Origin of the sequence: Hydrogenophaga bisanensis, from assembly GCF_042665135.1 — a bacterium.
GTDB classification, from domain to species: domain Bacteria; phylum Pseudomonadota; class Gammaproteobacteria; order Burkholderiales; family Burkholderiaceae_C; genus Hydrogenophaga; species Hydrogenophaga bisanensis.
Window position 1 is genome coordinate 1 of record NZ_JBHTBX010000008.1, and the last position, 198,218, is coordinate 198,218.

Annotated in this window: 197 protein-coding genes and 3 tRNA genes; 75 read left to right on the plus strand and 125 right to left on the minus strand. The window is 66.5% G+C overall.

The window, feature by feature from the left end; translation table 11 throughout:
• The 12 genes from ACFQNJ_RS12570 to trpE form a co-directional block, all read right to left on the minus strand.
• The coding region (locus ACFQNJ_RS12570; protein WP_374641854.1) for a GTP-binding protein at positions 1-139 on the minus strand (139 nt) is incomplete at its 3' end.
• 54 nt (positions 140-193) lie between these two features.
• Positions 194-268 (minus strand) — tRNA-Thr (locus tag ACFQNJ_RS12575).
• Positions 269-337: 69 nt separating this feature from the next.
• A tRNA-Gly gene (locus ACFQNJ_RS12580) sits at positions 338-411 on the minus strand.
• 82 nt (positions 412-493) lie between these two features.
• A tRNA-Tyr gene (locus ACFQNJ_RS12585) sits at positions 494-579 on the minus strand.
• A 58-nt stretch (positions 580-637) separates the two neighbouring features.
• A complete protein-coding gene (locus ACFQNJ_RS12590; RefSeq protein ID WP_382258377.1) occupies positions 638-1,357 on the minus strand; it encodes a uracil-DNA glycosylase in 720 nt (239 codons plus the stop codon).
• Between the two features lie 26 nt (positions 1,358-1,383).
• Entirely contained in the window at positions 1,384-2,187 is an 804-nt protein-coding gene (trpC, locus tag ACFQNJ_RS12595; RefSeq protein ID WP_382257895.1) for an indole-3-glycerol phosphate synthase TrpC, read from the minus strand.
• Positions 2,180-2,323 carry a hypothetical protein gene (locus tag ACFQNJ_RS12600; protein ID WP_374641743.1) on the minus strand — a complete coding sequence of 48 codons (144 nt, stop codon included), beginning with the start codon at positions 2,321-2,323 and terminating at the stop codon, positions 2,180-2,182. The genes trpC and ACFQNJ_RS12600 overlap by 8 nt, the downstream gene beginning before the upstream one ends.
• 11 nt (positions 2,324-2,334) lie before the next feature.
• The gene (gene trpD, locus ACFQNJ_RS12605) at positions 2,335-3,402 is read right to left on the minus strand and encodes an anthranilate phosphoribosyltransferase (RefSeq protein WP_374641745.1); all 1,068 of its coding nucleotides are present in this window, start codon (positions 3,400-3,402) and stop codon (positions 2,335-2,337) included.
• Positions 3,403-3,418: 16 nt separating this feature from the next.
• Positions 3,419-4,072 (minus strand): LysE family translocator, encoded by a 654-nt coding sequence (locus ACFQNJ_RS12610; RefSeq protein ID WP_382257899.1) that lies wholly within the window; start codon positions 4,070-4,072, stop codon positions 3,419-3,421.
• A gap of 20 nt (positions 4,073-4,092) precedes the next feature.
• Positions 4,093-5,166, minus strand: coding sequence for a low-specificity L-threonine aldolase (gene ltaE / locus ACFQNJ_RS12615; protein WP_382257902.1), 1,074 nt, complete (start codon positions 5,164-5,166; stop codon positions 4,093-4,095).
• Complete coding sequence (locus ACFQNJ_RS12620) at positions 5,163-5,765, minus strand: anthranilate synthase component II (protein WP_382257904.1); 603 nt, start codon at positions 5,763-5,765, stop codon at positions 5,163-5,165. Before ACFQNJ_RS12620 ends, ltaE begins: the two co-directional genes overlap by 4 nt.
• Before the next feature lie 5 nt (positions 5,766-5,770).
• Positions 5,771-7,270 (minus strand): anthranilate synthase component I, encoded by a 1,500-nt coding sequence (trpE, locus tag ACFQNJ_RS12625; RefSeq protein ID WP_382257907.1) that lies wholly within the window; start codon positions 7,268-7,270, stop codon positions 5,771-5,773.
• A 385-nt stretch (positions 7,271-7,655) separates the two neighbouring features.
• Here trpE and ACFQNJ_RS12630 point away from each other — a divergent pair, with 385 nt between their 5' ends.
• Positions 7,656-8,252 (plus strand): chalcone isomerase family protein, encoded by a 597-nt coding sequence (locus ACFQNJ_RS12630; RefSeq protein ID WP_382257910.1) that lies wholly within the window; start codon positions 7,656-7,658, stop codon positions 8,250-8,252.
• 114 nt (positions 8,253-8,366) lie between these two features.
• The gene (locus tag ACFQNJ_RS12635) at positions 8,367-9,491 is read left to right on the plus strand and encodes an ABC transporter substrate-binding protein (protein ID WP_382257913.1); all 1,125 of its coding nucleotides are present in this window, start codon (positions 8,367-8,369) and stop codon (positions 9,489-9,491) included.
• Between the two features lies 1 nt (position 9,492).
• Here the strand turns inward: ACFQNJ_RS12635 and gph are convergent, their stop codons facing one another.
• Together gph and rpe are read right to left on the minus strand one after the other, a co-directional pair.
• Positions 9,493-10,197: a phosphoglycolate phosphatase gene (gph, locus tag ACFQNJ_RS12640; RefSeq protein WP_382257916.1), complete on the minus strand. Its 705-nt coding sequence runs from the start codon at positions 10,195-10,197 to the stop codon at positions 9,493-9,495.
• Complete coding sequence (gene rpe / locus ACFQNJ_RS12645) at positions 10,197-10,877, minus strand: ribulose-phosphate 3-epimerase (RefSeq protein ID WP_382257919.1); 681 nt, start codon at positions 10,875-10,877, stop codon at positions 10,197-10,199. The genes gph and rpe overlap by 1 nt, the downstream gene beginning before the upstream one ends.
• A gap of 105 nt (positions 10,878-10,982) precedes the next feature.
• Here rpe and apaG point away from each other — a divergent pair, with 105 nt between their 5' ends.
• From apaG to ACFQNJ_RS12675, 6 genes are all read left to right on the plus strand, one after another.
• The gene (apaG, locus tag ACFQNJ_RS12650; protein WP_374641763.1) at positions 10,983-11,384 is read left to right on the plus strand and encodes a Co2+/Mg2+ efflux protein ApaG; all 402 of its coding nucleotides are present in this window, start codon (positions 10,983-10,985) and stop codon (positions 11,382-11,384) included.
• Between the two features lie 10 nt (positions 11,385-11,394).
• Complete coding sequence (locus ACFQNJ_RS12655; RefSeq protein WP_382257922.1) at positions 11,395-13,455, plus strand: site-specific recombinase; 2,061 nt, start codon at positions 11,395-11,397, stop codon at positions 13,453-13,455.
• Entirely contained in the window at positions 13,448-14,410 is a 963-nt protein-coding gene (thiL, locus tag ACFQNJ_RS12660) for a thiamine-phosphate kinase (protein ID WP_382257925.1), read from the plus strand. Before ACFQNJ_RS12655 ends, thiL begins: the two co-directional genes overlap by 8 nt.
• An 18-nt stretch (positions 14,411-14,428) precedes the next feature.
• Complete coding sequence (locus tag ACFQNJ_RS12665; protein ID WP_374641769.1) at positions 14,429-14,965, plus strand: phosphatidylglycerophosphatase A family protein; 537 nt, start codon at positions 14,429-14,431, stop codon at positions 14,963-14,965.
• On the plus strand, positions 14,962-15,459 hold the full coding sequence (locus ACFQNJ_RS12670) for a CinA family protein (protein ID WP_382257928.1): 498 nt from the start codon (positions 14,962-14,964) through the stop codon (positions 15,457-15,459). The genes ACFQNJ_RS12665 and ACFQNJ_RS12670 overlap by 4 nt, the downstream gene beginning before the upstream one ends.
• 183 nt (positions 15,460-15,642) lie before the next feature.
• Entirely contained in the window at positions 15,643-16,116 is a 474-nt protein-coding gene (locus ACFQNJ_RS12675; protein WP_382257931.1) for a CZB domain-containing protein, read from the plus strand.
• 25 nt (positions 16,117-16,141) lie between these two features.
• Here ACFQNJ_RS12675 and ACFQNJ_RS12680 read toward each other — a convergent pair whose 3' ends face one another.
• From ACFQNJ_RS12680 to ACFQNJ_RS12725, 10 genes are all read right to left on the minus strand, one after another.
• Positions 16,142-16,939, minus strand: a complete 798-nt coding sequence (locus ACFQNJ_RS12680) for a UPF0149 family protein (RefSeq protein WP_374641775.1) — start codon at positions 16,937-16,939, stop codon at positions 16,142-16,144.
• Positions 16,936-17,406 carry a putative toxin-antitoxin system toxin component, PIN family gene (locus ACFQNJ_RS12685; RefSeq protein ID WP_382257935.1) on the minus strand — a complete coding sequence of 157 codons (471 nt, stop codon included), beginning with the start codon at positions 17,404-17,406 and terminating at the stop codon, positions 16,936-16,938. Before ACFQNJ_RS12685 ends, ACFQNJ_RS12680 begins: the two co-directional genes overlap by 4 nt.
• A 1-nt stretch (position 17,407) precedes the next feature.
• Positions 17,408-18,757 carry a THUMP domain-containing class I SAM-dependent RNA methyltransferase gene (locus ACFQNJ_RS12690; RefSeq protein ID WP_382257938.1) on the minus strand — a complete coding sequence of 450 codons (1,350 nt, stop codon included), beginning with the start codon at positions 18,755-18,757 and terminating at the stop codon, positions 17,408-17,410.
• Entirely contained in the window at positions 18,754-20,334 is a 1,581-nt protein-coding gene (gene rpoN / locus ACFQNJ_RS12695) for an RNA polymerase factor sigma-54 (RefSeq protein WP_382257941.1), read from the minus strand. The genes ACFQNJ_RS12690 and rpoN overlap by 4 nt, the downstream gene beginning before the upstream one ends.
• Positions 20,334-21,104, minus strand: a complete 771-nt coding sequence (gene lptB / locus ACFQNJ_RS12700; protein WP_374641782.1) for an LPS export ABC transporter ATP-binding protein — start codon at positions 21,102-21,104, stop codon at positions 20,334-20,336. Before lptB ends, rpoN begins: the two co-directional genes overlap by 1 nt.
• 8 nt (positions 21,105-21,112) lie before the next feature.
• On the minus strand, positions 21,113-21,769 hold the full coding sequence (gene lptA / locus ACFQNJ_RS12705) for a lipopolysaccharide transport periplasmic protein LptA (protein ID WP_382257945.1): 657 nt from the start codon (positions 21,767-21,769) through the stop codon (positions 21,113-21,115).
• 128 nt (positions 21,770-21,897) lie between these two features.
• Positions 21,898-22,548 carry a thiol:disulfide interchange protein DsbA/DsbL gene (locus ACFQNJ_RS12710; RefSeq protein WP_374641786.1) on the minus strand — a complete coding sequence of 217 codons (651 nt, stop codon included), beginning with the start codon at positions 22,546-22,548 and terminating at the stop codon, positions 21,898-21,900.
• A 75-nt stretch (positions 22,549-22,623) separates the two neighbouring features.
• Positions 22,624-23,271: an SPOR domain-containing protein gene (locus tag ACFQNJ_RS12715; RefSeq protein WP_382257949.1), complete on the minus strand. Its 648-nt coding sequence runs from the start codon at positions 23,269-23,271 to the stop codon at positions 22,624-22,626.
• An 11-nt stretch (positions 23,272-23,282) separates the two neighbouring features.
• A complete protein-coding gene (gene argS, locus ACFQNJ_RS12720; protein ID WP_382257952.1) occupies positions 23,283-24,956 on the minus strand; it encodes an arginine--tRNA ligase in 1,674 nt (557 codons plus the stop codon).
• Positions 24,957-24,983: 27 nt separating this feature from the next.
• The gene (locus tag ACFQNJ_RS12725; RefSeq protein ID WP_374641792.1) at positions 24,984-25,886 is read right to left on the minus strand and encodes an HTH-type transcriptional regulator ArgP; all 903 of its coding nucleotides are present in this window, start codon (positions 25,884-25,886) and stop codon (positions 24,984-24,986) included.
• A gap of 108 nt (positions 25,887-25,994) precedes the next feature.
• Here ACFQNJ_RS12725 and ACFQNJ_RS12730 point away from each other — a divergent pair, with 108 nt between their 5' ends.
• Genes ACFQNJ_RS12730 through ACFQNJ_RS12740 form a run of 3 tightly spaced genes read left to right on the plus strand, consistent with a single transcriptional unit; the run spans position 25,995 to position 29,145 of the window.
• The gene (locus tag ACFQNJ_RS12730) at positions 25,995-26,624 is read left to right on the plus strand and encodes a LysE/ArgO family amino acid transporter (RefSeq protein WP_374641794.1); all 630 of its coding nucleotides are present in this window, start codon (positions 25,995-25,997) and stop codon (positions 26,622-26,624) included.
• A gap of 11 nt (positions 26,625-26,635) precedes the next feature.
• Entirely contained in the window at positions 26,636-28,303 is a 1,668-nt protein-coding gene (locus ACFQNJ_RS12735) for a flavin monoamine oxidase family protein (protein WP_382257956.1), read from the plus strand.
• A gap of 23 nt (positions 28,304-28,326) precedes the next feature.
• Entirely contained in the window at positions 28,327-29,145 is an 819-nt protein-coding gene (locus tag ACFQNJ_RS12740; RefSeq protein WP_382257959.1) for a carbon-nitrogen hydrolase family protein, read from the plus strand.
• Between the two features lie 3 nt (positions 29,146-29,148).
• Here the strand turns inward: ACFQNJ_RS12740 and ACFQNJ_RS12745 are convergent, their stop codons facing one another.
• Both ACFQNJ_RS12745 and ACFQNJ_RS12750 read right to left on the minus strand, forming a co-directional pair.
• Complete coding sequence (locus tag ACFQNJ_RS12745) at positions 29,149-29,937, minus strand: S1 family peptidase (RefSeq protein WP_374641800.1); 789 nt, start codon at positions 29,935-29,937, stop codon at positions 29,149-29,151.
• A gap of 86 nt (positions 29,938-30,023) precedes the next feature.
• Positions 30,024-30,965: a LysR family transcriptional regulator gene (locus ACFQNJ_RS12750; protein ID WP_382257963.1), complete on the minus strand. Its 942-nt coding sequence runs from the start codon at positions 30,963-30,965 to the stop codon at positions 30,024-30,026.
• Positions 30,966-31,125: 160 nt separating this feature from the next.
• Between ACFQNJ_RS12750 and ACFQNJ_RS12755 the strand changes: the two genes are divergently transcribed.
• Positions 31,126-33,339: a malate synthase G gene (locus ACFQNJ_RS12755; RefSeq protein ID WP_382257966.1), complete on the plus strand. Its 2,214-nt coding sequence runs from the start codon at positions 31,126-31,128 to the stop codon at positions 33,337-33,339.
• 145 nt (positions 33,340-33,484) lie between these two features.
• Positions 33,485-33,784: a hypothetical protein gene (locus ACFQNJ_RS12760; protein WP_382257969.1), complete on the plus strand. Its 300-nt coding sequence runs from the start codon at positions 33,485-33,487 to the stop codon at positions 33,782-33,784.
• Here ACFQNJ_RS12760 and ACFQNJ_RS12765 read toward each other — a convergent pair.
• Positions 33,771-34,580, minus strand: coding sequence for a crotonase/enoyl-CoA hydratase family protein (locus ACFQNJ_RS12765; RefSeq protein WP_382257972.1), 810 nt, complete (start codon positions 34,578-34,580; stop codon positions 33,771-33,773). The two genes, ACFQNJ_RS12760 and ACFQNJ_RS12765, sit on opposite strands and share 14 nt — an antisense overlap.
• 202 nt (positions 34,581-34,782) lie before the next feature.
• On the opposite strand from ACFQNJ_RS12765, the gene ACFQNJ_RS12770 reads away from it, so the two are divergent.
• Positions 34,783-36,600, plus strand: a complete 1,818-nt coding sequence (locus ACFQNJ_RS12770; RefSeq protein WP_382257975.1) for a methyl-accepting chemotaxis protein — start codon at positions 34,783-34,785, stop codon at positions 36,598-36,600.
• Between the two features lie 6 nt (positions 36,601-36,606).
• Here the strand turns inward: ACFQNJ_RS12770 and ACFQNJ_RS12775 are convergent, their stop codons facing one another.
• Complete coding sequence (locus ACFQNJ_RS12775) at positions 36,607-37,872, minus strand: c-type cytochrome (RefSeq protein WP_382257978.1); 1,266 nt, start codon at positions 37,870-37,872, stop codon at positions 36,607-36,609.
• On the minus strand, positions 37,869-38,588 hold the full coding sequence (locus ACFQNJ_RS12780; protein WP_382257980.1) for a c-type cytochrome: 720 nt from the start codon (positions 38,586-38,588) through the stop codon (positions 37,869-37,871). Before ACFQNJ_RS12780 ends, ACFQNJ_RS12775 begins: the two co-directional genes overlap by 4 nt.
• Positions 38,589-38,643: 55 nt before the next feature.
• On the opposite strand from ACFQNJ_RS12780, the gene ACFQNJ_RS12785 reads away from it, so the two are divergent.
• The 8 genes from ACFQNJ_RS12785 (at position 38,644) to ACFQNJ_RS12820 (ending at position 44,523) form a co-directional block, all read left to right on the plus strand.
• On the plus strand, positions 38,644-38,871 hold the full coding sequence (locus tag ACFQNJ_RS12785) for a cysteine-rich CWC family protein (RefSeq protein WP_382257983.1): 228 nt from the start codon (positions 38,644-38,646) through the stop codon (positions 38,869-38,871).
• Positions 38,868-39,095 (plus strand): hypothetical protein, encoded by a 228-nt coding sequence (locus tag ACFQNJ_RS12790; protein ID WP_382257986.1) that lies wholly within the window; start codon positions 38,868-38,870, stop codon positions 39,093-39,095. Before ACFQNJ_RS12785 ends, ACFQNJ_RS12790 begins: the two co-directional genes overlap by 4 nt.
• A 3-nt stretch (positions 39,096-39,098) precedes the next feature.
• Entirely contained in the window at positions 39,099-40,595 is a 1,497-nt protein-coding gene (locus tag ACFQNJ_RS12795) for an MFS transporter (protein ID WP_382257989.1), read from the plus strand.
• A gap of 4 nt (positions 40,596-40,599) precedes the next feature.
• Complete coding sequence (locus ACFQNJ_RS12800) at positions 40,600-41,364, plus strand: class II glutamine amidotransferase (protein WP_382257992.1); 765 nt, start codon at positions 40,600-40,602, stop codon at positions 41,362-41,364.
• Between the two features lie 122 nt (positions 41,365-41,486).
• The gene (locus ACFQNJ_RS12805) at positions 41,487-42,512 is read left to right on the plus strand and encodes an ABC transporter substrate-binding protein (RefSeq protein ID WP_382257995.1); all 1,026 of its coding nucleotides are present in this window, start codon (positions 41,487-41,489) and stop codon (positions 42,510-42,512) included.
• Position 42,513: 1 nt separating this feature from the next.
• Entirely contained in the window at positions 42,514-43,329 is an 816-nt protein-coding gene (locus ACFQNJ_RS12810; RefSeq protein WP_374641826.1) for an ABC transporter ATP-binding protein, read from the plus strand.
• A 24-nt stretch (positions 43,330-43,353) separates the two neighbouring features.
• The gene (locus ACFQNJ_RS12815; RefSeq protein ID WP_374641828.1) at positions 43,354-44,181 is read left to right on the plus strand and encodes an ABC transporter permease; all 828 of its coding nucleotides are present in this window, start codon (positions 43,354-43,356) and stop codon (positions 44,179-44,181) included.
• A gap of 9 nt (positions 44,182-44,190) precedes the next feature.
• The gene (locus ACFQNJ_RS12820; protein WP_382258000.1) at positions 44,191-44,523 is read left to right on the plus strand and encodes an SMR family transporter; all 333 of its coding nucleotides are present in this window, start codon (positions 44,191-44,193) and stop codon (positions 44,521-44,523) included.
• A gap of 15 nt (positions 44,524-44,538) precedes the next feature.
• On the opposite strand, the gene ACFQNJ_RS12825 is transcribed toward ACFQNJ_RS12820, so the two are convergent.
• The 12 genes from ACFQNJ_RS12825 to ACFQNJ_RS12880 all read right to left on the minus strand — a co-directional run bounded on the left by ACFQNJ_RS12825 (position 44,539) and on the right by ACFQNJ_RS12880 (position 58,314).
• A complete protein-coding gene (locus ACFQNJ_RS12825) occupies positions 44,539-45,081 on the minus strand; it encodes a hypothetical protein (protein WP_382258003.1) in 543 nt (180 codons plus the stop codon).
• 153 nt (positions 45,082-45,234) lie between these two features.
• Positions 45,235-46,182: a glutathione synthase gene (gshB, locus tag ACFQNJ_RS12830; protein WP_374641834.1), complete on the minus strand. Its 948-nt coding sequence runs from the start codon at positions 46,180-46,182 to the stop codon at positions 45,235-45,237.
• Positions 46,179-47,369 (minus strand): benzoate/H(+) symporter BenE family transporter, encoded by a 1,191-nt coding sequence (locus ACFQNJ_RS12835; protein WP_382258006.1) that lies wholly within the window; start codon positions 47,367-47,369, stop codon positions 46,179-46,181. Before ACFQNJ_RS12835 ends, gshB begins: the two co-directional genes overlap by 4 nt.
• 24 nt (positions 47,370-47,393) lie before the next feature.
• Positions 47,394-49,262: a potassium transporter Kup gene (locus ACFQNJ_RS12840; protein ID WP_374641838.1), complete on the minus strand. Its 1,869-nt coding sequence runs from the start codon at positions 49,260-49,262 to the stop codon at positions 47,394-47,396.
• Positions 49,263-49,396: 134 nt separating this feature from the next.
• A complete protein-coding gene (gene gshA / locus ACFQNJ_RS12845; RefSeq protein WP_382258009.1) occupies positions 49,397-50,689 on the minus strand; it encodes a glutamate--cysteine ligase in 1,293 nt (430 codons plus the stop codon).
• 105 nt (positions 50,690-50,794) lie between these two features.
• Positions 50,795-52,075 (minus strand): glutamate-5-semialdehyde dehydrogenase, encoded by a 1,281-nt coding sequence (locus ACFQNJ_RS12850; protein ID WP_382258012.1) that lies wholly within the window; start codon positions 52,073-52,075, stop codon positions 50,795-50,797.
• A 35-nt stretch (positions 52,076-52,110) separates the two neighbouring features.
• Complete coding sequence (locus ACFQNJ_RS12855; RefSeq protein WP_382258015.1) at positions 52,111-53,565, minus strand: aldehyde dehydrogenase; 1,455 nt, start codon at positions 53,563-53,565, stop codon at positions 52,111-52,113.
• A 31-nt stretch (positions 53,566-53,596) separates the two neighbouring features.
• The gene (locus tag ACFQNJ_RS12860) at positions 53,597-54,397 is read right to left on the minus strand and encodes an ABC transporter ATP-binding protein (protein ID WP_382258018.1); all 801 of its coding nucleotides are present in this window, start codon (positions 54,395-54,397) and stop codon (positions 53,597-53,599) included.
• Positions 54,394-55,188 (minus strand): ABC transporter ATP-binding protein, encoded by a 795-nt coding sequence (locus tag ACFQNJ_RS12865; RefSeq protein WP_382258021.1) that lies wholly within the window; start codon positions 55,186-55,188, stop codon positions 54,394-54,396. The genes ACFQNJ_RS12860 and ACFQNJ_RS12865 overlap by 4 nt, the downstream gene beginning before the upstream one ends.
• On the minus strand, positions 55,178-56,206 hold the full coding sequence (locus ACFQNJ_RS12870) for a branched-chain amino acid ABC transporter permease (protein ID WP_382258024.1): 1,029 nt from the start codon (positions 56,204-56,206) through the stop codon (positions 55,178-55,180). The genes ACFQNJ_RS12865 and ACFQNJ_RS12870 overlap by 11 nt, the downstream gene beginning before the upstream one ends.
• Entirely contained in the window at positions 56,203-57,105 is a 903-nt protein-coding gene (locus ACFQNJ_RS12875) for a branched-chain amino acid ABC transporter permease (protein ID WP_382258027.1), read from the minus strand. Before ACFQNJ_RS12875 ends, ACFQNJ_RS12870 begins: the two co-directional genes overlap by 4 nt.
• A gap of 12 nt (positions 57,106-57,117) precedes the next feature.
• The gene (locus ACFQNJ_RS12880; protein ID WP_382258029.1) at positions 57,118-58,314 is read right to left on the minus strand and encodes an amino acid ABC transporter substrate-binding protein; all 1,197 of its coding nucleotides are present in this window, start codon (positions 58,312-58,314) and stop codon (positions 57,118-57,120) included.
• A 188-nt stretch (positions 58,315-58,502) separates the two neighbouring features.
• Between ACFQNJ_RS12880 and ACFQNJ_RS12885 the strand changes: the two genes are divergently transcribed.
• Complete coding sequence (locus tag ACFQNJ_RS12885) at positions 58,503-59,480, plus strand: AraC-like ligand-binding domain-containing protein (RefSeq protein ID WP_382258032.1); 978 nt, start codon at positions 58,503-58,505, stop codon at positions 59,478-59,480.
• Positions 59,481-59,486: 6 nt separating this feature from the next.
• Here ACFQNJ_RS12885 and holA read toward each other — a convergent pair whose 3' ends face one another.
• The 8 genes from holA to ACFQNJ_RS12925 form a co-directional block, all read right to left on the minus strand.
• Positions 59,487-60,539, minus strand: coding sequence for a DNA polymerase III subunit delta (holA, locus tag ACFQNJ_RS12890; RefSeq protein ID WP_374639740.1), 1,053 nt, complete (start codon positions 60,537-60,539; stop codon positions 59,487-59,489).
• The gene (locus tag ACFQNJ_RS12895) at positions 60,539-61,084 is read right to left on the minus strand and encodes an LPS-assembly lipoprotein LptE (protein WP_382258035.1); all 546 of its coding nucleotides are present in this window, start codon (positions 61,082-61,084) and stop codon (positions 60,539-60,541) included. Before ACFQNJ_RS12895 ends, holA begins: the two co-directional genes overlap by 1 nt.
• A gap of 35 nt (positions 61,085-61,119) precedes the next feature.
• The gene (gene leuS / locus ACFQNJ_RS12900) at positions 61,120-63,795 is read right to left on the minus strand and encodes a leucine--tRNA ligase (protein ID WP_382258038.1); all 2,676 of its coding nucleotides are present in this window, start codon (positions 63,793-63,795) and stop codon (positions 61,120-61,122) included.
• 175 nt (positions 63,796-63,970) lie between these two features.
• Positions 63,971-64,366: a hypothetical protein gene (locus ACFQNJ_RS12905; RefSeq protein WP_382258041.1), complete on the minus strand. Its 396-nt coding sequence runs from the start codon at positions 64,364-64,366 to the stop codon at positions 63,971-63,973.
• A 172-nt stretch (positions 64,367-64,538) separates the two neighbouring features.
• Positions 64,539-64,991, minus strand: coding sequence for an ExbD/TolR family protein (locus ACFQNJ_RS12910; protein WP_382258044.1), 453 nt, complete (start codon positions 64,989-64,991; stop codon positions 64,539-64,541).
• 8 nt (positions 64,992-64,999) lie between these two features.
• Positions 65,000-65,665: a MotA/TolQ/ExbB proton channel family protein gene (locus tag ACFQNJ_RS12915; protein WP_382258047.1), complete on the minus strand. Its 666-nt coding sequence runs from the start codon at positions 65,663-65,665 to the stop codon at positions 65,000-65,002.
• A gap of 30 nt (positions 65,666-65,695) precedes the next feature.
• Positions 65,696-66,517, minus strand: a complete 822-nt coding sequence (dapB, locus tag ACFQNJ_RS12920) for a 4-hydroxy-tetrahydrodipicolinate reductase (protein ID WP_382258050.1) — start codon at positions 66,515-66,517, stop codon at positions 65,696-65,698.
• A complete protein-coding gene (locus ACFQNJ_RS12925; protein WP_382258053.1) occupies positions 66,514-67,101 on the minus strand; it encodes an outer membrane protein assembly factor BamE in 588 nt (195 codons plus the stop codon). Before ACFQNJ_RS12925 ends, dapB begins: the two co-directional genes overlap by 4 nt.
• A gap of 159 nt (positions 67,102-67,260) precedes the next feature.
• Here ACFQNJ_RS12925 and fur point away from each other — a divergent pair, with 159 nt between their 5' ends.
• Entirely contained in the window at positions 67,261-67,701 is a 441-nt protein-coding gene (gene fur, locus ACFQNJ_RS12930; RefSeq protein WP_374639731.1) for a ferric iron uptake transcriptional regulator, read from the plus strand.
• A 37-nt stretch (positions 67,702-67,738) separates the two neighbouring features.
• On the opposite strand, the gene hprK is transcribed toward fur, so the two are convergent.
• From hprK to ACFQNJ_RS12950, 4 genes are all read right to left on the minus strand, one after another.
• Entirely contained in the window at positions 67,739-68,689 is a 951-nt protein-coding gene (gene hprK, locus ACFQNJ_RS12935) for an HPr(Ser) kinase/phosphatase (RefSeq protein ID WP_374639730.1), read from the minus strand.
• Positions 68,686-69,156, minus strand: coding sequence for a PTS sugar transporter subunit IIA (locus tag ACFQNJ_RS12940; RefSeq protein ID WP_374639729.1), 471 nt, complete (start codon positions 69,154-69,156; stop codon positions 68,686-68,688). Before ACFQNJ_RS12940 ends, hprK begins: the two co-directional genes overlap by 4 nt.
• 142 nt (positions 69,157-69,298) lie before the next feature.
• A complete protein-coding gene (gene hpf / locus ACFQNJ_RS12945; protein ID WP_374639728.1) occupies positions 69,299-69,628 on the minus strand; it encodes a ribosome hibernation-promoting factor, HPF/YfiA family in 330 nt (109 codons plus the stop codon).
• A 181-nt stretch (positions 69,629-69,809) separates the two neighbouring features.
• A complete protein-coding gene (locus tag ACFQNJ_RS12950) occupies positions 69,810-71,042 on the minus strand; it encodes an MFS transporter (RefSeq protein WP_382258058.1) in 1,233 nt (410 codons plus the stop codon).
• A 251-nt stretch (positions 71,043-71,293) separates the two neighbouring features.
• On the opposite strand from ACFQNJ_RS12950, the gene corA reads away from it, so the two are divergent.
• Positions 71,294-72,280: a magnesium/cobalt transporter CorA gene (corA, locus tag ACFQNJ_RS12955; protein WP_382258061.1), complete on the plus strand. Its 987-nt coding sequence runs from the start codon at positions 71,294-71,296 to the stop codon at positions 72,278-72,280.
• A 127-nt stretch (positions 72,281-72,407) separates the two neighbouring features.
• Here corA and ACFQNJ_RS12960 read toward each other — a convergent pair whose 3' ends face one another.
• From ACFQNJ_RS12960 to ACFQNJ_RS12975, 4 genes are all read right to left on the minus strand, one after another.
• A complete protein-coding gene (locus tag ACFQNJ_RS12960; RefSeq protein ID WP_382258064.1) occupies positions 72,408-73,163 on the minus strand; it encodes a 5'-methylthioadenosine/adenosylhomocysteine nucleosidase in 756 nt (251 codons plus the stop codon).
• A 107-nt stretch (positions 73,164-73,270) separates the two neighbouring features.
• A complete protein-coding gene (locus tag ACFQNJ_RS12965; RefSeq protein ID WP_382258067.1) occupies positions 73,271-74,959 on the minus strand; it encodes a long-chain-fatty-acid--CoA ligase in 1,689 nt (562 codons plus the stop codon).
• A gap of 185 nt (positions 74,960-75,144) precedes the next feature.
• Positions 75,145-76,560 carry a Re/Si-specific NAD(P)(+) transhydrogenase subunit beta gene (gene pntB / locus ACFQNJ_RS12970; RefSeq protein WP_382258070.1) on the minus strand — a complete coding sequence of 472 codons (1,416 nt, stop codon included), beginning with the start codon at positions 76,558-76,560 and terminating at the stop codon, positions 75,145-75,147.
• 30 nt (positions 76,561-76,590) lie between these two features.
• Positions 76,591-78,213 carry a Re/Si-specific NAD(P)(+) transhydrogenase subunit alpha gene (locus ACFQNJ_RS12975; protein ID WP_382258073.1) on the minus strand — a complete coding sequence of 541 codons (1,623 nt, stop codon included), beginning with the start codon at positions 78,211-78,213 and terminating at the stop codon, positions 76,591-76,593.
• Between the two features lie 346 nt (positions 78,214-78,559).
• On the opposite strand from ACFQNJ_RS12975, the gene ACFQNJ_RS12980 reads away from it, so the two are divergent.
• The gene (locus ACFQNJ_RS12980; RefSeq protein ID WP_374639721.1) at positions 78,560-79,042 is read left to right on the plus strand and encodes an NUDIX hydrolase; all 483 of its coding nucleotides are present in this window, start codon (positions 78,560-78,562) and stop codon (positions 79,040-79,042) included.
• A gap of 15 nt (positions 79,043-79,057) precedes the next feature.
• Here ACFQNJ_RS12980 and arfB read toward each other — a convergent pair whose 3' ends face one another.
• Both arfB and ACFQNJ_RS12990 read right to left on the minus strand, forming a co-directional pair.
• Positions 79,058-79,459, minus strand: a complete 402-nt coding sequence (gene arfB, locus ACFQNJ_RS12985; protein WP_382258076.1) for an alternative ribosome rescue aminoacyl-tRNA hydrolase ArfB — start codon at positions 79,457-79,459, stop codon at positions 79,058-79,060.
• A 40-nt stretch (positions 79,460-79,499) separates the two neighbouring features.
• The gene (locus tag ACFQNJ_RS12990) at positions 79,500-80,312 is read right to left on the minus strand and encodes a dioxygenase family protein (protein WP_382258079.1); all 813 of its coding nucleotides are present in this window, start codon (positions 80,310-80,312) and stop codon (positions 79,500-79,502) included.
• Between the two features lie 155 nt (positions 80,313-80,467).
• Here ACFQNJ_RS12990 and mnmA point away from each other — a divergent pair, with 155 nt between their 5' ends.
• Complete coding sequence (mnmA, locus tag ACFQNJ_RS12995) at positions 80,468-81,592, plus strand: tRNA 2-thiouridine(34) synthase MnmA (RefSeq protein WP_382258081.1); 1,125 nt, start codon at positions 80,468-80,470, stop codon at positions 81,590-81,592.
• A 4-nt stretch (positions 81,593-81,596) separates the two neighbouring features.
• Positions 81,597-83,336, plus strand: a complete 1,740-nt coding sequence (locus ACFQNJ_RS13000; RefSeq protein ID WP_382258084.1) for a SulP family inorganic anion transporter — start codon at positions 81,597-81,599, stop codon at positions 83,334-83,336.
• Between the two features lie 13 nt (positions 83,337-83,349).
• Here ACFQNJ_RS13000 and ACFQNJ_RS13005 read toward each other — a convergent pair whose 3' ends face one another.
• Positions 83,350-84,066, minus strand: coding sequence for a class I SAM-dependent methyltransferase (locus ACFQNJ_RS13005; RefSeq protein ID WP_382258086.1), 717 nt, complete (start codon positions 84,064-84,066; stop codon positions 83,350-83,352).
• A 141-nt stretch (positions 84,067-84,207) separates the two neighbouring features.
• Between ACFQNJ_RS13005 and ACFQNJ_RS13010 the strand changes: the two genes are divergently transcribed.
• Entirely contained in the window at positions 84,208-84,621 is a 414-nt protein-coding gene (locus tag ACFQNJ_RS13010) for a DsrE family protein (RefSeq protein ID WP_382258089.1), read from the plus strand.
• Here ACFQNJ_RS13010 and ACFQNJ_RS13015 read toward each other — a convergent pair whose 3' ends face one another.
• The 14 genes from ACFQNJ_RS13015 to cydP form a co-directional block, all read right to left on the minus strand.
• On the minus strand, positions 84,622-85,260 hold the full coding sequence (locus tag ACFQNJ_RS13015; RefSeq protein ID WP_382258097.1) for a cytochrome b/b6 domain-containing protein: 639 nt from the start codon (positions 85,258-85,260) through the stop codon (positions 84,622-84,624).
• Between the two features lies 1 nt (position 85,261).
• Positions 85,262-86,968, minus strand: coding sequence for a tetrathionate reductase family octaheme c-type cytochrome (locus ACFQNJ_RS13020; RefSeq protein ID WP_382258100.1), 1,707 nt, complete (start codon positions 86,966-86,968; stop codon positions 85,262-85,264).
• Positions 86,969-87,005: 37 nt separating this feature from the next.
• Positions 87,006-87,470 carry a PaaI family thioesterase gene (locus ACFQNJ_RS13025; RefSeq protein WP_382258103.1) on the minus strand — a complete coding sequence of 155 codons (465 nt, stop codon included), beginning with the start codon at positions 87,468-87,470 and terminating at the stop codon, positions 87,006-87,008.
• Between the two features lie 44 nt (positions 87,471-87,514).
• A complete protein-coding gene (locus ACFQNJ_RS13030) occupies positions 87,515-88,003 on the minus strand; it encodes a hypothetical protein (RefSeq protein WP_382258106.1) in 489 nt (162 codons plus the stop codon).
• Positions 87,991-88,446, minus strand: a complete 456-nt coding sequence (locus tag ACFQNJ_RS13035; protein WP_382258109.1) for a group II truncated hemoglobin — start codon at positions 88,444-88,446, stop codon at positions 87,991-87,993. The genes ACFQNJ_RS13030 and ACFQNJ_RS13035 overlap by 13 nt, the downstream gene beginning before the upstream one ends.
• A 14-nt stretch (positions 88,447-88,460) precedes the next feature.
• The gene (locus tag ACFQNJ_RS13040) at positions 88,461-89,459 is read right to left on the minus strand and encodes an arsenic resistance protein (protein WP_382258112.1); all 999 of its coding nucleotides are present in this window, start codon (positions 89,457-89,459) and stop codon (positions 88,461-88,463) included.
• A 22-nt stretch (positions 89,460-89,481) separates the two neighbouring features.
• The gene (locus ACFQNJ_RS13045) at positions 89,482-89,871 is read right to left on the minus strand and encodes a DUF6858 family protein (RefSeq protein ID WP_382258115.1); all 390 of its coding nucleotides are present in this window, start codon (positions 89,869-89,871) and stop codon (positions 89,482-89,484) included.
• 36 nt (positions 89,872-89,907) lie between these two features.
• A complete protein-coding gene (locus ACFQNJ_RS13050; protein ID WP_382258118.1) occupies positions 89,908-90,543 on the minus strand; it encodes an MBL fold metallo-hydrolase in 636 nt (211 codons plus the stop codon).
• A gap of 18 nt (positions 90,544-90,561) precedes the next feature.
• Positions 90,562-91,185, minus strand: coding sequence for a ubiquinol-cytochrome c reductase iron-sulfur subunit (gene petA, locus ACFQNJ_RS13055; protein WP_382258121.1), 624 nt, complete (start codon positions 91,183-91,185; stop codon positions 90,562-90,564).
• Between the two features lie 198 nt (positions 91,186-91,383).
• On the minus strand, positions 91,384-91,674 hold the full coding sequence (locus ACFQNJ_RS13060; protein WP_382258124.1) for a cyd operon YbgE family protein: 291 nt from the start codon (positions 91,672-91,674) through the stop codon (positions 91,384-91,386).
• On the minus strand, positions 91,671-91,790 hold the full coding sequence (gene cydX, locus ACFQNJ_RS13065) for a cytochrome bd-I oxidase subunit CydX (RefSeq protein ID WP_382258127.1): 120 nt from the start codon (positions 91,788-91,790) through the stop codon (positions 91,671-91,673). Before cydX ends, ACFQNJ_RS13060 begins: the two co-directional genes overlap by 4 nt.
• Positions 91,791-91,855: 65 nt before the next feature.
• On the minus strand, positions 91,856-92,992 hold the full coding sequence (cydB, locus tag ACFQNJ_RS13070) for a cytochrome d ubiquinol oxidase subunit II (protein WP_382258130.1): 1,137 nt from the start codon (positions 92,990-92,992) through the stop codon (positions 91,856-91,858).
• A 93-nt stretch (positions 92,993-93,085) separates the two neighbouring features.
• A complete protein-coding gene (locus tag ACFQNJ_RS13075; protein WP_382258133.1) occupies positions 93,086-94,642 on the minus strand; it encodes a cytochrome ubiquinol oxidase subunit I in 1,557 nt (518 codons plus the stop codon).
• Positions 94,643-94,646: 4 nt separating this feature from the next.
• A complete protein-coding gene (gene cydP, locus ACFQNJ_RS13080; RefSeq protein ID WP_382258136.1) occupies positions 94,647-94,820 on the minus strand; it encodes a cytochrome oxidase putative small subunit CydP in 174 nt (57 codons plus the stop codon).
• 163 nt (positions 94,821-94,983) lie between these two features.
• Here cydP and ACFQNJ_RS13085 point away from each other — a divergent pair, with 163 nt between their 5' ends.
• The 4 genes from ACFQNJ_RS13085 to ACFQNJ_RS13100 all read left to right on the plus strand — a co-directional run bounded on the left by ACFQNJ_RS13085 (position 94,984) and on the right by ACFQNJ_RS13100 (position 98,717).
• Complete coding sequence (locus ACFQNJ_RS13085) at positions 94,984-96,297, plus strand: sigma-54 interaction domain-containing protein (protein WP_382258139.1); 1,314 nt, start codon at positions 94,984-94,986, stop codon at positions 96,295-96,297.
• A gap of 271 nt (positions 96,298-96,568) precedes the next feature.
• Positions 96,569-97,531, plus strand: a complete 963-nt coding sequence (locus tag ACFQNJ_RS13090; protein ID WP_382258380.1) for a cytochrome-c peroxidase — start codon at positions 96,569-96,571, stop codon at positions 97,529-97,531.
• A gap of 123 nt (positions 97,532-97,654) precedes the next feature.
• Positions 97,655-98,365 carry a Crp/Fnr family transcriptional regulator gene (locus ACFQNJ_RS13095; RefSeq protein WP_382258142.1) on the plus strand — a complete coding sequence of 237 codons (711 nt, stop codon included), beginning with the start codon at positions 97,655-97,657 and terminating at the stop codon, positions 98,363-98,365.
• Between the two features lie 7 nt (positions 98,366-98,372).
• The gene (locus ACFQNJ_RS13100; protein WP_382258145.1) at positions 98,373-98,717 is read left to right on the plus strand and encodes a DUF3817 domain-containing protein; all 345 of its coding nucleotides are present in this window, start codon (positions 98,373-98,375) and stop codon (positions 98,715-98,717) included.
• Between the two features lie 81 nt (positions 98,718-98,798).
• Here the strand turns inward: ACFQNJ_RS13100 and ACFQNJ_RS13105 are convergent, their stop codons facing one another.
• On the minus strand, positions 98,799-99,107 hold the full coding sequence (locus tag ACFQNJ_RS13105) for a high-potential iron-sulfur protein (protein WP_382258148.1): 309 nt from the start codon (positions 99,105-99,107) through the stop codon (positions 98,799-98,801).
• On the opposite strand from ACFQNJ_RS13105, the gene ACFQNJ_RS13110 reads away from it, so the two are divergent.
• From ACFQNJ_RS13110 to ACFQNJ_RS13130, 5 genes are all read left to right on the plus strand, one after another.
• Positions 99,106-99,279: a hypothetical protein gene (locus tag ACFQNJ_RS13110; RefSeq protein WP_382258151.1), complete on the plus strand. Its 174-nt coding sequence runs from the start codon at positions 99,106-99,108 to the stop codon at positions 99,277-99,279. The two genes, ACFQNJ_RS13105 and ACFQNJ_RS13110, sit on opposite strands and share 2 nt — an antisense overlap.
• A gap of 119 nt (positions 99,280-99,398) precedes the next feature.
• Entirely contained in the window at positions 99,399-100,037 is a 639-nt protein-coding gene (locus ACFQNJ_RS13115; RefSeq protein ID WP_382258154.1) for a peroxiredoxin, read from the plus strand.
• A 70-nt stretch (positions 100,038-100,107) separates the two neighbouring features.
• A complete protein-coding gene (locus tag ACFQNJ_RS13120) occupies positions 100,108-101,004 on the plus strand; it encodes an MBL fold metallo-hydrolase (RefSeq protein ID WP_382258157.1) in 897 nt (298 codons plus the stop codon).
• 37 nt (positions 101,005-101,041) lie between these two features.
• Positions 101,042-102,778, plus strand: a complete 1,737-nt coding sequence (locus tag ACFQNJ_RS13125; protein ID WP_382258160.1) for a SulP family inorganic anion transporter — start codon at positions 101,042-101,044, stop codon at positions 102,776-102,778.
• 68 nt (positions 102,779-102,846) lie between these two features.
• Entirely contained in the window at positions 102,847-103,347 is a 501-nt protein-coding gene (locus tag ACFQNJ_RS13130) for a Dps family protein (protein WP_382258163.1), read from the plus strand.
• Positions 103,348-103,396: 49 nt separating this feature from the next.
• On the opposite strand, the gene ACFQNJ_RS13135 is transcribed toward ACFQNJ_RS13130, so the two are convergent.
• Positions 103,397-104,728, minus strand: coding sequence for a DUF3422 family protein (locus tag ACFQNJ_RS13135; RefSeq protein WP_382258165.1), 1,332 nt, complete (start codon positions 104,726-104,728; stop codon positions 103,397-103,399).
• Positions 104,729-104,763: 35 nt separating this feature from the next.
• Positions 104,764-105,363 carry a class I SAM-dependent methyltransferase gene (locus ACFQNJ_RS13140; RefSeq protein WP_382258168.1) on the minus strand — a complete coding sequence of 200 codons (600 nt, stop codon included), beginning with the start codon at positions 105,361-105,363 and terminating at the stop codon, positions 104,764-104,766.
• A gap of 66 nt (positions 105,364-105,429) precedes the next feature.
• Between ACFQNJ_RS13140 and ACFQNJ_RS13145 the strand changes: the two genes are divergently transcribed.
• Positions 105,430-106,608 (plus strand): glutaredoxin family protein, encoded by a 1,179-nt coding sequence (locus ACFQNJ_RS13145; RefSeq protein WP_382258171.1) that lies wholly within the window; start codon positions 105,430-105,432, stop codon positions 106,606-106,608.
• 102 nt (positions 106,609-106,710) lie between these two features.
• Here the strand turns inward: ACFQNJ_RS13145 and ssb are convergent, their stop codons facing one another.
• On the minus strand, positions 106,711-107,211 hold the full coding sequence (gene ssb / locus ACFQNJ_RS13150; protein ID WP_374639710.1) for a single-stranded DNA-binding protein: 501 nt from the start codon (positions 107,209-107,211) through the stop codon (positions 106,711-106,713).
• A 146-nt stretch (positions 107,212-107,357) separates the two neighbouring features.
• On the opposite strand from ssb, the gene ACFQNJ_RS13155 reads away from it, so the two are divergent.
• Positions 107,358-108,746 (plus strand): chloride channel protein, encoded by a 1,389-nt coding sequence (locus ACFQNJ_RS13155; RefSeq protein ID WP_382258174.1) that lies wholly within the window; start codon positions 107,358-107,360, stop codon positions 108,744-108,746.
• On the opposite strand, the gene ACFQNJ_RS13160 is transcribed toward ACFQNJ_RS13155, so the two are convergent.
• The gene (locus tag ACFQNJ_RS13160; protein ID WP_382258383.1) at positions 108,732-109,928 is read right to left on the minus strand and encodes an MFS transporter; all 1,197 of its coding nucleotides are present in this window, start codon (positions 109,926-109,928) and stop codon (positions 108,732-108,734) included. The two genes, ACFQNJ_RS13155 and ACFQNJ_RS13160, sit on opposite strands and share 15 nt — an antisense overlap.
• Before the next feature lie 63 nt (positions 109,929-109,991).
• Positions 109,992-110,819: an undecaprenyl-diphosphate phosphatase gene (locus tag ACFQNJ_RS13165; protein ID WP_382258177.1), complete on the minus strand. Its 828-nt coding sequence runs from the start codon at positions 110,817-110,819 to the stop codon at positions 109,992-109,994.
• 106 nt (positions 110,820-110,925) lie between these two features.
• Between ACFQNJ_RS13165 and uvrA the strand changes: the two genes are divergently transcribed.
• A complete protein-coding gene (gene uvrA / locus ACFQNJ_RS13170) occupies positions 110,926-113,961 on the plus strand; it encodes an excinuclease ABC subunit UvrA (RefSeq protein WP_382258180.1) in 3,036 nt (1,011 codons plus the stop codon).
• A gap of 3 nt (positions 113,962-113,964) precedes the next feature.
• Here the strand turns inward: uvrA and ACFQNJ_RS13175 are convergent, their stop codons facing one another.
• Positions 113,965-114,792, minus strand: a complete 828-nt coding sequence (locus ACFQNJ_RS13175) for a MipA/OmpV family protein (RefSeq protein ID WP_374639705.1) — start codon at positions 114,790-114,792, stop codon at positions 113,965-113,967.
• Between the two features lie 80 nt (positions 114,793-114,872).
• Between ACFQNJ_RS13175 and ACFQNJ_RS13180 the strand changes: the two genes are divergently transcribed.
• Positions 114,873-116,393: a CYTH and CHAD domain-containing protein gene (locus tag ACFQNJ_RS13180; protein WP_382258183.1), complete on the plus strand. Its 1,521-nt coding sequence runs from the start codon at positions 114,873-114,875 to the stop codon at positions 116,391-116,393.
• A gap of 97 nt (positions 116,394-116,490) precedes the next feature.
• A complete protein-coding gene (locus ACFQNJ_RS13185; RefSeq protein WP_382258186.1) occupies positions 116,491-116,937 on the plus strand; it encodes an acyl-CoA thioesterase in 447 nt (148 codons plus the stop codon).
• A gap of 8 nt (positions 116,938-116,945) precedes the next feature.
• On the opposite strand, the gene ACFQNJ_RS13190 is transcribed toward ACFQNJ_RS13185, so the two are convergent.
• Together ACFQNJ_RS13190 and pyrF are read right to left on the minus strand one after the other, a co-directional pair.
• Positions 116,946-117,563 carry a glutathione S-transferase family protein gene (locus tag ACFQNJ_RS13190; RefSeq protein WP_382258189.1) on the minus strand — a complete coding sequence of 206 codons (618 nt, stop codon included), beginning with the start codon at positions 117,561-117,563 and terminating at the stop codon, positions 116,946-116,948.
• A gap of 1 nt (position 117,564) precedes the next feature.
• A complete protein-coding gene (gene pyrF / locus ACFQNJ_RS13195) occupies positions 117,565-118,407 on the minus strand; it encodes an orotidine-5'-phosphate decarboxylase (RefSeq protein ID WP_382258192.1) in 843 nt (280 codons plus the stop codon).
• Positions 118,408-118,468: 61 nt separating this feature from the next.
• Here pyrF and ACFQNJ_RS13200 point away from each other — a divergent pair, with 61 nt between their 5' ends.
• The gene (locus ACFQNJ_RS13200) at positions 118,469-119,362 is read left to right on the plus strand and encodes a DMT family transporter (protein WP_382258195.1); all 894 of its coding nucleotides are present in this window, start codon (positions 118,469-118,471) and stop codon (positions 119,360-119,362) included.
• On the opposite strand, the gene ACFQNJ_RS13205 is transcribed toward ACFQNJ_RS13200, so the two are convergent.
• From ACFQNJ_RS13205 to tsaB, 3 genes are all read right to left on the minus strand, one after another.
• On the minus strand, positions 119,356-120,213 hold the full coding sequence (locus ACFQNJ_RS13205; RefSeq protein ID WP_382258198.1) for a uracil-DNA glycosylase: 858 nt from the start codon (positions 120,211-120,213) through the stop codon (positions 119,356-119,358). The genes ACFQNJ_RS13200 and ACFQNJ_RS13205 overlap by 7 nt on opposite strands.
• Positions 120,210-120,701 (minus strand): ribosomal protein S18-alanine N-acetyltransferase, encoded by a 492-nt coding sequence (gene rimI / locus ACFQNJ_RS13210; protein WP_382258386.1) that lies wholly within the window; start codon positions 120,699-120,701, stop codon positions 120,210-120,212. Before rimI ends, ACFQNJ_RS13205 begins: the two co-directional genes overlap by 4 nt.
• Before the next feature lie 95 nt (positions 120,702-120,796).
• The gene (gene tsaB / locus ACFQNJ_RS13215) at positions 120,797-121,549 is read right to left on the minus strand and encodes a tRNA (adenosine(37)-N6)-threonylcarbamoyltransferase complex dimerization subunit type 1 TsaB (RefSeq protein WP_382258201.1); all 753 of its coding nucleotides are present in this window, start codon (positions 121,547-121,549) and stop codon (positions 120,797-120,799) included.
• Between the two features lie 63 nt (positions 121,550-121,612).
• Here tsaB and dacB point away from each other — a divergent pair, with 63 nt between their 5' ends.
• Together dacB and ACFQNJ_RS13225 are read left to right on the plus strand one after the other, a co-directional pair.
• The gene (gene dacB, locus ACFQNJ_RS13220; RefSeq protein WP_382258204.1) at positions 121,613-123,100 is read left to right on the plus strand and encodes a D-alanyl-D-alanine carboxypeptidase/D-alanyl-D-alanine endopeptidase; all 1,488 of its coding nucleotides are present in this window, start codon (positions 121,613-121,615) and stop codon (positions 123,098-123,100) included.
• Positions 123,101-123,167: 67 nt separating this feature from the next.
• Entirely contained in the window at positions 123,168-123,428 is a 261-nt protein-coding gene (locus ACFQNJ_RS13225; RefSeq protein WP_374639696.1) for a SemiSWEET transporter, read from the plus strand.
• A gap of 9 nt (positions 123,429-123,437) precedes the next feature.
• On the opposite strand, the gene ACFQNJ_RS13230 is transcribed toward ACFQNJ_RS13225, so the two are convergent.
• Genes ACFQNJ_RS13230 through purE form a run of 3 tightly spaced genes read right to left on the minus strand, consistent with a single transcriptional unit; the run spans position 123,438 to position 126,182 of the window.
• Positions 123,438-124,442, minus strand: coding sequence for an L-threonylcarbamoyladenylate synthase (locus ACFQNJ_RS13230; RefSeq protein WP_382258389.1), 1,005 nt, complete (start codon positions 124,440-124,442; stop codon positions 123,438-123,440).
• Positions 124,443-124,452: 10 nt separating this feature from the next.
• Positions 124,453-125,688 carry a 5-(carboxyamino)imidazole ribonucleotide synthase gene (locus ACFQNJ_RS13235; RefSeq protein WP_382258208.1) on the minus strand — a complete coding sequence of 412 codons (1,236 nt, stop codon included), beginning with the start codon at positions 125,686-125,688 and terminating at the stop codon, positions 124,453-124,455.
• A 5-nt stretch (positions 125,689-125,693) separates the two neighbouring features.
• On the minus strand, positions 125,694-126,182 hold the full coding sequence (purE, locus tag ACFQNJ_RS13240) for a 5-(carboxyamino)imidazole ribonucleotide mutase (protein ID WP_374639694.1): 489 nt from the start codon (positions 126,180-126,182) through the stop codon (positions 125,694-125,696).
• Positions 126,183-126,325: 143 nt separating this feature from the next.
• On the opposite strand from purE, the gene trxA reads away from it, so the two are divergent.
• Positions 126,326-127,291 carry a thioredoxin gene (gene trxA / locus ACFQNJ_RS13245; protein WP_382258211.1) on the plus strand — a complete coding sequence of 322 codons (966 nt, stop codon included), beginning with the start codon at positions 126,326-126,328 and terminating at the stop codon, positions 127,289-127,291.
• 78 nt (positions 127,292-127,369) lie between these two features.
• Here the strand turns inward: trxA and ACFQNJ_RS13250 are convergent, their stop codons facing one another.
• Positions 127,370-128,878, minus strand: coding sequence for a CoA-acylating methylmalonate-semialdehyde dehydrogenase (locus ACFQNJ_RS13250; protein ID WP_382258214.1), 1,509 nt, complete (start codon positions 128,876-128,878; stop codon positions 127,370-127,372).
• A 113-nt stretch (positions 128,879-128,991) separates the two neighbouring features.
• Between ACFQNJ_RS13250 and ACFQNJ_RS13255 the strand changes: the two genes are divergently transcribed.
• Together ACFQNJ_RS13255 and ACFQNJ_RS13260 are read left to right on the plus strand one after the other, a co-directional pair.
• Complete coding sequence (locus ACFQNJ_RS13255; RefSeq protein ID WP_382258217.1) at positions 128,992-129,963, plus strand: LysR family transcriptional regulator; 972 nt, start codon at positions 128,992-128,994, stop codon at positions 129,961-129,963.
• A 50-nt stretch (positions 129,964-130,013) separates the two neighbouring features.
• A complete protein-coding gene (locus ACFQNJ_RS13260; protein WP_382258220.1) occupies positions 130,014-130,400 on the plus strand; it encodes a DUF4189 domain-containing protein in 387 nt (128 codons plus the stop codon).
• Positions 130,401-130,409: 9 nt separating this feature from the next.
• Here ACFQNJ_RS13260 and ACFQNJ_RS13265 read toward each other — a convergent pair whose 3' ends face one another.
• From ACFQNJ_RS13265 to ACFQNJ_RS13275, 3 genes are all read right to left on the minus strand, one after another.
• Positions 130,410-131,318 (minus strand): phosphoribosylaminoimidazolesuccinocarboxamide synthase, encoded by a 909-nt coding sequence (locus tag ACFQNJ_RS13265; protein ID WP_374639689.1) that lies wholly within the window; start codon positions 131,316-131,318, stop codon positions 130,410-130,412.
• Positions 131,319-131,411: 93 nt separating this feature from the next.
• Positions 131,412-132,476 carry a class II fructose-bisphosphate aldolase gene (fba, locus tag ACFQNJ_RS13270; protein WP_374639688.1) on the minus strand — a complete coding sequence of 355 codons (1,065 nt, stop codon included), beginning with the start codon at positions 132,474-132,476 and terminating at the stop codon, positions 131,412-131,414.
• A 152-nt stretch (positions 132,477-132,628) separates the two neighbouring features.
• Positions 132,629-133,057 carry an Hsp20/alpha crystallin family protein gene (locus ACFQNJ_RS13275; RefSeq protein WP_374639687.1) on the minus strand — a complete coding sequence of 143 codons (429 nt, stop codon included), beginning with the start codon at positions 133,055-133,057 and terminating at the stop codon, positions 132,629-132,631.
• Between the two features lie 182 nt (positions 133,058-133,239).
• Here ACFQNJ_RS13275 and ACFQNJ_RS13280 point away from each other — a divergent pair, with 182 nt between their 5' ends.
• The 3 genes from ACFQNJ_RS13280 to ACFQNJ_RS13290 are packed head-to-tail and all read left to right on the plus strand — an operon-like array spanning position 133,240 to position 139,102.
• Positions 133,240-134,742: an FAD-linked oxidase C-terminal domain-containing protein gene (locus ACFQNJ_RS13280; protein ID WP_382258225.1), complete on the plus strand. Its 1,503-nt coding sequence runs from the start codon at positions 133,240-133,242 to the stop codon at positions 134,740-134,742.
• Positions 134,743-134,791: 49 nt separating this feature from the next.
• Positions 134,792-138,613, plus strand: coding sequence for a PAS domain-containing sensor histidine kinase (locus ACFQNJ_RS13285; protein WP_382258228.1), 3,822 nt, complete (start codon positions 134,792-134,794; stop codon positions 138,611-138,613).
• 3 nt (positions 138,614-138,616) lie between these two features.
• On the plus strand, positions 138,617-139,102 hold the full coding sequence (locus ACFQNJ_RS13290) for a response regulator (protein ID WP_374639684.1): 486 nt from the start codon (positions 138,617-138,619) through the stop codon (positions 139,100-139,102).
• Positions 139,103-139,135: 33 nt separating this feature from the next.
• Here ACFQNJ_RS13290 and ACFQNJ_RS13295 read toward each other — a convergent pair whose 3' ends face one another.
• Positions 139,136-140,944 (minus strand): carboxyl transferase domain-containing protein, encoded by a 1,809-nt coding sequence (locus ACFQNJ_RS13295; RefSeq protein ID WP_382258392.1) that lies wholly within the window; start codon positions 140,942-140,944, stop codon positions 139,136-139,138.
• A gap of 132 nt (positions 140,945-141,076) precedes the next feature.
• On the opposite strand from ACFQNJ_RS13295, the gene ACFQNJ_RS13300 reads away from it, so the two are divergent.
• On the plus strand, positions 141,077-141,634 hold the full coding sequence (locus tag ACFQNJ_RS13300; protein ID WP_374639683.1) for a DUF3617 domain-containing protein: 558 nt from the start codon (positions 141,077-141,079) through the stop codon (positions 141,632-141,634).
• Positions 141,635-141,653: 19 nt separating this feature from the next.
• On the opposite strand, the gene ACFQNJ_RS13305 is transcribed toward ACFQNJ_RS13300, so the two are convergent.
• Positions 141,654-142,364 (minus strand): YggS family pyridoxal phosphate-dependent enzyme, encoded by a 711-nt coding sequence (locus ACFQNJ_RS13305; RefSeq protein ID WP_382258232.1) that lies wholly within the window; start codon positions 142,362-142,364, stop codon positions 141,654-141,656.
• Between the two features lie 38 nt (positions 142,365-142,402).
• Between ACFQNJ_RS13305 and ACFQNJ_RS13310 the strand changes: the two genes are divergently transcribed.
• Together ACFQNJ_RS13310 and ACFQNJ_RS13315 are read left to right on the plus strand one after the other, a co-directional pair.
• Complete coding sequence (locus tag ACFQNJ_RS13310) at positions 142,403-143,446, plus strand: type IV pilus twitching motility protein PilT (RefSeq protein WP_374639681.1); 1,044 nt, start codon at positions 142,403-142,405, stop codon at positions 143,444-143,446.
• A 6-nt stretch (positions 143,447-143,452) separates the two neighbouring features.
• Entirely contained in the window at positions 143,453-144,589 is a 1,137-nt protein-coding gene (locus ACFQNJ_RS13315) for a PilT/PilU family type 4a pilus ATPase (protein WP_374639680.1), read from the plus strand.
• A gap of 105 nt (positions 144,590-144,694) precedes the next feature.
• On the opposite strand, the gene ACFQNJ_RS13320 is transcribed toward ACFQNJ_RS13315, so the two are convergent.
• From ACFQNJ_RS13320 to ACFQNJ_RS13340, 5 genes are read right to left on the minus strand one after another with little or no spacing between them, the layout of a single operon-like run.
• Positions 144,695-145,678: a sulfurtransferase gene (locus tag ACFQNJ_RS13320; protein WP_382258237.1), complete on the minus strand. Its 984-nt coding sequence runs from the start codon at positions 145,676-145,678 to the stop codon at positions 144,695-144,697.
• Between the two features lie 44 nt (positions 145,679-145,722).
• On the minus strand, positions 145,723-146,331 hold the full coding sequence (locus ACFQNJ_RS13325; RefSeq protein ID WP_382258240.1) for a DUF6969 family protein: 609 nt from the start codon (positions 146,329-146,331) through the stop codon (positions 145,723-145,725).
• A 23-nt stretch (positions 146,332-146,354) separates the two neighbouring features.
• Positions 146,355-146,600, minus strand: coding sequence for a hypothetical protein (locus ACFQNJ_RS13330; protein ID WP_382258243.1), 246 nt, complete (start codon positions 146,598-146,600; stop codon positions 146,355-146,357).
• Between the two features lie 34 nt (positions 146,601-146,634).
• Positions 146,635-147,252: a DUF6691 family protein gene (locus tag ACFQNJ_RS13335; protein WP_382258246.1), complete on the minus strand. Its 618-nt coding sequence runs from the start codon at positions 147,250-147,252 to the stop codon at positions 146,635-146,637.
• 1 nt (position 147,253) lies between these two features.
• Positions 147,254-147,790 carry a YeeE/YedE thiosulfate transporter family protein gene (locus ACFQNJ_RS13340; protein WP_382258249.1) on the minus strand — a complete coding sequence of 179 codons (537 nt, stop codon included), beginning with the start codon at positions 147,788-147,790 and terminating at the stop codon, positions 147,254-147,256.
• A gap of 115 nt (positions 147,791-147,905) precedes the next feature.
• Here ACFQNJ_RS13340 and ACFQNJ_RS13345 point away from each other — a divergent pair, with 115 nt between their 5' ends.
• On the plus strand, positions 147,906-148,781 hold the full coding sequence (locus tag ACFQNJ_RS13345; protein ID WP_382258252.1) for an alpha/beta hydrolase: 876 nt from the start codon (positions 147,906-147,908) through the stop codon (positions 148,779-148,781).
• A 106-nt stretch (positions 148,782-148,887) separates the two neighbouring features.
• Complete coding sequence (locus tag ACFQNJ_RS13350; protein ID WP_382258255.1) at positions 148,888-149,790, plus strand: NAD(P)-dependent oxidoreductase; 903 nt, start codon at positions 148,888-148,890, stop codon at positions 149,788-149,790.
• A gap of 46 nt (positions 149,791-149,836) precedes the next feature.
• Here ACFQNJ_RS13350 and ACFQNJ_RS13355 read toward each other — a convergent pair whose 3' ends face one another.
• Genes ACFQNJ_RS13355 through ACFQNJ_RS13365 form a run of 3 tightly spaced genes read right to left on the minus strand, consistent with a single transcriptional unit; the run spans position 149,837 to position 151,576 of the window.
• Positions 149,837-150,502, minus strand: a complete 666-nt coding sequence (locus ACFQNJ_RS13355) for a BON domain-containing protein (protein ID WP_382258258.1) — start codon at positions 150,500-150,502, stop codon at positions 149,837-149,839.
• Positions 150,499-151,119: an SIS domain-containing protein gene (locus ACFQNJ_RS13360; protein ID WP_374639677.1), complete on the minus strand. Its 621-nt coding sequence runs from the start codon at positions 151,117-151,119 to the stop codon at positions 150,499-150,501. Before ACFQNJ_RS13360 ends, ACFQNJ_RS13355 begins: the two co-directional genes overlap by 4 nt.
• Positions 151,120-151,147: 28 nt before the next feature.
• On the minus strand, positions 151,148-151,576 hold the full coding sequence (locus tag ACFQNJ_RS13365; protein WP_382258262.1) for a YraN family protein: 429 nt from the start codon (positions 151,574-151,576) through the stop codon (positions 151,148-151,150).
• Between the two features lie 23 nt (positions 151,577-151,599).
• Here ACFQNJ_RS13365 and rsmI point away from each other — a divergent pair, with 23 nt between their 5' ends.
• Positions 151,600-152,487: a 16S rRNA (cytidine(1402)-2'-O)-methyltransferase gene (gene rsmI, locus ACFQNJ_RS13370; protein WP_382258265.1), complete on the plus strand. Its 888-nt coding sequence runs from the start codon at positions 151,600-151,602 to the stop codon at positions 152,485-152,487.
• Positions 152,488-152,497: 10 nt separating this feature from the next.
• On the opposite strand, the gene ACFQNJ_RS13375 is transcribed toward rsmI, so the two are convergent.
• Positions 152,498-152,830, minus strand: coding sequence for a hypothetical protein (locus ACFQNJ_RS13375; RefSeq protein WP_374639673.1), 333 nt, complete (start codon positions 152,828-152,830; stop codon positions 152,498-152,500).
• A 177-nt stretch (positions 152,831-153,007) separates the two neighbouring features.
• On the opposite strand from ACFQNJ_RS13375, the gene ACFQNJ_RS13380 reads away from it, so the two are divergent.
• Genes ACFQNJ_RS13380 through ACFQNJ_RS13395 form a run of 4 tightly spaced genes read left to right on the plus strand, consistent with a single transcriptional unit; the run spans position 153,008 to position 158,035 of the window.
• Complete coding sequence (locus ACFQNJ_RS13380) at positions 153,008-153,619, plus strand: DUF502 domain-containing protein (RefSeq protein WP_374639672.1); 612 nt, start codon at positions 153,008-153,010, stop codon at positions 153,617-153,619.
• A 25-nt stretch (positions 153,620-153,644) separates the two neighbouring features.
• Complete coding sequence (locus tag ACFQNJ_RS13385; protein ID WP_382258269.1) at positions 153,645-156,317, plus strand: bifunctional acetate--CoA ligase family protein/GNAT family N-acetyltransferase; 2,673 nt, start codon at positions 153,645-153,647, stop codon at positions 156,315-156,317.
• 33 nt (positions 156,318-156,350) lie between these two features.
• The gene (locus ACFQNJ_RS13390; RefSeq protein WP_382258272.1) at positions 156,351-156,983 is read left to right on the plus strand and encodes a dioxygenase family protein; all 633 of its coding nucleotides are present in this window, start codon (positions 156,351-156,353) and stop codon (positions 156,981-156,983) included.
• Positions 156,984-157,006: 23 nt separating this feature from the next.
• A complete protein-coding gene (locus ACFQNJ_RS13395) occupies positions 157,007-158,035 on the plus strand; it encodes a metal-dependent hydrolase (protein ID WP_382258275.1) in 1,029 nt (342 codons plus the stop codon).
• 16 nt (positions 158,036-158,051) lie between these two features.
• Here ACFQNJ_RS13395 and ACFQNJ_RS13400 read toward each other — a convergent pair whose 3' ends face one another.
• Together ACFQNJ_RS13400 and dinG are read right to left on the minus strand one after the other, a co-directional pair.
• The gene (locus ACFQNJ_RS13400) at positions 158,052-158,522 is read right to left on the minus strand and encodes a CopD family protein (protein WP_374639668.1); all 471 of its coding nucleotides are present in this window, start codon (positions 158,520-158,522) and stop codon (positions 158,052-158,054) included.
• A gap of 98 nt (positions 158,523-158,620) precedes the next feature.
• A complete protein-coding gene (dinG, locus tag ACFQNJ_RS13405) occupies positions 158,621-160,918 on the minus strand; it encodes an ATP-dependent DNA helicase DinG (RefSeq protein WP_382258279.1) in 2,298 nt (765 codons plus the stop codon).
• Between the two features lie 191 nt (positions 160,919-161,109).
• Here dinG and ACFQNJ_RS13410 point away from each other — a divergent pair, with 191 nt between their 5' ends.
• The gene (locus ACFQNJ_RS13410; protein WP_382258282.1) at positions 161,110-162,192 is read left to right on the plus strand and encodes a calcium/sodium antiporter; all 1,083 of its coding nucleotides are present in this window, start codon (positions 161,110-161,112) and stop codon (positions 162,190-162,192) included.
• A 19-nt stretch (positions 162,193-162,211) separates the two neighbouring features.
• Here the strand turns inward: ACFQNJ_RS13410 and ACFQNJ_RS13415 are convergent, their stop codons facing one another.
• The 5 genes from ACFQNJ_RS13415 to ACFQNJ_RS13435 all read right to left on the minus strand — a co-directional run bounded on the left by ACFQNJ_RS13415 (position 162,212) and on the right by ACFQNJ_RS13435 (position 169,111).
• The gene (locus ACFQNJ_RS13415; protein WP_382258285.1) at positions 162,212-162,640 is read right to left on the minus strand and encodes a BLUF domain-containing protein; all 429 of its coding nucleotides are present in this window, start codon (positions 162,638-162,640) and stop codon (positions 162,212-162,214) included.
• A gap of 93 nt (positions 162,641-162,733) precedes the next feature.
• Entirely contained in the window at positions 162,734-163,492 is a 759-nt protein-coding gene (locus ACFQNJ_RS13420; protein WP_382258288.1) for a 3'-5' exonuclease, read from the minus strand.
• A gap of 5 nt (positions 163,493-163,497) precedes the next feature.
• A complete protein-coding gene (locus tag ACFQNJ_RS13425; protein WP_382258291.1) occupies positions 163,498-165,375 on the minus strand; it encodes a DUF294 nucleotidyltransferase-like domain-containing protein in 1,878 nt (625 codons plus the stop codon).
• Positions 165,375-167,009 carry a BCCT family transporter gene (locus ACFQNJ_RS13430; protein ID WP_382258294.1) on the minus strand — a complete coding sequence of 545 codons (1,635 nt, stop codon included), beginning with the start codon at positions 167,007-167,009 and terminating at the stop codon, positions 165,375-165,377. Before ACFQNJ_RS13430 ends, ACFQNJ_RS13425 begins: the two co-directional genes overlap by 1 nt.
• A gap of 398 nt (positions 167,010-167,407) precedes the next feature.
• On the minus strand, positions 167,408-169,111 hold the full coding sequence (locus ACFQNJ_RS13435) for a sensor histidine kinase (RefSeq protein ID WP_382258297.1): 1,704 nt from the start codon (positions 169,109-169,111) through the stop codon (positions 167,408-167,410).
• Between the two features lie 174 nt (positions 169,112-169,285).
• On the opposite strand from ACFQNJ_RS13435, the gene lhpI reads away from it, so the two are divergent.
• From lhpI to ACFQNJ_RS13450, 3 genes are all read left to right on the plus strand, one after another.
• Positions 169,286-170,248 (plus strand): bifunctional Delta(1)-pyrroline-2-carboxylate/Delta(1)-piperideine-2-carboxylate reductase, encoded by a 963-nt coding sequence (gene lhpI, locus ACFQNJ_RS13440; RefSeq protein ID WP_382258300.1) that lies wholly within the window; start codon positions 169,286-169,288, stop codon positions 170,246-170,248.
• Between the two features lie 129 nt (positions 170,249-170,377).
• A complete protein-coding gene (locus ACFQNJ_RS13445) occupies positions 170,378-170,719 on the plus strand; it encodes an HPF/RaiA family ribosome-associated protein (protein WP_382258303.1) in 342 nt (113 codons plus the stop codon).
• A 7-nt stretch (positions 170,720-170,726) separates the two neighbouring features.
• A complete protein-coding gene (locus ACFQNJ_RS13450; protein WP_382258306.1) occupies positions 170,727-171,449 on the plus strand; it encodes a formylglycine-generating enzyme family protein in 723 nt (240 codons plus the stop codon).
• Here the strand turns inward: ACFQNJ_RS13450 and hutG are convergent.
• Genes hutG through hutU form a run of 4 tightly spaced genes read right to left on the minus strand, consistent with a single transcriptional unit; the run spans position 171,419 to position 176,893 of the window.
• Positions 171,419-172,381 carry a formimidoylglutamase gene (gene hutG, locus ACFQNJ_RS13455; RefSeq protein WP_382258309.1) on the minus strand — a complete coding sequence of 321 codons (963 nt, stop codon included), beginning with the start codon at positions 172,379-172,381 and terminating at the stop codon, positions 171,419-171,421. The genes ACFQNJ_RS13450 and hutG overlap by 31 nt on opposite strands.
• On the minus strand, positions 172,378-173,583 hold the full coding sequence (hutI, locus tag ACFQNJ_RS13460; protein WP_382258312.1) for an imidazolonepropionase: 1,206 nt from the start codon (positions 173,581-173,583) through the stop codon (positions 172,378-172,380). Before hutI ends, hutG begins: the two co-directional genes overlap by 4 nt.
• A gap of 37 nt (positions 173,584-173,620) precedes the next feature.
• Complete coding sequence (gene hutH, locus ACFQNJ_RS13465; RefSeq protein ID WP_382258315.1) at positions 173,621-175,162, minus strand: histidine ammonia-lyase; 1,542 nt, start codon at positions 175,160-175,162, stop codon at positions 173,621-173,623.
• Positions 175,163-175,186: 24 nt separating this feature from the next.
• Entirely contained in the window at positions 175,187-176,893 is a 1,707-nt protein-coding gene (gene hutU, locus ACFQNJ_RS13470; protein WP_382258318.1) for a urocanate hydratase, read from the minus strand.
• Positions 176,894-177,020: 127 nt separating this feature from the next.
• On the opposite strand from hutU, the gene hutC reads away from it, so the two are divergent.
• Positions 177,021-177,722, plus strand: a complete 702-nt coding sequence (hutC, locus tag ACFQNJ_RS13475; RefSeq protein ID WP_382258321.1) for a histidine utilization repressor — start codon at positions 177,021-177,023, stop codon at positions 177,720-177,722.
• A 10-nt stretch (positions 177,723-177,732) separates the two neighbouring features.
• On the opposite strand, the gene otnI is transcribed toward hutC, so the two are convergent.
• Positions 177,733-178,524, minus strand: coding sequence for a 2-oxo-tetronate isomerase (otnI, locus tag ACFQNJ_RS13480; RefSeq protein ID WP_382258324.1), 792 nt, complete (start codon positions 178,522-178,524; stop codon positions 177,733-177,735).
• 113 nt (positions 178,525-178,637) lie between these two features.
• Between otnI and ACFQNJ_RS13485 the strand changes: the two genes are divergently transcribed.
• A complete protein-coding gene (locus tag ACFQNJ_RS13485) occupies positions 178,638-179,501 on the plus strand; it encodes a PaaX family transcriptional regulator C-terminal domain-containing protein (RefSeq protein WP_382258326.1) in 864 nt (287 codons plus the stop codon).
• Positions 179,498-181,180, plus strand: a complete 1,683-nt coding sequence (locus ACFQNJ_RS13490; RefSeq protein WP_382258329.1) for an isovaleryl-CoA dehydrogenase — start codon at positions 179,498-179,500, stop codon at positions 181,178-181,180. The genes ACFQNJ_RS13485 and ACFQNJ_RS13490 overlap by 4 nt, the downstream gene beginning before the upstream one ends.
• 5 nt (positions 181,181-181,185) lie before the next feature.
• Here the strand turns inward: ACFQNJ_RS13490 and ACFQNJ_RS13495 are convergent, their stop codons facing one another.
• Positions 181,186-182,133: a LysR substrate-binding domain-containing protein gene (locus tag ACFQNJ_RS13495; RefSeq protein ID WP_382258332.1), complete on the minus strand. Its 948-nt coding sequence runs from the start codon at positions 182,131-182,133 to the stop codon at positions 181,186-181,188.
• A gap of 138 nt (positions 182,134-182,271) precedes the next feature.
• Here ACFQNJ_RS13495 and ACFQNJ_RS13500 point away from each other — a divergent pair, with 138 nt between their 5' ends.
• The 3 genes from ACFQNJ_RS13500 to ACFQNJ_RS13510 all read left to right on the plus strand — a co-directional run bounded on the left by ACFQNJ_RS13500 (position 182,272) and on the right by ACFQNJ_RS13510 (position 185,758).
• The gene (locus tag ACFQNJ_RS13500) at positions 182,272-183,279 is read left to right on the plus strand and encodes a Bug family tripartite tricarboxylate transporter substrate binding protein (protein ID WP_382258335.1); all 1,008 of its coding nucleotides are present in this window, start codon (positions 182,272-182,274) and stop codon (positions 183,277-183,279) included.
• Positions 183,280-183,287: 8 nt separating this feature from the next.
• On the plus strand, positions 183,288-184,490 hold the full coding sequence (locus tag ACFQNJ_RS13505) for an amidohydrolase (protein WP_382258338.1): 1,203 nt from the start codon (positions 183,288-183,290) through the stop codon (positions 184,488-184,490).
• 89 nt (positions 184,491-184,579) lie between these two features.
• Complete coding sequence (locus ACFQNJ_RS13510; RefSeq protein WP_382258341.1) at positions 184,580-185,758, plus strand: branched-chain amino acid ABC transporter substrate-binding protein; 1,179 nt, start codon at positions 184,580-184,582, stop codon at positions 185,756-185,758.
• 11 nt (positions 185,759-185,769) lie between these two features.
• Here the strand turns inward: ACFQNJ_RS13510 and ACFQNJ_RS13515 are convergent, their stop codons facing one another.
• Positions 185,770-187,740, minus strand: coding sequence for a hybrid sensor histidine kinase/response regulator (locus ACFQNJ_RS13515; RefSeq protein WP_382258344.1), 1,971 nt, complete (start codon positions 187,738-187,740; stop codon positions 185,770-185,772).
• Positions 187,741-187,883: 143 nt separating this feature from the next.
• Positions 187,884-189,413 (minus strand): NADP-dependent isocitrate dehydrogenase, encoded by a 1,530-nt coding sequence (locus ACFQNJ_RS13520; RefSeq protein ID WP_382258347.1) that lies wholly within the window; start codon positions 189,411-189,413, stop codon positions 187,884-187,886.
• A 119-nt stretch (positions 189,414-189,532) separates the two neighbouring features.
• Here ACFQNJ_RS13520 and ACFQNJ_RS13525 point away from each other — a divergent pair, with 119 nt between their 5' ends.
• The 3 genes from ACFQNJ_RS13525 (at position 189,533) to ACFQNJ_RS13535 (ending at position 192,069) form a co-directional block, all read left to right on the plus strand.
• Positions 189,533-190,495, plus strand: a complete 963-nt coding sequence (locus ACFQNJ_RS13525) for a LysR family transcriptional regulator (RefSeq protein WP_382258350.1) — start codon at positions 189,533-189,535, stop codon at positions 190,493-190,495.
• Between the two features lie 63 nt (positions 190,496-190,558).
• Positions 190,559-191,404, plus strand: coding sequence for a DUF6671 family protein (locus tag ACFQNJ_RS13530; protein WP_382258353.1), 846 nt, complete (start codon positions 190,559-190,561; stop codon positions 191,402-191,404).
• Entirely contained in the window at positions 191,401-192,069 is a 669-nt protein-coding gene (locus ACFQNJ_RS13535) for an NAD-dependent epimerase/dehydratase family protein (protein WP_382258356.1), read from the plus strand. Before ACFQNJ_RS13530 ends, ACFQNJ_RS13535 begins: the two co-directional genes overlap by 4 nt.
• Here the strand turns inward: ACFQNJ_RS13535 and ACFQNJ_RS13540 are convergent.
• The 6 genes from ACFQNJ_RS13540 to ACFQNJ_RS13565 form a co-directional block, all read right to left on the minus strand.
• Positions 192,063-193,100, minus strand: a complete 1,038-nt coding sequence (locus ACFQNJ_RS13540) for a 3'-5' exonuclease (protein WP_382258359.1) — start codon at positions 193,098-193,100, stop codon at positions 192,063-192,065. The two genes, ACFQNJ_RS13535 and ACFQNJ_RS13540, sit on opposite strands and share 7 nt — an antisense overlap.
• 465 nt (positions 193,101-193,565) lie before the next feature.
• Positions 193,566-194,321 carry an ABC transporter ATP-binding protein gene (locus ACFQNJ_RS13545; protein WP_382258362.1) on the minus strand — a complete coding sequence of 252 codons (756 nt, stop codon included), beginning with the start codon at positions 194,319-194,321 and terminating at the stop codon, positions 193,566-193,568.
• A complete protein-coding gene (locus ACFQNJ_RS13550) occupies positions 194,318-195,541 on the minus strand; it encodes an ABC transporter permease (RefSeq protein WP_382258365.1) in 1,224 nt (407 codons plus the stop codon). The genes ACFQNJ_RS13545 and ACFQNJ_RS13550 overlap by 4 nt, the downstream gene beginning before the upstream one ends.
• 8 nt (positions 195,542-195,549) lie before the next feature.
• Positions 195,550-196,710: an efflux RND transporter periplasmic adaptor subunit gene (locus tag ACFQNJ_RS13555; RefSeq protein ID WP_382258368.1), complete on the minus strand. Its 1,161-nt coding sequence runs from the start codon at positions 196,708-196,710 to the stop codon at positions 195,550-195,552.
• A 320-nt stretch (positions 196,711-197,030) separates the two neighbouring features.
• Positions 197,031-197,699 (minus strand): glutathione S-transferase family protein, encoded by a 669-nt coding sequence (locus ACFQNJ_RS13560; RefSeq protein ID WP_382258371.1) that lies wholly within the window; start codon positions 197,697-197,699, stop codon positions 197,031-197,033.
• 146 nt (positions 197,700-197,845) lie between these two features.
• Positions 197,846-198,037: a DUF2783 domain-containing protein gene (locus ACFQNJ_RS13565; protein ID WP_382258374.1), complete on the minus strand. Its 192-nt coding sequence runs from the start codon at positions 198,035-198,037 to the stop codon at positions 197,846-197,848.
• Positions 198,038-198,218 lie beyond the last annotated feature (181 nt).

The following is a 198,218-nucleotide window of genomic DNA, read 5'->3' on the forward strand; positions in this document are numbered from 1 at the left end:
AGGCCTTGGCCTGGCCACCGAACTTCTTGGACAGAACGGTCGTGATGGCAGCCGTCAGCGTCGTCTTGCCGTGGTCCACGTGACCGATGGTGCCCACGTTCACGTGCGGCTTGGTCCGCTCAAATTTTTCCTTTGCCATTCTTCAGCTCCAAAACGTTAATTGCCGAAACACCAGAACAATGCCGGAGAAATGTGGTGCCCATGGCGGGAATCGGACCCGCGACCTCTCCCTTACCAAGGGAGTGCTCTACCACTGAGCCACATGGGCCAAGGAAACTGGCGCAAGCCAGTCACCTGGAAACTCAACTCTTCGCTGCAAACCGGCCAACTGCATTCATGGAGCGGGAGACGGGAATCGAACCCGCGTCATCAGCTTGGAAGGCTGGGGTTCTACCATTGAACTACTCCCGCCCGCTCTCGCCGGCACCCCAACGGGTCACCGTCAATAACCGGAGCGCTTGCTTTTCAATCGCTCTCACTGAACACAGATCGCTGGTGGAGGAGGCTGGATTCGAACCAGCGTAGGCGTAAGCCAACAGATTTACAGTCTGCCCCCTTTAGCCACTCGGGCACCCCTCCGTAGCGAAGCCACGCATTATGCCACGATTTTTTGACGATTGTGAAGTTTCTCGTGAACTCACCACATCACGGGTTCTCGGCCATGGGCCAGAAGCCATTCGTTGGCCCGCCGGAAGTGACCACAACCGATGAAAGGAACCGGCGGCCGGGAGGCCGACAGGGGGGACGGGTGATTGGCCATGAGCACCTGGTGACGCGGGGAAATCAGCGCCGCCTTTTTCTGGGCATGAGCCCCCCAAAGCAGAAACACCTTATCCGATCCCTGCTCACTGCAGGCCTTGATTACAGCGTCAGTGAGCACTTCCCAACCTCGGCCCGCATGGCTGGCGGCCGCCCCGTCTTCCACCGTCAGGACCGCATTGAGCAGCAGGACGCCTTGGGCCGCCCAGCGCACCAGGGATCCGTTGTCGGGCACGGGTACTCCCAGGTCCCGGGACAGCTCCTTGAAGATGTTGCGCAGGCTGGGCGGCACCGGCACACCCGGTGCCACGGAAAACGCCAAACCCTCTGCCTGACCGGGCCCGTGATAAGGGTCCTGCCCCAGAATCACCACACGCACCGCATCAGGAGGCGTCAGGCTCAGCGCCCGCAGCGGCTGGGGCGGATAGATCACCGCGTGCTCTGCAACGCGTTGCGACAGGAAGGACCGCAGTGACTGGCCATGCCGGGTGGCCCAGAAATGGGCAACCAGATCCTGCCAGCCTGGCGCCACCGGCCACTGTGCGGGATCAGCGCTCTTCAGCCATGGGGTCGCCCGCACCGGCGCACCGGCGTCCATGGGATCGAACAGCGTCTGCTGAACCATCAGTCGGCAAACAGCTCGGCCAGCGCCAGCCCCGGCTCCGGCGAACGCATGAACGCCTCCCCGACCAGGAAGGCATTCACCCGGGCCGCGCGCATGGTCTGCACGTCGGCGCGGGCCAGAATGCCCGACTCGGTGATCAGCAGACGGTCGGCCGGGACCTCGGGCAACAGATCCAGCGTGGTCTGCAAGGAAACCTCGAAGGTCCGGAGGTTGCGGTTGTTGATGCCGACCAGCGGGGTCTTGAGCTTCAGTGCCCGGTGCAGTTCGTCGCGATCGTGCACCTCGACCAACACGGACATGTTCAGACCGTGCGCAATGGCCTCAAGATCGGCCATCTGTGCATCGTCCAGGCAGGCGGCGATCAGCAGGATGCAGTCGGACCCCATCGCCCGCGCCTCATAGACCTGGTAAGGGTCGACCATGAAGTCCTTGCGCAGCACCGGCAGGTCGCAGCTGGCCCGGGCCTGCTTGAGGTAGTCGGCGCTGCCCTGGAAGAACTGGCGGTCGGTCAGCACAGACAGGCAGGCTGCGCTGACCTTGCCGTCGCCTTCGGCATAGCTCTGCGCGATGTCGGCGGGAATGAAGTCCTCGCGAATCACGCCCTTGCTCGGGCTGGCCTTCTTGATCTCCGCGATCACCGCCGCCTGACCGGCGGCAATTCGAGAACGCAGGGCGGCTTCGAAATCGCGCGTGAGCACGCGGCTTTCGGCATCGAATCGCATCGCCTCAAGGGGCTTCTTCTTGCGGGCAGCGGCAATTTCTTCACGCTTGACCGCCACGATCTGGTTCAGGATGTCACTCATGCTGGTTTGACTTTTCGGGCTGCGGGGTCTGCAGCACTTTCTTGATGACGCGGTGCATGACCACGCCGGCGACCACAAACAGAACCGATACCCCGATGGCGATCCACGCGCCTTCGTTCTGCAACCAGACCGGCATCACAGGTGCCCTCAAGGACCGACCGATGCGGTGGCGGTTTGTGTGAAGGCCTGCAGTTCGCGCAGCTTGGCGGCGGCCGCCCCCGATTCGAGGGTACGCCGGGCCAGCGCGATGCCCTGCGCCATGTCAGGCGCCACGTTGGCGGCATAGAGCGCCACGCCGGCGTTGAGCGCCACGATGTCCTTGGCCGCCTTGAGGGACACATCGTCCCGGTTGTCCAGCACGCCCATCAACATGGCCCGGGAGTCCTCCGGCGTCTCCACGCGCAGCGCGCGACTGCTGGCCATGGTCAGGCCGAAGTCTTCCGGGTGAATTTCGTACTCGGCGATCTCGCCATCCTTGAGTTCGCCCACCATGGTGGCCGCACCCAGCGACACCTCGTCCATGCCGTCGCGGCCGTAGACAACCACCGCGTGCTCGGCCCCCAGGCGTTGCAGCGCGCGCACCTGGATGCCGACCAGGTCGGGGTGAAAAACGCCCATGAGGATGTTGGGGGCCGAGGCCGGGTTGGTCAGCGGACCCAGGATGTTGAAGATGGTCTTGATGCCCAGTTCGCGGCGCACCGGTGCCACGTTCTTCATGGCGGGGTGGTGGTTGGGAGCGAACATGAAACCCACACCGACCTCGGCGATGCTGCGCGCGATCGCGTCCGGCGGCAGGTTGATGTTGACGCCCAGGCTCTCCAGCACGTCGGCACTGCCGCTCTTGCTCGAGACGCTGCGCCCGCCGTGCTTGCTGACTTTGGCACCCGCGGCGGCAGCGACGAACATGGAGCAGGTCGAGATGTTGAAGGTGTGCGAGCCGTCGCCACCGGTGCCCACGATGTCCACCAGATGCGTCTTGTCGGCCACGTGGACTTTGGTCGAGAACTCGCGCATCACCTGCGCGGCCGCCGTGATCTCGCCGATGGTTTCCTTCTTCACGCGCAGGCCGGTGATCAGCGCCGCCATCATGACGGGCGACATCTCGCCGCTCATGATCAGCCGCATCAGGTGCAGCATCTCGTCGTGGAAGATCTCGCGGTGCTCGATGGTGCGCTGCAGGGCTTCCTGCGGGGTGATCTTGTGGGTATGGGGCATGAGCGGTCTCCAGGGCTTATCGGGTGGGATTCTCGGACATGGCCAGACGCAGGCCGAAACCGACGAACATGACGCCTGCCGCGCGGTCCATCCAGTGCATGGCGCGCTGGACGGCGCCCACGCGGCGCGAGGCCCAGCCAGCCAGCCAGGCGTAGCCGAAGTTGATCGGCAGGGAATTCAGGTTGAACAGCAGGCCCAGCAGCAGGAAGGCCGTCACCTTGTCCTCGGTGCCCGGGGCGATGAACTGCGGCACAAAAGCCAGGAAGAACAGTGCGACCTTGGGGTTGAGCACATTGGTCAGAAAACCTTGGCGGAACACGCGCCACAGGTTCACCGCCACCACCTCCGCGCTCACGCCCGCCGGCACGATGGAAGAACCACCGCCCTTGGCCAGCAGCAACTTGACGCCCATCCACATCAGGTAGGCGGCACCGGCCCACTTGAGCACGGTGAAGGCGGTGGCCGAGGTGGCCAGCAACGCGCCCACACCGAGCGCCGCAGCAAACACGTGCACGAAGCAGCCGCTGACGATCCCCAGCGCGGCCACGATGCCGGCACGCACCCCGCTCTTGAGGGCGCTGCTCACGATGTAGAGCACGTCCGGCCCTGGGGTGAGGTTGAGCAGCCACCCGGCCGCGATAAACATCAGAAGCTGTGTCGTGTCGGGCATGGGCGTCTCCTCGGGTCGATTCAGTAGGGTCCGGTGCGTGCGGCCTGGGCCGATGGGACGGGTGCCTCTGCGAAGAAGCGGCGCACCGTGGCGATGGCATGGTCGATGCCTGCCGTGTCGACATCGAGGTGGGTGACAAAACGCAGGCCGATCAGGCCGGTGGCCAGCACGCCGTTCGCCTTCAGGAAGTCGAGCAGCGCAGGGCCACGGCCGTCGGCGACGTCGACGAACACAATATTGGTCTCAGCCGACTTCACGGTCAGGCCGTCGATACCGCCCAACCCATCGGCCAGACGCTGCGCGTTGGCGTGGTCATCGGCCAGGCGCTCCACATGGTGGTCCAGCGCGTGCAGTGCACAGGCGGCCAGCAGCCCCGCCTGACGCAGCCCGCCGCCAGCCATCTTGCGGATGCGGCGGGCGCGGGCGATCAGTTCGTGCGAGCCGCACAGGGCTGAACCGACCGGCGCGCCCAGACCCTTGCTGAAACAGACCGACAGGCTGTCGAAATGGTCGGCGATCTCACGCAGGCGTTGAAATGCAGTTTGTCCAGTCCCTGCCGATGCAACTGAGGCGTTGAACACCCGCGCGCCGTCGAGGTGGGTATTGAGGCCCCTATCCCGCGCCAGCGCCGTGGCGCCGCGCAGGTAGTCGTCGGGCATCACGTGGCCGTTCCAGGTGTTCTCCAGGCACAGCAGGCGGGTGCGCGCGAAGTGCGGATCGTCGGGTTTGATGGCCGCCGCAATGTCGGCCAGCGCCATGCGGCCCTGCGCGTCCTGCGTCAGCGGCTGTGGCTGCACGCTGCCGAACACCGCCGCGCCACCGCCCTCATAGCGGTAGGTGTGGGCCAGCTGACCGACGATGTACTCGTCACCGCGCCCGCAGTGCGCCAGGATGCCACAGAGATTGCTCTGCGTGCCTGAGGGCATGAACAGCGCAGCCTCCTTGCCGGTCAGCGCCGCGATGCGCTCCTGCAAGGCGTTGACCGTCGGGTCGTCGCCGAACACATCGTCACCCAGCGGGGCGGCCATCATGGCCGCGCGCATGGCGGGCGTGGGCTGCGTGACGGTGTCGCTGCGCAGGTCGACGGTCTTCATGCGGTCTGCTCCAGAAAGTTCTTGAGCATGGCGTGACCATGCTCGGTCAGGATGCTCTCGGGGTGGAACTGAACGCCTTCGATGGCCAGGGTCTTGTGCTTGACGCCCATGATCTCGCCATCCGGCGTCCAGGCCGTGACCTTGAGGCAGTCGGGGCAGCTTTCACGTTCGATGGCCAGCGAGTGGTAGCGGTTGACCGTGAACTGCTCGGGCAGGTGGGCGAACACGCCTTCCTGGGTGGTGGTGATGACGCTGGTCTTGCCGTGCATCAGTTCCTGCGCGCGAACGATCTTGCCGCCAAAGGCCGCGCCGATGCTCTGGTGACCCAGGCACACGCCCAGGATGGGCAGCTTGCCCGCAAAGTGCTGGATGGCGGGCACCGAGATGCCGGCCTCGGCCGGCGAGCAGGGGCCAGGCGAAATCACCAGGCGGTCGATCTGACCGGCGTCGAGCCGGCGCTGGATCTCGTCGACGGTGATCTCGTCGTTGCGCACCACGGTCACGTCGGCGCCGAGTTCGCCGAAGTACTGCACGATGTTGAAGGTGAACGAGTCGTAGTTGTCCACCATGAGCAGCTGGATTTTCTTGTTCGTGTTCATGGCGTTCACTCCAGCCCTTCTTCCACCAGTTCCGCCGCCCGCAGCAGCGCCCTCGCCTTGTGTTCCGTTTCCCGCCACTCCATCTCGGGCACAGAATCGGCCACCACACCGGCCGCCGCCTGCACGTGCAGGGTCTGGTCCTTGATGATGGCGGTGCGGATGGCGATCGCCACGTCCATGTCGCCCGCATAGCTGAGGTAGCCGCAGGCACCACCGTAGATGCCGCGCTTGACCGGTTCGAGCTGGTCGATCAGCTCCATCGCATGCACCTTGGGTGCGCCGGTCAGCGTGCCGGCCGGGAAGGTGGCCTTGAGCACGTCCATGTTGGTCATACCGTCGTTCAGCACGCCCTCGACGTTGCTCACGATGTGCATCACATGGCTGTAGCGCTCGACCACGAAGGCCTCGGTCACCTTGACCGAGCCGATCTTCGCGATGCGACCGATGTCGTTGCGCGCCAGGTCGATCAGCATCACGTGCTCGGCGCGCTCCTTCGGGTCGGCCAGCAGTTCGACCTCGGTCGCCTTGTCCTTCTCGGGCGTGGCACCGCGCGGACGGGTGCCGGCCAGCGGGCGAATGATGACTTTCTGGCCTTCTTCCGTGTGCTCCTGGCGCACCAGGATCTCGGGCGAGGCCCCCACCACATGGAAATCCCCGAAGTGGTAGTAGTACATGTAGGGACTGGGGTTGAGCGAACGCAGCGCGCGGTACAGCGACAGGGGCGACTCGGTGTAGCGCTTGCTGATGCGCTGACCCACCTGCACCTGCATGAAATCGCCCGCGGCGATCAGCTCCTTGGCGCGCTCGACCGATTTCAGGTAGTCGTCCTTGGCAAAGCTGCGCTGGGCCGGATGGTTCTGGCTGGGCTTGACCACCGGCGCCGCCACCGAATACTTGAGGGCTTCCTTGAGCTCGCGCAGGCGCTTCTTGGCATTCGCGTAGGCCTCGGGCTGGGCCGGGTCGGCGTAGACGATCAGATAGAGCTTGCCCGAGAGGTTGTCGATGACCGCCAGTTCCTCGCATTGCAGCAGCAGGATGTCGGGCGTGCCCAGGGTGTCGGGCGGGCAGCTGCTCTCCAGCTTCTTCTCGATGTAGCGCACAGCGTCGTAGCCGAAGTACCCGGCCAGACCACCGCAGAAGCGCGGCAGGCCGGGCCGCAGGGCGACCTTGAAGCGCTGCTGATAGGCGGCGATGAAGTCCAGCGGGTTGCCCTGGTTCGTTTCCACCACCACGCCGTCCCTGACCACTTCGGTTTTGGCTTCGGCGCCGAAGCCGCTGGCGCGCAAGAGGGTGCGCGCGGGCAGGCCGATGAAGCTGTAGCGGCCGAAACGCTCGCCGCCGACCACGGACTCCAGCAGGAAGCTGTGGGCGCCATCGCCCCGGCCATGGGCCAGCTTGAGGTAAAGGGACAGCGGGGTCTCAAGGTCCGCGAAGGCCTCGGCCATCAGCGGGATGCGGTTGTAGCCCTGTTGCGTGAGACTCTTGAATTCCAGTTCGGTGATCATGCGACTTTTCTCCGACGCACCGGTGCCAGGCTGAGGGCTCGGCGGCGTCCTTGTTCGGGGAAGTCAGCTCCCGCAGGGCTGACATCGGTCGGGTTCGCTGCGATCGGTGAGGGCCGTTCGGGAACCCGGAGGGGGATGGGCTGTTTACGCTGGCTTGCGCCAGGGCCAGGCTCCCCGGCCAAGGCGGCCAGGCACGTCACCGGCAGAGAGCATGCAGGATGCGAACATGATGGGCACAGTGTAGCAAAGCTCACAATCGGGGCCGCTTGAGCACTTCCGGCGGGGGTTATCCCTGATGGCGCGGTGTTGATTCGGCCGACGTGACTGTCCACAATCCAGTTTTTAGAACGACCGTTCGTTTTTCATTCATCCCTTTGCCTCACCCATGACCAAGATCCGTCCTTTTGTTGTCGGCCTCACCCTGTCAGCGCTGACTTGTTTGGCTCAAGCCCAGGGCAGCGAGATCGAGGCCGGCGGCGTGCGCTTCGAAGCCCAGCAGTCCGTGGCCGGCAAAGCCCTCAGGCTCAATGGCGCCGGTGTTCGCTACAAGGCGGTGTTCCAGGTGTATTCGGCTGGCCTGTACCTGGAGCAGAAAGCCGCGACCACCGACGAGGTGCTGGGCGCGGCCGGACCCAAGCGCATGACGATCACCATGCTTCGCGACATCGACTCGGGTGAACTTGGCAAACTGTTTTCCCGGGGCATGGAAGACAACATGGAGCGTGCCGCGTTCTCCAAACTGATCCCCGGCGTGATGCGCATGAGCCAGGTGTTCACCGACCACAAGCTGCTGAAGAAAGGTGAAACCTTCACCCTGGACTGGATCCCTGGCACGGGCACCATCCTGACAGTCAAAGGCAAGGTCGAGGGCGATCCTTTCAAGGAAAAGGAGTTCTTTGACGCGCTGATGCGCATCTGGCTCGGCCCCAAACCGGCCGACTGGCGCCTCAAGGATGCGCTGTTGGGAAAAGCGGGCAACTGACGCCGTCCGTAGGCCGGTGAATGCCGGTCATCCGAAACCAAGGGTTTACCCTAAATGACCTAGGTCAAACCCGACGGTCCAATCGGCGCTTTGCTTTTGTTTTGCTAGCGCCACATGCTAAGACGTCATCTTCTTCAGGCTGCCATGGTCAGCGCCCTGCCCCTGCTGGCACAGGCGCAGGACGCCGGCGACATTGTGGTCGCCCAGATCGGGCCGTTCACGGTGTTGCCCGCGCCCGACCCCAGGGAACTGAACGAAGGCCTGGTGGCCGCCTTTGAGGAAATCAATGGCAAAGGCGGCATCAACGGCCGCAAGGTCCAGCTGGTCAAGCTCGACGACACCTACACCTTCGAAGGGTTCAAGGCCCGGCTGGACGAGGTCATGCCGCGCAAGCCGGTGGCCCTGCTGACCCCCCTGGGCTCGGCCACCCTCAAAGGACTGCTGGACAGCAAGCTGCTCGACAGCCTGGACACGGTCATCCTCAACGCCGTGCCCGGCGCCGGTGTGCTGCGCAACCCGGGGCACCCCAAGCTGTTCCACATCCGCGCCGGCGACGAGCAGCAGATCCAGAAGATCGTCTCGCATGCCCGCGCCCTGAACATCCAGTCCATGGGTGTCCTGTTCCAGGACCTGCCGATCGGCACCTCCGGCCTGGCCGCGGCCAAGGCCGCCGCTGCCGAGGTGGGCGGGATCGAGATCATCGAGGCGAAGTCCGGGACGGAAGCGGCCGACATCGCCCAGGCTGCCAAGGCGATCGCGGCCAAGGCCCCCCAATCGGCCCTGGTGGTGGGTGCGCCGAAGTTCTCCGGCGAGGGCATTGCCGCCTTGCGGGCGGCCGGCGTGACCCAGCAGATCTTCACACTGTCCTACCTGCCAGCGCCGGCGCTCCAGAAGTTTGCGGGACAAGGCGCCCGGGGTGTGGGCATTGCACAGACCTACCCGAACCCGTCCGGCGTGACGTCCCCCCTGCATCGCGCCTTCCGGGCGGCCATGCAGAAAACCCATCCGGGCATCAGCAGCTACACCCCCTTCCACATGGAGGGTTACATCACGGCACGGGTGTTTGCGGAAGCGGCCCGCAAGGCCAAATCGGTCACTCCCTCAGGCATTGCCGAATCGCTGCGCCGCAGCGGCGAGTTTGACCTGGGTGGCTTTCGAGTGAACTTCAGCAAAGGCAATGTCGGCAGCCAATGGGTCGACATCGGTGTGGTGACCAGCGACGGCAAGCTGATGTACTGACTCAGGCCAACAGCCCGTCGAGTCCGTCCAGCCGGTCGAGATAGGCATCGGCGCCGGCCTGTTGCACCGGCTGCCCGTGGTTGTAGCCGTAGGTCACCAGCACGACCGGGCAGCCGGCGGCGCGGGCAGCCTGCGCATCGTTCAGGGAATCGCCCAGCATGAGGGTACGGGCAGGCTCGCTGCTCAGCGCTTCACAGGTGCGCAGCAGGGGCAGCGGATCGGGTTTCTTGCGCTCGAAACTGTCCCCCCCGAACACCCGCGAAAAGTAGCCCTCCAGTCCTTTGGCGGCCAGCAAACCCTGCGCGAAGGCCAGCGGCTTGTTGGTCAGGCAGGCCATCGGCATGCCTCGACCCTTGAGCCAGCGCAAACCGGATTCCACCCCGGGGTAGACATCGGCAAACTGACCGTTGATGGACAGGTAATGATGCTGGTAGCGCTGCCAGGCGCGCTCATACAGGGCATCCACCGTGAGGGCGGGGCAAGCCTGTCCCACACCCTTGACATCGGTCCGCGCCAGCTGCTGACCCAGCAAGGTGCGGATCAGGTGCTCCGAGCCTTTGCCCACGGTGCGTTCCACGGCCGCCCGGTCCACCGGCGGCAGATCCAGATCGGCCATGGTGCGGTTGAGGGCGACCTCGAAGTCGCCCAGGGTGTCGACCATGGTCCCGTCCAGGTCGACGATGACCGCCCGGATGTCCGCCAGCATCACGCGAGCGCCGCTCGCATCTGGTCGATCACGGCCTTGTAGTCGGGTTTTCCGAAAATGGCACTGCCGGCGACGAAAGTGTCCGCGCCCGCGTCGGCCACGCGGCGGATGTTGTCGGCCTTGATACCGCCGTCCACTTCCAGGCGGATGTCCTTGCCACTGGCCTCGATGCGCTTGCGCGCCTGCTCGATCTTGCGCAAGGCCGAGTCGATGAAGCTCTGGCCGCCAAAGCCCGGGTTGACGCTCATGATCAGGATCAGGTCGATGTCCTCGATCACCCAGTCGAGCACGTCCAGGGGTTGGGCCGGGTTGAAGGTCAGACCAGCCTTCGCGCCCCTGGCCTTGATGGCCTGCACGCTGCGGTGCACGTGGGCACTGGCATCCGGGTGAAAGCTCACCAGATCGGCCCCGGCGTCGATGAAGGCACCGGCCAGCGCGTCCACCGGCTGGATCATCAGGTGCACGTCGATGGGCACCGGCGTGCCGTCGGGCTTCTTCGAGTGGGGCTTGAGCGCCTGGCAGACCATGGGGCCGAAGGTCAGGTTGGGCACGTAGTGGTTGTCCATCACGTCGAAATGGATCCAGTCGGCGCCGGCGGCGATGACGTTCCTGACCTCCTCGCCCAGGCGGGCAAAGTCGGCGGACAGGATGGACGGGGCAATGCGATAGGTGCTGGACATGGCAGAGCGTGTGTTCGAAACGGGAATGGCATTGTCGCAGGCTGTGTCGGGACATGTCGACAGCAGGCGGTTGGCAGCTGTAGGTCAAGCGTTAACATCCGGCCCATGCCGAAATACCACTTCACCTGCGACGTCGAGCCCCAGTACCTGAGCGAGCAGTCCTCGCCGGACGAGGACCTGTACGCGTTTGCCTACACGGTCACCATCACCAACACGGGTGATGTGACGGCGCAGCTGATTGCGAGGCACTGGATCATCGAGGACGCCCGGGGCCTGCATGAAGAGGTCAAGGGCCTGGGGGTGGTGGGCAAACAGCCTTTGCTGCGGCCAGGGGAGTCGTTCCAGTACACCAGTGGCACCCGGCTGGCCACGCCCACCGGCAGCATGCGGGGCAGCTACTTCTGCGTGGCCGAGGATGGCGAGCGATTTGAAGCCGACATTCCCGAATTCGCGCTGCGGGCCGCAGACGACGAGACTGGCAGCGCCGCGTCCCGCCTGCTTCACTGAGCACCACCCCATGAACGTCTCCCAAGAGGCATCCGCCCTGCTGGAGCGGCTGGATCCGTCTGCCCCCCTGGTCGACCGCCACCGGTGGCTGATGGACACCCTGGCCTGGGTCCGGGGCGACGAGTCCGACCCGCAGGCCTGCGTCGCCCGTGTGGGCCAGCTGCTCGAAGCGGCGCGGTCCATGGAGGCCTGGCCCGGGCGGTGGCGACAGTGGTGGATCGCCTTCACCAGTGACGTCGATGTCGCGCCCTTCCTGGCCGACCACGGCTTTGCGCCAAGGACGTCTTTTCTGAGCGAGTTCGGTCATCGGCTGCGGCGCAAGCTGCTGCCCGGAACCCCGGAAACCACCGATCTGGCGGATCTGTTCGATCTGCTGCTGCCCTCGTCTTTCGACCGCCGCTGGCTGCTGGCCCTGGACACCGCCACCCTGAACGACGCCAGGACCTTGCTGTTCAGCGACGAGGCGTCCACACCCGCCACGTCCAGCCGCTGGTCCACGGTGCTGCTGGATGGACTGACCTTCTGTGTGGGCCAGATTGTGGCCACCGGCTTCGCATCGGAGATCCGGGTCCGCATGGACGCAGCGGCTCGCCGGAACCGCCCCTTTCACACGCTGCCGCCCCTGCTGGAAGCGCTGCGGCATGCGGTCCAGACCTTCGGCCCCCGCACTGCGCAGGCACAGGCTGCATCCGAGGCGCTTCGACTGCAACTGGACGCCTGTCGCCAGGCGGCCTACACGGTGTACGGCCATCTGGAAGAACACGGTGTGTCGGTCGGCATCGTATTTCGCCTGCGACAACTGCGCGAGCGCATCGTGCGCGCACGTCAGCTGATGGATTGCCTGCTCTCCACCCGCCCCGAGCGGGCCACCGCCGCCCTGCTGGCCGATCTGGCCCAGGTGGGCCAGGAGAACCGCAGCATTCGCGCCCTGGTGGCCAGCAGCTCCCATCTCACGGCGGCCAAGGTGGCCGAACGCAGCGCAGAGAGCGGCGAACACTACATCACCCGTGACCGGCAGGGCTACCGTGACATGCTGGGCAAGGCGGCCGGCGGAGGCGCCCTGCTGGGATTGACGACGTGGGCCAAATTCCTGCTCTACCCGCTCGGGCTGTCGGCCTTCTGGCTCGGTTTTGCCGCCGGCCTGAACTACGCGGTGTCCTTTGTGGTCATCCAGTTGCTGCACTGGACGGTGGCGACCAAGCAGCCAGCCGTCACGGCGCCCGCCATGGTCGCCCGGCTGCGCGACATCCGCCAGGCGGGCGCGCTCAAGGGGTTTGTCGATGAAGTGGCCAACCTGTTCCGTTCGCAGATCGCCGCCATCCTGGGCAACGTCGGGCTGGTGATTCCGGTGGTGGCCCTGATCAGTACCTTGCTGTACCTGGCCCATGGCGCTCACATGATCGATGCCGACAAGGCCCGGCACGTGCTGCACGACATGGATGTGCTGGGGCCGTCGGCGCTGTTCGCGGCCTTCACCGGCGTGCTGCTGTTCGCGTCCAGCATCGTGGCCGGGTGGGTGGAGAACTGGTTTGTCTTCCACAAGCTCGATTCAGCCCTGGCCCACAACCCGCGCTTCAGCCGGTGGCTGGGCGCCGACCGCGCGGCCCGCTGGGGTCGCTTCATGCGGGCCAATGTGTCGGGTCTGGCGGCCAACATCTCGCTGGGCTTGATGCTGGGACTGATCCCGGCGTTCGCCAGCTTTTTCGGCCTGGGACTGGACATCCGGCACGTCACGCTGTCCGCCGGACAGGTCACCGCTGCCGCGCTGGCACTGGGCCCCGAGGTGCTGCACGATCCGGCCTTCTGGCGGGCGGTGGCGGGGGTGGCCGTCATCGGACCGATCAACCTGACCGTGAGCTTCTACCTGGCCTTCCGGCTGGCGTTGCGCGCACGCGGTATCTCCGGGGTGAATCGGCAACGCATCGCCGCGGGTCTCCGGCAGCGCCTGCGGCGGGCTCCGCTGAGCTTCGTCCTGCCGCCGCGGGCCACGGATGACGAACGGGTCGACGATCTGCCGGCTGGCGAGCCAGACGAGCAGCAGGCCAAGGACGAGGCTCCGCGTCATGGGTGAGTTCGACCTGATCCGGCGCCATTTCCAGCGCGACTCAGGCCCCGCCGCGTCGGTGGTGCTGGGCATTGGCGACGATTGCGCCCTGCTGCAGCCCACGCCCGGACACCAGATCGCGGTATCCAGTGACATGCTGGTGGAAGGTCGACATTTCTTTGCCGGGGCAGAACCAGAGGCGCTCGGACACAAGGCCTTGGCGGTCAACCTGAGCGATCTGGCGGCCATGGGGGCACGCCCGTTGGGGTTCACCCTGGCCCTGGCGCTGCCGCAGGCGGATGACGCCTGGCTCACGGCGTTTGCGCGGGGATTGTTTGCCTTGGCCGACCGGTACGCCTGCCCGCTGGTGGGTGGCGACACCACCCGGGGGCCGCTGAACCTGTGCATCACCATTTTCGGCGAACTGACGCCGGGCAAGGCCTTGCGGCGCGACGGTGCCCGTGCGGGCGATGACCTGTGGGTCAGCGGCAGGCTGGGCGAGGCGCGACTGGCCCTGGAGCGCCGCCTGGGGACCGCGTGGGCTCAGAGCGTCGGCCCGCTGCCCTGTGGCGACCAGCGTCTGGACCTTCCGGAGCCCCGGCTGGCGCTGGGCGGCGCACTGGCGGGCGTGGCCCATGCGGCCATCGACATCAGCGACGGCCTGTCGGGAGACCTGGGCCACGTTCTGGCGGCCAGCCGGGTGGGCGCACGGGTGCAGGTGGACGCATTGCCCCTGTCCCCCGAGCTCGCCCGCTTGCCACGCCACCACCAGATCGACTGCATGGTCAACGGGGGTGATGACTATGAGCTGCTGTTCTGTGCCCCCGCCCAGGCTCGTGAGGAAATCACCCGGCTGGCCCAGGCCTGTCGCACACCCGTGACCCGGATTGGCCAGATCCAGCCGGAGCCCGGCCTGACGTGGGTGGACAGCGAGGGACACGTCCTGCCGCTGCCAGCACGCAGCTTTGACCACTTCGCCTGAGGCACCGCCGCCGCCGCCATGCAGACAACCCTGACCGACCACACAGCCCCCATCGCCCGCCCGGACCTGCGCTTCATGCTGGCCCATCCGGCGCATGTGATTGCGCTGGGTGCCGGGTCGGGCCTGGCCCGTCACGCGCCGGGCACGGTCGGCACACTGTGGGCCTGGGCCGCCTTTGCGCTGCTGCAGCCCTGGATGAGTGACCTGGCCTGGGCACTGACCATCGGTCTGGGGACACTGGTGGGCTGGTGGGCCTGCACGGTGACCGCCAGGCACATGCGCATCGCCGATTCCGGTCATATCGTCTGGGACGAGGTGCTGGCCTTCTGGCTGATCCTGTGGCTGATTTCTCCCACCGGCTTGCTGGGGCAGGCGGTCGCCTTCGGTCTGTTCCGCCTGTTCGACGCGGTGAAGGTGGGGCCCATGGCCTGGGCCGACCGCCAGTTCAAGGGCTTTGGTCCGCGAGGAGGATTTGGCATCCTGCTGGACGACTTCGCGGCCGCGTTCTGCACCCTGCTGGTGATCGCGCTTTGGCGTTTTGGAGGATCGGGATGAGCCATGCATCGGAAGCCAGCGCGCTGGTCGTCTCGCTGGCAGCGGCGTTGCGCGAACGCGGCCAGCGGATGGCCACCGCCGAAAGCTGCACGGGTGGCTTGATCGCCGGAGCGTGCACCGACATCAGTGGCTCCAGCGACTGGTTCGACCGGGGATTCGTCACCTATTCGAACCTGGCCAAGACGGAGATGCTGGGCGTGCCCGCCGAGCTTCTGGACCGCCACGGCGCGGTCAGCGCCGAAGTGGCGAGCGCCATGGCCTCGGGCGCGCAGCAGCGGGCTGGCGTCGCACATGCCCTGGCGGTCACCGGTGTCGCCGGACCGACCGGCGGCTCCGAGGCCAAACCCGTGGGCACAGTCTGGATTGCATGGGCCACACCGTCGGGCACCAACGCCGAGGTTTACCGGTTCCCGGGCGACCGCCGGGCCGTTCGGGAGGCCACCGTGGTCGCTGCCCTGAAAGGGATGCTCACACGCATCACATCGGGGACCTGACAGACCCGGATACCGATCCGGACAGATGGACGGACGGGACGGTGGTGATTTTTCACACAGGCGTGGGGGCACCGTGCGACAGCTCCCGCATTGGGCATGCGGGGAACCCCTGTCTGGGACTAAGCTAGAGGTTTGCAGCCCACGGCCGAAGCGCTCGGGGTGCTGCGATCCGACTGCACATACATGCCCCTATCCCGATTCGTTGCCTGGTGGCGAGACCTGATGATGCGCCCGGCCGTCGCCGACGAGACGACGGCACCGTCATGGCCCGACAGTCGCCCGACCTCAGAGTCTCCTGCGCTGGCCCACGAACTGGATGTGCAGACGGCCATCATCGAGCATCTGGAGTGGTGCCTGCTCTTCAACGACCGTCTGGCTGGCCACAGCCTGCTGCCCGGGCAGCCGAGCAGCCTGCCGGGCTCAGCCGACAGCAAGCTGGGGCAGTGGATTCGCCGGGCGGGCAGCGAGGCTGTCGGGCGCCACCCGGCCTTCGCCGCGTTGCGCGATGAGCATCGGCGGTTTCATGACCTTGCCGAACAGGCCCTGAACCTGGCACGCCAGAACCGGATGGATCAGGCCAGCACGCTGCTCAATACCGACTTCGAACGCAGTCGGGTCCGTGTGATCGAATTGCTGCGGCAGATCCAGAACGGGTGATCCGGGCCGCTGCACATCCCACGGCTCAGGCGCCGTGGCACTTCTTGAACTTCTTGCCGCTGCCGCACCAGCAGGGGTCGTTGCGACCAGGTTCGCCGGTCTTGCGCGCCGGGGCCACGCGCGGACCCAGGCTGTGCCAGATCCGGTGCAGGTCGTAAACCGCCCAGATGGCGGCACCAAAGGCATTGGCCCGCTCGTCACTGACACTGGGCGGCCCCTCCTCATGGTGCATGTTGAAGGTCGGCGCGGCGGTATCGTCCTCGGTGAGCGCCACCAGGGTGGCCAGTGCCTCGTCGATCCATGCGGCAGTATCGCGGTCCCGGGGAAGTTCCCATTCCTCGGCCCAGTTCTCGACCACGAACATGAAGCCCAGCGCCCAGACCTGACCGAAGGCGGGCAGTTCCTGGGACGCCATCTCGGCACGCTCGGCGTCGGGCAACATGGCGACGGCCCCGCGCAGGTCCATGACCTCGGGGTGATAGGTTCGCTCGTCTTCCAGCGTCTCGACATCCAGGGACAGCGCCTGTGCGACCTCGGCCTCCCGGCGTTGCCACAGCGTCATGAACCGGCTGCGTTGGGCCTCATCGGCAAACCACGCCTCCCCTTCCTCGCCGGGCTGTCCGGCCGGGCCGGCCGCAATGCCGAGGACCAGCGGCAGGTACTCGTCCACCGGCACCGGGCGGCGTGTGCACAGCAGGGCCGCCATCACGCCCTCGCAGAATTCCCATTGGGGCACATCCTCGCCGCGTGTGCGCAGGTCGTCCAGGATGGCGTCGAGTTCGTCGAACTCCTCGGGGCTCAGGGCGGTGGTTTCAGTGGTCATGTGGTGGAAACGGGCGGCCGCCCGGCATCGGTTGAAACAGTGGAGAGGGCAATGGGCACCAAGGCACGGGCAACGGGCACGCCCAGCCGGGCCAGACGTCGCGTCATGCACAGGACCGCCTTGTCCTTGCTCAGCAGTGCGGCACGGTGGGCCACCGCCAGATCGACGAACTTCTGGTCGTCCTCGTCCTTGCAGCGGTAGGGGGCGCGCGGCGCCTCCGGGACCAGCTGCACCCACGCGTCCCAGTCGGCGAGCACCGCCAAAGCGTCGCGGTCGCGCGCCTGCAGTCTGCGGGCGATCTGGGGATAGGCCAGCACACGGCGCAGCTCTTCGCGCATGGCGGCGCTGGCCAGCCAGCCGAGCGCCCCCCCGCTCAGGCCATGGCGCAGCGAATCGCAGGCCGGGTCATCGAACACCAGCAAATCCAGGGCAATGTTGGTGTCGATGACCAGAGACTGGCGCGCCATGTCACGCATGGGTCGGTGGCGACGCGTCACCTGCTCGGCGAGCGACCAGGTCAAAGCGGAACAGGCGGCATTCGATCGGTCCGTTCCACATCGGGACACGCCGGGACTCCTTGAAGCGCATCCGCCCTGGCAACTTGAGGTCCGGCGTCAGCAGCCAGGCGCTCCAGCCCGCATAGTGGGTCTTCCAGTGCGTGGCCAGCCGGGCAAAGAAGTCGCTGCCGTCACTGCCGTCGCTCATCTGGGCGCTTTCACGGCCCAGGGCCGCCGCCGGTACGGCCTCCGGGGGGCGAGCCCCCACCGTGAATGTGCGCGGCGCCCGGGCCGCCGAGCGCGCATCGGCCCGCTCGCGGGCGTTCTGTCCCGCCACGCCGGCCGCAGCGATACGCTCGCCATAGGGCGGATTGAGCAGCAGCACCCCCGGGCGCTCTGTCGGTGGCATGCGCTGCAAGGCATCGCCCCCGCGCAACTCGACCGCAAACGCCACGCCGGCACGCTCGGCATTGCGCTGCGCAAAATCGACCATGCGAAACGCCACATCGCTGCCAAAGACCAGCGGGTGGTGCCCGGCCGGCCATTCGCGGCGCTGCCGTGCGGCCTCATCCTTGAGGGCATGCCAGACATGAGGCTGGAAGGGCTGCAGACGCTCGAACCCGAACCGGCGCTGCAAACCGGGCGCAATCCGCAGGGCCACCTGTGCCGCCTCGATCACCACGGTGCCACTGCCGCAGCACGGATCGTAAAGAGGCGGAATGTCGTCCAGCGGCTGATCGGCGGCCGCGTCCCAGCCAGTGGCTGCGATCATGGCGGCCGCCAGGGTTTCCTTCAGGGGCGCATCGCCCTTGTCCACGCGCCAGCCGCGCTTGAACAGCGGCTCTCCGGAGGTGTCGATATAGAGGGTCGCGCTGTCGCGTGTCAGGTGGACGTAGATGCGCACATCGGGCCGCGCCGTGTCGACGCTCGGGCGCTGGCCCCGCTTGGCCCGAAAACGGTCACAGATGGCGTCCTTGACCCGAAGACCTGCAAAGTTCAGGCTCTTGAACGGGCTGTGCTGGGCAGTCACCTCGACCTTGAAGGTCTGTTCTGGCGAAAACCAGATCTCCCAGGCAACGTCACCCGCCGCGTCATACAAGGCCTGTTCGCTGTGGCAGGGGCCGTGCGAGAGCTGCACCAGCACGCGCTGGGCCAGCCGGCTGTGCAGGTTCAATTTGAGGGCGTCGCGCCAGGACCCGGTCAGCGCCACGCCGGCGCGGGGCCTGGCCACGGCATCTTCCCCCGTGATCCGCCGGACTTCGGTGGCCAGGTAATCCTCCACGCCGGCGGCGCAGGGCAAGAACAATTGCAGGGAGTTCACAGCTGTTTCCGAAGGTTGGCGGGTGCGATGCGCAGGGCCTCGCGGTATTTGGCCACAGTGCGCCGGGCGCACTCGATGCCCTGCTCCTTGAGCAGATCGGAAAGCTGATTGTCCGACAGGGGCTTGGCGGGGTCTTCGGCCGTGATGAACTGCTTGAGCAGGGCGCGAACCGCCGTGCTGGAGGCATTGCCACCGGTCTCGGTACCCAGCGAAGATCCGAAGAAGTACTTGAGTTCGTAGGTGCCGAATGGCGTGGCCATGTACTTGGCGGTGGTCACCCGGCTGATCGTGGACTCGTGCAGGCCGAGTTCGTCGGCGATCTCGCGCAGAACCAGCGGCCTCATCGCCAGCTCACCGTGCATGAAGAAGTTGCGCTGCCGCTCGACGATCGCACTGCTGACGCGCAGGATGGTGTCGAACCGCTGCTGGATGTTCTTGATGAACCAGCGGGCCTCCTGAAGGCGTTGCTGCATCGCTGCGTGACCGCCCTCGGCGTCCTTCGCGCCGCGCCCCTGTTTCAGGGCGCCGGCGTAGGCGTCCTGCAGGCGCAGGCGTGGCATCACATCCGGGTTGAGCTGCACCTTGAAGCCCCGTCCCGCGCGGCTGACGATCACGTCCGGCACGATGACATTGCGCTCGGCATCGGCAAAGCGCCGCCCCGGTTTGGGCTCCAGGGATGCAATCAGCGCCAGCCCCGACCGCACGAGGTCCTCTTCAAGACCGCACAGGGCGGCCAGCCGGCGCACATCGCGGCGAGCGATGAGTTCGGTCGGCTGCTGGCAGATGGCCAGTGCCGCCTGCGCCTGGGGACTGTTGCGCAGTTCCAGGATCTGCAGACGCAGACATTCGCGCAGATCGCGCGCACCGACACCGGAAGGGTCCATGCTGTGCAGCCAGCCCAGCGCCATCCGCAGGTACTCACCGGCCTCGTCCCGCTCCTCGGGGGCCGGGTCGGTGCCGGCGTCCGGGTACAGCTGGCGCCAGAAATCCGCAGCCAGTTCCTCGAGCGATTCGGTCAGGTACCCGTCCTCGTTGAGGGATTCGATCAGGAAGTACAGCGCGGCCTGCTCGTGCGGGTTCAGACGCAGACACCGCGCTTGGTCATGCAGGTGCGCCTGCAGCGTCACGGGTGTGCGGGCCAGATCCGCGGCACTGCGGGAGTCATCATCGTCACCCGTCCCGCGGGCGGGAGCGTCGCCGCCCCACTCGGCATCATCGGGTGCCATCTCGACGGACCCGTCGCCGTCCCAGCTTTCTTCCAGCGGACTGCTGCCGTCCGCCTGCGCCTCGATGTCCGAACCATCGTCTGAAGCAGGACCTTCGGTCGCGGCGTCGGTCTGCACCGCCTGCTCCGCGATCCGGTCACCGGCGGGCACCGGGGCATCCTGCTGCTCCAGTCCGAAGGCCTCACGGTCTGCCTGCTCGTCCCCGCGCTCCAGGAACGGGTTCTCGTCGAGCATCTGCTCGACTTCCTGGGCCATCTCCAGGGTGGACAACTGCAGCAGGCGGATCGATTGCTGGAGCTGGGGCGTGAGCGCCAGATGCTGCGAGACCCGCAGCGACAGTCCGGGTCTCATCACATCCGGAAGTGCTCGCCGAGATACACCCGACGCACATCCGCGTTGTCGATGATCTCGGCCGTCGTGCCGCTGGCCAGGACCTGGCCGTCGCTGATGATGTAGGCGTGATCGCAGATGCCCAGGGTCTCACGCACGTTGTGGTCGGTGATGAGCACACCGATGCCACGCCCCTTCAGAAAACTGATGATCTGCTGGATCTCGATCACGGCGATCGGATCGATGCCGGCAAACGGCTCATCCAGCAGGATGAAACGGGGACTGGTGGCCAGGGCGCGGGCAATCTCGACCCGACGGCGCTCCCCTCCCGACAGGGACGGTGCAGGGGAATCGCGCAAATGGTCAACGCGCAAATCCTTGAGCAGCTGGTCCAGCCTGCGTTCGATCTCGGGTACGGTCAACGCCCGGCCTTCGGCGTCCTTCTGCAATTCGAGCACCGCCCGGACGTTCTCCTGGACGGTGAGCTTGCGGAAGATGGACGCCTCCTGGGGGAGGTAACCCAACCCCAGGCGCGCGCGCCGGTGGATGGGCAACTGCTCGATACGGCGGTCATCCAGAAGGATCTCGCCACCGTCGGCGCGCAGCAGTCCGACGATCATGTAGAACGAGGTGGTTTTGCCAGCGCCATTGGGCCCGAGCAGTCCGACGACTTCCCCCTTGTCCACGGTCAACGAGACATCCTTGACCACCACGCGGCTGCCGTAGGACTTGCGCAGGTTCCGGACCTCCAGACGACTCTGGTAGGCCATCGGGGACGGCGGTGTCGACATGCCCCCCGTCACTTGCTTTTCTCTTGCAGGGACGTGCTCGGACGCAAGTTGGCCGGATCGGCCGCCGCCGGCGCCTGGGGAGGCAAGGGGTTACCCTGTGCGTCCTTCTGGATCGGGGTCAGCATGGCGCGCACACGGCCCGAGGGATTGGCGGCCGTCTTGCTGCCCGGACCACCCTTGACCGTGTAGATCTCGGTCTGGCTGTTGTAGGTGATCTGGCTGCCGACACTCTCGTCGTTGAGGAACGTCCCGCGGTAGCGGCGCATGACCGCCTGGCCGGTGAACACCACGGTTTCGGTCTGGCTCTCGTACTCGATCTTCTCGCCCTCGCCCTCGATCCACTCATCCAGACCTTCGCGCTTCTGACGGAAGAAGGCCAGTTTGCCAGGCGAACCGGTGAGCACCCCGAACTGGTTGCCGGCCGGATCCTGACGGACATCGGCACGGGCACCCCTCATGATGATGGTGCCCTTGGTGATGACCACATTGCCGGTGAAGACGCTGGTCTGCTTGACGTCGTCGTAACGCAAGGCATCGGCCTCGATGTTCATCGGCTTGTCGCGGTCGGCCAGCTCGGCCAGCGACACCGAGGGGACCAGCAATGCCGCAGCCATGACCAGCAGGGCCTGACGCGTCGCCTTGAGAGAAGGAATGAAGTGGGTCATGACTTGAGGGGGCACGATTCTTGCGATTCGTTTCATTGTAGCGGTGCCCATGCCGCCTGCACCGCCGGAGCGCACGGGCACACCCCCAAGCCGGGGGGATGTGGCACCCCCGGTACAGATCGGCAAGCTCAGCCCTTGCGGATCTCGGCGATCAGGGCGTTGGCCACCTGAACCGTACGGGGACCCTGTCCGGCCACGGTGAAGCGCCCGCCCACACCCAGGGCGGGTGTCCCTTCAATCTGGTAGGCATCCTGCAGCTGCACGGCACGGCGAGCCTTGCCGGTGACCGAGAAGGAGTTGAACAGGTCACTGAACTTCTTCTTGTCCACGCCCTGTTTGACGATCCAGTCGGTGATGGCCGACTCGGTCATCAGGCGCTGTTTGTCGACATGAATGGCGCGAAACACCTTTTGGTGCAGGCCATCGAGCTGGTCCATGGCCTCCAGCGTGTAGTAGAGGCGCTGCATGGGCACAAACGCTTCGCTGAAGGCCACCGGCACGCGCCGCGCCACCACACCGGCGGGTGCCTTTTTCTTCCAGTCCTCGAACACCGGTTCGAAGTTGAAGCAGTGGATGCAGCTGTAGGCAAAGAACTCGAGCACCTCCACCTGACCGGCCGGCGCATCGGCGGGCACGGGGCGACCGAGCTTGATGTAGTCGGAGCCCTCCTTGAAGCCGCCGATGCTGGCCTGCGCCCAGCCCGGCACCAGGGCTGCGGAAGCACCGAGCGCCAGCGCGCCGGTGGACAGGACATGACGGTGAAACTCTCGACGTTGCATTTTCAGGGACTCCTTGATGACCAGATGTTGGCTGGTTGGGGCGACGTGGCGCGCAAAAAGTTCCGCAGGCAGCGCTCAGCGCTGCACCCTGACCAGTGCGGCCTCGACCCCGTTGACCTCCAGCTGCTCACGGGTCGCGTCGGCGGCGCTGCGCTGGTTGAACGGGCCAACACGGACCCGGAACACCGGACGGCCATTCTGCTCGCGTTCGGTGACATCGGCCGCGATGCCCAGCATCGCCACCCGTGCGCGCTGGCTCTCGGCTTCCTGCTGGTTGCGGAAGGCCCCGACCTGCACAAAATAGATGAAGGGCTCCGCGGGCACGGCGGCAGACGGCGCGTCCTCCTTGCGCTGACCCTCCCGGGACTGCAGCAACTCGGCGATCGGGTCACGCGACTCGGCCTTCGGCGCTGCCGGGGCCGTGTCGGCCTCCTTGGCGGCGGGTTTGCTGTCCTCGTCGGTCTTGGGGGCCGCGGGCACCGGCGGAGGCGCCGCCGGCTTGACGCCGAGCTGGGCATTCGGATTCCAGCCCTTGTTCTTCTCGGCCTCGGCCGCATCCTGCTCGGGCTTGCGCGACAAGCCCCGATCCACAAAAGGCACCGGCACCTTGGTCACATAGACCGCCACGGCCAGCGCGATGCCCAGGCCGGCCAGCAAGCCAAGGACGAAGCCGATCAGGGTCCCCCCCTGAACCCGGCGTGACCGGGCAATGCGAATGTTCATGTCTGATCCGGTTACATCTTCTGCGGCGCGCTGACACCCAGCACGGCCAGACCATTGTGCAGCACCTGGGCCGTGGCGGCGACCAGCGCCAGACGCGCCTGCTTGACGGCCTCGTCGTCGACGAGGATGCGCTCGGCGTCGTAGTAGCTGTGGTACGCCGCCGCCAGCTCGCGCAGGTAGAAGGTCACGTCGTGCGGGGCGAAATCGGTGGCGGCCGCGCTGAGCATGCCCGGGAACTTGGCCAGCTGCAGCATCAGCGCCTGGGCCGCCGGTGTATCCAGGGCCGACAGGTCCACCTGCCCCAGGGTGTTGACGTCGCCCCCCCAGCTGGCCAGCACCGAGCAGATGCGCGCATGGGCGTACTGCACGTAGTACACCGGGTTGTCGTTGTTCTTCTGGACCGCCAGATCGACGTCGAAGGTGTACTCGGTGTCGGGCTTGCGCGAGAGCAGGAAGAAACGCACCGCATCCTTGCTGGTCCATTCGATCAGGTCGCGCAGCGTGACGTAGCTGCCGGCGCGCTTGCTGATCTTGACCTCTTCGCCGTTGCGGACCACGCGCACCATGGTGTGCAGCACGTAGTCGGGGTAGCCCTGCGGAATGCCCACACCGGCCGCCTGCAGGCCGGCACGCACCCGCGCGATGGTGCCGTGGTGGTCGGTGCCCTGAATGTTGATCACCTTGTCGAAGCCGCGCTCCCACTTGGTGATGTGGTAAGCCACGTCCGGCACGAAATAGGTGTAGGACCCGTCGCCCTTGCGCATGACGCGGTCCTTGTCGTCGCCGTAGTCGGTGGTCTTGAGCCACAGGGCGCCGTCCTGCTCGTAGGTCTTGCCGGCCTCGCGCAGCTTCTGCACCGTGGCGTCGACCTTGCCGCTGGTGTAGAGGCTTGACTCCAGGTAGTAGTTGTCGAACTTGACGGAAAAGGCCTTGAGGTCCAGGTCCTGCTCGTGACGCAGGTAGGCCACGGCAAAGAGGCGGATGTCGTCCAGCGCATCCGGATCACCGCTGGCGCTGAATTCGCGGTCGTCGGAATGCACCGTCTTCTTCGCCAGGTAGTCGTTGGCGATGTCCTGGATGTAGTCGCCGTTGTAGGCGGCCTCCGGCCACTGCTCGTCGCCGGGCTTGAAGCCCTGGATGCGCAGCTGCGTGCTGGTGGCCAGCGTGCCGATCTGCACGCCCGCGTCGTTGTAATAGAACTCGCGGTAGACCTCCCATCCCTGGGTCTCGTACAGGTTGCAGATGGCATCGCCCAGGGCGGCCTGACGGCCGTGCCCCACGTGCAGCGGACCCGTGGGGTTGGCGGACACGAATTCGACCATCAGGCGGCGGCCGTTGGACGGCTGGCAGCCGAATCGGGCGCCCTCGGCCAGGACCTCGCGCACGATCTGCTGCTTGGCCTCGGGCTTGAGGCGGATGTTGATGAAGCCGGGGCCGGCGATCTCGATATCGGCCACCCATTGCTGGTAGACCGGCAGCGCCAGCAGCGCCGCCTTGAGCTGATCGGCCACCTGGCGGGGATTGGCCTTGAGCGGCTTGGCCAGCTGCATGGCGGCGGTGACGGCGAAGTCACCGTGCGCGGCCACCTTGGGCGATTCGAAGGCGGCCTTGTCACCGGCGCCGGGGGCCAGTTGTTCGAGCGAGGCGGCCAGGCCCGCCAGCAATTCCTGTTTGATCTTGAGCATGGGGCAGGATTTTAGGTTCTCGGCGCCTCAGGCCGTCCGCAAGTGTTCCCGAGCGGCCGCCTTGACAGCGGCCGTCAGTCGCTGGGCCGACACCGGCTCACGTGCCCAGTGCTGCCAGTACAGCGCCACATCCACCGTGGCATCGGGCAGCACCTCGACCAGGCCTGGCCTGCCCGACAGGCTTTGCTCGGGCACCATGCCCCAGCCCAGACCCAGTTCGATGGCACGCTCGAAGGCATCCACGGCCGGTGCGAAATGGCGGGGGTAGTTCGGCTGTCGCAGGCCGAAGTGCTGCAGCAGGAACGCGTCCTGCAGCGCATCCTTGCGATTGAAGATGATGGCGGGATGGGCCAGCAGCTTGTGTGGCGAAACCGCGCCGCGTGACGTTCGGCAGCGCTGCACCACCGCCGGGGCGGCCACACAGCGGTAGCGCATGATGCCCAGCGGCTCGGCCACACAGCCGCGCATGGGCTGCGCCAGCGTGGTCACGCAGCCAATCACGTCCCCGCTCTTGAGCGCGTCGTGGGTGTGGTCCTGGTCGTCAATCATGATTTCCAGCAACAGGCGGTGGCGCTGCAACAGGGCCGCCACACCCGGCAGAAACCAGCTGGCCACGGAATCGGCGTTGATGGCCACGCTCAGGCTCTGCCACGCCGCCCCGGCACGGGATTCGGTGCCACCCTGCAGTCCGGCCAGCAGGTCGGACTCCATCAGCCGGACCTGCTTGACATGGGCCAGCAGCGCCTGCCCCGCGGCGGTCGCCCGCACAGTCTTGCCCCGCACCAGCAGACGCTGGCCCAGGTGCTCTTCCAGCGACTTGATGCGCAGCGACACCGCCGCCAGGGAAAGGGACAGCGCCTGCGCGGCGGGGCCGAATCCGCCGTGCTCGACCACCGCGGCCAGCGCATCCAGTTGACGGGCATCAAGCATTTGAAATTTCTTGAGTAAATCTAGATTTATTGAAATCAGTTTAACAAGATGCGACTGAGGGGCACACTTCGAACCCATTGATTCCACCGAACGATGACGGAACCTGTCATGACCCTGAGCTTTCCTGTTTTCTCCGCCGGCATGGTCCTGAGCCTGTCGCTGATCATGGCCATCGGCCCGCAGAACGCCCACGTGCTGCGCATGGGCCTGCAACGGCAGCACCTGTGGCTGACCGTCCTCACCTGCGCGCTGGCCGACATCGTCCTGATCTCGCTGGGGGTGCTGGGGCTGGCCCAGCTGGGCGGCCTGTCGGACAAGTTGCTGGGGGCGCTGATCGGTGCCGGCGTGCTCTTCCTCGGCGTGTATGGCTGGCAGGCCTTTCAGCGCTTCCTGCACCCCCGGGTCATGCCGGCCGCCTCGGCCATCCCGTCCGCACAGGTGCCGGTCACACGGCGCCAGGCCGTCGTGTCGGCGCTGGCCTTCTCCTGGCTGAATCCGCACGCCTGGCTGGACACCGCCGTGCTGATCGGCACCGCCTCACTCGCCTACGGGCAGGGCAGCACCGTGTTCGGCCTGGGCGCCGCGGCAGGTTCCGTGGTGTGGTTTCTGGTGCTCGGGTTTGCGGCCTTCTGGTTGGGGCGACGCCTGAATTCGCTGCGCATCTGGCGACTGCTCGATGGTGCGGTGGCGCTCATGATGTGGGGCACGGCGGGCTGGCTGCTCACCTCGCTGGTCTGAAGGAGCCCCGGATGAAACCGCTTCGCTCCGCCGACGCGCCCGTGACCATCTTCGGTCCGGACTTCCCCTTCGCCTACGACGTCTGGCTGACGCACCCGCAAGGCCTGGCCACGCTGCCGGTCCACGCACACGGCACCGAGGTGGCCATCGTCGGTGCCGGCATGGCCGGCATGACCGCGGCCTACGAGCTGATGAAGCTGGGCCTCAAACCCGTGATCTACGAGGCCTCGCGCATGGGCGGACGGCTGCGGTCGCAGCCCTTCGAAGGTGGGCAGGGCGTGGTGGCCGAGCTCGGCGGCATGCGCTTCCCGGCCTCGTCCACCGCCTTCTTCCACTATGTAAATCTGCTGGGACTGGAAACGAAGCCTTTCCCCAACCCCCTCACGCCCGCCGCCGGCAGCACGGTGGTGGACCTGGAAGGTCAGACGCACTACGCGCGCACCCTCGCCGACCTGCCGCCCCTGTTCCGGGAGGTGGCCGACGCCTGGGCCGCCGCGCTCGATGAATTGGGTTTCGGCGAACTGCAGCAGGCGCTGCGCCAGCGCGACGTGCCCAGGCTCAAGACGCTGTGGGACGCGCTCGTGCCGCGGTGGGACGACCGCACGTTCTACGACTTTGTCGCCCAGTCCGAGGCGTTTTCGAAGCTCTCGTTCCGCCACCGCGAGGTGTTCGGGCAGGTGGGCTTCGGCACCGGTGGCTGGGACTCGGACTTCCCCAACACCATGCTGGAAATCCTGCGCGTGGTGCTGACCGGTTGCGACGAGGACCAGCACCTGATCGTGGGCGGCGTGCAGCAGGTGCCGCTGGGTCTGTGGCGGCACGCGCCGGCGCAGATCGTCCACTGGCCGGCCGGCACCACACTGGCGAGTCTGCACGGCGGTGCCACGCGACCGGGCGTCACCGCCATCCGGCGTGCCGTATCAGGCCAGCTCGCCGTGACCGACCACTGGGGCACGGTTCGCGAGTACCCCGCGGTGCTGGTGACCTGCCAGAGCTGGCTGCTGACGACGCAGATCGCGGTCGAAGAGTCTCTGTTCTCGCAGAAGCTGTGGATGGCGCTGGACCGCACGCGTTACATGCAGTCGAGCAAGACCTTCGTGATGGTCGACCGGCCGTTCTGGAAGGACGTTCAGCCCTCGACCGGCCGCGACACGATGAGCATGACACTCACCGACCGGCTCACGCGCGGCACCTACCTGTTCGACAACGGGCCGGACAAGCCTGCTGTCATGTGCCTGAGCTACGCCTGGATGAGCGATGCCCTCAAGATGCTGCCGCACCCGCCGGCCAAACGCGTGCAGCTGGCGCTGGACGCGCTCAAGAAGATCTACCCCAAGGTGGACATCGCAGGCCACATCGTCGGCGACCCCATCACGATTTCGTGGGAGGCCGATCCCTATTTTCTTGGCGCTTTCAAGGGTGCCCTGCCCGGCCACTACCGCTACAACCAGCGCATGTACGGCCACTTCATGCAGGACGGGCTGCCCGCCGCCGAGCGCGGCATTTTTCTGGCCGGTGACGACATTTCGTTCACGCCCGCCTGGGTGGAGGGTGCGGTGCAGACCTCGCTCAACGCGGTGTGGGGCATCGTTCACCAACTGGGCGGCCGGTGTCCGACGGACAACCCCGGACCGGGTGACTTGTTCCCGCACATCGGGCCGGTGGTCTTGCCCGACTGAACAGCCGCAGGCAGGATTGAGTCATGGACGATCTTCACATTGCCCTCTGGCAGACAGCCTATGTCGCCTCCTCCCCCGAGGCGCTGCAGCGCCTGGAGACAGCCGGTGCCCAGGCACACGCGCAGGGTGCCGATCTGATCGTCAGCCCGGAGATGTCGCTGACTGGCTATGCCATTGGTGCCGAAGCCATCGCCGACCAGGCCGAACCAGCCGATGGTCCGCTGGCACAAGCGGTCGCTGCCATCGCTCAGCGCCTTGGCATCGGCATCGTCTATGGCTACCCGGAACACAACCCCACCGGCAAACCATTCAACGCCGTGCAGGCCGTCGGTCCCGATGGAACGCGGCTGATGAACTACCGCAAGACCCATCTGTACGGTGAACTGGATCGTGACCAGTTCAGCCCGGGTGACGCTGCCCCTGCCGTTTTCGGTTGGCAAGGCTGGCGCCTGGGCCTGCTGATCTGCTACGACGTGGAGTTTCCGGAAGCGGTTCGGCTGCTGGCGCTGCAGGGGGCCGACGCCGTGCTGGTGCCCACGGCGAACATGACGGGCTTCGAGGAGGTGCCGCGGCTGCTGGTGCCCGCACGGGCCTGCGAGAACCGCCTGTTCATCGCCTATGCCAATGCCTGCGGTGCCGAGGGCGCCCTGCACTATGGAGGCCTGAGCACGGTCGCTGGCCCTGACGGGCAGATCATGTCGGTGTCCGACACGCAGTCCTCGCTGTGCTGCGTCAGACTGGACCAACCGTCGCTCGCTCAGGCCCGGTTGGGATCGCCGCTGAACGCCCGCCGATCCGACCTGTACGGTCCGCTGACCGGCAGCCACGCCGGCCAGGCCTGACGGTCAGAGCAGTTCGGCGCCCGCGGCCTGGGCGCGGATGAAATCGCTGACCTGGGGTTTGGCCAGGTTGGAGAAAAAAGTTCTGCCGCCGGGGTTGCAGCCACCGGTGCCCGCCGACACCAGCCCCACGACCACCTGACGACCGCCAATCACCCGCGTGGCAGGCCCCCCGGAATCTCCCGGGCAGGCATTGCTCAAGGTGCCGTCGTAGGTGATGCGCAGGTAATCGTCGCGAACCTCGTCAATGAGCGCCGACCCCACCGAGAGGACGTAATCCGGTGCGCCCCAGCCCGACAGCAGGATGGCCTGCCCCTTGCCGGAGGACTGGCTCAGCATGACCGGCACAGCGGGTGAAGGCAGTGGATCGGCAAAAGACACGACCGCCACATCGTTGACGAAGTACTGCGGAGTCTCGGAGAACGCCGGATGCGCCACCCAGGACTGGGCGCGCACCTGGGTGGCGTTGCCCTGCCCGTCCCAGAGTACCCCGACCACCGCCCTCGCCGACGCATCGACGCAATGGGCCGCGGTGAGTACGCGACCAGGCGCCACCTTGACACCCGAGCAGGAACCCACCTCACCATTGCGGTCGACCACCAGCAGCAGCAACACCGGCGTGGAAGCCGAGGGAACACAGGCCGTGCCATTGGCCACCAGCGGTTGCGTGCCAATGCTGCTGCAACGTTGCACCGGATCGGTGATGGACGCCTCGGGGTCATCTCCACCGCCGCCACAACCGCCCAGCAGTGCCGCCAGCACCGCCCCCATGCACCCCATCCGTCGCCACATCATGTGTCTGCCCTGTTCCTGATGTCCTGTTCCGGGTGCATGTTAGTCGAACCGACCCGGTTCGGGCCCAATCACCCTTGGGCAACCCATCAGCGCGCCGACCAGAAATCCGGCTGGGCGTAGTGGTGCTTGAGGTAGTCGATCCAGAGACGCACGCGCAAGGCCAGATGCCGTCGCTGGGGGAAAAGCGCATAGATGCCGTTGGGCGGCGCCGCAAACTCATCGAGGACCGTGACCAGGCGGCCGCTGGCGATGTCCGACTCCACCTCCCAGGTGCTGCGCCAGGCGATGCCGAAACCGGCCAGACACCACTCGTGCAGCACCTGCCCGTCGGAGCAATCCAGCGGCCCTCCCGGCCGGAGATGGATGATGTCCTTCTCTCCCGACTCGGCACCATCGCCACGTTCGCGCGGAACGGCAAATGCCCAGCCCCGCGTCTGCGAGGCATCAGAGGACAGGGTCAGACAATCGAAGCGCACGAGATCGGCCGGAGTCTGCGGCACCCCGTGCTGCTGCAAATACCGGGGCGTGGCCACGCACAGGCGCCGGTTGTCGGCCAGTCGCACGCTCACCAGGGAAGAGTCGGGCAGGTCGCCCACGCGCACCGCGCAGTCGTAACCTTCACCGGCCACATCGACCACCCGGTCACTGAGGTTGAGCGAGATGGTGACCTCGGGATGCAACTCCCGGAACCTGGGGACCAGCGGGGCCACATGGCGGCGGCCGAAGCCCGCCGGCGCCGTGATGCGCAAGTGGCCGCTGGCCTTGACCCCGCCTGCGCTGACGCTGGCCTCGGCGTTGGCCAGATCGACCAGCAGGCGCTGACAGTCCTCCAGGAACGCCGACCCTTCATGGGTGAGGGTGATGCGCCGCGTTGTGCGCACCATCAGTTTGACCCCCAGCCGGGTTTCCAGGGCATCCAGACGCCGTCCAATGACCGCGGGTGCCACCCCTTCGGCCCGTGCGGCAGCCGTCAGGCTGCCGCGCGAGGCCACCGAGACATAGGTTTCGAGTTGCTTGAGCTTGTCCACAGGCGCAGATTACATCCAAAAAAGTCATCGATCCATCGAATGACAGTTATTTAATGCCAGCAGACGTATCGAATAACATGTGAAGCACGGCGTACACCCAGGCCATGCCTGATGCCGCCCACGTTTTCCCAGCATCCGTCCATTTGTTGAGGTCCTTGCCATGTCCGCCACCACCTCCCGCACCACGGTTCACGGCCTGCAGGTCGCCACCGAGCTCTATGATTTCGTCAACCAGCGCGTGTTGCCCGGCACGGGTGTCAGCGCCGAGTCCTTCTGGAAAGGCTTCGACGCCATCGTGGCCGACCTGGCGCCCAAGAACGCCGCCCTGCTGGCCGAGCGGGACCGTCTGCAGACCGAGCTGGACACCTGGCACAGCGCCAACCCCGGCCCGATCTCCGACATGGTGGCCTACCGCAAGTTCCTGGAAACCATCGGCTACCTGGTGCCCGAGCCCAAGAAGGTCAAGGCCACCACCAAGAACGTGGACGACGAGCTGGCCACCCAGGCCGGCCCGCAGCTGGTGGTGCCGATCCTGAACGCCCGCTATGCGCTCAACGCCGCCAACGCGCGCTGGGGCAGCCTGTACGACGCGCTGTATGGCACCGATGTCATCAGCGAGGACAAGGGTTGCGAGAAGGTCGGCAAGAAGGGCGGCTACAACCCCAAGCGCGGCGCCAAGGTCATCGAGTACTGCCGTTACGTGCTGGACCGCTGCGCCCCGCTGAAGAAGGGTTCGCACGTCGGCTCCACGGGCTACAAGGTCAACAAGGACGGTGAGCTGGTCGTGGGCCTGGCCGAAGGTGGCACCTCCAAGCTGGCCGACAAGAGCCAGTTCATCGGTTTCCAGGGCGAGGCCAAGGCGCCGACCGCCGTGCTGCTCAAGCACAACGGCCTGCACCTGGAGATCCAGATCAACCGCGCCACCCCGATCGGCAAGACCGACCCGGCCGGCGTGAGCGATCTGGTGGTCGAGGCCGCGCTGTCCACCATCCTGGACCTGGAAGACTCCGTGGCCGCCGTGGACGCCGAGGACAAGGTGCTGGCTTACAGCAACTGGCTGGGCATCCTGCAGGGCACGCTGACCGAGTCGTTCGAGAAGGGCGGCAAGACCATGACCCGTGGTCTGAACGGTGACCGCGAGTACACCGCCCCGAATGGCAAGACGGTGCGCCTGCATGGCCGTTCGCTCATGTTCGTGCGCAATGTGGGCCACCTGATGACCAACCCCGCCATCCTGTGGGGTGCGGAAGGCAAGGAAATCCCCGAAGGGATCATGGACGCCATGATCACCACGGCCATCGCCATCCATGACCTGAAGAAGACCAAGAAGGACGCCATCCGCAACTCGCGCAAGGGCTCGGTCTACATCGTCAAGCCCAAGATGCACGGCCCCAAGGAAGTGGCCTTCGCCGCCGAACTGTTCAGCCGCGTCGAGCAGGTCCTGGGCTTGCCGGAAGCCACCGTCAAGCTGGGCATCATGGACGAGGAGCGCCGCACCTCGGTCAACCTGAAGGCCTGTATCGAAGCCGCTGCCAGCCGCGTCGCCTTCATCAACACCGGCTTCCTGGACCGCACCGGCGACGAGATGCACACCGCCATGCTGGCCGGCCCCATGATCCGCAAGGGCGACATGAAGACCAGCGCCTGGATCCAGAGCTACGAGCGCAACAACGTGCTGGTGGGTCTGTCTTGCGGCCTGCGCGGCAAGGCGCAGATCGGCAAGGGCATGTGGGCCATGCCCGACCTGATGAAGGCCATGCTGGAGCAGAAGATCGCCCACCCCAAGGCCGGCGCCAACACCGCCTGGGTGCCCTCGCCCACCGGTGCCACGCTGCACGCCCTGCACTACCACCAGGTGCTGGTGTCCGACGTGCAGAAGGAACTGGAAAAGATCGACGCCAGCAAGGAGCGCGACAACCTGCTGACCGGCCTGCTGACCGTACCGGTGAGCGCCAACCCGAACTGGACCGAGGCCGAGAAACAGGCCGAGCTGGACAACAACATCCAGGGCATCCTGGGCTATGTGGTGCGCTGGGTCGACCAGGGCGTGGGCTGCTCCAAGGTGCCGGACATCAACGACGTGGGCCTGATGGAAGACCGCGCCACGCTGCGCATCTCCAGCCAGCACGTGGCCAACTGGCTCCACCACGGCATCGTGACGGAACAACAGGTGCGCGACACCTTCGAGCGCATGGCCGCCAAGGTGGACAAGCAGAACGCCGGCGACAAGCTCTACCAGCCCATGGCCGGCAACGCCAAGACCAGCAAGGCCTACCAGGCCGCGCTGGACCTGGTGTTCAAGGGCAAGGAGCAGCCGAGCGGCTACACCGAGCCGCTGCTGCACGCCTGGCGTCTGAAGGTGAAGGCGAGTTAAGTCCACCCCTGCGCCGCACCTGCGGTGCTTCACCCCTCAAGGGGGCAACGCCTGCGGCCTGGCAAAGCCAGTTCCGCGGCGTTCTGGACGGAAACACGGCGCCTTTGGGCGCCGTTGTGCTTTTGGCCAGAGGACAATCGCTGCCATGCAGCTTCAATACCTGATCTTCGACGCCAGCGACGATGGCGAGGGCAACGGCAGCTGGGAAGCCATGGCCAGCGTACCCCCCGACGAGCTGTCCACGGTGATGGCCGAGGTGCGGGCGGTTGAGGCGGCGGCACAGTCCGACGCGCCGGGTCCGCGTGGCGCGCTGGACGACGGAGGGGCGTGGGATCTGGATATCCAGACCCTGCCCGATGGAGACGAGCGGGTGTCGGTCACGCTCACGCTGACCGGCCCCTGGGCATGGGGCGAAGACTTGATCGGGCGCCTCAGCGCCCCTTGAACACCGGTGGGCGCTTCTCGCGAAACGCCGCCACGCCCTCGGCCGCGTCCTCGCTGAGCGCCAGGCGCTGCTGGGTGGCGTCGAAATCGGCCATGGCGGCCTGTGGCCCCTGCTCCACCGCCTTCAGGGCGTTGAGCCGGGTGGCGATCACGGCCAGCGGCGCCTGACGGGCAATGCGTTCGGCAATCCGCAGCGCCCCATCCAGTTCCTGACCCGCCGGAACCACACGCTGCACGAAATTCAGGCGCAGGGCCTCCGCGCTGTTGAAGTCATCCCCCGTCAACAGGTGCAGCAGGGCATTGCCCAGGCCGGCGCGCTCGGCCATGCGCAGGGTGGCGCCGCCCGTGGCCATGATGCCGCGCGCCACCTCCAGCTGCGAGAAGCGGCCGTCGTCCGCCGCGACCACGATGTCGGCCGCCAGCATGAGCTCAATACCCAGGGTGAAGGTGATGCCCTTGACCGCCACCACCAGGGGTTTGGTGCGGCGGCGCCAGCCGGCGTCGCCCAGGTTCAGCGGATCGACCAGACCATGGGGCACGGCGTATTCGCCACGCTGCATCAGTGGCGCAAAGGCGGGTAGGTCCAGCCCCGCGGTGAAATGATCCCCGATGGCGTGCAGCACCCCCACGCGCAGCACCGGGTCGTCATCCAGCCGGGTGTAGGCCTCGGCCAGGGCACGCATCATGGTGGGCGTGAAGCCGTTGCGCTTGGCGGGGCGATCGATGCCGATCATCAGGATCGGGCCGCGCACCTCAGTGAGGATGCGACCTTCGGCGGGAGCGGGTGTCGTGTCCATGGGGACATGGTAGGACGGCCGATCCACCCCTGCGGTCACCTTGGCGTCGGCTCGGATCACGAAAAAGCGGGAATCCGCCGGTCTGTTCGGGCTCAAGTGGCTATCGGGTCCTGCCGATGAGCACGCACGTTGCGGCCTTTGCGACCCCACGGTGGCCGCGAACCGCATTCAAAAGGTGTATTTCTTTCGTCATGAGGTCACCATGAACCGTCCATCCTCACGTTTCCGACAGCTGTCCATCAAAAGCCGCCTGGTCGCTACCGTCGCCGTTCTGGTCGTGGTCAGTCTGGCGGTGGTCAGCACCTTCAATTTCCTGAGCCTGCAATCGACCACCCGGGCATCGGTGAACGCATCGGCCCAAAGCCTGGCGCTGGCGCGCGCCGAGGGCATCGGCCAATGGGTGGCCAGCAAGGCCGCCGTGGTGGGTGCGTTGCTGCCCGCCACCCAGGTGGAAGACCCCATGCCGGCGCTCACCCAGGCGGTCAAGAGCGGTTTCTTCGACACCACCTACATCGGCTACCAGAACAAAAAGGCCATCTTCTCGACACCTCAGAACCTGCCCCCCGACTGGGACCCGACCGGACGGCCGTGGTACATCCAGGCCGCGAAGGGGCAAGGGGTGGTGCTGACCGAACCGTATGTGGATGCGGGCAGCAAGAAGCTGGTCATGACCTTCGCGGTGGCTGACCGCAACGGCGGCGAGACGCGGGCAGTGGCTGCCGGCGACGTGTTCATGGACGTGGTGGCCGCGGCCGTGACCGCCATCAAGCCCACGCCCTCCAGCGATGCCTTCGTGCTGTCGGCCGAGGGCAAGGTGATGGTGCACACCAACCTGGACCTGGTGCTCAAGGAGGCGACCAGCCTGAGCCCCGCCCTGACGCCGGCGGCGGTGGGTGCGCTGGATGCCGACCTGACCGAGGTGGACATCGGCGGCACGGCCCGCCTGCTGACGGCGGTACCGGTGGCGGGCACCAACTGGAAGCTGGTGATCTCGCTGCACAAGGGCGAGGCGCTGGCCTCGGTGTCGAACTTCCTGCTGCAGTCCCTGATCGGGGCTGTGGTGGTGACCGTGGCGGCCGCCCTGCTGGCGGGCGCGGTGGTCGTGCGCTCGCTCCAGCGGCTCGATCGCCTGCAGGCGGCCATGCAGGACGTGGCCTCGGGCGACGGCGATCTGACCAAGCGGCTGGATGCCAGCGGGCACGACGAACTGGCCCGCATTGCCCAGGGCTTCAACGCCTTCGTCAACAAGATCCAGGCGACGCTGCGGGAGATCCGCGCCACCAGCGACGCCGTGCATGAAGCGTCACGCGAGATCGCCAGCGGCAACCACGACCTGTCGTCGCGCACGGAATCGGCCGCATCGAGCCTGCAGCAGACCTCGGCCACCATGGAGGAAATGACCTCGGCGGTCGCACAGTCGGCCCAATCGGCCCAGGAAGCCAACCGGATCGCGGGCGGGGCGGCAGCCTCTGCAGAGAGGGGTGGCGAGGTGGTCGGTCAGGTGGTGGCCAGCATGGAAGCCATCACCCACAGTTCGCGCAAGATCAACGACATCATCTCGGTGATCGATGGCATCGCCTTCCAGACCAACATTCTGGCGCTGAATGCGGCGGTGGAAGCCGCCCGCGCGGGCGAACAGGGCAGAGGCTTCGCCGTGGTCGCCGGCGAGGTGCGCAGCCTGGCCCAGCGCAGCGCCGAAGCCGCCAAGGAAATCAAGCAACTGATCGGCCACTCGGTCGAGAGCGTGGAGGCCGGATCGGCCCTGGTGGGGCGCACCGGCGAGGTGATGCAGGAGATCGTGCAGAACGTGCGCCGCGTCTCGCAGATGATGCAGGAGATTGCCACCGCCTCGTCGGAGCAGCAATCGGGCATCGAGCAGGTGGGCATGGCCATCGGCAATCTGGACCAGATGACCCAGCAGAACGCCGCCCTGGTCGAGGAAAGCGCGGCGGCCGCCAGCAGCCTGCAGGATCAGGCCGAGCGCCTGGCCCGCACCGTGGGCCAGTTCCGCATCGGTTGAGGCGACTCAGCGCACCCGCTGCACGTCCAGCGACGAGACGGGGCCGGCCCGGTTGCCCCAGGACTGCCGGATGAAGCTGGCCACCGCCGCCACCTCGGTGTCGGAGAGGATGGTGCGAAACGGCGGCATGCCGTAGGGCTGCGGGTTGCCGGCGGTGGCCGGCGAAAATCCGCCGCTGAGGATGGCCTGGATGGTGTTGACCGCCGATCCGGCAAGGACCGCCCGGTTGCCCGCCAGGGGCAGATAGGCGCCCGGTGCGCCCTGGCCCTGCGCGCCATGACAGTCGGCGCAGTGCTGCTTGTAGACCTTGGCGCCCAGGCGCATCAGGCCCTCGTCGGCATGCTCGAAGTCGGGCCGGCGGGCGGGCTGCGCTGGCAGTTCGCGCAGATAGGTGGCGATGGCCTGCAAATCGGCTTCATCCAGATGCGAGGTGCCATGAAAAACCACCTCGGCCATTGGCCCCATGACGGTGGCGCTGTCGATGCTGCCGTTTTTCAGCAGCGCCGCAATCCGGCTGGCTGGCCAGTCCTGCACGCCGGCCTCGGCCGGATCCAGCAGCGAGGGTGCGTACCAGCGGCCATCGGGCATGAGACCGCCGGCCAGGGCCAGCCCGGTGCCACCCAGCGCGTCGCGCGGGCTGTGGCAGGCGGCGCAATGGGCCACCCCTTCGGTCAGGTAGGCGCCTCGGTTCCATTCAGCGCTGCGCGTGGCATCCTCCATCTGCCGGCCAGGCTCGAAATTGAGCAGGCGCCACAGCGCCAGCGCCACCGGGGTGTTGTAGGGAAAGCGCAGGTCGTGCGGCTCGTTGGCGCGCGCCACGGCCGGAACCGAGCGCAGGTAGGCGTACAGGGCATCCGCATCGGGGTCGCTCAGGCGCGTGGTGTGGGCGTAGGGAAAGGCCGGATACAGCAGGCGTCCATCACGCGAAATGCCTTCATGCAACGCACGCCGGAAGGCTTGAGGCGACCAGTTGCCGAGACCGGTCTCCCGGTCCGGGGTCAGGTTGCCGCCCACCAGCGTGCCATAGGGGGTGCGGATCGGATGCCCGCCCGCGTAGGGCTCGCCGCCGCGGGCGGTGTGGCAGGCCACGCAGTTGCCCGCGCGCGCCAGATAGGCGCCACGGGCGACGGTGGCATCGTCGGCCATCGGCAGGTCGCCCGTCTGCGGCGGCAGCGCCGTCGCAGACAGCTCCATGCCAATCAGCGCGCCGAGCAGCAACACGGCGGCGGCCAGCACCGCCGCCACCACACGAAGAGGATGGCGGGTGTTCATGGCCGTCCCCCGCGGGCCGGCGGTGTGAGACCGCACTCCATGGGCATGGGCGCCGGCAGGGCCGCCTGCGGATGGGCCGGCACCAGCACAGGTTGCCACGCCAGCCAGCTGGCCACAGCCGAGATGTCCTGCGGTGCCATGGCGCGGGCGATGCGCGCCATGCAGTCGGGGGCGAAAGCCTGCCTCAAACCGGTCTGCCAGGCCCCCAGCTGGCCGATCAGGTAATCGCGCGGCAGGCCCAGCAGCCCCGGAACAGCCGGGGTCACACCGGTCATGGATGCGCCATGACAGGCCACGCAGGCCGGCAATCCACGGGCGGGGTCGCCCTGGCGAACCAGTTGCTCTCCTCGTGCCAGATCCGCCGGCCCGGCGGCCGGTGGCAGCGGTGGCGGATAGGGCAGGTCCAGACCGGCAAAGTGGGTCGCGATGTCGCGCAGGTAGGCATCGCTCATGTGATCGAGCAGAAAACTCATGCCGGCGTTGTTGCGCCGCCCATCGCGAAAGTGCAGCAACTGGTGATAGAGGTAACCGGCCGGCTTGCCCGCAATGCGCGGGAAGTAGCCTGCGTTGGTCGCGCGGCCCTCCTGCCCATGGCAGACGGTGCAGGCCTGCAAACGCTGGGCCAGGGTATCGGGTACGCGGTGCGGGTCGCCGGCGGCCATGGCCACAGTCGGCAGGAGCGCCCCCAGGATCAGATTCAACAGACAACGGAACATGGGCGCAGACCATATCACGCAGCGCATTCCCGGGTGAGGACCTACACTGATGCGCATGAGCCTCGATGCCCCTTTTGATGCGACGCGCTGCCCCCTGTGCGGCGCCGACAACCGCTGTGCCATGGAGATCGAGCGGGCCACCGGCCAGCCGCAAGCGCCCTGCTGGTGCGTGAGCGCATCGTTCGATCCGGCCCTGCTCGACAGGATCCCCGACGAGGCCCGCGGCAAGGCCTGCGTCTGCAGTGCCTGCGTGGCCCGCTTCGCGGCAGAGACCCGGGCATGATGGGCTGGCTGGACCGCTTCCCCCTGGGATGGCTGATTGCCATTGCCCTGTGGCTGGCCGTGGCGCCCATCGTGCCCGAACCGCACCTGATCGAGAAGTTGCGCATGCTCTCGCAGGACACACTGACCCGGCCGCTGGACATCTTTGACCTGCTGCTGCACAGCGCGCCGCTGGTGCTGCTGGGCATTCGGCTGTGGCGCATGTGGCAGAGGCCCCGGAACTGAACCGTGTCGCACCCACCTGGATCCCTGCCCGCCCTTCGCGAGCGCTACGGCGAACGTTACCGATGGCTGCTGCTGCTGTCGGTGATGGTCGGGACCATGGCCGCCATCATGTCCTCGACCATCATCAACGTGGCGATACCGGACATGAGTCAGCACTTCGTGCTGGGGCAGGAGCGCGCCCAGTGGGTGACCTCGGCCTTCATGGCCGCCATGACGGTGTCCATGCTGACCACACCCTGGCTGCTGGCGCGGTATGGCTACCGTCGCACCTACAGCACCTGCATCTGGCTGCTGCTGGCCGGTGGCCTGGCCGGGGGGGTGGCCAACCACTATCCCCTGGTGCTGGCGGCCCGCGTGGCCGAAGGACTGGCGGCGGGCGTCCTCCAGCCCATTCCGGCGATCATCATCCTGCGCGCCTTCGAGCCCCATGAACAGGGACGCGCCAGCGGCATTTTCGGCATGGGCGTGGTGCTGGCACCCGCGCTGGGCCCCAGCATCGGTGGCCTGCTGGTCGATGCCTTCGGCTGGCGATCGATCTTCTTCATGGTGGTGCCGTTCTGCATCGCCTCGCTCTGGCTGGCCCGGCGCTACGTGCCCGTCACCTCACCTGGCGGGCAGGCCGCCGACCCCAAGGGCGCCCGACTGGACTGGGCAGGCCTGACCCTGGCGACCATCGGGACACTGTGCCTGCTCAACGGCCTGGTCGAACTCCAGGGGTCGACACCGGCCTGGGGCATGGTGCTGCTGCTGACGGCACTCATGGTTCTCATCGGCTTTGTGTGGCTGCAGCGCCGGACCCTGCGCGCGCGACAACGACACCCCGACCGAGGCATGGACCCATTGATGAACCTGTCCCTGTTCAAGGACCGCCGGTTCGCGATGGGCAGCATCGTTGCCTTCATCTACGGCATCGCGCTGTTCGGCTCCACCTACCTGCTGCCGGTGTACATGCAGATGGGCCTGCAGCTGTCGGCCGCCTTCGTGGGCACGGCCTTGTTGCCGGCCGGCCTGATCCTGGCCATCACGATCGGGTGGGTCGGTCGGCTGACCGACCGGCAGCCCACCTACCGGCTGGTCAGCATCGGTCTGGCCCTGCTGGCGGCCTCGTTTGCCCTGATGCCCACGATCAACGGACAGGACCGGACACTGACCGTCTGGCTGCTGGTGGCCTGGGCCATTCTGGGCCGCATCGGTCTGGGCTTCATCCTGCCGTCGCTCAATGTCGGCGCGATGCGGGGACTGGAGCGCCACCACATTCCCCAGGGCGCCAGCGTGATCAACTTCCTGCGCATGCTCGGCGGTGCCGCTGGTGTCAGCCTGTGCGGCATCGTGCTGGAATGGCGGCTGGCCGCCCACCAGATCCCCCTGGCCGGGACCGGTGTGTCCACCGATCGCCTGGCCGCCTTCAACGAGACCTTCGGCCTGCTGGCGTTCATCTGCCTGCTGGCCCTGGTGGCCGCACGACAGATGCGTCACCCGCTGACACCCGAGGCAAAATAGGACCATGTGCCAGCTGCTCGGCCTCAACTGCGCCACCCCCACCGACGCCACCTTCAGCTTCACCGGCTTCTGCCAACGGGGCGGCGCCACCGACCACCATGCCGACGGCTGGGGCATCGCCTTCTTCGAGGGTCGTGGCCTGCGGCTGTTCGTCGATCATGAAAGCGCCGCCGACTCGCGCATGGCCGAATTCCTGCGCAGCTACCCGCTCAAGAGCAGGAACATCATTGCGCACGTGCGCAAGGCCACGATTGGCCAGGTGTGTCTGGAGAACGCACACCCGTTCACACGCGAGCTCTGGGGACGGCACTGGGTGTTCGCGCACAACGGCGACCTCAAGGATTATCAGCCGCACCTGCACGCCCAGTTCCGTCCGGTCGGCACCACCGACAGCGAGCGCGCCTTCTGCTGGCTGATGCAGGAAATGGCCAAGTCGCACGCCGATGTGCCCAGCGTGGCCGAGCTGACCCTGACCCTGCGCGAACTGATCCCCCAGGTGCGGCGCTTCGGCACCTTCAACTTCCTGCTGTCCAACGGCGAAGCCCTGTGGGCACACTGCAGCACCAAGCTGCACTGGCTGGTGCGCGAACACCCCTTCCGGCAGGCTTCCCTGATGGACCACGACTGGACCGTGGACTTTGCGCAGCTCAACCAGCCAGGCGACCGGGCCGCGGTCATCGTCACGACACCGTTGACCCGCGATGAGCAATGGACGGCCTTTGCCCCGGACGAACTCAAGGTGTTCGTGGACGGCCAACCCTTGGGGTAATCCCTCGTGTGGCGCGGGCGTGACCGGCATCGAGTGGGGCAGCGGCTTAGTATCATGACCAGCGCGGACAGCAGGCCCTGAAGCGGCTGCCGCCTTCGACAACATCCAACGGAGACCCTGACATGCAACGACGCCATTTCATTGCTGGCGGCCTGAGCGCCGCCGCCCTTCCCTCCTTGAGCTTCGCCCAAGGCATCGAGAAGCCCAAGGTCACGATCGCTGTCGGTGGCAAGAACCTGTTCTACTACCTGCCGCTGACGATTGCCGAGCAGCTGGGCTACTTCAAGGCCGAAGGGCTGGACGTCAACATCGTCGACTTCGCCGGCGGCTCGCGCGCCCTGCAGGCCGTGGTCGGCGGCAGTGCCGACGTCGTCTCGGGCGCCTTCGAGCACACCATCAACATGCAGTTCAAGGGGCAGCCCATGCGTGCCTTCGTGCTGCAGGGCGCCGCGCCGCAGATCGTGCTGGGCGTCAACCCCAAGACCATGCCCAACTTCAAGTCGGTGGCCGACCTCAAGGGCAAGAAGATCGGAGTGACTGCACCGGGCAGCTCCACCAACGTGCTGGCCAACTACGTGCTGGCCAAGGCTGGTCTCAAGCCCAGCGATGTGAGCTTCGTCGGCGTGGGCGCGGCCAATGGCGCGGTGGCGGCGATGCGCGCTGGCCAGATCGACGCCATCAGCAACCTGGACCCGGTGATCACGCTGCTCCAGCGCTCGGGAGACCTGAAGATCGTCACCGACACCCGCAAGGTGGCCGAGGCCGAACAGGTGTTCGGCGGCCCCATGCCGGCGGGCTGCCTCTATGCCCCCACCGCCTTCACCGACCGCAACCCCAACACCGCTCAGGCCCTGACCAACGCCATGGTGCGGGCCAACAAATGGATCCAGCAGGCCGGCCCCGGGGAGATCATCCGGGTCGTGCCCGAAAGCTACCTGCTGGGCGACCGCGCGGTCTACATCGACGGCTTCCTGGCATCCAAGCAGGCCATGTCGGTCGATGGCAGCTTCCCGGCCAAGGGCGCGGAAACCGCGTTCAAGGCGCTGGCCAGCGTCGACAGCAAGCTGGCCGAGGCCAAGCTCGACCTGAATGCCGTCTACACCAACGCATTCGTGCAGAAGGCCAATGCCAAGTACCCCAAGGGCTGAGATGAGCGCTCCCGCGATTGAACTCAAGGGCATTGCCTGCACCTTCGTCAGCAAGGACCAGCCCGGCCAGCGCTACACCGCTGTCAGCGATGTGGACCTGACCGTGGGTGCGGGCGAGTTCGTCAGCGTGGTCGGACCGACCGGCTGCGGCAAGAGCACGCTGCTGAACGTGGCGGCCGGCCTGCTCTCGCCCAGCAAGGGCAGCGTGAAGATCTTCGGTGAGCCCCTGGCTGGCATCAACAGCCGCGCCGGCTACATGTTCCAGGCCGAGAGCCTCATGCCCTGGCGCACCGCCCTGGACAACGTGATGGCCGGTTTGCAGTTCCGCGGCGTGCCGGAGCGCGAGGCCAGAACCCAGGCCGAAGACTGGTTGCGCCGAGTCGGCCTGGGCGGCTTTGGCGACCGCTATCCGCACCAGATGAGCGGCGGCATGCGCAAGCGCGCTTCGCTGGCGCAGACCCTGGTGATGGACCCGGACATCATCCTGATGGACGAGCCTTTTTCGGCCCTGGACATCCAGACGCGGCAGCTGATGGAAAACGAGGTGCTGGACCTGTGGCAATCGAAGAAGAAGGCCGTGCTGTTCATCACCCACGACCTGGACGAGGCGATCGCCATGAGTGACCGCGTGGTGATCCTCAGCGCGGGGCCGGCCAGTCATCCGATCGGCGAGTTCACCATCGACATCGAACGTCCGCGCGATGTGGCCGAGGTCAAGACCACGCCCCGTTTCCTGGAGCTGCACGCCGCCATCTGGGGCGTCCTGCGCGAGGAAGTCCTCAAGGGCTACCAGCAGCAGTTGCAGAAAGCGGCCTGAGCCGAACCGAGACCATTTCAAGACATGTGGAAGCTGATCCAACCCCGACCCGGCAACCTGCGCCTCTGGCAACTGGGCCTGCTCGTCCTGCTGTTCGTGTTCTGGCACGTGATGACCAGGCCCGGTCTGATCCCGCCGTTCATGTTCGACAACGACCGGCAGGCGGCATTCTTCTTCGGTGAGCCACTGAAGATCTTCGAACGCATCTGGGCCTGGTTCGTGACCGATGCCGACATCTACCAGCACCTGTGGATCACGCTGGCCGAGACGGTGATGGCCTTCGGCATCGGCGCCGTGGCCGGCCTGGGCGGTGGCCTGTGGCTGGCGCTCTCGCCCATGGCGTCGGCCATTCTGGAGCCCTACATCAAGGCCTTCAACTCCATGCCCCGCATCATCTTGGCCCCCATCTTCGCGGTGTGGTTCGGACTGGGCATGGGCTCCAAGGTGGCCCTGGGCGTCACGCTGGTGTTCTTCATCGTCTTCTTCAACGTCTACCAGGGTGTCAAGGAGGTCAGCCCGGTGGTGCTGGCCAACGCGCGCATGCTGGGGGCCAGCCAGAAACAGCTGCTGCGCCATGTCTATCTGCCCAGCGCCACCAGCTGGGTGTTCAGCTCTCTGCACACCAGCGTGGGTCTGGCCTTTGTGGGCGCCGTGGTTGGTGAGTACCTGGGCTCCAGCCAGGGTGTGGGCTACCTGATCCTTCAGGCCGAGGGCCAGTTCGACATCAACACGGTGATGGCCGGTATTCTGGTGCTGACCACCTTCGCCCTGGTGCTCGATGCCCTCGTGGGCAGGATCGAAAAGCGCCTGATGACCTGGCAGCCCAAGGCGGGCGAGACGGAAAAGCTCTGAGGATTCCCCATGAGTCCCTGGCTCACACTGGCGATCGCCATCGTGGCCGAGGTCATCGGCACCACGGCGCTCAAGGCCAGCGACGGTTTCACCCGGCTGTGGCCATCGGCCATTGTCGTGGTGGGCTACGGGGTGTCGTTCTACTGCCTGTCGCTGGTGTTGCGCAGCATTCCCGTCGGCATCACCTACGCCGTGTGGTCAGGGCTGGGCATCGTGCTGATCTCGCTGGTGGCCTTTGCCGTCTACGGCCAGCGCATCGACCTCGCCGGCCTGATCGGCATGGGCCTGATCATTGCCGGCGTGCTGGTGCTGAACCTGTTCTCGCGCTCGGCACCCCACTGAGCGCCCAGCTGGCCGTCAGAGCACGTTGACCAGCTTGTCCTGCAGTTCGGGCAGGCGCTTGGCACCGATGCGGTTCTCGGCCATGGCCGACTCCCACTGCAGGTAGACCTTGCGCAGGCCCTCGGTCCCCTGGGCGCGGGCGATGTTCTCGATCAGGGAGATGCGGGTGTGCTGACCGAAGATCGAGTTGACCGTGTTGATCATGAAGTTGCGCGCCATCTCGTTCTGCTCGGCCGAGCGCTCCTCCGGGGCCGGCAAGCGCGCCAGGAACGCCGGAGCTTGGACCTGGGCCTCGGGCGCAGCCTGTGCCGGCTTCTCCGCCTTTTCGGGTTTCTCCCGCGGCTTGGCCTCAATGCAACCCTTCTCCACCAACTCGCCGAGGATGGCGTCAATGCTGGCATCGCCGGCAAAAGTCGCCAGATCCTTGCCCGAGCGCTGGCCATCCACTAGGACCAGCACCCTGCGCACGAGGGGCGAAAGGCCCAGGGAACGTTTCTGGATCTCCTGCTGACCGGTCTCGGTCTTGGCAAAGGCCGCAGAGAAAAAATCGAATGTCATCTCGCTCATGGTCTGTCAGTTCGGAAGACGGGTGGATCCGAAATGCCCAACGACGGGCAAGGCTATGTAACAAAAGATTTTGAAATCAAGGACCTTGTTACACCATTCGGGTTTCCGAGATGACGATCGCCGTCTGTCGTGAAAAATCGACCGTCAGGCGGCCAACGCCGCCTCCAGGGCGTCGACGAACATGGCGGGCACATCGAAGCCGGTCTGATCGGTGATTTCCTGGAAGCAGGTCGGGCTGGTCACATTGATCTCGGTGACGCAGTTGCCGATCATGTCCAGCCCCACCAGCAGCAGACCGCGCGCCGCCAGCACCGGCGCGATGGCTTCGGCCACCGCACGGTTCTCGTCCGACAGTGGCTGGGCCACGCCCTTGCCACCGGCGGCCAGGTTGCCGCGCACCTCGCCGCCCTGCGGGATGCGGGCCAGCACGAAGGGCGCCACCTTCCCGCCGATCAGCAGCAACCGCTTGTCACCATCGACAATTTCCGGCAGGTAGCGTTGCACCATCACCGTGGTGTGGCCGCCTTGGTTGAGCGTCTCGATGATGGAGCCCAGGTTCATGCCATCGGGGCCGACGCGGAAGATGCCCATGCCGCCCATGCCATCCAGCGGCTTGAGGATGATGTCCCGGTGCTCGGCATGGAAATGACGAATGGCCTCTGCCGAGCGGGTGACCAGCGTGGGTGGCGCGTAACGGGCGAACTCCATCAGTGCCAGTTTCTCCGGGTGGTCACGCAGCGCGGCGGGCTTGTTGAACACCCGGGCCCCCTCGCGCTCGGCCTGCTCCAGCAGGTGGGTGGCGTAGAAGTACTCGCTGTCGAACGGCGGATCCTTGCGCATGATGACGGCGTCAAAGTCCTTGAGCGCTTCGCGCCCCTGATGCGTCACGTGGTACCAGTCATCGGGCAGGCCGGTGAGATGGATCTGCCGCACCAACGCAGTCACTGGCTGCCCCCCCTGCCATTGCAGGTGCTGGGGCTCGCAGGCGGCCACGGTGTGACCGCGCCGCTGCAGCTCGCGCATCATGGCAAAGGTGGTGTCCTTGTAGATCTTGAAACTGGCCAGCGGATCGGCCACAAATAGGATGTTCATGGTGTCGTGTGCTTTCGGATGCCGTACTGTTGCACAAACAGCGCGATCGCGCCGGCGACCACGCCCCAGAAGGCCGAACCGATGCCGGCGAGCACCACGCCGCTGAGGGTGACCAGAAAGGTGATCAGGGCGGCCTCGCGATGGCGTTCGTCCTGCAGGGCGGCATGCAGGCCGCCCCCGATGCTGCCCAGCAGCGCCAGCCCGGCAATCGCCAGCACCAGTTCCTTGGGGAAGGCCAGCAGCACGCCGGTGACGGCCGCGCCGACCAGACCGATCGCCAGGTACAGCAGCCCGCAGACCACCGCCGCGCTGTAGCGCTTGCTCCGGTCGGTGTGCGCCTCCTCGCCCATGCAGATGGCGGCCGTGATGGCGCTGAGGTTGAGCGCAAAGGCGCCAAAGGGGGCCAGGACCAGGGTGGCCACCCCCGTCAGGGTGATGATGCGCGAGATGGGCATGGCATAGCCGGCCGCGCGGATGGCCGCCACCCCGGGCAGGTTCTGCGAGGCCATGGTGACGATGAAGAGTGGCAGGGCCAGGCTGACGAACGCAGCCACCGTGAACACAGGCGCGGTGAACACCGGGCGCGCCCACGCCAGGGTCAGTGCCGAGGTCTGCAGCCGCCCCTGCACCAGCACCCAGGCCACGGCTACCAGCAAGGTCAGCGGCACCGCATAGCGCGGCGCCCAGCGCCGGCCGATCAGGTAGGTCAGCAGCATCAGCACCACCAGCGGCCAGTCGGACTGGGCCGCGCCAAACGCCTGCAAACCGAAGCGCGCCAGCACACCCGCCAGCAAGGCGGCGGCCAGCGCCATCGGAATGCGGTTCATCACCCGCTCGAACCAGCCTGTGGCACCCACCAGCACGATCATCGCAGCGCACAGCATGAAAGCCCCCACGGCCTCGGCCATCGAAAAGCCACCGGCGAGACCGGCCGTGGCGAGCACGGCGGCGCCCGGGGTGCTCCAGGCCACCATCACCGGCTGGCGCAGCACCAGCGACGGCACGGCGGTGCACAGGCCCATGCCCAGGCCCAGCGCCCACATCCACGACGTGATCAGCTCGGGCGTGGCACCGAAGGCCTGCGCCGCCTGGAACACGATGGCCACGGAACTGGTGAAGCCCACCAGCACCGCCACAAAACCGGCGGTCGCAGCCGGCAGGTTGACATCTCGAAAAAAGCTTGGCATCCGGCGATTGTGCCGGCTGCGGACTCAGATCGAGATCTTGGAACCCAGTTCGATCACCGCGTTGTTGGGCAGGTTCAGGAACTCCGCCGCCGCGCCCGCGTTGTGGTGCATCTGGGCGAACAGCTTCTCGCGCCAAGGGGCCATGCCGCCGCCCATCGACGGCACCACCAGTTCGCGCGAGAGGAAGTAGCTCGTCGTCATGGGGTCGAGTTCGCAACCGCGCCCACGCAGCGATTCCAGGGCCTTGGGCACGTCCGGGTCGTTCTTGAACCCGTAGTGGATGATCACCTGCCAGCAATCGTGGCCCAGCGGCTCCACTTCCAGCCGCTTGTCCAGACCGATCCAGGGCACCTCATGGGCGCGCACGGTGACGAACAGGTTCTGCTCGTGCAGGACCTTGTTGTGCTTGAGGTTGTGCAGCAAGGCATTGGGCACGCTGCCGGTCTCTGCGGTCAGGAACACCGCGGTGCCGGGCACGCGGGTGGGTGGCTCGAAGAAGACGGCGTCCAGAAAGCTGCCCAGTTCAATGGCGTCAGCAGCCTGTGCCTTGGCCATCAGGGCGCGGCCCTGCTTCCAGGTCATCATCAGGGTGAAGACGATGCCGCCGATCACCAGCGGGAACCAGCCCCCTTCGAACAGCTTGAGCAGGTTGGAGGCAAAGAAGGCCAGATCGATCACGAAGAACCAGCCGGTGGCCAGCAGGCACAGCAGCAGGGGGTAGCGCCAGCCGTGTCGGATCACGAAGAAGGTCAGGATCGTGGTGATGAGCATGTCCAGGGTGACGGCGATGCCATAGGCCGACGCCAGGTTGGACGAGGACTTGAACAGGCCGACCGCCAGCACGATGGCCACGAACAGTCCCCAGTTGACCAGGGGGATGTAGATCTGCCCGGTGTCCTTGACGCTCGTGTGCCGGATGTGCAGGCGCGGCAGATAGCCCAGCTGGATGGCCTGCTTGGTGACGCTGAAGGCCCCCGAGATGAGCGCCTGCGAGGCAATCACGGTGGCCATGGTCGCCAGCCCCACCAGGGGCAGTTGCAGCCAGTCGGGTGCCATGTTGAAGAAGGGGTTCTTCACCGCCTCGGGATCTGCCAGCAGCAGCGCCCCTTGCCCGAAGTAGTTGATGGTCAGACAGGGCATGACCACAGAGAACCAGGCCAGGCGGATGGGCTTGCGCCCGAAATGCCCCATGTCGGCATATAGGGCCTCCCCCCCGGTCACGCACAGCACCACCGCCCCCAGGATGATGAAGGTGATGCCCGGCTGCTCCCACATGAAGCGCAACGCGTGATGCGGACTCAGGGCCGCCAGGATCTCGGGGTGATCGATGATCTGGTAGATCCCCAGCAGGGCGATCGTCGCAAACCAGACCAGCGTGATGGGGCCGAAGAACTTGCCGATCCCCCCGGTTCCGCGCTTTTGCACCGCGAAGAGTACAAACAGGATGACCAGGGTCAGCGGCAGCACCGCCTTGCGGAAGTTGGGCGAGACCACCTCCAGGCCTTCGACCGCCGACAGCACCGAGATGGCCGGGGTGATGACACCGTCCCCGTAGAACAGCGAGGTGCCGAAGATGCCCACCACCAGCAGGCGCTGGCGCAGCACCGGCTTGTCCTTGACCGCCTGCGAAGCCAGGGCCAGCATGGCGATCAGGCCCCCTTCACCGCCGTTGTCCGCCCGCAGCACGAGGGTGACGTACTTGAGCGAGACGATGACGGTCAGCGTCCAGAAGATGATGGAGAGCACACCGTAGACATTGGCGTGCGTGAAAGGCACGTGACCGGAGCCAAAGACTTCCTTGACGGCATACAGCACGCTGGTGCCGATGTCGCCATAGACCACGCCGATGGCGCCCAGGGTGAGCGCCGCCAGAGACGATTTGCTGGATGACACAGATGCGTCCGGACGGTGAATCATCCGGAACCGTTGCCTCGAAGCCGCCGATTCTGCGCCTGCCCGCCCGAAAAATCATCAGGGCCAAGGAGCCCTGCCGTCAGGCGGCCAAAAACGTGTTGCGCCGCAGCAACTCAGTCGTAGTTCTCGGCGTCCGGGTCGGTCGCCTCAAGTTCGTAAGCCGCCGCCAGCATGGCCAGGCGACCGATCACACCGTACATGTAGAAGCGGTTGGGCACGCTGGCCCCAGGCTTGACACCCGGCTGGGGCAGCTGCGCGCTCTGCTCGAAAGCCAGCGGCACGAAGCTCGCACCCGGCGCATTGAGGTTTTCATCGGTGCCGCGCTGGGCATGCACCCGGTAGAAGCCCCCCACCACGTAGCGGTCCATCATGTAGACCACCGGCTCGGCCACGGCCGCGTTGATGCGCTCGTTGGTCAGCACACCTTCCTGGATGATGACCTCGGAAACCGTTTGCCCCGCCTGTACGGTGGCCATGCGCTCGCGCACCGCCGGCGTCATCGCATCGATGTCCTTGACATCGCGAACCGTCAGGATGCCCAGTCCACCGGTCCCGTTGTCGGCCTTGATGACGACGAAGGGCTTCTCGTTGATGCCGTATTCCTTGTACTTGCGGCGGATCTTGGTCAGCAGGGCATCGGTGTTGCTGCGCAGGCACTCGAGTCCACGCTCCTCGGCGAAGTTGACCTCACCGCACTGGCTGAACATCGGGTTGATCAGCCAGTGGTCCATGCCCAGCAGCTTGCCAAAACGCTTGGCGACCTCTTCGTAGGCCTTGAAGTGGTTGCTCTTGCGGCGCGTGCCCCAGCCAGCGTGCAGCGGCGGCAGCAGGTACTGTTCGTGCAGGTCTTCCAGCATGCCGGGCACCCCTGCGCTCAGGTCGTTGTTGAGCAGGATGGTGCACGGGTCGAAATGCTTGAGCCCCAGGCGCCGCTTGCTGCGCACGAGCGGCTCCAGGGTGACCGACTCGCCACCGGGCAGCTCGAAGGTGCGCGCCGTGTCGATCTCGGGCGACAGCGAACCCAGGCGGACATTCAGGCCCGCCTGGTAGAAGATGCGCTGCAACTGCGCCAGGTTGCTCAGGTAGAAGGTGTCGGTGCTGTTCTCGGGAATCAGCAGCAGGTTCTTGGCCTCGGGGCAGATCTTCTCGATGGCCGCCATGGCCGCCTGCACCGCCAGCGGCATCATCTCGGGCGTCAGGTGGTTCCAGCCAGCCGGAAACAGGTTGGTGTCCACCGGCGCGAGCTTGAAACCGGCATTGCGCACGTCCACCGAGGTGTAGAAGGGCGGGGTGTGCTCCATCCACTCGAGACGGAACCAGCGCTCGATCACCGGCGTGGACTCCAGGATCCGCTGCTCCAGTTCGTTGATCGGACCGTTCAGGGCAGTGACAAGATGGGGAACCATGGGAGGACCTTTGCGGAGGAAAACGGGCGACCAGTCCATTGTAGGGACTGGACATGACCCGCAAAGGTCGGATGTGGGGCCGAACCCCGGACTTGCAAGTCCCGCTCAGGTGCGGATTTCGCCTTCGCCCAGCACCACGTATTTCAGCGAGGTCAGTCCCTCGACACCCACCGGGCCGCGGGCATGAAACTTGTCGGTACTGATGCCGATTTCAGCGCCCAGCCCGTACTCGAAGCCATCGGCGAAGCGGGTGCTCGCATTCACCATGACGCTGGCCGAATCGACCTCGCGCAGGAAGCGCTGGGCATGGATATGGTCGGTGGTAAGGATGGCCTCGGTGTGGTGGCTGGAATAGCGGTTGATGTGGGCGATGGCCTCGTCCACACCATCCACGATCTTCACGCTGACCACCGGCGCGAGGTATTCCTCCGCCCAGTCCTGCTCGGTCGCGGGCCGCGTGCTCGCACCGGGCACGTCTGCCAGAATGGCCAGAGCCTCCGGGCAGCCACGCATCTCCACGCCCTTGGCCGCGTAGACGGCACCGATCTTCGGCAGAAACTCGGACGCGACGCCACGCGCCACCAGCAGGCTTTCGGTGGCGTTGCAGGGGCTGTACTTCTGCGTCTTGGCGTTGTCCGCCACCTTGACCGCCATGGCGATGTCGCAAGGGTCGTCCACGTAGGTGTGGCAGTTGCCGTCGAGATGCTTGATGACGGGCACCTTGGCCTCGGCGCTGATGCGCTCGATCAGTCCCTTGCCACCGCGCGGGATGATCACGTCCACGTACTGCGGCATGGCAATCAACTGGCCCACGGCGGCGCGGTCGGTGGTCGGCACCAGTTGCACCGCGTCGGCCGGCAGGCCCGCGGCCACCAGGGCCTGCTGCACCAGCGCGGCCAGCGCGCGGTTGGAATCGATCGCCTCGGAACCGCCGCGCAGGATGCAGGCGTTGCCGCTCTTGATCGACAGGCTGGCGGCCTCGATGGTCACGTTCGGGCGGCTTTCGTAGATCATGCCGAACACGCCGATGGGCACCCGCATCTGGCCCACGCGGATGCCGCTGGGCTGCTGCTTCATACCCATGATCTCGCCGATGATGTCGGGCATCGCGGCCAGCTGCTCGCAGCCTTCGGCACAGGTCTCCAGCACCTTGGGCGTGAGCTTGAGCCGGTCCACCATCGGCTCGGCCAGACCGGCGGCACGGGCGCGCTCCAGGTCCTTGGCGTTCTCCACCTGCAGCGGCGCCACGTTCTCGCGCAGCAGCCGCGCCAGTTCGCGCAGCGCCTTGACCTTGGTCGCGGCGCCGGCCTTGGCCATGAGCGCCGACGCGGCCTTGGCCTGGCTGCCCAGGGTGTTCATCAGTTCGGAGGTGGATGTCGCGTTCATCCCGCGATTTTCTCACCTCCGGCCCCTCTCGCGCATCAGAAGGGGTAGTGGCGCGGCGTGGTCTGCACCGTGATCCATCGCAGGTCGGTGAACTCGGCGATGCCGGCCTTGCCACCGAAGCGGCCGATGCCGCTGCCCTTGACCCCGCCAAAGGGCATCTGAGCCTCGTCGTGCACCGTCGGTCCGTTGACGTGACAAATACCGGAATCGATCTTGCGGGCCACGTTGAAAGCCCGTGCGATGTCACGGCCGAACACCGCGGCCGACAGGCCGTATTCGTTGTCGTTGGCGCAGGCAATCGCCTCCTGCGTGTCCTTCACGCGCACGATGCACTTGACCGGCCCGAAGGTCTCTTCGTGGTAGATGCGCATCTCGGGTGTGACATGGTCCAGGACCGTGGCAGGCATCAGGGTGGTCTCGACCTTGCCACCACAGACCAGCTTGGCGCCCTTGGCCAGCGCGTCGTCGATCAGGGCGTTGCAGTGATGGACCGTGCTCATGCCGATGACCGAACCCAGCACCACGGGATCGGGTTTGCGGGGGTCACCCAGCGGCAGCGCCCTGGCCTTCTCGCCGAATTTCTTCACGAATTCGTCGGCCACCTTCTGGTCGACGATGATGCGCTCGGTACTCATGCAGATCTGGCCGCTGTTGGCGAAGCAGCCGAAGGCCGCGCCGTTGACCGCATCGTCCAGATCGGCGTCATCCAGCACCACCAGCGGCGCCTTGCCACCCAGCTCCAGCACCACCGGCTTGAGGTACTTCGCGCAGGTGGCGGCGATGATCTTGCCCACCTTGGTCGAGCCGGTGAAGTTCACCCGCCGCACCGCCGGGTGCGCCACCATGGCCTCGACCACAGCGCCGGCATCGGCCGGGGCATTGGTCACGTAGTTCACCACGCCGGGCGGGAAGCCCGCGTCCTGCAAAGCCTCGATGATCAGGCCGTGGGTGCGCGGACAGTTCTCGCTGCCCTTCAGGATCACGGTGTTGCCACAGGCCAGCGGCGTGGCAATCGCGCGCACACCAAGGATGATGGGCGCGTTCCAGGGGGCGATGCCCAGCACCACACCGGCTGGCTGGCGCACGCCCATGGCCAGGCTGCCAGGCACGTCCGACGGGATCACCTCACCGGCCACCTGGGTGGTCAGGGCAGCGGCCTCGCGCAGCATGCCGGCCGCCAGATGGGCGTTGAAGCCCGCCCACATCGCGGTGGCGCCGGTCTCTGCCGCGACCGCCTCGATGAACTGAGGCGTCTTGGCCTCCAGCGCGTCGGCGGCCTTGAGCAGCAGGGTGCGGCGCTCGGACGGGCCGGTCTCGCTCCAGGTCTTGAAGGCTTCGGCCGCTGCCTCCACCGCCATCACGGCATCGGCCGGCGATGCAGCGGGGGCACGTGTGGCCACGCTGCCATCGAGCGGATTTCGCCGTTCGAAGCTGGCGCCGTGTTCGGCCGACACCTTCAGGCCGTTGATGAGCATGGACAGATCGGACATGGTTTCTCTCCTGTGTTATTGGAAAACGGGGTCAGGCCGCGGCGGTCGCGCGCGCGGCGGTGGGGGATACGGGGGTCGACGGTGCGGTGGCAGCGCCCAGGTAGGCCTCGCGCACCACGGTGGAGCGTGCGAGCAGCTTCGCCGGCCCGCTGGCCACCAGTGCGCCGCGTTCGAGCACGTAGCCACGGTCGGCCACTGCCAGGGCTTTCTTGACGTTTTGCTCGACCATGAGCACGGTGGTGCCGCTGTCGGCGATCCGGCGGGCAATGCCGAGCAGTTCATCGACCATGCGGGGCGCCAGACCCAGTGAAGGCTCGTCCAGCATCAGCAGGCGGGGCGCGCTCATCATGGCGCGCGCCACGGCCACCATCTGCTGCTCGCCACCGCTCATGGTGCCGGCCAGCTGCTGGGCGCGGTCGCGCAGTTTGGGAAAGTCGACAAACGCCTGCTCCAGCCGGCGCGCGCGCTCGGCCTTGGGACACAGCCAGCCGCCCAGTTCCAGGTTCTCCAGCACCGTCATCTGCGGAAACAGCTGACGGCCTTCGGCCACCAGGGCCACACCGGCCTTGACGATGCGGTCGGTTTTCTCGGGCAGGTCCTCGCCATCGAGCGTGACCACGCCCTGGCGGCGGATCAGGCCGTTGAGCGCCTTGAGCAGTGTGGTCTTGCCCGCACCGTTGGGGCCCAGCACCACGGTCAGACCAGGCCTGACCTCCAGACTCAGGTCACGCAGCACCAGGAAGGCGCCGTAGCCGGCGCTCAGGTCCTGCACCTTCAGGTGCGCCTGCGGCGTGCCACCCAGCACAAACGGGGTATCGCGGTACCACATCATGCGGTGGCCTCCTCGCTCATTTCGTCGCCCAGATAGGCCTCGATCACCTCGGGGTTGCGCACCACGGCGGCCGGGGTGTCGTCGGCAATCTTGCGTCCCTGGTGCAGCACGATCACCCGCTCCACATGCCTCAGCAGCGTGGTCACCGCGTGCTCGATCCAGACCACGGTCAGGTCCAGCTCATCGCGCAGACGGCGGATCAGCTGGGCCATGGCCTCCACCTCGGCCTCGGTCAGGCCGGCAGCCACCTCATCGAGCAGCAGCAGGCGTGGGCGCGTGGCCAGCGCCATGCCGATTTCCAGCAGACGCTGCTGCGAAGGCGTGATGGCGGCGGCCGGCAGGTCGGCCTGATCCGACAGACCGATCAGCGCCAGAATGCTCTCGGGCGACCGCAGCGCCCAGGGCACGGCCGCCTCTTCGCCCCACCACCAGAAGCGCTTCGGCCGGCGGCCGGCGAACTTCAGGCCGAACGCAATGTTCTCGCGCACCGGCATGTCGCCGAAGACACGCGGCGTCTGGAAGGTGCGTGCCAACCCGCGCGCAGCAAAGCGGTGCGGGGCCTGGCCGCTCAGGTCACGGCCTTCGAGCAGCAGTTGCCCGCTGGTCGGCCGGATCACGCCCGAAATGGCGTTGAAGAAGGTGGTCTTGCCCGCGCCGTTGGGGCCGATGATGCCGACCAGTTCACCCGGCATGAAGACGGCATCCGCGTGGTCCACCGCGGTCAGGCCACCGAAGCGCACCGTGACTTCACGGGCATCGAGCAAGGGCTTCACGTGAGCGTCAGAAGACATTCGCACGCTCCCGTTGCTTCTTCTGCGCAGCCTTTCGGCGCGCTGTCTCACCACCGAGATCCTCCCGCAGTTCGCGCCACCATTGCCGGCTGGCCTGTCCCCAGTCCCGGAAGGTCTGCCCGCGCAGCGAGGCCAGCCCGCCCGGCAGGTACAACACCGACAGGATGAGCAGCACCCCCAGCGACATCATGTACAGCTGCGGCACCTGCAGGCGCAGTGTCTCGGCCAGCACACTGAAGACGATCGCGGCGATCAGCGGGCCCCACAGGGTCATGGCACCACCAATCAATGCAATCAGCACGGTCTGAAAGCCGATGAAGGGATTGAAGACGGTGTGGGGATCGATGTAGGTCCATCGCACCGACATGGCTGCTCCCACCGCACCGGCCACCGCGGCGGTGAGTGCAAATCCTGCGACCTTGACCACGCGGGTGTTCACCCCCAGGGTCTGTGCGCGCTGTTCATCGGCCCCAATGCCCGCCATGGCCAACCCAAAGCGCGTGCGTCGCACCACGATGGACAGACCGACCGCCAGAACCGCCACCACCAGCACGGTGAGATAGACCGTCTGGTCATCGGGCACGACGACCAGCACGCGCCCGACCGTGCCGGTCACGCTCTTCTCGAAATAGCTGATGGCATGGCGGATCAGCTCGGTCATGCCAAAGGTGAGCACCGCAAAATAGGTGCCACGCAGGTGCAGCACCGCGGCCCCCATGACCACCGCCACCACCGCGGCCACCAGTGCCCCCAGGGCAACGACGGACGCCCAGGGCAGGCTCTCCAGCAGCAGCGCACTGGTGTAGGCACCGATGCCGAAGAATGCCGAGGTCGCCAGCGACAGGTAACGCGTCGTGCCGCAGAACATCGACCAACTGGACGACAGCGCGACATACATCAGGCAGGTCAATGCCATCGACACCACGAATTCGCTGGCCAGGCCAGGGATGGCCAGCGCCCAGCCGGCAAAGGCGAGCAGGACCAGCCCGTCACGGGTGAACAATTGCCGGGGCGTCATGCTTTTCGGGTCTTTCGCGCGAACAGGCCTTCAGGGCGCAGCAGCAGCACGCCGATGAAGACGACGTAGCTCAGCAGGGCCTTGAGCGAGGGGTTGGTGAAATGCATGCCAATGGCCTCGATGACACCCAGCAGCAGACCGCCCGCCAATGCCCCACCCATGCTGCCGAAGCCACCCAGGGTGATGACGATCAGCGCCGTGACCGTGTAAGGCTCTCCCATCGAGGGGCTGATCGTGTAGGCCATGGACAGCAGGCAACCGGCCACACCCGACAGACCCAGGCCAATGCCGAACATCAGCGGATGCAGGCGCCGTGTGTCAATGCCCACCAGCTGCGCCCCTGTGGATGACTGCATCAGCGCCCGCACCGCCTTGCCCAGCAAGGTCATGCGCAGCAGTGCAATCAGGGCACCAGCAAACGCCAGCGCCAACGCGAACACCAGCAGCTTGTTGGCCGCAAACTGGGCCTGTCCGCCCGGCAGCGGCACCACCACGGGATCGGTCAGGTAGTCGTAGCCGCGCAGATCACCGCCCCAGGTGTAGGAGATCAGGTTCTGCACCAGGAACATCAGCCCGAAGGCGACCATCAGGCCCCGGGCCTCGAACACATCGAGATTGGGTGAGGTCGCGGTCAGGCGACGGAAGCACAGCCAGTGCACCGCCAGGCCCAGCACCATCAGCAAGGCAAACGACACCGGAATCATGAGCAGGGGCGTGAGCCCGAACTGGGTCTGCACCATCCAGGTCAGAAAGGCACCGACCATCAGGAACTCGCCGTGCGCAATGTTGAGAATGCGCATCAGGCCGTACTGGAGGTTCAGTCCCAGGGCGACCAGTGCGTAGATCCCTCCGGTGATCAGACCGGAGGCGATCAGTTCAAGCCAGGCGGGAAATGACATGCGACCCCGGTGTCACTTCCAGGCTGGCTTGGCAGGATTGAGGCTGGCCGTGGCCACCTGTTTCGGCCACACCACCTCGAACTCGCCGTTCTGCCACTGGCCCACCGTCCCGGGCGTGCCCACGTTTTCGCTGCCCTCGAAGCGGATGTCGCCCAGGATGGTCTTGTGGGTGCGACCGGCCACATGGTCGCGGATGGCCTTGCGGTCCAGGCCGACCTGCTTGACCGCGGCCGTCAGGATTTCCAGCCCGGCCCAGCAGGCGCCACTGGCCCAGCGGTCCGGCTCTTTCTTCTGGCTGGCCACGTGCGCATCGAAATAGGCCTTCGCGCCGGCACTGGTCTTGGTGTTCCACGAGCCCATGCCCAGCACACCCTCGGCACCGGCAGGAGTCATCACGTTCTTGTAGAGCGGGAAGGCTGTGCCGACCGAGGCGTAGAAGAACTTCGGATTGAAGCCCACCTCCTTGGCCTGCTTGCTGGCCAGGATGGTGTCGGGCGGATAGGTGAAGCCGACAAAGGCATCCGGACTCTTGTCCTTCATCGAGCGCAGCACCGGAGACAGGTCCTTGACGCCCCCAGGGTAGCTCTTGTCCTCCACCAGGCTGATGCCCGTCCCCTGCAGCGCCACCTTGAACGCGGCAAAGTTCTCCAGACCGAACAGATCGTCCACATAGATCAGGGCCACGGTCTTCACGCCGTTGGCCTTGAGCATGTCGACCAGCGCATTGCACATGCGCCGGGGCTGCTGCAGGAGCGAGAAGAAGTACGGCAGCTTCATGTCGATCAGCTTCTGCGACAGTGCCGTCGGTGCCAGGAAGGGATAACCCAGGCGGTTGGCCAGCGGGGCGACCGCGAAGTTGGCGTTGCTGCCCCAGGGCGGCAGGATCAGGTCCACCTTGTCGCTGGCCATCAGCTTCTGGTAGGTGCGGACACAGGTTTCCACATCGCTGCGATCATCGGAGCTGATGAGCTCGATGGGGCGCTTCACACCCTTGACATCCAGACCGCCGGCGGCATTCTGCTGCTCGGCCCACAGCAGGTAGTTGGGTTCCTGGCTCGTCTGCGCACCACCGGTCCAGGGACCGGTGCGGGCCATCGCGTAGCCAATGCGGACCGGCCCGGACTGGGCCAGCAGGTGGGGAGCAAAGGACAGGGTGCCGACGGCAGCGGCGGCGCCCTGGATGATGACGCGGCGAGTGGGTTGGGCCATGGTGTGTCTCCTCTGGGGGTGGTTGCAACCAGGCCCTGATGCTAGGGACCGAAGACGCCATCGACTTTGCTGAGACTGCACAAACCGCTTGTCCAAACGTGCACAGCGATACGGGATAACCCTCGTCCATGGCGTCGCCGGGGACTCCGCATCGCTTCCATAATTTCTGACCACCCGAGGAGCCCGCCATGCCCGACGCCACCACCCTGACCACCGACGCGGCGCCCGCCAGCGAGCGTGCGGCGCTCTGGCGTGACTGGATGTCCAGCCTGTTTTTCGGCCTTGAGTCCGACCTGTATGGCGACACCGAGTTCGAAGGGCATGTGCAGACCGCCCGCGCCGGCGATGTGGTGCTGACCCGGCTGGAAGCCAACCGCCACCGGGTGATCCGTCGGCCACAATCTGCCCGCCAGAGCGAGGCCAGCTACCTCAAGATCGTCGCCCCCTGGCAAGGCGTGGCGGCCGTCGAACAACGTGGACGCCAGGCCTGGGTCCGCCCGGGGGGTTGGGCCATCTACGACACCACCGGGAGCTACGAGGTGGGCAATCCCGAGCGCGCCGAGCATCTGATCGTGATGTTGCCCAAGGAACAGCTGACCGAACGCGGACTGCGCCTGGACCCGCTGATGGGTCGCCATGTCGGTGGCAGCTGCGGCATCTCGCGGGTGGCGCTGGACACGATGCGCAGCACCTTCCGGGAACTGCCCAGCATGACCAGTGACGCGGCTCAGGGGGCCGGCAATCTGATCCTGGAACTGGTGCGCCTGTCGCTGCAGGAACTGGCTGGCCGCGAATCCTCAGCCACGCAGCTCGAAGCCTTCCGGGACCGCGTGCGCGCCCACATCGGACAGCACCTCCAGGATCCGGCGCTGTCCATCGAAGGCATCGCGCAGGCGCTCAACTGCAGCAAGCGCCACCTCTACAACGCCTTCAGCGACGAGGACGACACGCCAGCCCACTACATCCTGCGCCGGCGCCTGCAGGCCTGCATGCGCGATCTTCGCAACCCGGCCATGGACCACCGGTCGATCACCGACATCGCCTTTTCCTGGGGGTTCAACAGCGGGGCCCATTTCAGCCGCGTGTTCCGCGAACATGCGGGTCTGTCGCCGAGCGACTTCCGGCTGGCTGCTCAAAGGCGAGAGCAGGAGCGCTGCCGCGCCTAGGGGTGTTCAGCGCACCACGCAGGCGCGGGTCACCCGCATCGCCATCTGCTGCAAAGCCAGCCAGGGATCAGCGGGCCAGCCCTCGGCCTTGAGCCCCTTGACGATGCCATCGACGGTGTGCGCGTCGTCCAGCCACTTGCCCAGCGTGGCCGATGACAGCAGGGGCAGAATCCGCTCCATCAGGCGCTCCTTGACGCCCCAGACCCGGCTTTCGCGCAGCGCCACCGGCAAGGGCCGTCCGGCATCCAGCGACAGCCGAACCCGATGCAGGGTACGGATGTCCTCGGCCAGGGCCCAGTGCACCAGCACCGGCGCCTCGCCTTCGGCCTGAAGCCCGTCGAGCATGCGCTGCACACGCAGCAGCTGACCCGCCAGCACGGCCTCGGCCAGCTTGAAGGGCGTGTAGCGGGCCACATTGAGGACCGCGCTCTCCACCTGATCGAACGACAGCTCGCCGGCCGGGAACAGCAGGCCCAGCTTCTGGATCTCCTGGTGCGCCGCCAGCAGGTTGCCCTCGACCCGGTCGGCAAAGAACTGCAGCGTCCGCTGCCCGGCCTCGCCGGCCGCGACATGTTGCCCCTGCAACTGCAGGCGCTGGGCAATCCAGGCGGGCAAGGCCTGACGCTCGACCGGATCAATCTTGAGCGTGACCCCATTGGCCTCCAGGGCACCGAACCAGGCCCCCTTGAGCGTCATGCCATCGAGCCGGGGAAGGACCACCAGGGTCAGCACCGAATCACTGCCCTGCGCCGCCTCAGCCATCTGCTGGAGCGCCTGAGACCCGTCCTTGCCGGGCTTGCCCGAGGGGATGCGCACCTCGATCAGCTGCCGGTCGGCAAACAGGCTGAGCGATCCGCCACTGGCCAGCACCTCGCTCCAGTCGAAGTGCGCGCCAGCCACCGTGTGCACAGTGCGCTCGGTATACCCTTGGGCGCGTGCGACCGACCGGATGGCGTCACAGGTCTCCTGCACGAGCAGCGGCTCGTCGCCATGCACGGTGTACAGGCTGCGCAGCCCGCGCTGCAGGTGCGCCGTCAGCTGCGTCGCCGCCAGCTGCATCAGACCGACTTGACCGATGCCAGGCGGCGCATGACCTGTTGCACCACGTCGCCCTGCATGTCGTTGAATATGGCTTGCTCTTCGGCCACCTTGGCCAGTACTGCCTCCTCCGAGAAGGAGAGGTCTCGCTCGATCAGGATCTCATCCTCCTCCAGCAAGACACGACCGGACGGCGTGGTCAGGTTGAAACGGAAACGATAACGCAGCTCAAGCTCGCGCACCTGCCCATTGGCCAGCTTGCCCACGACCACCCGCTCGCGGCGATCGATCAGCACGTTCAGCACCACCTGCGGCGCAGCCGTGTCTCCGGCAGGCCGCGCTGCGGTCACGATCTGAAGACCGGTGGATCCCAGTTCGCGCTGCAGCGAACGCGCAACCCCACCCATGGCTCCGCTGACGCGCAGAGAAGTAAATGCAAATTTGGGCGCCTGTCGCAGGGCGAAGCCGCAGCCCCCCAAGCTGACGGCTCCAGCGCCCAGTGCCACGGTGGCCCCCAGACGCAGCAGCTGACGTCGACCGGGGGAAGAAACGCGCGTAGAAGCCATGAATATCGCCTGAGGGTTGGACACTGAACGGCTTTTTATACCACCACGTTCACGAGGCGTCCCGGTACCACGACGACCTTCTTGGGCGCCGCGCCGTTGGCGGCCTTCTGGAAGGCCTCGCTGGCCAGGGCGGCGGCCTCGATGGCGGCCTTGTCGGCTCCGGCCGGCACGGTCACGCTGCCGCGCAGCTTGCCATTGACCTGCAGCACCAGCTCGATCTCATCGCGCTGCAGCGCGGCCTCGTCGGCTCGGGGCCAAGGCGCATCGAGAAGGTCGCCAACGGTGGCGGCATAGCCGAGCTCGCTCCACAGCGTGTGGGTGATGTGCGGCGTGGCCGGGTAGAGACAGCGCAGGAGTATGCCGAAGCCTTCCGCCAGCGCCGCGTTGTCACCGCTGGATCCATCGGCCTTGAAGTCTTCCAGCGCGTTGAGCATCTTCATCGCGCCCGAGACCACCGTGTTGTACTGCATGCGCTGGTAGTCGTAATCCACCTGCTTGAGCACGGTGTGAATCTCCAGACGCAGAGCCTTGGCCGCCTTGGACAGGCTCTGCCCCGACACGCCAGCCGCAAGCGCACCCAGGCCACCCACGGCACTGAGCTTGTGACCGAAGCCCCAGACACGGCGCAGGAAGCGGTAGCTGCCCTCCACCGCCGCGTCGTTCCATTCCAGCGTGGCCTCGGGCGGGGCGGTGAACATGGTGTACAGGCGCGCGGTGTCGGCGCCGTACTTCTCGATCAGGTCCTGCGGATCGACGCCGTTGTTCTTGGACTTGGACATGGTGCCCACGCCCTCATAGTCGATGGCCGTGCCCACCGGCAGATCGCCAACCGCGTTTTTCAGCTTCGCGCCGACGATCTTGCCGCCCTCGTCCAGCACATGCTCCACGTCGTGCGGCCAGAAATACTCCTTGCCGCCCTTCTCGGTGCGGCGCGAGTAGATGTGGTTGAGCACCATGCCCTGCGTCAGCAGCTTGGTGAAGGGCTCGTCCACTTTTACCAGGCCCAAGTCGCGCATGACCTTGGTCCAGAAGCGCGCGTACAGCAGGTGCAGGATGGCGTGCTCGATGCCGCCGATGTACTGGTCCATCGGCATCCAGTAGTCCGCGCCGCCCGCGACCATGGCGTCCGGGTTGGTCGGGTCGCAATAGCGCATGAAGTACCAGGACGAGTCCACGAAGGTGTCCATGGTATCGGTCTCGCGACGCGCGGGCTTGCCGCAGCAGGGGCAGTCGACCTTCAGGAAGGCCTCGCACTTGTTCAGCGGGTTCCCACTGCCGTCCGGCACCAGATCCTCGGGCAGGCGCACCGGCAGGTCCTTCTCGGGCACCGGCACCGGGCCGCAAGACTCGCAATGGATGATGGGGATCGGCGTACCCCAGTAGCGCTGGCGGCTGATGCCCCAGTCGCGCAGGCGGAAGGTGGTCTTTTTCTCGCCCAAGCCCTTCTCGGCCAACAGCGACGCGACCTTGTCCACAGCCGCCTTGTACGGCAAACCGTCAAGCACGCCGGAGTTGACGCACACGCACTTGAGCTTGTCGCCGTACCAGTCGGCCCAGGCGTCGGTCGAGAAGGTTTCGCCCTCGACAGAGACCACCTGTTTGATCGGCAGCTGGTACTTCAGCGCGAACGCGAAGTCGCGCTCGTCGTGTGCCGGCACACCCATCACGGCGCCGTCACCGTAGCTCATGAGCACGTAGTTGCCGACCCAGACCTCGACCTGCGCGCCGGTCAGCGGGTGGGTGACGAACAGGCCAGTGGCCATGCCCAGTTTTTCCTGCGTCGCCAGCTCGGCCTCGGTCGTGCCGCCTTTCTTGCACTCTTCGATGAAGGCGGCCAGCTTGGCATTGGTCGCGGCCGCGTGCTGGGCCAACGGGTGTTCGGGCGCCACGGTGCAGAAGGTCACGCCCATGATGGTGTCGGCACGCGTGGTGAACACGTACATGCGGCCGTCGCCGATCAGCGTGCCATCCGAGCCTTTGATGTCATGCGTGAAGGCAAAGCGCACACCCTCGCTCTTGCCGATCCAGTTCTCCTGCATCAGGCGGACCTTGTCGGGCCAGCCGTTGAGTGTGGCCTTGTCGTTGCCGATCTGCACATGGTTGAGCAGTTCATCGGCGTAAGCCGTGATGTTCAGGTAATAGCCCGGGATCTCACGCTTTTCCACCAGCGCGCCGGTGCGCCAGCCACGGCCGTCGATCACCTGCTCGTTGGCCAGCACGGTCTGGTCCACCGGGTCCCAGTTGACGATCTGGGTCTTGCGGTAGGCGATGCCCTTGTCCAGCATCTTCAGGAACAGCCACTGGTTCCACTTGTAATAGTCCGGCGAGCAGGTGGCGACCTCGCGCGACCAGTCGATGGCCAGCCCCATCGCCTGCATCTGCTGCTTCATGTAGGCAATGTTGTCGTAAGTCCATTTCGCCGGCGGCACGCCGTTCTTGAGCGCCGCGTTCTCGGCCGGCAGACCGAAGGCGTCCCAGCCCATGGGCATCAGCACGTTGTGGCCGTTCATGCGCAGGTAGCGCGTGAGCATGTCGTTGATCGTGTAGTTGCGCACATGGCCCATGTGCAGCTTGCCGCTGGGGTAGGGCAGCATGGAGCAGGCGTAGAACTTCTTCTTGCCCGCGTCTTCGGTCACGCGGTAGGCATCGGTGGCGTTCCAGTGGGCGTGCGCGGCGCGCTCGACATCCTGGTGGGCGTATTTGTCTTGCATGGTGCAACAGGCCAGCGGCCTCGCGAATGGGAGAGGACGGGTAGGGGCAGAAAAGCTGCGAGCCACCGTCCCGCAAGAGACGGTGGCTCGAAAGCCGATTCTCTGTGATTTTAGGGCCTGTGGCGCTTAGGCACGGTCAGGGCTGCACTGATTCAGGACTCAGCCCAACCAACCATCAGAAATACTTGATGTCGTTGACGACGCGACTGCCCTGCAGGACGTACTTGGCGGAATAGGTCAACCCATTGGGCTGCAGGTAGACCTGAACATTCTCGGATGCTGCGTTGGAGTAGTTAGACCAATCCAGCACCAGGTAGTCTGTGCTGTTGGAAGTCACACGGTACCGAGCCTGGGGCTGTTGACCAACGATGGCAATCACCTGTTCCTGGTTCATGCCGGGCCCAATGCGGTCATAAGCAGCACGCAGGTTGAATACACCCTGTGCCTCCCCCCCCGAACCATCGTCGTTGGCGTCGTCGCTGCCGCAGCCGGCCAATGCCAAACCGACCAGACCGGCCAAGACCACACGGGCCACGGTCCGGCGTCCCACCGGATGGAATCCCTGCTTCATTCACATGCTCCTTGTATGCTGGTGATGCTCACCCCAATGACATCGGGCTGCACCACCGTGAGCCCGCTCATATCAAACTTTTATAGCACAGCCCTCTGCCCACCGCCATGGATCGGTGCACAAGTGTTGCGGCGCAGCCGCGCTGTCCCGACACGAGGTCGGGACAGAAACCTCAACGGCCCCCCTCTGGCGCTGCAGAACGGGCCGAGGGATCGGTGACGAATCCCATCCTGGCCAGTCCGGCTTGCTGCGCGATGGCCATGAGCTGCATCACCCGGCCATGGGGTACCCGCTGGTCGGCCCGCAGCCGCACTTCGGTACGGCGGTCGACCTGCGCCGCCTGGGTCATGCGCTGGCTCAGCTGTTCATCACTGAGCGGCTGGTCATCCCAGTAGGCTTGCCCTTGGGCATCAAGGGCCACGGTGACGTAGGCCTCATCCTCAACCGTGTCCGAGCGCACAGGCGTGGCGACCTCAGGGAGCTCCATTTCCAGGCGGCTGGCCATGAGCGGTGCGGAAATGATGAAGATGACCAGAAGAACGAGCATCACGTCGACCAGCGGCGTGACGTTGATGTCGCTGATGGGCTGATGGCCCGCCGGTTTGTCCAGACGTCCGAAGGCCATGGGACGGCTCAGAGGTCGCCTTGCTGGTGCACCAGCAACTCGCGCAGGTCGCGTGCAAAGCCTTCGAGCTCAGCCTCGATCCGGCCGATCTGACGCCCCAGCACGTTGTAGGCCAGCACCGCGGGAATGGCCACAGCCAGGCCGGCGGCCGTCATCACCAGGGCCTCACCCACGGGGCCGGACACCTGCTCGATGCGAAAACGCCCGTCAGCCCCGATCTCCGTCAGGGCGTGGTAAATGCCCCAGACCGTCCCCAGCAGCCCCACGAAGGGTGCGGTGGAGCCGACGGTGGCCAGCAACACCTGACCGAACTGCAACCGGTGAAGAATGCGGTGCAACGCATCCCGCAGCACCCGGGTCAGCTGCTGGGACCGGTCACCCGCAGCCGCCAGGGTGCCCGCCCCCACCTGGGCGAGCGACTGCGCCGCGGCCAGCAGCGGCGACACCAGACGTATCGGATCGCGGCCGGCCAGCGACTGCCGTGCAGCTTCAAGATCGGAGGCATCCCAGAACACCTTGACCGCGCGCTCCAAGCCACGGGTCGCGCGTCGCAGCAACCACCCCTTCCAGAGAATCACGACCCAGCTGGCCACAGACATGCCCAGCAACAGCAAGGCGACACCCCGGCTGACCAGGTCACCCTCCTGCCAGATGGTCTGCCAGACGCCATTCATGCCCAGACTCCCCCGTTGGCAGGGCGCAGGTCAGCGCAAGCCCAGCACATCGAACATGTCATAGAGACCCGACGACCGTCCGGCCAGGAAGCGCACGGCCCGCAGGCTGCCCTGCGCATACGTGGCCCGGCTGGACGATTTGTGCGAAATCTCGATCCTCTCGCCCGTGCCGGCAAACAGCACCGTGTGGTCCCCCACGATGTCACCGCCCCGGATGGTGGCAAACCCGATGGAGGAAGGATCGCGTTCGCCCGTCACACCCTCGCGGGCGTACACTGCGCAATCCTTCAGGTCCCGACCGAGCGCCTCGGCGATGACCTCGCCCATCTTGAGGGCGGTGCCGCTGGGGGCGTCCACCTTGTGACGGTGATGGGCCTCGATGATTTCGATGTCGTACCCGGTGGACAGGGCCTTGGCCGCCATCTGCAAAAGCTTGAGGGTGACATTGACCCCCACGCTCATGTTGGGCGCCATCATGACGGGCACCTGCTTCGCCGCTTCGGCGATCTCGGCCTTCTGCTCCTGCGAAAATCCAGTGGTGCCGATCACCAGCCCGACGCCATGCGCGGCGCATGCGCGCAGGTGGGCCATGGTGCCCTCCGGACGGGTGAAGTCGATCAGAACGTCGCTGGCGGCGAGGCCTTGGGCCAGGTCATCGGTGATGGCAATCCCGGTGAGCTTGCCGGCAAACGCGCCGGCATCCTGCCCGACGGCTGGGCTGCCCGGTACGTCCAGCGCGCCCGACAGCACACAATCGTCGCTGGCCAGGACCGCTTCGATGAGCATGCGGCCCATGCGGCCACTGGCACCGGCAATGCACACGCGGTGCGGCTTCTGGGACGGGGCATTCATCGACTGACTCCGGGGGATTCCAGGGGGGGGTAGCTGGTGGAAGGGGCTGCCGGTGCGGGCGCCGAGGATGCCGGCGAGGCGGCATTGCGCTCGGCGAAGTTCTTGAGCTGCTCGGGTGTGGCCTCCAGGGCTGGCGCCTTGCCCGGGCGACGCCTGACGTCCAACGAAGCGACGAACTCGGTCTCGGACGGGAGCGGGTCGGCATCGACCTTCTCCAGCACGTCATCCTTGAAGAACACCGTCAGCCGGCGCCGCTGCGGCTCCTGGCCCTGACGGGAAAACGTGAAGACATAGTCCCATCGGTTGGCGTGGAAGACACTGGCCACCAGCGGGGTCCCCAGGATGTCCCGGACCTGGGCCCGCGCCATGCCCGGCTTGAGCACCTCGGCCTGTTCGCGGGTGACCACGTTGCCCTGCACGATGTCGATCTTGTAGGGTGTGATGATGGTCGCGGACACATCGGGCAGGCGCTCCCGCACAGAAGAGCAGGCGCCCAGTGCGACGGTGACCAGGATCAGGGCCAGGCGGCCTGCAAGGCGTCCCGGTGTGTGCCCGCCGGTACGGTGGATCGGAAGATTCGGCATGCGTCGGACCAGTTGGGCACACGCTGAAGGCCCCACCGGCAGGTGGTCGATGGCACAGGCAGCGTGCGCTGGCGATATGATCCGGCCATTGTAGCCTTGGGGTGCCCAAAGCCGCTCGGCTCAGGACACGCTCCGCCACCGCCCACTTCCGATCCTGCCATGTCCAACATCGAAGAACTCAAGAGCACCGGCCTGAAGGCCACGCTGCCGCGGCTGAAGATCCTGGAAGTCTTCCAGAACGCGAAGCAGCGGCACATGACGGCAGAGGACGTGTACCGCACCTTGCTCGATGAACGTTCGGACATCGGTCTGGCCACGGTGTACCGCGTGCTGATGCAATTCGAACAGGCGGGGCTGCTGACGCGCAGCAACTTCGAATCCGGGAAGGCAGTCTATGAGCTGAATCAGGGGCAGCACCATGACCACCTGGTGTGCCTCGACTGCGGTCGGGTGGAGGAGTTTTTCGATCCGGAGATCGAGAAGCGCCAGCAGCAGGTGGCCAAGTCCAGGGGGTTCGTGCTTCAAGAGCACGCGTTGTCGCTCTACGCCAGCTGCAGCAAGACCAATTGCCCGCATCGCGGCACCAGCGGGCCGCGCTGAGCATCCGGAACCTGAGGCCGATCGACCGGCCGCTGCGTCACTCGCCGCGGGACATGGCGGCGCGGTGGCGCGCCACGAACTCCTGGTAGGTGTCGATGCCGCGCATCTGCAGGATGGTGTTGCGCACCGCCGCCTCCACCAGCACGGCGATGTTGCGACCGGCCACCACCTGGATCACCGCCTTGCGGACAGGGACCCCCAGCACATCCTGGTAAAGGGGCTCATGGGGCATGCGCTCGTAGTCGCGCTCCATGGTTTCCTTGCGCACCAGATGCACGATCAGTTGCAGGCGCATCTTCCGGCGCACGGCGGTCTCACCGAAGATGGCCTTGATGTCCAGCAGACCGATGCCCCGCACCTCCAGCAGGTTCTGCAACAACTCGGGGCAGCGGCCCTCGATGCTGGTCTGGTTGATGCGGTAGAGGTCGACCGCGTCATCGGCCACCAGGCCATGGCCGCGGGAGATCAGCTCCAGCCCCAGTTCGCTCTTGCCCAGCCCGGACTCACCGGTGATCAGCACCCCCATGCCCAGGATGTCCATGAAGACTCCGTGCATGGTGGCGCGGTCGGCAAAGTGGCGCGAAAGGTAGGCCCGCAGCACATCGATCACGAAGGCCGCCGGCTCGGGCGAGGCAAACATCGGGATCTGGGCCCGCTCGCACATGGCCCGCACCGCCTCGGGCACCGGCTGGCCATCGCCCACCACCAGCACCGGCGGCTCCAGCGTCACGATGCGCGCGACCCGGCGGCGGTTGTCGTCCTCGCTGTCACTGCTGAGGTAGCGCACCTCGCGCTCGCCCAGCACCTGCACGCGGTAGGGGTGGATGTAGTTCAGGTAACCCACCAGATCGGCGCCGGATCGCGCCTGGCGGACTGCCACTTCGTCAAAGCGCCGCTCCGATGCACCCAGACCGGCCACCCATTGCCACTTCAGGGCATCGCGGTGATCTTCGAAGAGAACGTCGGCGCTGACGACGGTGGGCTTCATGCCGCGGCGTGAGCCGACTGCCAGCCGGCAATCAGTCCGTGCAGCACGGAAGCGTCGGTGGAGGTCTTGAGCTGTTCACGCAGCGCGCTGTCGCTGAGCAGTTCGGCAATTTCCGACAGGATCTCGAGATGCTTCTGCGTGGCCGCCTCAGGCACCAGCAGGAAGATCATCAGTTGCACCGGCAATTCATCGGGCGCGTCGAATCCGATGGGGCTGGCGAGCTGGAACACGGCGGCCAGCGGCTGCTTGAGCCCCTTGATGCGGCCGTGCGGAATGGCCACCCCGTGGCCAAGACCGGTGGAGCCCAGGCGCTCGCGGGCAAACAGGCTGTCGGTGATCAGGGCCCGGTTCAGACCGTGAAGGGTTTCGAACAGCAGACCTGCTTCTTCGAACGCGCGTTTCTTGCTCGTGGCGTCAACGCAAACCTGCACCTGTGCGGGTGGCAATATGGCGGAAAGTCGGTTCATGTGGGCCTCTCGGACCGCAAATTATGCCCAGTTGACTGTTCTTGACTAGACGTCGGGCACAAAAAAGCCGCTTGACTTTTCAAGCGGCTTGTTGCATCGCAACATGTTGTCACAGGCGGTCAGCGATCGCCTGTGACATCGGTCACATCATGCGCTTGGCCGAGTCGTGATGGTGGTCCTGCGCCTTGTCCTTGTAGCGCAGCACCTGACGGTCCAGCTTGTCGGCCAGTTCATCCACGGCGGCATACAGATCGGCGTGCGCACTCTCTGCGAACAGGTCCTTGCCCTTGACGTGGATGTTGCATTCGGCACGCTGGCGTTGGTCTTTCTCCTTGAGGTTGTCCACGGTCAGCAGGACCTTGATATCGACGACCTGGTCAAAATGACGGGAAATGCGCTCGAGCTTGGAAGTGACGTAGCCGCGCAGCGCGGGGGTGACTTCGAGATGGTGACCGCTGATCGTCAGGTTCATAAAAGAGCCTCCTTATGCTCCGGGTTGACACACACCGCCGGGTCGGATTGAGGGCCCACCCGACGGTCACGGGTAGCCGTGAATCCACTATGCCCGCGAACGCGGGAAGGCGCAAGCTTGCAGCGCAACAAAGCGAAAGAAGGTGTACCTGGGTATTCGTCTGAGAACCCGGAACCGGTGCTCAGGGACGATGAGGCGAGGCCTGCACAGCGCCGTGCATCACCAGCCGGCGCGCCATGACAATGGTCAGCAGGCTCGCCGCAGCGCCAATGAGGCCAGCCACCCAGTAGTGGGTCACCTGCCCGAGCGCGTTGCGGCCGATGATCCAGCCCGCCAGCAGCGAGGCCAAACCCATGCCGGCCGACTGCACGGCCGCATTGAGTGCCATGAAGGTGCCGCGCTGCGCCGGATCGGCTGCCGAGGTCAGGATGGCCATGCCCGGGATCATCCGGCCACTCATGCACACGAACAGCAGGGTTGACACCAGCAAGGCCGCCCACAGCGGGGAGGCGGGCAGCAAGGTGGTCGCCAGCAATGGAACGACCACGGCCGCCGCCATCCAGGAGAACACGCGGACCTTGCCCAGCCGGTCGGTCAGACGACCAAACAGACGCGCCGTCAGCAGCGTGGCACAGCCGCCGCACAGGTAGAGGTAGGGAATCTGCTCGGTGCTGAGGCCGACATTGGCCTGCATGTAGATGGTGATGAAGGGGATCACCATGAAACCGGCGAACATCAGCGTGGCCGAAAACGCAAAGGCGCGCTGATGGTTGCGTTGGGCCAGTACCCGCCCGATGCCCCGCCAGACCGAGGGCCGGTGGCCGGCCCTGAGGTGATGCGACAGCGCGGGCATGGTCAGTGCCGCCGCCAGGGCCAGCAGGCCACTGAGCAGGGCAATGCCGATGAAGGGCGCCTGCCAGTTCAGGTGAGCGGCGAGGAACAGGCCGATGGGGACACCCGCCACTGTCGAGAAGGAGAACGAGGACATGACGATGCCCATGGCGCGCCCGCGTCGCTCGAAGGGCACCACATCGGCCACGATGGTCTGCGACAGCGCCGAGAGCACGCCACCGAACAGACCGGCGGCGATGCGGGCCGCCATCAGGAAACCGTAGCCGGGCCCCAGACCGCAGGCCAGCGTGGCCAGCGCGAACAGGGTGTAGAGCACGAGCAGCAGGTGCTTGCGGTCAAAGCGGTCCACGTAGGTGGCGGCGGCCAGGCCCGACACCCCTGCCGACAGGGTGTACGCCGACACCAGGAGGCCGAACTGGGCGTCGCTGATGCCGAACAGCCGGGTGAACTGCGGCCCCAGCGGCATCATGATCATGAAGTCGAGGATGTGGGTGAACTGGATGCCGGCAATGGTCAGCAGCAGGGCCAGCTCGCGCCGCGGCGGAAGTGTGTGGTGTGTCATGCGAATGCGTGGCGCCAGGGCGCCAGACGGCCACGGCAGTGCCATAATTCGACCACATTCTGCAATCCGGAGTTCCGATATGGAAAGCACGCCCCCCAGTTGCGTGCTTTCAGTCGCTCCCGGCCCCTGCTGAACAGCGCACCATCGGTGACTGGACATGGGTGACCGGCCGACTGAAAGCACCGCCTCACACCGCCCGAGGCCAAGGCCTCACCCCTGGTCGTCCCCCCTTCCCTGTCGGGAGCGCTGTCATGCTCAACGTCTTCACCCTGGCCAATGGCCGCCTGTTTCAGGAAGAGATCGAGTCGCTCGAGGAGCTGACCCGGTTCAAACCCATCTGGGTGGATCTGGAAGCACCCACCACCGAGGAGCGGCGCTGGGTCAAGCAGCACTTCGGCCTGTCCATCCCGGAAGACGCGATGGACGAGGACATCGAGGAATCGGCCCGGTTCTTCGAGGAAGACAACGGCGAACTGCACATCCGCTCGGACTTCCTGATCGATGACGAGGATGACCCGAGGGCGATCCGCGTGGCCTTCATCCTCAATGAGCACAACGACGCCCTCAAGAGCCGAGGGGTGCTGTTCTCGATCCACGACGAGGATGTGCCCGTGTTCCGCCTGCTGCGCATGCGCGCGCGCCGCATGCCAGGGCTGATCGACGACGCCAAGGATGTGCTGCTGATGCTCTTCGACGCCGACGCGGAATACTGCGCCGACACGCTGGAGGACATCTACGATGATCTGGAAAACGTCAGCCGTCAGGTCCTCGCTGGCGACGTGACGGACAACAAGGCCAGCGAGGTGCTGGCCGCCATCGCCCGCCACGAGGACATGAGCGGGCGCATCCGGCGCAACGTAATGGACACGCGACGCGCGGTCAGCTTCATGATGCGCAGCCGGATGCTCAGCGCCGAACAGTTCGAGGACGCCCGCCAGATCCTGCGCGACCTGGACTCGCTGGACGGCCACACCGCCTTCCTGTTCGACAAGATCAACTTCCTGATGGACGCCACCGTCGGTTTCATCAACATCAATCAGAACAAGATCATCAAGATCTTCTCGGTGGCCAGTGTGGCGCTGCTGCCGCCGACGCTGATCGCCAGCGTGTACGGCATGAACTTCCAGTACATGCCCGAACTGAGCCAGAAATGGGGCTATCCCTTTGCGCTGGGGCTGATGGTGCTGTCGGCACTGGGGCCGATGCTCTACTTCCGAAAGCGTGGCTGGTTGAAGTAGTGCCCCCACGCTCCGCCGCTGCGCGGGTCGCTGCCCCCCAAGGGGGCTGACCTTGCTTGGGGCGGCCCTGCGCTGCGGTCGAAATGATGCCCCCACGCTGCGCGGGTCGTTGCCCCCAGCGTCGGGTTCACAGCAGATTGAGGGCTTTGCGCACGATGCGTGCGCTGTAGTGACGGGCGACCTGGTTGAGGAAGTGCTGAAAGTCGACGTGCGCTTCCTCGTCGGCGCGGTCCGAGACGACGCGAACGGCGCCGAAGGGTATGCCGTGGTCGTGACAGACCTGCGCCACCGCCGCCGTTTCCATGTCCACCGCCCAGGCCTCGGGGAACGCGGCGCGCAGGGCGTTGCTATCGGCCGCCGTCGAGATGAAACGGTCCCCGGTGATGATGTCACCCTGATGGACATGCGGCCTGTGCAATCCCAGTTCGGTCATGGTCTGGGCATCCAGCAGCTTGGGCAGCCACGTCACCGCATCCTTGGCCGCCTCCTGGAGCACCTGCACCAGCACCGGGTCGGCATCGAAGCGGCTGCGTCCGTAGCCCGGCATCTCCCAGCGCTGGAACAGGGGCGAGGCATCCATGTCGTGCTGCGAAAAACCGGTCCCCACGACGATGTCACCGACCGAGGCGTCCATGGACAGACCGCCGGCCACCCCCGTGACGATGACCATCTCGGGCTCGAAGCGCTCCAGCAAGACGGCCGTGGTGGTGGCCGCCGCCACCTTGCCGATGCCGGAGAGCACTGCGACCACGTCGTGGTCCTGCAGATGGCCCTGCCAGAAAGTGCGTCCACCGATGGGTACCCGCTGCTCGTCTGGCATGAGTTGCAGGATCTCGGACAGCTCCTCTTGCAGGGCGCTGATCACGGCAATTTTTCGACCCATGGGACAGACCTCCTTGGCATTGACAGCGGGCATGACGCCCAAAAAACAAAAGGCCCGGCGAATGCCGGGCCTTGGGCAGGGTCAGCAACCCGCCGGGTGTCCCGTCATCACTTCTTGTCCCGCAACTCACGCCGCAGGATCTTGCCTACCGGTGTTTTCGGCAATTCGGTGCGGAACTCAATGATTTTCGGCTGTTTGTAACCGGTGAGGTTTTCCTTGCAGAAGTCACGCACCTGGGCTTCGGTCAGCGCCGCATCCTTTTTCACAATGACGAGCTTGACGGCTTCGCCGGACTTCTCGTCCGGCACCCCAACGACCGCACACTCCATCACACCGGGCAACTGGGCGACGACGTCTTCCACCTCGTTGGGGTAGACGTTGAACCCGCTGACCAACACCATGTCCTTCTTGCGGTCGACAATCTTGAAGAAACCGCGCTCATCCATGATGCCGATGTCGCCGGTCTTGAAATAGCCATCGGGCAGCATGACCTTGGCGGTTTCATCCGGACGCTGCCAGTAGCCGGCCATGACCTGTGGGCCCTTGATGGCGATCTCGCCGGCCTGCCCCTGAGGCACTTCCTTGCCGTCGTCGTCGACGCATTTCATCCAGGTGTTGGGCAAGGGCACACCAATCGTCCCGGTGAACGTGGTGGTCGTCACCGGGTTGCAACTGGCCGACGGGCTGGTTTCCGACAGGCCATAGCCCTCGCAGATGGGGCAACCGGTCTTGTCCAGCCAGAGCTTGGCCACGGCACCCTGCACCGCCATGCCCCCCCCGACCGATACCTTGAGGTTCTTCCAGTTGACGGTGTTGAAGTCCGGATGGTTGGCCAGGCCGTTGAACAGGGTGTTCACCGCCGGGAAGCTGTGGAAGGTGTGCTTGGACAGCTCCTTGAGCACGGCGGGCAGATCCCGGGGATTGGGAATCAGGATCACCTTGCCGCCCGTGCGCAGACCCAGGACCATGTTCACCGTGAAGGCGAAGATGTGATACAGCGGCAAGGCGCAGACGCTGGTGGGCTGTTCGCCTGCCGGCACCTGCTTCATGACCGGGTCGTTCCAGGCCTCGGACTGCAGCGCGTTGGCGATCACATTGCGGTGCAGCAGCACGGCACCTTTGGAGACTCCGGTGGTGCCGCCGGTGTACTGCAGCACCGCGACATCATCGGCCTTGAGTTCGGGGCGTTTGAAGCTGCCTTTGGTGCCGCGGGCGATGGCTTCATTGAAGCGCACGGCCTGCGGCAGGTTGAAGGCGGGCACCATCTTCTTGACGTTGCGCACCACGTAGTTGACGATGCTGCCCTTGAGCAGGCCCAGCAGATCACCCATGGCGGCCAGCACCACGTGCTTGACCGGCGTGTGCGCGATGCAATGCTCCAGCGTGTGGGCAAAGTTCTCGATGATGACGATGGCCTTGGCACCCGAGTCCTTGAGCTGGTGCTCCAGTTCCCGGGCGGTGTAAAGTGGGTTGACGTTGACCACCACCATGCCGGCGCGCAGGATGCCCGCGACCGCCACTGGGTACTGCGGCACGTTGGGCATCATGATGGCGACGCGATCGCCCTTGACCAGCCCCAGGCCCTGCAGGTAGGCGGCAAAGGCCTGCGACAGGCTGTCCACCTGCGCGTAAGTCAGTTCCTTGCCCATGAAGCTGTAGGCCGGCCGGCTGGCGAACTTGCCGAAGCTCTCCTCCATCAGGTGAACCAGCGAGGGGTACTGGTCGACATTGATGTCGGCAGGAACACCCTGCGGATAGGCGCCCAGCCAGGGGCGGTCAGCCGTTGCTGCGGTCATTCGGATCTCCGTGGTTATGGACAGGGGTGCGGTCCCATCGGACGGCAACCGCGCATTATTGCGGCTGCCGAAGATGTTGCAGATCGTGTTTTACCCTGACCGGAAACTGACTGCACTCTCTAATCTGATTTCCGGGGCCGGAACCACGCTACAGAAACAGCAGTACCAGCCCCGAACCCATCCGCTCAGCCCTTCAGGGCCACCAGGACCTCGTCGAGCATCTTCTTGGCGTCGCCGAACAGCATGCGGTTGTTGTCCTTGTAGAACAGCGGGTTGTCCACGCCCGCGTAGCCGCTGGCCATGGAGCGCTTCATGACGATGCTGGTTCGGGCCTTCCAGACCTCCAGCACCGGCATACCGGCGATCGGGCTGGTCGGGTCGTCCTGGGCCGCCGGGTTGACGATGTCGTTGGCGCCGATGACCATGGCCACGTCGGTGTCCGGGAAGTCCTCGTTGATCTCGTCCATCTCCAGCACAATGTCGTAGGGCACCTTGGCTTCGGCCAGCAGCACGTTCATGTGGCCGGGCATGCGGCCAGCCACCGGGTGGATGCCGAAGCGCACGGTCACCCCCTTGTCGCGCAGGGTTTTGACGATCTCGTTGACGGTGTGCTGGGCCTGCGCCACGGCCATGCCATAGCCGGGCACGATGATCACGCTCTTGGCGTCGCGCAGCAGCTCGGCGGTCTCGGCAGCGCTGACCGGCACCACTTCGCCCTTCGGCTCGGCGGCGGCGCCATCGGCCTTGGGCGCGGCAGGCGCACCTCCACCGAAACCGCCGGCAATCACGCTGATGAAGTTGCGGTTCATCGCGTTGCACATGATGTAGCTCAGGATGGCACCGGAGGAGCCCACCAGTGCGCCGGTGACGATCAACAGGTCGTTGCCCAGCATGAAGCCGGTAGCCGCAGCCGCCCAGCCGGAATAGCTGTTGAGCATGGACACCACCACAGGCATGTCGGCGCCACCTATGGCCATCACCATGTGGATGCCGAACAGCAGGGCCAGCACGGTCATGATGATCAGCGGCGTCATGCCGTCGGCCACGGTCTCGGCGCGCACGAATTCACCGCCGAACCAGATCACCACCAGCAGCGCGATCAGGTTGAGCCAGTGGCGCGCCGGCAGCAGCAGCGGCTTGCCGCCGATCTTGCCGTTGAGCTTGCCGAAGGCGATCAGCGAACCCGAGAAGGTGACCGCACCGATCAGGATGCCCACGTAGATCTCGACTTCGTGGATGACCTTTTCGGCCCCGGTGTACTGGATCGAGGTATCCACATAGCTGGCAAAGCCCACCAGGCAGGCCGCCAGGCCGACCAGGCTGTGCATCAGCGCCACCAGCTCGGGCATCTGGGTCATCTTGACCGTTTTCGCGGCGTACAGACCAATGCTGCCGCCGACAACCAGCGCCCCGACGATCCAGGGAATGCCGGCCGGCGAAACGCGCGGGCCGAAGATGGTGGCCAGCACCGCCAGCGTCATGCCGATGATGCCGTAGAGGTTGCCGCGTCGCGACGTTTCCGGGTTGGACAGGCCACCCAGGCTGAGGATGAAGAGGATGGCGGCGCCGAGGTAGGCGACCGTGGCCAGGCTGGAGGTCATGGGTGTCTCTTGGCTTTCTGGTCAGGGGGCTTATTTGCGGAACATGTCGAGCATGCGGCGGGTGACGGCAAAGCCACCGAACATGTTGACCGCGGTCAGCACGATGCCGGCAAAGGCCAGCCACTGGATGAGCGCATCGGGTCGCCCGTTGGTGCCGGCCTCGGGCGGCAGGATCTGCACCAGCGCCCCGATGACGATGATGCTGGAGATGGCGTTGGTCACGCTCATCAGCGGCGTGTGCAGCGCAGGCGTGACGTTCCAGACCACCATGTAGCCGATGAAGCAGGCCAGCACGAAGACCGTGAAGTGGCCCAGGAAGGCCGCCGGCGCGTAGGCACCGATGGCCCAGAAGGCCAGCGCGCCCAGACCGAACACGATAGCCAGCGTTTTGGCCGGCAACGGGCCGCTGCTGCCATGGCCGTGGCCGCCCTTCTTCTCGGCCGCGGCAGCGGCGGGCTTGGCCGCCGGCTTGGGCGCGGCCGGGGCCAGCGGCGGGGCTGGCCAGGTGATCTCGCCGTCCTTGATCACCGTCAGGCCACGGATCGCGTCGTCACCCATGTTGACGTTGATGACGCCGTCCTTGGTCTTGCACAGCTCCTCGGTCAGGCGGAACAGGTTGGTGCCGTACAGGGTGGACGACTGGCGCGCCATGCGCGAGGCCAGATCGGTGTAGCCGACGATGGTGACGCCGTGCTTCACGACGGCCTTGCCGGGTTCGGTCAGTTCGCAGTTGCCGCCCTGCTCCGCCGCCATGTCGACGATCACGCTGCCGGGCTTCATGCTCTTGACCATCTCGGCAGTGATCAGCTTGGGGGCCGGCTTGCCGGGGATCAGCGCGGTGGTGATGATGATGTCCACCTCGCGCGCCTGCTGCGCGTACATCTCGCGCTGCGCGGCCTGGAAGCCTTCGCTCATGACCTTGGCATAGCCGCCACCGCCCGAGCCTTCTTCCTCGTAGTCGACCTTGACGAACTCGCCACCGAGCGAGACCACCTGGTCGGCCACCTCGGCGCGCGTGTCGTTGGCGCGCACGATGGCGCCCAGGCTGGCGGCCGCGCCGATGGCGGCCAGACCGGCCACACCGGCGCCGGCGATGAACACCTTGGCCGGCGGCACCTTGCCCGCGGCGGTGATCTGGCCGTTGAAGAAGCGGCCGAAGGCGTTGGCCGCCTCGACCACGGCGCGGTAGCCGCTGACGCCAGCCATCGAGGTCAGCGCGTCCATCTTCTGCGCGCGACTGAGCGTGCGCGGCAGGCAGTCGATGGCCAGCACCGTGACCTTCTTCGCCGCCAGCTGCTGCATCAGGTCGGGGTTCTGGGCCGGCCAGACGAACCCGATCAGGGTCTGGCCCGCGCGCATCAGCGTCACTTCTTCAGTGGTCGGCGGGCGCACCTTGAAGACGATATCGGCACCGTTCCACAGCTCGGCGGCCGAGCCGGCGATGCTGGCGCCCGCTTCGCGGTAGGCGTCGTCACTCACATCGGCCAAGTCGCCGGCGCCCTGCTCCACCACCACCTGAAAACCGAGTTTGACCAGCTTGGTCACCACATCGGGTACGGTCGCCACCCGCTTTTCGCCGGGAAAGATTTCGCGCGGCACGCCAATGCGCTGCGGCGTGGGCATGGCGTGGTCGGTCGATGCTCCAGTCGTCATGGGCAAGTCCTCAGGTCAGGAATGTCAGGAAAGGATGAGGGGAACCCGGCGGTGACCGCTGGCCACTCCGAGATGGTGTTCCAAGGCCCTCACTGGCGTGAGGGCGATATGGGTCTGGCCCACCGCGCCTGCGGTGGGTGCGCCTGTCAGCATGTCTGTCTCCTCGCTCGGGACATTGAAAGATCGGTGTCAGCTTACCCGAAAGCCCGTATCCACCGGATCGGGTCAACCCTGCCAGAAAATCCTTGGGCGACAATGGTTTGCAGATGTGATGCCTTTGTGGTGCCGATTCATGCTCGCACAACATTGGTGCTTGTTGATATTTATTTTTCATAAAGCAAAAAATATGAACATGCGATGGAAACCCAGCGTGACCGTGGCCGCCATCATCGAGCGCGACGGCCGCTATCTGCTGGTGGAAGAAGAGACGCCCGAGGGCCTGCGACTGAACAACCCCGCGGGGCATCTGGATCCCGGGGAGAGCCCCGAGCAGGGCGTGGTGCGTGAGGCGCTGGAGGAAACCGCGTTCCACTTCCAGCCCTCGGCGCTGGTGGGTATCTATCTGTCGCGGTTTCAGCGCGACAGCACCGGTGAGGACGTCACCTACCTGCGCTTTGCCTATACCGGTGAACTGGGTCGGTTTGAAGACGGGCGGGCTCTGGATCAGGGCATCGTTCGCACGCTATGGCTCACCCCGGCAGAGATCCAGGCCAGCAGCCAGCGACACCGCAGCCCCTTGGTATGGCGGTGCGTACAGGACCACCTGAATGGCCAACGCTTTCCACTGGAAACGGTACTGACCGACTTGACGGTCTATCACGCAAGCTGAGGATCCCGGGCGCGCTCAGTCGATGCCGCGGACGGCGCTTCGTCCCTGCTTGATCTGGGAACGGCTGGCCTTGCCCGCCAGCCGACGCTGCCGCGAGGCCAGCGTGGGACGGGTGGCCTTGCGCGTCTTGGGCACGTGGGCCGCGGCGTCCACCAGCGCCTGCAAACGGGCCAGTGCGTCGGCCCGGTTCAGCTCCAGGCTGCGGTGGCTCTGGGCCTTGATGACGATGACACCCTGCTCGCTGATGCGGTGGTCGGCGCGTGAGAGCAGCCGTGCCTTGACCGCCTCGGGCAGGTGCGAGGCACGCACGTCAAAACGCAGGTGAACCGCGTTGGACACCTTGTTGACGTTCTGACCGCCAGCGCCTTGTGCGCGGATGGCGGTGAACTCGACGTCGGCCAGAAGAATGCGCAGCATGGTGACGGCAGTGTGCCATGGCCACGGCGCAGCGCCAGGCTCAAGCCGCCACGGGGTCGGGAACGTTCAGCTCACCAAACCGGTAGGCATCCATACTCAGCACACCGTGCGTCATGCCGCCCTCGATGCGCGTGGCGGGCACATCAGCGCCTGCCGCACCGGCCGCCACCATCAGCGGCCAGAGATGCTCCGGCATGGGGTGGGCGCGCTGGGCCTGGGGCGCCAAGGTCATGGTCTGCTGCAGCCGGACATGGTCGCGGGCGTTGAGCACCGTCTGGATCCAGTGAACAAATTCCAGCGCATAGGCCTCAGCCGAGGCGTCAGGGGCATCGAAGCGCACCTCATAGAGGTTGTGCGTCAGGCTGCCGGAGCCGATGACCAGCACCCCCTCGTCAGCCAGAGGTGCCAGGGCCTGGCCGTAGGCGTAAGCGCGTTCGCCATCCAGGCGCGCAGGCAGCGACACCTGGAACACCGGCACGTCGGCCTGGGGCAGCAGGTGCAGCAGGGGCACCCAGGCCCCGTGATCCAGGCCCCATTGCGCGTCGGGCTCGGCTGGGTAACCGGCCGCTCGCAGCAGATCGATGGCGCGCTGGGCCACCTCGGGGGCTCCGGGGGCCGGGTACTGCAACTGATAGAGCGCCGGCGGAAAGCCGCCGAAGTCGTGGATGGTCTGCGGCCGCGGCGTGGTGGCCACCCTTGGCTCTCGGGTCATCCAGTGCGGGGACACGACCAGAATGGCCTTGGGTCGGGGCAAGGTCTTGCCCAGCGCGGCGAGGGCCGGTCCGGCCTGGCCGGGTTCGAGTGCAAACGTCGGGGAGCCGTGGGAGATGAACAGGGTGGGCAGGCGGGACATGGCGTCACTGGCAGGGCAAACACGATCTGGTGTCAGCAGGCAACTGTAGTCCTGACACCGGGCCAGAGGGTTCGAACGGTGTGTACGTGGTCTTGAAATATTTCGAGCATGGCCGTCCCGCACGCGGCAATCCGGTCGCAGGGATAATCCGCGGCATGGCAAACAAGCAACGTGTCGTGGTGGGATTGAGCGGGGGCGTGGACTCCGCGGTGAGCGCCTACCTGCTCAAGCAGCAGGGGTACGAGGTCATCGGCATCTTCATGAAGAACTGGGAAGATGACGATGACAGTGAGTACTGCTCCAGCCGACAGGACTGGCTGGACGCCGCCAGCGTGGCCGACGTGATCGGCATCGACATCGAGCATGTGAACTTTGCTGCCGAGTACAAGGACCGCGTGTTTGCCGAGTTCCTGCGCGAGTACCAGGCCGGCCGCACACCCAACCCGGACATCCTGTGCAACGCCGAGATCAAGTTCAAGGCTTTCCTTGATCATGCGATGCGCCTGGGCGCCGAGAAGATCGCTACCGGCCACTACGCCCGCGTGCGCTTCAACGGGGCGACAGGGACGCACGAACTGCTCAAGGGCCTGGACCCGCTGAAGGACCAGAGCTACTTCCTGCACCGCCTCAACCAGGCGCAGTTGTCGAAAACCATGTTTCCGGTCGGTGAACTGCCCAAGACCGAGGTGCGCCGCATCGCGAGCGAAATCAAGCTGCCGAATGCGAAGAAGAAGGACAGCACCGGCATCTGCTTCATCGGCGAGCGGCCGTTCCGCGACTTCCTCAACCGCTACATCAGCAAGGAGCCGGGGCCGATCAAAGACCCCAGCGGCCGCACCATCGGCCAGCACGTGGGCCTGTCCTTCTACACCCTGGGCCAGCGCCAGGGCCTGGGCATCGGCGGTGTGAAGGCCAAGGGTGCACAGAAAGGTGGCAGCGAGCACGAGCCCTGGTTCGTGGCGCGCAAGGACGTGGAGAAGAACACCCTGTGGGTGGTACAGGGGCACGATCACCCCTGGTTGATGTCGCCCGCGCTGCGCGCCGGGGACGTGAGCTGGGTCGCGGGCCAGGCCCCGGCGGTCCAGCAGATTGCGGCCAAGACCCGCTACCGGCAAAGCGACGCGCCTTGCACACTGGCACTGGACAACACCGGCTTCACCCTGCGCTTTGCCGAGCCGCAGTGGGCCGTGACCCCGGGTCAGAGCGCGGTGCTGTACGACGGCGAGGTCTGCCTGGGTGGCGGGGTGATCCACACCGAGGCCGCCAACGCCCCCGTCTGAATCCATGCCACCGCGTTTGCTCGACTGGTTCCCCATCCTGCGCTGGTCGGGCAGCTATGGGCGGCAGCACGCCGCAGGCGATGCCACCGCCGCCGCGGTGGTGACGCTGCTGCTGATCCCGCAAAGCCTGGCCTATGCGCTGCTGGCGGGCATGCCGGCGGTCACCGGTCTGTACGCCAGCATGCTGCCGCTGGTGATCTATGCCCTCATGGGCAGCAGCCCGGTGCTGGCCGCCGGTCCCGCCGCCCTGCGCTCCATCATGTCGCTGGCGGCCGTCGGTGGCGTGGTCGCGACCGGCAGCGCCGACTTCATTGCCGCCTCGCTGCTGTTGGCGGTGCTGGTCGGCGCCATGCTGCTGGTGATGGGGCTGTTGCGCATGGGCTTCATCGCCGGCTTCCTGAGTGCCCCGGTGCTTTCGGGCTTTGTCACCGCCTCGGGCCTGCTGATCGTCATGAGCCAGTTGCCCCACCTGCTGGGCACACCCCTGCGCAGCGAGAACCTTTGGGTGTTTGTGCAAAGTCTCTGGTGGCAGCGCGGTGAAATGCACGGGCTCACCGGAGCGGTAGGGCTGGCCGCCCTGCTGGGCCTGTGGGCATCGCGCCACTTCCTCCAGCGGTTGCTGCGCCGACTGGGTTTGCCGCAGGGTGCGGCCGACCTCCTGGTCAAGGCTGCGCCGCTGCTGATCCTGGTCGGTTTCATCGCCATCGCACAGACCCGAGACTGGGCCAATCAGGGTGTGGCGGTGGTGGGCACCGTGCCGCAGGGCTTGCCGGGCCTGGCGCTGGGGAGCCTGCTCGGCGCGTCCGCCAGCACATTGCAGGCGCTGCTGCTGCCGGCGCTGCTGATCGCCATGCTGACCTTTGTCGAGCAGATTTCGATCGCGCAGACCTTTGCCGCCAGGCGGCGCGAGCGGGTGGACAGCGATGCCGAGATGCGCGCGATGGGCGCAGCCAACCTCGCGGCCGGTCTGACCGGCGCACACGCCGTGGGCGCCAGCTTTTCGCGGTCGGCGGTGCTGCACGACGCTGGTGCGCGCACACCGGCGGCCGGTCTGCTGACCGCGGTGCTGCTGGGCATCACGGCGCTGTTTTTCACACCCTGGCTGCACCACCTGCCACTGGCGGTGCTGGCCGCCACCATCCTGATGGCCTTGGGCAGCCTGCTGGATTTCGGCAGCTTCGGCCGCACCTGGCGCTATTCGCGTGCCGACTTCGCGGCGCAGGCACTGACCTTTGCCGTCACGCTGCTGGTGGACCTGGTCAGCGGGCTGATGGTGGGCGTGATCGCTTCGCTGGCGCTGCACATCTGGCGCAGCAGCCGACCGCACATCGCGGTGGTCGGCAACGTGCCGGGGACCGAGCACTACCGCAACGTGCTTCGCCACGAGGTGCTCACGCACCCGCACATCCTGGGCTTGCGGGTGGACGAGAGCCTGTTCTTTGCCAATGCCCGATACCTTGAAGACCGCATCGGCGCCGAGCTGGCCAGCCGACCGGATGTGCGACACGTGGTGCTGCAATGCACCGCGGTCAACGAGATCGACGCCAGCGCACTGGAGAGCCTGCGCAGCATCCACCAGCGCCTGCAAGAAACCGGTGTGCAGTTGCACCTGAGCGAGGTCAAGGGTCCTGTGATGGATCGGCTCAAGCGCAGCGACTTCCTGGAACAGCTCTCAGGCCGTGTGTTCCTGACCCACCACCAGGCGGTGCAGTCCTTGCTGGAAGAGACACCGCCGCACGCCTGAACCGACCGGCGGGTCAGGCGCGTCGACGCAACAGGCGCACATGCATGGGGCGCACGAACCGGGCACCCTCAGGGCCGAGGTGCGGCATGAACGCAGCCTTGACCCGTTCGGCCAACGCCGGCGTGATGCCATGGTCGGCAAACGTCGGGTAAAGCATGCGTTGCGCGAACTCCTCCCAGCTTGCGTAGCGCACCGGCTGTGCAAATCGGCGCTCGCCTGCGGGCGCCCACGCGTCGGTAGCCAGCGCCCGGTCCAGCGCTGCCTGCGCGGCCGGACGCACCACCCCCTCATCGTTGAACAGCCGGACGATCTCGTTGAGCGCTCCACCATAGATCGGCTCGCTGACATAGAGCCAGGCGCCGGGCCGCAAGACCCGGGCCACCTCCTGCAAGGCGGCGTCCATGAATTGCAAGGGCACGTGGTGCAGCGACTTGAGCATCAGCGCGCCGTCAAAGCTGGCATCGGGAAACGGCACAGCCTGGGCGCTTCCCGCCAGGAACTGGATGCGATCCTGCGGCTTGGCCAGGTTGCGGGCATGCTGCACCTCGTCGACCTCCAGCCCGACCACCTGCGAACCTGCAAAGCGCTGCACCAGGGACCGAGCCAGGCGGGCATTGCCACAGCCCAGTTCGATCAGCTGCTGTCCGTCCAGGGGCACCATGCCGGAGAGGACATCCAGTTCGTCGCGTACCTGCTCCAGTTGATCGGGGTCCGAGGGAAGGGGGTTCATGGTCACTAGGCCTGATGACATAAATGCGTTGTCTTGCGTTTTCTCATGGATACTCATTGGAGTATATGAAGAATGAACTCATCAGGTCACATGCCTGATGAAACTTGTTCCCCTTTTGCATCACCTTCAAGGAGTCCCTGCATGAAACATCTGATCGCTCTGTCCGCTGCCTCCCTTCTGCTGGCCGGTACCGCTCACGCCGAGGAACTGTTCGTCAACATCCACAGCGGCAATGCCATGGCCCAGGGTGCTGGCCTGGTGCTCGCCGGGCAGGCCCTTGAACAGAAAGCCAGCGTGCGCGTGCTGCTGTGCGACGCCGCGGGTGATGTGGCCGTGGCCGGCAAGGAAGGCACCAAGCTCAAACCCCGTGATGTCACCCCCCAGCAGATGCTGCAAGGGCTGATCAAGAACGGTGCCAAGGTCGAGGTCTGCGCCTTGTACCTGCCCAACACCGGCCGGCAACCCACCGACCTGATCCCTGGCGTGACCCCGGCCAAGCCGGCGGATGTGGCGGCCCACCTGCTCAAGCCGGGCGTCAAGACACTGGGCTTCTGATCACGCGTCTTCCGGTACCTCATCCCAGCCGGTGATCATCGCCTTGATGTGTGCCGTCAAGGTGTGGCCGGTGGTGGTGAGGTACACATGGACCACCACGAAAGCCAGCATCAGGAAGGCACCAGCGGTATGGGCCCAGGCCACCCACTCCAGCGTCAGCCAACGATCAATGCCCAGCTCCGGCCAGACTGCCCGGAACAGGTACAGCAGGCCCGAGCCCCAGATCAGGGGTGAGATCATGGCCAGCAGCGCCAGGTAGGCCAGGCGTTGCAAGGGGTTGTGCTTTTTCTGCACCGTCTTGTGAAACGGGTGCGGCGCACCACGGAACATGCCCCAGCTGTAATAGACGGCCATGGCGACCACCTTCTTGTGCGTCGGCAGGTACTGGCGCCATTCGCCGGTGGTGAACTGCCAGAAGATGGTGAACGCCCACAGGGTCAGCAACGCCCAGGCCGCCAGGGTATGCAAGCGCACCGCCGGCTCGAAGCCCAGCAGCTGGTAGCTGCCATGGATCTCGAAGCCGGTGGCCAGCATGGTCAGCACCAGCAAGGCTTGCGACCAGTGCCAGAATCGCTCATAGCGCTTGTAGAGGTAGATGCGCCCGGGCTTGGCGTCCACGTTCGGATTGACGGCATCCATCTCAGTGTCCCTTTCCATCGCGAATGCGGTTCATGACGCGGGCCAGCGCATGCACCAGCACGCCGGCAGCAGCACCGAGCACGGCCAGCCAGCCCAGTCGGTCGATCCAGGGGTGATGGTCCCGCCCAGGCAGGTAGACCCCCGGCAGATCACCCAGCCGGCTTTGGGCGGCGTTGGTGTGACAGGACGCGCAGGCCACGACGTCTTTGGCCGGAGCAACCATGTGCGTGATGGGCCAAAGCATTTCGGTCTTGACGAAACCATAGTCGCCGCTGAACGGCTTGCCCGTGGCCTCAGCACCGGCCTTCAAGGCCTTCGGCCAGTCGAAGTTGAACCAGAAGGCGGTGTCGTCGGGCGTGGCGGTATGCGGCACCAGCAGCTGCAGGTGCTGCTTGTCGTAGGGCTGCTGACCCTCGAAGCGTTTGACCGGCCAGATGCGCGCATCCGGATCTTCCGGGCTGCCGTGGAAGGTGTTGATCTTGACCACCCGGGTCGGATCGATCTTGTCCTCCTGGGTGGTGTAGGTGACCTTGCCGTTGAACCAGACATAGTCGGGCACCACGTTCTCGCCCAACCTGAAGTCGCCCTTCTTGCTGTCGTAGATCACGTGGCCTTTGTCGTCCTTGACCTGGATGGGCTTGCCTTGTGGCGACAGGCGTCCGGCGGTGGACCAGTCCCAGCCCATCTTGGTGGTGATGCCACCGCGGGCGAAGCTGGGGATATGGCAACTCTGGCAGGCCAGCTTGCTGGTGTGGTTGTTGAGCAGGCCAACCGCCAGCGACGGTTGCTTGTGGGGCTTGTCGCCGTGACAGCTCTGGCAGGTGGCGGCATTGCGGCCGGCATGCACCGTATCGCCGCGCAGGATGGGGCCGTGCGGGTCGGCCGCAGTCATGCTGATGCGGCTGCCGGCGATCTGGTGCCCATCGGCCTGGTGGCAAGTGGCGCAGGTGAATCCGGCTCCTCCACTGGCCTTGGAGGCCATGTGCACATCCAGCTCGGGCGTGGCCCGGTCCAGCGAAGAATCCAGGTCACCGTGCTTGACGCCATCGCCGCCGCCACCGTTGTAGTGGCAGCTTCCACAGGTGGCGGTGCTGGTCTTGCCAATGTGCCGGGCCACCATGGCCAGGTCCACCGGGTCGATGAACTTGCCGGATCCCGGTGGTAGCTCGGTGCGTTCGGTGGGCACTTCACCGGCCATGCCCGCAGGCTTCTTGTACCCGCCGGTGTGGTGACAGACCAGGCAATCGACCTTGCTCTCGGCGTGAAAGTCGAACTTGTCGTCCTTCCAGCCGTAGCCCACGTGACAACTCTGGCAGAAGGCTTCGTTGGATCTGTCACCGATGCAGAAGCTGTTGAGCATGGTCTTCTTGCCCAGCTTCTGCCCCGTATCCGGGTTGGTGTACTCCCAAGTCCAGTGCCGGGTGTTCATCACCTGTTTGGCCGCCTCGGTGTGGCAGCTCAGGCAGGCCTTGGTCACCTCGGAGCCGTTCTTGAAAGGACCCTGCAGTTCCTTGAACTTGCTGTGGTCGGCGGTGGACTTGCCCGGCCCCGGTGCCTTGGCCAGTGCTTCCTGTGCCGTGGCACCCACCTGGGGCAAGGGGCTCGACGCCCAAGCGCTCGCCATGCTGGCGAACACCCACATCAGGGTGCCAACACCTCGAATCAGGCCTCTGCGGGGACCTTCAACCCATTGCCTCGGCTGTGCCATGTTCTGTCTCCTCGTAGGGTCTGCCGGATGCGGTATCTCAAGCCTGCCCGAAGCTCTCCGGCATCTGTACCGCCACCACCTCACCTCTGGCGGTGGCCACATCACCCGCGTACACCGTGGTCTCGACAACCACCTTGCGGCCCTTGATTTCCTTGACCCTGCCCCGGATGACGAGCTCGGTGTCGATGGGCGTTGGCTTGAGGAAGTCCACGTGCAGGGACCCGGTGACAAAGCGGAAGGCTGGCAATGAGTCCATGCTCCGCCCTTCCTGGCGGTACATGGCCGCGGCCGCTGTACCGGTGCTGTGGCAATCGATCAGCGAGGCGATCAGACCGCCATAGGCAAAGCCGGGCACCGAGGTGTGGAACGGCTCGGGACGAAACCGTGTGACGGTCTCATCGCCGTCCCACACGGTCTTGATCTGGTGACCATGCTCATTGCGATTGCCGCAGCCGTAGCAGTGCGATACGTTCTCGGGGTAGTGGTCCTGGAATGCGTCCATCCTGTCTGTCTCCTTGAAATTCGCTGGCGTGCCATGTGCACGGGTCAAAGGCCCAAAGCCGCTCTCAACTGTGCGTCGGTGCGGACGTACTCATGGCTGACCACACGACCGTTCTCAAGGCGAATGAGCGTGACCGCATCGTCTTCTCGGGGCCAGTCGGACAGCGTCTTCTCATCCAGGGAAACACCAACCTCGAACTTCTGTTCGCGCAGCGCCGGCATGGCAAAGGTGCGCGTCACGAAGCCGGGCATGCGGCTCATGTCGGCCAGATACACCGCATGCCGGGAGCCCAGGAAGCCGGCGGGCTGCGGGGCCAGCACCTCCATGACCAGGTTGGACGCCTTGCGGCCAGCTGCAAAAATCACCAGCCGGGTCTGAGGCGTCACCTGCCAGGCCTGATCATGCTGGTTCTTCAACTGCAGGGCTGGCAGAGGCTGTCCGGGCTGTACGGGTGCAGCGCCGGCCAAGCCGCAGGCCATTGCGATGGCCCAGGCGACCGACAGGCGTTTGAGGTTGTGCGTCAGTGTGAACATGTGCACTCCCCTTCGGTCTGGCGCTGGCCAGCACAGGTACCCGTGGATGTCCCCTGCGTGTTGACCATGTGGTCGGCCATGTCGGCAAACACCTTGATCAGACGCTCGCGCAGGGGCTCGTCGGCGACCTGCTCGGTCAGCGCGGTGCGCATGCACAGCATCCATTCGTCACGCTCGGTCGGGCCGATGGCGTACGGCAGGTGTCGCATGCGCAGACGGGGGTGGCCCTTCTTCTCGATGTAGAGGTTGGGGCCACCGAACCAGCCCGAGAGAAACTCGAAAAGGCTCTCGTTGGCGCCGGCCAGGCTCTCGGGGTGGATACGGCGCGCCGCATAGGCTTCGGGCAGTTCGTCCATGAGTTCGTAGAAGCGGTCCACCAGACGGTGCAGGCCGGCTGCGCCGCCCAGGGCGTCATAGGGGGTGGTTGTGGGGGTGTGTGACATTCAGTGGATTCCTTTCAGGTCGCCTTGGCCGGCCCTGGCTTGGCGGTGGCCGGCGGCGGACCGAACAGGCGGTCGGTGAGCTTGACGTACCAGGCCGCGGCCTGGACCTGGACGATGTAGGCCAGCGCAATCAGCAATGCGGCGTCAGCGCCCTGGGTGCCGAAGACACCCATGGCAATGGCCAGCGCGATGGACAGGTTGCGCATGACGGTGCCGTAGACCAGGGCAATGGCATCGCCGCGCGGGAACAGGGCCTTGCCGACCACGGTGCTGATGGCAAAGTTGAGGGCATAGACCAGCACCAAGGGCAGCAGCAGGCCCGGCAACAGCGCAGGGTTCGCAAAGATGTCCTGCGATTTGAGTGCCATGGACACGAAGACGATGCCCAGCACGCCCAGCGTGGAGAACGGCGGAAACTTCGGTTTGATCTGCTGGTTGAACCGGGCCTCACCGTGTCGGCCCACGAGCCATCGCTGGGTGATGGTCCCCAGCGCCAGCGGCAGGAAGACGATGAGGGCGATCTGCAGGAACACCTGCAGAACAGGTATCTCGACCACCGCACCGAGCAGGGCCTTGAGGTAGACCGGCGCCAGCAGCGAACCGGCGATCAGGCCCACCACCGTCATCTTCACCGCCGCAGGCACATTGCCCTTGGCAAAGCCGGTCCATGAAATCGTCATGCCCGAGGTGGGCAGCAACGACGTGAGCAGCAGCGCCAGACGCACCATGGGCTGGTCGGCAAAGAAGAGCAGACCCACGCCATAGCCGATCGCCGGCATGAGGATGAAGTTGATGCCCTGCGTGACCCCGTGCAGCCGGCCGCTGCCGGGCTTGAGCAGGTCCCGCACATTCATCGTCACCATCATCGGATAGACCATGAGGAAAGTCAGCGGCAGGATGGCATTGCGCAGGAACGCAGGATCCGTCAGCTGTCCGAATCCCAGTCCGGCCAGCATGGCCAGCGGGATGCTCCAGACCAGGTTCTTCTGCAACCAGTTGAGGACCGTCCACATGGTGTGCTCCCTCGCGCGCCGCTCAGGCGTTCTTCAGCGCCAGGGCCCAGGCCTGCATGGCGTCGTTGGCCGGCTTCATCGGGGCATCCATGAACGTGATCACGAAGTGGCTGCCCAGGTCGGCAATGCCGATGCTGCGCGGGCGAACCGCCAGCACCTGCGGGTTGGGCAGGGCATGGCCGAAGCAGAACAGCACATTGGTGGCGGCCCGGATGTCGGGGGCGATCTCCCCGCCGATGGCCTGGGTGTGCGCAAAATGGTCGAAGGTGCCGATGTAGCTCACGCGCGGTGTGTTCGCGATGCAGTCCTTGAAATAGTCGGCGATGGCAGCCACGCTGTCATAGCGCGTCTCGGACTTGGCGATGTCCACCACGGTGATGGGGTACTTTTCCTGGAAGTGCAGTTGTTTCATGTCTGTCGTCTGGTGGATGAATAAATTGGCTGAGGCTCAAGCCTGCTGACACTGCGCCTCGTCTTCCAGCGCCGCAATGCGGGCCAGAAAATCGTCGCGCGAGCATTGCGCAAAGTACGGGTGCCAGCGCCGCTGGTCGTGCACGGTGCTGACGCTGTGGCTGTGGCAGTCCTGCCCGGGAAACAGCAGGGTCTCGTCCGGCAGGGTGAACACCTTCTGGGTAACGCTGTCCCATAGCATGGCGGCGTCGGCTGGCCAGGGCTGCCAGGGGCAGTCACCCACGTCCAGCAGGGCACCACAGAACACCCGGTCTGCCCAGACGTAGCTCAGGCAATGGGGCGTATGGCCAGGCGTTCTCAGCACACGGATGGCGCTGGCGCCCAAGGGGAGCGTGTCGCCATCGGCGGGCATCTGCACGCCGGCCTCGGGGCGCCCTTGCACGATCGGCGCCCCCAGGCGGCGCAGCGTCGCCAGCTCGCCCGGACGCTGATCGTCATGGTCATGTGTGCGCAATACCCAGCGCAAGCTGAGCTGGCGCTCGCCCAGCATGGCCTGGATCAGGGGCATGTCACAGGCCTGCGGGTCGATCAGGGCAGCCTCACCGCTGGCCAGATCAGCCAGCAAATAGCTCAGGGCGCCGTAGCCCAGTGAGCGGATGGTCCGGATGTCCATGAGTCGGGCCAACGACCTTCAGGCCGCTGCGCTGTCGTCTTCGCCGATCAGCAACCGGGTGTCCGCCACGTACTTGTGGGGCGGCACCTCCAGGTTGGTGGGTGCAGGCTTGTTCTTGAAGACGCGCCCGGCCAGGTCAAAGGTCGATCCGTGGCAGGGGCAAAAGAATCCACCCTTCCAGTCGGCCGGCACACTGGTGTTGGCCGTGCCTTCAGGCAGGGTCACCGGTGAGCAGCCCAGGTGGGTGCAGATGCCCACGGTCACCAGGTACTCCGGCTTGATGGAGCGTTCGGTGTTGCGTGCGTACTCAGGCTGCTGGTCCTTTTTCGATTCGGGATCGGCCAGGTCAGGCATGTCCTTGAGGTCGGCCAGCATCTCGGGCGTTCGGCGCAGGATCCACACCGGCTTGCCGCGCCACTCCACCGTGGTCATCTCACCCGGCGCCAAGCCGCTGATGTCCACCTCGACACTGGCGCCTTGCGCCTTGGCCCGCTCGCTGGGGGAAAAACTGCTGACAAAAGGCACCGCGACAGCACCTGCGGCAGCCGCACCCATGGCCGTGGTGGCCAGCAGCCAGGTGCGGCGATCGCTGTCCACGCCCCCGGGTGTCGGAATGTTGTGGAGGGAAGCGGTATGGCTCATGGTGTTCTCCTTGGAACGATTCGGTCTGATGGCCGCCTGCCGATTGGCAGTCTGTCCAGACCTGCCTGCCCTGACATGTTCAATAAACGTGCCAGTCAGGACCAGAAAAATATTCTTTGAAATCAGGCACTTGCCAAGCCGCAATATCGACGTCACCGGCAGCTTCCGCCAGAAACGTCAGCCACTGCGCCAAGCACGTCAGCCGCCCCAGCGCAACCATGCGGCCAGCGCCAATGCAAGAACCACGGCGGGCCCACCGAGCAACCAGCGGATCACCGGCGGACGCGGAATGAAGCCCACGCCCCGCACCAGCCCGGCACTCATGGCCCAGAACCAGGCCATGGCCAGGCTGTGATCGGCCTGTCCATCGGCACCCGCCAGCAGCAGGGGATGCACGCTGCCCACCACCATCAGCGCCACGGCCACTGCGAGGCTGGGCCAGTGCGCCCGTGCCGGCGTCGGCGCTGCCAACGAGGGGCCGGCGCTCATCGCTCAACCCCCCGGCGTGCATCGGCACGCGCTGCCTCGTTCTCACCCCACATGGCGTTGAGGATGGCCAGCAGGACGGCAAAGCCGATGCCCAGAACCCAGGCGAAATACCACATGACGTTCTCCTTGAAATCAAACTTCAACGAACATGGGAAAGCTCAAGCCAGCACAGGCCGTCATCTCAGTACGCCCCATGCTCGTTCTCGCGGATGTAGGCTGCGGTCACCTTGCCGCGCATCACGCGATAGGCCCAGCTCGTGTAGAGCACGATCAGTGGCATGAAGATGAGCGTGGCCCAGAACATGATCCCCAGCGTCAGGTGGCTGGAGACGCTGTCCCACACCGTCAGGCTCGCCTGCAGCTGGGTGCTGGACGGCATGACGAAGGGAAACATGCTGGCGCCGGCGGTACCGATGACACCCGTGGTGGCGAGCGACGAAGCCACGAAGGCACTGAGCGTGCGGCCCGATCGCATCAGGGCTGCCGCCGCGAGCGCACCGAGCACGCCCAGCGCCGGCAGCAGCCACAGCGCGGGCAAGGCGGCGTAGTTGGCCATCCAGGCACCGGCCTCGCGCACCACTGTCTTGGCCATGGGATTCGGCAGGGCCGACGGGTCGACCATCGAACTGATGCGGTAACCATCGATGTCTTGCAGCCAGAGGCCGGCGGCCATGAAGCCGATGACCATGACCAGCGCCGCACCCGTGCCGGCCTTGATGGTGCGCGCCTGCACCACGCCTTCGGTGCGGTGCGCCAGATAGGTGGCGCCCTGCAGCGTGATCATGGCGCTGGAGACGACGCCGGCCAGCAGTGCGAACGGGTTGAGCAGGGCCCAGAAGCTGCCGGTGTAGGTGGGCACCAGGAACTCGTCGAACTGGAAGGGCACGCCCTGCAGCAGGTTGCCGAAGGCCACCCCGAAGATCACCGGGGGCACGAAGCCGCCGATGAACAGGCCCCAGTCCCAGGTGCTGCGCCAGGTGGCGTTATGGATCTTGCTGCGGTAGTCGAAGCCCACCGGCCGGAAGAACAGCGCCCACAGCACGGCCAGCATGGCCCAGTAGAAGCCGCTGAAGGCGGTGGCATAGACCAGCGGCCACGCCGCAAAGATGGCGCCACCGCCGGTGATGAACCAGACCTGGTTGCCGTCCCAATGCGGGCCGACGGTGTTGATCACCACGCGGCGCTCCACGTCGTCCTTGCCGACGAAGGGCAGCAGCGTGCCCACACCCATGTCGTGGCCGTCCATGATGGCAAAGCCCACCAGCAGCACGCCCACCAGCAGCCACCAGACCAGTTTGAGGGTTTCATAGTCGAACATGTCAAAGTCCTTCAGGTTTCGGTGCCGGGCCGCCCCAAGCCGAAACGCGCCCCCCTGGGGGGCAGCGACCCGTGGAACGGCGGAGCGTGGGGGTCATGCGTATGCAGGCTCGCGCTCATACCGCCCGGTGCCCAGGCTGCCCGGCCCCTGGCGGGCGAACTTGACCATCAGATAGACCTCGACGATCAGCAGCAGGGTGTAGAAGCCGACGAAGCCGGCCAGCGAGCCATACAGGCTGTTCACGCTGAGTGTGGAGACCGACATGTGCGTGGGCAGCACGCCGTAGATGGTCCAGGGCTGGCGGCCATACTCGGCCACGAACCAGCCCAGCTCGCAGGCGATCCACGGGGCCGGCAGCATCCACACCGCCCACTTGAGCAGCCAGGGGCGTGCAGCGCACTGCATCTTCAGCGTGCTCCAGAAGGCCAGGCCGAACAGCACCAGCATGGCAAAGCCCAGGCCGACCATGATGCGGAAGGACCAGAACATCGGCGTCACCCGCGGCACGGTGCTGTCCACCGCTTTGCGGATCATCTCGGGCGTGGCCTGGCGAACATCGGCGGTGTACTTGCGCAGCAGCAAACCGAAACCCAGGTCTGCCTTGTGCTGCTCGAACACGGCCTTGGCCTGCGCGTCGTCCTTGTTGCGGCGCAGGGCCTCCAGCGCCACCACGGCATGGATGCCGCTTTCGATGCGCTCGCAGTTCTTCTCCTTGATCTCCCTGATGCCCGGGATCTGCTGGTCGATCGAGCGCGTGCCGATCAGGCCCATCACCCAGGGAATCTCGATCTCCCAGTCGTTCTTCGCCTCGGCCTCATTGATGCCGGCCACCAGCTTCAGGCCGGCGGGCGCGGGCTCGGTCTCCCACATCGCTTCCAGCGCGGCCATCTTGGTCTGCTGCGCCTCGCCCACGGTGTAGCCCGACTCGTCACCGAGCACGATCACACTGCACACACTGGCCAGGCCGAAGGCCGCCGCCACGCGGAAGCTTCGCTTGGCGAACTCGGTGTCGCGCCCCTTGAGCAGGTACCAGCTGCTGACCGACAGTACGAACATCGCACCGGTCACGTAGCCGGCCGAGACGGTGTGCACGAACTTGGCCTGTGCATCCGGGTTGAACAGCACCGCCCAGAAGTCGACCATTTCCATGCGCATGGTTTCGTAGCTGAACTCGGCACCCACCGGGTTCTGCATCCAGCCGTTGGCGATCAGGATCCACAGTGCGCTCAGGTTGGTGCCCACCGCCATCAGGATGGTCACCATCAGGTGCTGCGTCTTCGACAACCGGTCCCAGCCGAAGAAGAACAGGCCGATCATGGTCGACTCCAGGAAGAAGGCCATCAGGCCCTCGATCGCCAGCGGCGCCCCGAAGATGTCGCCCACGTAGTGCGAGTAGTAGGCCCAGTTGGTGCCAAACTGAAACTCCAGCGTGATGCCGGTCGTCACGCCCAGCGCGAAGTTGATACCGAAGAGCTTGCCCCAGAAGCGGGTCATGTCCTTCCAGATGACGTTGCCTGTCATCACATAGACGCTTTCCATGATGACCAGCAGCCAGACCATGCCCAGCGTCAGCGGCACGAACAGGAAGTGGTACATCGCCGTCGCCGCAAACTGCAGGCGCGAGAGATCGACCAGTTGATCGGATATCACGTGATTACTCCTGGGTGGTGCTGACCGCCGGGGTCAGCAACTGCCGGGCCGCGGCACCTTCGTTCACGGCCACCTGGGCGTCATGCACGAACAGCCACCACAGCACCGACAGCGCGACCAGCTTGATCAGCACGGTCCAGATCAGCTTGCGGAGAAGGGTGCGGTCCTGGATGTTCATGGCATGACGTTGGTCACTGCTTAACCAATATCCGTGCCAGGTCAGTCGCACTGGAAAACTTCAATCAAATCAATGATTTGCCATCCGACCAGAAAACATCAACCCTGATGGGTGACACGTACTGCCATTTCTGGCAGACAATCCCGTCATGATCGGAGGCGCCATGCAACCCCTGCCCGAACTCACCGCCTTTCTCGAAGGCCTGCCCGAGCCGCACATCCTGTTCGACGCCAACTACCGCATCCTGGCGGCCAATGCGGCCTACCGCCGGCAGTTCAGCCCGCAGCGCAGCGTGATCGGCCGCCACTGCTACGAGGTCTCGCACCACTTCGCGGTCCCCTGCGACCAGGCCGGCGAGTCCTGCCCGCTCGCGCAGTCCAGGCAGTCGGGCCAGCGCGAGCGCGTGCTCCACCTTCACCACACCCCCAAGGGTGAGGAATACGTCAACATCGAACTCTCGCCCCTGCCCGGCGAGGACGGCCAGCCGGCCTTCTACGTCGAGAAGATGGAGCCCCTGCGGGTGGCGCAGGGCCAGCCATCGTCACAGGGTCTGATCGGCCGTTCAACCGCGTTCCAGCGCATGCTGGGCCTGGTGGCCCGGGTGGCCCCGTCGCAGGCCAGCGTGCTGCTGCTGGGTGAGTCGGGCACCGGCAAGGAACTGGTGGCCCGCGCAGTGCATGAGGCCAGCCCGCGCGCGGGCAAGGCGCTGGTGGCGGTGGACTGCTCCAGCCTGCCCGAGACCCTTTTCGAGTCCGAGCTGTTCGGCCACGAACGCGGCGCCTTCACCGGCGCCAGCACGGCCAAGGCCGGCCTGATCGAGGCGGCCAGCGGCGGCACGCTTTTCCTGGATGAAGTCGGTGACATACCCCTGCCCATGCAGGTCAAGCTGTTGCGGCTGCTGGAGACGGGCACCTACCGCCGCGTGGGCAGCACCGAGCTGCGACGGGCCGACATCCGCGTGGTCGCCGCCACCCACCGCGATCTGGAGCAGATGGTGGCTGACGGCAGCTTCCGCGAAGACCTGTACTACCGCCTGTGCACCTTCCCCATTGCCCTGCCCCCGCTGCGCGAACGCGGCGGCGACATCGCCCTGCTCGCGCCCGCGCTGCTCGAACGCGTGACGGCACCCCGGCGCCTGCGGCTGTCGTCGGCCGCCCTCAAGGTGCTGGAAGCGCAGCCTTACCCCGGCAACGTGCGCGAGCTGCGCAACCTGCTCGAACGCACCGCCCTGCTGTGCGACAGCGACCAGATCGAAGTCGAACACGTGCAGGAAGCGATCGCCACCGGGCGACGCCCGGCGCGCACACCCCGGCCGGCTGACGCGGTAGCGGCACCCACGGATCTGCGATCGATCGAACGCGAAGCACTGCGCTCGCTCGTCGCCGCGCACACCGGCAGTCGCGCAGAGCTCGCCGCCCGGCTGGGCATCAGTGAACGCTCACTCTACCGCCGGCTCAAGGCGCTGCAACTGGGATAGCAACCCACGTTTTTGCATGACAAAAAACCCCTGATAGCAAAATTGCTATTTCACCGATAGCGAACATCAATGAGATACCGGGCAGCGCATTGACGAAGGTCAAGCTTTCTCAGGGTTAACCCACCCACCATTGACGTACCGGATCAGACGTCTGCGCAAGCTCACAGCGCCACGATCAGCCGGCCACTCTGTCGTCAATGAAGAAAGTGAGAATCCCATGAAAGCCAAGTTCGCCCGGACCCTGTGTGCCCTCGCTGCCGCTGCCACCGTGATGACCATCGGCACGACGGCTCTGGCCCAGAAGCGCGCCGACGAACCCGTCCAGACCATCCCGGCCATGCGCAACCTTGACCCCGCCATGGTGGAACTGGGCAAGAAGCTGTTCTTTGATCCGCGCCTGTCCAAGTCCGGCTTCATTTCCTGCAACAGCTGCCACAACCTGAGCATGGGCGGTTCGGACAACCTCAAGACCTCCATCGGCCACAACTGGCAGAAGGGTCCGATCAACTCGCCCACGGTGCTCAACTCCAGCCTGAACCTGGCCCAGTTCTGGGACGGCCGCGCCAAGGACCTGAAGGAACAGGCTGGCGGCCCGATCGCCAACCCTGGCGAGATGGCCTTCACCCACGAACTGGCCATCGACACGCTAAAGTCGATCCCCGGCTACGTCGACGAGTTCAAAAAGGTCTTCCGCACCGACAAGCTGAGCATCGACGAAGTGACCACGGCCATTGCCGCCTTCGAAGAAACGCTGATCACCCCCAACTCGCCGTTTGACCGTTGGCTCGACGGTGACAACCGCGCCCTGACCAGCATGGAGCTCGAAGGCTACAAGCTCTTCAAGGAAAGCGGATGCGTGGCCTGCCACAACGGTCCGAACTTGGGCGGCAACTCGTTCCAGAAGATGGGTCTGGTGCAGCCTTACAAGACCGCCAGCACTGCGGCCGGCCGCGTGGAAGTGACCGGCAAGGACGCCGACCGCCTGAACTTCAAGGTGCCCACCCTGCGCAATGTGGAACTGACCTACCCCTACTTCCACGACGGTGAAGCCGCCACGCTGACGCAAGCGGTGGACCTGATGGGCCGCCTGCAGCTCGGTCGTGAATTCAGCAAGGATGAGAATGCCAAGATCGTGGCTTTCCTCAAGACCCTGACCGGCCAGCAACCGCAGATCGCCATGCCGATCCTGCCGCCGTCGACCGACAAGACGCCCAAGCCGCGTCCGTTCGAATAAGCAGCGAATCGCCCCACGGCAAAGCCGGCCTTCGGGTCGGCTTTTTTCTTGCCCACACAGGAAATTCAGGATTGATATACCCTATAGGGTATCAATCAAAGACCAGCCACCGCATCACAGCCCATGATTCCGATCAAGACCGAGTCCGCCTGGCGAGGCACATCGGACTGCCAGTCCTGTGGCATCCGTGCCATGGTGCTTTTTGCCGATCTGGAGCAGCAGGATTTCGAGTCGATTCACAGCCCCATTGATGACCTGGAGTACCGCCCTGGTCACAGCCTGTACCAGGAGGGTGAGCAGGCCCTCAGCCTGTTCACCGTCCGCTCGGGCACCGTCAAGCTGCTGCGCATGACCCCAGACGGGCAGCAACGGATTGTGAGGTTGCTGCGCGCCGGCGACGTCGCCGGCTTGGAGGCCTTGACGTCGGCGACCTTTGAAAACGAAGCCGTCGCCATGACGGAGGTGTCGGTCTGCTGCATCCCGGTCGGCGTCATCCACGACCTGAGCCGGCGCTCTCCGCGCATCCACGCCCAGCTGATGAAGCAATGGCACCATGCGGTCAAGCAGGCCGACGACTGGCTGGCCGACATCAATTTCGGCTCGGCAGCGCGCCGCGTCCGCCAGTTCATCCTCAAGATGCGCCACACGACCGACCCGGAACTGTCGACCCTGTTCTCGCGCGAGGAAATGGGCGCCATGATGGGCCTGAAGCTGGAGACCGTCAGTCGCGAGGTCAGCGCCCTGAGCAAGGCGGGCGTGATCGCGCCCATGGACAAGGTCGGTCGCACCTACCGCATCATCAATGCCGCCGCCTTGAATGCCGATGACCAGTGAGAAAACCATGAACCGTCTGCGACAGCACCAATGGTTGCAGCGCATGTCCTGGCTGGAGGGCGCCACCCTGTTGCTGCTGGTGTTCATTGCCGTGCCACTCAAGCGGCTGGCGGACATGCCCGAGATGGTCAGCATCCTGGGACCCATCCATGGCGGCGCCTTTGTCCTCTACGCGCTGATGGTGGTCATCATCACCGCCCGGGCGCCCTGGACGAAGCAGGAGACCGGCGTGCTGCTGCTCGCCGCGCTGATTCCGCTCGGCGCCTGGATGGTGCGGGGGATGCTGCAAAGAAAGCAACGCGAACTGCTGTCGTTCGAATCCCTGCAGCAGCGCTCACCGAGTCGGCTTTGAGCGGGCGGCAACGCTCCACCCGGACATCAAAAAGCCCGGCAGAGCCGGGCTTTCAACGGTTTTTGAAGGTGACTGGCGTGGTCAGGCCTTCTTGACCCAGGCATTGCACCAGCCCTTGGAGGCCACCTGTTTACCGGCAAACAGGGAGCAACCGCCCGCTGCCGAGCCTGCTGCGCCTTGATAAATGGCGCAGTTTGCACAGGACTGTCCCTGAGCGTATTTGGGGTATTTGGCCTTGTCCACCTGGGTGGCGTCCGCCTTGTAACCCAGACCGATGGCAACCGGATCTGTCTCGGCCACCATGGTCTGTGCGGTTGCCAGGCGTGTCGTGGCCATGAGTCCCGAGGCCGTGGCCACCTGCAGAATGAAAACGCGTCGATTCGGCGTCATGAGAACCTCTTTCGTGGGGGAAGTGATGGAATATGTCGCCGCTCAGGGCATGCAGAACCCCGAACAGTGCCATCAGATTGTTCCCGGCGACGAGGCGCTTGTCATTGCGAATTTTCAAGCGATCAGATCCGACGACGAGCTTATGAGTGCACAGGCTATCGCCATCATTTAAATAGCACATCGGGTGATTGCGATATGTCAAGAAAGATACTCCCCCATGTACCGAAACTACATCCATCGATCCAGCCAATCTGATCGATGTACCTTCCACCAATGCACAGGAGTATTCACATGGAACAAGTTGTCAGCTTCCCCCGCCTCAACGAAGCCGCCCCCGATTTCAAGGCCAAGACCACGCACGGTGAGCGCAGCCTGGCCGACTACAAGGGCAAGTGGCTGATTCTCTTCTCGCACCCGGCAGACTTCACGCCCGTCTGCACCACCGAGTTCATCGGCTTTGAAAAAGCCGCCGAGACCTTCCGCAGCATGAACTGCGAGCTCATCGGTCTGTCGATCGACAGCCTGTACTCGCACCTGGCCTGGACGCAGAACATCAAGGAGAAGTTCGGCGTCGACATCAGCTTCCCCATCATCGAAGACATCAAGATGGAGGTGGCCAGCGCCTACGGCATGGTTCACCCCGGTGCTGCGGACACGCAAGCCGTGCGCGCCACCTTCTTCATCGACCCCAACGGCATCCTGCGTGCCATGGTGTACTACCCGATGAGCAACGGCCGCAGCATCGACGAGTTCGTGCGCCTGCTCAAGGCCATGCAGACCAGCGACGCCAACCAGGTGGCCACGCCCGAAGGCTGGACGCCTGGCTGTGAAGTGATCGTGCCGCCGCCCAAGACCGCCGAAGCCGTGGCCAAGCGCCCCAGCGAAGGCTACAAGACCACCGACTGGTACTTCTCGACCAAGTCGCTCTGATCGGGCATCAGGCCTTGCGGGGCCTGGCAACGGCCAGGCCCCACTTCTTTCCTCAGACAGTTCCCGCGCCATGAACACCGCCTCACGCCTGCAGATCGAATCCTTCTTCGACCCGGCCACGTTCACCTTCAGCCACCTGGCCTGGGATGGCGCCACCAGCCAATGCGCGGTGATCGACAGCGTGCTCGACTACGACCCCAAGTCGGGCCGTACCAGCACCGCCAGTGCCGACCGGCTGATCGGGCGCGCTCGCGAACTCGGCCTGCAGGTGCAGTGGCTGCTGGAGACACATGTGCACGCCGACCACCTCTCGGCAGCGCCTTACCTGCACCAGCACCTGGGCGGCCGGCTGACCATCGGCTCGCACATCACCACCGTGCAGGACACCTTTGGCAAGCTTTTCAACGCAGGCACCGAATTCGCCCGCGACGGCAGCCAGTTCGACCGGCTGCTGGACGATGGCGACCACATCGAAATCGGTGGCCTTCAGGTCACGGCCATGCACACGCCCGGCCACACCCCGGCCTGCATGACCTATGTCATTCGCGATCACAGCGTGGACCCGGTGCGCACCGTCGCTTTTGTGGGTGACACCCTCTTCATGCCCGACTACGGCACCGCCCGCTGTGACTTCCCCGGCGGCAGCGCGGCCACGCTCTACCAGTCGATCCGCAAGGTGCTGTCACTGCCGGCCGATACCGTGCTGTATCTGTGCCATGACTACCCGCCGCAAGACCGCGAACCGGTCTGCGTGACCACCGTGGCCGAGCAGCGCGCCCGCAACATCCATGTGCACGATGGCGTGCCCGAGGCCGACTTCGTACAGATGCGCCTGGCACGCGATGCCACGCTGGCCATGCCGGTGCTCATCCTGCCGTCGGTGCAGGTCAACATGCGCGCCGGCCAGATGCCGCCGCCCGAGGACAACGGCATCCGTTACCTCAAGATCCCCCTCAACGCCATCTGATGCGGCGGCCAGGATCTCTTCGCGCACCGTGCATGCCATGAACAGGCTGAGCAACTGGGTGACCATCACCCAATGGGTCCCGCTGTACGACCGGCAGAAGTTCGTTGCCGACGCCACGGCCGCAGCGGTCGTCACGTTGATGCTGATCCCGCAGAGCCTGGCCTACGCACAGCTGGCGGGCATGCCGCTGGAAGCTGGCCTGTATGCCAGCATGCTGCCGCTGGTGGCGTACGCGCTCTTCGGCTCCAGCAGCACCCTGGCGGTGGGGCCGGCGGCCGTCACCTCGCTGATGACCGCGTCCGCCCTGGCCGGTCTGCCCGCCTCCAACGGCGCTTACGCACTCATGGCCGCACTGCTGGCCACCATGAGCGGCCTGATGCTGCTGGCCATGGGCGCCTTTCGCCTGGGATTTCTGGCCAACTTCCTGAGCCACCCGGTCATCTCCGGCTTCGTCTCCGCCTCTGGCATCCTGATTGCTGCCAGCCAGCTCAAGCACCTGCTGGGCATCGGGCTGAGCGGGCAAACCTTGCCGCAGATGCTTTCGAGCCTGTGGCAGCACGCGTCGGCTCCGCATACATGGACCACCCTCATTGGCCTGTCCGTGCTGGCCTTCCTCATCCTCTGCCGCCGCCACCTCAAGCGAGGCCTGCTGCGCCTGGGGCTGGGGCACTTTGTTGCCGACGTGCTGACCAAAGCCGCGCCGGTGATGGCGCTGGCGGTCACCGCGCTGCTGGCCTGGTCCCTATCGCTGGACGAAGCTGGCGTGCGGCTGGTCGGGCCGGTGCCTGCAGGCCTGCCATCGCTGTCCTGGCCTTGGCCGGACGCGGACATGTGGCCTCACATGGGCGCACTGGCGCAGGCAGCCCTGCTCATCAGCTTGGTGGGCTTTGTGGAGTCGGTCTCGGTCGGGCAATCGCTGGCGGCACGACGGCGCGAACGCATCGACCCCGATGCCGAGCTTCGCGCCCTGGGGGCCAGCAACCTGGCCGCCGGGGTCTCAGGGGGCTTCCCCGTCACCGGCGGCTTCTCGCGCTCGGTGGTCAATTTCGACGCCGGTGCCCGCACACCCGCCGCCGGCATCTACACCGCCACAGGTCTGGTGATGGCCGCCCTGTTCCTGACGCCACTGCTGCGTTACCTGCCGCAAGCCACACTGGCCGCCACCATCGTGGTCGCCGTGCTCAGTCTGGTGGATCTGGGCGTGTTCAAACGTACCTGGGCCTACTCCAGGGCCGATTTCGCGGCCCTGGCCATCACCTTCGCATTGACCCTGCTGGTGGGTGTGGAAGCTGGCCTGATTGCCGGCGTGGGCACTTCCATCGTGCTGTACCTGTGGCGCAGCAGCCGGCCGCACATCGCCATCGTCGGGCAGGTGCCCGGCACCGAGCACTACCGCAATGTGTTGCGCCACCAGGTCATCACCGACCCGCAGGTGCTTGGCCTGCGCGTGGACGAAAGCCTGTACTTTGCCAATGCCCGTTACCTGGAGGACCAGGTCGCGCACGCCGTGGCCAACGGGCCCGCCATCCGCCATGTGATCCTGCAGTGCAACGCCATCAACGACATCGATGCCAGTGCGCTGGAGAGTCTGGAGACCATCGCCCAGCGGCTCAAGGAGGCCGGTATCGCCCTGCACCTGAGCGAGGTCAAGGGTCCCGTCATGGACCGCCTGCGCCGCAGCAGCTTTCTGCAGCACCTCGGCGGCGAGGTGTTCCTGTCACACCACCAGGCGGTGACCGAGTTGAGTCAGCTCAACAAAAGTGCAAGCATGTGATCCGCCGCCGCCAACGGACCTTATAGTCCAGCAGTATCCGCAACCCCCAGTCACAGGAGAACGCATCCATGGCCAAAGCCCAGAGCAAGAACGCTTCCGTCCGCATCGACATCGGCATCGCCGAAAAGGACCGCAAGAAGATCGCTGACGGCCTGTCCGCCCTGCTGGCCGACAGCTACACCCTGTACATGATGACCCACAACTTCCACTGGAACGTCACGGGCCCGCAGTTCAACAGCCTGCACAACATGTTCATGGAGCAGTACACCGAGCAGTGGAATGCCCTGGACCTGATTGCCGAGCGTATCCGCGCCCTGGGCTTCCCGGCACCGGGCACCTACAAGGAGTTCGTCAAGCTCGCCAGCATCCAGGAGGTCGATGGCGTGCCCAAGGCCACCGACATGATCCGGCATCTGGTGGCGGCGCAGGAGGCCACCGCGCGCACCGCCCGCCGCCTGTTTCCGGTGGTGGACGCCGCCAACGACCAGCCCACCGCCGACGTGCTCACCCAGCGCATCGACGTGCACGAGAAGACGGCCTGGATGCTGCGCAGCCTGCTGGAAGACTGAATAGGCCCCAAGACGCCGGGCGTTGGCCAGGTCATCCCCTGGTCTGGGCTCAGTGTCCGGCGTGCAGCTTCTCGTGGATGCGCTTGGTGGTGCGCCACACCGCCCAGAGCACCAGCGGAATCAGGGCCCCGGCCGCCAGTTCGGGGTTCAGGGGCAGACCGGCGGCCTTGCCAGCCTTGCCCACATAGAGCAGCAGACTGACCACGTAGTACGAGATGGCTGCAATCGACAGGCCTTCGACGGTGCTTTGCAGCCTCAGCTGCAGTTCCTGACCGCGCGTGAGTTTTTCCAGCAGCAGCTGGTTCTGCACCTCGGTGGCAATGTCCACCCGCGTTCGCAGCAGCGCGCTGGTGCGGGTGATGCGCTCGGACAGCGAGGTCAGGCGCTGCGCCGTCGCGGCCACCGTGGCCATGGCCGGCGACAGACGGCGTTGCATGAACTCGCCGATCGTCTGCGTCCCCGGAATCGGTTGCTCGCGCAGTTCGGCAATGCGTTGCCCCACCAGCGTGTCGTAGGCCCGGGTGGCTGAAAAGCGGTAGGCGTGTTCGGCCGTGGCCCGCTCCACCGCCGCCGCCAGCGAGACCAGCGTATCCAGCAGGGACTGGTCGGACGCGCTCTTGTTCTCCAGTTGCGCGGTGATATCGGCCAGTTGCCGTTCGGCATCCGAGAGGAACGGTCCCAGCGCCTTGGCCACCGGCAGGCCCCTCAGCGCCATCAGGCGGTAGGTCTCGAACTCCAGCAGGCGCCCGGCAATGCGGCCCGCACGCGTCTCGGAAGTGCCCGGCGGCGCAATCACCAGCATGCGCTCGAAGCCGCTGGGCCGCAGCATGAAATCCGTGACCACCACCGAATGGCCCTGGTTGCCCATCATCGATGCCACGACCGAATGCTCACCCAGCCAGGTTCTGGCCATGCTCAGCGCGGCCTGAGGCTCAGCGACATCTCCATGCAGCATCACCAGCTTGATGGCCGCCAGGGTGCGGCCCGGAATGGAGGCGACCCAATCGACCGGCAATGCCAGATGGGACAACAACTCGGGGTCGCGCTGGCCCAGACCGGCGCCCTCGGGCAGGGCCTGGACGATGGAATAGCGGGTGAACTCGGTATGCCGCTCCCACTTGAGGGTGCAGCCCGGCAGGCGCAGGCGCAAAAAGCTGGCCTGCATCTGCGCAACCGTCAGATCCTCCTGATCCGGCAGGCGCCGCAGGTGCTCGCACTCCTGCTCACGCGTGATGCCCTGGTTGTCCACGGCCACGTACACCACCAGCGCCGGCAGGCGGATGCGGGCCGGCGGGCGGGCGTGCACCTCGTTGTGCAACTGCGTGCGCATCGATTCATCTGCGGGCAGAAACCGGGTCTCGGTGTTCGTGGCGATGTCCATGCGCAGCATTGTGCCGTCTGTCTGTCGGGAGAGGGTCAACCCGGACGACGGCCGATCCAGCGGACGACTTGCGCCGGACCCTGATGGCCTGGTCCCTCGTCGAGCAGGGTTTCCACCTCCTCGCCCAGGCATTCGTCCAGGCCATCAAAATCCTGCCGGAGCATCGCCAGCGTGTAGAGCATGGCCTCATCCTTGGGTCCGCCGCTGCGCAGCGGCAACTGGCGGGGATGAAACGCCTCAAGCAACATCAGCCCACCCGGTCTCAAGGCCTGCATCAGCCGGCGATGGGCTGCCAGCCGGATGGCGGGCGGCAGGTGCACGAAGGTCAGTACGACCGCGTCGGCACTGCCCGGGGTCGGTGTCCAGTCGGCCAGGTCGGCCTGTACCGTCTGCAGATGCACCCCGCGCGATGCCGCCAATGCCCGGGCTTTTTCCAGGCCCACCGCTGACCCGTCCATGGCGGTGACGCGATGCCCCTGGCCCGCCAGCCAGGCACCGTTGCGCCCCTCGCCATCACCCGGCACCAGCACGTCGCTGCCCGGCGCCAGACGGTGCGCCTGTGCCGCCAGAAACGCATTGGGCTGCGTGCCGTACTTGTAACCCTCAGCGCCGAATTGTTGGTCCCAGAAATTCATACTCCCCAGTGTACCAATCTCGGGCATGGGCATGTTGTCATGGCGATATGCCATGATGATGCAGTGATGTGGCGTCGTTTCTGCTTTCTGCTGGTGTGCGCGCTCCTGCTGTCGGGCCTGGCCCGGGCGCAGGAGCCCACGGTGACACCGGTACAGACATTGCCGGCGCGCGCGGTGCTGGATGTGTACGTGCGCGACGGATGTCCGCATTGCGCGGATGCCAAGGCCTTCCTGCCTGCCTTCCAGACCCTGCGCCCCTGGCTGACGGTGGTGTACCACCGGGTTGACCAGGATCCCGCCGCCCGCCTGGCCCTCGAGCGCCTCACGAAAGAGGCCGGCATGTGGCCTCCCGGCGTCCCAACCTTTGTGTTCCGGGGCGAGGTGCTGGTTGGCTTTGCCGACGCCAGCACCTCGGGTCCGGAACTGGCCCGTCTGGTGGCTGCGGGTGCGCCACGTTCATCCGGCGCAGTGCCGGCGCAGACGCCCGACGCCAGCGCTGTTGCCTCGCGATCCAACGGAAGGCTTCCCGCCTACCTGACGGTGGAGACGCTGGGCTTTCCCCTGTTCACCCTCGCGTTGGGCCTGCTCGACGGCTTCAACCCGTGCGCCATGTGGGTACTGCTGTTCCTGCTGTCCCTGCTGGCACATACACTTGACCGCCGTCGCATGGCCCTGATCGCCGGCACCTTCGTGATCGTCAGCGGTGCGATCTACTACGCCTTCATGGCCGCGTGGCTCAATGTGTTCCGGCTGGTGGGATTGGGCGAAGGCATCCGGGTGGCGCTGGCGATCGTGGCTGTGGTGATGGCGGCGATCCACATCAAGGACTTCTTCGCCTTTCAACACGGTATCAGCCTGTCGATTCCCGCCTCGGCCAAGCCTGCCCTGTACCAGCGCATGCGCCAGACCGTGCAGGCCGCCAACCTGCCGCTGGCCCTGGGCGGTACGGCCATTCTGGCGGTCATGGTCAACGTGGTGGAGTTGCTGTGCACCGCCGGGCTGCCGGCGCTCTACAGCGCTGTGCTGGTGCAACAGGACCTTTCACCGGGCGCGCACCATGCCTATCTGGGACTTTACATCCTGGGCTACGTGGCCGACGACAGCCTGATGGTGACACTGGCGGTGCTGGCGCTCAGCAGCCGCAAGCTCGACGAGTCGTCAGGTCGATGGCTCAAGCTGCTCAGCGGTGCGGTCATGCTGGCGCTGGCACTGGTGATGCTGCTTCGCCCTCAGTGGCTGTTCTGACGCGCACCCACGGGCCAGGCGAGAAAAAGCCCGCCGGACCATCAAGGCCGGGCGGGCTGGAAGGCCGCGCCGGGGAGGGACGGCGCGGCATCAGGGTCCGGGTCAGAACGGGATGTCGTCATCCATGTCGTCAAAGCCGCTGGACGGCCGTGCGGCGGCGGGTGCGGGCGCGGGACGGGCGGCCGGTGCGGCAGGCCGCTGGGCGGGTGCGGGCGCCGGGCGGCTGTATCCGCCACCGCCGCCCCCTTCGTCGCCACCGCCCATGCCTTCACGGCCACCCAGCAGCTGCAATTCGGTGGCAATGATGTCCACGGTGTTTTTCTCGACACCCGACTGGTCGGTGTACTTGCCGTACTTCAGGCGGCCCTCGATGTAGGCCGGGCGCCCCTTCTTAAGGTACTCGCCGGCGATCTCGGCCAGGCGGTCATAGAAGGTCACGCGGTGCCACTGGGTGTCCTCGACCATCTCGCCGGAGTTGCGGTCCTTGCGGCGGCTGGAGGTGGCGATGCTCACGTTGGCCACGGCCTGCCCCGAGGGCAGGTAACGGATTTCGGGGTCGCGGCCGCAGTTGCCGACGAGGATGACTTTGTTGACGGATGCCATGGATGGATTCGCAGCGGAGGTATGAATTGGCAGACAGGCGGACGCAGGTCCGCCGGTGGCCGACCATTGTGCCGCAAACGCCGGCTGTGCCCAAACCGCACGTCCCACAGGCAACGTAATCAAGGCTGGTCCTACACTGTCGGTCCATGAAAGGCGAACCGGACTTCCTGCAGAACCTGCGCACCGAGATGGGCGACGGCCGCCAGTGGCTCGACCGGGTCATCGTCATCGTCTACGCGGTGCTGACCGGACTGGCCGTCGTGGTGTTCACGCTGCTGGCGGATGCGGCTTTCGGCCTGTACCAGGGCCTGCGAAGCACCGCCTGGTGGGCCCCCTTGATCTGGACACCCCTGCTCACCGCCGCCGTGGTCTGGTCGATCCGCCGCTGGGCGCCGGGTGCCGGCGGCTCGGGCGTACCGCAGGTGCTGGTGGCCCTGGCGCCCGAGACACCGGAATCGGCCCGCCACCGCTTCGTGTCCCTGCGGCTGTCGCTGGCCAAGATCGCGGCCGTGACAGGCGGCCTGCTGGCCGGCCTGTCGATCGGACGCCAGGGGCCGTCGGTACAGATCGCCGCCGGTGTGATGCTGCACGCCCGGCGCTGGCTCTCGCCAAGATCGGACATCAGCACCCGTGAGCTGCTGGTGGCCGGTGGCGCCGCCGGCATTGCCGCGGCCTTCAACACCCCGCTGGGCGGCATCGTGTTCGCCATCGAGGAGTTGTCGCGCCGGCTGCAGGACCGCAGCAGCGGCCTGATGCTGGCCGCCATCGTCGTGGCGGGTCTGGTGGCGGTCTCGGCATTTGGCAACCTGTCGTACTTCGGGCGCATCCGGGCCGATGGCGTGTCCTGGTGGGACCTGATGTGGCCGGGCTTTCTCGTGGCCCTGAGCGCCGGCCTGCTGGGCGGCCTGCTCTCGCGCCTGCTGCTGGCCTCTTTCATGGGCCTGCCCGACCGGTTCTGCGCTTACCGGCGCAAGCGTCCGGTGGCTTTTGCGGCCCTGTGCGGCTTCGGGGTGGCGGTCATCGCCATCATCACCGGCGGCGAGGCGGTGGGCGTGGGCCACCACCACACGCACGCACTGCTGCACAACCCCGATTTCGATCAGCAGCTGCCCCTGGTCTTCACCGGGCTGAAGTTCATCGCTTCCTGGCTGTCGGCCTGGACCGGCGTGCCCGGCGGCATGTTCGGACCCAGCCTGTCGATTGGCGCCGGGGTGGGTGCGGACATCGCCTGGCTGCTGGACTCGCCGCACGGTCCGGCCCTGATCGCCCTGGGCATGTGCGGCTTTCTGGCAGCAGTGACCCAGACGCCGATCACCGCCATGATCATCGTGATGGAGATGACCGATGGCCACAGCATGGTGCTCAGCCTCATGGCCTGTGCGCTGGTGTCCAGCCTCGTCTCGCGGATGATCAGCCGACCGCTCTACAGCACCACCGCCCTGCTGATGATGAGATCCCTGCGGGAAGCGTCGGTCGGCCCCGCCGTCCCGGGCACACCGCCAGGGCAGACGCCCCAGGACTCAGCGCCGCGTTGACGCGGTGGCCGGTGCCTGCATGGGCCAGGCCACCACCAGCCAGAGCAGCGTGGCGGCGGCACAGGCCGCAAACAGCGCGCCCACGCCGTGTGCCCGCACCAGCCAGCCCCCGACAGCGCCACCGGCAAAGAAACCCACCGACTGCAGGGTGTTGTAGACCCCCAGGGCCGCACCACGGGCATGGCCCGGGGCCAGCTTGGAGACCAGGCTGGGCTGGCTGGCCTCCAGGGTATTGAATCCGATGAAGAAGACGAACAGCAGCAGGCCCAGAGGCCACAGACCGGGCTGAGATCCGGCCAGGACCCAGAGGCCCAGCTGAACCGACAGGATCAGGCCGATCGCGATCAGGAAGGCCGTCCTGAGCTTGCCCTTGCGCTCCATCGGAAACAGCACCCCACCCATGACCAGCAGCGAGGCGGCCACAGCGGGCAGATAGACCTGCCAATGCGCCGCCTTGTCCAGACCTGCAGAAACCAGCATGGCCGGCACCGCCATCCACATGGCCAACTGGACCGCATGCAGCACGAACACCCCCAGGTTCAAGCGCAGCAGGCCGGCATGGCGCAACACCTCGCCCAGCGCCCGCCCCCGCACCTGACCCATTTCCGAAGGCCGGTGCTCCCGAGGCTCCGCGGGCGCCACCCAGGCCACCACCGCCATGGCCAGCAGCGCCAGCACCAGGGTCATGACAAAGATGCCGGACAGACCGATCCAGCCGGCCAGCAGCGGCGCCAGCACCAGCGACAGCGCGAACATCAGCGCAATGCTGGCGCCCACCATGGCCATGGCCTTGGTACGGACCGCGTCTCGGGTCACATCGGCCAGGAAGGCCGTGACCGCCGCCGAAATGGCGCCAGCCCCCTGCAAAGCCCGACCGACCGCCAGCCAAGTCAGGTCCGGCGCCCAGGCCGCCACCCCGCTGCCCAGCGCAAACAGCAGCAGGCCGGCGAGGATGACGGGCTTGCGCCCGAAGCGGTCGGATGCCAGGCCAAAGGGAATCTGCAGGAAGGCCTGCGTCAGGCCATAAAGGCCCATGGCGAAACCGACCCGAGCCGCATCATCGCCACCCGGCAGGCGAGAGGCCTCCAGGGCGAACACCGGCAGCACGATGAACAGGCCCAGCATGCGCAGGGCAAACACCAGCGCCAGCGACGCACTGGCCCGGCGCTCGCCAGGTGTCATGCGCGGATCGGACGCGGCATCGGGGGCAGTCGTGGCGGCGGTGGACATGTGGGCAAAGGGGAATCAGATCGGCGCCAGCACGCCGGCGGCCAGCAGGGCCAGCACCCCAGCGCCCAGGGCCAACCGGTACAGCACGAAGGGCATGTAGCCCCGGGTCGAGACCAGCTTGAGGAACCAGACAATGACCGCATAGCCGACACCGAAAGCCACCACGGTGGCCAGCACGGTGGGTCCGGCCGGCGGTGCGGACGCGGCGCCCCAGCTGCGGTAGAGCTGGTAGAACCCGGACGCCAGCACGGCGGGAATGGCCAGCAGGAAGGAATAGCGCGCCGCCGCCTCACGGGTGTAGCCCATCAGCAGGCCGGCGGTGATGGTGCCGCCCGAGCGCGACACGCCGGGAATCAGCGCCATGGCCTGGGCCAGACCAAACAGCAGGCCGTGGGTCCAGGTCAGCTGCCCCAGGGTGCGCCGCCGCTGGCCGATCCGGTCGGCCCAGGCCAGGATGAGCGCAAACACGATCAGCATCGTGGCGGTGATGTACAGGTTGCGCAGCGAAGTCTCGATGGCGTCCTTGAACAGCAGGCCCAGCAAGGCGATCGGCAGCGTCCCGACAATGATCAGCCAGCCCATGCGGCTGTCGGGCGTCTGCGGCCCGAACGGCTGGCGCAGGGACTGCAGCCAGGCCAGGGCGATGCGCCAGATGTCCTTGCGGAAGTACAGCAGCACGGCCGCCTCTGTGCCGATCTGGGTGATGGCGGTGAAGGCCGCACCAGGATCGCCGCCCGAGGGCAGCAGGGGGCCGATGATGCGCAGGTGCGCGCTGGAGGAGACCGGCAGGAATTCGGTCAGGCCCTGGACGAGCCCGAGGATGACCGCTTCGGTCCAGGACATAGGGACACTCATGGAGCCGGCATTGTATCGGTCACCCCCTGCGCCTGCCGCCCGGCCGACTTATCATGAAGGGTTGCCCTGCCGATGCCCTTCGGGCCCTGCCGCCTTGAAATCCCACGACCTGCCCCCGTCCGTCCCCGTCGCCCCACCCCACGGCAGCCTGCTGTCGGTGCGTGGCGCCCGCACGCACAACCTCAAGAACATCGACCTGGACATCCCCAAGAATGCGCTGGTGGTCATCACCGGCCTGTCGGGGTCGGGCAAGTCCAGCCTGGCGTTCGATACGCTGTACGCCGAGGGGCAGCGCCGCTACGTGGAGAGCCTGTCCGCCTACGCGCGGCAGTTCCTGCAGCTGATGGACAAGCCCGACGTGGACCTGATCGAAGGCCTGTCACCCGCCATCGCCATCGAGCAGAAGGCCACCAGCCACAACCCGCGCTCGACCGTGGGCACGGTCACCGAGATCCACGACTATCTCCGCCTGCTCTATGCCCGCGCCGGCACCCCCCACTGCCCCGAGCATGACCTGCCCCTGTCTGCCCAGAGCGTGGCGCAGATGGTGGACACGGTGCTGGGCATGCCGGAAGGCACCCGGCTGATGATCCTGGCGCCGGTGGCGCGCGAGAAGAAGGGCGAGTTTGCGGACCTGTTTGCTGAGATGCAGGCCCAGGGCTACGTGCGCTTTCGCATCGGCGGCGAGGTGGTGGAAGCCGAGGCCCTGCCGGCCCTTAAAAAGACCGAGAAACACGACATCGACGTCGTGATCGACCGCATCAAGGTGCGCCCCGCCGACGAGGACGGTGCCCATCCGCTTCGGCAGCGCCTGGCGGAGAGCTTCGAGGCTGCGTTGCGACTGGCCCATGGCCGAGCCATCGCGCTGGACATGGACACCGGCCGCGAACAGGCGTTCTCGTCCCGCTACGCCTGCCCGGTCTGCCACCACAGCGTGGGCGAACTGGAACCCAGGCTCTTCTCGTTCAACTCGCCGCTGGGCGCCTGCCCCACCTGCGACGGCCTGGGCCACACCGAGTTCTTCGATCCGGCGCGGGTGGTGGCCTTCCCGACGCTGAGCCTGGCCAGCGGCGCCATCAAGGGCTGGGACCGGCGCAACGGCTATTACTTCGCCATGATCGAGAGTCTGGGTCAGCACTACGGCTTCAACCCCGACACCCCCTGGGAAGACCTGCCCGAACCGGTCCGTCAGGTGCTGCTGTATGGCTCGGGCGAAGAAGCGGTGAAGTTCAGCTACGCCCTGGAATCGGGCGAACGGGCGGGCAAGAAGATCAGCAAGAGTCACCCCTTCGAAGGCATCATCCGCAACTTCGAGCGGCGCTACCGCGAGACCGACTCGGCCACCGTGCGCGAGGAACTGGCCCGTTACCGGGCCATCCAGCCCTGCCCCGACTGCGGCGGCACCCGCCTGCGCAAGGAAGCACGCCACGTCTTCATCGGCGAAGGCGAACAGCGCGCCCCCATCTACCGCGTCAGCCACATCACCCTGGGCGAGGCACTGGCGTACTTCCAGCGGCTCGAACTCAAGGGCGCGAAGGCCGAGATCGCGGCCCGCGTGGTCAACGAGATCCGCCAGCGGCTGAAGTTCCTCAACGACGTCGGACTGAACTACCTGAGCCTGGACCGCAGCGCCGAAACCCTGTCGGGTGGCGAGGCGCAGCGTATCCGGCTGGCCAGCCAGATCGGCAGCGGCCTGTCCGGCGTGATGTACGTGCTGGACGAGCCCAGCATCGGCCTGCACCAGCGCGACAACGACCGCCTGATCGCCACGCTGCAGCACCTGCGCGACCTGGGCAACACGGTGCTGGTGGTCGAGCACGACGAGGACATGATCCGGCTGGCCGACCACGTGATCGACATCGGTCCCGGGGCCGGCGTGCATGGCGGCCGCATCATGGCCGAGGGCACCCCGGCGGCCGTCATGGCCCACCCGGATTCGCTGACGGGCCAGTACCTCAGCGGCGTGCGGCAGATTCCGGTGCCCGCCCGGCGCACGGCTCGCCTGCCGGTCCTGAAGGCACCCCCCAAGACGCCGGTGGCCAAGTCACGCTTCCCGCTGAGTCCGGCGGCCGAGCGGCGCGCAGAACGCCAGGCCGCGCACGAGGCCACACTGGGTGAGCTGCAGGAAATCCGCGTGGTCAACGCCCGCGGCCATAACCTCAAGGGCGTGAGCGTGGCCTTTCCGGTCGGGCTGCTGACCTGCGTGACCGGCGTTTCCGGCTCGGGCAAGTCGACGCTGGTCAACGATACGCTGTACGCGGCCGTGGCGCGCACCCTCTACCGCTCACACGACGAGCCGGCCGAGCACGACGCCATCGAAGGCATCGAGTTCTTCGACAAGGTCATCAACGTCGACCAGAGCCCCATCGGCCGCACTCCGCGGAGCAACCCGGCCACCTACACGGGGTTGTTCACCGGCATCCGCGAGCTGATGGCCGAGGTGCCGACGGCGCGCGAACGCGGCTACGGGCCAGGGCGCTTCAGCTTCAACGTGGGGTCATCGGGCGGAGGGGGCCGCTGCGAGGCCTGTCAGGGCGACGGCGTGGTCAAGGTGGAGATGCATTTCCTGCCCGATGTCTATGTGCCCTGCGAGGTGTGTCACGGCCAGCGCTACAACCGGGAGACGCTGGAGGTGCAGTACAAGGGGCGCAACATCGCCCAGATCCTGGACATGACGGTCGAGCAGGCGGCGGACTTCTTCGCCGCCGTACCCACGCTGCACCGCAAACTGCAGACCCTGCTGGATGTGGGCCTGTCCTACATCCGACTGGGGCAGAGCGCGACCACGCTCTCGGGGGGCGAGGCGCAACGGGTGAAGCTGGCGCAGGAACTGAGCAAACGCGACACCGGCCGCACGCTCTACATCCTCGACGAACCCACCACCGGCCTGCACTTTGCCGACATCGAGCTGCTGCTCAAGGTCTTGCACCAGTTGCGCGATGCCGGCAACACCATCGTGATCATCGAGCACAACCTGGACGTCATCAAGACCGCCGACTGGCTGATCGACATGGGTCCCGAGGGCGGCTCGGGCGGTGGCACGGTGGTGGCGCAGGGCACACCGGAAGACGTGGCGGCCTGTGAGGCCAGCCACACCGGCCGGTATCTCGCCCGGTTGCTGCGCCGCTGAAAATCAGCGGCTACTGCGCCAGGCCAGACCCACCGACATGCCGTAAGTGGATTTGCGGTCAATCAAGGGGCTGGCAGCAGCGGGACGCACCAGCCGGGAAAAACCGACCCCGCCAAAGGCCACCCAGTTTTCGCCCAAGGCATGGGTGTAGTCGATTCCCAGCTGGAGACTTTCCGGTCCACTGCCCGGTGTATAGGCCCGGGAGCCCACGAGGGCCGCCGATGGGCTGGAGATCCCATAGTGCGTCTGCATGTAGCGGCTGCTTCCCCAGCTGCCGCTGGCGGAAAAATCCCAGTGGGCCCGGTCGGATTGCGGCAGTCGGTAGCCCAAGCCAGCCAGAAGCCGTCCCCCACCGTCCTTGTCCAGCAGGTCGTGGTCAAAGCTCACGCTGGTGCTCCAGCGAGCGCCCAGGCTGCGCCGTGCGGACACCCGACCCCGAACCGTGTCCTGGATGTCCGGCAGCCCCTCCCAGCGGGGGTCTCCCTCGAAACTGCGCCCGTTGTCCAGGCGCAACGATGCACTCAGGGACCAGTTCTGCCGAGACAGCAGTTCGGTGCTGACACCGGTCTCAACGCCCTCGCCTCGCCCGGCGCTCATGATCACATTGGCCCGGGACCTGGATACCCGCAGACGCCCAAGTTGAAACGCAAACACGGGCTTGAGCCTCAGGTTGTTCTCCGTTTGCCCCATGTGCGCCGTGGATGACGTCAGCGCAGCGCCGATCAGGTAATCCTTGCCAAACTCCACCACCGCCGCCTGTTCAGCCAGAGCCGGGGCGACCACCCCGCATCCGGCCAGGCACCACCCTGCCATCTTGATCGCTTTTCTCATTCGATCATGATAGCTTCCCGTCCTGTGTTCCCGCCTCAGAACCCGGGTAAGTCCGGGGTCAAGCCGCATCCCTCTTTGCCATGCCCCAGGAAACCGAACTGAAACTGCTGATCCGGCCGGAGGATCTGCCCCGCCTGCTCTCACATCCTGCGCTGCAAGCCGCCAGCGCGACAAGGGAGCGGCTGTACAACACCTATCTCGACACGCCGGACCTGCAGCTCAAGGCCCGTCGGATGGCCGTGCGCGAACGCCGCATCGGTCGCCGCACCTGGCTGACCGTCAAGACCGCCGGCAGCTCCACCGGCGGCATGTCGGTCCGTGGCGAGTGGGAAGCCCCGACCCGCCCCGGCGAGCCCGATTTCCGTGCCCTGCTGGGCGACCACCCGCTGGCAGACGTGCTCAGCAGACTGGCGGGCCGGCTGGTACCGGTGTTCCAGACCGACTTCGTGCGCCGAAGCTGGACGCTCGACCACGAGGGCGCCGTGATTGAAATGGCGCTGGACGACGGTCAGATCAGCGCCGGGACCGGACAGGGCGGGCGATCCGAGCGCCTGCAGGAAATCGAACTGGAGCTCAAGGCAGGTCCTGTGACCGCCCTGTTCAGCCTGGCCATGGATCTGGCACTGCCTGTACAGGGCGAGCCGAACCCCGGAATCTGGCTCATGCCGTCCGACCTGAGCAAGGCCCAGCGCGGCCTGGCATTGTTCGAAGGGGGACCGCTGCAGGCGGCTCGCGCAGGCGCACCCGTGATCACGCCGGACATGGCACCCAGGGCGGCCTTTGTGACGACGGCATGGTCCTGCCTGTCACCGCTGCAGACCAACCTGGGGCGGCTGGTGCTCGATGCGCAGGCCTGGACCCAGCCGGAAATCGTGCACCAGAGTCGTGTGGCTTTGCGCCGGCTTCGGACCTCGCTGCGCCTGTTCCGGCCCTGGCTGCCCGAGCGGTTTGCCCGCCACTGGGACCGGCAATGCCAACAGCTGGCCGCGCTGCTCGGCGAGGTGCGCGAATGGGATGTGCTGGAAACGGACTGGCTGCCTCGCCTGCTGAGAGACGGTCGAGATCTGGCGATCTGCCAGCCCTGGGTCCATGGCCAGCGGGAAGCCGCCTGGGCACGCGCTCGGGCTGCACTGTCCAACCCAACACAGGCCCAGATGCTGCTGGCCTTGGCCCGCGGTCTTCACGGCCTGCCGGTCGACGCGCCGAACGGACGGCCCACCCGCCTGGACCGGTGGGCACGCCAGGTGATGGCCAAGGCACATCAGGACCTGCGCCGGGAGGCCTCGCAGGCCTTGCGCAGCGGTCCCGAGGCCCGGCATGAACTGCGTCTGTCCCTCAAGAAAGAACGCTACACCCTGGAAAGCCTGGCCTGCCTGCTGCCCCCAGACGAAGTCCGCCAGGCCACTCGCGCGCTGGCACGCGCCCAGGACGTGCTGGGTTGGCTCAACGATCTTGCCACCGCGCGGGAGCGGCTGGCTCCAGCCCCCGTGGAGGTGCGCGATCGCCTCCTCGGCCGTATCGATGCCCAGGAACGCCAGGAGATGCGCCGACTGCCCGGCATCGAGCGCTCGCTGAGGGATCTGGCCATGTTCGATCACTGATACAGCCGTAACCCAGTGCAACAAGCGCTTGGCCGGTACGGTGGAGCTGCAGACAATACCCTCACGGTGCGCACTGCCGCGCCGCAAGGGAGTGGCGATGTCGACGATCACCCTGCGCTTTCCGGTAGACGGCTCACATGTGGAGGGCGGTGCAGCCGTCAGCGGCGGCATCCTCATGAAGTGGATCGACCAGGCCGGTCACGCCTGTGCCACGCGGTGGGCCGCCGGCCCCTGCCTGGCGGTGTACGCCAGCAGCATCCGCTTTCGCCGAGCCGTGCGGCTGGGTGATCTGGTGGAAGTTCAGGCCCGTCTGGCCTTCACCGGACAATCCAACATGAACATCGCCGTCGAGCTGCGCAGCGGCCCGATGACCGGACGCCGCATGCTGCCCACCGCCGAGTGCCTGATGGTCTACCTGGCCGTGGATGAGCAGGGCGAACCGGTACCCGTCAGCCAGTGGACACCGGAGACACCCGGCGAGATGGCACTGGCCAGCACCGCCCGGGCTCAGTTCGAGAGCACACGCCCGGGGCCGCTCGAATAGCTGGCGGATCAGATCCCGGCGGACGGCCGTGCGGCCACTCGGTCGCGCCAGGCCTGCAGCGCGTTCAACCCCTCGTCAGCGGGCTTGAAGCGCATGAGGCGCGCGAACTCGAGCGCACAGAAGGCGGTGATGTCGGCGATGGTGAACCGGTCGCCGGCGATCCAGGGCTGGCGCTGCAGTTCGCCGTCGAGCCAGGCCGCCGTCTCGCGCGCCTTGCCGGCCTGCGAAAGGCCGAACTCGGGAAACTGAGGTTGTTCCAGCGGCGCAAGTCCGGGATGGGTGTGCCGCACCGCATGGGCAATCGGCAGCATGAAATACCACTCGATACGGCGGTCGGCCATCTCGATGAAAGCCCGCTCGGTGGCGTCCCGTCCCATCAGGTTGGGCTCGGGGTGCAGGCCTTCCAGGTAGGTGCAGATGGCCCGGGTTTCGGTCAGCACGCGCCCATCATCAAACTCCAGCGCTGGCACGCGAGCCAGCGGGCTCTTGGCGCGGAACGACTCGGACTTGTGCTCCTGGGCATTCAGGTCGACCTCGATCTGATCCAGGTCATGGACGCCCTTCTCGGCCAGGAACATCTGCACCCGCCGGGGGTTGGGCGCACGGGCCGCGACATAGAGCTTCATGTCAGCCCGCCTTGGCCGAGTCGAGCAACGCTCGGGTGCGTTCGGCCTCCCGGCGCGCGGCTGCAGCAAAGTCATCGCCCGGGGAGGCGTAGAGCACCGCCCGCGAGGAATTGACGATCACCGGCCCGGTCGTGTTGCCACTGGCGGCACGGTAGCCGGCGCGGATGGTGGCCACCGCATCACCGCCCTGCGCGCCCACCCCCGGAATCAGCAGGGGCAGCGTGGGCGCCAGCTCGCGCACGCGCTCGATCTCGGCCGGGTAGGTGGCGCCCACCACCAGACCGAGCTGGCCATTGAGGTTCCAGGGACCCTGCGCGAGGCGGGCGATGTGCTCGTACACGCGCGGCAGACCATCGACCGAGGCCAGGTGCTGGTTCTGCAAGTCGTCCCCGCCCGGGTTGGACGTGCGGCAGAGCAGAAAGGCGCCCTTGCCCTGGTACTTGAGATAAGGCTGGACCGAGTCGAAACCCATGAAGGGAGACAGCGTGACCGCGTCCGCACCATAGCGCTCGAAAGCCTCGATCGCATACTGCTCGGCGGTGCTGCCGATGTCACCGCGCTTGGCGTCCAGAATCACCGGCACATGCGGCGCCACCGCACGCATGTGGGCCATCAGGCGTTCGAGCTGGTCTTCGGCGCGGTGCGCGGCGAAATAGGCGATCTGCGGCTTGAAGGCAATGACCAGATCGGCCGTGGCCTCGACGATGGCCGCGCAGAAGTCGTAGATGCGCGAGGCATCGCCCTTCATGCCGGCGGGAAACTTGCCCGGGTCAGGATCGAGCCCCACACACAGCAGGGAACGGTTCTGGCGCTCGGCGCCGCGCAGCATGTCAAGGAAGGTCATGCGCCGGATTTTAGTGGTCGCCTTGCCACAGGGCGGTGCGCCCTGCCCCTAAGATGCGTGCATGCATGCCCTTTCGCGTCAACAGCTGGTCCTGCTGGTGCTCCTCACCGTGGTGTGGGGGCTGAACTGGCCGATCATGAAATTCGGCGTCACCGGCTACCCGCCGCTGACCTTCCGCACCATCTGCATGTGGCTGGGCCTGCCGCTGCTGTGGCTGTTCCTGGCCTGGCGGCGCGTGCCGCTGCGCATCGGGCGCGAACACTGGCGCGAGCTGGGCGTGCTCACGGTGTTCAACATGTTTTTCTGGCACACCCTGGCCATTCTGGCGATCCAGTCGCTGTCCAGTGGACGGGCGGCGATCCTGGGCTACACCATGCCGGTGTTTTCGGCGGTGATCGGCTCGATCTGGTTCAACCAGCGGCTGGCCGCCCGGGCATGGACCGGCGTGGCCGCCGCCGCCGCCGGCGTGGTCCTGCTGCTGTGGCACGAAATCACCGCGCTGTCCGGCAAACCGATGGGTGTGGCGATGATGCTGGTGGCCGCCGCGACCTGGGCACTGGGCACCCAGCAGATGCGCCGCACGCAGATACCGGCACCGACGCTGGCCATCTCGTTCTGGATGACCCTGCTGACCACGGTGTGGATGAGCCTGCTGTCCGTGCTGTTCGAGCGCGACGCCTGGGCCGTGCCGCCCGCCCCGGTCTGGGGCGCCATCGTCTACAACGCGGTCGGCGTGTTTGCCTTTGCCCAGGTGGTGTGGCTGATGATGGCGCGAGAGCTGCCGCCGATCGCCTCCACCCTATCGGTGATGATGATCCCGGTGCTGGGTGTCTTCAGCGGTGCCTGGTGGCTGGGTGAGGTGCTGCACTGGCAGGACTGGACCGCCGTGCTGCTGGTGATGGCCGCCATTTCGCTGGTGTTATGGCCGGCGCGCAAGGCGGCAGCGATTCACTGAGTGTCCACCGTGTCCATGGCCAGACACAGGTCGGCCCAGGACTTGGCCTTGTCGGCCGGGTTGCGCAGCAGGTAGGCCGGGTGGTAGGTGACGATCACCGGCACACCCTCATAGCGATGCACCCGGCCGCGCAGACGCCCGATCGGCTCGTCGGTGCGCAGCAGGGACTGCACCGCGAAACGGCCCATGGCCAGGATGATCTTCGGCTGGACCAGGGCCACCTGCCGACGCAGGTAGGGCTCGCAGCGCACCACCTCCTCGGGCTGCGGGTTGCGGTTGGCCGGAGGGCGGCACTTGAGGACGTTGGCGATGTAGACACCCCGCTCGCCGCCTTCGGTGCGGCTGCGTCCGACCGCGTGCAGCATCCGGTCGAGCAACTGGCCCGCTGGCCCGACAAAAGGCTCGCCCTTGAGATCTTCCTGCTCGCCCGGCGCTTCACCGATCACCATCCAGTCAGCCTGAGAATCACCGACACCGAAAACGGTGTGTCGCCGGCTGCGGCACAGGCCGCACGCCTCGCAGGCCGCCACCGTCTCCTGCAGTGATGGCCAATCCAGCGCGGCGATGCGGGCCGCGCGGTCATCGGGCAACACCGGGTCGGCAGGCGCGGGAAGCGGCGCCGGCACGGCCTCGGCAGGAGATGTCACGGGGCGCGGCACTGCCACCGGCGTTGCTGGCGCGCGCGCTGGGGCTCCCTCATCAGCACGGGTGGGCGTGTCATCGGTGGATGCCTGCGCGGCAGGGGCGGGCGCCGACTTGGGTGCCCAGACCTTCACCCCCATCTCGGCCAGCATGGCGCGCTGGCGGGCATCCAGCCCACTGACCCAGGAGGGCTCGTCGACCACGCTCATGCCGCAGACTCCTCGGAGGCCTTCAGGTTCAAGCACATCACCACGGCATCCTCGCGCTGCCCGTGGGCCGCCGGGTAATAGGCCCTTCGCACCCCGGCAGTGGCAAAGCCGTAGCGCTCATACAGCCGGCGCGCAGGCGCGTTGCCCTGTCGCACCTCCAGCCACAGCGAGTGGGCACCCTGCCCGCTCGACCAGAGCGCGAGCGCATCCAGCAGGAAGCGGCCCCAGCCCTGGTGCTGGTGCGCTGGCGCCACCGTGATGTTCAGCAGATGCACCTCTTCGTAGCCCGACATCGCCACCAGATAGCCCAGCAGGACACGCGGTGGCACCAGCCCGGGCGTGGGGGTTTCGCCAGGCATGAGCTCCCCCTGCAGCATGACCGCCTGATAGCCCGCCGCGATGGAGTCGGCGAAATGCCGCCGGGACCAGGGCATCGGATAGGCCTGCTTCTCCAGTTCGTGAACCGCTTCCAGGTCGCCGTCGCTCATGGGCTGGAACGTGACCCGGCGGGAGGCATGGGCCCCCAGATCCTGCGGCCAGGGCACACCGGCGCCCGCCAGGGCAGAAGATACCGTGGCTGCCGTCACCGCTGCCCCTCGCGTTCGGCGGTGGTCAGGGCCACCTTGTCTCGCACATACAGGGGCAAGGCTTCCCGGGCATCCACGGCGCAGCCTGCCTGCCAGGCTCCAGGGGCCAGCCGCAGCAGGGCCGACGCGGTCGGCAGCGCAGCTTGCCGCTCACCAGCGAGCTGGGCCAGCGGCTCGGCATAGGGGCCGAACACATTGCCCGCGAGCAGCACCGGCCGATGGGCGTCGGGCAGGGCTGCTGCGAGGTGCGCCGCGAGGGCATCCGGAGCACACAGTCGAGGCTTGGCCAGCTCAGGCAGACCCCGCGCCTCGATGGCCAGATAGATCTCGTCCATGCGCGCGTCCAGCATGGCCACCACCACTTCCGGCACGGGCAGGCCGGCCTGACGCCGCAGCCCGCGCGCCTCTTCTGCCACCGCGGCCAGGGTGTCCAGAGGCAACAAAGGCAGACCCCGGGGATGGCGCGCGCTGCGCACGCCATAGGCCAGCCCCTGCGCCACGGCGCAAGCGGTTCGCAGCCCCGTGAAGGAACCCGGCCCGCGACCGAACACGATGGCGTCCAGGTCATCCAGCCGCCAGCCGGCCTGGGCCAGCAGGGTCTTGATCACCGGCAGCAGGGTGGCCGACGACTGCGCCGCGCCGGGTCCGCTGTGCCCGTGCACCGGGTCACCGGGACGACCGGTACCCACCGCCACCGACAGGGTGTCGGTGCTGGCATCGATGCACAGGAAGCGGTGGGGCATTGTCATGCACCCGATTATCGGCCAGCCCCACCGATAATCAGGGCCATGGTCTCTAGGCTGATGTTTCTCATGCGCAGGCACGTGGGTGCCGCTCTGGCTCTGACCCTGCTGACGGGGCTACCGGCCTGCGCCCAGAGTCCGGAGCGCCCGGCGGCCCTGCCCGCGCCGGTGGCACAGGCCCTCCAGCGTGCCCAGATTCCGGACAACGCCCTGTCGGCCCTGGTGGTGCCTGTCGACCCACGCGCAGCTGATCGCATTCGTCATCGCGCGGAGACCGAGGTCAATCCTGCATCGGTGATGAAACTGGTGACCACCTACGCCGCCATCGATCTGCTGGGGCCGGATTTCACCTGGACCACCCGCTTCTACACCGATGGCCGGGTCCATCAGGGCGCACTGCGGGGCAACCTTTATGTGCGCGGCGACGGCGACCCCAAGCTGGTCATCGAACGGCTGCAGGAAGCGTTCGCCGCGCTGCAGGCGCGTGGCGTGCAGGTGATCGTGGGCGACATGGTGCTGGATCACAGCGCCTTCGAATTGCCTCCCCGGGACCCGGGTGAATTCGACGGTGAGGCGCTGCGCCCCTACAACGCCGCGCCCGATGCCCTGCTGGTGAACTTCAAGTCGGTGATCCTTCGCTTCACCCCGGACGACGGCCAGGCCAGGGTCAGCAGCGAACCGCCCCTGCAGGGGCTGACCATCGACACCACGGTGCCGCTGGCGCGAGGTGCCTGCGGCGACTGGCGGGGTGCGCTGCGCGCGCGCTTCGATCAGGCAGACCGTATCCGCTTCGAAGGTCGCTACCCGGCGGCCTGCGGCGAACGCACCTGGCCAGTCGCCTACCAGGACCCCGGAAGCTACGCGGCGAGGGCCTTCGAAGGCGTGTGGCGGGCCAGTGGTGGCATCCTCACCGGGCAGGTTCGCGCGGGCCTGACCCCGCCGGGCGTCCAACTGCTGCACGAGGCCCGGTCACTGCCACTGCTGGACATCATCACGGACGTCAACCAGTGGAGCAACAATGTCATGGCGCAACAGGTCTTCCTGACGCTGGGTCGCCTGCCCCCGCTGGCGATGGATGCGGTGACCCAGGGTCGTCCCGGACCGGCGGCCGCTCCGGCGCGCACCGGTCGCTTCGAGCGGTCACGTGAGGTAATGCGCCAGTGGTGGGTCCGCACCTTCGGCGTGAAGGTGGCCCCCCCGGTGGTGGACAACGGATCGGGCCTGTCGCGCACCGAACGCCTGACACCCGAGGCGCTGGCCAACCTGCTGCGGCACGCCGCCGCGCACCCCAAAGGCGAGCAGTTCGTTCAGTCCCTGTCGGTGGCGGGGATCACCGGGACCGCCGCCCGCATCGGACAGCGGCCCGACAGCGCGGCCAGGGGCAACGCTTGGCTCAAGACCGGCACCTTGCGCGACGTCACTGGCATTGCCGGCTACGTGAATGCCCTGGACGGGCAACGCTACATCGTCATCGGATTCGTGAATCACCCCAATGCGGGTGCGGCACGCCCTGCGCTGGACGCCCTGGTGGAGTGGACAGCAGCGCTCCGGCCCTGACCGGAAGGGTCACCCTACCCGTAACCCGACCGTAACCGGGGTGAACGGCGGCCCCTATCATCGGGCCATGGCCCTGCAAGACTTCATCGGCTACATCGCCGCCAGCCTGACCACCTTCAGCTTCCTGCCCCAGGCGCTGCACACCTTCCGCACGAGGGACGTGAGCGGCATCTCGCTGGGCATGTACAGCACTTTCACGCTGGGCATCGCCATGTGGCTGGCCTACGGCCTGATGATCCAGGCGTGGCCAGTGGTCGCCGCCAATGCGATCACCCTGCTGCTGGCCAGCGCCATCCTGATCATGAAGCTGCGCTACGGTCGGCGCTGAAGTCGCTGTTCAGGCCGCCGCGCGCTGCAGGCGGTCGCGCACGCCGTCCCAGTCGGCACCTTCGGGTGGGTTTTCCACCCAGATCAATTTGACGCCGGTGGCGTCCAGTTCGCGCAGCACGGCGAACAGTTCCTGGGCGCAGGTGGCCGCATCGGCCGGCATGCGCCGCTGCACCACCGTTCGGGCTGCACGCAGCGTGGTCCGCGCATATACCGCAATGTGTTTCGCATCCGCCCCCAGCACATCCAGCGCCGACTGCAACTGCTTGCCGTCCATCAGTCGCACCTTTGCCCTCGGCGCATAGTGCGACTCCAGCGTGCCCGAGGCCCGGGGTGCCGCTTCGTCACGCGCACGCAGCGGCTGGCCGCATACGGCTTCGATCTGCGCTGGCGTGATCATGCCCGGACGCATCAGCACCGGCATACCCCGCGAGCAGTCGACGATGGTCGATTCGATGCCCACCGGGCATGGCCCGCCATCGAGAATCAGCAACTGCTCGTCACCCAGATCCGCAAATTCTTCGGCCACATGCGCCGCTGTGGTCGGGCTGACGCGGCCGAAACGGTTGGCACTGGGCGCCGCAACTCCCGGTACGCCAAGCGCGCGGGCCGCCACGAGCAGCGCCTGCGACACCGGGTGCGCGGGACAGCGAACGCCCACCGAGTCCTGGCCGCCAGCAGCGACGGCCGCCACTTCCGGCCGACGCGGGAGGATGAGGGTCAGCGGGCCTGGCCAGAAGGCCTGCATGAGGGCCACGGCGAAGTCGGGCACCTCGCGGGCCAGAGGCGCCACGGCGGCCCGCCAGTCGCCGCCCTCGGCGGGCGGGATGTGCACGATCAGCGGGTGGTCGCTGGGCCGGCCCTTGGCCTCGAAGATGCTGCGCACCGCACTGGCGTTGCCGGCATCGGCCGCCAGGCCATAAACGGTTTCGGTCGGCATGCCCACCAGGCCGCCTTCCGCGAGGCACCGGGCGGCGGCCTCGATGGCGCCAAGATCACTGGCGTTCAGGGTCAGGGGCACGGCGTCAATCCAGTGCCGGAAGCCCGAGCAGCGCGAGGACCCTGGTCGCCGTCTCGCGCACCTGCGCCACCGAGTCGCCGGTGATGTTCAGGTGCCCCATCTTGCGGCCCTTGCGGGCGCTGAGCTTGCCGTACAGGTGCAGGTGCGTCCCCGGCAGCGCCAGCACCTGCGCCCAGGGGGGCGGGACCGGCTGCTCGGAGGCCTGGGCGCGCACGCCATTGGCGTTGAACCAGAGGTCGCCCAGCAGGTTGACCATGATGGCCGGGCTGTGCTGACGCGGGGTGGGCAGCGGCAGGCCCGCCAGAGCCCGCACCTGCGCCTCGAACTGGGACATGTCGCAGGCGTTCTGTGTGTAGTGGCCGCTGTTGTGCGGGCGCGGCGCCATCTCGTTGACGATCAGGTCGGAACCGCCCTGGCCGTTGTCGACCACGAAGTACTCGACGCAGAGCACGCCGACGTAGTTCAGGTGGTTCGCGATGGCCACGGTGGAAGCCTGCGCGCGCGCCGCCAGATCGGCCGGAACCGCACCCTCGTACACCTCGGTGATGGCCAGGATGCCGTCGTGGTGCGTGTTCTTCTGCACAGGAAAAGCCACCACCTGGCCGTCGGCGCCGCGCGCCACGATGACCGAGCACTCGCTTTGCAGCGGCATCAGCTTTTCCAGCACGCAGGGCACCTTGCCCAGCTGTTCCCACGCAGCGGCCAGCTCGGCCCGGTCCTTGACACGGATCTGGCCCTTGCCGTCGTAGCCCAGGCGCGCGGTCTTCAGGATGCCGGGCAGCAGATCGGCCGGCACCGCGGCCAGCAAGGCGTCGGTCTCGATCGCGGCATAGGGCGCGGGGTAGACGCCGCTGACAGGGCCGCACTGCACGAAGTGGGCCTTCTCCTGGATGCGATCCTGCGCCACGGCCACGCAACTGGCCGACGGGGCCACCGGACGGTGCGCCCCCAAGGTGATCAGCGCGGGGGCAGGCACGTTCTCGAACTCGGTGGTGATGGCGTCGCAGCGCTGCATCAGCTGGGCCAGGCCCTGTTCGTCGTCGTAGGCGGTCTCGATGTGCCAGTGCGCCACCAGGCCGGCCGGGCTGGCCGGATCGGGGTCGAGCACCGCGGTGAAGTAACCCATGGCCTGTGCGGCCTGCACGAACATGCGGCCGAGCTGGCCACCGCCCATTACGCCCAGGGTCATCTGCTGGCCACGGTCGGACAGGGCACCGGGCAGGAGGGGTTTGAGGCTCATGGGATTCAGACAGGCAGGGTCATGGCGCGCGCGGCTTCGGTCTGCGCGGCGCGGAAATCTTCCAGCTGCTTTCGCAGGGCCGGGTTCTCGTTGGCCAGCAGCGCCACGGCAAACAGCGCCGCGTTGGCGGCCCCGGCCGCGCCAATGGCAAAGGTGGCCACCGGCACGCCCTTGGGCATCTGCACGATGGAATGCAGCGAGTCCACACCCGACAGGGCCTTTGACTGCACCGGTACCCCCAGCACCGGCACCACCGTCTTGGCCGCGATCATGCCCGGCAGGTGGGCCGCGCCACCGGCACCGGCAATGATGGCCTTCAGGCCCCGGCCGACAGCGGCCTCGGCATAGGCGAACATGTCGTCGGGCATGCGGTGTGCCGAGACCACGCGCGCCTCGTGGGCGATGCCAAAGTCCTTGAGGATCTGCACGGCATGCTGCATGGTGTCCCAGTCGCTGCTGGAACCCATGACCACGCCAACCTGGATGGTGCTCATGAGGGAAGGGCTCTCGTGGACGCCGGACGGCACCGGCGGGTCGGAGAACGCGACGGCATGCGCCGCTCTCCGGTAAAGTGTCGATTTTACGATTGATGCCCCGACCCCGCTGTCGCCGGCACCCGCACACCCAGGTCAGCACCATGATCAACGTCACCATCGAAACCTTTGAAGCCGAAGTCCTGCAGGCGTCCATGCACACCCCCGTGCTGGTCGATTTCTGGGCCCCCTGGTGCGGCCCGTGCAAGGTGATCGGCCCCATTCTGGAGAAGGTCGAAGCCGAGTACGGCGGCCGTTTCAAGCTGGTCAAGATCGATTCCGACCAGGAGCAGCAGCTGGCCTCGATGTTCGGCATCCGCAGCATTCCCACCTGTGTCCTGCTCATGGGCGGCCAGCCGGTGGACGGCTTCATGGGGGCGTTGCCCGAGGGGCAGATCAAGGCTTTCCTGGACAAGCACCTGCCCAGCGAGGAAGAACTGGCGGCCCATGCGCAAGCCCAGGAAGCCCAGCAGATGCTGGCCCAGCCCGACAGCGCGGACGCCGGCGATGCGCTGGAGAAGCTGGCCCAGGCGGTGGCCCAGGCGCCGGACAACCACGACCTGCGCTTCGAACTGGTCAAGCAGTACATCAGCCACGGACGCTTCCCGGAAGCGGCCGGTGCCCTCGCCCCCGCCCTGGCCCAGATCCCGGTGCAGCTGCGCTTCGAGGCGCTGGCCCAGTGGCTCAACGCGCTGGAGTTTGTGGCCACCGACCCGCGCGGCCAGTGGCCGCTGGAGAAGTTTGACGAGCTCATCGGCCAGAACAAGCGCGATTTCGAGACCCGTTTTGCCAAGAGCCGGGTCCTGATCGCGATGGGTGAATGGCCCGACGCGCTGGATGAGCTGCTGGAGATCATCATGCGCGACAAGAAGTGGGACGACGAGGCCCCGCGCAAGACCTATGTGGGCCTGCTCGAACTGATGACCCCGCCCAGGCCCAAGGCCGACCCCGCCGCGGCCGGCAAGAGCGCCGGCGGCATCGAGCTGGCCGGCAAGGCCGCCGTGCAGGAAGACCCGCAGGCGCAGCTGGTTTCGCAGTACCGCCGCAAGCTGAGCATGGCGTTGAACTAGGCCCCCCCTGCGCCGCGCCTGCGGCGCGTCACCCCCTCAAGGGGGCATCACGTGCGGCCTGGCAAAGAAGCAGCGTGCTTACTTTGCGGTAGGCATCACGAACTCGGCGCCGTTACCGATGCTCTCGGGCCAGCGCTGCATGATGGACTTCTGCTTCGTGTAGAAACGCACGCCCTCTTCGCCGTAGGCGTGCATGTCGCCGAACAGGCTTTTCTTCCAGCCGCCGAATCCCTGCCAGGCCATGGGCACGGGAATCGGCACGTTGATGCCGACCATGCCCACCTGGATGCGGCGGGCGAACTCGCGCGCCACGTTGCCGTCGCGGGTGAAGCAGCTGGTGCCGTTGCCGAACTCGTGATCGTTGATCAGCTGCACGGCGGTGGCGAAATCCGGCACGCGCACACAGGACAGGACCGGGCCGAAGATCTCTTCTTTGTAGATCTTCATGTCGGGCGTCACGTGGTCGAACAGCGTGCCGCCCAGCCAGAAACCCTGGCCACAGCCATCACCGGCCACCTTGCCGTCAAAGCCGCGTCCGTCCACCAGCAGTTTCGCGCCCTCTTTCTCGCCCGCCTCGATGTAACCCGTGATGCGCTGGCGCGCCGCCTCGGTCACGATCGGCCCCATCTCGGCGGCCAGGTTCATGCCATCCAGCACCTTGAGCTGCCGCGTGCGCTCGATCAGCTTGGGCATGATGCGGTCGCCCACATCGCCCACCAGCACCGCCACCGAGATGGCCATGCAGCGCTCGCCAGCCGAACCATAGGCCGAACCGATCAGGGCGTCGACGGCCTGGTCCAGATCGGCGTCGGGCATCACCACCATGTGGTTCTTGGCGCCGCCCAGGGCCTGCACGCGCTTGCCGTGGTGGGCACCGGTTTCGTAGATGTAGTTCGCGATCGGGGTGGAGCCGACGAAGCTGATGGCCTTCACATCCGGGTGCACCAGCAGCGCGTCCACGGCTTCCTTGTCGCCCTGCACCACGTTGAACACACCATCGGGCAGGCCGGCCTGCTTGAGCAGGTCGGCGATCAGCAGGCTGGGCGTGGGGTCGATGGGGCTGGGCTTGAGCACGAAGGTGTTGCCCGCGGCGATGGCCAGCGGGAACATCCACATGGGCACCATGACCGGGAAGTTGAACGGCGTGATGCCGGCCACCACGCCCAGCGGCTGGCGGATCGTCCAGTTGTCCATGCCGGTGGAGACCTGGTCGGTGAAGTCCCCCTTGAGCAGTTGGGGGATACCGCAGGCAAATTCGATGATGTCGATGCCGCGGGCCACTTCGCCCTGCGCGTCGGTGAACACCTTGCCGTGCTCGACCGTGATGGCGCGGGCCAGGTCGTCCTTGTGCTGGTTGACCAGCTCCAGGAACTTGAACATGACGCGTGCGCGGCGGATGGGTGGCGTGTCGGCCCAGGCCGGGAACGCGGCCTGGGCGGCGGCCACGGCGGTATCCACATCCGCCGCGTTGGCCAGCAATACCCGGCCCGTGACCGCACCGGTGGCCGGGTTGGTGACGGACTGATGCCGGGAGGAGCCGCCGGCGCTGCGCGCGCCGCCGATGAAATGCGGAATGTCGGTGATCATGGAAAAGCCTTTGTCAGAAACCTGAGGGTGATGGTTTCAGTGTAGGAATGCACCTTGCTCGCCACAAGACCGATTCCGCGAACTGATTGTTCAATCTGGTGAACAATCGCGCCATGAAAGATCCGAACCACGCCGAACTCTGGGGCCATGTCCACTGGCTCACCGTCCTGGCCCAGCAGGGCAGCTACACGGCCGCTGCCACCCGGCTGGGGGTCAGCAAAGCCGCCATGAGCCAGCGCATCGCCGATCTGGAGCGGATGGCGGGTATTGCCCTGGTCCAGCGCACCACCCGAAGCGTGCGCCTGACCGAGGCCGGTCAACGGCTGGTGGACCAGACACGCGCGTCCTTTGAACAGATCGAGCAGAGCTTCGCGCAGGTGCGGGACCTGGCGGGCAGCCCGCAAGGCTTGCTGCGGATCACCGCCCCCGTGGCCCTGGCCCGCCAACAGCTGGTGCCCCATCTGGCCGGGTTCCTGCGCCGTCATCCGGAGGTTCGCCTTGAGCTGGACATGTCCGACCGCCTGGTGAACCTGGCCACCGAAGGTTTCGACCTTGCGGTGCGTCACACCTCCACCCCACCCGACACCCATGTGGCGTCGACCTTGTGCAGCACCCGGTCGGTGCTGGTCGCCAGCAAGGCCTACCTGCGCCGCACCGGCACACCGAAGGCGCCGGCGGACCTCGCGAATCACAACTGCCTGCATTACCCCAGGGGCCACGACATCCCGGCATGGACACTTGAACGGGCCACGAACGCAGCACTCCCCGAGCGCATCACCCTGCAGGTCCACGGCGCGCTGGCCGCGAACAACAGCGAAGCCCTGCGGGATGCCGCCCTCAGTGGCCTGGGCATTGCCCTGCTGCCGGATTTCAGCGCCCAGGCGGCCCTGGACAGCGGCCGCCTGGTCACGGTGTTGCCCGACTGGAAGCCGGTGGGCTCCTTTGCCGACCACATCTACGCCATTCGCCCTTACTCGGCCCACACCCCCCTGGCGGTCAGGGCCCTGGTCACTTACCTGAGGTCGGCCTTTGCCGGCGGTTTTTCACCGACAGAAGACGGGGAAAAGCCCACCCAGGCGACCTAGAATGCCAAAGGCCGATCCATCATGGCCGGCCACGACAGAGGAGGAAAACCATGCTGACTTTGCGAACCACCGCCCTGGCAGCGGCGCTGGCGGCCGCCGCCTTCATGACCGCCTGCGGCAGCGACGACGACACCTACGGCGCCATTGCCTTCAGTTACAACACCACCCGTGCCGCCATCGTCACCGGGGGATGGACCCAATCCGAAGCCAACGAAGAGGCGCGTGACCGCTGCAATGCCGGCGATTGCACGGTGGTGCTGCAGTTCCGTGAATGCGGTGCGCTCTCGGCTGGCACGCTGCCCAGCGGACGCCTGATCATCGGCGTCGCCGAAGGCCGGTCCACCCTGGAAGCGCAGACCGCAGCCAACAGCGCCTGCACCACCAACGGCGGCGTCTCCTGCCGGGACGTTCCGGGCCTGCCGCCCCAGTGCAACTGAAGCGGACGCTCAGCCCAGCAGGCGCGTCAGCGCTTCCTGGTACTTCGCGGCCGTTTTCTCGATGACCTCCCTGGGCAGACGCGGCGCCGGGGGCGCCTTGTCCCAGGGCTGGCCATTGACCTTGGCGGTTTCCAGCCAGTCGCGCAGAAACTGCTTGTCGAAGCTCGGCGGATTGCTGCCCACGGCGTACTGGTCGGCCGGCCAGTAGCGCGAGGAATCGGGGGTCAGGACCTCGTCCATCAGCACCACGGCGCCGTTCTTGTCCAGGCCGAACTCGAACTTGGTGTCCGCGATGATGATGCCCTTCTTCAGCGCAATCTCGGCCGCGGCCTTGTACAGGGCAATCGCCTTGTCGCGGATCTGCGCCGCGATGTCGGCCCCCACCATCTCGACCGTGCGCTCGTAGGTGATGTTCTCGTCGTGCTCGCCCACCGCGGCCTTGGCGGCCGGTGTATAGATGGGCTCGGGCAGCTTGGACGCATTCTGCAGGCCCTCGGGCAGCGGCACGCCGCAGACCGACCGGCTCTCCTGGTACTCCTTCCAGCCGCTGCCAGCCAGGTAGCCACGCACCACCGCCTCGACCGGGATGGGCTTGAGGCGCTGCACCAGCATGGAGCGGCCCTCAATCTGGCCCACCTCCTCCGCCGACACCACGCTCTCGGGCGCCTCGCCGGTCAGGTGGATGGGGCAGATGTTCAGCCCCCGCGGGCCGAGTTGTTCGAACCACCACAGGGACAGCTGCGTCAGCAGGCGCCCTTTGCCCGGAATGGGCTCGCCCATGATGACGTCGAAGGCGCTGATGCGGTCCGATGCCACCATCAGGATGCGGTCATCGCCCACGGCGTAGTTGTCGCGCACCTTGCCGCGCGCCAGCAACGGCAGGGACTTCAGGGCGGAGGTGTGCAGGGCATCAGTCATGGGATGTGGGCGGCAAAGGGCTATGCGCAAGAAAAAAGCCCGCCGACCGAACAGTCAGCGGGCTCCGAACCATTCCGCGTGATTATCGCAGGCTCACTTGACCTGCTGGGCAAGTTCGCCGGCCGCGTACTTCTGCGCCATGACCGACAGGGGAACACCCTTGATCTTGGCACCCTGGCCCTCGCAGCCGAACTCCAGATAACGCTGCTTGCAGACCTGCTTGGCGGCTTCCCGGGCCGGCTTCATCCACTCGCGCATGTCGAACTTGTCCGGGTTCTCGGTCATGAACTTGCGCACGGCGCCGGTCATGGCCATGCGGATGTCGGTGTCGATGTTGATCTTGCGCACGCCGTACTTGATGGCTTCCTGGATCTCGGCCACCGGCACGCCGTAGGTCTGCTTCATCTTGCCGCCATACTGGTTGATGATGTCCAGCAGGTCCTGCGGCACGCTGGAGCTGCCGTGCATCACCAGGTGGGTGTTGGGGATGCGGGCGTGGATTTCCTTGACACGGCTGATGGCCAGGATGTCGCCGGTGGGCTTGCGACTGAACTTGTAGGCGCCGTGGCTGGTGCCGATCGCAATCGCCAGGGCGTCCAGCTGGGTGGCCTTGACGAAGACAGCGGCCTCTTCCGGGTCGGTCAGCATCTGGCTGTGGTCCAGCTTGCCCTCGGCACCGATGCCGTCTTCCTCGCCGGCCTCGCCGGTTTCCAGGTTGCCCAGGCAGCCCAGTTCGCCCTCGACCGTGGCGCCGACCTTGTGAGCCATCTCCACCACCTGGCGGGTCACGTTGACGTTGTAGTCGAAACTGGCCGGGGTCTTGCCGTCTTCCATCAGCGAACCGTCCATCATGACCGAGCCGAAGCCCAGGTCCAGCGCGCCCTGGCAGACCTTCGGACTGGTGCCATGATCCTGATGCATGACCAGGGGAATGTGGGGGTAGGCTTCGGTGGCGGCCTGGATCAGGTGCTTGATGAAGCTTTCGCCGGCGTACTTGCGGGCACCGGCAGAGGCCTGCAGGATCACGGGCGCGCCGACTTCGTCGGCCGCGGCCATCACGGCCTGCACCTGCTCAAGGTTGTTGACGTTGAACGCCGGAATGCCGTAGCCATTGGCGGCAGCGTGGTCGAGCAGTTCGCGCATGGAAACGAGAGCCATGGTTTTTCCTCTGGGGCAAAGTTGGTAACCGGTATGTAACCGCCAATTTTAACGTCCAGACCCAACTGATCCGGACCGCCCCGGGGGAATCCACCCGACCCCATGCGAAACGGCCCCGGAAGGGCCGTTTTCGGGAGACGAGAAGCCGGCGATCAGTCGATTTGCAGACGCTGCCCTGCCAGGGAAGCCTTCTTGGGCAGGGTCAGGGTGAGCACGCCGTTCTCATACCGGGCCTTGGCCTTGTCGCTGTCGATGTCCGACGCCAGCTGGAAACTGCGGGCCACCGAACCGTAGTACCGCTCGGTGCGCAACACCTTTTCGTCCTGGGTCTGGCTGTCCTGTTGCTTGACCTCGGCGCGCAGGGTCACCACCGGGCCGTCGATCACCACGTGGATGTCCTCCTTGGTGACGCCGGGAATCTCGGCCTGCACCGTGTAGGCGTCGGCCGCCTCTTTCACATCGATCCGGATCTGCGCGGGAGACGGCAGCGGATCACCATGCAGGGGTTTGACAAAAAAGCCGGGGGCGACGTCCTTGAAGAAATCGTCGAACAAACCGGAGCGGGCAATCAGACTGTTCATGGAAGACTCTCCTGTGCTTCAGGTGGGACATACGGGCCAGAGCTCTCCTGCACCCATGCAAATTACATGGCGATCCGCCCCCGGATTTCAAGCCCCGGCGCTTGACGCAGGTCAATCGCCCTCATGCCGGGCTGAAAGATTCTTCAATCCGTCCGCCGCCCCCTTGTCCTACACTGGTCGCGATGAATACCGCCACCGCCCCCGCCGAAGTCACCCGCACCGAACGCGCTGCCCGCCAGGCCGAGGTGGTGGGCGCCCTGCAGACCGTGCTGCCCGCCCATGCGCTGCTCTGGCAGGCCGAAGACACCGTCCCCTACGAATGTGACGGGCTGACCGCCTACCGTGAACGCCCGCTGGTGGTGGCGCTGCCGGAAACCGAAACCCAGGTGGCGGCGGTGCTCAAGGCCTGTCATGCCCTGGGCGTCCCGGTGGTGGCGCGTGGCGCGGGCACCGGCCTGTCCGGCGGTGCCATGCCCCACCCACTGGGCGTGACCCTGTCGCTGGCGAAGTTCAACCGCATCCTGTCCATCGATCCGCGCTCGCGGACCGCCGTCGTGCAGGCTGGCGTGCGCAATCTGGCCATCAGCGAGGCGGCGGCACCCTATGGCCTGTACTACGCACCCGACCCGAGCAGCCAGATCGCCTGCACCATCGGTGGCAACGTGGCCGAAAACTCCGGCGGCGTGCATTGCCTGAAGTACGGGCTGACGGTGCACAACGTGCTGCAGGTGCGCGGTTTCAGCATCGAAGGCGAACCGGTGACGTTTGGCGGCACAGCCTTGGACACGCCGGGGCTGGACCTGCTGTCCCTGATCATCGGCAGCGAGGGCATGCTGGCAGTGACCATGGAAGTCACCGTCAAGCTGGTGCCCAAGCCCCAGCTGGCGCGCTGCATCATGGCCAGCTTCGACGACATCCAGAAGGCCGGCGACGCGGTGGCCGCGGTGATCGCGGCCGGCATCATCCCGGCCGGACTGGAAATGATGGACAAGCCCATGACCGCAGCGGTCGAGGACTTCGTCAAGGCCGGCTATGACCTCAATGCAGAGGCCATCCTGCTGTGCGAAAGCGATGGCACGCCCGAAGAGGTGGAAGAAGAGATCGGCCGCATGAGCGCCGTGCTGCGCGGCTGCGGCGCCACGGCGATTGCCGTCAGCCGGGACGAGGCGGAGCGCCTGCGTTTCTGGAGCGGCCGAAAGAACGCCTTCCCGGCCTCGGGTCGTATCAGCCCTGACTACATGTGTATGGACTCGACCATCCCGCGCAAGCGGCTGGCAGATATCCTGTTTGCCATTGCCGAGATGGAGAAGAAGTACGGCCTGCGCTGCGCCAACGTGTTCCACGCCGGCGACGGCAACCTGCACCCGCTGATCCTGTTCGATGCCAACGATCCGGACCAGTTGCGCCGCTGCGAACTGTTCGGCGCCGACATCCTGGAGACCAGCGTGGCCATGGGCGGCACCGTCACGGGCGAGCACGGCGTGGGCGTCGAGAAACTCAGCAGCATGTGCGTGCAGTTCAGCGCCGAGGAAAACGCGCTGATGTTCGGGGTCAAGCGGGCGTTCGATACCGGCGAGCTGCTCAACCCCGGCAAGGTCATCCCGACGCTGCAGCGCTGCGCCGAGTACGGCAAGATGCTGGTGCGCGGCGGCCAGCTCTCGCATCCGGATCTGCCCCGCTTCTGACCGCCTTTTCCCCTCAGCTCGGCCGGGTGCCTGCGGTACAGTACGAGCAATGAGTGCTCGTGAGCCGCAGTCCCCTGCTCGCCAGGAACACCCGGAACCCACCCGGGAGGTTTCTGCACGTGAGCTTGAGTTGCAGGCACGCATTGCCCAGCTGGAGCAAGAGGTTGCCCGACTGACCGCGCGTCCGACCCCGCCCCACGGCGAACAGGCAGGCCCGCTCAAGGCGGTCAGCCGATACCGTCGGCGCCAGCCGCCCGGCGGATCGGACGACGCGCTGGTCGAGTACCAGGCCTTGTCGGAAGCGCTGTCGCAGGTGTTTCCGATCGGCGTCTTCCGCCTGCAGGCCGACGGCACCCTGTCTCACGTCGACCAGTCCCTGTCGACCATGTTCGGCCTGGCCCCCGACGAATTTGTCGGCTACGGCTGGTTCCGCCGGATTCATCCGGATGATCTGCCCGAGGTGAAAGAGTATTGGGACCGGGCGATTTCAGAGGGCGAAACTCTAAGCCTGGAGTTCAGGATCCGGTTGCCCGACGGCGAGCAGAAATACCTGCTGGCCCGCAACTTTCCCCGCCGAGACGCCGATGGCCAGGTCATCGGTACCCTGGGATTTGTGCAGGATCTCACCTGGCAGCGCGAGCTCAAGACCGAAGCCGACACCAAGGGCAACCTCAGCCAGCAGATCATCGACAGCAGCCCGGACTGCCACAAGGTGCTGGATCTTCAAGGCCGGCTCATGGACATCACGCCCCAGGGCCGACGTCTGGTCGAACTCGATGACATCGAGTCCGTCCGTGGGACAGAGTGGGCCACCTGGTGGCCCGCTGAATCCCAGGCCGTTGTCCGCAATGCCATCGAACGAGCCCGCCAAGGTGAACGCGTGCGGTTCACCCTCAGCGGTCCCACCTTCAAAGGCAACCCGCGCTGGTGGGACAACTTCCTGACCCCCATCACCGATTCGCTGGGCAAGCCGTCCATGCTGCTGCTGGTGTCGCGCGACATCACCGAGCAGCGCCGGCAGCAGGACGAGATCCGCGAACTCAACGCCGAGCTGGAGCGCCGGGTTCAGGAGCGCACCGAGGCCCTGGCCGACACCAATGCCCGGCTGCTTCGCACCCTTGGCGAGGTCAACGCCCTGTACAACCAGGCACCATGCGGGTACCACTCTGTCCGTGCCGATGGTCTCATCGACCGCATGAACCAGACCGAGCTGGACTGGCTCGGCTACCAGCGCGACGAGGTGATCGGCCGCCTCAAGCTGAGCGACATCGTGGAGCCGGGCGATCTTGCGGAGCAAAAGCTGCGGCTGGCCGATCTGGTCGCCGGCAAGCCCGTACCGCCTGTGGCCTTGCGGCTGGTGGGCAAGCACGGTCATCGGCGCGAAGTGCTCATTTCCACGATTGGCGTCTTCGATTCCGACGGTCGATTCGTCTGCACCAACAGCACCGTTCTGGACGTCAGCCAGCAGCGGTCGGCAGAACGCCAGCGCGACGAGCAGACACAGCTGCTGCAACGCATCAGTGATGTGATTCCCGTCCAGATCGCGCTGTTCGATGAGCAGCTGATCTGCCGTTTTGCCAACGCCAGCTATGCACGGTGGCTGCGGAGTACGCCCGAGAAAGTCGTCGGTCTTCACCTGAGCCAGATTGCCCGGCCCCAGGACTACGAGAGCAGTCTGGGACGCCTGGAGGCCGCCCTGGCGGGCGAGGCCCAGCAGTTTGAGGGCCGCCGACAGTTCCCGGACGGACATGCCTTCTACGCATCGATCACCTACACGCCGTATTTAGAAGACGGGATGTTGAGGGGACTGATCATCCAGATCGTGGACATCACAGCCCGCAAGGCGTCGGAAGACGCGGTGTCCAGCGCAAACCAGCAGCTGCAGTCCGCCCTGGACCGCGCACAGTCGCTCTACAACAACGCGCCTTGCGGGTACCACTCACTGGATGCCAACGGCACCTATGTGACGATCAACGACACGGAACTCCGGTGGCTGGGCTACCAGCGGGACGAAGTGGTGGGGCGCATGGGATTTCGCGACTTCATCAGCGACATCGACCGGGAGAAGCTTGCGACACGCCTGCACCAGCTGATCGACAACACCGATCTGCCTCCGGCCGAATACGAGATGCGTCGCAAGGATGGCACCATCTTTCATGCGCTGCTGTCGTCATCGGCCGTGCGGGATGAGTCTGGCCGCTTCCTCGAGAGCAACTCCACGGTGGTCGACATCACCCAGCGCAAGGCGGCTGAAGCGGCGCTGCGCGAGCAGCAGCACCTGCTCCAGACGGTGGCCGACCACATGCCAGGCCTGGTCGCGTATCTGGATGTGATGCAGCGATTCCGGTTTGCCAACATCGAGTATCAACAGATCTACGGACTCGATCCCGGCGCGCTCATCGGCATGCATGCCGGCGAGGTCCTGCCGGCGGGCGTCTGGGAGGAAGTTCAACCCCGTCTCGTGACCGCCCTGCAGGGTCAGCCCCAGCAGTTCGAAAGCTGGCGCAAAACCATCGACGGCCGACCCATCTTCATGCAGTCCCGGTACATCCCGGACCTGCAGAACGGCACGATCCAGGGCGTTTTCGTACAAGCGATCGACATCACCGATCGCAAGCAGATCGAGGAGCGCGCCCGCCACCTCAACGATGAACTCGAGCGGAAGGTCCAGGAGCGGTCCGCCGAACTGCTGGAAAGCGAACAGCGCTTTCGCCTGATGGTCGACAACCTGCGCGACTACTGCATCTATTTCATGGACCCCGCCGGCCGGATCACCGACTGGACCGACAGCGCACAGCGCATGGAAGGCTATTCCCCCAGCGAGGTGCTGGGTCAGCATTTTTCAATGCTGTTCGACTTGCCCGGTTCGCAGGACGCCCGGGAGCAGGGGGATCAGCTGTTGCGCCGGGCCGCTTCGCGCGGGCAGGTGGACCGCAACAGCTGGCACCGGCGCAAGGACGCCTCGATCTACTGGTGCGCCTCGGTCCTGATTGCCTTGCGGGATGAGACCGGTGAACTGCTGGGTTATGCCGGAGTGAACCGGGACATGACCGATGCCAAGCGCCTCGAAGACCTGATGCGCAACATCAACGAAGAGCTGGAGAACCGGGTCGTGGAACGCACCGCCCAGCTGGTGGCCGCCAACAAGGATCTGGAGTCGTTCTCCTATTCGGTCTCGCACGACCTGCGCTCACCCCTGCGTCACATTTCCAGCTTCGTGAGCCTGCTGGAAGAGCACCTGGGCGAGCGGCTGGACGAGACCGGACACAAGTATCTGGGCACCATCGCCAACTCCACCCGCCACATGAGCCAGCTCATTGACGGGCTGCTGCATTTCTCCCGAACCGGCCGTGCGGCGATCTCGCCCAGCCCAGTGGATTTCGGCCTGTTGGTGGAGGCGGTGGTCCATCAGATCGACCACGGATCGAGCCAGCGGATCGTCGATTGGGTGATCCCGTCCGACCTGCCCGTGGTCCAGTGCGACGCGGTCCTGATGCGCGAGGTCTGGACCAATCTGTTGGGAAATGCCTACAAATACACCCGCCCGCGGGAGCGCAGCCGCATCGAAGTCGGCTGGAGTGTGGATCCTGCCGTGGGATACACCTTCTTCGTCCGTGACAACGGTGTCGGTTTTGACACACAATACGCACAGAAACTGTTCGGGGTATTCCAGCGTCTTCACCGTGCGTCCGAGTTCGAAGGCACCGGCATCGGTCTGGCGCTGACGCGCCGCATCATCGAGCGACACGGCGGCAGCATTTGGGCAGACAGTCAGGTGGGGACAGGAAGCACATTCCATTTTTCGTTGCCTTTTGACGGCCTGATGGCCTCCGATACCGGCCGGGACACCATCCCCTCGACTCTCGACTAAGACATGAACAAAAGCGCCGATCCCATCCTGCTGGTGGAAGACAACCCCGACGATGCCGAGCTGACGCGTCTGGCGCTGGCCAGGCATGGCCTGGATCAGCGGGTCGTGCACGTGTCTGACGGTATCCAGGCGCTCGACTATCTGCACCGTCGCGGCGGCTTCAGTGACCGCAGCGGAGGCAATCCCCAGCTCGTGCTGCTGGACCTGAAGATGCCCCTGCTCGACGGCATTGGCGTGCTCAAGGAAATCAAGGGCTCCGATGTCCTGCACAACATCCCGGTGGTGATCCTGACCTCGTCCACCGAGCCGAGCGACCTGCAACGCGCCTACGACGCCGGCACCAACGCCTACATCGCCAAGCCCACCGAGTTCGCCCAGTTCCTCAACGCGATGAAGCACGTGTGCGAGTTCTGGGTCAACATCAACCAGACCGCCCCACAGTCGGCCTCTGCCGGTGTCCGGGCCACCAACTTCGGCGAACTGCACTGAGCGGCGTCTGCCCGCCTTCGGCGCGGGCGGGTCTTACCAGGTATCGATGAATCGGCCTGGCGCCGGGTCCCGCACCCTGGCACCCGCGAGACCGCGCGCCAGCCACGCGCGCGTGTGGGCTGGATCGATCACGGCATCGATCTCCAGGCCGCTGGCCATGGACAACGCCGATCCCTTTTCGTACTCCCTGGCCAGCAGTTCCTGGAAGAGCGCCTCGCGCTCGGGGCCTTCGGGCCGCGATTCCAGTTCCTTGCGGTAGCCCAGGCGAACAGCCCCCTCCAGACCCATGGCGCCGAATTCGGCCGTGGGCCAGGCCACGGTGAACACCGGGGCGTGAAAGCCGCCGGCCGTCATGCCCATGGCGCCCAGGCCGTAGCCCTTGCGAAGCACCACCGAGAACACCGGCACCCGCAGCTTGGCGGCCGTCACGAACAGCCGGCTCACATGCCGGACCTGTGCCTGCGCTTCGGTCTCGGGGCCGACCATGAAACCCGGCGTGTCCACCAGGGTGATAACCGGCAGACCATGCGCATCACACAACTGCAGAAAGCGCGCTGCCTTGTCCGCGGCGTCCGCGTCGATGGCGCCGCCCAGGTGCTGGGGATTGCTTGCCAACAGGCCCACCGGTCGGCCTTCCATCCTGGCCAGCGCAGTGTGGATGCCCACCCCGAAGCCGGTGCGCAGGTGCAGGACGCTGCCCAGGTCCGCCAACCCCTCGATCACGCGGCGACTGTCATAGACCCGCAGCCGGTTCTCCGGCACCACCTCGCGCAGACCGTCGGCGGAAGGTGCCTGCCACCCGGGCAGGCTGCCCTGGAAGTAGGCCAGATACTGCCTGGCCACTGCAATGGCCTGAGCCTCGTCATCCACCAGCACGTCGATCACGCCGTTGGCGTGTTGCACATCGGCCGGGCCAATCTCCTCCGGCCGATAGACCCCCAGCCCCCCGCCCTCGACCATGGCAGGCCCACCCATGCCCAGGTTGCTGCTCCGGGTAGCAATGATCGCGTCGCAGCAACCGGCCAGCGCGGCGTTGCCTGCGAAGCAGCGCCCGGCCACGACACCCACCACCGGCACCACCCCGGACAGGCGGGCAAACGCCGCAAAGGTGCCCACATGCAGGCCGGCCACCACCGGCATGTCCGTGTCGCCCGGCCGACCGCCCCCGCCCTCGGCCAGCAACACGACCGGCAGGCGCTGGTCATGCGCAATCCCGAGCAAGCGGTCGGTCTTGGCGTGGTTTCGCATGCCCTGGGTGCCCGCCAGCACCGTGGCGTCGTAGGCCATCACCACGGTGCGTGACCGTTGGGGCCCGAACACCGGTCCGTTGACCGACCCGATGCCCGTGACCATGCCATCGGCCGGGGTGTTCGCCATCAGGTCCTCTTCGGTGCGGCGACTGCGCTGCGCGGCCACCGCCAAGGCCCCGTACTCGATGAAGCTGTCCTCATCGCACAGATCGGCAATGTTCTCCCGGGCCGTGCGCATGCCCATGGCGTGGCGCCGGGCCACCGCCTGGGGGCGGGCCTCGTCGGCCAGATAGCGCTCCCGATCCCGCAGCCGCCTGAGATCGGCCCGTTCGCCTGCCGGTGCGGCGACCACGCCGACCGCCGGCGTCGGCGATGAAGCCGCATTGCCTTCCGCCACGCACAGCAACAGATCCCCCTCATGGACGACATCCCCGGCCACACAATCCAGGCGGATCACCACACCGTCCGACGGCGCCCGCAACTCGTGCTCCATCTTCATCGCTTCAACGATGAGCAGCACGTCGCCTGCCCGGACGGCATCGCCGGCGGACACGGCACATTCAACCACCTGGGCCTGCATGGGGGAGCGAATTTCGATCATGCGCCCGATTGTTGTGTGGAGGCCGGGCAATTCCGGTCAAGCGTGGGACAGCAGGTCAGCCACTATCCTGTGCCCCCGTCCGGACGCACAATGGCATCCTGATCAACCCCATGGGAGTTTTCGATGCGTCTGTCTTCTCGCCTGCTGAGCCTCGGGCTGATGGCCCTGCTGTCGTCTGTCGCGCATGCCCAATCCACCAAGCCCGGCCTCTGGGAGATCAACCAGAAGGTCGGCGGCAACCCGGAGATGGACAAGGCCATGGCCGAGATGCAGCAGCAACTGGCCAGCATGCCGCCGGCGCAGCGCAAGCAGATGGAACAGATGATGGCGGCGCAGGGGGTCAAGCTGGGCCAGGGAGGCGGGATGAGCGTGCAGGTCTGCGTCACCCCGGAGATGGCCGCGCAGCAGGAGGTCCCGGTCCAGAAGGAGGGCGACTGCACGACCAAGGTTCAGAGCCGCAGCGGCAACACCATGAAAGTGGCGTTCAGCTGCAAGAACCCGCCCTCTTCCGGCGAAGGCACCTATGTCTTTCGTGGAGACACCGGCTACGACATGAAGATGCTGGTCAAGACCACCGAGGGGGGCAAGCCGGTCACGACCACCATGGAGGGCACCGGACGCTGGCTCGGCGCCGATTGCGGCAAGGTCAAACCGATCACGCTGCCCCCCGGCAAGAAGTGATGCGTGACCGGCGCGCCGGTCACGCCGCCGGTTTCCGGGGCCGGTGACCGAACACGCCCCGCCCCACACGCACCAGGGTCGAACCGGCCGCCACCGCCGCCTCCAGGTCGTCGCTCATGCCCATCGACAGGGTATCCAGCGGCATGCCGCGGGCGCGCAGCTGGTCAAAGAGCTCGCGCGCCCGCAAAAACACCGCCATCTGCTCGGCCGGGTCATCGCTGGGCTCGGGAATACACATGAGCCCCCGCAATTGCAGGCGGGGCAGTTGCCGAACGGCGTCGGCCAACGCCGGCAACTCGTGCGGTGCCACCCCCGATTTGTTCGCCCCGCCATCGATATTGACTTGCAGGCAGACCTGAAGGTCCGGCAGCCCGTCGGGCCGCTGCTCGGACAGGCGCTGGGCAATCTTGAGCCGGTCCACCGACTGAACCCAATCGAAGTGAGCAGCCACCAACCTGGTCTTGTTGCTCTGCAAGGGTCCGATGCAGTGCCAGCTCACCGCATGCCCCGGTCGCAGCGCGCGCAGCGCCTGGATCTTCTCCACACCCTCCTGGACGTAGTTCTCGCCAAAGGCCATCTGCCCGGCCTTCATCGCCTCGATCACGGCGTCGACGTCAAAAGTCTTGGACACCGCCAGCAGCGTCACACCGGATGCCTCCCGTCCGCTGGCAGCACACGCCTGTGTGATCCGTGCACGCACTTGCTGGAGATTGGCACCAATCGTGGTCATAATCAAAACGTTTCACCAACAGAGGATGGGATTTCGGGATGGACATCACCCAGCTGCTGGCGTTCAGCGTCAAGAACAAGGCCTCCGATCTGCACCTGTCGGCCGGGTTGCCGCCGATGATACGGGTGCACGGCGACGTTCGCCGCATCAACGTGGAGGCCTTGGACCACAAGACGGTGCATGCGATGGTCTACGACATCATGAACGATGCGCAGCGCAAGCACTACGAAGAGTTCCTGGAGGTGGATTTCTCCTTCGAGATCGAGGGTTTGTCGCGTTTTCGCGTCAACGCCTTCAACCAGAACCGCGGTGCCGGCGCCGTGTTCCGGACCATTCCCAGCAAGATCCTCACGCTGGAGCAGCTCAACGCGCCCAAGATCTTCGGCGACCTGGCCCTGCGCCCACGCGGCCTGGTGCTGGTGACCGGGCCGACCGGCTCGGGCAAGTCAACCACCCTGGCGGGCATGGTCAACCACCTCAACGAATCGGAATACGGTCACATCCTGACCATCGAGGACCCGGTGGAATTCGTGCACGAATCGAAGAAGTGTCTGGTCAACCAGCGCGAGGTCGGCCCGCACACCCTCAGCTTCGCCAACGCCCTGCGCTCGGCCCTGCGGGAAGACCCGGACGCCATCCTGGTGGGCGAAATGCGTGACCTGGAAACCATCCGTCTGGCCATGACCGCGGCCGAGACCGGCCACCTGGTGTTCGGCACCCTGCACACCTCCAGCGCGGCCAAGACCATCGACCGGATCATCGACGTGTTTCCGGCCGAGGAAAAGGACATGGTGCGCGCCATGCTGTCGGAATCGCTGGTGGCCGTGATCTCGCAGACCCTGTGCAAGCTCAAGGACGGCAGCGGCCGCGTGGCGGCACATGAGATCATGATCGGCACCAGCGCCATCCGCAACCTGATCCGCGAGGCCAAGGTGGCGCAGATGTACTCGGCCATCCAGACCGGCAACAACGTGGGCATGCAGACCCTGGACCAGAACCTGGCGGATCTGGTGCGCCGCAACGTGATCAGTGCGGCTGAAGCCCGGAGCAAAGCCAAGATCCCAGAAAACTTCCCAGGGTAAGTCATCATGGAACGCGATCAGGCATCGAAATTCATCAACGACCTGCTCAAGCTGATGCTCAGCCGCAATGGCAGCGACCTGTTCCTGACGGCCGACTTCCCGCCGGCCATCAAGGTGGACGGCAAGGTGGTCAAGGTGTCGCCCCAGCCGCTCAACGGCACGCACACCCTGGCCCTGGCGCGTGCCATCATGAATGACAAGCAGGCGGCCGAGTTCGAGCGGACCAAGGAGTGCAACTTCGCCATCTCGCCGCCCGCGATCGGACGCTTCCGGGTCAGTGCCTTCGTGCAGCAGGGCAAGATCGGCATGGTGCTGCGGACCATCCCTGCGGTGCTGCCCACCATCGACACCCTGGGCCTGCCGCAGGTGCTCAAGGATGTGGCCCTGACCAAACGCGGCCTGTGCATCCTGGTGGGTGCGACCGGCTCGGGCAAGTCCACCTCGCTGGCGGCGATGGTCGACTGGCGCAACGAAAACACCCACGGCCACATCATCACCATCGAGGATCCGGTCGAGTTCGTGCACCCGCACAAGAACTGCGTGATCACCCAGCGCGAGGTCGGCATCGACACCGACAGCTGGGAGGCGGCGCTGAAGAACACTTTGCGGCAGGCGCCCGATGTGATCCTGATGGGCGAAATCCGGGACCGTGAAACCATGGAGCATGCGATCCAGTTTGCGGAAACCGGGCACCTGTGTCTGGCCACGCTGCACGCCAACAGCGCCAACCAGGCCCTGGACCGGATCATCAACTTCTTCCCCGAGGACCGCCGGGCCCAGCTGCTGATGGACCTGTCGCTGAACCTGCGTGGCCTGGTCTCCCAGCGTCTGGTGCCCCGCCAGGACAACAAGGGGCGATTTGCCGCGGTGGAGGTGATGCTCAACTCCCCCCTGATCTCCGACCTGATCTTCAAAGGCGAGGTGGCCGAGATCAAGGAGATCATGAAGAAGAGCACCAACATCGGCATGCAGACCTTCGATCAGGCCCTGTTCAACGCGTTCGAGGCGAACATCATCAGCTACGAGGATGCCCTGCGCAACGCCGACTCGGTCAACGACCTGCGCTTGCAGATCAAGCTCAACAGCCAGCGAGCCAAGACTCAGGATCTGGCCCACGGCACCGAGCACCTGACGATCGTCTGAACGGCCGCATCCATCTGGGCAGGGAGCCGGCGTCAGCCGGCGAATCCCTGTGACCAAGGACCCTGCGCATGCCGGCTTGGCATGGGCGCAGGGAACGCTTGTTGGTCAGTTCAACGACACAGCGCCCACCAGTGGCCGCTTCTCGAGGGTCCACTGGTGCAGCGAACCGTCGAACTGCTTTGCGCTCTGGTTGCCCAGCACTTCCGACAGGATGAACCACGGCAGGCTCGACTGGGCGCCGCTGTTGCAGTAGACCACGCTCGGCGCGGCCGGGTCGATGCCCTGGGCCTGAAGCACGCCGCGGTAGGTGTTGGCGCTCAGCAGCTTGATGGCCGAACCGTCCTTCTTGTAGGTGGTGTCCGGCGACAGGGGCTTGGCGGTGTCGATGTGACCGTAGGCATACACGTAGTCACGCTTCATCAGCCCATGGAACTGGGGCAGCTCGCGACCATCGATCAGCTGGGCGCTCTTCTTCTCGACGATGGCGGCCACGTCGGTCGAATCGGCGAACAGCTGGGCCGTGCGGTCGGCGGCCGACTTCCAGTTGCCTACCTTGGCCACCAGCGCGTCCTTCACGTAAGGGCGGCCTTCCTGCAGCCAGGCGGCCATGCCACCGTCGAGCATGGCGACCTTGTCTTCGCCGTAGAGCTTGAACTGCCAGTACAGGCGCATGCCGTCATTCACGTCCGACAGGCTCAAACCCACCGGCACGATCACGATGGGCTTGTCACCGTCGATGCCGGCATCCTGCACCATCTTCTCGAACACGGCACGCTCGGGCACCATGTACTTGACCTTGTTGCCATTGATCTCGCGCTCGACGCGGATGGTCTTGAACTCCATCAGGCGCGAACCGGCGATGTGGCCACCGACCTCATCGACCACCTTCTTGCCCTTGACTTCATCGAACTCCGGGTCGGTGGTGAAGGACTTGGCGCTGCCGCGCAGGTCAAGCACCTGCACCTTGTCCAGGTTGGCCGCCAGCCAGGCGGTGTTTACCACGGGCCCGGGCAGTGCCTGGGCCAGGGCGGACGCAGCGGCCAGGCCCCAGGCCAGGGTAGTCGCAGCCACTTGTTTCCACAGTCTCATGGGTATCTCCTCAGGTTGATGATCGATCCGCCACCCGCAGCGGGTCAGTGGACCAGTTGGGCAATCTTGGGCGCCAGCAGCGCCGGACAATCACTGATCACGTCCAGCGAACGGTCTTCAAAGATCGCTTCACGTTCGGCGAGGGAGCGGCCTTGGAGCCGTGGCGCCAGGCGTGCATCGCGCGCATGCAGCAATTGCACGAGTTCGTCACGGTACAGCGTCACCATGGCGCTGAGCCAGCGGGCTACCGGCGCAAGGCGGCCACCGGTCTGCACCTGCCAGCGCCGCAGCCGGGGCAGCAGCTGCGCAGCCGACCGCCAGTGTTCGCCGGTGACCCAGCGGTTGGTGGTGAACCAGCGCAGCGGCTGACCGTTCACGTCCAGCGACAGCGCCGCCAGGTGCATGAACTCGCCCGGCTGCTCGCCGTGCACAAACAGATGGAAGTGCCCGTGCTCGGGCTCATCCAGGCGGTGGGCGTGGTAATAAAAGCGCGTGCCCGCGTCCGCGTCGACCACATCGCGCGCGGGGTAGTGGCGAAGCACCTCGAACGCGCGGGCACCTGCCAGAGCCGCGTACGCCAGGCTGCTGCCGGCCTGGGCATAGCGCAGCGGCACCGCCAGCGCGGTCTGCGCGCTGGCATGCAGATCACTCATGCCCAGCGGCGCCATTCAGGGCCTCACTTCTTGGGCGCGCAGGGGTTGGCTGGGCCGCAGGGGTTGGCGCCGTCAGCGGTCTTTTTCTTTTTCTTCTTGGCCGGACCGCAGGGGTTGCTCGGGCCACAGGGGTTGCCGGCCTGTGCGGTAGTGACGGCAGCACCGGACGCAGTGGGCGTGGCCGCCTGGGCGGCCGGGGCCACGAGGGCGCTGGCCACCATCAGGGCCGACAGGGTCTGGGCAAGGGTATTGGCAGCAGTTTTGGCCATGGGTGGAACTCCAGATTGAAAAAGGGGTTGGACATCAGACGGAGTCGGCGCTGCCGGCGCCGGCCAGGGCCTCGTCGGCCTGCACCGGGCCGCGGCCGCGGCGTTCAAACCAGCTGCCGGCGTAGAACACGCCGATCAGCGCGGCAAACAGGATGGCGATCAGCAGCCCCTGCGGAATGCCCCAGGCATCCATGAAGGTGTCACCGGTCTCGACTTCCCACATCGACATGACGGCCTCGATGGCCGGACCGTACAGACCGGCGAACACCCAGGTGCCCAGCAGCAGGCCGACGATGAACACCAGCGCGTCGAGGCGGCCAGAGAAGAAACCCACCACCGAAGTACCCGGGCAATAACCGCCGATGGCAAAGCCGGCGCCCACCAGCACGCCGCCGACCGCCGAGGCCATGACCAGCGAGGTCGGCACGAACAGGTTGTCGATGGCCAGCAGGCCGGCAAGTTCGAGGGCGTACAGGCCGGTGGCGGCCACCACGATGGCGGTGAACATCACCTTGAACACCGACCAGTCGCGCATGGAGAACTGCGCCGTCAGCTTGCAGGGGCTGCCGAAGCCGGCGTTCTCCAGCACGTAGCCGAAGAGCACGCCACAGACCAACCCGGACATCGCACCCGCGTCATTGAGTGGCCACATGTCAGACTCCCTTGATGATGCGGTGCATGATCAGTCCGCTGGCGAAGAAGGTCGCCAGGAACACAAAGGCGGCGATGCCCAGCGTGGCGGCGCCCGACAGGCCCAGGCCGCTGGTGCAGCCGGCCGCCACGCGGGCACCGAAGCCCGACAGCAGCCCGCCGATGAGCGCCGTGGCAATGCGCTTGCCCGAACCGATGCTCTTCGCGCCATCGAGCTGCACGCGCAGCCGCCCGCCCATGAAGGCCGCGAACAGCGCACCGATGGCCACACCCACCACCTGCCAGGTGATCCAGGACGGCAGCGGGTTCGCGCCGTCCTCGACCATTCCGCCCAGGTAGTCGTTGGCCTGCGTGACCGCAGGCGCCACTTCGTTGCCCAGCCAGGCCGCCAGGCGGGTGGAGGCCCCGGTAGCACCCAGGCCATGGCCAGTCCAGACGAACGTCAGCAAGAGCACCAGGCCGAGCGCGATGCCCGCCACCAGCGGATTCCAGAAAGGTTTGACGGGCCGGCCGTCGGCCGCCGATGCAGGGGCGTTCATCTTGGGTTTGTCTCCTGAAAAAATACCCTTACTAGTATATCTATCGACCGCGCATGCGCAAGAATCCTGACGCGTCGGTTTTCTGCGGGGAATCCCTGACCGTCGACACATCACCATGCCTGCCACCACCCTTCTGCTGACCGGACTTGTCGTGGGCACCAGCCTGCTCGGCGCTCGCCACTGGCTACATCGGGGCCTGACGCCGGTCGCCGACACCAGCGGCCCGACGCCCGCGTCGATCGGTCTGACGGCAGAAACCGTGTGGATACCGGCTGCCCAGGGATCACGCCTGTTTGCCTGGTACCTGCCGTCACGCGATCCTGCACCCGCCCCCGCCGCCGTCCTCCTGCACGGCTGGGGCGGCAACGCCAGCCACCTGCTGCCCGCCGCGGAGGCACTGCACGCCGCCGGCTATGCCGTGCTGCTGCCCGAGGCACGTAATCACGGCAGAAGCAGCCGCAGCGACCACAGTTCGCTGCCGCGATTTGCCCAGGACCTTGACGCTGCGCTCGACTGGCTGGCCGCCGCACCTGGTGTGGACACGGGACGGCTGGTGGCGCTGGGCCACTCGGTGGGTGCGGCCGCCACACTGTTGGTGGCCTCCCGCCGGCCGGGACTGGCGGCCGCGGTGGGTGTGAGCGCCTTTGCCCACCCCGAATGGGTGATGCGCCGCTGGCTGGCGGCACGGCGCGTGCCCTACTGGCCCCTGGGCTGGCTGGTCAACCGCTATGTCGAGCGCGTCATCGGTGCCCGGTTCGACACCATCGCTCCGCTGGCCACTCTGCCACAGGCACGTTGCCCGGTCCTGCTGTTGCACGGCAGGCAGGACGTGACGGTACCCCTGTCGGATGCGCATGCCCTGGTCGACCAGGCAGGTGCAAGTCGGGCGCACCTGCAGGTATTGGACGGCGGGCACGAGGGCTTTGACGATCCGGTCGCGGCCGAAAAGGCCGTGCTGGAGTTTTTGACATCGGCTCTGCGCACCGATTGACTGGCGAAGTCGCATACAGGTGCCGGGTGACCGCAACAGCCCCTGAGGCCAACGCCTGCATGCTTCCACGCTATTCTTGGGGTTTCTGAACCCACAGGAGACAGCATTGAGCAGCATTGGAGCCAAGTCGTACGAACCGGCCACACCGAAGAAGGTGGCCTTTCTCGGTCTGGGTGTCATGGGTTACCCCATGGCAGGACACCTGGCCAAGGCCGGCCACTCGGTCACGGTCTACAACCGGACCCCCGCCAAGGGCGAGGCCTGGGTGGCCGAATTCGGTGGCAGCGCCCGGCAGACCCCGCGCGAGGCGGCCACGGGCGCCGACATCGTGTTTGCCTGCGTGGGCAATGACGACGACCTTCGGGCCATCGTGCTGGGCGCCGACGGGGCCCTGGCGGGCATGCAGCCAGGAGCCATCTTTGTGGACCACACCACCGCGTCGGCCGATGTCGCGCGCGAGCTGTATGGCGCGGCAAAGAACCTGGGCATCGCTTTCGTGGATGCCCCGGTATCGGGTGGCCAGGCGGGTGCGCAGAACGGTCTGCTCACCGTGATGTGCGGAGGCGATCAGGCCGCCTTTGATGTCGCCAGGCCTGTGGCCATGGCCTTCTCACGGGCGTTCACCCTGATGGGTGCACCCGGCGCCGGACAGCTGACCAAGATGGTCAACCAGATCTGCATTGCCGGTCTGGTGCAGGGCCTGTCCGAGGCGATTGCCTTCGGCCAGAAGGCGGGGCTGGACATGAACCTGGTGCTCGACGTGATTGGCAAAGGCGCCGCCCAGAGCTGGCAGATGGACAACCGCGGCAAGACCATGGTGGCCGACAAGTTCGATTTCGGGTTTGCCGTCGACTGGATGCGCAAGGACCTGGGGCTGGTGCTGGACGAGGCCAAGCGCAATGGCGCACGCCTGCCCGTGACGGCGCTGGTCGATCAGTTCTATGCCGACGTGCAGTCCATGGGTGGCAACCGCCTGGACACGTCCAGCCTGATCAAGCGTTTGCGCTGAACGACGGGCCAGGCCGGCGGGCGAGCAGCCACGCCGGCCCGAGGAATCACTGGCTGGACCCTGCCGGGGTAGGCGATGACGTCGATGCGGTGGCTGCCTGCAGGCGGGCAATCTCCTGGTCGGACAGCACCTCGAACACGCGCACCACCTTCTGCACGCCCTGCGTGGTCCGCGCGACCTCGGTGGCCCGGTCGGCCTCTTTCTGGGTGACCAGACCCATCAGGTACACCGTGCCGCGCTCGGTCACGACCTTGATGGCGCTGGCGGGCACGTCCTTGGCGTCGATCATGGCCGCCTTGACCCGGCCGGTGATCAGGCTGTCGTTCGCTTGTTCCCGCAGTCCCGGGCTGTTGGCAATGCCCACCTCGTTGAAGACCCCGGCGACGTTGGTCGTCTTGCGCACGGCTTCCTCGACCAGTTGCTTGTCGCGCTCGGTGGCGGCTTCGCCGGTGATCAGGGCCTTGCGGTTGTAGCTGGTGATGTTGACGCGCACGCGGGAACCGACGGTCTCGCGCACGTTACTGGCCGCACGCAATTCGATGCCCTGGTCATCGAGCTGGGCGCCCGAGCTGCGGCGGTCGGTGGCCACCATGGCGCCGGTGACGGCTGCGCCGCCGATGACCAGGGGCGTGCAGGCGGGCAGGACGGTGGCCGCCACGGTCAGTGGAAGGGCAAGGCAGGCCAGGCGGCGGGCAGACATGGGCAGGCTCATGACGGGGTCTCCGTTTCAGGGGTCAGGGAATCGGGCAGTCCCAGCAGCTGGGCATCAACGCCATCGCAGATGCTGTGCAGGACCAGGTGATGCACTTCGAGAATGCGGGCGGGCACATCGCTGGGGACACAGACGTGGACATCGGTGTCGCGCAGTTGCTGCGCCAGGCGCCCGCCGCGGCCGCCGGTCAAGGCCACGACCGTCATCTCGCGTTCGTGGGCGGCTTCGACCGCCGCCAGCACATTGGCCGAATTGCCACTGGTCGACAGGGCCAGCAGCACATCGCCGGCCTGCCCGAGGGCGCGGACCTGGCGGGCAAACATGGCGCGGGGATCAAAATCGTTGGCCACCCCCGTGAGCACGGCGGCGTCGGCCGACAGCGACAGGGCCGCGAGTTCCGGCCGCTCGCGCTCATGCCGGCCGATGAAGCTGGCGGCGAAATGCTGGGCGGCCGCTGCCGAAGCGCCATTGCCACAGGCCAGCACCTTGCCACCGCCGGTGACACTGGCCAGCACGGCGTGCGTGGCCGCCTCGACCACCGGTGCCAGGGCCTGGGCACACTGGTACTTGAGGTCGGCACTGTCGATGAACTGTTGCTGGATGCGTTGCAGAAGCATGGCTCGATGATAGCGGCGCGATCGGGTATCAAAAGGTAGCGCCTGCATCAAAAGCAGCGCGCAGCCAGTCGAGTTGCGGGCCTTCGCCGCCCCCCAGGGCGCCCTGGACGACCACCACATCGAACCGGCATGGGGGCTCTGACCGCATCTGGAGCAGAAAGTGCCGGGCGGCAAACACGATGCGCCGCTGCTTGACGCCGGTGACGCTGGCCGCCGCGCCCCCGGCCCGCGTGCTGGCCCGCTGGCGAACCTCGACAAACACCACCGTGCCATCGGGCTCCCGCATAATCAGGTCGATCTCGCCACCGCCTTGGCCGGGGGTGCGGAAGTTGCGCCGCAGCAGGCGCAGGCCCCTGCCCTGCAGGAAGTCCAGCGCCAGGTCCTCGGCCCGGTCGCCGCGCTGTTTGGTCGTGCCCGCGGACACACCGGCACCCCTGCCTTCACGAAAGCCATCCATTGTCTGTGTTCTCTCCATCCCTGATGACCGCAGCGCAGGACGCGGCGGGCCAGCAGCATTATCCGCAGGGCGCCCTCTACCTGGTCGCCACGCCCATCGGCAATCTGGCGGACATCGGCCTGCGCGCGCTGCAGGTGCTGGGTCTGGCGGACACGGTGGCCTGCGAAGACACACGGCACACCGCCAGCCTGCTCAAGGCCTACGGGCTTCACAAGCCCCTGCTGGCGGTGCACCAGCACAACGAGGCAGAGGCCGCCCAGGCGGTGATCGCGCGCCTGCGCGAGGGCCAGCGGGTGGCGTATGTCAGTGACGCAGGCACTCCCGGCGTCAGCGACCCTGGGGCGCGGCTGGTGGATGCGGCGGTCGCGGCGGGACTACGATGCGTGCCCATTCCGGGGCCCAGCAGCCTGACCAGCCTGCTGAGCGTGACCGGCCACGCAGGCTGGGATGGCCGCTTTGTTTTTCTGGGTTTCCTGTCCGCCCGCGCCACCGAGCGCCAGCGCGAGATCGGGGCGATGGCCACATCATCGATGGCGACCTTGATCCTGGAGGCACCACACCGCATCGAGGCGCTGGCGCGGGATCTGGCGGTGCTGGGTGAGCGGCCGGTAACCGTCGGGCGGGAACTGACCAAGCAGTTCGAGGAGGTGGCCCGGGTGTCCGCTGCCGGACTGGCCAGCTGGCTTGGCCAGGAACCTCACCGGACCCGGGGCGAGTTCGTGCTGCTGGTGCACCCGCCGGCAGCCGCCGCGCCCGATGAAGAGGGCCTGGATGCCGCCACGTTGCGCACGCTCGACCTTTTGCTGGCAGAGTTGCCGGTGAAGGCGGCCGTGAAGCTCTGCGCCGAGATCACGGGTGCCGCGCGCAATGCCCTGTACGCCTGCGCGCTGGAGCGACGGCAGAAGGACTGAGCGTCCAGCGTCAGCGCGACGGCCGGTCGATGGGCGTCAATGGGCGGGCGACCCCGGACGGCCGGATTTCCGTGGCCTCGACATCGACCACGTCGGCTGTGGATGTCGCCGCGCCAGCAGACCATGCGCCGGCCGTGTAGCGGCGCGAGCGTTCCCGCATCTGGCTGAACAGGACCAGCGGCGCGGGTTTGCGGCCCGTCAGCAGCGACCAGAGCGACATACCGAGCACCACGACGATGGCAGCCGCCAGAAAGCTCAGCACGAACAGAAGCCCTGCGAGAAACAGGACCACGCGGAACACGCCCCGCAACAGGGCGGACAACAGATCGGAAAGTGCGTTCATCAAGTGAATGGAGGCCACAGACCTCCGGGAGTTCCCGAAACCACTCGGGCGGACTGACAGCATATGGGGGGCTGGCGCCATCACGCAAGTCCCTGGTGCGTGAAAACCGACCGCCGGCAGGTCACGGTGGACTGCTATGCTGGTGCCGGACCTTGTGACTGCCTTCCCTTGCTGCCCATGACCCGACTGACCCAGTACTTTTTCCGCGGACTCATCACCTTCCTGCCCTTGGCGCTGACCGTGTACGTGCTGGTGATCTTCGTCACCTGGACCGAGCGGACCGCGATGCAGCTGATCCGGCCACTGGTGGGTGATTTCTACCTGCCCGGCTTGGGCATCGCACTGGGTGCCCTGCTGATCCTGGCATTGGGTTTCCTGGTGTCGCAGAAGTTCACCTCACGCCTGTTCTCGCTGGTGGAGCTGCCTTTCACCAACCTGCCGGTGGTCAAGAGCATCTATTCGTCGCTGAAGAACTTCGCCGACTACTTCGCGCCGCACGAACAGGATGCCCAGCAGGTGGTGCTGCTCAAACCGCCCGGCACGGAACTGTCGACGGTCGGGCTGGTGACCCGCCAGAGCATGCGCGGCCTGCCGCGCGGCCTGTCCGAGCTGCACGACCAGGTCGCGGTGTACCTGCCCATGGGCTACATGATCGGCGGCTACACGGTGTTCGTGCCGCGCAGCTGGATCGTCCCGGTGGACATGTCGGTGGAGGAAGCCATGCGCATGGCCCTGATCGCCTTCATGTCGTCGAACAAGCCGGGACCGGGCACCCCGCCCCAAGCCTGAGACCCGAACCACCTGCCTGAAGCCCATGAGCATCCGACACCTCGACACTCTGTTCGCCCCGGCATCGGTCGCCGTGTTCGGCGCCTCCGAACGTCCGTCCAGCGTGGGCGCGACCGTGTGGCGGAACCTGCGCGAAGGCGGCTACCAGGGGCGCCTGTACCCGGTCAACCCCAAGCACCGTGAGATCGGAGGGGTGAAAACCTTCCGCCACGTGCGGGACCTGCCCGAGGCCCCGGACCTGGCGGTGATCTGCACCCCGCCCGCCACGGTGGTGGACCTCATCCGGGAACTGGGCGCGCGGGGAACGCGCGCCGCGGTGGTGGTGACCGCCGGTCTGGACAAGACCACCAAACAGGCCATGCTGGATGCCGCGAGGGCACATACGCTGCGCATCCTGGGCCCCAACTGCATCGGCATGCTGGTGCCGCATCTGGGGCTGAACGCCAGCTTCGCCCACATCGGCGCCCGCCCCGGCGAACTGGCCTTCGTGTCGCAGTCCGGCGCATTGGTGACCGCCATGCTGGACTGGGCGGCCTCGCGCGGCATCGGGTTTTCGCACTTTGTCTCACTGGGCGAGCGGGCGGACGTGGACTTCGGGGACATGCTGGATTTCCTGGGCAGCGATCCGAAGACGCGGGCCATCCTGCTCTACATCGAGAGCATCGAAGAAAGCCGCAAATTCATGTCGGCCGCCCGTGCGGCCGCGCGCAACAAGCCGGTGATCGTGGTCAAGGCTGGCCGTTCGGCGGCTGGTCAGGCCGCCGCCGCCTCGCACACAGGGGCCCTGGCTGGGTCGGACGCGGTGTTTGACGCGGCCATTGCCCGCTCGGGCATGCTGCGCGTGCTGACCCTGCACGACCTGTTCCTGGCGGCCGAAACCCTGGCCCGCTTCCGGGACGGTCGGTCCAACCAGCTGATCGTGCTGACCAACGGCGGCGGCGCCGGCGTGATGGCCGCCGATGAGGCGGCGGCGCTGGGCGTGCCCCTGGCCAGGCTGGACGAGGCCACACTGACCCGCCTGGACCAGGTGCTGCCGGCCAACTGGTCGCGCGGCAACCCGGTGGACATCATTGGCGACGCCCCCGCGCAGAGGTACCTCGATGCCATCGACGTGCTGTCCAGGGACACGGGCAGCGCGATCCTGTTCATCCATGCGCCCACCGCCATCGTCCCGAGCCTGGAAATCGCCCAGGCCATGCTGCCCCGCATCAGCGCCGGACCACAACATCTGCTGGGCTGCTGGCTGGGTGACAGCGCCGTGGCGCAGGCCCGCCAGACCTTCCGCGAGGCGGGGGTCCCCGACTTCAACACCCCCGAAGAGGCGGTGCGGGCCTTTTCATTCCTGCGGACCTATCGCCTGCACCAGGAAGAACTGCTGGAGACGCCACCGGCGCGCAGCGCGGCCCATGCCATCGATCTGCAGGCCATCCGCGCCATCATCGACCAGGTGCTGGCCGAACAGCGGGAGATCCTCACCGAGCCCGAGGCCAAGGCGCTGCTGGATGCGGCAGGTCTGCCCGTGGTGCCCACACGCGTGGTCGGTCCGGATCCCGACGAGGCCTGCGTCGCCGCGCAGTCGCTGGGATACCCGGTGGTGCTCAAGATCCTGTCACAGGCGATCAGCCACAAGAGCGATGTCGGGGGCGTGCGGCTCAACATCGCCGATGAGCAGGAACTGCGGCAGGTCTGCGCGACCATGCTGGCCCGCGTGCGGGAACTGCGGCCCGACGCGGACGTGCAGGGATTCACAGTGCAGCCGATGGTCCGCAAGAAGCACGCCCACGAACTGATCGTGGGTGCGAGCGTGGACGCGGTTTTCGGCCCGGTGATCCTGTTCGGGGCCGGGGGCACCGCGGTGGAGGTGCTGGCCGATCGCGCACTGGCCCTACCACCGCTGAACATGCCGCTGGCCCTGGCGCAGATCCGCCGCACCCGCATCCACCAGCTGCTCAAGGGCTATCGGGATGAACCGGCCGCCGACATCCACGGGATTGCGGGGGTGCTGGTGGCGGTGTCGCAGCTGCTGGCCGAGGTGCCCGAAATTACCGAGCTGGACATCAATCCGCTGCTGGCCAACCACGACGGGGCCGTGGCCCTGGACGCGCGAGTGCGGGTCTCGGCCAGCCGGCCGGCGGGCGCCGATCATTTCGCCATCGCGCCCTACCCGGCCGAACTGGTGGAGTTCTGCGACTGGCAAGGCCAGGCGCTGACGATCCGGCCAATCCGCCCCGAGGACGAGGCCCAGCACCTGGCGTTTCTCCAGCGGCTGGATCCGGAGGACATCCGCCTGCGGGTGTTCTACAGCCGCCGCAGCATCGAGCACACCGAACTGGCCCGCCTGACCCAGATCGACTATGCGCGCGAAATGGCCTTCATCGCCACGCGTGGCCATGGCAGCAGCGAGGAGACCCTGGGCACCGTCCGCGCCACCGTCGATCCGGACAACGACACGGCCGAGTTCGGGGTGATCGTGCGCTCGGACCTCAAGGGAACCGGGCTGGGACACCGGCTGATGCGCAAGATGATCGGGCACCTGCGGGCCCGGGGCACACGGCAGCTGGTCGGCACCGTGTTGCGCGAGAACACCGGCATGCTGGAACTTGCCCGCTCGCTCGGGTTCGAAGAAAGGGCCAATCCCCATGATCCCGACGACCACGCCACCCGGTTCGTGGTCCTGCCTCTTCAGCCCGGGCACTGATCGCGCGGGCAGAGGCTGCCGGAGACCCACACCATGCCTTTGCCCGCTTCACGCCGCACCCTGCTGACCCGAGGCGCCACTCTGGTGGCCATGACCGCTGCCCCGGGCTGGTTGACACCCGCCCTGGCCCAGACGTCCCTGCGTCCGACGCCCTCACAGACCGAAGGCCCTTTCTACCCGGTCAGCCTGCCGGCGGATCGCGACTTCGACCTGCTGCGCAACGGCCAGGTCGCCTACGGGCAGGGACAGGTCGCCTGGATCGAGGGCACGGTGACCGACACGCGGGGCGTCCCGCTGGGCGGCGGGGTGTTCGAGATCTGGCAATGCGACCACAATGGCCGCTACCACCACCCGGGCGACGGCGACCGCGCGGACCCGGCGTTCCAGGGCTTCGGGCAGGTGACGCTGGGCCGGGACGGTCGCTACCGCTTCCGCACCATCCGGCCGGTGGCCTACAGCGGACGCACCCCGCACATCCATGTGAAGGTCCGTCTGGATGGCCAGGACCTCCTGACCACCCAAATGTACGTCGACGGGGACCCGCACAACGAGCGGGACTTCCTATGGCGCAGGCTCAACGCCGAGGGCCGGGCCGCCCTGACCCGGCGCTTTCGTGCGGGCGCCGATGGCCAGCGGGCCGATTTTCCGATCGTGGTGCAGGCCTGAACCGGAGCGCGTAAGCTGTCCCCATGGATTCCTTGACGCAGATTGCCCTGGGTTCGGCCGTCACCGTGGCCGTGATGGGACAGCGCACCGCCGCCTGGAAGGCCGCCCTGTGGGGTGGCGTGGCCGGCACCCTGCCCGATCTGGATGCCCTGATCGACCACGGCGACGCCATCCTGAACATGGTGCTGCACCGGGCCGAGAGCCATTCGTTGCTGTTCCTGACGCTGCTGTCGCCACTGCTGGCCTGGCTGGTCAGCCGGGTCCACGGCGAGCAGCCCCTGTGGCGTCGCTGGTGGCTGGCGCTGTGGCTGACCCTGTTCACCCACCCGTTGCTGGACAACATGACGGTCTATGGGACGCAATTGCTGCAGCCGTTCACCGACCATCCGTTCGGCGTGGGGAGCATGTTCATCATCGACCCGGCCTACACATTGCCGCTGCTGGCCGGAGTGATCGCTGCCCTGGTGATGCGCGGCCAGGGCCGCAGCCTGCGGTGGAACCTGGCCGGTCTGGTGCTGTCCACGGCGTATCTGGGCTGGAGCGTCGCGGCCCAGCAAGTGGCCACCAGCGTGGCCCGGACCTCTCTGGCTCAGGAAGGGGTGGTCGCCGAGCGCCTGCTGGTGACCCCGGCGCCCTTCAACACGGTGTTGTGGCGCCTGGTGGCCATCACACCCACCCACTACCACGAGGGTTACTACAGCCTGCTGGACGGGCGTGTGGCCGTGCGCTGGACCCGTCATGAGCGAGGTGCCGATCTGATCACCCGGCATGGCCAGGCCGACCCTGTGGCCCGCATTGCCCGCTTCAGCCATGGTTTCTACCGCATGAGCCAGACCCCGGACGGACGGGTCCTGGTGGCGGACCTGCGCATGGGGCAGGAACCCCACTACGTGTTCGAATTTGACGTCGGCGATGCCACCACCGTCGGCCAGGTGACCGCCACCCAACGGAGCAGTCGCCCGGACACCGACGCCGCCCTCGCCTGGCTGTGGCAACGCGCCCGCGGCGCCGACCTGCTGCCCATGGGCGCAGCGCTGGCGGCACCGCGCTGAACGGTGCGGCCCTGGCTCAGGCCATCAGCAGCGTGATGGCGATGATGATCACGCCGATGGCCAGGTTGACGCTGACCCAGGTGCGGATGGATGCCAGTGCGGTGCCACCGGCCGGCCAGTCCTGATCGGCCACCGCACGCGACAGCCGCTTGAACAGCGCAAAGCGGATGTGACCGAAGATGGCCATCATCACGATGCCCAGCGTGGCCATGATGGTCCAGTTCAGCGGCATGTTGAACGACAGGCCAGCCTGCACCGTTTCCTTGGCCACCCGGCCGATCATCCAGAGGCCGCTGGCCAGCACCACCACCACGGCCACCAGCACCGCCGAGAAAAAGCGTTGCAACGCGCCGTGCATCAGGGGGATGCGCTGGGGCGGCGGCAGCTGCATGGCGGCAGGACGCAGGAAAAAGTGGGCAAACACCATGCCGCCGATCCAGACGACGATGGCCAGCACGTGTAGCAGCTTGAGGGTGGCGTAGAGCATGGATCTTCCAGAGCAAAGCGTTTCGGCGCCGGGCCGCCCCAAGCCGAAACAGCCCACTTGGGGGGCAGCGACCCGCACAGCGGCGGAGCGTGGGGGCATTAGCGCACATCTGTCAGCATACCGTCGGATTCGCGCCGCTGCAGGCGATAGGGTGGCAATCCCTTGAGCATGCGCCGGCCATACGACTGGCGCAGCAGCCGAGCGTCGTAGCAGATCACCACCGCCTGGTCGTCCTCGGTGCGCAAGGCCCGCCCGGTCCATTGCAGCAGCCGCGCACCGGTGGCCGGCACCACCAGTTCGATGAACGGGTCGCGGCCCTGAGCCTTGAGCCAGTCGGCGCGCGCCTGGCCCACCGGATCGCTGGGCGAGGCAAACGGCAGCTTGGTGATGAACACCCACTCGCACAGCTCGCCCGGCAGGTCCAGTCCCTCGCCGAACGATTGCAGACCGAACAGGATGGAAGCCTGCCCCGCCGCGACGCGGTCGGCATGGCGACGCAGCAACTGGGTGCGCGCCGACTCCCCCTGCACCAACACCGACTCGCGCAGGCGCCGGTGCTCGCCACGCTCGAGCAGGTCCTGCGCGCGCTTCATCTGGGCGCGCGAGGTGAACAGCACGAGGGCGCCGCGCTCGACCTGCTGCAGGTCCTCCAGCAGCAGCCCCAGCATCTCGGCGGTGTAGCCCTCGACGTCCTTGGGGTCGTGGCGGGTCTGGACCACCACCAGCCGGCCCTGCCGTGCATGGTCGAAGGGACTGAGCACCTCGCGCACCTGCACATCGTCGTCCTGGGCCAGGCCGCATTCGTACAGAAAGTGGTCGAAGCTGCCACAGGTGACCAGCGACGCCGAGGTAGCCACGGCCGCCCGCACACGGCTCCAGAGCTGGCTGCGCAGCAGGCCACCCGGGTTGAGCGGACAGGCATGCGCCGTGAGGGTGACCAGCCCGTTGTCGATACCCGCTTCCAGCCACTTGGCCAGCGGGGGCTGGCCCGCCTGCGGCTGCTGCAGCCAGAGCTCTGCGGTGGCCGCCATGTGTTGCAGCCGGGGAGCGAAGGTGCCAATGCGGCTGTAGAGCTGCGCGCAGCGGGTGGCCTCGGAAGGTTCTTCACGGGCCAGGGACCGCAGCCGCACGGCAATGGCCTCCAGCTCCTTGAGCAGGGCGGTCGAGCGGCTGGCGATCTGGCCCACGGTCTCGGACCAGTCCTCGGGCAGCACGCCGCCGCTCAGTCGTTCGTTGGTCGCAGGCACGCTGAACTCGAAACCGGCCGCCCCGTCGCGCCCGTTGCGTGGGCGCATGCCACCTTGCCGGCCAGTGATCGCCAGCCATTCGGGCGACTCGGCCAGGCGCGCCATGGCGCGGCGGGCCAGATCGCCCTGGGCGGCCTTGAGCTCGCGCGCCAGCGTCGCTGCGTCCACGCCCATCACGTGGGAGATGGCCCCGGCCACATCGCTGACCGCGCGGGGCAGCTTGTCAAGCCAGCCCCCCCGCATCAGGTCCATGCTCTCGGTGAACTGGGCCTGCGCAATGCTGCCGAGGTGATGGGCCTCGTCAAACACCAGGTAGCAATCGGACGGATCCGGCAGGGCGTGCAGGCCGAGCGTCGAGAGCAGCAGGTCGTGGTTGACCACGATCACCTGGGCTTGCGCCAGGCGGGCACGGGCCTGGTAGTAGCTGCAACTGTGGTAGCTGGGGCAATGGCGGGCGGTGCAGGTGTGGCGCTCGGCGGCCACCGGGCTCCAGAGTTCGCCGGCCGGCGGTTCGGCCAGCCGGTCCCTGTCACCATCCCAGTCACCGGCGTCGAGCATCTGGCTCCATTGGGTGTAGGTGCGCGACTGCTCGGCCCAGGCGCGCGCCAGCGCGTCCGACGGGACGGGCGCGGCTGCCGGGGCTTCCTCGTCACCAAACAGGTCGGTGCTGACCGGGTCACCGCCGGCCATCTGTTCCAGCTTGAGGCGGCACACATAGCGCCCGCGTCCCTTGGCCAGCGCAAAGGCAAAGGGCTGTGGCAGCGCCGCGGACAGGGCCGGCAGGTCCTTGCCGATCAGCTGTTCCTGCAGCGCCACGGTGGCCGTGGAAATCATCACCCGCTTGCCCTGCGCCAGCGCCAGAGGGATCACGGTGGCCGCGTACGCGGCGGATTTGCCCACCCCGGTGCCGGCCTGCACCACCGCAATCGCCCGGGGGCCGGCCATGACCTCATCGGCCGCTTTCTCGGCCCCTTTTTCGGGCCGCGATGGCCAATCGACGGGGGACAGGGTGGCGGCAATGTGGGCGGCCATCTCGCGCTGGCCCTCGCGCAGGCGAAAGCCCGGCAGGCGGGAGACCACATGGTCGAAAGCGCCCAATGCCAGGGCTTCGCGGGCCAGCGGGCCGGCGGGCAGATCGGCGGTGGACATGGGCTCGGTCATGGATGGCGCGGGCAAACGCGCATTGTCCCAGAAGGTGCCGTGTCTGCCCCTGCTGCCTCAGCTCCTGGCTCAGGCATGGTCCCGGTTTTTCGCAGACAAGTTGCCCCTTGAAGCCACACAATGGCGGACATGTCAGGCAAGATCATGCTCTGCCGTTTTCAACCACCGCAACACGCTCCATGACCATTCTGATGTTTCTGGCGGGCCTGGCAGGCCTGATCGCCGGCGCCGAACTGCTGGTGCGCGGCGCCTCCAAGCTGGCGCTGTCGTTCGGGATCTCTCCCCTGGTGGTGGGGCTGACCATCGTGGCCTTTGGCACCAGCTCGCCGGAGATGGCGGTATCGGTGGGCGCGGTGATGGACGGCCGCACCGACATCGCCATCGGCAACGTGGTGGGCAGCAACATCTTCAACGTGCTGTTCATCCTGGGCCTGTCGGCCATCATCACGCCGCTGGTGGTGCACATCCAGCTGATCCGGCAGGAGGTCCCCATCATGCTGGGTGCTTCGCTGCTGCTGCTCGTGCTGGCGTTCGATGGACGGGTGGGGCTGTGGGACGGGGCGATCCTGGTCGGCCTGATGCTGGCCTACACGGTGTTCCTGATTGTGCAGTCAAGACGCGAAACGCAGGATGCCCAGGATGAGTACGCGGCCGAGGTCAAGCCTGCGGAGGCGGGTGGCTGGGACGCATCGCTGCCGGTGCAACTGATCCTCATCGTGGCCGGTCTGGGTCTGCTGGTTCTGGGATCGGACTGGCTGGTGGATGCCGCCATCGTCTTTGCCAAGGCCCTTGGCGTGAGCGACGTGGTGATCGGCCTGACCATCGTGGCGGCGGGCACCTCCATGCCCGAGGTGGCCACCTCGGTGATGGCCGCATTCAAAGGCGAGCGGGACATTGCGGTGGGCAACGTGGTGGGCAGCAACACCTTCAACATCCTGGGTTGCGTGGGCCTGTCGGGCATCGCGGCCGGCTCGGCCGGACTGGGGGTGCCACCGTCGGTGCTGAACTTCGACATCTGGGTGATGCTGGCGGTGGCGCTGGCCTGCCTGCCCGTGTTCATGACGGGCCGCGAGATCGCCCGCTGGGAAGGTGGGGTGTTCCTGCTGTACTACGTGGCCTACGTGGCCTACCTGATCCTGGCCGCTCAGGCTCACGACGCGCTGGGCACCTTCTCGGCGGTGATGATGGGCTTTGTGGTTCCGATCACGGTGATCACCCTGGTGGTGGTGCTGCTGCGCGGGCGCCCAGCCGAGACGCGATGATCAGGATGTCACCGGTGTGTCAGGCTTGAGCGACCAGCCACTGGTCGCGCAGGTGCTGCAGGAGACGTCGACCCGATGAGGCACGGCCGGCGGCAAACAGACCTTCGTCCAGCAACAGGCGCCCTTCTGGCACCGAACGGACGATGGATTCGGTGGGCTCGATAAAGCCCATCGCCCAGCCGCTGCAGCTGCGAGCCGCGATCGGACCATCCCACATCTTGTAGATCTGCTGGTGACGCCTATCGCTTTCGATATGGGCGTACAACTGCATGACGGCGTCGCGCTCACCTTCAATGAGCTGCATGAATTCCCTATCGCGATAGATCAGCAGCCCGGTGATGCCGCATTCCAGATTGTGGCGGCGGGCCTGCCCCAGCAAATCGCCAAGCTCCTCCCGGGACATGGGGTGCTCGGCCAGGCTCACGTAGACCAGTTCGTACAAAGACATCGTGACCTCTCCGAGTCGACAGATTAGAGGACTCAGGCTAACACGGTGCACGAATCCCCCGGGTTGACCAATGTCAGGGCATGAAGTCGGGGACTATCGCCACAGCTGAGCCACCGGAGTGACGGACGAGAAACGGTCGGCCACCTGTGCCTGCAGCAATTCGGCCGAGGCCAAGGCGTCGGTCAGCGCATGGTGCAGGCGGTAGCGGGGCAGCCCGTAGCGGGCGCGACTGGCTGCCAGCCGGATGGATATCGCGGGCGCTGTCGGCGCCCACCAGCGGCGCCAGCCAGTGATCGGCTGGCGATACAGCCGCGCCTCCAGCTCCATGGTGTCAATGACCGGGAACGAGATGCCCTCGCCCAGGCGCCGCCGCAAGGCATTGTCCAGAAACTGCCGTTCAATATCGCGGCAATGCACCACCATGACGTGGCCGGCCATCGTCGAGAGCACGTCATCAAGGACATCGTCCAGATCAGGTGCATGCAGGAGCTGCTGATGGGTGATGCCATGAACCACCACCGCGTCGTCGCGCAAAGGCACGCGGGGTTTGAGCAGCCAGTGCCTGGAGCGCGAGGTGTGGATGCGCTCGAGCGTCAATGGCACAGCGCCAATGCTCACGATGCCGTCGCGCACCGGGTCCAGCCCGGTGGTCTCCACATCGAGTGCGAGCAGGGGAACGTCCTGCAGCGGCGTGGAACCCGGCACACCACCTGCCTGATAGAAGGCACTCAGGCGGGGATCCCGCGCCTGACGGGCCAGCCGCGAGAGCCAGGCCTCCCAGTCGATGGGACCCCGCTTGTCCGCATCTGGCGATGGACAGGGCGGATCGCGCAACAGTCCGGCGTGCAGCATGGTGTTCAGCGTCCCCTCACCGACTGGTAGCGGTACCGCAGGTAATCCTGCGCATGGCTGAGCACGGTGAAGGCATCCCGCAGGCTCTTGCGCTCGAACTCGGACAGACGATCAGGTTCCACCGTGTTGCCGGGCTCTCGTCCTGACCGCAGGTCATCGGCCTGGGTCCGCCAGCGGACAAAGGCGATGAACTCCAGGGCGTCGTGCAGGTCCGGCCCCCGGCCCGCGGGCAGCACACCGGCCCGGATGATGTCGTCGAGCCGCTCGAAGGAATTGAGCGCCTGCGATCCCACCGCCAGGGCATGCACGCGGATCAGATCGGTCAGCGGGGCAGTACCCCTGCGCTTGAGGTTGATGCCCGCGCTGTGCTGACCATCGGCCTCCAGCACAAAGCCCTTGAAGAATCCCAGGGGTGGCGTGCGCTGCAGGGCATTGCGCGCCATGCTGGCCAGAAACCGGGGATGCCGTCCCGCCTGTCGGGCAATCTGGCGGCGCAGGAGATCGGCCCAGCGCGTCTGCCCGTGAACCCCGTCGAGGTCAAAGAACACACTGCTGTGCAGCAGCCCCTCGGGCGTGGGCTGGGTCATCCAGTCGGCAAAGCGAGCCTGCCACTCCGACAAGGTCATGCGCCAGCGCGGATTGGAGGCCATGATCCCGCCACTGCAAAGCGGATAGCCGCAACGCGCAAGCCCATCGGAGACCCAGGAAGCCAGCCGTGCGAAATAGTCGTCGTGACGCGCCGGATCGAACGCGTTGTCCAAGATCATCGCGTGGTCCTGATCGGTGACCACCCCCTGCTCCTGCCGGGCCATCGAGCCCAGCGCCAGAAAGCAGTAAGGCACCGGCGGCGGTCCCAGCGTCGACTCCGCCAGTTCCAGCAGCCGCTGCTTGAAGGAGCGCCCGATGGCCGCCATGGTGCTGCCCACCACGCGGGCACTGCTGTCCTGTCCGACCAGGTGCAGGAAGCTGGAGCGGACGTCGGGTGCCAGCAGTTCGAGTTCGTCCACCGAGCTGGCCCGGTTGATGCGGCTGACCACCAGCAGGCTGTGGCTGGACTCGTGACGGATGATGTCCTGCAAGGCGACCACCCCGACCGGTGTCTGCTCCCGCATCACCGGCAGATGGTGCACGTTGTGCCTGAGCATCAGCATCATGGCCTCGAAGACGGTGCGGTGGTGATCGATACTGATCACCTCGCGCGTGGCGATCTCACCCGCGCCGGTGGACAGCGGCAAGCCCGGCGCCAGCAGCCGGGTACGCAGGTCGCGGTCGGTCAGGATGCCCGCCAGTGGTGATGAATCCTCCACGCCCCCCGTGTCGTCGACCAGCAGGAGACAGGACACACCGGTCTCGGTCATGTGCCTGGCAGCGGCCTGGACGGTGACCCGCACCGGGAGGGTGACCGGCTCACGTTGCACCAGACTCATGACTGTGGCAGACAGCCGATCGTTGTCGGCCTGCTGGCGCGACACCACCTTCTGCAGGCGCGTGCGGTCCTCGATCTCGACGTGGTCGGCAAAGCCCTCGTGGTTCTCGAACAGATCGGTGAACACCGGCTCGGGCAGCAGATACAGCAAGGTGTCTTCCAGCGCCGCGGCCGGAAAACGCACCTTCTTGCGGTGCAGCAGTCCGAACTCGCCGAAGTAGCCACCTTCGGTCAGGCGGTTGTAGAGCGTCCCGTCGCGCCGGAAGACCTCGACGACGCCGCTGCGAACGATGTGCCAGAAGCGGGCCTCCTGGCCAAACTCGACGATCCGCGTCCCTGCCTTGCAGTAGCGCACATCGACCGAGCGCGCCGCACGCTGCAAGGTCTCCTCGTCCAGCTCGCGAAAAGGTTCGAGCTGGCGCAGGAAACCGGTGATTTCGATCTGCTCGTCTTCCATCAGCGTGGACGTGGCTCGGAGGCCAGCCCCTTGATCACCGCCACCGAGGACATCAGCAGCACCAGGGCAAAGGGCAAGCCAGTGGACACCGCCATCGCCTGCAGGGCGACCAGTCCGCCACCCAGGATCAGTGCGATGGCGACCAGCCCCTGGAACACCGCCCAGAACACCCGCTGCGGGACGGGAGCGTCGACCTTGCCCCCCGCAGAGATCACGTCGATCACGAGCGATCCGGAGTCGGACGAGGTGACGAAGAACACCACCACCAGAACGATGGCGATGAACGAGGTCACCTGCGCCAGCGGCAAGGCGTCCAGCATGGCAAACAGCTGCAGGGGAAGTTCTGCCTTGACCGCCGCGTCGTAGCCGTCACGCACGTACTGGCCGATGGCCGTCTCGCCGAAGACCGTCATCCACAGCACACAGGCCAGCGAGGGAATGATCAGCACCGAGATGATGAACTCGCGCACCGTCCGGCCACGGGAGACACGCGCGATGAACATGCCCACGAACGGCGACCAGGAAATCCACCAGGCCCAATAGAAGGCGGTCCAGCCCTGCGAATAGTTCAGGTCTTCGCGACCCACCGGGTTCGACAGCGCCGGCAGGTACTGGACATAGGCGCCGAGATTGGAGAAGAAACCACCCAGGATGTCCAGTGTCGGGCCCACGGCGATCACGAACAGCATCAGCAGCAGCGCCAGCGCCATGTTGATCTCAGACAGACGCTTGACGCCTGCATCCAGACCCGCCACGACCGACGCCAGCGCAACGGCGGTGATGCCCAGGACCAGCAGCACCTGCGTGGTGGTGCCCAGGGGTACACCAAAGAGGTAGTTCAGGCCTGAACTGGCCTGGGATGCCCCATAACCCAGCGACGTGGCCAGGCCGAACAGGGTGGCCAGCACCGCCAGAATGTCGATGCAGTGTCCGGGCCAGCCCCACACCCGTTCGCCGAGGAGCGGGTAGAAGACCGAGCGGATCGTCAGCGGCAGTCCCTTGTTGAATGAGAACAGCGCCAGACCCAAGGCGAGGGTGGCGTACATGGCCCAGGGATGCAACGCCCAGTGATAGATGGTGGCGGCCATGCCCAGGCGTGTGGCCGCTTCGGCATCACCAGCCGCCCCACCCAGGGGGGCCCAGTCGGTGCGCACGCCGTTCTCGACGGTGGTGCCACCCATGGCGCTGCCGAAGTGGGACAGCGGTTCGGACACGCCGAAGAACATCAGTCCGATGCCCATGCCTGCGGCAAACAGCATCGAGAACCAGCCCAGGTAGCTGTAGTCGGGGGTGGCCTCGGTGCCGCCCAGTCGCACGCGGCCCAGCGGCGAGACGGCCAGTCCGACACAGACCAGGATGAACACATTGCCGGCGGCAATGAAGAAACCGTCCAGGTTGGCGGTGAGCCAGTGGCGCAGACCGCTGAACAGGGGCTCGACCTGGTTCTGGAAGGCCAGTGTCAGCACCACAAAGGCCACGACCATCAGGCCGGAGATCGCGAACACGCGGTTGTGGATGTCCAGACCCAGCGGTCCGACCTTGACCACGATGTTGTCCTGGCCGACCTTGTAGTCGGTGTTGATGGGATTGACTGCTCCGTCCGGGACCATGGGGTCCGGCTTCCTGTCAGACATGGGAACCTCCTCTCTCTGTCGATCGGTACCCGCCTTCGGGCCATCCGGTCGAACAAGCGTCGACAATGCCCCCCGGTCCAGTTACGCCACAAGGGTGGCGCCGGGGAAGATTCAAGGGATATCCGGTCGATACCCGTTCAGGGGGCGAGGACGTGGCGACACGAAGCGAAGCGATGTGTCAGTGAAGCCGGTCGTCCGGACCCGAAGGGTGCACGGAAGGGTACGCGCTGCAACGCATTGCAGCACAGGACCGGGCTGGACAGCAAGTTCCGCTGATGCCAGTACGCGAAAGACGCACCTGCAAGCCACGGTGCGATTATCCGTGGCCAGGGCAACTTCTGCACTCACTGACCGACTTACCCGAGCCGACGGGTGCGGTATCCCGCCAGCGCAGGCACTCAGGCCTGGTCTTCCGTGGCCGCCGCCGCGTCCGGCAAGGAAAACCAGAAACTGGCGCCCTGGCCCACCGCGCCCTCACCGCGCACCTGACCACCGTGCCGTTCGATGATGCGCCTGACCGTGGCCAAACCCACGCCCGACCCCTCGAACTCGTGGTGCGCGTGCAGCCGCCGGAAGGGCTGGAACAGCTGAGCGGCGTAGGTCATGTCAAAGCCTGCCCCGTTGTCGCTCACGCGGAACGTCTGGGTCCCATCGTCGCGTGACTCCCGCACCAGCGAGATCCTGGGCTGCGCTGTCTGGCTGGTGTACTTCCAGGCGTTGCCCAGCAGGTTCTGCAAGACCGCACGGATCAGCACAGGGTCGGCCGTCACCTTCATGTCCTCACCGATGTCCCACTGGACCTGCCGAGACGGTTCGCTGCGCTGAAGATCGTCGATGATGGACCGCGCCATCTCGCCCAGATCCAGTGGTACCCGCTTGACGGCGGCCCGGTTGAGGTGGGCCATGGACAGCAGGTCGGTGATCAGCTGTCCCATTCGCCGGGTGGCGCCCTGGATGCGGCGCACATAGGTGTGCCCGGTCTCGGTGAGCGTGCCCGCATCGTCGTCTTCGAGCAGGGCGGCAAACCCGTGGATGCTTCGCAGCGGTGTCCGCAGGTCGTGCGACACGCTGTAGGCAAACGCTTCGAGCTCGGCATTGAGTTCGGCGAGTTCCTGGGTGCGCTCCTCGATGCGATGCTCCAGAGCGGCGGCCAGCTCATGCAACTGTTCCTGGCTGCGGCCGACGCGCCCGAGCAGCACGATGATCAGGGTCGCTCCGCCCAGCAGCATCGCGGTCAGGCCAACCGTCATGTCCTGCTCCCGGTCGAATATCGGGCGCAGGGGCTCCAGCACCATGTCATCGGACAGGGCCACCACCGTCACCAGTCCGGTGTCGAAGTGGCGTCGCCAACCTGCGGTTCGCCAGCGCTGGTCCAGCGGGCTGATGTAGCGAAACACGCCACCACCGGCCACGCGATCCGCCATGAAGGGGCGATCAGCAGGCACCTTGCGCGACAGCGCACCGGCGTTGTATCGGCTGTGGGCCAGCAAGTCGCCGCTGTGGTGCACCAGGGACACCACGTCCTGATCGCTCAGACGCAGTTCGGCCAGACGGCCCGCCACGTAGTCCGAAGACACCAGCAAGTGCACGGTGCCGTCGAAGCGGCTCTCTCGCAGAATGGGGCGGCTGACCACGAAAACCCATCGCCCGGACAGGCGGGAGCGCACCGGCGTCCCCACCAGCAGCTGATCGCCGCCCGTGCGATGGGCCTGGAAGTGCGGACGGTCTCCGACGTAGACACCCGCCTCGGCGCCATAACTGTTGAAGACGATGTGGCCAGAGGCATCCACCACCGACACGTAGTCGACAAATCCATCGGGCAGCGTGCCCAGCGTCTCCTGCACCAGGCGAGCGAAGGTGTCGCTGCGGCCGTGCGCCAGCCAGTCGCGCCGCAGGCCCTGCAATGCCGCGTCCAGCGACCCCAGCACGCCCTCGATCTGTCCACCCATGGCGTCGGCCAGGTTCAGACTGCGCTGGTGTGCCAGATCGAATGCCTGGCGCCGCAACTGCTCGCGCGACTGGTCCGATTGCCACCACAAGCCCGCCAGCGCCAGCGTGGTGAGCACCGCCACCAGCAGCATGAGGCCGCGCAGGCGCTTCATTCAACAGTCTCCATCGGTGTTTGAAATCCTTACCCAAGGTGACGTCCATTCTGCGCGACTTTCCTGGGCGCCCGCCCTGTGCGAATGACCGGACGGGTGATTCCTGTCACGACCGGACATCCTTGTCGCAGGTTCCCCACAGTACCAGGATTCTGGGCACTACCATCTGGCTCCATGCACTTCATCGACTCGGACGCCACCCGCCAGGCCCTGCCCTTTGACCGCCTGATTCCCGCCCTGCGCGAACGCTTTGCCGGCGGCTGCGAGGCCCCAGCCCGCCACGTCCACGAGATTGCCAACCCGCTGGCGGACGCCAGCGCGGATGCCCATGGCCGGAAGATGACCTCGCTGATCATGCCCGCCTGGATTCCGGGCCGTTACTACGGCGTGAAGATCATCAACATCGCGCCCGGCAACGCACGCAGCGCTCTGCCTGGCCTGCATGCAAGCTACCTGTTGTTCGATGCGCGCACCGGGGTTCCTCTGGCGCAGATCGACGGCGATCAGCTGACGGCCCGGCGCACCGCCGCCACATCGGCCCTGGCCGGATCCTTCCTGGCACGCGAGGACGCCAGCCACCTGCTGGTGGTCGGCGCCGGACGGATCGCCGATCTGCTGCCCGAGGCCTGGGGCGCGGTCCGATCCATCCGGACCGTCAGCCTGTGGGCCCGCCGCAGCGACGCGGCCGAGGCCACAGCCCGCCGCTGGCGCGAACGCGGCTGGAACGTCCAGGTGGTCACCGACCTGGCCGAGGCCTGCGGGACAGCGGACATCGTCAGTTGTGCGACGCTGGCCACCGAGCCCGTGGTCCGCGGCGAATGGCTGAGTCCGGGCACCCATCTCGACCTGATCGGCAGCTTCACGCCCGCCATGCGCGAGGCGGACGACGCCTGCTTCGTAGGCGCCCGCCTGTTTGTGGACACCGACGAGGCCCTGAAGAAAAGCGGGGACCTGCTGCACCCGATGGCCGCGGGCGTCCTGCACGCCGATGACCTCAAGGGCACGCTGACCACCTTGTGCAAGGGGGTGGCCACGGGTCGACGCAGCGACCAGGAGCGGACGGTATTCAAGTCGGTCGGCCATGCGCTGGAGGACCTGGCGGCGGCGATCCTGGTGCACGAGGCCACCACCGGCTGACATCGCGGGTTCCAGAGGTGTCGCCGGAAAGTTCGCTGGTTTTTTGGGAAGGACCGTCCAACCGGTTTGCCTTGAAGCGGGGGTCTGGTCGCCTCATCCTGAGGGTTCCGATCACCGAAGGAGTACGCCATGCAAGTCCTGTTCAAGTCGATGAATCCCGATGCCCGCGACATCAGCGGATGGGCACACGAGCGCGTGCGCTTTGTCATGCGCCGTCTGGCACCCCGGCTCTCGCGCACCACCGTGCAACTGCAGGACCTGGACGGTCTGCGTCACGGGATCGACAAGCGGTGCACCGTGGAAGTGGTCTCGCAGGATGGACAGCGCGTGGTCGCCAAGGCCCAGGCGCGGGACTGGAAGGCCGCGCTGGTCCTGGCGCTGGACAAGTGCATCGAAGCCCTCAAGCGGACCACGGCCAAGCGGCGTGTCCGGCAGAAACTGCCGGCGGCCGCACTGGCCCTGGGGGAATGAGGGTGTCGTGAGTCACATCAGGAACACCCTGCGCCGGTGGATTGGCACCGTGGGGCTCGGGCTGGTCGCGGGACCGGTGCTGGCGGGCGCAACGATGGACGACACCGAGGTGACCATCGGGGCATTCCGTGAGTTTGTCAGGGCGACCGGACTGGTCACACAGGCCGAACGATCCGGTGGCGGACAAACCTATGAAGGCGGGTGGCAGCAGCGCCCGGGTTGGGTATGGCATTCACCCTACGGATGGCCCGGCGCTGCGGACGAGCCCGTGACCCACGTCACCCATGCCGAGGCCACCGCCTTTTGCCGGTGGTCCGGCAAGCGTTTGCCCACCGAGGCCGAATGGCGCCAGGCCGCCTACACCGAACAGCGCAACCCGCCTCCGCCGGGCTGGGTGAGCGGGCGCACCTATCCCTACCCGACGGGCGAGAGTCCGCGAGGAGCGCATTGCCTGGAGGACTGCGCCAGCACCACGCCCGCGGTGCCGCACGCGCAAACGGGTCGCGGCGCGGGACATGCACCCGTGGGGAAGTCGGCCAGAGGCGTCAACGGCCTGTTCGACATGGGAGGCAACGTCTGGGAATGGGCAGACGGCGGGCCTGACACCGAGCAACCCACCCTGGGCGGGTCTTGGTGGTACGGCGCCGCCCAGATGCACCGGCATCACCGCGCCACCAAGCCCGCCGACACGGCCGTGGTCTACATCGGGTTTCGCTGCATCCGCCCCTGATGCCGGGCCACCGTGGCGGCCAGGCGGGCGGCTACCCGGGCCGTCAGACCGTCGCGGTCCATCGGCGGATTGAGCTCGGCAATGTCGGCCGCCACCAGCTTGCCACTGGCGAGTACCGGTTGAATCAGCGCGAGGACGGTTGCCAGCGGTACGCCCAGCGCGGCCGGGGCCGACACCCCCGGCGCCTGACCACCCGGCAGCACATCCAGACACACCGTCAGGTAGACCGCATCGCAGGCGGCCAGATCCTGCACCAACCGGTCGCGGGCGGTCTGAACACCGTTTTCGGTCTGCAAGTCCTCATCCAGGGCATACCGGACGCCCAAGGCCTGCGCGCGATCGAACAGGACGCGCGTGTTACCCAAAGGGCTGATGCCCAGCACGTGGTAGTCGAACGGTCGACCCTGGTCCGCGCACCAGTCGGCGATCTGGCGAAACGGTGTGCCCGAGTTGCCCATCGGCGCCTGACGCAGATCGAAGTGGGCATCGAAGTTGACGATCAGCAGTCGCCTGAGCGCCGGGCGTCCCTGCACGATGCCCTGGAAGGTCCCCCAGGCCACCTCGTGTCCGCCACCGAGCACCAGCGGCAGGGCGCCCTGCGAGAGCACCCTGGCCACCTGGTCGGCCAGGGCCGATTGCGCGGACTCCAGATCGTCCCCCGCCACCAGGACATCACCGGCGTCCCAGAGGGCCGGTTCATCCAGCACGGGAAGACTGGCCAGCGCGCGGCGCAGGGCCTGCGGGCCTTCCGACGCGCCGGCACGGCCACCATTGCGCTGCACGCCGGCATCGGACGCAAACCCGATCAGCGCGACCCCTTCGCGGGCATGGCTGCCCCAGGGCTGGATGCGCTGGTGCCAACGGGTGGTGTCACCGGCTTCGTCGGCATCCACACGGCCCGTCCAGACGAAGGGGGTGGACGGCATGCTCATGGTCGCTCCTGTGCGCCCACCACCACTCGGTGGCAGGGGTTGTGGCCAAACCAGTAGGTCAGCTCGTTGGGGTGCTCAAGGTCCCAGGCGACGAAGTCGGCGCGCTGCCCTGCCGACAGCTGGCCCCGATCTCGCAGACCCAGGGCCCGGGCCGCATGCGCCGTGATGCCCCGCACGGCCTCCAGCGGCGTGAGACGGAAGAAGGTGCAGGCCATGTGCGCCGCCAGCAGCAGCGACAGGCCGGGCGAGGTGCCCGGGTTGTGGTCGGTGGACACGGCCATGGGGACGCCCGCCTCGCGCAGCGCGGCGATGGGCGGCAGGCGGGTCTCGCGCAGCATGTAGAACGCGCCGGGCAACAGCACCGCGACGGTGCCGGCGGTCTTCATGGCCCGAATGCCGTCGGCGCTGAGGTGTTCCAGGTGATCGCACGACAACGCGCCGAACGAGGCCGCCAGCGCGGCGCCGCCCTGATCGGAAAGCTGCTCGGCGTGCAGCTTGACCGGCAGGCCCAGCACTTGCGCAGCCTCGAACACGCGCCGCGTCTGCGCCGGGGTGAAACCGATGCCCTCGCAGAAGGCATCCACCGCATCCACCAGCCCCTGGGCATGCAGCGCCGGCAGCCAGTCGCAGACGGCACGGATGTAGTCGTCGGACCTGCCCTCGAACTCGGGCGGCAGGGCATGGGCACCGAGGAAGGTGGTGCGCACGTCGATGCGTCTGTCGGCACCCAGCGCACGGGCGACACGCAGGCAGCGCGCCTCGGCTTCCAGCGACAGGCCGTAGCCGGACTTGATCTCCAGCGTGGTCACGCCTTCGGCCATCAGCGCGTCCAGGCGCCGGGCGGCGCTGGCCAGCAGTTCGCCCTCGGACGCCGCACGGGTGGCCGCGACGGTGGACCGGATGCCGCCGCCTGCGCGGGCGATGGCCTCGTAGCTGGCACCGTTCAGCCGCATCTCTGCCTCCCGCGCACGGTGGCCGCCATAGACCAGATGGGTATGGCAGTCGATGAGGCCGGGGGTGACGAGCCGTCCGCCGAGGTCGTGCGCCTGCGCGTGGCGGCCTGCCTCGGGCAGGGCGGACATCGGGCCGACCCAGGTGATCCGGTCGCCCTCGGTGAGCAGGGCGCCGTCGTCCACCAGTCCCCAATCGTCACCGGTCAGGGTGGCGAGGCGGGCATGACGCCAGAGTTGCAGAGGATTCATGGGACAGCGCTGAGAGCGGCGCAGGGCAGCTGGCCGCTCAGGGCCGCCAGAGCTCGGCGAGAACGTCGCCATTGCCGTCGGCGGCGTGACCCTGCAGCACCAGGCTGCGGGCGGCCTCGATGTCTGGAGCGAACAGGCGGTCCTGGTCGTAGAACGGCACTTGCGCGCGCAACGTGGCGTGCGTGGCCTGCAGGCGCGGCGAGGTGGCCAGCGGACGGTGAAAGTCCACGCCCTGGGCCGCGGCCAGCCATTCGATACCGAGGATGGTGGCGGTGTTGTCGGCCATCTCGGCCAGACGGCGGCCCGCGTAGGTGGCCATGCTCACGTGGTCTTCCTGGTTGGCGCTGGTGGGCAGGCTGTCCACGCTGGCCGGGTGGGCATGCGACTTGTTTTCCGAGGCCAGCGCGGCGGCGGTGACGTGGGCGATCATGAAGCCGCTGTTCAGGCCCGGGTTGTCCACCAGGAAGGGCGGCAGGCCCGAGAGCGTGCTGTCGATCAGCAGCGCGATGCGGCGTTCGGAAATGGCACCGATCTCGCTGATGGCCAGCGCCAGCGTGTCGGCGGCGAAGGCGACCGGCTCGGCGTGGAAGTTGCCACCCGAGAGCACCTCGTTGGTGTCGATGAACACCAGCGGGTTGTCGGTCACGGCGTTGGCCTCGGTCAGCAGCGTGCGCGCGGCGTTGGCGATCAGGTCACGGCAGGCGCCCATGACCTGTGGCTGGCAGCGCAGGCTGTAGGGGTCCTGCACGCGCTCGTCGTTCTCCATGTGGGAGAGGCGGATCTGGCTGCCCTGCAGCAGCGTGCGCGTGACGGCGGCCTGGGCAATCTGGCCGGGCTGGCCGCGCGCGGCGTGGATGCGCAGATCGAAGGGCGCGTCGCTGCCCTTGGCCGCGTCGACACAAAGTGCGCCGATGGTGGTGCCAGCCTCTAGCAGTCGCTCGGCCATGAACAGGCCATGCAGTGCGAGTGCGGTCGAGACCTGCGTGCCGTTGATCAGGGCCAGGCCCTCCTTGGCGGCGAGTGTCAGCGGCGCGATGCCGGCGGCCTTGAGCGCTTCGGCGGCCGACCGGATCTCGCCTTGGACACGCACCGGGCCTTCGCCCATCAGCGCCAGCGTCATGTGCGACAGCGGCGCGAGGTCGCCCGAGGCACCCACGGAGCCCTTGACAGGGATCACCGGCATCACGCCCGCATTTAGCAAGGCCAGCAAGGTGTCGATCACCACCGGACGGACGCCCGAAAAGCCGCGTGCCAGGCTGGCGGCCTTCATCAGCATCACCAGGCGCACGGTGGCGTCGCTCATCGGTTCGCCGGTGCCGACCGAATGCGAGAGGATCAGGTTGCGCTGAAGCTGCTCCAGCTGCTCGTCGGGGATGCGGGTCTTGGCGAGCTTGCCGAAGCCCGTGTTGATGCCGTAGGCCGCGTCGCCCTTGGCGACGATGGCGTGGATCGCGGCGGCCGAGGCATCGATGGCGGCGCGCGCGCCGGCATCCAGTTGCACGGTGACCGGCTGCTGCCAGACCGCGCGCAGGTCGACCAGGCTCATCTGGCCGGGATGGAGGGTCAGTGAAGGGTTCATGGTGTCCAGTATCTCGTCAAAGGCTCAGCCGATCATCGGCAGCTTCAGGCCGTGCTTCTTTGCCGTGGCCATCGCCAGCTCGTAGCCCGCATCGGCGTGGCGCATCACGCCCGAGCCGCAGTCGTTCACCAGCACGCGCGCCAGACGCTCGGCCGCCGCATCCGTGCCGTCGGCCACGATCACCATGCCCGAGTGCTGCGAGTAACCCATGCCCACGCCGCCACCATGGTGCAGGCTGACCCAGCTGGCGCCGCCGGCGGTGTTGAGCAGGGCATTGAGCAGCGGCCAGTCGGACACGGCGTCGGTACCGTCCTTCATGGCTTCGGTTTCGCGGTTGGGACTGGCCACCGAGCCGGTGTCCAGGTGGTCGCGGCCGATGACGATGGGTGCCTTGAGCTCACCCTTGCGCACCATCTCGTTGAAGGCCAGGCCAGCGATGTGGCGCTCGCCCAGCCCCAGCCAGCAGATGCGCGCGGGCAGCCCCTGGAAGGCGATGCGCTCACGCGCCATGTCCAGCCAGCGGTGGGTGTGTTTGTTGGCCGGGAACAGTTCCTTGATCTTGGCGTCGGTCTTGTAGATGTCCTCCGGATCTCCGGAGAGCGCGACCCAGCGGAACGGTCCCTTGCCCTCGCAGAACATGGGGCGGATGTAGGCGGGCACGAAGCCGGGGAAATCGAAGGCGTTCTTCACGCCCTGGTCGAACGCCACCTGGCGGATGTTGTTGCCGTAGTCCACCGTGGGAATGCCCATGGCCTGGAAGTCCAGCATGGCCTGCACGTGCACCGCACAGCTCTTCGCTGCGGCGTCCTTGAGCACGGCGTGCTGCGACGGGTCATGCTGCGCGGCCTTCCACTGCGCCACGGTCCAGCCCGCCGGCAAGTAGCCGTTGATGAGGTCGTGCGCGGAGGTCTGGTCGGTCACCAGGTCGGGCTTGATGGCGCCGGCCCCGCCCGATTTCACGCGATTGACCAGTTCGGGCAGGACCTCGGCCGCGTTGCCCAGCAGGGCGATGGAGACGGCTTCCTTTTTGCCGGTGTGCTCCTGGATGAGTGCCAGCGCGTGGTCGATGTCACGCGCCTGCTTGTCGACGTAGCGCGTGCGCAGGCGGAAGTCGATGCTGCTCTGCTGGCACTCGATGTTGAGCGAGCAGGCACCGGCCAGCGTGGCGGCCAGCGGCTGTGCGCCACCCATGCCACCCAGGCCGGCGGTGAGGATCCACTTGCCGGAGAGATCGTTGTTGTAGTGCTGTTTGCCGGCCTCGACGAAGGTCTCGAAGGTGCCCTGCACGATGCCCTGGCTGCCGATGTAGATCCAGCTGCCGGCGGTCATCTGCCCGTACATGAACAGGCCCTTGCGGTCGAGTTCGTTGAAGTGCTCCCAGGTCGCCCACTTGGGCACCAGGTTGCTGTTGGCCAGCAGCACGCGCGGGGCATTCGCATGCGTCTTGAACACGCCCACCGGCTTGCCCGACTGCACCAGCAGGGTCTCGTCCTCGTTCAGGTCCCTGAGCGAGGCCAGGATCTGGTCGAAGCAGGCCCAGTCGCGCGCGGCGCGGCCGATGCCGCCGTACACCACCAAGTGCTGCGGGTTTTCGGCCACCTCGGGGTCGAGGTTGTTCTGGATCATGCGGAACGCGGCTTCGGCGATCCAGTTCTTGCAGTGCAACTGGCTGCCGCGCGGGGCGCGGATGACGCGGGTGGGGTCAAGGCGGGGATCGGGAGAGGGCGACATGTGATGCTCCGGGGTCATGGCTTATTGACCAGACATTTAGTCTATTTAACAGTCCAAATGTATATACAACTCTATGAGCCAAAATCCGAGTTGTCAATACCTGCCCACCCGAACGCCGGGATCCTCGATGTCCGACAAACTGCCGGCTTACCAGACGATCAAGCGCCATGTGCTCTCCCGCATCCAGGACGGTACCTGGCGCGAAGGCGATGCCATCCCCACCGAAGAGGCCTTGGCGCGCGAGTTCGGGGTCTCCCGCATGACGGTCAACCGCGCCATCCGCGAACTCAGCGACGAGCAGATCGTCGAGCGGGTGCAGGGTTCGGGGACCTTTGTGGCGCAGCAGAAATACCGGGCCACACTGGTCGAGATCCGCAACATCGCCGACGAGATCGCAGCGCGTGGCCACCGCCACCGCAGCGAACTGCAACTGCTCGAGCGCACCCGGGCCACCGAGTCACTGGCCCGGCGCTTTGGCATCCGCGCCGGTGATCCCCTCTTCCACTCGGTGGTCGTGCACCTGGAGAACGAGCTGCCCATCCAGGTCGAGGACCGCCATGTCAATCCGCAGGTGGCGCCGGACTACCTGAGCCAGGACTTCACCAACCAGACCCCGAACGCCTACCTGATGCGTGTCGCCCCGCTGCAGGGGGTGAGCTTCGAGATTGAGGCCTGCACACCGCCGGCGTCGGTGGGCGAGTTGCTGCAGATGCGCAGCGGAGAACCCTGCCTGGTGCTCCACCGGCAGACCCATTCACGGGGCCAGGTGGCCTCGGTGGCCTCGCTGTGGCACCCAGCCTCGCGCTACCGCTTCGCCGGCAGTTTCTGAGCCGCCGGGATCAGGCGCCGGGCGCCGCCAGATAGGGGCGCACCCAGCCCAGGCCGGCACGGGTGCCCGCACGCGGGCGGTACTCACAGCCGACAAAGCCCTGGTAGCCGAGCTGGTCCAGCCGCTCGAAGAGGTGCGGGAAATGGACCTCGCCGGTGTCGGGTTCGTGGCGGTCGGGCACGCCCGCAATCTGGATGTGCCCCACGCCCGCCAGATGCCGTTCCAGCCGGCGGGTCAGGTCCCCTTCCATGATCTGGCAGTGGTAGAGGTCCATCTGTACCTTTAGGTTGGCCGCGCCGACCTCGGCCACGATGTCGTGGGCCTGCTGCTGCAGGCTCAGGTAATAGCCCGGCATGTCGCGCTGGTTGATCGGCTCGATCAGCAGCGTGATGCCCAGAGGCGCCAGCCGGGCGGCGGCGGCCCGCAGGTTGCCCACGTAGGTGGCGCGCAGGGCCGCCGCATCGACCCCGGACGGCACGAGACCCGCCATGGCGTGCAGCCGCTGGCAACCGGTGACCCGGGCATAGTCGATGGCCTGGCTCAGGCCCGTGGCAAACGCTTCCTCACGGCCGGGGTGACAGGCCATGCCACGTTCACCGGCCGACCAATCGCCCGGTGGCAGATTGAACAGCACCTGGGTCAAGCCATGGGCCTGCAGCTGGCTCGCGATGGCCTGGGCGTCGTGTTCATACGGAAAGAGGAACTCGACCGCCCGAAAGCCGTCACCGGCCGCCGCCGCGAACCGCTCCAGAAACGGCAGCTCGGTGTACATCATCGACAGGTTGGCGGCAAAGCGGGGCATGACGGGTCCTGGGGGTGGGTGGTCGGGGGCCATCATACAAACCGCGCGGCACCCCGCAGGCTCCAGAAATTACACCGATGGACATTTTCTGGTCCCAGCTGTAATCTTTGTGCATGAATCCCAGCCCGCGTGCACTGATCCTCAGCCTCATGCTCGGCGCCGAGTCGCGTGGCGACGGGGTGCTGGGCGCGCGCGAGCTGCTGGCCGCCTGCGCCCTGTTCGGCGTCCCCGAAAGCACCGTGCGGGTGACCCTGACCCGGGCGGTGGCGGGCGGCCTGATGCGGGTCCCGCGACGGGGCAGCTATGCCCTGGGACCGTCGGCCCGGGCCCTGGCCGACGAGGTCCATCGCTGGCGCGGGACCGCATCGCTGATGACGCCCTGGGCCGGGGACTGGATCGCCGTGCATGTGGGGGCCACCGGGCGCAGCGACCGGGTCGCCTTGCGTGCCCGTGAGCGTGCCTTCGGCCTGCTGGGCATGGCCGAGTTCGAGCGCGGCCTGCACCTGCGGCCCAACAACCTGTGTGGTGGCGCCGGCTCACTGCGGCAACGCCTGCAGGCCCTGGTGCCGGCGGGCACCGACATCGGCACCGTATTCCTGCTGCAGGACCTGTCGGACGCCGACACGCAGCGCGCCCACGGGCTGTGGGACACATCGGCGCTGGACCACGCGTACCGTGACACCACCGCACGTCTGTGCGCCTGGCTGGACGACTACAGCCGCCTGGCGCTGGACCGGGCCGCGCGCGAATCGTTCACGCTGGGTCACGACGCGATCCGCCAGCTGATGTTCGACCCGCTGCTGCCAGCCCCCCTCATCGACCATGGGGCGCGGGAGCGCTTCATGCAGGCGGTCGTCCGCTTCGACGACGCCGGTCAGGCCATCTGGCAGCGCTTTCTGACCGCGGCCCGTCAGCAGGACCCGCGCGACCGATCACCCGTCACCCCTCACCCACTGGATCAGGAGACCGCCCCATGAACCTGCGCGACATGCTGCCACCCCACCACGCCTACCTGGCCGACACCCACGAGGTGCAAAACACCGGCAGCGAACTGGTGGACTACAACATGTACCGTGCGGACCGGGCGCTGGTGGAAGCGGTGCACCGGGAAGGCGCCGGGTGGGCCGATGCGTCGCTGGCCGATTTCGGGCGCCTGACAGGGTCGGCTGATTACATGGAGCTGGGCGCACTGGCCAACCGGCATGCACCCGAGCTGGACACCCACGACCGCTTTGGCCGCCGCGTGGATCTGGTGCGGTTCCATCCGGCCTACCACCAGCTCATGCGCACCGCCATCGAGCGCGGCCTGCACGCCTCGCCCTGGACCGCACCCGGGACCGGTGCCCATGTGGCGCGGGCCGCCCACTACTACCTGCAAACCCAGGTGGAGGCTGGCCACGGCTGCCCCCTGACCATGACCTTTGCCAGTGTCCCCGCACTGCAGACCACACCCGCCCTGGCGGCCGCCTGGGTACCCCGCATCACGGCCCGGGAGTATGACCCGCGCAACGTCCCCGATGCGGCGAAGCCGGGCGTGACCATCGGCATGGCCATGACCGAGAAGCAGGGTGGCTCCGACGTGCGCGCCAACACCACGCGGGCCTACCCGGCGGGTACCGCCACCGGGCCGGGCGCCGCCTATGAACTGGTGGGTCACAAGTACTTTGTGTCCGCCCCCATGTGCGATGCCTTCCTGGTGCTGGCGCAGACGCCGGGCGGCCTGTCCTGTTTCCTGCTGCCCCGCTGGCGCCCCGACGGCACCAAGAACCCGATGCAGGTGCTGCGCCTCAAGCGCAAGATGGGCAATGTGTCCAACGCCAGCAGTGAGACCGAGCTGCGTGGCGCACTGGCCTGGATGGTGGGCGAGGAAGGCCGCGGCGTACGTACCATCATCGAAATGGTCGCCATGACGCGCTACGACTGCATGATCGGCTCCAGCGCAGGCCAGCGCATGGCCGTCTCGCTGGCACTGCACCACTGTGCCCGGCGTTCGGCCTTTGGCCAGGTGCTCAACCAGCAGCCCCTGATGCAGAACGTGCTGGCCGACCTGGTGCTGGAGCAGGAGGGGTCGCTGGCGCTGACCATGCGCATGGCCCGGGCCCTGGACCACCGCACCGATCCGCATGAGGATGCGCTGGTGCGGCTGGTGACCGCCGTGGGCAAGTACTGGATCTGCAAGCGCACGCCGCAGCACGCCTACGAGGCCATGGAGTGCATCGGCGGCAGTGGCGTGATGGAGGACAGTCCGTTTCCGCGCCTGTACCGGGAAGCCCCGGTCAACGCCATCTGGGAAGGCAGCGGCAACGTGCAGTGCCTGGACGTGCTGCGCGCGATGCAGAAATCGCCGGCGGTGGTCGGGGCCTTCTTCGATGAGCTGGGCAAGGCGCGCGGGGGGAACACGCTCCTTGACCGCGCCGTCGCGGCGCTGAAGGCCGAGTTCGCCGATCTGGCCGACCTGGAGTACCGGGCGCGGCAGGTGGTCGACCGGATGGCCCTGACGATCCAGGCGGCACTGCTGGTGCAGCATGCCCCCACTGCCGTGGCCGATGCCTTCTGTGCCTCGCGGCTGGACGGGACGGCCGACCGGCAGTACGGCACGCTGCCGCGCGGCGTGGATTGCCGGTTCATCATCGACCGCGCCACGCCGCAGGTCTGAACATGTCAGGCGATGGCCGCCGCCCCTTGCTGCAGCACGTCCAGCATCGACTGCATGGCCGGGTGCTTGAGCGACTCCGGCGTGGCCAGCAGACCGATGCCCTCCAGGGCGCTCACGTCGGTGACGTCCAGGGCACAGGCCAACCCCCAGGCGCACAAGGAATATCCGAGGCTTCGCGGGATCAGCACCAGCGTCTCGTTGTCTTTCAGGATTTCCACCAGAAACGCCAGTGAGGTGGTGGTCACCGGATGGATGTGAAGCGACGCGTCGGCCGTCGCCGAAAACCGGTCCATCAGGTCCCGCACCCGCATGCCGGCGGGCGCCAGCAGCCACCGCGCCTGCACCAGATCGGCCATGCGCAGACCCGGCTGTCCAGCCAGCGGATGCTGCCGACCGGCCAGCACCACCGCCTCGTCCTGCAGCAAAGGATGAAACGTCACCAGGGCTGGCAGGGGCGAAGGTTGGCGGCTGAGTACGGCATCCAGGCCACCGGAGATCAGCGACTCCATCAGATGCTCGCCCTTGTCTTCACGAACCTCCAGTCGGATGCCGGGATGGCGGGAAACAAAGTCCCGCACCACAAGGCGGGCCAGCGACGATGCCGCCGCCGGGATCATCCCGATCCGCAGCAGGCCCTCTCCCTGCTGCAAGGCGCTCAGTGATTCGGTGGAGGCCTGGAGGGCCGCGAGCATCTGGCGGACTACCGGGATCAGCAACTGTCCGGCCGCGGTGGTGCGCATCCCCCGCGCGTGCCGCTCAAAGAGCGGCGTGTCGATCAGCTGCTCCAGTTCGGCCAATGCCTGGGTGGCCGCTGGCTGGGTAACACCCACCTGCTCGGCCGCCCGCCGCAGATTGCCCTGGTCGGCGATCGCCACCATCAACTGCAGGTGACGCAAGCGCGCACGCCCCAGCAATCGGGCATAGAGAACGGCTGACGCGGGGGCGGATGGCATGGCAGCGATGTCCGAACAGCAATAAGCAAAGCTTATCACCAAGTCAAAAAGCGATTGGTGCGTCTGTGCCCGACCCGGGACAATCCCATCAGCTGAGGCTCTGCATCGTCCAAGCTCCCATATGTGAAAGGTATCGCCATGCACCGTTTCTTCCCCACCCTTCCGATGTCGCGCCGCCGCAGCCTGATGGCGCTGGCTCTGGCCGCGGCCAGCGTGGCGCCTGGTCTGGCGAGCGCACAGGCCTATCCCCAGCGTGCCATCAAGCTGGTGGTGCCGTTTGCGCCGGGCGGCTCCACCGACATCGTGGCCCGACTGGTGGCCGAGAAGATGCGCGCCAGCCTGGGACAGGCGGTGGTGGTCGAGAACAAGGCGGGTGCAGGCGGCATGGTGGGGGCCGAAGCCGTGGCCAAGGCCGCACCGGATGGTTACACCATCGGCGTGGGCACAGTGAGCACGCTGACCGTCAATCCCCTGTTGCTCAAGGCCAGCCGGGTGGATCCCTTGAAGGATTTCACCCCCATCACGACCCTGGCCAGCATCCCGTCGGTGATCTCGATGTCCCCCTCGTTCCCGGGCAAGAGCTTTGCCGAGTTCCAGGCCGAGGTGCGCCGCAAACCCGACTTCTATACCGCCGGTTCGCCCGGCATCGGCTCCATCGGCCACCTCATTATCGAAGCGATGAACGAGGACATGAAGATCGACATCCGCCATGTGCCTTACCGGGGCATGGGACCGGCCATCACCTCAGCGCTGTCCGGCGAGACCCAGATCCTCAGCGACCAGTACCCCTCTTCGGCCGCCCACATCAAGGCGGGCAAGCTGCTTCCGGTGGCCGTGGCTGCGGGCAAGCGCCTGGCCGACCTTCCGCAGGTCCCCACCCTCAAGGAGCTGGGCTATGCCGACCTGAATGACCTGGCCATCACCTGGTTTGGCCTGGTGGCGCCTCCCGGACTGCCCGCTGACATCCAGAAGAAGTTGCACGCCGCGGCGCTGGACGCGCTCAAGGACCCAGGCTTGCTGTCCAGGCTCAAGGACATGGGGGTGGAGCCGGTCGGCAACACCGCCGAAGAGTTCCGGCAGCTGATGGCCCAGGGACTGGCGCGTAACCAGCGGATCATCCAGTCGCGCCGCATCACCGCCGAGTGAGCCAGCCCATGACCCACACTGTCCCAGCCACCCGGACGACCCGCATCGATATGATCGCGCGTGCGCAGCACGAGCGCGTGGTTCAGTGGCGGCGGCGCATGCACCGCCATCCCGAGCTGTCCTTCCAGGAGTTCGACACCGCAGACTTTCTCGAGCAGGAGTTGCGTCAGATTCCAGGCCTGTCCGTCACGCGCCCCACGCGCACCAGCCTGGTGGCCAGCTTGCGCGGGGCACAGCCGGGTCGGACACTGGCCATCCGCGCCGACATCGACGCCCTGCCGATCCAGGACCAGAAAACCTGCGACTATGCCTCGGCCAACCCCGGTGCCATGCATGCCTGCGGCCATGACGGCCACGCCGCCATGCTGCTCGGGGCCGCGCATGTGCTGAGCGCCCTGCGGGACGAGCTGCCCGGTCAGGTGCGGTTCTTTTTTCAGCACGCCGAGGAACAGCACCCCGGCGGTGCCCAGGAAATGGTCGACGCTGGCGTGATGGCGGGGGTGGACCGAATCATCTCGGCCCACGTGATGTCCACCGAGGACACCGGGCAGATCACGGTACTCGATGGCCCCGCGCTGGCCAGTTCGGACCGCTTCGTGCTGAAAATTCTGGGCAAGGGCGGCCACGCCGCCAACCCCGACCGCTGCATCGACCCGGTCTGGATCGCCTCGCAGGTGGTGGCCAACCTGCAGGCCGTGGTGGCCCGCAACACCGATCCGCACCAGGCCCTCATCGTGTCGGTCACCCGCTTTCATGCCGGTGAGGCGTTCAATGTCATTCCCGATACCGCCGAGCTTGGCGGCTCGGTCCGGTGCTTCAGCGATACCGTTCGTCAGGGCGTGCCCGGGCTGATCGAAAGGATCGCGCAAGGGGTGGCGATCGCCCACGGCGCGACCTGCGAACTGCAGTACATCCGCGGATACAGCCCCGTGGTCAACGATCCGGTGGTGGCTGGCGCGCTGCGACAGGTCGTGCAGCAGGCCATGCCCCAGGTCCGGCTGACCACCATCCCGCCACTGCCCAACAGCGAGGACTTCAGTGCGTTTCTGCCGCATGCGCCCGGGGCCTACGCCTTCATTGGCGCGCGCAGCGCTGCCAAGGGCATCCGGCACCCGCACCACCATCCCCACTTCGACTTTGACGAAGATGCGCTGCTGCACGGCGTGCAGTTGTTTGCCCACGCGCCGTTTGCCCTCAACACCGACGATTGACCATTCAGATGCATACTTATAATAAGCATGCTTATTATTTTCGGCATTCCTTTTCCACACCTCTCCCACGCTTGAAAGCACTGACAAAAATGCGCACCGAGCTGAAACTCTCCCTGCTTGCCGCCGCCGTGGCCCTGGCCGCCTGCGGCAAGAAAGAAGAGGCAGCGGCCCCTGCCGCCTCCACCGCATCGACCGAAGCCCTGGTGGTCAAGATCGGCCACGTGGGCGCCACCAGCGGCGGCGCGGCCCACTTGGGCAAGGACAATGAAAACGGTGCGCGCATGGCCATTGACGAGCTCAATGCCGCGGGCGTCCAGATCGGTGGGCAGACCGCGCGCTTCGAACTCATGGCCGAAGACGACGCCGCCGATCCGAAGCAGGCCACGGCCGCCGCCCAGAAGCTGGTCGACGCCAACGTCAACGGCGTGGTGGGTCACCTGACCTCCGGTGCGACCCTGCCCGCTTCGCAGCTCTATCACGACGCGGGCATCCCCCAGATCACCCCCTCGTCCACCAACCCCAAGTTCACCCGCCAGGGCTTCCCCGGCGCCTTCCGCCTGGTGGCCGACGACACCCAGCAGGGTGGCGCGATGGGCCGCTACACCGTGCAGAACCTGCAAGCCAAGACCGTGGCCGTCATCGACGACCGCACGGCCTACGGCCAGGGTCTGGCCGACGAGTTCGAGAAGGCCGCTGTCGCCGCCGGCGCCCAGCTGGTGGGACGCGAGTACACGAACGACAAGGCCACGGACTTCAACGCCATCCTCACCTCCCTCAAGGACAAGAAGCCCGATGTCATCTTCTACGGCGGCATGGACGCCGTGGGTGGACCGATGCTGCGCCAGATGAAGACCCTGGGTTTCGCCTCGAAGATGGTGGGCGGCGACGGCCTGTGCACGGCCGAGATGATCACGCTGTCGGCCGAGGCGCTGGGCGATGAGCAGGTCTACTGCGTGGAAGCCGGTGGCGTGGATGGCGACGAAGTCGCGGTGAACGAGAAGTTCCGTGCCGACTTCAAGGCCAAGTACGGCGTCGATGTGCAGGCCTACGCCGGCTATGCCTACGACGGCGTGAAGCTGTTGGCCGCCGCCATGCAGACCGCCGGCTCGGCAGAGCCCCAGAAGTACCTGCCGGCCCTCAAGGCCATCAAGTACCAGGGCGCTTCCGGCAATGTGGAATTCGACGAGAAGGGTGACCGCAAGAACGCCGCGCTGACCCTCTACACCTTCAAGGCCGGACAACGGGTCAAGCTGGCTGTCATCCGCTGAGCGGTTGGTCCTCAGGCCCGGGGCCGGTGCCGCTGCAGTCCGTCCAGCAGGGCGGGCACCATGGCCTCGGACTTTTCGGCCACGAAGAGCGCGCCCTTGCCCAGGGCGTGCTGCTTGAGCTGCTCATCCACCACCGCCGACACCACGGCACAGGCCAGGCCAGGGCAGATCTGGAGCACCTTGGCCACCAGTTGGGCACCCGCCATGGTGGGCATGTTGTGATCGAACACCGCCAGGTCGATCGCCGGGCCATGCGTCCTCACATACTCCAGGGCCTGGTAGGGGTCCGACAGGGCATGGGCCCGGTGCCCCTCCCTGGCGCAGGTCCGCACCACCATGTCGTTGATCTGATCGTCGTCATCCACGTACAGCAGATGGCGCACCGGCCCGGTCGACGAGGCTGTCATGGCCGACGCGGCCGGCACCTCAGCGGCCACGGGTGTGGCGCTTTCGAGCCAGAGGTCAAACGTGGTGCCCACCCCTTCAACGGAGTGAAGCTTGAGGCCGGCCCCGTGCTCCTTGAGGATGCCGTGCACGACCGACAGCCCCAGACCGGTGCCCTGCCCGCGCTCCTTGGTGGTGAAGAAGGGCTCGAAAATCCGCTGGGCCGTGTCGGGCGACATCCCTCGTCCGTTGTCCTGCACGCGCAACCACACGCCCTGGCGATGGCCCGGCGCAGAGCTTTGCAGCACGGCGTGTCCGGGCAGCGCTTCAAACGCCTCCCGCAGGGCCGCCGTCAACACCACCTGCACCCGCCCGTTGAACTGGTCGGTCACCGCATGGATGGCGTTGGTCCCCAGGTTCAGCAACACCTGCTCCATCTGGGTCGCATCCGCCAGCACCACCGGCAGATCGGCGTCCGAGGCCATGTCCACGCGGACCCCTGGCGGCGCCGTGGTCTTGAGCAGCGAGCAGGCCTCCTGAACCACCGGCAGCAGATCGATGGGGGTCTTGCGGGGCAACTCCTTGCGGGCAAAGGCCAGGATCTGCCGTACCACCGCGCGGGCACGTCGCGCCGCCTTCTGGATCTGCTCGACACTCTCGCGCAGCTCGCCCTGGGGCGGTGCCTCTTCCAGCGCCAGCGAGGCATTGCCCAGCACGGCCGCGAGGATGTTGTTGAAGTCATGGGCAATGCCACCGGCCAGGGTACCCAGCGCCTCCATCTTCTGAGCCTCGCGCAGCTGCACCTCCAGGGCATGCCGGGCGTCCTCGGCGGCCATGCGTTCGGAGAGGTCGAAGTCGATGCAGAAGAACTCGGGATGCCCACCCGCATGGTCGAGCAGCACGTGCCCGGAATACACATGAACATCCGAGCCGTCCTGGTGACGCAAGGTCAGCTCGCTGGACGGAATGGCCTCGCCCGTGCGCAGCATGTCGGCCGTGGCCGCCACCACGGCCTCGCGCATGCCATCCGGAATGATCAGGTCCAGCAGGCTGCGCCCCAGGGCCTCTTCCTGCGTGTAGCCGTACAGGCGCTCGGACGCGGCGTTCCAGAACCGGCACACCAGCTGGCTGTCGTAGCCCTGCACCGCCACGTTGGGAATGGCCTCGATGAGCCGCCGAAAGCGCTGCTCGCTGGCCCGCTGGGCCTCCTGGGCGGCACGGTTGTCGGTCTGGTCCATGACCAGCACGTGCCAGAGCAGCGAACCGTCGGACTCCCGGATCGGGCGCCCCATGCCGTGCAGCCACTTGCGCCGTCCCGACCGGGTGGTGATCCGCCACTGACAGTCCCAGTCGCGCAACTCACGTGCGCACTCATCGACGCTGCGGCGCATTTCCGGCAAATCCGCAGGCTCTACCATGGCCCACAGCGAGGCCATGTCGTGTTCCACGGCGGTGCGGTCCAGCTCCCAGATTTCGAAGCAGGCCTGGGTCATGTGCTCCAGGCGGCCCACCCCGTCCCCCCCCACCCGGTACCGGAACACGGCACCGGGCAGGAATGCGGACAGGCCTTCGTAATCGGACAGATCTCTGGGATTCATGCCGGCGCCACACCCCTGTGAGGTGGCGTCAGGAAGGTCCGGCACGCCATTCGATGCGCCTGTGCCCAGATCCGTCCCGGTTCGCCACGTTGATGGTTCTTGTGGCGCCAAGTGTGGTCAGAGATCCCTGATGTGTCAATTTGCTACTGACCCTGCCCCAGTGCAAACCCCTGGACACCGTCGAAGGCGTACAGGTTTTCGGTCTTGATGACATCGGTGCCCTGCCCCACCAAGGCACCCAGCAGCGCCACCACATCGGCCGGCGCCACCTCGCCCCCTTGCTCGGCGGCCATGAAGCGGCAGCGCCAGTGGTCGGTGCAGAAGGTCTCCGGGAAGCCCTGCGGCCAGACCTTGACGCCTCGGTTGGTGATCATCTGCAGCCGCAGCGATGGCAGGCTCAGGGACCCGATGGCGGCCGCCAGCGCGTCCGGCGTGGTCGATGCCTGGTGCACGAAGACATCCACCCCCAGCAGGCTCTTGCGTGCCCGCGCCTGCACGGACAAGGTCGGCGCCGACACCGCGGCGGGTGCCGCCTCGGGAGCCTGCTGGTAACTGACCGGCGCGAGGGTGCGCGGCGTGCGCCCCAGACGCTCGATGATCGCATCGGCAAAGTCCATGCTGCCAAACGGGCGCGAGAGCCTCGACGAAGCATGACCGGCCAGGTCGGCGGTGAACACCCCGTCCTCCAGGGTGCACAGCCAGGCGTTGTGGATCCTGGCGGCGACATCGGGCTGGCGGATGTGCACCAGCATCATCACGGCCGCCAGCAGCAGTCCGCTGGGGTTGGCAATGCCCTTGCCGGCGATGTCTGGCGCGCTGCCGTGGATGGCCTCGAACATGGCCACATGCTCGCCGATGTTGGCGCTGCCGGCCAGCCCCACGCTGCCGGTCATCTCGGCCACGATGTCGCTGAGGATGTCGCCATACAGGTTGGTCGTGACGATGACGTCGAACTGCTCGGGCCGGGTGGCCACCCGGGCGGCGCCGATGTCGATGATCATGTGTTCGGTCTGGATGTCGGGGTAGCCGGTGGCGATCTCGTCAAACACCTGGTGGAACAGCCCATCGGTCATCTTCATGATGTTGTCCTTGGTCATGCAGGTGATCTTGCGCCGGCCGTTCGCACGGGCGTACTCGAAGGCGTAGCGGATGATCCGCTCGCAGCCGGGCCGGGTGATCAGCTTGAGGCACTGCACCACCTGATCGGTCTGCCGGTGCTCGATGCCGGCGTAGAGGTCTTCCTCGTTCTCGCGGACGATGACGATGTCGAGCTTGGGGTGGCGTGTGGCCACAAAAGGGCTGTAGCTGACACAGGGGCGCACGTTGGCGTACAGGCCCAGGGTCTTGCGGATCGTCACGTTCAGGCTCTTGTAGCCCCGGCCGCTGGGGGTGGTGATTGGCCCCTTGAGCAGGACCCGGGTGCGGCGCAGGCTGTCCCAGCACTGGGGAGCGATGCCGCTGGTGTGGCCCTGCAGGTACAGCTGCTCGCCAATCTCGATCGTCTCGGGCGCGATGCGCGCGCCCGCCGCCTGCAGCACCTTGAGGGTGGCCTGCATGATCTCGGGCCCGATGCCATCACCCGCAGCCACCGTGATCGGCACCGGCGTAACCGTGCCGATGCTGCCGTCGATATCGCTGCCGCTCAGCAGATGGGAAGGTACATCGTTTTTCATGGTCGCATTCTCTGGAAGGGGTTGGGGTGAAGCGACTGTAGGCAGGTCAATACATAAATACAATTTCTTTGTTTTCATGAAACTTATAGATTTGAATCTATGTTTCTGGAGTGCCGTCCATGCCATCGCCCATCAAGCGCCTGATGCGCATTTCGCCGCAGCAGCTGCGCGCCTTCGAGGCCACGGCGCGGCTGATGTCGATCACCCGTGCCGCCCGCGAACTGCACGTCAGCCAGCCCACCATCAGTGTGCAGCTCAGGCAGGTCGCCGAGCTGATCGGTGAACCCCTGTTCGAGCCGGTCGGCCGCGGCATCCGCCTGACCCTGGCCGGCGAAGCCCTGGTCGAGGCGGTGGGTGAAATCAGCGCCACCTGGCAGCGTTTCGAAGGTCGCCTCTCGGATCTGCGGGGGCTGGTCAGGGGCCGGCTGCGCATCGCCGCGGTCACGACGGCCGAGTACTTCGTGCCCGACCTGCTGGGGCCTTTCGGTGCCCTGCATCCCGGCATCGACATCGAGCTGGCGGTCGAGAACCGTGACCGTGTGATTGCCCGGCTGCACCAGCAGGTCGATGACCTGGCGGTGATGATGCTGCCGCCCGACGACCTGCCCCTGCAGAGCCTGCCCTTCATGGACAACCCGCTGGTCGTGATCGGCCCGGCGCAGCACCGGCTGGCCAGACTCGGACATCCGGTGCCCCTGGAGGAACTGACCGGGGAACGCTGGCTGATGCGCGAACCGGGCAGCGGCACGCGCTGGGTGGCCGAAAAACACTTCGCGTCGCACGGCTTCACACCCCGACTGGCCATGAGCCTGGGCAGCAACGAAGCCCTCAAACATGCCGTGGGCGCGGGCCTGGGCATCGGTGTCATCTCGGCGCTGGCGATCGGCCCGGTCGGCCCATCCGGCCGAGCCCACCGGCACTCGCCCTGGGTCCGCCTCCCGGTGGAGGGTTTTCCGATCCTGCGCCAATGGTCGCTGGTCTGGCGCACCGATGTGCCCTTGTCGCCCCCGGCGCGGCAGTTCGTGAGCTATCTCGAACACCAGGGCAAACCGTCATCAAAAGCAGCCGGCCCCATGCAATAGCCCGCAGCCCGGTCCCTGTTTCACGCCTGTGGAATCATGGCGGCTGTTCGCCAGACATCACAGATGACACCCCGCTACCAAGGCCAGATGATCGCCCTGCTGACCCAGCACGGCAAGGAGAAGGTCATCGCACCGGTTCTGGAGCCCGCCCTGGGCTGCCAGGTGGTTCGTGTCGAGGGTTTCGACACCGACAGCCTGGGGACCTTCACCCGCGATATGGCCCGCGTCGGCAGCCAGCTGGACGCCGCCCGGCGCAAGGCACAGGTGGGGATGGAACTGTCGGGCTGCCCGGTGGGCCTGGCCAGCGAAGGCAGCTTCGGTCCGGACCCGTTCACCGGCATGTTTTCCTGGAACATCGAACTGCTGGTGCTGATCGACCGCCGGCTCGGCATCGAGATCACCGGCATGGCACAGGGCCCCGGCAAGTCCGCCCACCTGCTGACCGGGGACTGGTCTGCCCTGGAAGCGTTCGCCATGCGCGAGGGGTTCCCGGCGCACCAGCTGGTGCTGAGGCCCGCTCATGAGGACGATCCCCGCGTGTTCAAAGGCATCAGCGACTGGCAGAGCCTGAGATCCCGCTTCGATGAGTGTCTGGCGCTGTCGGCCAATGGTCAGGTCTTCACCGAACTGGACCTGCGCGCGTTCGCCAACCCGAGTCGCATGCAGCGCATCGGGGAAGCGGCCAGTGACCTGCTGCGGCGCCTGGCGTTCCCCTGCCCAGCCTGCGATGCCCCGGGCTACGCGGTGGTGGCCCGCGAACCCGGTCTGCCCTGCGCGGCCTGCGCCACGCCCACCTCGGCTCACCGGGCCGAGCGATGGCAATGCGTGCGCTGTACCCATGCCCAGGTCGTGCCACGCACCGACCTGATCCATGCCGATCCCCAACACTGCCCCCGATGCAACCCATGAACGCCACCCCCACAAGACGCGTGCTGCTGGCCGGCGCCACCGGCCTGGTCGGCGGCCATCTGCTGCAGCAACTGCTGGCGGACCCGGGGGTGAGCGAAGTGCATGTCGTGGGACGGCGCGCACCTGCCATCCGGCACCCGATGCTGAAGGTTCATGTGGTGGACTTCCGGCGGCTGCCCGCGCTGCCGGCGGTGGACGAGGTCTACCTGGCGCTGGGCACCACGATTCGCCAGGCGGGCAGCCAGGCGGCGTTCCGGGCCATCGATCTGGAGGCCAACCTGGCGGTCGCACGTGCCGCGGCCGCGGCCGGCGCGCGACGGGTGGGTCTGGTCAGCGCGGCGGGGGCCAATGCCCGCTCGACGGTTTTCTACAGCCGCGTCAAGGGCGAACTGGAACAGGCGCTGGCTGAGCTGAATCTCGACACCCTGGTGATCGCCCGTCCCTCCTTGTTGCTGGGGGATCGCGATGGCCTGGGACAGCCACCCCGTCTGGGCGAACGCCTGGCCATGCCGCTGGCCCGCCTGCTGGCGCCCGTGCTGCCCGGCGCCTGGCGGCCGGTGCAGGCCCGCGACGTGGCCCGGGCACTGGCCGTCACCACGCCCCGGGCGCGTGGCACCGCCCTGCTGTCGTCAGGCGAGCTGATCCGCGCCGCGGCCGGTCACTGATCCCGGCCGTCTGCCGCACTCACCGACGGCAAGGGGTGGTGTTCGATCCGCCCCGCCCTGGCCGAAAAGCGGGTCAGGGCATCGAGCGTCTCCACCTCGACCTGCGCACGCCGACCACCATAGACGTTGGCCCCGAGCCAGGCCAGTTCTTCCTCCAGCGCCTCGGCGCTGTCCAGGTGGGTGAACCAGACCCGCGCCTCGGCATCCCAGCGATAGCCCCGTGCCTTGAGCCGATCCTTGCCCTCAAACGGTGCGCCGGTGGCCCTGAGCCGGTAGCTCGGACGGCCCATCGCCTCGATCAGGCGGCTCAGACCGGTGCCCGACCCCTGGGCGTCCGGACTGGCCAGCACCTGCAGCAGCGCATGGCAGTCGACCAGGGCGCGGTGGGCGTCGTAGAACCAGCCTCGGTCCTGGGCCAGGGCACTGAGTTTGGCCGACTCGGCACCCCTGGCCTTCCAGTCGATGTCCATGAAAGAGCAGGCCCACGGTTTGGCCACAAACGCCGCAAAGCGCGCCTCGACAAAGGGCCGGTCAAAGCCGGCGTTGTGGGCCACGATCAGGTCGGCCCGCGCCACCATGGCCTGGACCTGTTCGTCATCCAGGCGCTGGCCACGCACCATCTCATCGGTGATGCCCGTGACCTGCCGGGCCACCTCCGGAATGGGCATGCCAGGATCCTCGAAGCCTTCAAAGGTATCCAGCACGCCAAAGGGTTGCCCGGACCCGGTGTCCACCGACACCAGCAACATGGCCAGCTCGATGATCCGGTCCGTGGTCTGCGACAGACCCGTGGTTTCCGTGTCCAGAATCAGGATCCGCAGGGCCGGTGACGGCTGCCCAACAGCCGACGGGCTCGCCGGCAATGGCCCGAAGTCCATGATCGGCAGCAGACGCCTGAGGACCCGGTAGTCGGGGTGCGCCTCCAGGCGCTGCGCCAAGTCTTCCAGGCTCAGCGCGGTTGCTGGCTCCTGCCCAGCCACCAGGGCGGGCTTCTCGTCGGGGGTCTCGAATGCAAAACTCAGTTGGCTCATGCAGCAGGCCAGTCAGGCGGCGTAAAACCTCTACTGTATGAGGATCCTGTTCAGCAGACTCACGGGGCATGAAAACAACTGGGAGGCACCACCCGGTTGGCGATGTCAGACCAGGGCATCGAAGGGCATCCAGCCCATCCTGACGAGCGGAATTGCCTCATCATGACGGCGGATGTACGGTGCCATGCACGGGCACCTCATGTCTGCCCGTTCATCCAAGGAGCACATGATGACCAGGCACCAGGACAGCACCGACAAGGACAAATCCCATGAGGGCAAGGTAGCCAACGACACCAACAAGACAGGGGAGAGGAACGCAACCCAACTGAACCAGGGGCACCGAACACCCGAGAGTCGAAGCGACCGTGAGTCCCATGTGGGTGGCAGCAACCAATCCCAGAGTCGCCGAGGGTCCTTCAGCGGCAACCACAGCCGTTGAAGTGAAACCCATGACCGACACCACACTCATTGCCGGACCGCATGGTCTTGTGTATGGGTCACACCAAGAACCTGATCGCGCACCAGCCGGCCATCCACGAGCTCAAGCACCCTGTCGCAGCGCGCGGCCAGGCGTGGGTCGTGCGTCACCACCAGGAACGAGGTGTTCAGTTCCGCGTGCATGCGGCGCATGAGTGCGAACACCTCGTCCGACGAAGCGGTATCCAGGTTGCCCGTGGGTTCGTCGGCCAGCACCATCGGTGGCTCCAGCACCATGGCCCTGGCAATGGCCACGCGTTGCTGCATGCCGCCGGACAACTCGCCCGGACGCTTGCCCATGGCGTGCGCCAGGCCGACAGCGTCCAGAATGGCCCGGGCGCGCTCCAGCTGTCGGGGCGTCACTCGCCCCTCCCGCATCAGGGCGGGCAAGGTCACGTTCTCCAGCGCGGTGAACGCCGGCAGCAGGTGGTGGAACTGGAACACGAAGCCCAGCTTGATCCGGCGTTGCAGCGTGAGCGCCTCGTCGTCGATGCCCACCATTTCTTCGCCGTCGATCCGGTAACTGCCCGAGGTCATGCGCTCGAGCAGGCCCAGGATGTTCAGCAAGGTGCTTTTGCCCGAGCCGGAGGGACCGATGAGGGCCACCATCTCGCCCCGGGCAATGCTGAACGACACCCCATGCAACACCTCGGTCTCGTTGGGCTGCCCCACGTTGTAGCGCTTGCAGACATCGGCAAGCTCCAGCAGCGCCGGCGTGCGGTTGGCGACAGACGAAGAAGTCATAGCCGTATCGCCTGCGCCGGGTCCAGGCGGGCCGCGCGGCGCGCCGGCGCCACGGCGGCCAGCAAGCCACAGACGGTGGCCAGGCCGGCAATGCGCAAGGCCAGCCCCGCTTCCAACGCAATGTTGAACAGGGGCAGGCCGTCCGAGCCCCTGACGAAGTGGGTGAACAGCCAGATCAGCACGACGGCCAGCAACACCCCCAGCGCCGAGCCCAGCGCCCCCACGATGACGCCCTGCAGCAGGAAGACACGCAGCACCTGGTTCCGGGTCGCGCCCATGGCCCGCAGGATGCCGATCTCCCGCTGCTTCTGCACCACCGACACCACCAGCACGCTGGCAATGCCCAGCACCACCACGACCATCACCACCCCGCGGATGACGGATGTGCTCACCGATTGCGCGTTCAGTGCCGACACCAGCTGGGCATTCGCCTGCTGCCAGCTCTCGGCCTTGTAGGGCCACCGGGCAGCCAGCTCGTCCGCCAGCGCCTGCGCGGCCCAGATGTCCACCAGGGTGAGATCCAGACCCGTGGCGCTGCCGGGCAGGCCCACCAGGCTCTGGGCGGTGCGCAGGGGCACGATGACCGTTCGCCGGTTGAGGTCCCTCACCCCCAGATCCACCAGGGCCGTGATCCGCAGGGAGTCTTCGACACCGTCCGTCACGATGCCGATCCGATCCCCGACCTGCACCCCCAGGTCCTGCGCCAGTTCGCGGCCAATGATGCCTTCGCCGGGTCCCAGCCGCGCGGTGCCTGCCACGATCTTCGAGCGCAGCTTCACGATGCGGTCGTATCGCTCCAGTTCGACACCCATCAGGGCAATCGCCTTGGAGGCTTCGCCACGCACCGCCAGACCGGCCGCCGACACCATGGGTGAGACCGCAGCGACCTGCGGCAAGGCTTCGAGTTCGGGCAGGAGGCGCTGCCAGTTGTCGATGGACCGCGGGCGCTGCGCCCGCGCCTGCGTCTGATCCAGCTGGATCACGTCGGTCCCGGGCGGCGTGGGCGACACCAGCACCCGCTCTTCCGGCGGACTCAAGGTGACATGGGCCTGGGAGCCCAGGGTCTTCTCGATCGTGTTGCGCTGCAGACCCGAGATCAGGGCCGAGATGTACGCGACCACCGCCACGCCCGCCGCCACCCCCACGATGATGAGCAGGGTCTGCATTCTTCCTTCACGCAGGAAGCGGACCGCCACCAGGCTTTCAAATCCAAGCAACATGAATGACCTCAGCGTCCCATGGCGTTGGTCATGGCGGGACCGGCATTGTCGCTGCTGGACCCTTGCGCCGAAGGTGCGCGTGCGCTGGTCACGGCACGCACGCGGGCTCCCGGACCAGGTGCCGGTCCGACCAGCACGGTCTCACCCGCCTCCAGGCCCTCGGTCACCTCGACCGATGCCAGGGTCCGCAAGCCCAGACGCACCACCCGAGCCTCGACGCGGCCATCGCGCGCCACCCACACCGTCGGCGCGGCGTCGCCCTCGCCCCGCAGCGCATTCAGGGGCAACACCAGCGCCTGCTCGCGCCGCGCGGTCTCGACCTCGACGGACACGGTCATGTCCTCGCGCAGGAAGTCGGGCACGGGGTCCGGCAAGGAGAACTTGACCTCGACCGCGCCGCGCTGGGCGTCCACCAGCGGGGCAATCGACAGCACCTGCGCCTTGAACACTTGCGTCGGGTATGCGTCGGCCAGCACATTCGCCGGTTGCCCGGGCGCCAGCTGCTCAAGATACCGCTCATCCACTTGCGCCACCAGCTGCAGCGGGCCGGACAGCGCCAGGGTCAACAGGGCGCGGCCCGGTTGAACGATCTGCCCGGGCTCCACCGCGCGCGAAAGCACGCGTGCCTGGGCTGGGGCTGCAATCTCCGTCTCCTTCAGGCGCACCTGCGCGGAACGGCGGGCGGCCGTGGCCAACGCCAGCTGGGCCTGTGCCTGCGCCACATCGGTTCCGGTCTCCGCATTCGCATCGCGTTGCGCACGCGCAGCATCCAGCTGGGCCTGCGCCACGGCCACGGCACGGCGGGCCTCATCCAGGCGGGACTGACTGAGGAAACCCTGCCCCACCAGCCCCTGTGTGCGGTTCAGATCGGCCCGGGCCGCCACCAGCACGGATTCCGCCTGCGTCACGTTCGCCTGTGCGGCCAGCCGGCCGGTGCTGCGCAGACCGTCCAGCCGCGCCTGGGCCTGCCGTTCATTGGCCTCGGCCTGTGCCAGGGCGGCCTGCAGTTCCCGCCCGTCCAGACGGATCAGCACGTCTGCGGCAGCCACCTGGGCGCCCTCGTTCACCACCACCTCACTGACCCGGCCCGTCAAGGTGCTGCCGACCTCGACGCGTGAGAGGGTGGTCACGCGCGCGGCGAACTGCAGGGTCCGCACCAGCGGCTTCATACTGACTTGGATGGACGGTGCCTGTGGCGCACGCCAGCCCCACCAAGCCAACAGAACCAGTGACAGCGCAACGAGCACTGCGCCCAGGGACAAGAAGAGAGATCGCCGCGACATGCCCTATTCTGGCTCAGACAGACGGCGGCACACCGACCCTCAGGACTGGCCGCAAGAAGCACAAGGGTTTCGCAGCGCCTTGGCCGAATTTGCGGGTCCTGGCCTGGATGCGCCGCGTCCGGATCGGGAAGGTGCTCTGCCAGCCCGGAGCCGCCAGGCACTTTCACCTGCGTGTCCGGGTGGCCCTCGGTTGACGATGCGGTCGCTCAGAACCGCAGGTCAGGCGAAGGCGTGGGATCCACGCCCTGCGCTTGAGCCGCCTCTTGCTCCACGCGAAGCGCACGCAGGAAGGCCGGACGATCCTGCAACCGTTGCCAATACGCGGCAACCGCCGGTGTGAACTGGGCATCCAGCCCCAGGTGGCGCGCCAGCAGCAATGCGTACCCCACAGCCACATCAGCGGCGGTGAAACGGCCCGCACACAGGTAGTCGTTGTGCTGTACAGCGGCGTCCACGGCGCGCAACCGGGCCAGAAACCACCGCGCATAGTCGGAAGCCACCTGGGGTTGTTGTCGCTCGGGTGGTTCGAAATGGGTGTACCGCAGCACCAGCGTCTGCGGAAAGGTCAGCGTGGCGTCGCTCATGTGCAGCCAGTTCAGGTAGGCGCCATAGGTCGACTCGTGAACGGGCACGTCCAGCACGCCCGGGCTGTGGCGCGCGGCCAGGTAATGACACATCGCCGCCGATTCGGTCATTCGCGTGGCGCCGTCTTCCAGCAGGGGCACCGTTCCCAGCGGGTTCAGATCCAGGTAGGACCGGGCGTGCATGCGGGGCGGGAACGGGAGCATGCGCAGCTCGTAGGGCAGCCCGAGTTCCTCCAGCATCCACAGGGGACGCAAGGACCGGGCGCTGACGCAGTGGGACAGAACGATCATGGAAGGATGGGTCATCAATGGCGAGCCTCATGGCCGTGACCCAAGCATGCCATACCAGTGGCATCGCCATCTCTGTTCCATCTCTGTGGCCAGAGCCGCGCTGATGGCCTGACCCCAAACGCCCAACCGGACCAGCCCCCGCCCGCTCAGAGGTCTTGCAGTGCGGCCCGCAGATGTTGCTGGAAAAGCCCGGCGTCCGCCAGTGCCTGGGCATTGAGCAGGGCGAGCTTGACGAGGAAGAGCTCGGTCTTGTCGGGACCGGCCTGGTCGATGGCCTGGGCCAGCGCGTCGTAGACGGTCTCCAGCCCTTCGATCGGCAGCGTCGCGGGTGTGTTCATGGTGGTCATCCTGGTCGGCGGGTGGTTCACTGGGGCAGCGCGGCGGACAGGGCAGCCTGCAGGCGGTGGGCATCGAGCGTGAGCCAGCGCGCGCACACGTGCTGGTCCGGACGCAGCAGGTAGGCCGCGCCGCTGGCGCGCACCCCGTAGCGGGCCCGGAAGTGCCCGTCGGCATCGGCAA

Coding starts and splice junctions, on each gene's coding strand:
- ACFQNJ_RS12590 (WP_382258377.1), bottom strand. CDS start 1,357: ATGGACGCCGGTGCGCCGGTGCGGGCGACCCCATGGCTGAAGAGCGCT.
- trpC (WP_382257895.1), bottom strand. CDS start 2,187: ATGAGTGACATCCTGAACCAGATCGTGGCGGTCAAGCGTGAAGAAATT.
- ACFQNJ_RS12600 (WP_374641743.1), bottom strand. CDS start 2,323: ATGCCGGTCTGGTTGCAGAACGAAGGCGCGTGGATCGCCATCGGGGTA.
- trpD (WP_374641745.1), bottom strand. CDS start 3,402: ATGCCCCATACCCACAAGATCACCCCGCAGGAAGCCCTGCAGCGCACC.
- ACFQNJ_RS12610 (WP_382257899.1), bottom strand. CDS start 4,072: ATGCCCGACACGACACAGCTTCTGATGTTTATCGCGGCCGGGTGGCTG.
- ltaE (WP_382257902.1), bottom strand. CDS start 5,166: ATGAAGACCGTCGACCTGCGCAGCGACACCGTCACGCAGCCCACGCCC.
- ACFQNJ_RS12620 (WP_382257904.1), bottom strand. CDS start 5,765: ATGAACACGAACAAGAAAATCCAGCTGCTCATGGTGGACAACTACGAC.
- trpE (WP_382257907.1), bottom strand. CDS start 7,270: ATGATCACCGAACTGGAATTCAAGAGTCTCACGCAACAGGGCTACAAC.
- ACFQNJ_RS12630 (WP_382257910.1), top strand. CDS start 7,656: ATGACCAAGATCCGTCCTTTTGTTGTCGGCCTCACCCTGTCAGCGCTG.
- ACFQNJ_RS12635 (WP_382257913.1), top strand. CDS start 8,367: ATGCTAAGACGTCATCTTCTTCAGGCTGCCATGGTCAGCGCCCTGCCC.
- gph (WP_382257916.1), bottom strand. CDS start 10,197: ATGCTGGCGGACATCCGGGCGGTCATCGTCGACCTGGACGGGACCATG.
- rpe (WP_382257919.1), bottom strand. CDS start 10,877: ATGTCCAGCACCTATCGCATTGCCCCGTCCATCCTGTCCGCCGACTTT.
- apaG (WP_374641763.1), top strand. CDS start 10,983: ATGCCGAAATACCACTTCACCTGCGACGTCGAGCCCCAGTACCTGAGC.
- ACFQNJ_RS12655 (WP_382257922.1), top strand. CDS start 11,395: ATGAACGTCTCCCAAGAGGCATCCGCCCTGCTGGAGCGGCTGGATCCG.
- thiL (WP_382257925.1), top strand. CDS start 13,448: ATGGGTGAGTTCGACCTGATCCGGCGCCATTTCCAGCGCGACTCAGGC.
- ACFQNJ_RS12665 (WP_374641769.1), top strand. CDS start 14,429: ATGCAGACAACCCTGACCGACCACACAGCCCCCATCGCCCGCCCGGAC.
- ACFQNJ_RS12670 (WP_382257928.1), top strand. CDS start 14,962: ATGAGCCATGCATCGGAAGCCAGCGCGCTGGTCGTCTCGCTGGCAGCG.
- ACFQNJ_RS12675 (WP_382257931.1), top strand. CDS start 15,643: ATGCCCCTATCCCGATTCGTTGCCTGGTGGCGAGACCTGATGATGCGC.
- ACFQNJ_RS12680 (WP_374641775.1), bottom strand. CDS start 16,939: ATGACCACTGAAACCACCGCCCTGAGCCCCGAGGAGTTCGACGAACTC.
- ACFQNJ_RS12685 (WP_382257935.1), bottom strand. CDS start 17,406: ATGGCGCGCCAGTCTCTGGTCATCGACACCAACATTGCCCTGGATTTG.
- rpoN (WP_382257941.1), bottom strand. CDS start 20,334: ATGAGACCCGGACTGTCGCTGCGGGTCTCGCAGCATCTGGCGCTCACG.
- lptB (WP_374641782.1), bottom strand. CDS start 21,104: ATGTCGACACCGCCGTCCCCGATGGCCTACCAGAGTCGTCTGGAGGTC.
- lptA (WP_382257945.1), bottom strand. CDS start 21,769: ATGACCCACTTCATTCCTTCTCTCAAGGCGACGCGTCAGGCCCTGCTG.
- ACFQNJ_RS12710 (WP_374641786.1), bottom strand. CDS start 22,548: ATGCAACGTCGAGAGTTTCACCGTCATGTCCTGTCCACCGGCGCGCTG.
- ACFQNJ_RS12715 (WP_382257949.1), bottom strand. CDS start 23,271: ATGAACATTCGCATTGCCCGGTCACGCCGGGTTCAGGGGGGGACCCTG.
- argS (WP_382257952.1), bottom strand. CDS start 24,956: ATGCTCAAGATCAAACAGGAATTGCTGGCGGGCCTGGCCGCCTCGCTC.
- ACFQNJ_RS12725 (WP_374641792.1), bottom strand. CDS start 25,886: ATGCTTGATGCCCGTCAACTGGATGCGCTGGCCGCGGTGGTCGAGCAC.
- ACFQNJ_RS12730 (WP_374641794.1), top strand. CDS start 25,995: ATGACCCTGAGCTTTCCTGTTTTCTCCGCCGGCATGGTCCTGAGCCTG.
- ACFQNJ_RS12735 (WP_382257956.1), top strand. CDS start 26,636: ATGAAACCGCTTCGCTCCGCCGACGCGCCCGTGACCATCTTCGGTCCG.
- ACFQNJ_RS12740 (WP_382257959.1), top strand. CDS start 28,327: ATGGACGATCTTCACATTGCCCTCTGGCAGACAGCCTATGTCGCCTCC.
- ACFQNJ_RS12745 (WP_374641800.1), bottom strand. CDS start 29,937: ATGATGTGGCGACGGATGGGGTGCATGGGGGCGGTGCTGGCGGCACTG.
- ACFQNJ_RS12755 (WP_382257966.1), top strand. CDS start 31,126: ATGTCCGCCACCACCTCCCGCACCACGGTTCACGGCCTGCAGGTCGCC.
- ACFQNJ_RS12760 (WP_382257969.1), top strand. CDS start 33,485: ATGCAGCTTCAATACCTGATCTTCGACGCCAGCGACGATGGCGAGGGC.
- ACFQNJ_RS12765 (WP_382257972.1), bottom strand. CDS start 34,580: ATGGACACGACACCCGCTCCCGCCGAAGGTCGCATCCTCACTGAGGTG.
- ACFQNJ_RS12770 (WP_382257975.1), top strand. CDS start 34,783: ATGAACCGTCCATCCTCACGTTTCCGACAGCTGTCCATCAAAAGCCGC.
- ACFQNJ_RS12775 (WP_382257978.1), bottom strand. CDS start 37,872: ATGAACACCCGCCATCCTCTTCGTGTGGTGGCGGCGGTGCTGGCCGCC.
- ACFQNJ_RS12780 (WP_382257980.1), bottom strand. CDS start 38,588: ATGTTCCGTTGTCTGTTGAATCTGATCCTGGGGGCGCTCCTGCCGACT.
- ACFQNJ_RS12785 (WP_382257983.1), top strand. CDS start 38,644: ATGAGCCTCGATGCCCCTTTTGATGCGACGCGCTGCCCCCTGTGCGGC.
- ACFQNJ_RS12790 (WP_382257986.1), top strand. CDS start 38,868: ATGATGGGCTGGCTGGACCGCTTCCCCCTGGGATGGCTGATTGCCATT.
- ACFQNJ_RS12800 (WP_382257992.1), top strand. CDS start 40,600: ATGTGCCAGCTGCTCGGCCTCAACTGCGCCACCCCCACCGACGCCACC.
- ACFQNJ_RS12805 (WP_382257995.1), top strand. CDS start 41,487: ATGCAACGACGCCATTTCATTGCTGGCGGCCTGAGCGCCGCCGCCCTT.
- ACFQNJ_RS12810 (WP_374641826.1), top strand. CDS start 42,514: ATGAGCGCTCCCGCGATTGAACTCAAGGGCATTGCCTGCACCTTCGTC.
- ACFQNJ_RS12815 (WP_374641828.1), top strand. CDS start 43,354: ATGTGGAAGCTGATCCAACCCCGACCCGGCAACCTGCGCCTCTGGCAA.
- ACFQNJ_RS12820 (WP_382258000.1), top strand. CDS start 44,191: ATGAGTCCCTGGCTCACACTGGCGATCGCCATCGTGGCCGAGGTCATC.
- ACFQNJ_RS12825 (WP_382258003.1), bottom strand. CDS start 45,081: ATGACATTCGATTTTTTCTCTGCGGCCTTTGCCAAGACCGAGACCGGT.
- gshB (WP_374641834.1), bottom strand. CDS start 46,182: ATGAACATCCTATTTGTGGCCGATCCGCTGGCCAGTTTCAAGATCTAC.
- ACFQNJ_RS12835 (WP_382258006.1), bottom strand. CDS start 47,369: ATGCCAAGCTTTTTTCGAGATGTCAACCTGCCGGCTGCGACCGCCGGT.
- gshA (WP_382258009.1), bottom strand. CDS start 50,689: ATGGTTCCCCATCTTGTCACTGCCCTGAACGGTCCGATCAACGAACTG.
- ACFQNJ_RS12850 (WP_382258012.1), bottom strand. CDS start 52,075: ATGAACGCGACATCCACCTCCGAACTGATGAACACCCTGGGCAGCCAG.
- ACFQNJ_RS12855 (WP_382258015.1), bottom strand. CDS start 53,565: ATGTCCGATCTGTCCATGCTCATCAACGGCCTGAAGGTGTCGGCCGAA.
- ACFQNJ_RS12860 (WP_382258018.1), bottom strand. CDS start 54,397: ATGATGTGGTACCGCGATACCCCGTTTGTGCTGGGTGGCACGCCGCAG.
- ACFQNJ_RS12865 (WP_382258021.1), bottom strand. CDS start 55,188: ATGTCTTCTGACGCTCACGTGAAGCCCTTGCTCGATGCCCGTGAAGTC.
- ACFQNJ_RS12870 (WP_382258024.1), bottom strand. CDS start 56,206: ATGACGCCCCGGCAATTGTTCACCCGTGACGGGCTGGTCCTGCTCGCC.
- ACFQNJ_RS12875 (WP_382258027.1), bottom strand. CDS start 57,105: ATGTCATTTCCCGCCTGGCTTGAACTGATCGCCTCCGGTCTGATCACC.
- ACFQNJ_RS12880 (WP_382258029.1), bottom strand. CDS start 58,314: ATGGCCCAACCCACTCGCCGCGTCATCATCCAGGGCGCCGCCGCTGCC.
- ACFQNJ_RS12885 (WP_382258032.1), top strand. CDS start 58,503: ATGCCCGACGCCACCACCCTGACCACCGACGCGGCGCCCGCCAGCGAG.
- holA (WP_374639740.1), bottom strand. CDS start 60,539: ATGCAGCTGGCGGCGACGCAGCTGACGGCGCACCTGCAGCGCGGGCTG.
- ACFQNJ_RS12895 (WP_382258035.1), bottom strand. CDS start 61,084: ATGGCTTCTACGCGCGTTTCTTCCCCCGGTCGACGTCAGCTGCTGCGT.
- leuS (WP_382258038.1), bottom strand. CDS start 63,795: ATGCAAGACAAATACGCCCACCAGGATGTCGAGCGCGCCGCGCACGCC.
- ACFQNJ_RS12905 (WP_382258041.1), bottom strand. CDS start 64,366: ATGAAGCAGGGATTCCATCCGGTGGGACGCCGGACCGTGGCCCGTGTG.
- ACFQNJ_RS12910 (WP_382258044.1), bottom strand. CDS start 64,991: ATGGCCTTCGGACGTCTGGACAAACCGGCGGGCCATCAGCCCATCAGC.
- ACFQNJ_RS12915 (WP_382258047.1), bottom strand. CDS start 65,665: ATGAATGGCGTCTGGCAGACCATCTGGCAGGAGGGTGACCTGGTCAGC.
- dapB (WP_382258050.1), bottom strand. CDS start 66,517: ATGAATGCCCCGTCCCAGAAGCCGCACCGCGTGTGCATTGCCGGTGCC.
- ACFQNJ_RS12925 (WP_382258053.1), bottom strand. CDS start 67,101: ATGCCGAATCTTCCGATCCACCGTACCGGCGGGCACACACCGGGACGC.
- fur (WP_374639731.1), top strand. CDS start 67,261: ATGTCCAACATCGAAGAACTCAAGAGCACCGGCCTGAAGGCCACGCTG.
- hprK (WP_374639730.1), bottom strand. CDS start 68,689: ATGAAGCCCACCGTCGTCAGCGCCGACGTTCTCTTCGAAGATCACCGC.
- ACFQNJ_RS12940 (WP_374639729.1), bottom strand. CDS start 69,156: ATGAACCGACTTTCCGCCATATTGCCACCCGCACAGGTGCAGGTTTGC.
- hpf (WP_374639728.1), bottom strand. CDS start 69,628: ATGAACCTGACGATCAGCGGTCACCATCTCGAAGTCACCCCCGCGCTG.
- ACFQNJ_RS12950 (WP_382258058.1), bottom strand. CDS start 71,042: ATGACACACCACACACTTCCGCCGCGGCGCGAGCTGGCCCTGCTGCTG.
- corA (WP_382258061.1), top strand. CDS start 71,294: ATGCTCAACGTCTTCACCCTGGCCAATGGCCGCCTGTTTCAGGAAGAG.
- ACFQNJ_RS12960 (WP_382258064.1), bottom strand. CDS start 73,163: ATGGGTCGAAAAATTGCCGTGATCAGCGCCCTGCAAGAGGAGCTGTCC.
- ACFQNJ_RS12965 (WP_382258067.1), bottom strand. CDS start 74,959: ATGACCGCAGCAACGGCTGACCGCCCCTGGCTGGGCGCCTATCCGCAG.
- pntB (WP_382258070.1), bottom strand. CDS start 76,560: ATGACCTCCAGCCTGGCCACGGTCGCCTACCTCGGCGCCGCCATCCTC.
- ACFQNJ_RS12975 (WP_382258073.1), bottom strand. CDS start 78,213: ATGACGACTGGAGCATCGACCGACCACGCCATGCCCACGCCGCAGCGC.
- ACFQNJ_RS12980 (WP_374639721.1), top strand. CDS start 78,560: ATGAACATGCGATGGAAACCCAGCGTGACCGTGGCCGCCATCATCGAG.
- arfB (WP_382258076.1), bottom strand. CDS start 79,459: ATGCTGCGCATTCTTCTGGCCGACGTCGAGTTCACCGCCATCCGCGCA.
- ACFQNJ_RS12990 (WP_382258079.1), bottom strand. CDS start 80,312: ATGTCCCGCCTGCCCACCCTGTTCATCTCCCACGGCTCCCCGACGTTT.
- mnmA (WP_382258081.1), top strand. CDS start 80,468: ATGGCAAACAAGCAACGTGTCGTGGTGGGATTGAGCGGGGGCGTGGAC.
- ACFQNJ_RS13000 (WP_382258084.1), top strand. CDS start 81,597: ATGCCACCGCGTTTGCTCGACTGGTTCCCCATCCTGCGCTGGTCGGGC.
- ACFQNJ_RS13005 (WP_382258086.1), bottom strand. CDS start 84,066: ATGAACCCCCTTCCCTCGGACCCCGATCAACTGGAGCAGGTACGCGAC.
- ACFQNJ_RS13010 (WP_382258089.1), top strand. CDS start 84,208: ATGAAACATCTGATCGCTCTGTCCGCTGCCTCCCTTCTGCTGGCCGGT.
- ACFQNJ_RS13015 (WP_382258097.1), bottom strand. CDS start 85,260: ATGGATGCCGTCAATCCGAACGTGGACGCCAAGCCCGGGCGCATCTAC.
- ACFQNJ_RS13020 (WP_382258100.1), bottom strand. CDS start 86,968: ATGGCACAGCCGAGGCAATGGGTTGAAGGTCCCCGCAGAGGCCTGATT.
- ACFQNJ_RS13025 (WP_382258103.1), bottom strand. CDS start 87,470: ATGGACGCATTCCAGGACCACTACCCCGAGAACGTATCGCACTGCTAC.
- ACFQNJ_RS13030 (WP_382258106.1), bottom strand. CDS start 88,003: ATGTTCACACTGACGCACAACCTCAAACGCCTGTCGGTCGCCTGGGCC.
- ACFQNJ_RS13035 (WP_382258109.1), bottom strand. CDS start 88,446: ATGTCACACACCCCCACAACCACCCCCTATGACGCCCTGGGCGGCGCA.
- ACFQNJ_RS13040 (WP_382258112.1), bottom strand. CDS start 89,459: ATGTGGACGGTCCTCAACTGGTTGCAGAAGAACCTGGTCTGGAGCATC.
- ACFQNJ_RS13045 (WP_382258115.1), bottom strand. CDS start 89,871: ATGAAACAACTGCACTTCCAGGAAAAGTACCCCATCACCGTGGTGGAC.
- ACFQNJ_RS13050 (WP_382258118.1), bottom strand. CDS start 90,543: ATGGACATCCGGACCATCCGCTCACTGGGCTACGGCGCCCTGAGCTAT.
- petA (WP_382258121.1), bottom strand. CDS start 91,185: ATGAGCCATACCGCTTCCCTCCACAACATTCCGACACCCGGGGGCGTG.
- ACFQNJ_RS13060 (WP_382258124.1), bottom strand. CDS start 91,674: ATGAGCGCCGGCCCCTCGTTGGCAGCGCCGACGCCGGCACGGGCGCAC.
- cydX (WP_382258127.1), bottom strand. CDS start 91,790: ATGTGGTATTTCGCCTGGGTTCTGGGCATCGGCTTTGCCGTCCTGCTG.
- cydB (WP_382258130.1), bottom strand. CDS start 92,992: ATGTTCGACTATGAAACCCTCAAACTGGTCTGGTGGCTGCTGGTGGGC.
- cydP (WP_382258136.1), bottom strand. CDS start 94,820: ATGAACATCCAGGACCGCACCCTTCTCCGCAAGCTGATCTGGACCGTG.
- ACFQNJ_RS13085 (WP_382258139.1), top strand. CDS start 94,984: ATGCAACCCCTGCCCGAACTCACCGCCTTTCTCGAAGGCCTGCCCGAG.
- ACFQNJ_RS13090 (WP_382258380.1), top strand. CDS start 96,569: ATGACCATCGGCACGACGGCTCTGGCCCAGAAGCGCGCCGACGAACCC.
- ACFQNJ_RS13095 (WP_382258142.1), top strand. CDS start 97,655: ATGATTCCGATCAAGACCGAGTCCGCCTGGCGAGGCACATCGGACTGC.
- ACFQNJ_RS13100 (WP_382258145.1), top strand. CDS start 98,373: ATGAACCGTCTGCGACAGCACCAATGGTTGCAGCGCATGTCCTGGCTG.
- ACFQNJ_RS13110 (WP_382258151.1), top strand. CDS start 99,106: ATGAGAACCTCTTTCGTGGGGGAAGTGATGGAATATGTCGCCGCTCAG.
- ACFQNJ_RS13105 (WP_382258148.1), bottom strand. CDS start 99,107: ATGACGCCGAATCGACGCGTTTTCATTCTGCAGGTGGCCACGGCCTCG.
- ACFQNJ_RS13115 (WP_382258154.1), top strand. CDS start 99,399: ATGGAACAAGTTGTCAGCTTCCCCCGCCTCAACGAAGCCGCCCCCGAT.
- ACFQNJ_RS13120 (WP_382258157.1), top strand. CDS start 100,108: ATGAACACCGCCTCACGCCTGCAGATCGAATCCTTCTTCGACCCGGCC.
- ACFQNJ_RS13125 (WP_382258160.1), top strand. CDS start 101,042: ATGAACAGGCTGAGCAACTGGGTGACCATCACCCAATGGGTCCCGCTG.
- ACFQNJ_RS13130 (WP_382258163.1), top strand. CDS start 102,847: ATGGCCAAAGCCCAGAGCAAGAACGCTTCCGTCCGCATCGACATCGGC.
- ACFQNJ_RS13135 (WP_382258165.1), bottom strand. CDS start 104,728: ATGGACATCGCCACGAACACCGAGACCCGGTTTCTGCCCGCAGATGAA.
- ACFQNJ_RS13140 (WP_382258168.1), bottom strand. CDS start 105,363: ATGAATTTCTGGGACCAACAATTCGGCGCTGAGGGTTACAAGTACGGC.
- ACFQNJ_RS13145 (WP_382258171.1), top strand. CDS start 105,430: ATGTGGCGTCGTTTCTGCTTTCTGCTGGTGTGCGCGCTCCTGCTGTCG.
- ssb (WP_374639710.1), bottom strand. CDS start 107,211: ATGGCATCCGTCAACAAAGTCATCCTCGTCGGCAACTGCGGCCGCGAC.
- ACFQNJ_RS13155 (WP_382258174.1), top strand. CDS start 107,358: ATGAAAGGCGAACCGGACTTCCTGCAGAACCTGCGCACCGAGATGGGC.
- ACFQNJ_RS13160 (WP_382258383.1), bottom strand. CDS start 109,928: ATGACACCTGGCGAGCGCCGGGCCAGTGCGTCGCTGGCGCTGGTGTTT.
- ACFQNJ_RS13165 (WP_382258177.1), bottom strand. CDS start 110,819: ATGTCCTGGACCGAAGCGGTCATCCTCGGGCTCGTCCAGGGCCTGACC.
- ACFQNJ_RS13175 (WP_374639705.1), bottom strand. CDS start 114,792: ATGAGAAAAGCGATCAAGATGGCAGGGTGGTGCCTGGCCGGATGCGGG.
- ACFQNJ_RS13180 (WP_382258183.1), top strand. CDS start 114,873: ATGCCCCAGGAAACCGAACTGAAACTGCTGATCCGGCCGGAGGATCTG.
- ACFQNJ_RS13185 (WP_382258186.1), top strand. CDS start 116,491: ATGTCGACGATCACCCTGCGCTTTCCGGTAGACGGCTCACATGTGGAG.
- ACFQNJ_RS13190 (WP_382258189.1), bottom strand. CDS start 117,563: ATGAAGCTCTATGTCGCGGCCCGTGCGCCCAACCCCCGGCGGGTGCAG.
- pyrF (WP_382258192.1), bottom strand. CDS start 118,407: ATGACCTTCCTTGACATGCTGCGCGGCGCCGAGCGCCAGAACCGTTCC.
- ACFQNJ_RS13200 (WP_382258195.1), top strand. CDS start 118,469: ATGCATGCCCTTTCGCGTCAACAGCTGGTCCTGCTGGTGCTCCTCACC.
- ACFQNJ_RS13205 (WP_382258198.1), bottom strand. CDS start 120,213: ATGAGCGTGGTCGACGAGCCCTCCTGGGTCAGTGGGCTGGATGCCCGC.
- rimI (WP_382258386.1), bottom strand. CDS start 120,701: ATGAGCGACGGCGACCTGGAAGCGGTTCACGAACTGGAGAAGCAGGCC.
- tsaB (WP_382258201.1), bottom strand. CDS start 121,549: ATGACAATGCCCCACCGCTTCCTGTGCATCGATGCCAGCACCGACACC.
- dacB (WP_382258204.1), top strand. CDS start 121,613: ATGCGCAGGCACGTGGGTGCCGCTCTGGCTCTGACCCTGCTGACGGGG.
- ACFQNJ_RS13225 (WP_374639696.1), top strand. CDS start 123,168: ATGGCCCTGCAAGACTTCATCGGCTACATCGCCGCCAGCCTGACCACC.
- ACFQNJ_RS13235 (WP_382258208.1), bottom strand. CDS start 125,688: ATGAGCCTCAAACCCCTCCTGCCCGGTGCCCTGTCCGACCGTGGCCAG.
- purE (WP_374639694.1), bottom strand. CDS start 126,182: ATGAGCACCATCCAGGTTGGCGTGGTCATGGGTTCCAGCAGCGACTGG.
- trxA (WP_382258211.1), top strand. CDS start 126,326: ATGATCAACGTCACCATCGAAACCTTTGAAGCCGAAGTCCTGCAGGCG.
- ACFQNJ_RS13250 (WP_382258214.1), bottom strand. CDS start 128,878: ATGATCACCGACATTCCGCATTTCATCGGCGGCGCGCGCAGCGCCGGC.
- ACFQNJ_RS13255 (WP_382258217.1), top strand. CDS start 128,992: ATGAAAGATCCGAACCACGCCGAACTCTGGGGCCATGTCCACTGGCTC.
- ACFQNJ_RS13260 (WP_382258220.1), top strand. CDS start 130,014: ATGCTGACTTTGCGAACCACCGCCCTGGCAGCGGCGCTGGCGGCCGCC.
- ACFQNJ_RS13265 (WP_374639689.1), bottom strand. CDS start 131,318: ATGACTGATGCCCTGCACACCTCCGCCCTGAAGTCCCTGCCGTTGCTG.
- fba (WP_374639688.1), bottom strand. CDS start 132,476: ATGGCTCTCGTTTCCATGCGCGAACTGCTCGACCACGCTGCCGCCAAT.
- ACFQNJ_RS13275 (WP_374639687.1), bottom strand. CDS start 133,057: ATGAACAGTCTGATTGCCCGCTCCGGTTTGTTCGACGATTTCTTCAAG.
- ACFQNJ_RS13280 (WP_382258225.1), top strand. CDS start 133,240: ATGAATACCGCCACCGCCCCCGCCGAAGTCACCCGCACCGAACGCGCT.
- ACFQNJ_RS13285 (WP_382258228.1), top strand. CDS start 134,792: ATGAGTGCTCGTGAGCCGCAGTCCCCTGCTCGCCAGGAACACCCGGAA.
- ACFQNJ_RS13290 (WP_374639684.1), top strand. CDS start 138,617: ATGAACAAAAGCGCCGATCCCATCCTGCTGGTGGAAGACAACCCCGAC.
- ACFQNJ_RS13300 (WP_374639683.1), top strand. CDS start 141,077: ATGCGTCTGTCTTCTCGCCTGCTGAGCCTCGGGCTGATGGCCCTGCTG.
- ACFQNJ_RS13305 (WP_382258232.1), bottom strand. CDS start 142,364: ATGACCACGATTGGTGCCAATCTCCAGCAAGTGCGTGCACGGATCACA.
- ACFQNJ_RS13310 (WP_374639681.1), top strand. CDS start 142,403: ATGGACATCACCCAGCTGCTGGCGTTCAGCGTCAAGAACAAGGCCTCC.
- ACFQNJ_RS13315 (WP_374639680.1), top strand. CDS start 143,453: ATGGAACGCGATCAGGCATCGAAATTCATCAACGACCTGCTCAAGCTG.
- ACFQNJ_RS13320 (WP_382258237.1), bottom strand. CDS start 145,678: ATGAGACTGTGGAAACAAGTGGCTGCGACTACCCTGGCCTGGGGCCTG.
- ACFQNJ_RS13325 (WP_382258240.1), bottom strand. CDS start 146,331: ATGAGTGATCTGCATGCCAGCGCGCAGACCGCGCTGGCGGTGCCGCTG.
- ACFQNJ_RS13330 (WP_382258243.1), bottom strand. CDS start 146,600: ATGGCCAAAACTGCTGCCAATACCCTTGCCCAGACCCTGTCGGCCCTG.
- ACFQNJ_RS13335 (WP_382258246.1), bottom strand. CDS start 147,252: ATGTGGCCACTCAATGACGCGGGTGCGATGTCCGGGTTGGTCTGTGGC.
- ACFQNJ_RS13340 (WP_382258249.1), bottom strand. CDS start 147,790: ATGAACGCCCCTGCATCGGCGGCCGACGGCCGGCCCGTCAAACCTTTC.
- ACFQNJ_RS13345 (WP_382258252.1), top strand. CDS start 147,906: ATGCCTGCCACCACCCTTCTGCTGACCGGACTTGTCGTGGGCACCAGC.
- ACFQNJ_RS13355 (WP_382258258.1), bottom strand. CDS start 150,502: ATGAGCCTGCCCATGTCTGCCCGCCGCCTGGCCTGCCTTGCCCTTCCA.
- ACFQNJ_RS13360 (WP_374639677.1), bottom strand. CDS start 151,119: ATGCTTCTGCAACGCATCCAGCAACAGTTCATCGACAGTGCCGACCTC.
- ACFQNJ_RS13365 (WP_382258262.1), bottom strand. CDS start 151,576: ATGGATGGCTTTCGTGAAGGCAGGGGTGCCGGTGTGTCCGCGGGCACG.
- rsmI (WP_382258265.1), top strand. CDS start 151,600: ATGACCGCAGCGCAGGACGCGGCGGGCCAGCAGCATTATCCGCAGGGC.
- ACFQNJ_RS13375 (WP_374639673.1), bottom strand. CDS start 152,830: ATGAACGCACTTTCCGATCTGTTGTCCGCCCTGTTGCGGGGCGTGTTC.
- ACFQNJ_RS13380 (WP_374639672.1), top strand. CDS start 153,008: ATGACCCGACTGACCCAGTACTTTTTCCGCGGACTCATCACCTTCCTG.
- ACFQNJ_RS13385 (WP_382258269.1), top strand. CDS start 153,645: ATGAGCATCCGACACCTCGACACTCTGTTCGCCCCGGCATCGGTCGCC.
- ACFQNJ_RS13390 (WP_382258272.1), top strand. CDS start 156,351: ATGCCTTTGCCCGCTTCACGCCGCACCCTGCTGACCCGAGGCGCCACT.
- ACFQNJ_RS13395 (WP_382258275.1), top strand. CDS start 157,007: ATGGATTCCTTGACGCAGATTGCCCTGGGTTCGGCCGTCACCGTGGCC.
- ACFQNJ_RS13400 (WP_374639668.1), bottom strand. CDS start 158,522: ATGCTCTACGCCACCCTCAAGCTGCTACACGTGCTGGCCATCGTCGTC.
- dinG (WP_382258279.1), bottom strand. CDS start 160,918: ATGTCCACCGCCGATCTGCCCGCCGGCCCGCTGGCCCGCGAAGCCCTG.
- ACFQNJ_RS13410 (WP_382258282.1), top strand. CDS start 161,110: ATGACCATTCTGATGTTTCTGGCGGGCCTGGCAGGCCTGATCGCCGGC.
- ACFQNJ_RS13415 (WP_382258285.1), bottom strand. CDS start 162,640: ATGTCTTTGTACGAACTGGTCTACGTGAGCCTGGCCGAGCACCCCATG.
- ACFQNJ_RS13420 (WP_382258288.1), bottom strand. CDS start 163,492: ATGCTGCACGCCGGACTGTTGCGCGATCCGCCCTGTCCATCGCCAGAT.
- ACFQNJ_RS13425 (WP_382258291.1), bottom strand. CDS start 165,375: ATGGAAGACGAGCAGATCGAAATCACCGGTTTCCTGCGCCAGCTCGAA.
- ACFQNJ_RS13430 (WP_382258294.1), bottom strand. CDS start 167,009: ATGTCTGACAGGAAGCCGGACCCCATGGTCCCGGACGGAGCAGTCAAT.
- ACFQNJ_RS13435 (WP_382258297.1), bottom strand. CDS start 169,111: ATGAAGCGCCTGCGCGGCCTCATGCTGCTGGTGGCGGTGCTCACCACG.
- lhpI (WP_382258300.1), top strand. CDS start 169,286: ATGCACTTCATCGACTCGGACGCCACCCGCCAGGCCCTGCCCTTTGAC.
- ACFQNJ_RS13445 (WP_382258303.1), top strand. CDS start 170,378: ATGCAAGTCCTGTTCAAGTCGATGAATCCCGATGCCCGCGACATCAGC.
- hutG (WP_382258309.1), bottom strand. CDS start 172,381: ATGAGCATGCCGTCCACCCCCTTCGTCTGGACGGGCCGTGTGGATGCC.
- hutI (WP_382258312.1), bottom strand. CDS start 173,583: ATGAATCCTCTGCAACTCTGGCGTCATGCCCGCCTCGCCACCCTGACC.
- hutH (WP_382258315.1), bottom strand. CDS start 175,162: ATGAACCCTTCACTGACCCTCCATCCCGGCCAGATGAGCCTGGTCGAC.
- hutU (WP_382258318.1), bottom strand. CDS start 176,893: ATGTCGCCCTCTCCCGATCCCCGCCTTGACCCCACCCGCGTCATCCGC.
- hutC (WP_382258321.1), top strand. CDS start 177,021: ATGTCCGACAAACTGCCGGCTTACCAGACGATCAAGCGCCATGTGCTC.
- otnI (WP_382258324.1), bottom strand. CDS start 178,524: ATGCCCCGCTTTGCCGCCAACCTGTCGATGATGTACACCGAGCTGCCG.
- ACFQNJ_RS13485 (WP_382258326.1), top strand. CDS start 178,638: ATGAATCCCAGCCCGCGTGCACTGATCCTCAGCCTCATGCTCGGCGCC.
- ACFQNJ_RS13490 (WP_382258329.1), top strand. CDS start 179,498: ATGAACCTGCGCGACATGCTGCCACCCCACCACGCCTACCTGGCCGAC.
- ACFQNJ_RS13495 (WP_382258332.1), bottom strand. CDS start 182,133: ATGCCATCCGCCCCCGCGTCAGCCGTTCTCTATGCCCGATTGCTGGGG.
- ACFQNJ_RS13500 (WP_382258335.1), top strand. CDS start 182,272: ATGCACCGTTTCTTCCCCACCCTTCCGATGTCGCGCCGCCGCAGCCTG.
- ACFQNJ_RS13505 (WP_382258338.1), top strand. CDS start 183,288: ATGACCCACACTGTCCCAGCCACCCGGACGACCCGCATCGATATGATC.
- ACFQNJ_RS13510 (WP_382258341.1), top strand. CDS start 184,580: ATGCGCACCGAGCTGAAACTCTCCCTGCTTGCCGCCGCCGTGGCCCTG.
- ACFQNJ_RS13515 (WP_382258344.1), bottom strand. CDS start 187,740: ATGAATCCCAGAGATCTGTCCGATTACGAAGGCCTGTCCGCATTCCTG.
- ACFQNJ_RS13520 (WP_382258347.1), bottom strand. CDS start 189,413: ATGAAAAACGATGTACCTTCCCATCTGCTGAGCGGCAGCGATATCGAC.
- ACFQNJ_RS13525 (WP_382258350.1), top strand. CDS start 189,533: ATGCCATCGCCCATCAAGCGCCTGATGCGCATTTCGCCGCAGCAGCTG.
- ACFQNJ_RS13530 (WP_382258353.1), top strand. CDS start 190,559: ATGACACCCCGCTACCAAGGCCAGATGATCGCCCTGCTGACCCAGCAC.
- ACFQNJ_RS13535 (WP_382258356.1), top strand. CDS start 191,401: ATGAACGCCACCCCCACAAGACGCGTGCTGCTGGCCGGCGCCACCGGC.
- ACFQNJ_RS13540 (WP_382258359.1), bottom strand. CDS start 193,100: ATGAGCCAACTGAGTTTTGCATTCGAGACCCCCGACGAGAAGCCCGCC.
- ACFQNJ_RS13545 (WP_382258362.1), bottom strand. CDS start 194,321: ATGACTTCTTCGTCTGTCGCCAACCGCACGCCGGCGCTGCTGGAGCTT.
- ACFQNJ_RS13550 (WP_382258365.1), bottom strand. CDS start 195,541: ATGTTGCTTGGATTTGAAAGCCTGGTGGCGGTCCGCTTCCTGCGTGAA.
- ACFQNJ_RS13555 (WP_382258368.1), bottom strand. CDS start 196,710: ATGAAGCCGCTGGTGCGGACCCTGCAGTTCGCCGCGCGCGTGACCACC.
- ACFQNJ_RS13560 (WP_382258371.1), bottom strand. CDS start 197,699: ATGATCGTTCTGTCCCACTGCGTCAGCGCCCGGTCCTTGCGTCCCCTG.
- ACFQNJ_RS13565 (WP_382258374.1), bottom strand. CDS start 198,037: ATGAACACACCCGCGACGCTGCCGATCGAAGGGCTGGAGACCGTCTAC.